At 41.5% G+C, this 191,888-nt stretch carries 192 protein-coding genes and 3 tRNA genes (1 of these 195 running past the window's edge); 89 read left to right on the forward strand and 106 right to left on the reverse strand.

What is annotated here, in order from left to right; genetic code table 11:
* The 4 genes from HKX39_RS04375 to HKX39_RS04390 all read left to right on the forward strand — a co-directional run.
* A protein-coding gene (locus HKX39_RS04375; RefSeq protein ID WP_171680093.1) for an ABC transporter ATP-binding protein crosses the window boundary here: on the forward strand, positions 1–604 show its 3' portion. Its footprint begins 191 nt before the window's first position; only the last 604 of its 795 coding nucleotides appear in the window; the start codon falls outside the window, past its left edge; its stop codon occupies positions 602–604.
* A gap of 270 nt (positions 605–874) precedes the next feature.
* The gene (locus HKX39_RS04380; RefSeq protein WP_171680283.1) at positions 875–1,798 is read left to right on the forward strand and encodes a LysR family transcriptional regulator; all 924 of its coding nucleotides are present in this window, start codon (positions 875–877) and stop codon (positions 1,796–1,798) included.
* A 93-nt stretch (positions 1,799–1,891) separates the two neighbouring features.
* A complete protein-coding gene (locus HKX39_RS04385; protein WP_171680094.1) occupies positions 1,892–2,995 on the forward strand; it encodes an ABC transporter substrate-binding protein in 1,104 nt (367 codons plus the stop codon).
* Positions 2,996–3,299: 304 nt separating this feature from the next.
* Positions 3,300–4,748, forward strand: a complete 1,449-nt coding sequence (locus HKX39_RS04390; protein ID WP_171680095.1) for an NAD-dependent succinate-semialdehyde dehydrogenase — start codon at positions 3,300–3,302, stop codon at positions 4,746–4,748.
* Positions 4,749–5,196: 448 nt separating this feature from the next.
* Here the strand turns inward: HKX39_RS04390 and HKX39_RS04395 are convergent, their stop codons facing one another.
* The 6 genes from HKX39_RS04395 to HKX39_RS04420 form a co-directional block, all read right to left on the reverse strand.
* On the reverse strand, positions 5,197–5,775 hold the full coding sequence (locus HKX39_RS04395) for a nitroreductase family protein (protein WP_246226029.1): 579 nt from the start codon (positions 5,773–5,775) through the stop codon (positions 5,197–5,199).
* A 73-nt stretch (positions 5,776–5,848) separates the two neighbouring features.
* Positions 5,849–6,571 carry a pyridoxine 5'-phosphate synthase gene (pdxJ, locus tag HKX39_RS04400; RefSeq protein WP_171680096.1) on the reverse strand — a complete coding sequence of 241 codons (723 nt, stop codon included), beginning with the start codon at positions 6,569–6,571 and terminating at the stop codon, positions 5,849–5,851.
* Positions 6,572–7,984: an efflux transporter outer membrane subunit gene (locus HKX39_RS04405; protein ID WP_171680097.1), complete on the reverse strand. Its 1,413-nt coding sequence runs from the start codon at positions 7,982–7,984 to the stop codon at positions 6,572–6,574.
* A complete protein-coding gene (locus tag HKX39_RS04410; RefSeq protein WP_171680098.1) occupies positions 7,984–11,199 on the reverse strand; it encodes an efflux RND transporter permease subunit in 3,216 nt (1,071 codons plus the stop codon). Before HKX39_RS04410 ends, HKX39_RS04405 begins: the two co-directional genes overlap by 1 nt.
* Positions 11,200–11,222: 23 nt before the next feature.
* On the reverse strand, positions 11,223–12,470 hold the full coding sequence (locus tag HKX39_RS04415; RefSeq protein ID WP_171680099.1) for an efflux RND transporter periplasmic adaptor subunit: 1,248 nt from the start codon (positions 12,468–12,470) through the stop codon (positions 11,223–11,225).
* Between the two features lie 252 nt (positions 12,471–12,722).
* The gene (locus HKX39_RS04420; RefSeq protein WP_171680100.1) at positions 12,723–13,409 is read right to left on the reverse strand and encodes a peptidoglycan DD-metalloendopeptidase family protein; all 687 of its coding nucleotides are present in this window, start codon (positions 13,407–13,409) and stop codon (positions 12,723–12,725) included.
* 179 nt (positions 13,410–13,588) lie between these two features.
* Between HKX39_RS04420 and HKX39_RS04425 the strand changes: the two genes are divergently transcribed.
* Genes HKX39_RS04425 through HKX39_RS04435 form a run of 3 tightly spaced genes read left to right on the forward strand, consistent with a single transcriptional unit; the run spans position 13,589 to position 15,322 of the window.
* Positions 13,589–13,930 (forward strand): hypothetical protein, encoded by a 342-nt coding sequence (locus HKX39_RS04425; protein WP_171680101.1) that lies wholly within the window; start codon positions 13,589–13,591, stop codon positions 13,928–13,930.
* Positions 13,920–14,300 carry a hypothetical protein gene (locus HKX39_RS04430; protein WP_171680102.1) on the forward strand — a complete coding sequence of 127 codons (381 nt, stop codon included), beginning with the start codon at positions 13,920–13,922 and terminating at the stop codon, positions 14,298–14,300. Before HKX39_RS04425 ends, HKX39_RS04430 begins: the two co-directional genes overlap by 11 nt.
* 35 nt (positions 14,301–14,335) lie before the next feature.
* Positions 14,336–15,322 (forward strand): Bug family tripartite tricarboxylate transporter substrate binding protein, encoded by a 987-nt coding sequence (locus HKX39_RS04435; protein ID WP_171680103.1) that lies wholly within the window; start codon positions 14,336–14,338, stop codon positions 15,320–15,322.
* A gap of 101 nt (positions 15,323–15,423) precedes the next feature.
* Here the strand turns inward: HKX39_RS04435 and HKX39_RS04440 are convergent, their stop codons facing one another.
* A complete protein-coding gene (locus tag HKX39_RS04440; RefSeq protein ID WP_171680285.1) occupies positions 15,424–16,188 on the reverse strand; it encodes an SDR family oxidoreductase in 765 nt (254 codons plus the stop codon).
* Positions 16,189–16,265: 77 nt separating this feature from the next.
* Here HKX39_RS04440 and HKX39_RS04445 point away from each other — a divergent pair, with 77 nt between their 5' ends.
* The 9 genes from HKX39_RS04445 to HKX39_RS04485 all read left to right on the forward strand — a co-directional run bounded on the left by HKX39_RS04445 (position 16,266) and on the right by HKX39_RS04485 (position 25,060).
* Positions 16,266–17,567: a sigma factor gene (locus tag HKX39_RS04445; RefSeq protein WP_171680104.1), complete on the forward strand. Its 1,302-nt coding sequence runs from the start codon at positions 16,266–16,268 to the stop codon at positions 17,565–17,567.
* 186 nt (positions 17,568–17,753) lie between these two features.
* Positions 17,754–20,630 (forward strand): monovalent cation/H+ antiporter subunit A, encoded by a 2,877-nt coding sequence (locus HKX39_RS04450; protein WP_171680105.1) that lies wholly within the window; start codon positions 17,754–17,756, stop codon positions 20,628–20,630.
* Positions 20,630–20,968, forward strand: a complete 339-nt coding sequence (locus HKX39_RS04455; RefSeq protein ID WP_171680106.1) for a Na+/H+ antiporter subunit C — start codon at positions 20,630–20,632, stop codon at positions 20,966–20,968. Before HKX39_RS04450 ends, HKX39_RS04455 begins: the two co-directional genes overlap by 1 nt.
* Complete coding sequence (locus HKX39_RS04460) at positions 20,968–22,608, forward strand: monovalent cation/H+ antiporter subunit D (RefSeq protein ID WP_171680107.1); 1,641 nt, start codon at positions 20,968–20,970, stop codon at positions 22,606–22,608. Before HKX39_RS04455 ends, HKX39_RS04460 begins: the two co-directional genes overlap by 1 nt.
* A 30-nt stretch (positions 22,609–22,638) precedes the next feature.
* Positions 22,639–23,100, forward strand: coding sequence for a Na+/H+ antiporter subunit E (locus HKX39_RS04465; RefSeq protein ID WP_246226031.1), 462 nt, complete (start codon positions 22,639–22,641; stop codon positions 23,098–23,100).
* Entirely contained in the window at positions 23,100–23,384 is a 285-nt protein-coding gene (locus tag HKX39_RS04470) for a K+/H+ antiporter subunit F (RefSeq protein ID WP_171680108.1), read from the forward strand. Before HKX39_RS04465 ends, HKX39_RS04470 begins: the two co-directional genes overlap by 1 nt.
* Positions 23,381–23,698 carry a monovalent cation/H(+) antiporter subunit G gene (gene mnhG / locus HKX39_RS04475; RefSeq protein WP_171680109.1) on the forward strand — a complete coding sequence of 106 codons (318 nt, stop codon included), beginning with the start codon at positions 23,381–23,383 and terminating at the stop codon, positions 23,696–23,698. The genes HKX39_RS04470 and mnhG overlap by 4 nt, the downstream gene beginning before the upstream one ends.
* Before the next feature lie 10 nt (positions 23,699–23,708).
* Positions 23,709–24,578 (forward strand): EamA family transporter, encoded by an 870-nt coding sequence (locus tag HKX39_RS04480; RefSeq protein WP_171680110.1) that lies wholly within the window; start codon positions 23,709–23,711, stop codon positions 24,576–24,578.
* The gene (locus tag HKX39_RS04485; protein ID WP_171680111.1) at positions 24,575–25,060 is read left to right on the forward strand and encodes a glutathione peroxidase; all 486 of its coding nucleotides are present in this window, start codon (positions 24,575–24,577) and stop codon (positions 25,058–25,060) included. Before HKX39_RS04480 ends, HKX39_RS04485 begins: the two co-directional genes overlap by 4 nt.
* Here the strand turns inward: HKX39_RS04485 and HKX39_RS04490 are convergent.
* The 6 genes from HKX39_RS04490 to mltG all read right to left on the reverse strand — a co-directional run bounded on the left by HKX39_RS04490 (position 25,044) and on the right by mltG (position 30,000).
* The gene (locus HKX39_RS04490; protein WP_171680112.1) at positions 25,044–25,811 is read right to left on the reverse strand and encodes a hypothetical protein; all 768 of its coding nucleotides are present in this window, start codon (positions 25,809–25,811) and stop codon (positions 25,044–25,046) included. The genes HKX39_RS04485 and HKX39_RS04490 overlap by 17 nt on opposite strands.
* Positions 25,811–26,431 carry an ankyrin repeat domain-containing protein gene (locus HKX39_RS04495; RefSeq protein WP_171680113.1) on the reverse strand — a complete coding sequence of 207 codons (621 nt, stop codon included), beginning with the start codon at positions 26,429–26,431 and terminating at the stop codon, positions 25,811–25,813. Before HKX39_RS04495 ends, HKX39_RS04490 begins: the two co-directional genes overlap by 1 nt.
* Positions 26,432–26,543: 112 nt before the next feature.
* Positions 26,544–27,332 carry a TatD family hydrolase gene (locus HKX39_RS04500; RefSeq protein ID WP_171680114.1) on the reverse strand — a complete coding sequence of 263 codons (789 nt, stop codon included), beginning with the start codon at positions 27,330–27,332 and terminating at the stop codon, positions 26,544–26,546.
* Between the two features lie 9 nt (positions 27,333–27,341).
* Positions 27,342–28,376: a DNA polymerase III subunit delta' gene (holB, locus tag HKX39_RS04505; protein ID WP_171680115.1), complete on the reverse strand. Its 1,035-nt coding sequence runs from the start codon at positions 28,374–28,376 to the stop codon at positions 27,342–27,344.
* Entirely contained in the window at positions 28,373–28,987 is a 615-nt protein-coding gene (gene tmk, locus HKX39_RS04510) for a dTMP kinase (RefSeq protein ID WP_171680116.1), read from the reverse strand. Before tmk ends, holB begins: the two co-directional genes overlap by 4 nt.
* The gene (gene mltG, locus HKX39_RS04515) at positions 28,987–30,000 is read right to left on the reverse strand and encodes an endolytic transglycosylase MltG (protein ID WP_171680117.1); all 1,014 of its coding nucleotides are present in this window, start codon (positions 29,998–30,000) and stop codon (positions 28,987–28,989) included. Before mltG ends, tmk begins: the two co-directional genes overlap by 1 nt.
* Before the next feature lie 123 nt (positions 30,001–30,123).
* Here mltG and ygfZ point away from each other — a divergent pair, with 123 nt between their 5' ends.
* Positions 30,124–31,089 (forward strand): CAF17-like 4Fe-4S cluster assembly/insertion protein YgfZ, encoded by a 966-nt coding sequence (gene ygfZ, locus HKX39_RS04520; RefSeq protein ID WP_171680118.1) that lies wholly within the window; start codon positions 30,124–30,126, stop codon positions 31,087–31,089.
* A 16-nt stretch (positions 31,090–31,105) separates the two neighbouring features.
* Here the strand turns inward: ygfZ and HKX39_RS04525 are convergent, their stop codons facing one another.
* From HKX39_RS04525 to ppsA, 12 genes are all read right to left on the reverse strand, one after another.
* Positions 31,106–32,242, reverse strand: a complete 1,137-nt coding sequence (locus HKX39_RS04525) for an enoyl-CoA hydratase/isomerase family protein (RefSeq protein ID WP_171680119.1) — start codon at positions 32,240–32,242, stop codon at positions 31,106–31,108.
* Between the two features lie 67 nt (positions 32,243–32,309).
* Positions 32,310–32,534, reverse strand: a complete 225-nt coding sequence (locus HKX39_RS04530; RefSeq protein WP_171680120.1) for a hypothetical protein — start codon at positions 32,532–32,534, stop codon at positions 32,310–32,312.
* A complete protein-coding gene (locus HKX39_RS04535; RefSeq protein WP_425500266.1) occupies positions 32,531–32,836 on the reverse strand; it encodes a DUF6934 family protein in 306 nt (101 codons plus the stop codon). The genes HKX39_RS04530 and HKX39_RS04535 overlap by 4 nt, the downstream gene beginning before the upstream one ends.
* Positions 32,837–32,848: 12 nt before the next feature.
* Complete coding sequence (locus HKX39_RS04540) at positions 32,849–33,220, reverse strand: RnfH family protein (RefSeq protein ID WP_246226033.1); 372 nt, start codon at positions 33,218–33,220, stop codon at positions 32,849–32,851.
* Entirely contained in the window at positions 33,213–33,644 is a 432-nt protein-coding gene (locus HKX39_RS04545; protein WP_171680122.1) for a type II toxin-antitoxin system RatA family toxin, read from the reverse strand. The genes HKX39_RS04540 and HKX39_RS04545 overlap by 8 nt, the downstream gene beginning before the upstream one ends.
* A 19-nt stretch (positions 33,645–33,663) precedes the next feature.
* Positions 33,664–34,113, reverse strand: coding sequence for an SsrA-binding protein SmpB (gene smpB / locus HKX39_RS04550; RefSeq protein WP_171680123.1), 450 nt, complete (start codon positions 34,111–34,113; stop codon positions 33,664–33,666).
* 104 nt (positions 34,114–34,217) lie between these two features.
* On the reverse strand, positions 34,218–34,394 hold the full coding sequence (locus tag HKX39_RS04555; protein WP_171680124.1) for a PH domain-containing protein: 177 nt from the start codon (positions 34,392–34,394) through the stop codon (positions 34,218–34,220).
* A gap of 13 nt (positions 34,395–34,407) precedes the next feature.
* A complete protein-coding gene (locus HKX39_RS04560) occupies positions 34,408–34,971 on the reverse strand; it encodes an isochorismatase family protein (protein WP_171680125.1) in 564 nt (187 codons plus the stop codon).
* 94 nt (positions 34,972–35,065) lie between these two features.
* On the reverse strand, positions 35,066–35,980 hold the full coding sequence (locus tag HKX39_RS04565) for an SPFH domain-containing protein (RefSeq protein ID WP_171680126.1): 915 nt from the start codon (positions 35,978–35,980) through the stop codon (positions 35,066–35,068).
* 75 nt (positions 35,981–36,055) lie between these two features.
* On the reverse strand, positions 36,056–36,475 hold the full coding sequence (locus tag HKX39_RS04570; RefSeq protein ID WP_246226035.1) for an NfeD family protein: 420 nt from the start codon (positions 36,473–36,475) through the stop codon (positions 36,056–36,058).
* Between the two features lie 120 nt (positions 36,476–36,595).
* Positions 36,596–36,919 carry an FKBP-type peptidyl-prolyl cis-trans isomerase gene (locus tag HKX39_RS04575; protein ID WP_171680127.1) on the reverse strand — a complete coding sequence of 108 codons (324 nt, stop codon included), beginning with the start codon at positions 36,917–36,919 and terminating at the stop codon, positions 36,596–36,598.
* Between the two features lie 126 nt (positions 36,920–37,045).
* On the reverse strand, positions 37,046–39,412 hold the full coding sequence (ppsA, locus tag HKX39_RS04580) for a phosphoenolpyruvate synthase (RefSeq protein WP_171680128.1): 2,367 nt from the start codon (positions 39,410–39,412) through the stop codon (positions 37,046–37,048).
* A gap of 148 nt (positions 39,413–39,560) precedes the next feature.
* Here ppsA and ppsR point away from each other — a divergent pair, with 148 nt between their 5' ends.
* On the forward strand, positions 39,561–40,388 hold the full coding sequence (gene ppsR / locus HKX39_RS04585; protein ID WP_171680129.1) for a posphoenolpyruvate synthetase regulatory kinase/phosphorylase PpsR: 828 nt from the start codon (positions 39,561–39,563) through the stop codon (positions 40,386–40,388).
* A gap of 22 nt (positions 40,389–40,410) precedes the next feature.
* Here ppsR and HKX39_RS04590 read toward each other — a convergent pair whose 3' ends face one another.
* From HKX39_RS04590 to HKX39_RS04670, 17 genes are all read right to left on the reverse strand, one after another.
* Positions 40,411–41,226, reverse strand: a complete 816-nt coding sequence (locus tag HKX39_RS04590; RefSeq protein WP_171680130.1) for a TrmH family RNA methyltransferase — start codon at positions 41,224–41,226, stop codon at positions 40,411–40,413.
* A 170-nt stretch (positions 41,227–41,396) separates the two neighbouring features.
* Positions 41,397–42,476: a fatty acid desaturase gene (locus tag HKX39_RS04595; RefSeq protein WP_171680131.1), complete on the reverse strand. Its 1,080-nt coding sequence runs from the start codon at positions 42,474–42,476 to the stop codon at positions 41,397–41,399.
* Between the two features lie 168 nt (positions 42,477–42,644).
* The gene (gene rnhB / locus HKX39_RS04600) at positions 42,645–43,271 is read right to left on the reverse strand and encodes a ribonuclease HII (RefSeq protein ID WP_171680132.1); all 627 of its coding nucleotides are present in this window, start codon (positions 43,269–43,271) and stop codon (positions 42,645–42,647) included.
* A 12-nt stretch (positions 43,272–43,283) separates the two neighbouring features.
* Complete coding sequence (gene lpxB, locus HKX39_RS04605) at positions 43,284–44,456, reverse strand: lipid-A-disaccharide synthase (RefSeq protein ID WP_171680133.1); 1,173 nt, start codon at positions 44,454–44,456, stop codon at positions 43,284–43,286.
* A 6-nt stretch (positions 44,457–44,462) separates the two neighbouring features.
* Complete coding sequence (gene lpxA / locus HKX39_RS04610) at positions 44,463–45,254, reverse strand: acyl-ACP--UDP-N-acetylglucosamine O-acyltransferase (RefSeq protein WP_216605044.1); 792 nt, start codon at positions 45,252–45,254, stop codon at positions 44,463–44,465.
* Positions 45,254–45,709: a 3-hydroxyacyl-ACP dehydratase FabZ gene (gene fabZ / locus HKX39_RS04615; RefSeq protein WP_171680134.1), complete on the reverse strand. Its 456-nt coding sequence runs from the start codon at positions 45,707–45,709 to the stop codon at positions 45,254–45,256. The genes lpxA and fabZ overlap by 1 nt, the downstream gene beginning before the upstream one ends.
* A gap of 39 nt (positions 45,710–45,748) precedes the next feature.
* A complete protein-coding gene (lpxD, locus tag HKX39_RS04620; RefSeq protein WP_171680135.1) occupies positions 45,749–46,849 on the reverse strand; it encodes a UDP-3-O-(3-hydroxymyristoyl)glucosamine N-acyltransferase in 1,101 nt (366 codons plus the stop codon).
* Between the two features lie 6 nt (positions 46,850–46,855).
* Complete coding sequence (locus tag HKX39_RS04625; RefSeq protein ID WP_246226056.1) at positions 46,856–47,356, reverse strand: OmpH/Skp family outer membrane protein; 501 nt, start codon at positions 47,354–47,356, stop codon at positions 46,856–46,858.
* A gap of 142 nt (positions 47,357–47,498) precedes the next feature.
* On the reverse strand, positions 47,499–49,868 hold the full coding sequence (gene bamA / locus HKX39_RS04630) for an outer membrane protein assembly factor BamA (protein WP_171680137.1): 2,370 nt from the start codon (positions 49,866–49,868) through the stop codon (positions 47,499–47,501).
* Between the two features lie 115 nt (positions 49,869–49,983).
* On the reverse strand, positions 49,984–51,315 hold the full coding sequence (gene rseP / locus HKX39_RS04635) for an RIP metalloprotease RseP (protein ID WP_171680138.1): 1,332 nt from the start codon (positions 51,313–51,315) through the stop codon (positions 49,984–49,986).
* A gap of 44 nt (positions 51,316–51,359) precedes the next feature.
* Positions 51,360–52,517, reverse strand: a complete 1,158-nt coding sequence (dxr, locus tag HKX39_RS04640) for a 1-deoxy-D-xylulose-5-phosphate reductoisomerase (protein WP_171680290.1) — start codon at positions 52,515–52,517, stop codon at positions 51,360–51,362.
* A gap of 6 nt (positions 52,518–52,523) precedes the next feature.
* On the reverse strand, positions 52,524–53,438 hold the full coding sequence (locus HKX39_RS04645; protein WP_171680139.1) for a phosphatidate cytidylyltransferase: 915 nt from the start codon (positions 53,436–53,438) through the stop codon (positions 52,524–52,526).
* 6 nt (positions 53,439–53,444) lie between these two features.
* The gene (gene uppS / locus HKX39_RS04650; protein WP_171680140.1) at positions 53,445–54,194 is read right to left on the reverse strand and encodes a polyprenyl diphosphate synthase; all 750 of its coding nucleotides are present in this window, start codon (positions 54,192–54,194) and stop codon (positions 53,445–53,447) included.
* A 14-nt stretch (positions 54,195–54,208) separates the two neighbouring features.
* On the reverse strand, positions 54,209–54,769 hold the full coding sequence (gene frr / locus HKX39_RS04655) for a ribosome recycling factor (RefSeq protein WP_171680141.1): 561 nt from the start codon (positions 54,767–54,769) through the stop codon (positions 54,209–54,211).
* Positions 54,770–54,801: 32 nt separating this feature from the next.
* Positions 54,802–55,515, reverse strand: a complete 714-nt coding sequence (gene pyrH, locus HKX39_RS04660) for a UMP kinase (protein WP_171680142.1) — start codon at positions 55,513–55,515, stop codon at positions 54,802–54,804.
* A gap of 61 nt (positions 55,516–55,576) precedes the next feature.
* The gene (gene dusA, locus HKX39_RS04665; protein WP_171680143.1) at positions 55,577–56,572 is read right to left on the reverse strand and encodes a tRNA dihydrouridine(20/20a) synthase DusA; all 996 of its coding nucleotides are present in this window, start codon (positions 56,570–56,572) and stop codon (positions 55,577–55,579) included.
* An 8-nt stretch (positions 56,573–56,580) separates the two neighbouring features.
* On the reverse strand, positions 56,581–58,338 hold the full coding sequence (locus tag HKX39_RS04670; RefSeq protein WP_246226037.1) for a ClcB-like voltage-gated chloride channel protein: 1,758 nt from the start codon (positions 58,336–58,338) through the stop codon (positions 56,581–56,583).
* A gap of 185 nt (positions 58,339–58,523) precedes the next feature.
* On the opposite strand from HKX39_RS04670, the gene HKX39_RS04675 reads away from it, so the two are divergent.
* Genes HKX39_RS04675 through HKX39_RS04685 form a run of 3 tightly spaced genes read left to right on the forward strand, consistent with a single transcriptional unit; the run spans position 58,524 to position 61,053 of the window.
* A complete protein-coding gene (locus tag HKX39_RS04675; RefSeq protein ID WP_171680145.1) occupies positions 58,524–59,492 on the forward strand; it encodes a homoserine kinase in 969 nt (322 codons plus the stop codon).
* A 9-nt stretch (positions 59,493–59,501) separates the two neighbouring features.
* Positions 59,502–60,269: a hypothetical protein gene (locus HKX39_RS04680; protein WP_171680146.1), complete on the forward strand. Its 768-nt coding sequence runs from the start codon at positions 59,502–59,504 to the stop codon at positions 60,267–60,269.
* Positions 60,270–60,297: 28 nt separating this feature from the next.
* Positions 60,298–61,053, forward strand: coding sequence for a M48 family metalloprotease (locus HKX39_RS04685; RefSeq protein WP_171680147.1), 756 nt, complete (start codon positions 60,298–60,300; stop codon positions 61,051–61,053).
* Between the two features lie 159 nt (positions 61,054–61,212).
* On the opposite strand, the gene HKX39_RS04690 is transcribed toward HKX39_RS04685, so the two are convergent.
* The 3 genes from HKX39_RS04690 to HKX39_RS04700 form a co-directional block, all read right to left on the reverse strand.
* Complete coding sequence (locus HKX39_RS04690; protein WP_171680148.1) at positions 61,213–62,142, reverse strand: electron transfer flavoprotein subunit alpha/FixB family protein; 930 nt, start codon at positions 62,140–62,142, stop codon at positions 61,213–61,215.
* Position 62,143: 1 nt separating this feature from the next.
* Positions 62,144–62,893 carry an electron transfer flavoprotein subunit beta/FixA family protein gene (locus HKX39_RS04695; RefSeq protein ID WP_171680149.1) on the reverse strand — a complete coding sequence of 250 codons (750 nt, stop codon included), beginning with the start codon at positions 62,891–62,893 and terminating at the stop codon, positions 62,144–62,146.
* A gap of 83 nt (positions 62,894–62,976) precedes the next feature.
* A complete protein-coding gene (locus HKX39_RS04700) occupies positions 62,977–63,903 on the reverse strand; it encodes a histone deacetylase family protein (protein WP_343043414.1) in 927 nt (308 codons plus the stop codon).
* Between the two features lie 169 nt (positions 63,904–64,072).
* Between HKX39_RS04700 and mltB the strand changes: the two genes are divergently transcribed.
* On the forward strand, positions 64,073–65,200 hold the full coding sequence (gene mltB, locus HKX39_RS04705; protein ID WP_343043415.1) for a lytic murein transglycosylase B: 1,128 nt from the start codon (positions 64,073–64,075) through the stop codon (positions 65,198–65,200).
* A gap of 115 nt (positions 65,201–65,315) precedes the next feature.
* On the opposite strand, the gene HKX39_RS10735 is transcribed toward mltB, so the two are convergent.
* The 7 genes from HKX39_RS10735 to orn are packed head-to-tail and all read right to left on the reverse strand — an operon-like array spanning position 65,316 to position 71,097.
* The gene (locus HKX39_RS10735) at positions 65,316–65,438 is read right to left on the reverse strand and encodes a hypothetical protein (RefSeq protein ID WP_281356440.1); all 123 of its coding nucleotides are present in this window, start codon (positions 65,436–65,438) and stop codon (positions 65,316–65,318) included.
* Positions 65,439–65,448: 10 nt separating this feature from the next.
* Positions 65,449–66,663 (reverse strand): MFS transporter, encoded by a 1,215-nt coding sequence (locus HKX39_RS04710; protein WP_171680150.1) that lies wholly within the window; start codon positions 66,661–66,663, stop codon positions 65,449–65,451.
* 47 nt (positions 66,664–66,710) lie between these two features.
* Complete coding sequence (gene pgsA, locus HKX39_RS04715; protein WP_171680151.1) at positions 66,711–67,283, reverse strand: CDP-diacylglycerol--glycerol-3-phosphate 3-phosphatidyltransferase; 573 nt, start codon at positions 67,281–67,283, stop codon at positions 66,711–66,713.
* Between the two features lie 18 nt (positions 67,284–67,301).
* Positions 67,302–69,125, reverse strand: coding sequence for an excinuclease ABC subunit UvrC (uvrC, locus tag HKX39_RS04720; RefSeq protein ID WP_171680152.1), 1,824 nt, complete (start codon positions 69,123–69,125; stop codon positions 67,302–67,304).
* Positions 69,088–70,128 (reverse strand): beta-N-acetylhexosaminidase, encoded by a 1,041-nt coding sequence (gene nagZ / locus HKX39_RS04725; RefSeq protein WP_171680153.1) that lies wholly within the window; start codon positions 70,126–70,128, stop codon positions 69,088–69,090. Before nagZ ends, uvrC begins: the two co-directional genes overlap by 38 nt.
* 22 nt (positions 70,129–70,150) lie before the next feature.
* Positions 70,151–70,546, reverse strand: coding sequence for a holo-ACP synthase (gene acpS / locus HKX39_RS04730; RefSeq protein ID WP_171680154.1), 396 nt, complete (start codon positions 70,544–70,546; stop codon positions 70,151–70,153).
* Positions 70,546–71,097 carry an oligoribonuclease gene (gene orn / locus HKX39_RS04735; protein ID WP_171680155.1) on the reverse strand — a complete coding sequence of 184 codons (552 nt, stop codon included), beginning with the start codon at positions 71,095–71,097 and terminating at the stop codon, positions 70,546–70,548. The genes acpS and orn overlap by 1 nt, the downstream gene beginning before the upstream one ends.
* 56 nt (positions 71,098–71,153) lie before the next feature.
* Here orn and HKX39_RS04740 point away from each other — a divergent pair, with 56 nt between their 5' ends.
* Both HKX39_RS04740 and rsgA read left to right on the forward strand, forming a co-directional pair.
* A complete protein-coding gene (locus tag HKX39_RS04740; RefSeq protein ID WP_171680156.1) occupies positions 71,154–72,416 on the forward strand; it encodes a M48 family metallopeptidase in 1,263 nt (420 codons plus the stop codon).
* Between the two features lie 2 nt (positions 72,417–72,418).
* Positions 72,419–73,306 (forward strand): ribosome small subunit-dependent GTPase A, encoded by an 888-nt coding sequence (rsgA, locus tag HKX39_RS04745; protein WP_171680157.1) that lies wholly within the window; start codon positions 72,419–72,421, stop codon positions 73,304–73,306.
* Positions 73,307–73,409: 103 nt separating this feature from the next.
* On the opposite strand, the gene uvrB is transcribed toward rsgA, so the two are convergent.
* Positions 73,410–75,428, reverse strand: a complete 2,019-nt coding sequence (uvrB, locus tag HKX39_RS04750) for an excinuclease ABC subunit UvrB (RefSeq protein ID WP_171680158.1) — start codon at positions 75,426–75,428, stop codon at positions 73,410–73,412.
* Positions 75,429–75,573: 145 nt separating this feature from the next.
* Here uvrB and HKX39_RS04755 point away from each other — a divergent pair, with 145 nt between their 5' ends.
* Both HKX39_RS04755 and lexA read left to right on the forward strand, forming a co-directional pair.
* Positions 75,574–76,770 (forward strand): amino acid aminotransferase, encoded by a 1,197-nt coding sequence (locus HKX39_RS04755; protein WP_171680159.1) that lies wholly within the window; start codon positions 75,574–75,576, stop codon positions 76,768–76,770.
* Between the two features lie 617 nt (positions 76,771–77,387).
* Positions 77,388–78,122 (forward strand): transcriptional repressor LexA, encoded by a 735-nt coding sequence (lexA, locus tag HKX39_RS04760; RefSeq protein WP_171680160.1) that lies wholly within the window; start codon positions 77,388–77,390, stop codon positions 78,120–78,122.
* Between the two features lie 101 nt (positions 78,123–78,223).
* Here the strand turns inward: lexA and HKX39_RS04765 are convergent, their stop codons facing one another.
* From HKX39_RS04765 to HKX39_RS04780, 4 genes are all read right to left on the reverse strand, one after another.
* On the reverse strand, positions 78,224–79,207 hold the full coding sequence (locus HKX39_RS04765) for a TAXI family TRAP transporter solute-binding subunit (RefSeq protein ID WP_171680161.1): 984 nt from the start codon (positions 79,205–79,207) through the stop codon (positions 78,224–78,226).
* A gap of 213 nt (positions 79,208–79,420) precedes the next feature.
* On the reverse strand, positions 79,421–82,021 hold the full coding sequence (locus HKX39_RS04770) for a TRAP transporter permease (RefSeq protein ID WP_171680162.1): 2,601 nt from the start codon (positions 82,019–82,021) through the stop codon (positions 79,421–79,423).
* 132 nt (positions 82,022–82,153) lie between these two features.
* Positions 82,154–83,137, reverse strand: a complete 984-nt coding sequence (locus HKX39_RS04775; RefSeq protein WP_171680163.1) for a TAXI family TRAP transporter solute-binding subunit — start codon at positions 83,135–83,137, stop codon at positions 82,154–82,156.
* 220 nt (positions 83,138–83,357) lie between these two features.
* Positions 83,358–83,933 (reverse strand): transglycosylase SLT domain-containing protein, encoded by a 576-nt coding sequence (locus tag HKX39_RS04780; protein WP_171680164.1) that lies wholly within the window; start codon positions 83,931–83,933, stop codon positions 83,358–83,360.
* 89 nt (positions 83,934–84,022) lie between these two features.
* On the opposite strand from HKX39_RS04780, the gene HKX39_RS04785 reads away from it, so the two are divergent.
* The 14 genes from HKX39_RS04785 to HKX39_RS04845 all read left to right on the forward strand — a co-directional run bounded on the left by HKX39_RS04785 (position 84,023) and on the right by HKX39_RS04845 (position 95,849).
* Positions 84,023–85,216 (forward strand): AI-2E family transporter, encoded by a 1,194-nt coding sequence (locus HKX39_RS04785; RefSeq protein ID WP_171680165.1) that lies wholly within the window; start codon positions 84,023–84,025, stop codon positions 85,214–85,216.
* A gap of 69 nt (positions 85,217–85,285) precedes the next feature.
* A tRNA-Leu gene (locus tag HKX39_RS04790) sits at positions 85,286–85,370 on the forward strand.
* A gap of 187 nt (positions 85,371–85,557) precedes the next feature.
* Positions 85,558–87,459, forward strand: a complete 1,902-nt coding sequence (locus HKX39_RS04795) for an LTA synthase family protein (RefSeq protein WP_171680166.1) — start codon at positions 85,558–85,560, stop codon at positions 87,457–87,459.
* 1 nt (position 87,460) lies between these two features.
* A complete protein-coding gene (dapC, locus tag HKX39_RS04800; protein WP_171680167.1) occupies positions 87,461–88,657 on the forward strand; it encodes a succinyldiaminopimelate transaminase in 1,197 nt (398 codons plus the stop codon).
* A 149-nt stretch (positions 88,658–88,806) separates the two neighbouring features.
* Positions 88,807–89,001 carry a virulence RhuM family protein gene (locus tag HKX39_RS10655; protein WP_246226039.1) on the forward strand — a complete coding sequence of 65 codons (195 nt, stop codon included), beginning with the start codon at positions 88,807–88,809 and terminating at the stop codon, positions 88,999–89,001.
* A 70-nt stretch (positions 89,002–89,071) separates the two neighbouring features.
* On the forward strand, positions 89,072–89,281 hold the full coding sequence (rhuM, locus tag HKX39_RS10660) for a RhuM family protein (protein ID WP_425500267.1): 210 nt from the start codon (positions 89,072–89,074) through the stop codon (positions 89,279–89,281).
* A 187-nt stretch (positions 89,282–89,468) separates the two neighbouring features.
* Positions 89,469–89,645 carry a type II toxin-antitoxin system HicA family toxin gene (locus HKX39_RS04810; RefSeq protein ID WP_171680168.1) on the forward strand — a complete coding sequence of 59 codons (177 nt, stop codon included), beginning with the start codon at positions 89,469–89,471 and terminating at the stop codon, positions 89,643–89,645.
* A gap of 16 nt (positions 89,646–89,661) precedes the next feature.
* The gene (locus HKX39_RS04815; protein ID WP_171680169.1) at positions 89,662–90,075 is read left to right on the forward strand and encodes a type II toxin-antitoxin system HicB family antitoxin; all 414 of its coding nucleotides are present in this window, start codon (positions 89,662–89,664) and stop codon (positions 90,073–90,075) included.
* 122 nt (positions 90,076–90,197) lie between these two features.
* Positions 90,198–91,019, forward strand: a complete 822-nt coding sequence (gene dapD / locus HKX39_RS04820) for a 2,3,4,5-tetrahydropyridine-2,6-dicarboxylate N-succinyltransferase (RefSeq protein WP_171680170.1) — start codon at positions 90,198–90,200, stop codon at positions 91,017–91,019.
* A gap of 12 nt (positions 91,020–91,031) precedes the next feature.
* Positions 91,032–92,162, forward strand: coding sequence for a succinyl-diaminopimelate desuccinylase (dapE, locus tag HKX39_RS04825; protein ID WP_171680171.1), 1,131 nt, complete (start codon positions 91,032–91,034; stop codon positions 92,160–92,162).
* 63 nt (positions 92,163–92,225) lie between these two features.
* Entirely contained in the window at positions 92,226–93,128 is a 903-nt protein-coding gene (gene prmB, locus HKX39_RS04830; RefSeq protein ID WP_171680172.1) for a 50S ribosomal protein L3 N(5)-glutamine methyltransferase, read from the forward strand.
* 41 nt (positions 93,129–93,169) lie between these two features.
* Positions 93,170–95,086 carry an ABC-F family ATP-binding cassette domain-containing protein gene (locus HKX39_RS04835; RefSeq protein WP_171680173.1) on the forward strand — a complete coding sequence of 639 codons (1,917 nt, stop codon included), beginning with the start codon at positions 93,170–93,172 and terminating at the stop codon, positions 95,084–95,086.
* Between the two features lie 151 nt (positions 95,087–95,237).
* Positions 95,238–95,507, forward strand: a complete 270-nt coding sequence (locus tag HKX39_RS04840; RefSeq protein ID WP_171680174.1) for a type II toxin-antitoxin system HicA family toxin — start codon at positions 95,238–95,240, stop codon at positions 95,505–95,507.
* Positions 95,508–95,849, forward strand: coding sequence for a type II toxin-antitoxin system HicB family antitoxin (locus HKX39_RS04845; protein WP_171680175.1), 342 nt, complete (start codon positions 95,508–95,510; stop codon positions 95,847–95,849).
* Here the strand turns inward: HKX39_RS04845 and HKX39_RS04850 are convergent.
* The 4 genes from HKX39_RS04850 to HKX39_RS04865 all read right to left on the reverse strand — a co-directional run bounded on the left by HKX39_RS04850 (position 95,846) and on the right by HKX39_RS04865 (position 98,753).
* Positions 95,846–97,069, reverse strand: a complete 1,224-nt coding sequence (locus tag HKX39_RS04850) for an ATP-binding protein (RefSeq protein ID WP_171680176.1) — start codon at positions 97,067–97,069, stop codon at positions 95,846–95,848. The genes HKX39_RS04845 and HKX39_RS04850 overlap by 4 nt on opposite strands.
* Positions 97,070–97,174: 105 nt before the next feature.
* Positions 97,175–97,828 (reverse strand): hypothetical protein, encoded by a 654-nt coding sequence (locus HKX39_RS04855; RefSeq protein WP_171680177.1) that lies wholly within the window; start codon positions 97,826–97,828, stop codon positions 97,175–97,177.
* A gap of 59 nt (positions 97,829–97,887) precedes the next feature.
* On the reverse strand, positions 97,888–98,535 hold the full coding sequence (locus tag HKX39_RS04860; protein ID WP_171680178.1) for an NAD(P)H-binding protein: 648 nt from the start codon (positions 98,533–98,535) through the stop codon (positions 97,888–97,890).
* Positions 98,536–98,585: 50 nt separating this feature from the next.
* Positions 98,586–98,753, reverse strand: a complete 168-nt coding sequence (locus tag HKX39_RS04865) for a hypothetical protein (RefSeq protein WP_171680179.1) — start codon at positions 98,751–98,753, stop codon at positions 98,586–98,588.
* Positions 98,754–98,785: 32 nt separating this feature from the next.
* Between HKX39_RS04865 and HKX39_RS10740 the strand changes: the two genes are divergently transcribed.
* The 3 genes from HKX39_RS10740 (at position 98,786) to HKX39_RS04875 (ending at position 99,459) form a co-directional block, all read left to right on the forward strand.
* Positions 98,786–98,908 (forward strand): hypothetical protein, encoded by a 123-nt coding sequence (locus HKX39_RS10740; protein WP_281356441.1) that lies wholly within the window; start codon positions 98,786–98,788, stop codon positions 98,906–98,908.
* Positions 98,909–99,061: 153 nt separating this feature from the next.
* Positions 99,062–99,202, forward strand: a complete 141-nt coding sequence (locus tag HKX39_RS10610; protein WP_216605045.1) for a hypothetical protein — start codon at positions 99,062–99,064, stop codon at positions 99,200–99,202.
* Positions 99,178–99,459 carry a hypothetical protein gene (locus tag HKX39_RS04875; RefSeq protein WP_216605046.1) on the forward strand — a complete coding sequence of 94 codons (282 nt, stop codon included), beginning with the start codon at positions 99,178–99,180 and terminating at the stop codon, positions 99,457–99,459. Before HKX39_RS10610 ends, HKX39_RS04875 begins: the two co-directional genes overlap by 25 nt.
* A 17-nt stretch (positions 99,460–99,476) precedes the next feature.
* On the opposite strand, the gene HKX39_RS04880 is transcribed toward HKX39_RS04875, so the two are convergent.
* The 4 genes from HKX39_RS04880 to HKX39_RS04895 form a co-directional block, all read right to left on the reverse strand.
* Complete coding sequence (locus HKX39_RS04880) at positions 99,477–100,388, reverse strand: hypothetical protein (RefSeq protein WP_171680180.1); 912 nt, start codon at positions 100,386–100,388, stop codon at positions 99,477–99,479.
* A 76-nt stretch (positions 100,389–100,464) separates the two neighbouring features.
* A complete protein-coding gene (locus tag HKX39_RS04885) occupies positions 100,465–101,673 on the reverse strand; it encodes an AAA family ATPase (protein ID WP_171680181.1) in 1,209 nt (402 codons plus the stop codon).
* Between the two features lie 89 nt (positions 101,674–101,762).
* A complete protein-coding gene (locus tag HKX39_RS04890) occupies positions 101,763–103,058 on the reverse strand; it encodes an ATP-binding protein (protein ID WP_171680182.1) in 1,296 nt (431 codons plus the stop codon).
* A gap of 179 nt (positions 103,059–103,237) precedes the next feature.
* Positions 103,238–104,095: an AraC family transcriptional regulator gene (locus tag HKX39_RS04895; protein ID WP_171680183.1), complete on the reverse strand. Its 858-nt coding sequence runs from the start codon at positions 104,093–104,095 to the stop codon at positions 103,238–103,240.
* A gap of 119 nt (positions 104,096–104,214) precedes the next feature.
* On the opposite strand from HKX39_RS04895, the gene HKX39_RS04900 reads away from it, so the two are divergent.
* The gene (locus tag HKX39_RS04900) at positions 104,215–104,631 is read left to right on the forward strand and encodes an organic hydroperoxide resistance protein (protein WP_171680184.1); all 417 of its coding nucleotides are present in this window, start codon (positions 104,215–104,217) and stop codon (positions 104,629–104,631) included.
* Between the two features lie 150 nt (positions 104,632–104,781).
* Here the strand turns inward: HKX39_RS04900 and HKX39_RS04905 are convergent, their stop codons facing one another.
* The 4 genes from HKX39_RS04905 to HKX39_RS04920 all read right to left on the reverse strand — a co-directional run bounded on the left by HKX39_RS04905 (position 104,782) and on the right by HKX39_RS04920 (position 107,814).
* Positions 104,782–105,921 (reverse strand): NADH-dependent flavin oxidoreductase, encoded by a 1,140-nt coding sequence (locus tag HKX39_RS04905; protein ID WP_171680185.1) that lies wholly within the window; start codon positions 105,919–105,921, stop codon positions 104,782–104,784.
* Between the two features lie 101 nt (positions 105,922–106,022).
* Positions 106,023–107,024 carry an ACR3 family arsenite efflux transporter gene (arsB, locus tag HKX39_RS04910; protein WP_171680186.1) on the reverse strand — a complete coding sequence of 334 codons (1,002 nt, stop codon included), beginning with the start codon at positions 107,022–107,024 and terminating at the stop codon, positions 106,023–106,025.
* 3 nt (positions 107,025–107,027) lie between these two features.
* Positions 107,028–107,441 (reverse strand): arsenate reductase (glutaredoxin), encoded by a 414-nt coding sequence (gene arsC, locus HKX39_RS04915; protein WP_171680187.1) that lies wholly within the window; start codon positions 107,439–107,441, stop codon positions 107,028–107,030.
* 58 nt (positions 107,442–107,499) lie between these two features.
* Positions 107,500–107,814 carry an ArsR/SmtB family transcription factor gene (locus HKX39_RS04920; RefSeq protein ID WP_171680188.1) on the reverse strand — a complete coding sequence of 105 codons (315 nt, stop codon included), beginning with the start codon at positions 107,812–107,814 and terminating at the stop codon, positions 107,500–107,502.
* A gap of 120 nt (positions 107,815–107,934) precedes the next feature.
* On the opposite strand from HKX39_RS04920, the gene HKX39_RS04925 reads away from it, so the two are divergent.
* From HKX39_RS04925 to HKX39_RS04940, 4 genes are all read left to right on the forward strand, one after another.
* The gene (locus HKX39_RS04925) at positions 107,935–108,594 is read left to right on the forward strand and encodes an NADPH-dependent FMN reductase (protein WP_171680189.1); all 660 of its coding nucleotides are present in this window, start codon (positions 107,935–107,937) and stop codon (positions 108,592–108,594) included.
* Positions 108,595–108,603: 9 nt separating this feature from the next.
* Positions 108,604–109,896, forward strand: coding sequence for an arsenic transporter (locus tag HKX39_RS04930; protein ID WP_171680190.1), 1,293 nt, complete (start codon positions 108,604–108,606; stop codon positions 109,894–109,896).
* Positions 109,897–109,991: 95 nt separating this feature from the next.
* On the forward strand, positions 109,992–110,642 hold the full coding sequence (locus HKX39_RS04935) for a methylated-DNA--[protein]-cysteine S-methyltransferase (RefSeq protein ID WP_171680191.1): 651 nt from the start codon (positions 109,992–109,994) through the stop codon (positions 110,640–110,642).
* Positions 110,639–111,268, forward strand: coding sequence for an alpha-ketoglutarate-dependent dioxygenase AlkB family protein (locus tag HKX39_RS04940; RefSeq protein WP_246226041.1), 630 nt, complete (start codon positions 110,639–110,641; stop codon positions 111,266–111,268). The genes HKX39_RS04935 and HKX39_RS04940 overlap by 4 nt, the downstream gene beginning before the upstream one ends.
* Positions 111,269–111,289: 21 nt before the next feature.
* Here HKX39_RS04940 and HKX39_RS04945 read toward each other — a convergent pair whose 3' ends face one another.
* The 3 genes from HKX39_RS04945 to HKX39_RS04955 form a co-directional block, all read right to left on the reverse strand.
* Positions 111,290–111,658: a DUF1016 N-terminal domain-containing protein gene (locus HKX39_RS04945; RefSeq protein ID WP_171680192.1), complete on the reverse strand. Its 369-nt coding sequence runs from the start codon at positions 111,656–111,658 to the stop codon at positions 111,290–111,292.
* A gap of 200 nt (positions 111,659–111,858) precedes the next feature.
* Positions 111,859–113,070 (reverse strand): NADH:flavin oxidoreductase/NADH oxidase family protein, encoded by a 1,212-nt coding sequence (locus HKX39_RS04950; protein ID WP_171680193.1) that lies wholly within the window; start codon positions 113,068–113,070, stop codon positions 111,859–111,861.
* Between the two features lie 99 nt (positions 113,071–113,169).
* Positions 113,170–113,502, reverse strand: coding sequence for an ArsR/SmtB family transcription factor (locus HKX39_RS04955; RefSeq protein ID WP_171680194.1), 333 nt, complete (start codon positions 113,500–113,502; stop codon positions 113,170–113,172).
* A 141-nt stretch (positions 113,503–113,643) separates the two neighbouring features.
* On the opposite strand from HKX39_RS04955, the gene HKX39_RS04960 reads away from it, so the two are divergent.
* The 3 genes from HKX39_RS04960 to arsB (HKX39_RS04970) all read left to right on the forward strand — a co-directional run bounded on the left by HKX39_RS04960 (position 113,644) and on the right by arsB (HKX39_RS04970) (position 115,458).
* Positions 113,644–113,946, forward strand: coding sequence for an ArsR/SmtB family transcription factor (locus HKX39_RS04960; RefSeq protein ID WP_171680195.1), 303 nt, complete (start codon positions 113,644–113,646; stop codon positions 113,944–113,946).
* A 100-nt stretch (positions 113,947–114,046) separates the two neighbouring features.
* A complete protein-coding gene (gene arsC, locus HKX39_RS04965; RefSeq protein WP_171680196.1) occupies positions 114,047–114,457 on the forward strand; it encodes an arsenate reductase (glutaredoxin) in 411 nt (136 codons plus the stop codon).
* 2 nt (positions 114,458–114,459) lie between these two features.
* On the forward strand, positions 114,460–115,458 hold the full coding sequence (gene arsB / locus HKX39_RS04970) for an ACR3 family arsenite efflux transporter (protein ID WP_171680197.1): 999 nt from the start codon (positions 114,460–114,462) through the stop codon (positions 115,456–115,458).
* 48 nt (positions 115,459–115,506) lie between these two features.
* Here the strand turns inward: arsB (HKX39_RS04970) and HKX39_RS10615 are convergent, their stop codons facing one another.
* The 5 genes from HKX39_RS10615 to HKX39_RS04990 all read right to left on the reverse strand — a co-directional run bounded on the left by HKX39_RS10615 (position 115,507) and on the right by HKX39_RS04990 (position 120,140).
* Positions 115,507–116,031: an NAD(P)H-dependent flavin oxidoreductase gene (locus tag HKX39_RS10615; protein WP_216605047.1), complete on the reverse strand. Its 525-nt coding sequence runs from the start codon at positions 116,029–116,031 to the stop codon at positions 115,507–115,509.
* 3 nt (positions 116,032–116,034) lie between these two features.
* On the reverse strand, positions 116,035–116,460 hold the full coding sequence (locus tag HKX39_RS10620) for a nitronate monooxygenase (RefSeq protein ID WP_216605048.1): 426 nt from the start codon (positions 116,458–116,460) through the stop codon (positions 116,035–116,037).
* A gap of 217 nt (positions 116,461–116,677) precedes the next feature.
* Complete coding sequence (locus tag HKX39_RS04980) at positions 116,678–118,753, reverse strand: copper-transporting P-type ATPase (RefSeq protein ID WP_171680294.1); 2,076 nt, start codon at positions 118,751–118,753, stop codon at positions 116,678–116,680.
* Between the two features lie 423 nt (positions 118,754–119,176).
* Positions 119,177–119,923, reverse strand: a complete 747-nt coding sequence (gene copM, locus HKX39_RS04985; protein WP_171680198.1) for a CopM family metallochaperone — start codon at positions 119,921–119,923, stop codon at positions 119,177–119,179.
* Positions 119,924–119,993: 70 nt separating this feature from the next.
* On the reverse strand, positions 119,994–120,140 hold the full coding sequence (locus HKX39_RS04990) for a hypothetical protein (RefSeq protein WP_171680199.1): 147 nt from the start codon (positions 120,138–120,140) through the stop codon (positions 119,994–119,996).
* Between the two features lie 190 nt (positions 120,141–120,330).
* Between HKX39_RS04990 and cueR the strand changes: the two genes are divergently transcribed.
* From cueR to HKX39_RS10750, 3 genes are read left to right on the forward strand one after another with little or no spacing between them, the layout of a single operon-like run.
* A complete protein-coding gene (gene cueR / locus HKX39_RS04995) occupies positions 120,331–120,720 on the forward strand; it encodes a Cu(I)-responsive transcriptional regulator (RefSeq protein WP_171680200.1) in 390 nt (129 codons plus the stop codon).
* 48 nt (positions 120,721–120,768) lie between these two features.
* On the forward strand, positions 120,769–121,047 hold the full coding sequence (locus HKX39_RS10745; RefSeq protein ID WP_281356442.1) for an arsenic resistance protein: 279 nt from the start codon (positions 120,769–120,771) through the stop codon (positions 121,045–121,047).
* Between the two features lie 31 nt (positions 121,048–121,078).
* On the forward strand, positions 121,079–121,516 hold the full coding sequence (locus tag HKX39_RS10750) for an arsenic resistance protein (protein ID WP_343043418.1): 438 nt from the start codon (positions 121,079–121,081) through the stop codon (positions 121,514–121,516).
* A gap of 88 nt (positions 121,517–121,604) precedes the next feature.
* On the opposite strand, the gene HKX39_RS05005 is transcribed toward HKX39_RS10750, so the two are convergent.
* Together HKX39_RS05005 and HKX39_RS05010 are read right to left on the reverse strand one after the other, a co-directional pair.
* Positions 121,605–122,825, reverse strand: coding sequence for an ATP-binding protein (locus HKX39_RS05005; RefSeq protein ID WP_171680201.1), 1,221 nt, complete (start codon positions 122,823–122,825; stop codon positions 121,605–121,607).
* 46 nt (positions 122,826–122,871) lie between these two features.
* Positions 122,872–123,042, reverse strand: coding sequence for a hypothetical protein (locus HKX39_RS05010; RefSeq protein ID WP_171680202.1), 171 nt, complete (start codon positions 123,040–123,042; stop codon positions 122,872–122,874).
* 150 nt (positions 123,043–123,192) lie between these two features.
* Here HKX39_RS05010 and HKX39_RS05015 point away from each other — a divergent pair, with 150 nt between their 5' ends.
* Positions 123,193–124,110 (forward strand): LysR family transcriptional regulator, encoded by a 918-nt coding sequence (locus HKX39_RS05015; protein WP_171680203.1) that lies wholly within the window; start codon positions 123,193–123,195, stop codon positions 124,108–124,110.
* A gap of 89 nt (positions 124,111–124,199) precedes the next feature.
* On the opposite strand, the gene lpdA is transcribed toward HKX39_RS05015, so the two are convergent.
* The 3 genes from lpdA to aceE are packed head-to-tail and all read right to left on the reverse strand — an operon-like array spanning position 124,200 to position 130,353.
* On the reverse strand, positions 124,200–125,954 hold the full coding sequence (gene lpdA / locus HKX39_RS05020) for a dihydrolipoyl dehydrogenase (protein WP_171680204.1): 1,755 nt from the start codon (positions 125,952–125,954) through the stop codon (positions 124,200–124,202).
* Positions 125,955–125,967: 13 nt separating this feature from the next.
* Positions 125,968–127,653, reverse strand: a complete 1,686-nt coding sequence (gene aceF / locus HKX39_RS05025) for a dihydrolipoyllysine-residue acetyltransferase (protein WP_171680205.1) — start codon at positions 127,651–127,653, stop codon at positions 125,968–125,970.
* 12 nt (positions 127,654–127,665) lie between these two features.
* A complete protein-coding gene (aceE, locus tag HKX39_RS05030; RefSeq protein WP_171680206.1) occupies positions 127,666–130,353 on the reverse strand; it encodes a pyruvate dehydrogenase (acetyl-transferring), homodimeric type in 2,688 nt (895 codons plus the stop codon).
* Positions 130,354–130,738: 385 nt separating this feature from the next.
* Between aceE and HKX39_RS05035 the strand changes: the two genes are divergently transcribed.
* From HKX39_RS05035 to rpsT, 6 genes are all read left to right on the forward strand, one after another.
* Positions 130,739–132,463 (forward strand): PAS domain-containing sensor histidine kinase, encoded by a 1,725-nt coding sequence (locus HKX39_RS05035; protein ID WP_171680207.1) that lies wholly within the window; start codon positions 130,739–130,741, stop codon positions 132,461–132,463.
* Between the two features lie 15 nt (positions 132,464–132,478).
* Complete coding sequence (locus HKX39_RS05040) at positions 132,479–133,093, forward strand: response regulator transcription factor (RefSeq protein WP_171680208.1); 615 nt, start codon at positions 132,479–132,481, stop codon at positions 133,091–133,093.
* 3 nt (positions 133,094–133,096) lie between these two features.
* On the forward strand, positions 133,097–133,942 hold the full coding sequence (gene folD / locus HKX39_RS05045) for a bifunctional methylenetetrahydrofolate dehydrogenase/methenyltetrahydrofolate cyclohydrolase FolD (RefSeq protein WP_171680209.1): 846 nt from the start codon (positions 133,097–133,099) through the stop codon (positions 133,940–133,942).
* 141 nt (positions 133,943–134,083) lie between these two features.
* Complete coding sequence (locus tag HKX39_RS05050; RefSeq protein ID WP_425500264.1) at positions 134,084–136,138, forward strand: M3 family metallopeptidase; 2,055 nt, start codon at positions 134,084–134,086, stop codon at positions 136,136–136,138.
* Positions 136,139–136,146: 8 nt separating this feature from the next.
* Complete coding sequence (locus tag HKX39_RS05055; RefSeq protein ID WP_171680211.1) at positions 136,147–136,743, forward strand: SCO family protein; 597 nt, start codon at positions 136,147–136,149, stop codon at positions 136,741–136,743.
* 1,330 nt (positions 136,744–138,073) lie between these two features.
* Positions 138,074–138,337 (forward strand): 30S ribosomal protein S20, encoded by a 264-nt coding sequence (gene rpsT, locus HKX39_RS05060; RefSeq protein ID WP_171680212.1) that lies wholly within the window; start codon positions 138,074–138,076, stop codon positions 138,335–138,337.
* Between the two features lie 287 nt (positions 138,338–138,624).
* On the opposite strand, the gene HKX39_RS05065 is transcribed toward rpsT, so the two are convergent.
* On the reverse strand, positions 138,625–138,915 hold the full coding sequence (locus HKX39_RS05065) for a DUF3579 domain-containing protein (protein WP_171680213.1): 291 nt from the start codon (positions 138,913–138,915) through the stop codon (positions 138,625–138,627).
* Positions 138,916–139,097: 182 nt separating this feature from the next.
* On the opposite strand from HKX39_RS05065, the gene argF reads away from it, so the two are divergent.
* The 6 genes from argF (at position 139,098) to HKX39_RS05095 (ending at position 145,564) form a co-directional block, all read left to right on the forward strand.
* A complete protein-coding gene (argF, locus tag HKX39_RS05070) occupies positions 139,098–140,051 on the forward strand; it encodes an ornithine carbamoyltransferase (protein WP_171680214.1) in 954 nt (317 codons plus the stop codon).
* A gap of 78 nt (positions 140,052–140,129) precedes the next feature.
* Positions 140,130–141,350 carry an argininosuccinate synthase gene (locus HKX39_RS05075; protein ID WP_171680215.1) on the forward strand — a complete coding sequence of 407 codons (1,221 nt, stop codon included), beginning with the start codon at positions 140,130–140,132 and terminating at the stop codon, positions 141,348–141,350.
* Between the two features lie 172 nt (positions 141,351–141,522).
* A complete protein-coding gene (locus HKX39_RS05080; RefSeq protein ID WP_425500268.1) occupies positions 141,523–141,840 on the forward strand; it encodes a rhodanese-like domain-containing protein in 318 nt (105 codons plus the stop codon).
* Positions 141,841–142,020: 180 nt separating this feature from the next.
* Positions 142,021–143,046 (forward strand): Fe(3+) ABC transporter substrate-binding protein, encoded by a 1,026-nt coding sequence (locus tag HKX39_RS05085; protein WP_171680217.1) that lies wholly within the window; start codon positions 142,021–142,023, stop codon positions 143,044–143,046.
* Positions 143,047–143,116: 70 nt separating this feature from the next.
* Positions 143,117–144,763: an ABC transporter permease gene (locus tag HKX39_RS05090; RefSeq protein ID WP_171680218.1), complete on the forward strand. Its 1,647-nt coding sequence runs from the start codon at positions 143,117–143,119 to the stop codon at positions 144,761–144,763.
* 12 nt (positions 144,764–144,775) lie between these two features.
* Positions 144,776–145,564 (forward strand): ABC transporter ATP-binding protein, encoded by a 789-nt coding sequence (locus tag HKX39_RS05095; protein ID WP_171680219.1) that lies wholly within the window; start codon positions 144,776–144,778, stop codon positions 145,562–145,564.
* Between the two features lie 122 nt (positions 145,565–145,686).
* Here the strand turns inward: HKX39_RS05095 and HKX39_RS05100 are convergent.
* The 7 genes from HKX39_RS05100 to HKX39_RS05130 form a co-directional block, all read right to left on the reverse strand.
* Positions 145,687–145,762 (reverse strand) — tRNA-Val (locus HKX39_RS05100).
* Positions 145,763–145,791: 29 nt separating this feature from the next.
* Positions 145,792–145,867, reverse strand: a tRNA-Val gene (locus HKX39_RS05105).
* Between the two features lie 224 nt (positions 145,868–146,091).
* Positions 146,092–146,388 carry an HU family DNA-binding protein gene (locus tag HKX39_RS05110; protein WP_171680220.1) on the reverse strand — a complete coding sequence of 99 codons (297 nt, stop codon included), beginning with the start codon at positions 146,386–146,388 and terminating at the stop codon, positions 146,092–146,094.
* 193 nt (positions 146,389–146,581) lie between these two features.
* Positions 146,582–147,826, reverse strand: coding sequence for a cystathionine gamma-synthase family protein (locus HKX39_RS05115; protein ID WP_171680221.1), 1,245 nt, complete (start codon positions 147,824–147,826; stop codon positions 146,582–146,584).
* Positions 147,827–147,841: 15 nt separating this feature from the next.
* Positions 147,842–148,585 carry a 23S rRNA (guanosine(2251)-2'-O)-methyltransferase RlmB gene (gene rlmB, locus HKX39_RS05120; RefSeq protein WP_171680222.1) on the reverse strand — a complete coding sequence of 248 codons (744 nt, stop codon included), beginning with the start codon at positions 148,583–148,585 and terminating at the stop codon, positions 147,842–147,844.
* A gap of 80 nt (positions 148,586–148,665) precedes the next feature.
* Entirely contained in the window at positions 148,666–151,104 is a 2,439-nt protein-coding gene (rnr, locus tag HKX39_RS05125) for a ribonuclease R (protein WP_171680295.1), read from the reverse strand.
* Between the two features lie 200 nt (positions 151,105–151,304).
* On the reverse strand, positions 151,305–152,066 hold the full coding sequence (locus HKX39_RS05130) for a TSUP family transporter (RefSeq protein WP_171680223.1): 762 nt from the start codon (positions 152,064–152,066) through the stop codon (positions 151,305–151,307).
* Positions 152,067–152,175: 109 nt separating this feature from the next.
* Here HKX39_RS05130 and HKX39_RS05135 point away from each other — a divergent pair, with 109 nt between their 5' ends.
* Both HKX39_RS05135 and HKX39_RS05140 read left to right on the forward strand, forming a co-directional pair.
* A complete protein-coding gene (locus HKX39_RS05135) occupies positions 152,176–152,559 on the forward strand; it encodes a SirB2 family protein (protein ID WP_171680224.1) in 384 nt (127 codons plus the stop codon).
* Positions 152,560–152,563: 4 nt separating this feature from the next.
* On the forward strand, positions 152,564–152,824 hold the full coding sequence (locus HKX39_RS05140) for a hypothetical protein (protein WP_171680225.1): 261 nt from the start codon (positions 152,564–152,566) through the stop codon (positions 152,822–152,824).
* 142 nt (positions 152,825–152,966) lie between these two features.
* On the opposite strand, the gene HKX39_RS05145 is transcribed toward HKX39_RS05140, so the two are convergent.
* From HKX39_RS05145 to HKX39_RS05155, 3 genes are all read right to left on the reverse strand, one after another.
* Positions 152,967–157,148, reverse strand: coding sequence for an autotransporter outer membrane beta-barrel domain-containing protein (locus HKX39_RS05145; protein WP_171680226.1), 4,182 nt, complete (start codon positions 157,146–157,148; stop codon positions 152,967–152,969).
* Positions 157,149–157,408: 260 nt separating this feature from the next.
* Positions 157,409–157,846 carry a GNAT family N-acetyltransferase gene (locus HKX39_RS05150; RefSeq protein WP_171680227.1) on the reverse strand — a complete coding sequence of 146 codons (438 nt, stop codon included), beginning with the start codon at positions 157,844–157,846 and terminating at the stop codon, positions 157,409–157,411.
* 10 nt (positions 157,847–157,856) lie between these two features.
* Positions 157,857–159,641: an ABC transporter ATP-binding protein/permease gene (locus HKX39_RS05155; protein ID WP_171680228.1), complete on the reverse strand. Its 1,785-nt coding sequence runs from the start codon at positions 159,639–159,641 to the stop codon at positions 157,857–157,859.
* A gap of 157 nt (positions 159,642–159,798) precedes the next feature.
* Here HKX39_RS05155 and HKX39_RS05160 point away from each other — a divergent pair, with 157 nt between their 5' ends.
* The 5 genes from HKX39_RS05160 to HKX39_RS05180 all read left to right on the forward strand — a co-directional run bounded on the left by HKX39_RS05160 (position 159,799) and on the right by HKX39_RS05180 (position 164,265).
* Complete coding sequence (locus tag HKX39_RS05160; RefSeq protein ID WP_171680229.1) at positions 159,799–160,581, forward strand: ferritin-like domain-containing protein; 783 nt, start codon at positions 159,799–159,801, stop codon at positions 160,579–160,581.
* 7 nt (positions 160,582–160,588) lie between these two features.
* A complete protein-coding gene (locus HKX39_RS05165; RefSeq protein ID WP_171680230.1) occupies positions 160,589–161,851 on the forward strand; it encodes a D-amino acid dehydrogenase in 1,263 nt (420 codons plus the stop codon).
* A gap of 13 nt (positions 161,852–161,864) precedes the next feature.
* On the forward strand, positions 161,865–162,332 hold the full coding sequence (locus tag HKX39_RS05170) for a TM2 domain-containing protein (protein WP_171680231.1): 468 nt from the start codon (positions 161,865–161,867) through the stop codon (positions 162,330–162,332).
* Positions 162,333–162,425: 93 nt separating this feature from the next.
* Positions 162,426–162,899 carry a T6SS immunity protein Tdi1 domain-containing protein gene (locus HKX39_RS05175; RefSeq protein WP_171680232.1) on the forward strand — a complete coding sequence of 158 codons (474 nt, stop codon included), beginning with the start codon at positions 162,426–162,428 and terminating at the stop codon, positions 162,897–162,899.
* The gene (locus HKX39_RS05180; protein ID WP_171680233.1) at positions 162,886–164,265 is read left to right on the forward strand and encodes a nucleobase:cation symporter-2 family protein; all 1,380 of its coding nucleotides are present in this window, start codon (positions 162,886–162,888) and stop codon (positions 164,263–164,265) included. Before HKX39_RS05175 ends, HKX39_RS05180 begins: the two co-directional genes overlap by 14 nt.
* Positions 164,266–164,669: 404 nt before the next feature.
* Here the strand turns inward: HKX39_RS05180 and HKX39_RS05185 are convergent, their stop codons facing one another.
* The 5 genes from HKX39_RS05185 to proC form a co-directional block, all read right to left on the reverse strand.
* Positions 164,670–165,371, reverse strand: a complete 702-nt coding sequence (locus tag HKX39_RS05185; RefSeq protein WP_171680234.1) for an ATP-binding cassette domain-containing protein — start codon at positions 165,369–165,371, stop codon at positions 164,670–164,672.
* Between the two features lies 1 nt (position 165,372).
* Complete coding sequence (livG, locus tag HKX39_RS05190) at positions 165,373–166,137, reverse strand: high-affinity branched-chain amino acid ABC transporter ATP-binding protein LivG (RefSeq protein ID WP_171680235.1); 765 nt, start codon at positions 166,135–166,137, stop codon at positions 165,373–165,375.
* Positions 166,134–167,366 carry a high-affinity branched-chain amino acid ABC transporter permease LivM gene (locus HKX39_RS05195; RefSeq protein ID WP_281356444.1) on the reverse strand — a complete coding sequence of 411 codons (1,233 nt, stop codon included), beginning with the start codon at positions 167,364–167,366 and terminating at the stop codon, positions 166,134–166,136. Before HKX39_RS05195 ends, livG begins: the two co-directional genes overlap by 4 nt.
* Positions 167,363–168,289 (reverse strand): high-affinity branched-chain amino acid ABC transporter permease LivH, encoded by a 927-nt coding sequence (gene livH / locus HKX39_RS05200; protein ID WP_171680236.1) that lies wholly within the window; start codon positions 168,287–168,289, stop codon positions 167,363–167,365. Before livH ends, HKX39_RS05195 begins: the two co-directional genes overlap by 4 nt.
* Before the next feature lie 128 nt (positions 168,290–168,417).
* On the reverse strand, positions 168,418–169,227 hold the full coding sequence (gene proC / locus HKX39_RS05205) for a pyrroline-5-carboxylate reductase (RefSeq protein WP_246226043.1): 810 nt from the start codon (positions 169,225–169,227) through the stop codon (positions 168,418–168,420).
* A 302-nt stretch (positions 169,228–169,529) separates the two neighbouring features.
* On the opposite strand from proC, the gene ugpB reads away from it, so the two are divergent.
* From ugpB to HKX39_RS05225, 4 genes are all read left to right on the forward strand, one after another.
* Positions 169,530–170,837 (forward strand): sn-glycerol-3-phosphate ABC transporter substrate-binding protein UgpB, encoded by a 1,308-nt coding sequence (ugpB, locus tag HKX39_RS05210; protein ID WP_171680237.1) that lies wholly within the window; start codon positions 169,530–169,532, stop codon positions 170,835–170,837.
* A gap of 84 nt (positions 170,838–170,921) precedes the next feature.
* Positions 170,922–171,803 (forward strand): sn-glycerol-3-phosphate ABC transporter permease UgpA, encoded by an 882-nt coding sequence (gene ugpA, locus HKX39_RS05215; protein ID WP_171680238.1) that lies wholly within the window; start codon positions 170,922–170,924, stop codon positions 171,801–171,803.
* Between the two features lie 14 nt (positions 171,804–171,817).
* Positions 171,818–172,663 (forward strand): sn-glycerol-3-phosphate ABC transporter permease UgpE, encoded by an 846-nt coding sequence (gene ugpE, locus HKX39_RS05220; RefSeq protein ID WP_171680239.1) that lies wholly within the window; start codon positions 171,818–171,820, stop codon positions 172,661–172,663.
* Positions 172,664–172,675: 12 nt separating this feature from the next.
* Positions 172,676–173,761 carry a sn-glycerol-3-phosphate import ATP-binding protein UgpC gene (locus tag HKX39_RS05225; RefSeq protein ID WP_171680240.1) on the forward strand — a complete coding sequence of 362 codons (1,086 nt, stop codon included), beginning with the start codon at positions 172,676–172,678 and terminating at the stop codon, positions 173,759–173,761.
* 56 nt (positions 173,762–173,817) lie between these two features.
* Here the strand turns inward: HKX39_RS05225 and HKX39_RS05230 are convergent, their stop codons facing one another.
* Together HKX39_RS05230 and HKX39_RS05235 are read right to left on the reverse strand one after the other, a co-directional pair.
* Entirely contained in the window at positions 173,818–174,927 is a 1,110-nt protein-coding gene (locus HKX39_RS05230; protein WP_171680241.1) for a high-affinity branched-chain amino acid ABC transporter substrate-binding protein, read from the reverse strand.
* Positions 174,928–175,037: 110 nt separating this feature from the next.
* The gene (locus HKX39_RS05235) at positions 175,038–177,110 is read right to left on the reverse strand and encodes a PhoX family protein (protein ID WP_171680242.1); all 2,073 of its coding nucleotides are present in this window, start codon (positions 177,108–177,110) and stop codon (positions 175,038–175,040) included.
* A gap of 249 nt (positions 177,111–177,359) precedes the next feature.
* On the opposite strand from HKX39_RS05235, the gene HKX39_RS05240 reads away from it, so the two are divergent.
* Positions 177,360–177,494 (forward strand): entericidin A/B family lipoprotein, encoded by a 135-nt coding sequence (locus HKX39_RS05240; protein WP_171680243.1) that lies wholly within the window; start codon positions 177,360–177,362, stop codon positions 177,492–177,494.
* Between the two features lie 96 nt (positions 177,495–177,590).
* On the opposite strand, the gene sodB is transcribed toward HKX39_RS05240, so the two are convergent.
* Together sodB and xseA are read right to left on the reverse strand one after the other, a co-directional pair.
* Positions 177,591–178,169, reverse strand: coding sequence for a superoxide dismutase [Fe] (gene sodB / locus HKX39_RS05245; RefSeq protein WP_171680244.1), 579 nt, complete (start codon positions 178,167–178,169; stop codon positions 177,591–177,593).
* Positions 178,170–178,222: 53 nt separating this feature from the next.
* Positions 178,223–179,602 (reverse strand): exodeoxyribonuclease VII large subunit, encoded by a 1,380-nt coding sequence (gene xseA / locus HKX39_RS05250; RefSeq protein ID WP_246226045.1) that lies wholly within the window; start codon positions 179,600–179,602, stop codon positions 178,223–178,225.
* 403 nt (positions 179,603–180,005) lie between these two features.
* On the opposite strand from xseA, the gene lpxK reads away from it, so the two are divergent.
* The 8 genes from lpxK (at position 180,006) to HKX39_RS05290 (ending at position 187,705) form a co-directional block, all read left to right on the forward strand.
* A complete protein-coding gene (lpxK, locus tag HKX39_RS05255; protein ID WP_171680245.1) occupies positions 180,006–181,103 on the forward strand; it encodes a tetraacyldisaccharide 4'-kinase in 1,098 nt (365 codons plus the stop codon).
* Positions 181,104–181,152: 49 nt separating this feature from the next.
* Positions 181,153–181,329 carry a Trm112 family protein gene (locus tag HKX39_RS05260; RefSeq protein ID WP_171680299.1) on the forward strand — a complete coding sequence of 59 codons (177 nt, stop codon included), beginning with the start codon at positions 181,153–181,155 and terminating at the stop codon, positions 181,327–181,329.
* Positions 181,330–181,339: 10 nt separating this feature from the next.
* Entirely contained in the window at positions 181,340–182,122 is a 783-nt protein-coding gene (gene kdsB, locus HKX39_RS05265) for a 3-deoxy-manno-octulosonate cytidylyltransferase (RefSeq protein WP_171680246.1), read from the forward strand.
* A 79-nt stretch (positions 182,123–182,201) separates the two neighbouring features.
* A complete protein-coding gene (gene adk / locus HKX39_RS05270) occupies positions 182,202–182,855 on the forward strand; it encodes an adenylate kinase (protein WP_171680247.1) in 654 nt (217 codons plus the stop codon).
* Positions 182,856–182,875: 20 nt separating this feature from the next.
* Positions 182,876–183,634 carry a 3-hydroxyacyl-CoA dehydrogenase gene (locus tag HKX39_RS05275; RefSeq protein ID WP_171680248.1) on the forward strand — a complete coding sequence of 253 codons (759 nt, stop codon included), beginning with the start codon at positions 182,876–182,878 and terminating at the stop codon, positions 183,632–183,634.
* Positions 183,635–183,870: 236 nt separating this feature from the next.
* The gene (gene murJ, locus HKX39_RS05280) at positions 183,871–185,484 is read left to right on the forward strand and encodes a murein biosynthesis integral membrane protein MurJ (protein ID WP_171680249.1); all 1,614 of its coding nucleotides are present in this window, start codon (positions 183,871–183,873) and stop codon (positions 185,482–185,484) included.
* A gap of 168 nt (positions 185,485–185,652) precedes the next feature.
* Positions 185,653–186,642: a Bug family tripartite tricarboxylate transporter substrate binding protein gene (locus HKX39_RS05285; RefSeq protein ID WP_171680250.1), complete on the forward strand. Its 990-nt coding sequence runs from the start codon at positions 185,653–185,655 to the stop codon at positions 186,640–186,642.
* A gap of 70 nt (positions 186,643–186,712) precedes the next feature.
* A complete protein-coding gene (locus HKX39_RS05290; protein ID WP_171680251.1) occupies positions 186,713–187,705 on the forward strand; it encodes a Bug family tripartite tricarboxylate transporter substrate binding protein in 993 nt (330 codons plus the stop codon).
* Between the two features lie 134 nt (positions 187,706–187,839).
* Here the strand turns inward: HKX39_RS05290 and HKX39_RS05295 are convergent, their stop codons facing one another.
* Positions 187,840–188,448, reverse strand: coding sequence for a glutathione S-transferase family protein (locus HKX39_RS05295; protein WP_171680252.1), 609 nt, complete (start codon positions 188,446–188,448; stop codon positions 187,840–187,842).
* A 75-nt stretch (positions 188,449–188,523) separates the two neighbouring features.
* On the opposite strand from HKX39_RS05295, the gene HKX39_RS05300 reads away from it, so the two are divergent.
* Entirely contained in the window at positions 188,524–189,195 is a 672-nt protein-coding gene (locus HKX39_RS05300) for a tetratricopeptide repeat protein (RefSeq protein ID WP_171680253.1), read from the forward strand.
* Positions 189,196–189,396: 201 nt separating this feature from the next.
* Here the strand turns inward: HKX39_RS05300 and HKX39_RS05305 are convergent, their stop codons facing one another.
* Positions 189,397–189,987 carry a DDE-type integrase/transposase/recombinase gene (locus HKX39_RS05305; RefSeq protein ID WP_171680254.1) on the reverse strand — a complete coding sequence of 197 codons (591 nt, stop codon included), beginning with the start codon at positions 189,985–189,987 and terminating at the stop codon, positions 189,397–189,399.
* Positions 189,988–190,070: 83 nt separating this feature from the next.
* Here HKX39_RS05305 and HKX39_RS05310 point away from each other — a divergent pair, with 83 nt between their 5' ends.
* On the forward strand, positions 190,071–190,331 hold the full coding sequence (locus HKX39_RS05310) for a tetratricopeptide repeat protein (RefSeq protein WP_171680255.1): 261 nt from the start codon (positions 190,071–190,073) through the stop codon (positions 190,329–190,331).
* Between the two features lie 201 nt (positions 190,332–190,532).
* On the opposite strand, the gene HKX39_RS05315 is transcribed toward HKX39_RS05310, so the two are convergent.
* Positions 190,533–191,123, reverse strand: coding sequence for a DDE-type integrase/transposase/recombinase (locus tag HKX39_RS05315; protein WP_171680254.1), 591 nt, complete (start codon positions 191,121–191,123; stop codon positions 190,533–190,535).
* 2 nt (positions 191,124–191,125) lie between these two features.
* Positions 191,126–191,725, reverse strand: coding sequence for a hypothetical protein (locus HKX39_RS05320; RefSeq protein WP_171680256.1), 600 nt, complete (start codon positions 191,723–191,725; stop codon positions 191,126–191,128).
* Positions 191,726–191,888: the final 163 nt, after the last annotated feature.

Here is a 191,888-nt window from a genome sequence, read left to right on the forward strand (position 1 = left end):
TGTAGATAATGAGGATGTCACGCGTAAACGAAGTTGGCAACGTGCTAATAAAGTGGCTCGTGTGTTCCAAGACCCGATGGCAGGGACTTGTGAGGACTTAACCATCGAAGAAAATATGGCCTTAGCTTATCAGCGTGGTGCAACTCGTGGTTTACGATTTGCGGTCAAAGGAGATATGCGAGAGCTTTTCAAAGAGCGTTTGAGTATTTTGGGTTTGGGTTTAGAAAATCGCTTAACAGACCGGATTGGGCTTTTATCTGGCGGGCAACGTCAAGCTGTAAGTCTATTAATGGCCGCCTTACAACCAAGTAAAATTTTACTTCTGGACGAGCATACGGCAGCCTTGGATCCTCGAACAGCAGATTTCGTGCTACAGCTTACGGCTAAAATCGTTGCCGAGAAAAAGCTCACAACCATGATGGTAACGCATAGTATGAAACAAGCCCTTGAAGTGGGTGATCGTACGGTGATGTTACATCAAGGTAATGTGGTACTAGATGTGAGTGGAGAAGAGCGTAAAAATCTAACCGTACATGATTTATTGCATATGTTTGAAAAAGTCCGAGGTGAACAAATCGAAGATGATGCCTTATTGTTAGGCTAATTTACGACAACTTAACAATGTTTGTCCTTCTTTTTATTGGATTTTGCTCTTGTTTTTTAGATAATGTTCGTAGAGATAAAATTCTAGCTTAAGTAAAAAAAGCGGAACTTTATCAAAAAGCAAGAGGGGAAAAAAACTCGAGTAGGCCGTGGTGGCTTACTCGAGTTTTTTATTGTATATATCTGTAAGTCGCCAACCTTTAGTAAAGAGAAGCTCATGTGCTATCATTACGGCTAATATCACCTAAATAAGGGGGGAGTGACGATGTCAATGGACACTATCCTAGAATTAAAACATCTAAAAACACTATTAACATTAGCAGAAACGGGCACAGTATCCGCAGCTTCGCAACGTTTATTTGTGACCCAATCGGCACTTTCTCATCAAATTCGTGCCTTAGAGGAATATTTCAATACTTCTTTATTTGAGCGTAAATCGAATCCTTTACGTTTTACACCAACGGGTGAACGCTTGCTAAAGTTAGCCCAAGATATTGCCCCCATGATTCATGATGCTCAGCGAGATATTGCTCAACTTGTACAAGGGGAGGCAGGAGAGTTACGCGTTGCGGTGGAATGTCATACCTGTTTTGATTGGCTAATGCCTGCGATGGATATATTCCGTCCCTTATGGCCAAAAGTAGAGTTAGATATTGTTTCTGGCTTTCATGCCGATCCTGTGGCGTTATTACTTACTCATCGGGCTGACTTAGCCATTGTTTCTGAAGTAGAAGAACAAGCAGATGTACACTATCTACCGTTATTTTCATATGAAATGGTGGGTATTTGCGCCAAAGATCATCCATTAGCACAAAAAGACATCTGGGAAGCAGATGACTTTAAGGACGAAACCTTAATCACATATCCTGTGCCAGATGATATGTTGGATTTGGTACGTAAAGTTTTACGTCCAGCAGGGATTAACCCTGCACGCCGACATAGTGAATTAACGATTGCTATTATTCAATTGGTGGCGAGCCGAAGAGGGGTGGCAGCTCTACCTTATTGGACGGTAATGCCTTATTTAGAAAAAGGCTATGTTGTCGCCAAACAGATTAGTAGTACACGATTAACGAGCGAATTATATGCGGCTATAAGAAAATCAGCACACGATAAGACCTATTTGACCGATTTTACTCGAATTGTCCAAGAGCAGGGGTTTGCTAATTTACCGGGTTTAAGTCCGCTGAAGTAACAAATTATCGCAAAAAATTCAAATAATTCTGATAATTATTATCATTAAATGATAGAATGCGAGTATTAATTTTTAAATTAAAAGAGAAGTTTAATGATGAAAAGAAGTCTCGCATTATTAGCTGGTTTATGGTTTTTAAGCATTCCAGCACAAGCGGAAGTTGTGACAATCAAGGATACTTTAGGTCGCGAAGTAAAAATAGATGTTCCTGTTAAGCGTCCGATTTTAACCTTTTATTACCCAGATTATATTGCCGCAACAGGCGTGGAAAATTTCCAAAAAGTTGTGGGTATTTCGCGTGAATTCTGGGAAAAATTTAATCCAGGCAGTTGGAGTTTGTTCAGTGAAAAAATCCCGTCATTAAAAGATATTGCTGATGTAGGCTATGTCGTAACAAATACATTTTCATTGGAAAAAGCGTTAACGCTAAAACCAGATGTGCTTGTCATACCTGAAATTCAATTTAAAGCCTTAGAAAGCGAAATTGCGAAGCTTGAACAAATGGGCATTCCTGTTGTGGCTGTCGACTTTAATGATCAAACCGTCGAAAAACATACAGCAAGTGTGCGTATTTTCGGCAAACTTGCCGGTACAGAAGAGAGGGCAGAACAGTTAGCCAAAGAGTATGCTGAGGGTATGGCTGAGATTAAAAAACGTGTCGCTAACGCTAAACAAGCCAAGCCAAAACTTTATTTCGAATTTGGTAATAAAGGACCTTCTGAGTATAGTTACACTTACGGTAAAAATATGTGGGGAGCAATTGCGGAACAAGTCGGAGCAGACAATATTAGCGCACCATTTATTGAAAACTGGGGACATATTAATCCTGAACAGTTTTTGACCTCAAAACCAGAAGTGATTATGATTTCAGGGACGGAGTTAGGTCATGATACGAATCCGGATATTATGTCGATGGGTATTCATATTAGCGAAGAAGATGCACAAAAACGTCTCGCTGGTTTTACAAAACGTGCGGGCTGGGAAAATATGCCGGCCGTAAAAAATAATCGTATTTACGGCTTATACCAGAGTGCATCGCGTTCAATTAGCGATTTAGCTAGCGCACAATTTATGGCAAAAGCTTTATATCCAGAAGTCTTTGCTGATGTAGACCCTTTGAAAACCTATATGGATTTCCATAAAAAATATTTGCCAATTACACCGACAGGTACTTTTTATATTCAGTTAAAGAAATAAATAGGGAGATAAAGCGGCACATGGTGTCGCTTTAATCATTGTAAAACCTCCAAGAAGGCTTTCATTATAGGGAAAATAAAACAATAAAAATCTCGGTATGATCATCATATCCTACTCATAAATAATTCGTATAATGTATATTATGTAAAGTTGAGTATTAGAAATAATATAAGCTATCAAACAATTACACTACTATCTCATTAATTCAAATAAAAATATATCCATATAACACGCTATTAACTGAATCTATGTTTATAATAAGCATTTATTTATTGACAGCTTAATACGTACAGGTTTCTTATCCATGCAGTTAAAAGACGAAGGTTTACTGAAAACTCAGTGTTATATCAATGGCGAATGGTACGAAGCCTTATCCTTTGAACATATTGAGATTCATAATCCAGCCACCGGGGAGCTAATTACCAAAGTTCCCAAGATGTGCCAAAAAGAAGCAGAAATTGCAATTGAAGCCGCTAATAAAGCCTTGCCTCAATGGAAAAAAACACCAGCCAAAGAACGTAGTCGCTTACTTAAGCAATGGTATGCACTTATTATTGAGCATCAAGACGACTTGGCCACGATTCTTTGTGCAGAACAAGGCAAGCCTTTACCTGAGGCAAAACGAGAGATTGTCTATGGTGCGAGCTATATTGAATGGTTTGCCGAAGAAGCTAAACGTATTGACGGGGATATCATCCCTGCTCCAGCTGTCCATCAAAAAGCCTTAGTAAGTAAGGAAGCTATCGGTGTTTGTGCTGCTATTACGCCTTGGAATTTCCCTAATAGTATTGTCACGCGTAAAGTAGGTCCTGCGTTAGCTGCAGGTTGTACGTTTGTGCTTCGCCCCGCCTCTCAGACCCCTCTTTCGGCTCTGGCGCTGGCTGAATTAGCAGATCGAGCAGGTATTCCTGCTGGTGTCTTTAATGTTATTACTGGGACTCATGCCATTGGGGATACCTTTACCCGTAGTCCTATTGTGCGTAAATTTAGCTTTACGGGCTCAACAGCCGTCGGTTCACAATTGATGGCACAATGTGCGGGTACAGTTAAAAAGGTTTCTCTTGAGCTAGGTGGTAATGCGCCGTTTATTGTGTTTGATGATGCGGATATAGAGGCCGCGGTCAAAGGTCTGGTCACAAATAAATATCGTAACGCGGGTCAAACCTGTGTTTGTTCGAACCGGGTTTATGTGCAAAGTGGTATTTACTCGCTATTTATCCAAAAATTACGCGAAGCTGTCAGTCAATTAAAAGTTGGTAATGGCTTTGATCCAGATGTTATTGTAGGTCCTTTAATCGATCAAACAGCCATTCATAAAGTGCAAGAGCATATTCAAGATGCTTTAGCTAAAGGGGCGTTATTAGAGTTAGGCGGTCATCCTCATGTAGCGGGAGAATTATTCTTTGAACCGAGTATTCTATCTGGTGTTACACAGGAGATGAAAATAGCTCAAGAAGAAACGTTTGGTCCCCTCGCCTCTATTTTTAAGTTTGATACAGAGGAAGAAGTTATTCGCTATGCCAATGATACGATTTATGGTTTAGCCGCTTATTTCTTTTCAAAAGACTTAGCACGTATCTTTCGGGTATCAGAAAGCTTAGAATACGGCATGGTTGGAGTAAATACCGGAACATTATCCAATGAATTAGCGCCTTTTGGTGGTATTAAGCAATCAGGTATCGGTCGTGAAGGTTCTAAATATGGAATTGATGATTATTTGGAACTAAAATATACCTTACTATCAGGTGTTTGATAGAAATGCTCACTTATTTTAGTGAGCATTTTTTATTGATGCAGATTATTCATTATTTCATTTAAAATCAAATTATTATAAAGTATATCAATAAAATAGATTAATTATTATTCTTAGTGCATTGATTTTAAAAAAAATTATTTGTAAAAATATAAAATACATTACCATATATTTATAACTTATTGAATATAATAAATATTTATTTATACGTCTTAAATGTTATGTGACAATAAAATATCGACAAACAACTTTAAATAATAGATATAACTACATGATATTAAATAATAATTAATACAATATTAATCTACAGGTTTAAATTTATTTTTTATCTTGTTGATTATTATGGATTTATTATTGACCAGATGGCATTCTAAGATTGACTCGTTCAATAAAAAAGCCAGCTTAACTTAGCTGGCTATCTCTGTGGTGAAGCATAGAGACTATGGCATTACTTCCCTGTCCACTCTTCCACAAATTCTGTATAAGATTTACGCTCTTTTTTGGGAATAGCCACCTTAGGTGTACCTACCGCTAAGAATCCCATAAAACGATAATCTAATGAATCAAATCCTAAGGCTGCCTGAAACTCATCATCGTAAGTAGCAATGCCTGTACTCCAGAATGTCCCATAACCCAATGCATTTAAAGCATTCATCATATTCATAACAGCACAACCTGCTGATAACATACGCTCTGACTCTGGAATTTTGGTATTGCTATAATCAATATGGCAAGCAACAGCAATAATTAATGGTACTTCTGATAGCCATTGACGAGACGCAGCCACCTTTTCCTCAGGAAACGGATTGTCACTACGTTGGCGAATAGTAATCCCTAAATCAGCAAATTTTTGGATATTTTCACCACGAATCAGTTTAAAACGCCAAGGGGTCAAGTTACCATGGTCTGGGGCAGCAACAGCAGCTTGTAATGCCAAGGCAAGTTCTTCGTCTGACGGTGCTGGTGCCACGACCATTTTCATTGAGTTGCGGTTGATTAATAATTCCACTGCTTCTAGGTTTTTCATCTTTATCCTTTTCTATCAAGCTCGCCTATATGAAGATGCTCTACTTTCGTAGGTTAAGCATCATATCAGGCGATTAAACTTTTGCCGTTAATAGAGCTTTCATATCACGGACAGCTTTTTCCCAACCATCAAAAATCGATTGCGCCACAATGGCATGACCGATATTTAACTCGCTAATGCCACCCAGAGCCACAATCGCTTGTACATTCTGATAGTGTAAGCCATGTCCTGCATTGACTTTAAGTCCACAGGATAAAGCAAAAGCAATCCCTTTTCTAAGACGTTCAATCTCATCAGCAATTGCTTGCTCACCTACCGCTTCTGCATAAGCACCTGTATGTAATTCAATGATTCTTGCCCCCGTTTTAACGGCCGCTTCAATTTGCTTTTCGTCAGGATCAATAAAAAGAGAAACTCGTGAGCCACTTTCTTCCAATTGGGCGACTGCATCACGGGTTTGCTCAAAATATCGAAGCACATCTAAGCCTCCTTCGGTCGTCAGTTCTTCTCGACGCTCAGGAACTAAACAGACATCATGTGGCTTAACATCACATGCGATTTTAAGCATTTCAGGCGTAATAGCACATTCAAGATTCATACGTGTCATCAATAAAGGACGCAATTCATAAACATCTTTATCTTGAATATGACGACGATCTTCTCGCAAGTGCAAGGTAATTAAATCCGCCCCAGCTTGCTCTGCTAGTAAGGCGGCTTTAATAGGATCTGGATATGCACAATGACGTTGCTGACGTAAGGTTGCAACGTGATCAATATTGACACCTAAATCAATCATTTATTTCTTCACCACATCTGTAGCAGACCAACCTCCACCTAGTGCTTTATATAAGGACACTTTGTTTTGTAAAGAAGCCAACCCTACAGATAAAAAGTTTTGTTTAACATTTAATACACTTACCTGAGCAGATTGTACCGCTAAGAAGCTATCAATGCCACTAGTATAACGTAATGTTGATAATCGTAATGATTGCTCGGCTGCAGCCGTTTGCTCTCTTAAGGCGTCTAATTGCTGCTTGTAGGTACTCACACCAATTAATGCATCATTCACTTCGCTAAAAGCTGTTTGAATCGTTTTTTCGTAATTAGCAACTTGGACTTCTTTACGCAATTTAGCGACATCTAGGCTATTTTTTAGTGCACCAAATGCATATAAAGGCATTGATACCGTAGGACTAAATGTCCACGCATCGCGTCCTGAACCAAATAAATTACCTAAATCCATGCTCGCCACCCCTAGTAAGGCAGTTAGGCTAATCGAAGGGAAAAATGCTGCACGGGCTGCACCAATATTAGCATTGGCTGCTTTTAATTCATGCTCAGCACCGATAATATCAGGACGACGTGTTAATAAGTCTGACGGTAAGCCAGCTGGAATAGTATCCATTAACACATCTGCCCCGAATTTAGGTGCTTTAGGTAAGTCTGTAGGCAATGCATGGCCAACGAGTAGCTCTAAGGCGTTCATTGCTTGCGCTTTATTGCGCTGGGTTTCTGCAAGTGCTGATTTTGCGCTATCCAACGTCAATTTCGCTTGATTGACATCGAGCATTGACGCAACACCGGCTTTAAAACGGGCATGCGTCATCTGATAAGTTCTCTCGTAAGCGCCCAATGTTTCGCTCACAAGTTTCTCCATCTCTTCTAACGTACGAATGGTGAAATAGGTATTCGCTACACTCGCGACCAAATTAATCTGAGCGGTACGTTGCGCTTGTTCTGTCGCAAAGTAACTTTGTAAAGCGGCTTCATTTTGGTTGCGGATTTTACCAAAGAAGTCAATCTCAAAATTAGACACCCCAATGCCAGCGATATAGGTACGAGAAATATCTCGTACGCCACTAGCATTCATATCTGCTGGTAAGTTTTGCGCCGACTGCGTCGCACTCACCCCTACTTTAGGAAAAAGATTACTCAGCTGAATACCATATTGTTTTTGGGCAATTTCAACATTTTTGGTGGCCATTAATAAATCACGATTATTCGCTAAAGCCAATTCGATGATTTTCTTTAAACGGATATCATGAAAAAAGCTTTGCCAACCCAAATCCGCCGCTGTCATCACAGCATCACTTGAACTTACCTTATACGCATTAGCCACGGGTGACTCTGGTGTTTCATATTTAGGTGCAAAATTACATGCCGCTAAAAGTACTGTGCCACTTAATACGGATATACGAAAGATATTCATTATTTATTCTCCGTTGGTGCTGAATAGCTATCCATATCAGCATAAATTTCATCTTTAAATTGACGCTCTGCTTGCGCTTCTTTAAGTAGGTTTTCTTGTTCGCCTAGTAAGCGTGGTTTTGTCTTAAATAAACGTAAAATCACCACAAAGAATACGGGCACAAAAATCACCGAGAAAGGTGTAGCTGCCAACATACCACCTAATACAGCAAAACCTACCGCTTTTTGACCAGCAGCGCCCTCACCTGTCGCAATGGCTAATGGAATCACCCCCATAATAAACGCAAAGGATGTCATTAAAATGGGGCGGAAGCGTAAGTGTGCTGCCTCAACAGCCGATTCCACTAACGATTTGCCTTCAGCATAGAGGTCTTTGGCGAATTCGACAATCAAAATGGCATTCTTAGCCGATAGACCAATAACGGTAATCATCCCTACTTGGAAATAAATATCGTTAGCCATGCCTAATAGATAGGTCAGAGCTACCGTACCTAACATACCTAAAGGCACAATTAATAAAGCAGATAAAGGAATAGACCAGCTTTCATACAAGGCGGCTAATACAAGAAATACCACAAGAATAGCTAAACCCATCATAATAGGCGCTTGGCTACCTGCTTGAATTTCTTGATATGATAAGCCAGACCATTCAAAACCAATCCCCTCTGGTAATTCATTACGAATAATGTCAGTTAACACATTCATAATGTCACCATTGGCATACCCGGGCGCTGCACCACCAGAAAGACTGATTGAGTCGTAGCTATTAAAACGCTTAACTTGTGATGGGCCATTAGTCCATTTCACATCTACGACGGTACTTAAATCGACTAAATTACCTTCTTTATTGCGAACTTTTAGACGTAAGACATCCTCTAGTGCTAAGCGACCATTAGCATCGGCTTGTACCCAAATATTTTGCATACGACCGTTATTGGGGAACTTACCGATAAAGCTAGAACCCACCGCCGTAGAAAGTACGGAACGGACATCAGCTACAGCCACACCAAAAGTCGCTGCTTTATCACGATTAATATCAATCGATAATTGAGGGCCAGGGCCTAAGCCTGAAATACGCGCATTCACAATCTTACCCGATTCATTGGCTTTTTGAATCAATAATTGTGCCGCATTACGTAAGGCTTCTTGACCTAAATTACCACGATCTTGTAACTCTAAAGAAAACCCTGATGAGTTACCTAATGCAGAAATGGCGGGAGGGATAATACTAAATACCGTGGCATCAGGAATGCCATAGAGTAATGCACCTGTTGCTTTACCTGCAATCGCTTGCGCGCTACTTTCAGGCGTTGTGCGCTCTTTAAAGTCTTTTAATGTCGTAAAAGCCAAACCTGCATTTAGACCTGTACCACTAAAGCTAAAACCTTGAATAGCAACGATATTGAGCTTTTCAGGAACTTTGCTGTAGTAATCTTCAACGTGTTTTAATACTTGACTGGTACGATTAGCTGAAACACCTGAAGGTAATTCAATGTTGGTAATGGTATAACCTTGGTCCTCATCAGGCATAAACGAACCCGGCAATTTCGTAAATAAATAGCCTGCTCCAGCCACTAATAAGACATAAATTAACATCATGCGGAAGCTGCGTTTAATCAATGCCGCTACCCCTGCTGAGTATTTATGTGTCATCTTATCAAAAACACGATTAAACCAACCAAAAAAGCCTTTTTTCTCCATATGGTGATCCTTAGGAATAGGCTTTAATAAGGTGGCACAAAGTGCTGGTGTAAAAGTCAATGCTAAAAAGCCAGAGAAGGCAATAGAAATTCCCATCGCCACGGCAAATTGTTGATAAATCACCCCTGCCGAGCCTGACATAAAGAGTAAAGGGGCAAATACCGTCACAAGTACTAAGGTAATACCCACAATCGCCCCAGAAATTTGAGGCATGGCCTTCATAGTTGCCTGAACTGGCGGTAAACCCTCTGTAGCCATGATACGTTCGACGTTTTCTACGACAACAATCGCATCATCCACCAGAATACCAATCGCCAATACCATCGCAAACATGGTGAGTACGTTGATTGAGTACCCTAATACCAGTAAGACCGCAACAGTACCAAGTAAAGCAACAGGCACGACCAAACTTGGAATAATGGTATAGCGAACGTTCTGTAAGAAGATAAACATCACGATAAAGACTAACACCATCGCCTCAAGCAAGGTATGGAATACCTTATTAATCGATGCCTCAATGTAAGGAGCGGTATTATATGGAATCGTATAGCTAATGCCGTCAGGGAAATACTGCGACAAGTTATCCATTGTTTCTTTCACTAAACGCTCAGTTTCTAGCGCATTTGCCGTGGGAGAAAGTGATACCGCAAACGCAGCGGTTGGTTTACCATTAAGACGAGCACCGGTTTGATAATTATCTTGACCAATTTCTACTTTTGCTACATCCATCAAGCGTACGATAGCACCGTCAGAGTCCGAACGTAAGACGACGTTATTGAACTCCTCAACGGTACTCATCTCACCATTAGATCGAATAATAGCGGAAATCGTTTGTGAATCTGGTGCAGGAGGAGAACCTAAGGTACCTGCAGAAATGGTGACATGCTGAGTCGCTAAAGCTGTATTTACATCGGCGATCGTCAGATTATATGCACTTAATTTATCAGGATCAACCCAAACACGTAAAGCTTTTTCAGCACTAAATAATCGGAAGCTCCCCACCCCTTTTAGACGAGAAATACTATTTTGAACATTTCGGGTAATATAGTCAGCAATATCAGAAGCAGTATAATTACCATTTTCTGAAGCTAACGATACGACCATTAAAAAGCCCGAGCTTTGCTTAGAATATGTCAACCCTTGTTGTGTCACCGCAGAAGGTAAACTCGAGGTCACACTGGCAACGGTATTTTGCACATCAATTTGTGCTTGATTGTCGTCTGTACCCGGCTGAAAGGTAACGTCAATACTCGCATTACCATAAGAGTCACTGGTGGATGAGTAGTAAAGTAAATTATCTACCCCATTGAGTTTGTCTTCGATAATACTGGTGACCGAACGAGAAACCTCTTCGGGTGAAGCACCCGGATAACGAGCGGAAATACTAATTGTTGGAGGTGCCACATTAGGATATTGAGCAATGGGCATGCTCGGTAAAGCAAGCGCACCAAATAAGGTAATCAAAATCGCAATTACCCAAGCAAAAATGGGGCGATGAATAAAAAATTGAGCCATTTGTTGTAACCTTTGCTTGGAAATTATTGTTTTTGTTCAGTAGACGGCGTACTATTAGTCGCTTTATCGGTCTTAGCCGCCTCTTCCGACTTAGGCGTAGTAGCTGGTTCGGTAGTTGTAGTTTGTTGCGCCTGAGGATCTTTTGCCCAAGGTAAGGCATTCACTGGCATGCCGGGACCAATTTTGGTAAAACCCTCAACGATTAATTGATCACCTGCAGACAACCCAGAAGTGATTTGTGTTTTATCATCAGCGACCTCACCTAAGGTAACAGGACGAGCCACTACTTTACCTTCTTCAATAACATATACTAAGCTACTACCATCCGCACGACGTTGGATGGCTTGGGTCGGAACCATCACAGCGGCTTTATTTAAACCACGCTCTAGTTGTACACGGACAAACATTCCTGGTAATAATAATTCTTTAGGATTTGGGAAGGTCGCACGTAAATTGACTTTACCTGTATTTGGATCAACAGCTACACCACTAAATAAAAGCTTCCCTGTTTTATCATAAGTGCTACCGTCTTCTAGAATTAAGCGAACAACCGCACTATTATTATCGACACGTTCAAGCTCACCATTTAAAAAGGCTTTGCGTAATTGCGTCATTTCAATCGTCGATTGCGTAAAGTCGACATAAACCTCACCTAGCTGTTGCACTTTAGCTAGTGCTGTTGCTCCAGTTGCACTTACCAAGGCACCCTCTGTCACTAATGCCTCACCAATAATACCGTCGATAGGTGATGTTACACTAGTATACGAAAGATTGATTTTCGCAGATTCTACAGCTGCACGGGCAGATTCAATACTGGCTTTCGCTTGGCTAGCGGCTGATACTGCATTATCATATTCTTGCTTACTAATCGCATTTTCTTTCACTAATGCCTGATAACGAGCGGCTAAAGCACTTGCACTTTTGGCACTCGCTTGTGCTTGATTAAGACTGGCTTGCGCCGCATTTAAATCTGCTTGATAAATAGCAGGGTCAATTTTAAAGAGTAACTGCCCCTCTTTTACTCGACTTCCTTGGGTGAAATTAATACTTTGTACAATACCATTCACACGAGCACGAACTTCGGCATCTTTAATCGCTGAAATCCGTCCTGGTAATGTTGTAAAAATACGCACTTCTTCTGTGCCTACAGTTATTGCCGCCACATTCATCGGTGGGCGTTGTTGAGCCTGCTGTTGTTCACTTTTACCGCAAGCCGCTAAAACAAAAACAGGGGTGAGAGCTAATACTAATAATTTATGTTTGAAATTCATTTTTTCACTATTAATCGAGTTAAATTTTTTACAGTGCTTATTTACTTAAAAATCTGAAATGTATAGTAAGGGATAATACTAATTTTGGCATTATATGAAAAAACTATCTGCTTAGGCAAGTAATTAAGTGTAAAATAGTTTCATCTTGTAACAATAACTAGAATAAAGACTCATGAATCAATGGCTAAAAAAGAAAAACCTAGTTTTAGTAAAACTAGGTTTTTCTTGAGAGATAGATTATCTCCGCCAAATTTAACGAATAACTGCGCGAACTCGACCGTTGTTTTGACGACTTGCCTGAATTTTATCTGACGATGGTAAGTCTTGCCCTCTACCTGCTTTGCCTGAGTTATTAAAGACTAGACGCTGATCAGAGCCAGCCTTTCCTGTCTGATGATTCACCGCTAAACCATTGACACGAATTTCGTAATGCAAATGCGCTCCCGTCGAACGCCCAGTATTCCCGCTTTTAGCGATAATCTGACCTTTGTTGACACGGCTACCAACTTTAATGCCTTGACCAAAACTATGTAAATGTCCGTAGACGGTACTATATGTATTGTCGTGTTTAATGACAATCAATTTACCGTAACCACTCATCCATCCCGCATAAACAACCTGACCAGATTGCCCTGCTTTTACAGGCGTACCTGTGGGTACGGAAAAATCAACACCATGATGGAATTTCTTACGTTTTAGCACAGGATGAATACGCCACCCATAGTCTGAAGAAACCTTGGCATTACCGACGGGCTTCTTGAGAATACTATCAAAAGTGACGACATCAAAATTTAATTGCTCTTTACAATTTTTATTACACGTTACTGATATATCGCTATCTAGGACGCTAATATCAAGGTCAGGCTCATCAAAACTGGTTTGAGCAATAACTGTTTGGCTAAATAGTGTAAGCAATATAGTTAGAATATGTTTTTGCACGCTAATTATCCTAAGTTAATACACAAATCCCTGCATTATCCACACAAAAAATTTTTCGCGTCTATAATACAGCTCAACGATTATACTTTATCAAAGCAAATATGAAACCTTTTTTTTCACTTTTACAGAAAAAGAAACTTTTCTTAGTTTTTTTTAGCTGTTTTTTATTGATTGGGTGCATGGCAGAGCCTTATCCACAGGCGATTCAGCAAGAGTTGTTGAGTATCTGTAAAAACGGTATTAGCTCTGGTATGACTGTTGTTCATCATGGTAAAGATAAAGCACTCTCAAACGAGGATATTGATAGGCTTTGTCAATTCCGCCTCACGGCGTTCATGAAAGAGGTTTCATTAGACAAGTATTTGAATTTAAATAAAAATATTTATGAAAATTTTGCTAGAGCTTATTCGCACAAATATATTTTAAAAGATATTTATGACACTTTATCTCCCGATGATAAGCAAACAAATGCCAAAATCGCGACAATCATTTTAGGTTTGGAGAGTAATGATGCGAAATAAGTTTTTGTTATTTTGTGGTTTTTTTATAATCCATTGTACTAGCTGGGCACAAGACATTCCGCTTGAGCCAGGTTATACCGATTATGATAAACACAAAGCGGTTATTACTTGTATGCAATATATCTATGTAGAAAAGCATCAACAAGCGCCTGCAGAAGAAGATGTCTTTCCTTTATGTGAACAACGGTTCTTATCCTTATCAAGAACATTATCGCATGATGATTTTGCGAAAGCGCTTGCAGCTAGCGATGAACAACTATTAAAAATTTATTATGACACGCTTTTTGGCATCCCTTCAGAGCCTGTTCCTGCAGATACCCCCTCTATCCCTAGAGCACTTGATGCGCCTACAGTACCCAATTCAAATTAATTTTTTAGCTATTTACAATTCAAAAAGGTAATCTTATGAAAAAATGTAATCCTTTAAAAGCATTATTATTGAGCTTAAGCCTATTAGGGAGCATAGCTTCAGCGCAAACGGCAGTAGATAAATGGCCTGAACACGAATTAACGCTACTCGTTCCTTTTGGCCCTGGCTCTAATCCAGATATTGTTTCTCGTTTGGTGGCAGAACATGCAAGTAAAACACTTGGTAAAACGATCGTGGTTGAGAATAAGCCTGGTGCAGGGGGTAATATTGCGACAGCAGCAATTGCTAAAGCAAAACCTGATGGTTATACCTTTGGACTGAGTATTAATGGCCCTCTCGTATACAATCAATTTATTGTTGATAATCTAGGCTATGACCCAGAAAAAGATCTTGCCCCTCTGACACTAGCCGCCACACAGCCTAATATTATTGTTACCTCTAACAGCACAAATGCAGCCAATTTAAAAGAACTGGTTGATGCATTAAAAGCAAATCCTAATAAATTTAACTTTGCTTCTGTGGGTGTTGGCTCTGGTTCGCATCTTACCAGTGAGCTCTTATTAAAAGCCACAGGTACTGATGCCGTTGCTTCGCATTATAAAGGCTCACCTGATGCTGTCGCTTCTGTTCTAGCGGGCGATACACATTTTGCGACATTAGCCCCTGGTGCTGTGATAAAGTTAGGTGAAGAAGGTAAATTGCGCGTATTAGCTCAAGCAGGTGAAAAACGCAGCGCTGCTTTACCTAATTTACCAACGATTACAGAAACAGGCGTTGCAAATATTTCAAGTCAAGCTTGGAATGGTTTTGTGATTTCTAGCCAAGTGGATCCTGCTATTCAAGCTAAACTACAAAAAGCGTTATACGATGCTTTAAGCTTACCTGAGGTTCAAGAGAAGTTACGTGCACTTTATATGGATCCAATTCCTGGTACACCAGAAGAATTTAAAGCATTTATGCAAAAAGAAAAGGAAGTTTGGCAGCCTATTATTGAGAGTCTAAACCTCAAACAAGCACAATAAATCTGTAAATATTAAATACCCCTTGTTAAATAACAGTACACTACACTGAGTACGGACAACAAGGGGTATTATTTAGGTAATCTATCTAGTGTGCCACTTTATCAAAACAAAACGGATAACCCACCATCAACAGTCAATACCTGCCCTGTGATGTAACTACTCAAAGTACTTGCCAAAAAGACAGCCACTCCACCTATTTCCTCTGGTTTTCCCCAACGCTGCATAGGAATACGGCTACTCATATGTCCACCTTTAATGGGGTCCGCGGCTAGCGCGTGATTAGACTCTGTTGCAAATGCTCCGGGAGCAATGGCATTTACTGTAATTTCTTGACTGGCATATTCAACAGCTAAAGAACGCGTCATTGCTACAATACCTAATTTAGTAATGGGATAGATAGCATCGCCCTTACGAGCAATATTACCTGCTACTGAGCTCATAGAAATAATGCGTCCCCCCGCTTTCATCTGCTTTGCCATACGTTGTGATAAATACATAGGGGCAAGCAAATTACTCTCTAATAAATATTGCATCTCTGAAAACGCTGTATCCGCCCACGATTGACGTAAACGCAAACCAAGATTATTAATCAGGATATCGCAAGTTTGATGCGTTTGTTCAAAAAAATCCATGAGATGATTGATATCATCTTTATCAGACATATCACCACAAAAGTGATGCAAATCTAGTGCTGGGAATGAGGCAATAAGCTTATCTAATTTTTCTTGTTGTCGTCCATTGATATAAACCTTTGCTCCACTTTTGGCTAATGCTAAAGCCATTTCCAAACCAAGTCCTTGGCTAGAAGCTGAAATAAAAGCAGTCTTACCTACTAGACTAAATTGTTGCATATAAGAACTTATCATCACTCTTCACTACTTTCCATTTATTCATTTATTTTTAGTATAAAATTTCACAAAATAACTTTGCTAATAAAATCAGTATGAGTCAAGAAAAAAAAACCTTTAATTATGCAAAAGAGCTACAAGCCATCGCTAAAGGTAGCAAAAAATCCTTACAAAGCTTATATGAGCAAGAGGCATCGTATATGCTTGCTTTTGCATTTAAGGTATTGCAGCACTACAAATTCGCTGAAGATACTGTCGTCGAAACCTTTGGCATTATCTGGAATAACGCTAAATATTATGATGAATCATTTAATCATCCACGCGGTTGGATTTATGCAATTTTCCGTTATCATCTGAACAATACGCTGCGCAAAAACTATCTTGCACTCAAAGAAAACAAAAAAGAAAATCCTGTTCTTGGTGATGTTTGCACGAATTTACATGCTGGTGTGCACAGTTTTATGGAACAAGGCTCTTTTTATCAAGTCTTTGAGGAGTTACCTGAAGAAACTCAAAAAGTACTCATTACCACGTACTTTAGTGCAGAAAGTCTAGCAGATACTGCCACCTTATTAGAAATGCCTTTAGGTCGCCTAAAAGAAAATATTTTATTAGGTTTGCGCCATATCGCACAAAAACGAGAGCCTTTGGCATTTAAACATGACCATACCATTTTTATTGGTGAATTTGTTTTAGGTAGTCTCACAGATACTGAACAGCAAAAAGCGAATACACTCCTGTCTGAAGACCCTGTTGCTGAAAACATGAGTCTAGTCTGGGAAGAAGAGTTTTTAAACTTCACCTCACAGCTCATCCTCGAAAAGACGCCTGAACCATTATGGGTGCGTGTTAAACAAGTCACCGTAGCTAGTGATAAAGATAATCATACCGATAACCAAGAATTAGAAGATGAGTTGCAACTCTCTCATGATCAAAGTAGTGCAACTGGCTTTTTTGATAAATTATTACTAACATTGAGAAAGTGTTGGATTAGTCGTAATTTTTGGCGTATGACCAGTCTGGTCTTACTTGGCGTTATCGCTGCATTATTGGTGATTCGTCCTTTAGAAAATCCAATTAAAGCGACCGCCACACTGAACTCCTCTACTCAAACTAATCAAGTGGGCTTTATTGTTAAGCAAGACAATAAACTGACGATTATTCCTATTATTCGTCAAAATTTAGGGGATCAATTAAAATTACAATTATGGCACCGTGATGCCCAAGGTTTTACTCGTTCATTGGGTATCATTAATAGTAGTGACAATACGGTTTTAGCCGCTAATTCAACACTAAAAACAGGTGATTTACTATTAATTAGTCTAGAGCCTACCTCACAAACTAGCGAAAGCATCACTGGGCAAATTCTTTACCAAGGAGTAATTGCTAGTTTTTAGCAGATTTTATGATGTTTTAGTTGATTTTTAAGTGATTTTGAATATTGTATTGCGCAACACATCAAAAAACACCTAGCAAAATCAAACTTTTTTAAAATCACCACTAAAATTAGGGTAGTTGTGTATAATTTCTGCTAAAATGACAAAAAATCTTATTTTTATTGTGAATTTGGCGGCTATCCATACATGACCTTATCTTTGCTTATCCTTTTGCCTTTTTTTGGTAGTATTCTTGCAGGATTACTCCCCCAAGATGCTCGTAATCGGGAAGCGCTGCTATCAGGCCTTATTGCTTTTAGCTGTGTTGTCATCGTTGCGTGGTATGCCCCAGCTATTTTTGCTGGCCAAGTCATTGAGCAACATATCGAATGGCTCCCCTTTCTCGATTTAAATATTGTCTTTCGTTTAGATGGATTTGCATGGTTGTTTGCGTTACTAGTTTCATTAATGGGTGTACTAGTCGTTATTTATGCACGCTACTATATGGATCCTGCTGACCCAGTCCCTCGTTTTTTTGCCTTTTTCCTCGCTTTTATGGGGTCTATGCTTGGCGTAGTATTGTCAGGCAATGTTATTCAATTAGTCATCTTCTGGGAGTTAACGTCACTCTCCTCTTTTATGCTGATTGCTTATTGGCATCATCGTCCCGATGCTCGTCGAGGGGCGCGTATTGCCTTGACTATTACGGCGGGTGGTGGTTTTTGTCTGTTAGCAGCGATGTTACTTATCGGGCAAGTGGTTGGGTCTTATGAGCTAAGCGTTATTCTCGCGTCGGGTGACTTAATTCGTCATGATGAGCACTATACGCTTATTCTCGTTTTATTTGCTCTCGGTGCTTTAACCAAAAGTGCGCAATTTCCTTTCCACTTTTGGTTGCCCAATGCGATGGCTGCCCCTACGCCTGTATCAGCCTACTTACATTCAGCCACACTTGTTAAGGCAGGTGTATTTTTATTAGCTAGATTTTGGCCTGTATTAGCTATGACTGACCAATGGTTCTGGATTATTGGCTTAGCTGGTCTTTTATCCCTAACCGTAGGTGCTTATGTTGCGACTTTCCAAAATGATATGAAAGGCGTACTTGCCTACTCAACGATTAGTCACCTTGGTTTAATTACGCTTTTACTTGGTATGAATAGTCAGTTGGCACTGATTGCTGCTGTATTTCATATGATTAATCATGCGACCTTTAAAGCCTCTCTTTTTATGGCGACAGGGATTGTAGACCATGAGACAGGGACTCGTGATATGTCTGTGTTGTCTGGACTACGTCGTTCTATGCCTCTTACTGCCACCTTAGCTACAGTAGCAGCTGCTGCAATGGCAGGTGTTCCATTGCTTAATGGCTTTATTTCTAAAGAAATGTTCTTCTCAGAAACCTTATTCTTAGATGATACTCGTCGCTATATTTTGCCTGTATTAGCTGTCGTTGCAAGTACCTTTAGCGTGACGTATTCTTTACGTTTTATTCTTAAGGTGTTTTTTGGGAAAGAAGCTAACAATTTACCTCGTACACCACATGAACCACCTAAATGGATGCTTTTCCCTAGTACCGTCTTAGTATGCTTATGTATTCTTATTGGTGTTCTGCCTGGAATTGTTATTGAACCGACACTAACACTGGCGACCACTTCCATTCTTGGTGCCAATCATCCTAGCATTGATTTAGCGGTATTTCATGGTATCAATATCCCTCTTATTATGAGTGCGATGGCATTGATAGGTGGTATTGTTGTTTATTTTGTATTACGCCCTTATTGGCAGAGCCATGCAGGTCATACATTGGGATTCCATATTGAAGGTCGCGAAGTTTTTGACAATTTAATTAATCGCTTAGATAGTTTTGCGGCGACAGTCAACGAATACATTTCCTCTCATCGTGTTCAAGTACAAATGTTCTGTATTGTGCTTGTTACCTTTATTGTGGCACTTATCCCTCTTCTTCGCTATACCGATTGGTTGATGTGGCCTCGAACTAAATTTAGTCTTTCTTTTGCCATTTTATGGGTTGTGGGTGCAGCTTGTGCCATTGGTGCTGCACATCAAGCAAAATATAATCGTTTTCGTGCCGTAGTGTTTGCAGGTGGTGCAGGTATTGCCACAACAGTCACCTTTGCTTGGTTATCCGCCCCTGATTTGGCGTTGACTCAATTAGTCATTGAAGTCGTTACTGTCGTACTACTGCTTTTAGGTTTACGTTGGCTACCTCGTCGCAATAATGACGGTGCCACAAGTGTTTCCGGTGCTGAGGAAACTGTCAAACATTTACGTCATATCCGAGATGCTATTTTAGCGGTTGCTGTCGGTCTAGGTATGACCATTTTGACTTATGTAATTACTACACGTAATACTATCTCAAGTATTGGTAATTTCTTTACCGAAAATGCTCTCCCCAAAGGTGGTGGTACGAATGTGGTCAATGTCATTCTGGTTGATTTTCGTGCTTTTGATACTTATGGTGAAATCACTGTCTTGGGTATTGTCGCTTTGACAGTTTATGCCTTATTACGCCGTTTCCGACCACCAGAAGAAAGTCTTTATGCGCTAGAAAAAAGAGATAAAACTGTAGCGCCTGATTTGGCAAAAATCAAAGAAAATGAGGCCTTGCCTCGGGGTACTTTATTAGTACCTAATGTTTTAGTGCGTTTGTTAATGCCGATGATTAGCTTAATTGCTATCTTCTTCTTTATGCGTGGACATAACCTACCAGGGGGAGGATTTATTGCGGGTGTCATCTTTGCGATTGGAATCATTGTCCAATACATGATTAGCGGTATTCATTGGGTAGAGTTGCGCTCACGCATTAAGCCACAAAATTGGTTAGCTGCAGGCTTATTTATGGCACTTTCTGCGGGTATTCTGCCTTTATTTTATGGTTTGCCATTCCTTTCTGCCCTAGCTGGAGATATTCACTTACCACTTATCGGAGATATTCATTTATCCAGTGTGATGTTATTTGACTTAGGTGTTTTTGCTCTCGTTGTAGGTTCATCAACCTATATGTTAGTGGCACTGGCACACCAATCTCTTCGTTCACAGCGTCAATCAAAAGGAGCTAAATAATGGAAATCGTTTACGCCTTAGCGATTGGCATTCTAGCCGGTTCTGGTGTTTGGTTAATTTTACGCCCTCGTACCTTCCAGATTATTATCGGCATTACCTTATTATCCTATGCTGTCAATTTATTTATTTTTGGTACAGGTCGTTTATTTGTAGGAGCACCTCCTATCATTAATAAAAATGCACCTGTTAATACTGTTCTTTATGCAGATCCTGTACCACAATCACTTGTGCTAACAGCCATTGTCATTGGTTTTGCAATGACTGCTCTTATTTTAGTTGTTGTAATGGCAAAACGTGGACTCACCGGTTCTGATCACGTGGATGGTGAGGGGCAATAATGACTATGTTTTGGGAAAATCTACCCGTCTTTAGTATTCTCATTCCTATGTTTGCTGGAACGATGATGGTATTTCTTAAGGAAAAACGTCGTCAGCTCAATAAAACATTAGGTCTACTATCAGCAATTGCACAATTAGCCATTGCTGTCTTATTAATGTTAGGTGTGACGGGTCAATTAGCCTCAGTGGAGTGGACCCACAATATTGGGGTTTATTTGCTTGGCAACTGGGATGCCCCTTTTGGCATTACCTTGGTTGCTGATCGTTTATCCGCATTGATGTTAGCGCTTTCAGCGGGATTAGGTCTCATGTGCCTTATCTACTCCACCTCCTTATGGGATCGCGCAGGGGTTCACTTTCACCCCCTCTTCCAATTTATCATGATGGGATTAAATGGCGCTTTTTTAACAGGTGACTTATTTAATCTTTTTGTATTTTTTGAGATTTTTCTTGCTGCTTCTTATGGTTTACTTCTACATGGTTCTGGTGTAAATCGTGTCAGCTCTGGTTTTCATTATATCGTCGTAAATCTCATGGGTGGTTTTTTAATGCTGATTGGCATTTCCATGATTTACTCTGTGACCGGATCGCTTAATTTAGCGGACATCGGTATGAAAGCGGGTATTTTAGCCGCCAATGAGCGTATTTTATTTGAAACTGCATGTGCTTTCTTAGCGACAGCTTTTCTAATTAAAGCAGCGGCATGGCCACTTAGTTTCTGGCTAACCAATGCCTATGCTTCTGCTGTTTCCCCTGTTGCCGCGATGTTTTCCATTATGACTAAAGTCGGTATTTATGCCCTTTTACGTGTAGGTTCTTTACTTTTACCTACAGGAGCTCCTGCTGGCTTTGGTGGTGAATGGATGTTCTATATTGGCTTAGGTACGCTTTTCTACGGCACAATGGGGCTCTTAGCAGAGAAAAATCTAGGACGTATGGTCTCTTTTTGTATCGTTATCTCCTCAGGGACATTATTAACAGCGCTTGGTATGCCAGGAGTCGCTTTAACAGGCCCATCACTTTACTACCTCGTTAGTTCTGTGGTGGCATTAGCAGTTGCTTTCTTACTCGTCGAGATTATCCGCCGCACAGAAGCCGTACAAGTTAGTGTACTTTCCGTTTCCTTAGAAGCCTTTGGTCTTGACCAAGACAAGTCATCAGACTACGCTGGTGAAGTCGTCGGTGTACCTATTCCCGCATCTATGGCATTTTTAGGTTTAGCTTTCTTTACTTGTGTGTTAATTGTAGCGGGTCTCCCTCCATTCTCAGGCTTTCTGGCCAAATTTGCACTCTTATCACAAGCCATTACCCTTACGCAAATGGACTTAAGTTCTCCCACCTATAATGCATGGATTTTAGTAGGCTTTATGCTGGCATCTGGTATGGCTACCGTCATTGTTTTAGGTCGTACAGGTATCCGTGTGTTTTGGGGTTCTGGGACATTAAATACACCTAAATTAACCTTACGAGAAGCCTTACCTATTGCCATTTTATTATGCGCATGCTTGTACATCACTATTTTTGTCAGCGATGTGATGACTTATATGAATTACACGGCACAATCTCTCGATGAGCCTAATCAGTATATCGAGGCCGTTTTGCAACAGCGTGCCGTACCTAGCCCATTTGAAGGACATTAAGCCATGATAAGTATGTTCTTTTGGATTCCAATGACTGCTCTACTCACGCTGATTTGGTTATTATTAGCCAATTCCATTAGCTTAGGACAGTTTTTGTTAGGATTCATAGCGAGCTTTGTGCTTGTTTTACTGTCCTTGCGTATGCGCCCTGATTTAGCCTATCCTCGTAGGGTATGGCTAATGCTGGTTTTAGCGTATCGTTTTACTATCGATATTATTAAATCTAATTTAGCAGTCGCTAAGCTTATTTTACAATGGCGTCGCAAAGACTTTACCTCAGGTTATGTCTACATCCCTCTTGAGGTACGTGACCCTCATGCTTTAGCCTTTTTAGCGTGTATCATTACTTATACCCCTGGTACAGTATGGTCAGGTTTAACTGAAAAAGACTATATTTTACGCTTACATGTACTGGATTTAAAAGAAGAAGCCGAGTGGTTCGATATTATTAAGAACCGTTATGAAAAGCTTTTATTGGAAATTTTTGAATAATGACTGTGAACTATATTTCCCTTGCAGCACAATTTGCTATTGCTTGTTTTGCACTAGGTTCTTTAATTTGCACCATCCGTATGTTTAAAGGTCCTAGTCCTCAAGACCGCGCATGGGCACTTGATGCCATGTATGTCAATTGTATGTTACTCATTGTGACCTTAGGCATTTTATTTCGTACTTCTTGGTACTACGATATAGCCTTATTAATTGCGTTGTTTGGATTTGTAGGTACTGCAGCTTTAGCAAAATTCTTATTACGCGGTGAGGTAATTGAGCCATGACCAATATCCCCTTCATCCCAAGTCTTATCATCGCCACTTTATTAGTATTAGGTGGTATAGTAACCTTAATTGGTTCCTTAGGCTTGTTGCGTTTTAATGATTTTACAGGGCGTATCCATGCGACAACCTTGGGGAATACCTTAGGCGCTTTATTTATTCTTGCTGCCTCAATGATGATGTCTTGGCATATCAATGATCGAGTATTCTTGCATGAAGTAATTATCGTACTCTTTCTCTTTATTACATCGCCTGTATCTGCCATGTTATTAATGCGTTCATATACTTTACGCCAAGAGCGCATGGAGTCTAATTAACGCTTGCATTATGAATCATCATAAGTCGTATCCTTTTTCTTTTGGCGTCATCGCATTAATTGCCTCAATGATTTCTCTTTGCATGGGAACATCATTTGCCAAAAGTCTTTTTAGTGAGATTGGCGCACAAGGGACGACTTTCTATCGATTGATATTCTCTGCTATCTTATTATGGATTATTTGGCGCCCATGGCGTTTTAAATTTACGCGAGCCTATATTTTCCCTATTATTTTTTATGGGGTCTCTTTAGGTATGCTGAATTTCCTCTTTTATATGGCTTTGCGTACTATTCCTTTAGGCATTGCCATTGCTATTGAGTTTTGTGGACCTTTAGGACTGGCACTCTTCGCTTCGCGCAAAAAGATTGATTTTCTCTGGATTGCTTTAGTAATTATTGGCTTACTCTTTCTCATTCCTAATGAATCGACTAGCGCTACTTCTTTAGATCCTATCGGTTTGATGTACTGTGTTGCCGCCGCTATATTCTGGGCAATCTACATTATTGCCGGTCAGAAGATGAGCAATATTCATCCAGGACAAGCCAGTACATTGGGTATTACCATGGCGGCATTGACAGTTATGCCTTTTGCCATAGCAAGTATCGGTGTTGAGGGTTTATGGCGAGTCGAGTTGTTTTGGGTGGGCTTAGTAGTGGGTATTTTATCCAGTGCCTTACCCTATTCTTTAGAAATGATTTCTTTACGTTCACTTGACCGCAAAACTTTTGGTGTATTACTTAGTCTGGAGCCTGCTTTCGGGGCTATTGCTGGCGCCATTGTGTTACATGAATTTCTAAGCATTCAGCAAATTATCGCCATTATCTGCATTGTCAGTGCGTCAATGGGATGTACATTAACCGCAAAAAGAGGCAAAAAATGAGTATTTTCTATACTTTTTCCGCACAGCAAAATAATGGGGAAACTTTACATTTTTATGATTTACAAGAAAAAGTTGTGCTTATTGTGAATGTTGCCTCTAAATGTGGTTTTACTCCTCAATACAAAGAGCTTGAACAACTTTATCAGCAATTTAAGGATAAAAACTTTACGATACTAGCCTTTCCTTGCAATCAATTTGGACAACAGGAACCTGGAACTGCCGAAGAAATTCGTTCTTTTTGTGAATTGAACTATGGTGTCACTTTCCCCTTAATGGCAAAAATTGATGTCAATGGTGCAAATGAACACCCTTTGTATCATTGGTTAAAACAAGAGAAAAAAGGCTTGCTCGGCGGTAGTATAAAATGGAATTTCACAAAGTTTCTCATTAATCAAAAAGGCGAAGTGGTTGACCGCTTCGCCCCGACAACATCGCCATCTAAGCTACAAGATAAGATTATACAAGTTATCGAATACTCGTAATACGCATTGTATAGCTTGAGTTTTGATAACGAAAATCCGTTTGCATACTCAATCCTTGCTCAGGACAATACCATTCGGTTACCCCCAAAGTTTTTGCTTCAGGTGCTTTGGTGCGTCCACTTAATGACTCATAGACTGTACCGCTCGAGACTTTTGCTTGATATTGAATAGGTAAACAAGGCATAGGACCAAGTGCCGTATTTAAGTTTTTCGCGGCACCGACTTGAGCGGCTCCCGCTGAGAAACTCGCATTATTGATGCTCGCCTCTCCCATTTTAGGTAAACCTTGCGCAATAAACATATCCGCATTGGCGTTTGCACTATATTGACGTGCTGGTACAGATTGTCCTGCAATAACTTTTTGTACGGGTTTGAATAATAATCCTTTTAAAGCAACGGCGACGGATGATGTTGCAAAAGGTGCCGCATTCTGTCCTGTACTTAATTGACCATTAAGCTGGGCATTATTATTACGTACATTCAAGGTAAATTGACCACCTGCAGCAGGAATAATTAACTTAGCAAAAGTATTCAGACGGATATTTAATTGAGCTGTACAGTTCTGTGCATCCTGACGCTTGACAGATAGGACATTGATACTAAAAGCTGCCGTATTTTGGCTAATTTCCCCTTCGATTTGCTTGCCCTCTACGAGCCAAGGACTATCACAAAACGCTTGATCAGCCGCTTGTGCATTGGGCAGAAAAGCTAAACTTAATAGTGATGCTCCTACCAAAACAGTTTGACGCATTATTTTCCTTCCAATAAAGACACAATAGACGAAAGCTTCATTTCTCTTGCCACATCTAAGGCATTCTTACGCTGCTGATTGATTGCTTTAGGATCAGCACCCGCTGCTAATAAGAGTTTCACCACATCGGCTTTGCGTGAGGTTACGGCGAGTAATAATGGAGAGCTACCGTCAGCTGCAGGCGCATTGGGAAAAGCACCATGCTCTAACAGGAGTTTCACCATTTTGGCTTGTCCGCGAGAGGCCGCATAGTGCAAAGGAGCCCAACCGAGTCGATTGACCTGTGCTCCACGCTGAATTAAGGCTTTCGCAAAATCAACATCACCAATAATAGCCGCATACATAAGAGGCGTTTCATCAAAACGATTAGCTAAATTCACATCGGTTTTAGGATTTTTAGCCAAGGCCATATAAGCACGTTTTGAATCTTCACGTACGGCATAGATAATCGCAGGATGTCCATCTTCGTTAAGAATGTTGGGGTCCTGTCCTTGTTCAATCGCTGCTGTTATAGAATTGACTCGATCATTTTTGACATCATTCCACCAGCTATTCGCATAAGCAATTTGTGATGATAATACGAATGTTAATGCAGCCATCCCTGCCCTTAGTTTCTTCATGCATAATCCTTTTTAAAAACTTTTGAGTTTTTGCCCAAAAGTGGAAACGCTGATAGTTTACGTGATATTCCTAAGCGGTGCCGTTAAGAATTGTGAAGACTATTTCAGCACGCTACACCGGTTCAATCGGTGTTGGTTTAACCTTATGAAATAAACGGTAAAAATTCTCCGTACTTGCTTGAGCCACCTCTGCTAAGGTAATACCACGTAACTCCGCAATTTTTTCAGCAACATGAATCACCTTAGAGGGATCATTGCGTTTGCCACGATACGGTACTGGCGCTAAATACGGTGAATCTGTTTCAATCAATAAGCGATCAAGTGGCACATAGGCAGCGACTTCTTGGACTTGCTGTGCACTTTTAAATGTCACAATACCAGAGAGAGAAATATAAAACCCTAGATCTAATGCTTGAGCAGCCACCTCTTTGGTTTCTGTAAAGCAATGCATCACCCCACCACAATGTTGTGCCCCCTCTTCTTTCATTAAGCGAATGGTATCCTCACTGGCATTACGCGTATGAATAATTAAAGGAAGCTGTGCTGCAACAGCAGCTTGAATATGTGTGCGAAAACGTGCCCTTTGCCATTCTAACGGTTCTGATAGTCGGTAATAATCAAGCCCTGTTTCGCCAATAGCGACTACTTTTGGATGTTGAGCCAGACGAACAAGCTCCTCCACGCTGGTCTCAGGCGTATCTTCGTAATCGGGATGAACACCTACCGAGGCACTCAACTCTGGATGAGGCTCTACCATCGCCATAATACCTTGCCAATCAGGCATATTGACGCTAACACATAAGGCATGCTCAACTTGATTTTGACGCATATTCGCCAAAATATGAGGCAAGTCTTGTTTTAGTTCTGGAAAATCCAGATGACAATGTGAATCAACAAACATAATTTTGAGCTATTTAATACAAGTCAGCATAATACGCTGCAGGGTGGAATGAATAAATAATTTAGGGTTTAAAGGATGTGTCGCTAGACGTTGTTGCCCTACTAAATAAGGAATTAATTGCGCAATCTTAGCTGGATTGGCCCTACGTGCAATATGTTGTAAATCTTCTTTTATCGCCGCATAAAACCGTGGCTCTAACTGATGCTGTATCAAAGATAAATCCGTCATAACGCATTGTAGACTATTAATCCAGTCACGATGAGGTAATTTTTCAAGACGAGCGACAAAATCATCCATATCCGGTAATTGCTGCTGCGCGAGTGCATGCACAAACTCTTTTAACCAATAAGACAAAGGCTCAAAGGGTGATTCACTTTGTTGTAAAGCCTTTAAAGGCGCTCCTGAACTAGCCGCTAACCAAAGTGCTGCGTCATTAACACCCTGTTCTTTTAGCCATGAAAGACTTAACGCTTCGTCTGGTATGGGTAGAGGTAGACGGCGGCAACGCGATAAAATCGTAGGTAATACTTTTTGAATCGCATGCGTAAAAATTAAAAAAACAGTATTTTTAGCAGGCTCTTCCAAAATTTTAAGAATCGCATTGGAAGATGCCGCATTAAGACTCTCTGCAGGCCCCAATACAATCACCCGATATCCCCCTCGTAAAGTACTCACCGTCATAAACTCCTCAAGCTGACGAATTTGTTCGATGCGAATTTCATTGGAAAGCTTACTTTCCTCGCTATCTGTCGTTGAGTTTTCCTCTGTACTTAAACCCAAAGACTCTTTTAAGGCATCGGGTAATACCAAGCGATAATCCAAATGATTTCCTAAAGCCATCCAATGGCAAGATTGACAATGACCACATGCCAAACCTTGTTGTGGATTTTCACATAGCAAAGCCTTAGCTGCGGCTAGGCAAAAATTCAATTTACCAATGCCTTCTTGCCCATGAATCAGCCAAGCATGTGCAAAACGCTCTTTATTGGAGAGCCATTGCTTTGCCATATCAATTTGCCATGGATAAAATTTTGCAGAACTCATACCGCTAATCTTTCTGTTAAAACAGTTTGTAAATACGTACGAATACTCTCGATGGATTGTGTAGAATCAATCACAACAAAACGCTCTGGATAATGTTTAGCTAAGTTTAAATACATTGCTCGGACGGCTAAAAAAAAGTTTTCTTGCTCTTTTTCAAAGCGATCCATCACGCGTGTCGCCGATAAGCGTGCACGAGCGACTTCCAAAGGTACATCAAATAATAACGTCAGCTGAGGTTGAATATCGCCATGAACCCACTCGGCTAATTGCTGGATACGCTCAATAGGATAGGCTCGTCCACCTCCTTGATACGCCATCGTGGAGTCTGTAAAACGATCACTAATCACTACTTTGTCGGTACTTAAGGCAGGTTTGATAATCTGCTCCACGCTTTCTTGACGTGCTGCAAACATCAGTAAGACTTCGGTAGTTTGACTCATCGTCTCTTGAAGAAGTAAGTCACGCAGCTTTTCTCCTAATACTGTCCCACCTGGCTCACGTGTGAGCACAACCTCTTTGCCTTTTTCTTTAAAGAAATTGACTAACCAATCCGTATGCGAGCTTTTACCCGCACCGTCTACTCCCTCTAGTGTGATAAATAAGCCTGCCATTATGGTTGTCCTTTCTTTAAAATATACTGTTGCACATTACGATTGTGCTGGGTTAAATTCTCCGCAAACTCACTCGTACCATCACCTCGAGCCACAAAGTATAAGAATTTATGCTCCTCAGGATGTAAGGTCGCTTTTAATGCCAACTCTCCCGGACTAGCAATTGGAGTGGGTGGTAAACCATTACGTGTATAGGTATTCCAAGGGGTGTCTGTCTGCAAATCCACTTTGCGAATTTTACCTTGATATTTATCCCCCATTCCATAAATCACGGTTGGGTCTGTTTGTAGGGGCATTTTAATTTTTAAACGATTTACAAATACCCCTGCCACGCGTGCTCTATCTTCACCATGCCCTGTTTCTTTTTCAACAATCGACGCAAGGATTAATGCCTCATAAGGTGATTTTAGTGGCAGTCCTTCTGAACGGGAATTCCAGTGCGCCATGAGTCGCTTAGTTCCTGCCTCATAGGCTTGGCGTAAAATATCAATATCACGATCGCCCGGTGCAAAAACATAGGTATCTGGAAATAACAAACCTTCTAATGAGGAATATTCACTCGGCACACCAAGCATTTTCATCAAAGCACTTTCGTCTTGCTCTGATAGCGTTTGTTGAATATCTGGATGTTTGGCGACAGCCTGTCGTATCTGTTTGTATGTCCACCCCTCTACAAATAAAATGGAGCGACGACTCACCTCTCCGTTAGCGATCATAGAAAGGATATCCATACCAGTCTGACCTTTTTTAACCTCATAAGCTCCTGCTTTTAGTTGAGAGGCTTGCCCTGTATAACGTGCATACAAAGTAAAAATCAAAGGATTGGTTTTAACACCATTCTTTTCTAAAATATCCACCACATCCTTCACAGAACTTCCTCTTGGAATACGAACATCTACTTTATCAGTCGTCATCACAACAGGCGAACTCTGCCACCGCCAAAATTCATAGCCAGCAAAAGCACCTACTGCTAGGACAAGAAGCAATAAAAAAAGGAAGATTTTTTTTAGCATAAAGTCGTCTTTCTTAACAAAATAAGGTTCTATTTTATCAGTCTTTAGTATGGTTTATATTCTATTTTTCAGAAAACTCACGTACTATATTACAATCCAAATTTTTTAAGATATAGGTTTTGTATGTCTATCCATTATGCCCCTCTTTCTGAATTTGCTGTATTAAAAATCGAAAACGAAGACAGTGCAAATTTTTTACAAGGTCAATTAAGTCAAGATATTAATGCTGTTCAAGGTGATAAAGCGTTATTAGCAAGTTACTCAAACCCCAAAGGACGTGTCTTTGCTACCTTATTACTCTGGCAAGACACCCATATCAAAACGACTTATTATGCATTGGTGACAGCCGATAATGCTGCTTTTCTGCAAAAACGCTTAAGTATGTTTATCTTGCGGTCAAAAGTCAAAATCACTCAACTTAATCCCTCTATCATGGGAATATGGAGTGCAGACACTCAAGCACTTCAAGCACATTTTGAAGATTTTACTCCCCTCTGGCAAACCACAACGACTACGGATAATAAACCGCAATTTATCGTCGCTGCCGTAGACAATCAGTATTTAATACATTGTCCAAGTGCAGATAATATGACTCGTGTTTTAAGTATTAATCTTGCTGAGAATACGATTGTTACAGATAGTTTTAGATTAAGTGATAGCAAGGTATGGCAGCAACAAGACATTTTGGCGGCTATTCCTTGGATTGGTGAACGCACACGAGAAGTATTTGTAGCTCAAAGTATTAACCAAGATGCCATTGGTGCGATTAACTTTAAAAAAGGTTGCTACCCCGGGCAAGAGGTGATTGCACGTAGCCACTATCTTGGTAATTTAAAACGCCGAACGCTTATTGCTATCCTTGACTATGCCGTAGAGGATATTCAAAACTTACTGGCAAGTGATGTCCTTGAGGGAGATAATCCAATTGGGCAAGTTGTCAATGCCGTTTCTTTAAATAATAAGACTTATTTGCTAATTGAAGTACAATTGCGTAGCGTCGAAGACGGAGCAAACATCTACTTGGCCAATGTACCAGACATTGCGTTACAAACGCAAAACGTGCCTTATTCATTAGATAAGCCAGAGTAAGCTCCGCTGTCACTGGCTATACTAAATCCGCTAAAGGATGCGGCTGATTAGCTGGCATAGGATCCTCATAAAAATACTCGATTTGCTCTCGAGTTACCTCTGCCACGCTCGTCGGTGACCACTGAGGATTCTTATCCTTATCGATTAATAAAGCACGGATACCTTCTTGGAATTGACCTAATTTAGCACTATGCACAGCCGCGTTGTACTCTAAACGGAATACATCTGCCAAAGACGCATGTTTAGTTTTTTCTAATAAATCCATGGCCAAGACAAAGGATAAAGGAGCGCCTTTAAGCATGGTTTTAGCTGCACGTACTAACCACTCATCGCTGTGATTGGCAAGCTCAGCATATACTTGGTATTGCTGTACAATATCCGTATGTCGCGATAAAGCATTAATCTGTGCATAATGTGTCTCTACAGGACCTGCACCGCTGACAGATTGTGCGGGGTAAGAAGACAATACCGCGGCAATAACTTCATCATTGTGCTGGCGATGCTGTGGGGCAGACCAATTCGCCTTTTTGAGTGCAGTGAGAACAGTCCCCCAGTTAGCTCGATCAATGAGGTAATCGCCTAGGCCTAAGAACATCGCATCTAAGCCACCGATTTGCGCACCAGTCGCTGCCAAAAACTTACCTGTTTTGCCGGGTAAACGGTTAAGAATCCAACTCCCCCCTACATCAGGAAATAGCCCAATACTGATTTCAGGCATCGCCATACGCGTCGTCTCTGTCACAACACGGTGACTTGCTCCAATCATCAAGCCCATACCACCGCCCATGACAATACCGTCACCGTAGCAAATCACCGGTTTAGTATAGGTATGAATATGGTAGTCTAAGCGGTATTCATGCTCAAAAAACTCTCGTGCATGATGATTGTCCCATGCGTTCCCCTCTTTATTTTCTAGCATGGATTTGTATAAGGCATGTAAATCACCACCAGCACAAAATGCCTTATCACCAGCCCCAGTCAAAATCACCGCTACTACTGACTGGTCTTGCTCCCACTGGGTCATTTGTTGCTGTAATAGCGTAGCCATCTCATATGAGAAACCATTTAGTACTTGAGGCTGATTTAAAGTGGCGACGCCGATGTTAAATCCATTATCTGTCGCTATCGTATCAAATAAAACAACTGAACTCATTGTGTCTCCTTTTTTCATTAGAAAGGTTATACAACAAGTTCAGTTATCTGTCTATCCAGTAAATTACCTAGACAATACCTAAGCGACGATTACGCTCTTTGTCTTTTTTGTACTCTTCAGCAACCTCTTGAGTATATTCTGGATAAAGTGCGGGAACATCTTCAGGAATGAGTTTTGCACGAATAAGTGTTTGTCTAGCATCTTCATGCTTTTTCTTAGCAAACTCAGGTATACCAAAATTATTTTCTTCAGAATTAACAGTCGTTACTTCTTTTTCGTTTAGATTTTTCATGATTCTTTCCTATATTTAATTAAAAATGAATCAAAATCTAAATTCACGCTCTCATCTAACTTAAACAACTCATCATTTACTATACCGAATACTTCAACATATTGAGAAATTTCAGGATAGTATTTTCTTAATCTCATTCTATATAAGCGTGTTCGAGATTTTGTATTTCCTTTAAAAAAGATAATAGCTTTAGGATTATTTTCTAAAAAATGCTTAATAATGAGAACGATTGTTTTTAAAACCTTATCTGTATCACCATTATTACTGACAACCAAATCATCAATTTCATCCGATGTATTTATCCTAGCTAAAAACTACCCTTCATGCACATCCACATCAATTTTACGGGCACGATCAGGTTTAAGATGCTTACGCTTTAAAATACCTGCATTACGGTGTGCTGCACGACGTTTACGCGACACCATAGGATCAAAGGTCAGATGACGGCATAGCTCGATACGGTCAGCATCCATCAATACATAATTTTTTGCGACCTTACGCCCAAATACTGAAAAGCCTAGTGTCTCTACATCAATCGAAGGATATTGTTGAGTAAGTCCACAAAGCTCAAAGGCATCTGCTAGTGTACTACCCTCTTTTAATCGTACAGATTGTTCCCACAACTCTGTTGAAGTATGAGCATAGATAAATTGAATGGTAATCATTGCCATATATTTATTATCCATACATCGTTTGCGCGCGTTCTGTAAAAGAGTCAATAAAACTATTGGCTATTTTATTAAAAATCGGACCCACTAATAATGATAAAGCTTTACTGCTAAAGTCATAATCCAATGAAAAAACGACTTTACAGGCTGTATCATCTAAAGGAATAAACTCCCATGTTCCTTGTAAAGCAGAAAAAGGACCGTCTACCAACTGTAAATGAATTTTATGAGGATAGTCGTGAGTATTTTTTGTCGTAAATTTCTGCGTTAACTTAGCAAAACTAATCGTCACAGACGCTACCATACCCGTATCATCTTGCTCTAAAATCTGTGCGCCGCCACACCATGGCATAAACTCGGGATACTTATCCACAGCCGCCACCAAATCAAACATCTGCGCCGAGGAATAAGGAACTAATACTGATCGTTTGACCGTCTGCATACTTCTTACCTAATCTGAGTTATAGACGATTATTTTTCATGATGCGCTCTTTTTCTCGTTGCCAATCACGATCTTTAGCGCTATCACGTTTATCATGGAGTTTTTTACCCTTGCCTAGACCAAACTCTAATTTAATTTTGCCATTTTTATAGTGTAAGTTAAGCGGCACCAAAGTATAACCACGTATATCTACTTTACCGATGAGTCTATTGATCTCTTGACGGTGCATCAATAATTTACGGGTACGTGTGGCATTGGGGTGAATATGTGTTGATGCTGTCGCTAAAGGACTCACGTGCATATTGAGTAGATATAATTCAGCATCACGCACAATCACATAGCTCTCGCCCAGTTGTACCTTACCAGCACGGATGGATTTTACTTCCCAACCCTCTAAGACAAGACCCGCTTCAAAGCGGTCTTCAATAAAATAATCATGACGGGCTTTTCTGTTTTCTACAATACTCATAATACGGTTTTCTAATAATTGTTGTTAGAGTGCTATTATACCTGCTCAAATACTATTTTCCAGCACTTATCACATCCCCGTGGAGACAAATAGCTCGCACAGCATTACTTACCTAATACACAATTAGCAATTAAACGCTTGTTAGTAAATACCGTACTATCTCTTAAGGTTTTATATGCAGCAACTGCATGCTCGCCCTCTACGAGCAACTCACTCACATCATGAGGAATTGGGCATTCCTCCGCTAATGTCCATTCTAGGATAGAACTCACTTCAGACATATTCTTTTCCTTTTTATGACTTTAAATTTTTTATTAACCGCATCACTTCTTTAAAATGTGGATGCTCACCGCTTTCCAAGCATTCAAATAAAACCATTTCTGTCGTTAATAACGATACGCCCGCTTTTTCTGCTCGTGCTAAAGCAACAGATTTATCTGTGGCTTTGCGTGATCCACAAGCATCTACCACTAAGTAGCACTGATAATCCCCTAGTATCTGTGCTTCTAATACACTTTGTAAAACACAAACATGTGCCTCACAACCAAAAAATAAAAGCTTTCGTCTATATCCTGCTTCGCTAATTTTCTGTAATGCTTTTAGAAAAGCAGGTTCTCGCATCGCACTAAAGGTAGTTTTGCTAATCATCTCCCCTTGATAAGGTATAAGCTGATGAGCTGTACTACCGATTTTTTCAGGATAATGTTCCGTCGTTATTACAGGAATAGATAATGCATTTGCTGTTTTCAATAAAGCATAAGCGGCTTGCATGACGTAATCCGCACCGTCAATCGCAGGGATAAGTTTCGTCTGCATATCAATCATGACAAAAATACAGTCTTCTGTTTTTAACAGCAAAGGCGTCTCCCATTAAAAAGATAAACAGTCACTCGCTTTCTACGTATAAAAAGTCCAGATTTAATGACAAAGCACGGCTAAATCGAACTACTTTTTATTTCTGTTGCTTAATCACCGTCATCGCAGAAGCAATCATCCCACCCATATCCGAGAGATTTGCAGGAAGAATCAAGGTATTCCCCTCTTTGGCAACACCAGCAAATGCATCTACATAACGTTCGGCCACTTGCAAATTAATCGCTTCCATACCACCGGGTTGTTGTAGGGCATTAGCCACTTTACTAATAGCTTCGGCTGTCGCATTTGCGAGTGCAACTGTCGCTGCTGCCTCACCTTCTGCTTTATTGATTTGGGCTTGTTTTTCACCTTCAGAGCGAGCAATTGCGGCTTCACGCTCACCTGTCGCAATATTAATCTGCTCCTGACGACGTCCCTCGGATGCTGCAATTAGGGCACGTTTTTCACGCTCAGCCGTAATTTGTGCTTGCATCGCACGGAGAATTTCTGCAGGGGGTGTCAGGTCTTTAATCTCATAACGAAGTACTTTTACACCCCAATTTAATGCAGCTTCGTCTAATGACGATACAATACTACTATTGATAAATTCACGTTCTTCAAAAGTACGATCTAACTCCAAGCGACCAATCACCGAACGCAAGGTCGTCTGTGCTAATTGAGTAATCGCACTGATAAAGTTAGATGAACCATAAGAAGCACGCATTGGATCGGTGACTTGGAAATACAACACGCCATCGACTTGTAATTGCGTATTATCTCGAGTGATACACACCTGACTCGGGACATCTAAAGGAATCTCTTTGAGTACGTGCTTATAAGCAATTTTTTCAATAAAAGGAATAACAAACCGCGGTCCGGGTGCTAGCGTACGGTCATACTTACCCAATCGCTCGACTACCCAAGCATGTTGTTGCGGTACAATGGCAACAGACTTTATGATAACCGCTATCGCCAATACTACCACCACTAGCCAGAACATTTCTATTTCCATTATGAACCCCTCACTCGGTTAAAATTAAATCAAGTCGTTTTTTCTAGAACTTTAGTTTTCTAAATGATTAGGGCTTTATTTAGGTGTCAAAACCAGAATCACCCCTTTAATATCCACAATAATATGGGTTCCTGCTTTTTCCGTATAGGCATTGTCTGCCAAGATAGCCTGCCAACTTGCCCCACGATAATTGACATAAGTATGACGATTAGACCATTCGGCGACATAAACCTCTGAACCAATATCAAGATTAACATTGGCATCACTAGTCGCAGTACGTGTTTTGCCTTGTTTACTAATCCCAAATAAACGAAAAACAAAAACACAAGAAAGTGAAGTCACAATAAAAGCAAAAATTGACCAATAGACAGAAAGGTCAAACCAAGCAACCACCCCTCCCATCACCAGTCCTACCGCTAAGAATAATAGATAAAAAGAGCCTACCAATAACTCTAAGGTCAGACAAATTCCTGCTAAGACAAACCATATCCACATTATCTATCGCTCCTTTATTATAACTATACTCTTTGACATCTTCCGGCTCTAAGACAGGGTGTGATGATGATAAAGAGCCAATAAAACTGAAGGGCCTTAATAGCCCTTCTTTGTATATTATTATTCTACATTGAGTAACTCGACTTCAAAAACTAAAGTCGCATTAGGTGGAATCACACCACCAGCACCACGAGAGCCATAGCCTAACTCTGCAGGGATTGTTAATTTACGGACACCACCTACTTTCATACCAACAACACCTTGATCCCAGCCTTTAATGACATGCCCAGCCCCTAAAGGGAAAGCAAACGGCTCATTACGATCTTTGCTTGAATCAAATTTTGGACCATCTAATAACCATCCCGTATAGTGTACTGTGACATAATTGCCGCTTTTTGCTTCAGCACCTTCACCTACTTTAATATCATCGATAATTAAGCTCATTTCAAACTCCGTCTGATAGAAAACGCTGGACTCAAAAAGCCAGCGTAGTCAATATATCACTTAGAAAATGAAAGGATAGCCCTAACAATACAAATCACTAGGGCTCTTCCCTCCAACTTAGCTGCATTAATCAGCTAATTTTTGCCATGTATCTACCACCGTATCTGGGTTTAAGGACATAGATAAGATACCTTTGTCTTTTAACCACTGTGCTAAATCTGGGTGATCTGATGGACCTTGACCACAAATACCAACATATTTACCTGCTTTCAAGCATGCAGAGATAGCGCGCTCAAGCATAAATAATACAGCTGGATCACGCTCATCAAAATCGGCCGCTAATAACTCCATACCAGAGTCACGGTCCAGACCTAAACTTAACTGCGTCATATCGTTAGAACCGATAGAGAAACCGTCAAAGTACTCTAAGAACTGCTCTGCTAAGATAGCATTACTAGGTACTTCACACATCATGATAAGGCGTAAACCATTTTCACCACGTTTTAGACCATTTTCAGCTAATAAGTCTACTACGCGTTGTGCTTGCTTTAATGTACGCACAAATGGAATCATGATTTCAACATTGGTGAGACCCATTTCTTCGCGAACAAAACGTAATGCCTCACATTCCATACGGAAACATTCTGCAAAGTCTTCTGAGATATAACGAGAAGCACCACGGAAGCCTAGCATTGGGTTCTCTTCTTCCGGCTCATAACGTGAACCACCCACCAATTTACGGTATTCGTTTGACTTAAAGTCAGACATACGAACGATAACGGGTTTGGGATAGAAAGCGGCCGCAATCGTTGCTACACCTTCAGCAAGTTTCTCAACGAAGAAAGCACGTGGGCTTGCATAACCACGCGCAGCAGATTCAACTGCTTTTTTCAAATCACTCGCTACATTTGGATAGTCTAATACCGCTTTAGGGTGAACATTAATATTGTTATTAATGATGAACTCTAAACGTGCAAGACCAACGCCACTATTAGGAATTTGAGAGAAGTCAAAGGCCAATTGTGGGTTACCTACGTTCATCATCACTTTAACAGGGATTTGAGGCATTTCACCACGGCGAACTTCTTCGATCTCAGTTTCTAAGAAACCGTCATAGATACGACCTTCGTCGCCCTCTGCACATGATACCGTCACCTCAGCGTTTTCGCGTAACACCTCTGTACCATTACCAGTACCTACTACCGCAGGAATACCTAACTCACGCGCAATAATCGCAGCGTGACATGTGCGACCACCTCGGTTCGTCACAATCGCTGCAGCACGTTTCATTACAGGTTCCCAGTTAGGGTCTGTCATATCCGTCACGAGAATATCACCCGTTTGAACTTGATCCATATGGGCAATATCATGGATGATACGCACTTTACCCGAACCAATTTTTTGACCAATTGCACGACCCGTTGTCAATACAGTCCCAGTCGCTTTTAGTTTGTAGCGTAATTGAACATCATGACCAGACTCTTGTGATTTAACCGTTTCTGGGCGTGCTTGTAGAATATAGAGTTTGCCATCAATACCGTCACGACCCCACTCCACATCCATAGGACGCTGATAGTGTTTTTCAATAATAACGGCATAACGTGCTAATTCAGTCACCTCTTCGTCAGTTAAAGAGAAACGATTACGATCCGTCACAGGTACATCTACTGTTTTAACCGCATTTTCACCAGGTTTACGGTCTTCGTTAAACTCCATCTTGATAAGTTTTGAACCGATACGACGGCTGATAATTGGGTATTTATTATTTGCTAATGCCGGTTTAAATACATAGAATTCGTCCGGATTAACCGCACCTTGAACGACGGTCTCACCTAAACCATAAGACGACGTAATAAAGACAACATCAGGGAAACCAGATTCAGTATCGATAGTGAACATCACACCTGCGCTACCCTTGTCAGAGCGTACCATGCGTTGGATACCCGCAGACAATGCCACATCTGCATGAGCATAACCCTTATGGACACGATAAGAAATCGCACGATCATTGTAAAGCGACGCAAATACGTGACGGATTTTATCTAATACATCATCAATACCTGCAACATTCAAGAATGTCTCTTGCTGACCCGCGAAAGAAGCATCAGGCAAGTCCTCAGCTGTTGCTGATGAACGCACCGCAAATGTTCCTTTGCCATCAGTATCCAACTTAGCAAATTCATCACGGATTTGTTTCTCAAACTCAGTTGAAAATGGAGCATCAATAATCCATTGACGGATTTCTTGACCTGCTTGAGCTAAGGCACGCACATCTTCTGGATTAAGTGTAGTTAAACGCTCTGCGATACGCTTATCTAAACCAGCGTCTTTTAAGAAGTCTCGGAAAGCTTGAGCTGTTGTCGCAAAACCGCCTGGTACGCGAACTCCTGCTGTCGATAATTGGCTAATCATTTCACCTAAAGAGGCGTTTTTACCACCAACAATCTCAACATCGCTCATGCGAAGGTTTTCAAAAGGAATAACATAAGACATTGAAGTCTCCCAAGTAAAAAAAAGCTTATTTATTCAAAAAACGATAAGATTTTCTAAATAAATGAGCCTTTCTCCTGATAAAAACTTAAATATGCGTTATTGTAACCCCATACAGAAAAGAATTGGGCATTTTGAAGGAATTTTTTTTATGTCACTACCCCAAAAAACCGTTTTCATTATTTCTGATGGTACAGGTATCACCGCAGAAACCTTTGGTCACTCTGTACTCAGTCAGTTTACGCATGTCTATACCTTTAAACAAGTGCGTGAGCCATTTGTCACGACCATCGAAAAGCTCAAAGAAATTATTGCGCGTATTGATGCCTTAGCGGACGAAGGCAATCCGCCCATTATTTTCAGCACCATGGTTGATCATGACCTTGTGGAGCACCTACGTCGCTCAAAAGGTATTTTCTTGGATATCTTTGGTGCCTGTGTGAATACATTAGAACTTAGTTTAAATGTTCGTTCTCAGCCAACCGTTGGTCGTTCACACCTTGATGCTAATTCCGAAGCGTATCATAAGCGTATCGAAGCCATTAATTTTACCTTAGCGCACGATGACGGTCAGTTTGTTCATGGTCTACAAGAGGCAGATGTGATTCTCGTTGGCGTATCTCGTAGTGGTAAAACACCGACGAGTCTTTATTTAGCCATGCAATATGCACTCAAAGTGGCTAACTTCCCTCTTATTCCAGAAGACTTTGAGCGTGGTCAATTGCCTAAAACTATTAAACCCTATCGCCATAAGCTGTTTGGTCTCTCAATTCAGCCTGAACGATTGGCAGAAATCCGTAGTGAACGTCGTCCAAATAGTCAATATTCCTCTATTGAACAATGTCGTTATGAAGTGGCTGAGGCAGAGCATCTGATGCGTATGCAAAACATCTCATGGTTATCATCAACTAGCAAATCCATCGAAGAGATTTCCACCACGGTACTGCAAATCTTAAAATTGGATCAAGACACTTATTAACCCTGCATTTATCTTAGTGCTATTAACTGGAAAAGGCTTGTTGTCGGTATTGCTCATATAAAACCAGACTACAAGCCACCCCCACATTCAAAGACTCTACTTTTTCATTCTGCGGAATAAAAATCGTCTGATGTGGGTAATGAAAAAAGTAAGCGGCAACACCCTGTCCTTCATTCCCCATCACCCATACCACATCTTTAGGTAGGCGGGTCTGATATAAATTGTGTGCTTGATTATCCAAATACGTGATATAGAGTGGTAAGGGATTACGAACGAGAAAATCCTGACTATCCACTTGCGTGTAGATTTCTAAAGCAAAATGTGCCCCCTGACCACTTCGTAATACTTTAGCCGACCAAGGATTCACACAGCCTTTACTCATGTACACCGATTGAATACCAACAGCCACACAGCTCCGTAGCATAGTGCCTAAATTCCCCGGATCTTGGATGCGGTCAAAAAATACCGTCGTTTGCGTTGGCATAGGGCAATGCTCTGGCTCCACCACGGCAATCCAAAACATAATTGCCTGTGGACTATCGACATGATTTAAGGATTTAAATAAGCTAGGACTAAGCTGTATATAATCTGACGGAGAAGTATCGGCTAATAAAGCTTGCCACTCTGCTCCTGAATAATCCGCTCCCTCCAGCAGGATAACCCTGAACGAAGATTGCCCATATGCTTTATACATCTGACAAAGATGATATCCCTCTAATAAGGCTTCTGTTTTTATCTTATTTTGTGCTACTTTGAGGAGTTGTTTATAAAGAGGATTATCTTTGGAGGTAATATATTTCACAAAAACTCTACCGTCTAAGTCACTAAAGGTTTTCATTATAACCCAATCCCCAATAATGCCGATATGGACACAAAGCACAAGCTATCCTTTTCTTTAGAAAAAATACACCCTCTTCTATTAAAAAACATAGCAAAATCGCCGATACACGTTTCTTATTAAAAGCAATATGTATCGGCGATGAATAGTTTAAGGGGTTAGTTCTTGTCTTAAACGACTTGCTCCGTCGGCTGACCTTTAAAATCTAACCATTGCTTATTTTTAAAATCATACAGTTTGCAAGCTCGTGCGGTACGGAAATACCACGACCATGAAAATGGCTGAATCACGATACGCTCTGGCAACATATGTTCTAAAGTCGCTTGGGCTTCTTTGAGCTTATACAATGGAATGGACATATCAACATGGTGTGCTGTATGTTCCATAATATGATGCATTAGAGCACCTATTTTAAATTTAAACAATAGATGAACTGTTGTCGAAACAAAAGGTTGTGCCTTAGCCCATTCTACTTTGTCATCATGCCATACCACCTTAGTATGCGTATGGTGGACATAGACCACAAAACCAATCATGGAGAACCAGAAGAACAATGGAATAAACCATGTAAATAATAAGGTAGTCCAGATAGATTGCTCAGTCGCCATCGCTGCCCATGCCGCAGCACCAGCCCATAGCACACCAAAAACAGCGCATAATAAACTATCCCAGAAGAAAGACTTACGCTGCGTTCCCATCGCTGATTTAGAAGGGAACATCATTTTCTTCCACCAGATTTCATTAATATAGTAAAGTCCCGGTGCCCAACCACTACGATAAACTCGTTCTAGCCATTTACGACCATTACTCATTGCCGCATACTCTTCTGCAGAAGCTGGTGCCCAAACGAAATCCACACCTTTTAGATTGGTATAACCATGATGAACCACATTATGTCCCACATCCCATAAGCTATACGGTGACACCGATGGTAAGAATGCAATTCGTCCCAGCCATTTATTTAATTTACGATGAGGCGTAAGACTCTGGTGGCAAGCATCATGACCAATAATAAAAATACGCCCAATCCAGAAGCCTGCTACTAAAGCACACAGCAATTTCGCCCACCATGCGTGGAAATAGACCGTCCCCACAAGTAGTGCCGATAAAATACACAAATCCAACGCTAATAGCATAATCGCTCTTGTCGTATCCTTTGCCGCAAGAGGAATTAACCAGCTACGGATAACTTTACGATGAGGCAATTCTGCTTTAGGATCAATGGGTTGTAAAGAAACTTCTGTTGTCATAACTATAAATTTAAACTCTGTTTGAAATTGTGTTTGTATTTTAGCTTAAAAATGCTATGCCTGCACCATAAATAGCGTAAATAAATGATAGATACTTGATTAATCTCAAAACTACGGCTAAAGATGATAAACAATTTAAATTTCAAGCGTATGACGGAGAGTATATTTTTAGGGATTCCTTTTCACCATTTTCCCTGAATCTGTGGCTTGACGCACAGGCGCAAAGCTTTGACGATGCGCAGGAGTCGGTCCTAAAGTAGTTAACTTAGCAAGATGTAGCGCTGTACCATAGCCCTTATGTTGATCAAAGGCATAGTCAGGATATTGTTGATGAAGTGCTAATAAAGAAGCATCTCTCGCTGTTTTCGCTAGTATAGAAGCTGCCGAAATCGCAGGTTCGGTCAAATCCCCCTTTACAATGGCTTTAGCCGGTAACATTAATTGTTTAGGTGTGCGATTACCATCAATTAATACAAGTTCTGGACGAATAGTTAATCCTTCGACCGCTCTTGTCATGGCTAGCATAGTTGCTTGGAGAATATTTAAGGTATCTATTTCCTTGACACTACTACTCGCAATACTCCATGCTAAGGCTTTTTCTTTAATTTCTACGGCAAGTACTTCTCTTTTTTTTTCTGAAATTTTTTTAGAATCTGTTAATCCAGCAATAGGTTTAGCAGGATCCAAAATAACAGCTGCCGCATAAACATCACCTGCTAATGGCCCTCTCCCCGCCTCATCCACACCAGCAATGAGCTCATAAGTTTCTTCTTCAAACAGTGAGTGCGTCGTCATTTTCGCTATAAATTAAAATCGATTGGCCAATTGGAGAATAACATCTGCGGCAATTTTGGCAGTATCTTGCTTTAAACTTAAATGAAGCTGCATAAACTCTTGTTTAAGCTTAGCAATATACATCTCATTTTCTAATGCATTGATACAGGCTTCTACTAAATTTTCAGGCGTACAGTCCTCTTGCAAGAGCTCAGGCACGGCAAAATGACCTAATAGGACATTAGGCAATCCAACCCAAGGAACATAAGGCTTACTTTGCCCTGATTTCCACTCCATGAGACGTTTCATCATCGGCGTTAATTTATAAGCAATCACCATCGGTCGCTTATATAATGCCATCTCTAATGTGGCAGTCCCACTGGCAACAATCGCCGCATCACACGCTTCCATCACATCCCATGAGATAGGTGTTTGTGCCAGCTTGGTATCATAAATATGTAAATTAGGTACAGGGATTTCTTTAAGAATCTGATTGAATTGCTGACGACGCTCTGCATTCACTATTGGAACAATAAAATGCAAAGAACTGTCTCTTTCTGCCAATAACTGTGCTGCACGTAAAAAAGGCTCAGCCAGAAGTTTAATTTCTGACGCACGACTACCCGGTAAAATCGCAACAATTTTAGCATCAACGGGTAAGTTTAAACGTCTACGAGCAGCGACTTTATCAGGCACTAAAGGGATTTGCGAGGCAGTCGGATGCCCTACAAATGTTACTGGTACGCCCTCTTTCTCATAAATCGCTGTTTCAAAAGGAAAAAGCACCAGCATATGTGATACGGCTTCACGTATTTTTTGGATACGCTCATAGCGCCAAGCCCAAATAGATGGACCAACAAAATGCACCGTAGGAATACCTTCTACCCGTAAACGACGTTCTAGCCTCAAATTGAAATCTGGTGCATCAACACCCACAAAAACATCGGGACCTTGCTTTAATAAGTTTTTTTCTAACCCCTTATAGGTATGAATCAACTTAGGTAAAGACTTTAAGGCATCAACATAACCAAATACCGTTAATGCATCCATGGAGTATTGAATATCCATCCCCATCTCTTGCATATGAGGACCACCAATACCTGTGAAATGCACATCTTGTTGTGTCTCTTTTATCCCGCCAATAATGCGAGAGGCCAGTAAATCCCCTGAAGGTTCACCGGCCACAATAGCGATTTTTTTTGTCATATCGTTTTACTTACGACCGAGACCGCGATCAGATTGAGCAAAAAAGTCTAAAAACAACTGTAAATGCGCCGCCGAATCAGGGTTCTCACTTTGTAAACGTTTAATATCCACCAAAGCATCTGCTAAACTGAGCTGACGCAGATAAATGGTTTTATAAGCTTCTCGTAATACCTGAATTTGTTCTGCGGTAAAACCTCGACGTTTTAAACCCTCTGAGTTAATACCCGCTGGTTTGTAAGGCTGCCCAGCGCCTAAGACAAATGGTGGAATATCTTGACGAATAGATGACATGCCTCCAGTCATAGAATGCGCACCAATACGAATAAATTGATGTGCTGCTGACATACCACCAACAATCGCCCAATCACCTACATGGATATGACCAGCCAATTGTACGGTATTCGCTAAAATGGTATGGCTACCGATTTGACAATCATGCGCAATATGTACATAGGCCATAATCCAGTTATCATCACCAATACGAGTTACGCCAACATCTTGTGCTGTACCCGTATTGATGGTGACAAACTCACGAAACGTATTGCCGTTCCCGATTTCTAGTCGAGTGACTTCGTTCGCATATTTCTTGTCTTGAGGAATACCGCCAATTGAGCAAAAACGATAAAAAACATTGTTCTCACCAATAGTCGTATGACCATCAATCACACAATGCTCACCAACCTTTGTACCCGCACCAATTTTAACATTAGCATGGATAACGGCATAAGCCCCTACCTCTACGCTTTCATGTAATTGTGCACCTTCATGCACAATTGCTGTACTATGAACAATAGCCATTATTCACCTATATCACGAATTGCACACATTAGTTTTGCTTCTGCCACCACTTGACCATCTACATAGGCTTTAGCATCATATTTACACATTACTTTGCTAATACGTAGTGCTTTGACTTCTAAGCGTAATTGATCACCCGGTACGACAGGTTTACGGAAACGTGCTTCATCCACACCTACCAAATAGTAAGCGGTCGTATTGCTATCCAGCGTTGTTTCTCCATCTGCCTTAGAGAAAGAAAAAATTGCTGCTGCCTGTGCCAAAGCTTCAATGATTAATACACCAGGCATGACCGGTAAATGTGGAAAATGACCTTGGAAGAAAGGCTCGTTAATACTAACGTTTTTAATTGCGACAATACTCTCACCAGGTACCATCTCCACGACTCGATCCACTAATAGCATAGGGAAACGATGAGGAATATGCTCCATAATACCGCGAATATCTAATTCCATAATTCTTCCAATAAATTCTAGGTGAATTCCTAAAGTTAATTAATCTTCTCGTTGAGTTAAGTTTTTCTCTAAGTCTTGTACACGACGACGAAGTTCGTAAAGGCTGTTTAATGCACCGGCATTTTTCTGCCAAGCACGATGTTCCATAATTGGCCATAGCCCCGTATAACGCCCTGGCGTAGTAATGCTTGACATCACTCCCGAACCGCCCGAAATATGAACATCATCACCGATTTCAATATGCCCAGATACCATTGAAGCACCTGCTAATGTGCTACGTCGACCAATTTTGCTCGAGCCTGCTACACCAACGCAGGCTGCCATTGCGGTATGCTCACCCACTTCACAATTGTGAGCAATCATAATTTGATTATCTAGTTTGACACCACGGCGAATAATCGTATTGCCTAAAGCACCACGGTCAATCGTCGTATTAGCACCCACTTCGACATTATCTTCGATAATCACTTTACCGAGCTGCGCAATCTTAGACCAAGCACCTTTTTCTACTGTATGGTCAGGAGCAAAACCAAAACCATCTGCACCAATTACCGCACCACTATGAATAATGCATGCTTTGCCAATTTGTACGCCATGGTAAAGTGTGACATTAGCATAAAGACGTGTACCAGCCCCAATGTGTACATTCTTGCCTACGACAGTTCCGGCACCGATAGTGACGTTATCACCAATCACCACACCTTCTTCAACAACAGCTAAGGCATGGATACATACATTTTGTCCTACTTTGGCTTCAGGACTTACTACGGCACTAGGATGAATCTTTCGTTGCTCACCAGCAAATAAAGCTTTTTCAAACCATTGGCTGATACGTGCATAGAGTAAATAAGGCTCTTCACATTGTACAACAACAAATGGAAGCTCCTTAGGTAAGACATCCACCGCTCGCTTAGGTAAAATAACCGCTGATGCTTGCGTAATTTGTAATAAATCAAAAAACTTGGGGTTGGCTAAAAAACCAATTTCATTGGGCACAGCATCTGACAATGAGCCTATGCCTGTAATCTTAGGTAATTCACCTGTAAAAGGTAAAATCTCCCAAGTCAAACCGTGGGTATCCACTTGACTCAATAAAGTATCCAGCGGTAGCGCTTCGCTCAATGTCAGAATTTGTGTCATAAAATATTATTTTTTTGCGTTTAATGCTTTAATAACGTCATCGGTGATGTCAACGCGTGGGCTGACAGTAACCGCATCTTGTAGGATGAGATCGTAATTTTGTTTTTCTGCAATTTCTTTGATTGCAACATTTGCTTTTTCTACGATGGTAGCAAAAGCATCATTACGGCGACGGTTAAAGTCTTCTTGGAACTCACGACGTTTACGTTGCAAATCCGTATCTAGGTCTGTCAATTCACGTTGTGCTTTATTACGATCCGCATCTGACATAACAGGTGCATTTTTATCAAAGTTTTCAAACTTTGTGCGCAACTCATTAGCGACTTTTTGTAAATCAGCGTCACGTTTTTTAAACTCTTCTTCAATCTTAGCTTCTGCTGCCTTAGCTGGAGCAGATTCACGTAGAAGTTTTTCTGTATTGACAAAACCAATTTTAACCGCTGCTTGTTGCTCTGCCGCTGGTTTTGCTGTTTCTTGCGCTAAAGCTACATTAACTGAAGCACCCATTGCTACAGCTAAAAGTGTTTTTGTTAATGCATTAACAACGACTTTACTTTTTGTTGAATGGAAATTCATAACAACCTTCAAAATAAAAACAATAAAACTAGTTTAAAAACATTCTTTAATTTAAACGAATGCTAAAAATTCCTTAGAATGATGTACCAATTTGGAATTGGAATTGTTGCTTATTATCACCTGGTTTAGAACGAATTGGGCGAGCATAAGACAACTGTAAAGGACCTAATGGTGAATTCCAAGATAAACCAATACCCGTAGAATAGCGCCAACCGCAAGGATCTGTCACAATACCACCATATTGTGCATTACCCACCGAACACGTCTGAGCACCCGAAACTCCTACTTTACCTGCATCTGCAAATAAGAACCAACGTAAAGAACGGTCGTTTTGAGTACCCGGGAATGGTAAGAATAACTGCACATTAGCTAAAAGACGTGTATTACCACCAAGATAGTCACCCGATACTGTATCGCGAGGGCCTAATGAAGCACCGTCATAGCCACGAACAGAGCCGATACCACCCGCGTATAAATTCTTAATCACAGGGAATGGTTTGCTAGAGCCGTATGTACGTCCCCAGTCTGCGGTAACGTTAAACGCTAAAGTGAAGTCCTTATTAATCGGCCAGTAGTATTGTTGTTGCGCACTTAAGAGATAGTATTTTAAGTCACCAACACCAGCCACCGCATTAAGCGATGTCATATAACCGCTGGTTGGTGCAATCGCACTATCACGCGTATCTTTAGTCCAACCGATATTAAACATGATTACATTGCTCTTTTCGCCGTAGTTCGATACGAAGTCTCGATACGCCTGAGGAATAATCAAACCACTATTTTCAGCTGGTAAGCGAATTTTATTTTGTTCGAAAGTTGCTCCTAAGAACACACGATCATACTCAGAAATAGGTACCCCAAAGTTCAAACCAATACCTGTTGAACGAACTTGATAGGTATCTTCGTCTTGGTTAACTGAACTACTATAAGGTTTATCTAAACGATAGTAAGCGCTTGTAGTTTTACTAATACCACTTGTTGTCCAGTAAGGATTCGTATGCGTCAAAATAACGTTACGATTCGTCTTAGATGTACTAAAACTTAAACCTAAGTTTGTACCTGAACCGAAAATATTGTCTTGGCTAACACCCGCTTGGAAAGTAAGCTTATCTGTCGAGCCATAACCGACTCCAAAGTTCACCATCCCTGTTGGTTTTTCTTTAACAGTCACATTAACATCGACTAAGTCATCAGAACCTTCAACAGGCACTTTAGTCACTTCGACATTATTAAAGTAACCTAAACGGTCAATACGATCACGCGATGTCGCTAAACGTGTTGCATCATACCAAGCAGACTCAGATTGACGCATTTCACGACGAATAACCTGATCTCGCGTACGCACATTACCACCGATATTGATTTGGCGAACATAAATGCGTTTACCCGGATTAACAAAATAAACCACATCCACCTCTTGCGTGCCTGCTACAGGCTGAGGGACAGGATTAACTTCCGCTAAAGCATAACCTAACTCACCTAAACGCATGCTGATGGCATTAGCTGTTTGACGTGCTTTGGTGATATTAAATACCTCACCTGGTCTATTTTCGATAAGACCTTGGAGCTCTTCATTCATCCCCATTAAGTCGCCAGCTAATTGAACTCGACGAACGGTATAAGGCTTACCCTCTTGAATTGTCATATTGATGCCGATTTCTTCTAGGTTAGGAGAAATGGTCACTTGCGGACTATCGACTTTAACATCTAAATAGCCACGATCCATATAGTAATCACGAATTTTTTCGACATCTGAGTTTAACGTCTCGCGAGAGAATTTATCCGTACCTGTATACCATGTCATAAACCCTGGTGTGGTGAGATCCATTTCGTCTTCTAAATCAGAAGATGAAATTGCCTCATTACCAACGAAGTTAATATCAGAGATATGCGCACGTTTCCCCTCATTCACTTGGAAGCTCACACCAACACGATTATTGGGTAACGGTGTCAATGTAGATTTCACCTCCACGCTATAATTCCCCTTTGAGACATATTGGTTACGTAACTCTGTAACCGCACGATCTAACAAGGCTGGATCATACGCACGCCCCTCTCCAAAGCCCACGCCTCGCAAACTCTCGAGTACCGCATCATCTTTGAAAGCATTCATTCCTTCAAAAAGAATTGATGAAATCATTGGACGCTCATCAACAACAATATTAACTACCTTCCCTTGCGTCGTGATTTTGACATCATTAAACAAACCTGTCGCATAAAGACGGCGTAAAGAATCTGTCGCCATTTCTTGATTAAATGTAGAACCTACACGGGCTGGGATATAGCTAAACACCATACCAGGTTCTGCACTACGTAGACCTGTGATGCGAATATCTTGCACAACAAACGGTGTGAAAGCACTCGCTGCTGAAGGCAATACCAGCGCAGAAATCAGCGCTGCCATCGCTTTTTTGTTGAATTGTTTTAATGAGCGAATATCCATTCGTACATTCCTTGAAGATGAGTATCCAAATTTAACGGCTTATTTTAAGCGATAAAGTCACTCTTTGTCAGTAACTTAGCCTTTGTCCGCTAATAAAAACTATATTTCTATGGGTTTAACTAAAAATTCTCATCAAATCATTGCTAAAAGCAAAAACCATCAAAGCAAGTAATAGCCCATAACCAACTTTCATCAACCCGGTAAACACCGAGTCTGGTAAAGGTTTACCACGAATCATTTCAATAAAATTCACCACCATTTGCCCACCATCTAAACCAGGAATAGGCAATAAATTCAAAACACCAATGCTAATGCTAATAAGGGCAATAAATTGTACAAAATTCATCAAACCATGTTGAGCCACTTTACCCGAGTAATCCGCGATAGTTAAAGGCCCACTAATATTTTTAAGTGAAGCCTCTCCAATCAGCATCTTACCCATCATTTTGAGAGAAAACCATGCTGTATCCCATGTTTTACTACTTGCCTTGACTAAGGCATCAATAGGCCCATAACTAACGTCTGTCATGGGATAAGCCGCCCGAAACTCTGTTTGAATTCGTCCAACGGTACGCCCATTATCCAAAGTCACTTGTTCTGGTACAACCGTTAAATTGATAGTCGCACCGTCACGTAGAATCGTGAAAGAAAGTAACTGACCTGCAGAAAGCTGAATTTGCTCAATTAAGGCAGATAATTGTTTAACTTCCTGACCATTTAGTGCAAGTACGATATCCCCTTCTTTCAGACCTGCACGCTCTGCTGGACCACTTGCAATGATACGTGCCACTTCAGGATTTGGGGCTTGCAAGACAAGGCCTGCTTCTTTGAGTAAGTTCACACTTTCTAAACTACCCACATAGGACTGAAAAGGCATTTCCACCTCTTCAAGCTGACCGGAAGGACGTTCGATTGTCAACGTTGTGCGCTGTCCCAATGTCAATGGTCCTACTAATTTATCTACCGCTTCAGACCAACTAGCAACATCGGTATGATTGACAGCAACGATACGATCACCTTCTATTAAACCTACTTTAGCGGCTACCGATTGTGGTGCTGGTGCCGCAATAACCGCTTTAGGATGTTGCTCACCAATCATAAAAACGACTGTGTAAATCATAATCCCTAATAAAAAACTAAATGCAGGACCAGCCGCATAAATAACGATTTTTTCCCAAGCACTCCGTTCAGCAACAGACTCACCGACTTTATAATCAGGATGATGGGGTCTAGGCTCGGCGAGAGGCTTTACATAGCCACCTAATGGCAACATAGAAATAGCCCATTCTGTCCCTTTTTTGTCCGTATATTGATAAAGCACCTTACCAAACCCCACGGAAAAGCGCTCTACATGGTTGCCATAATAACGCGCCGCTAAATAATGTCCATATTCATGGAACACTACAACAATACTAATCGTGATAAGAAAAGTAAGTAAACTAAACATATGTCCTTTTAAAGCAAAACAAGCCAATAGGCTATACTAACTCGTTAGCTTGCTAAATAATCTTGAGTCTTAGCACGAACTTCTTGGTCAAATACCAAGACCTCATCAATCGAACTTAATGTAGGTGCTTGAATTTTACTTAACATACTCTCTATGGTTTGAGCAATCTGCGTAAATTTTATTTGACCATCTAAAAACCCTTGTACTGCAATTTCATTACTTGCATTTAATACCGTACAAGCACCAATCCCCTCTTTCATCGCCTCAAATGCCAATCGTAGGCAAGGGTAACGAGTCAAATCAGGTGGCATAAAATCCAATTGGGACAAAGCGCTCAAATCAAATTTAGCCGCATTGTGCGTAATACGCTCTGGGTATGCCAAACTATAAGAAATAGGAATTCTCATATCATGATGCCCCAATTGTGCCAACAAAGAACCATCAATAAATTGCACCATAGAGTGAATAATACTCTGTGGATGAATGACCACTTCAATCTGCTCCGGACTCAAATCAAACAACCACTTAGCCTCAATGACCTCTAAGCCTTTATTTAACATTGTCGCAGAATCAACGGAAATTTTACGTCCCATGCTCCAATTGGGATGCTTACACGCCTGTTCGGGTGTCACATGCTCCAACGCATCTACAGAAAATTGACGAAACGGTCCGCCAGAGGCAGTCACAATAATTTTCTCTAAATGTTGTTTGGGATTTTGGCTAGGTAAACATTGAAAAATCGCATTATGTTCGCTATCCAGAGGCAATAAAGTCGCTCCATGAGCCCTAACAGCATTCATAAAAAGCTCACCGGCAGTTACTAAGACTTCTTTATTTGCCAATAAAATGGTCTTACCTGCTTTTGCTGCTGCATAAGCACTTGCTAAACCCGCCGCACCAACAATAGCACAAACCACGATATCTGCCTGCTCATCTTGAGCCGTCTTGCATAAACCGTCTTGACCTACGCGAATTTCTGGAAAAACACCGGTATTATTTAACCGTATAAATTCCTCTTTAGCTTCCTGAGTAGGAACAATCACCACCGCTGGGAGAAACTTAGCCGTCAGTCCCACTAACTTTTCTACCCGAGAAAAAGCACTCAAGGCATATACCTTATATCTATCGGGATGAGAAGCAATAATATCGAGAGTGCTATCACCGATTGAGCCTGTCGCTCCAAATACAACCACTGACTTCATCATCAATTACTGAATATATAAGAGGAAGACAAAACACATGGCAATCGGACTAACGGCGACTACCGAGTCCAAACGATCCCAAAAGCCACCATGTCCCGGCAATAACTGACTGGAGTCTTTTACCCCTGCACGACGTTTTAAGAGAGATTCATACAAATCACCAAAAATAGAGACAACCCCCATTAATACGCCTACAGCGACTGCACCTAATAGACCTATATGTTTAACTAAAAGCGCTGAAAAAGAGTTTTCAATAAAGGCACTCACGGTCATCCAAATAGCTACGCTAATTAAACCACAAATAGCACCTGAGCGTGTTTTGCCCGGACTAATCGCAGGTGCTAATTTCTCCCCACCGAAATACTTACCCCCAAAATAAGCAAAATTGTCTGCACACCAGATGATACTTAAAAAGCTTAATAAGAACCAAGCTCCTAAAAAGACATAAATAATCAATATCGCAAACCAAGTTGTAAAGGCCGCAAAAACCGCTAAAATACTATGAAAAACGCTGTTATAACTCACTTGAGTTTTGGCCTGATAAAGTACCATCGGCACAATAAAAATCCAAACAAAACTCACAAAAAACTGCAGCATAATCAGCAGCGAAAACACCACAGTAGACCAAGGATTAGCTTGAAACACCGTTGGTTTACTCAAGGCAACCAGAATATTATCCTCGCCCTCACCCGGCATCATTAAAAAGTACAAAGCGAGAAAAATGACAAAAGTCATGATAGCAATCATAGCGGCAGTTAGCTGCTTTTTTGCGCCATTTAGACTAATCCGAAGCCATTCAAAAAGCGTCAATGCTGAGGCTAAGCTAATAAAAATGGCAAAATAAACAGGATTACTCAAACTGATAAGCACAGCGAGAATGGCTAATAAAACCACGGCTGTGATGATGCGAGGAATTAACATAGGAGCTTACACTTCTTGTAATTGAGCTGAAGTACGCCCAAAACGACGTTCTCGTTGAGCATACCAAGAAACCGCATCATCAAAATCTGCGGACGAAAAATCTGGCCAATACTTATCGGTAAAATACAATTCCGTATAAGCTAGTTGCCAAATCATAAAATTAGAAATACGACGTTCACCACCCGTACGAATAAATAAATCGGGCTCTGGTATATCCGACATACACAAATACGGAGAAAAATCTGACTCCTGAATAGATTGTGTCGCTAATTCAGGATTTGCTGATAACATACGCTGAATCGCTTGCATAATATCCCAGCGACCACCGTAATTTGCTGCTACGGTCACTGTCAAGCCGGTATTATTCGCAGTAAGATTTTCTGCTTCTTTAATTAATTCTTGAAGTTTTGGGTCAAATGCCGATAAATCACCCACGACTTTCAAGCGCATATTATGTTTGTGTAATTTAACTGACTCTTTTTGCAAAGCCTTTACAAAAAGCTTCATTAATAAGCCTACTTCTTCTGCTGGACGACGCCAGTTTTCAGAGCTAAAAGCAAATAAAGTGAGGTAAGGAATATCGTTTTTAGCACAATATTCCACTGCCCGACGAACTGCCTGAACACCACGAATATGTCCCGCCGTACGAGGCAATAGACGCGCCGTCGCCCAACGACCGTTACCATCCATAATAATGGCAACGTGACGAGGTTTATCAGCCACATGAGGAATCGTTTGGGTAGAACTTTGCGTCATTACTTTAATGCTTACTACACTTTCATAATCTCGGCTTCTTTTTCAGCCACGATTTTATCGATTTCAGCAACGTATTTATCGGTCATTTTTTGAATGACATCTTGTGTGCGACGATCATCATCTTCGGAAATTTCTTTGTCTTTGAGTAGACGCTTTAATGCATCATTGCCATCACGACGAAGATTACGCACAGCCACTTTAGCGTCTTCACCTTCAGAACGCACCACTTTGGTCAAATCACGACGACGCTCTTCCGTTAGTGGTGGCATAGGTACGCGAATAGAATCGCCTAACGCTACTGGATTTAGACCCAAATCAGACTCACGGATAGCTTTTTCAATTGGTGCTGCCATATTTTTTTCCCATGGCTGCACATTTAATGTACGTGCATCAACAACAGAAACGTTAGCCACTTGACCCACAGGGACTTGAGAACCGTAATAATCCACAGTCACATGATCAAGAATACCTGCGTGTGCACGACCTGTACGGATTTTTGATAAGTTAAGTTTTAAATTTTCAATCGACTTACCCATACGAGTTTCAGCCGACTTTGTAATCTCAGAAATACTCATTGTTTACCTTCTATTTTTAATGTTAATTTGTTTTAGATATGAACTAATGTACCTTCGTCTTCACCCGCAATAGCGCGCTTTAACGCACCAGGTTTATTAATAGAAAATACATTAATAGGTAATTTTTGATCACGGCATAAAGCAAACGCAGTAGCGTCCATGACTTCGAGACGTTTGCTAATTGCCTCATCAAACGAAATACGTGCATAACGTGTTGCGTTAGGGTCTTTCTTAGGGTCTGCCGTATAGATGCCATCCACTTTAGTGGCTTTTAGTACAATTTCTGCACCAATTTCTGCACCACGTAAAGCAGCCGCTGTATCTGTCGTAAAGAATGGATTACCTGTGCCTGCTGCAAAAATCACTACGCGTTTTGCTTCTAAATAGCGTAAGGCCTTAGGACGAATATAAGGCTCAACCACTTGATCAATATTTAAAGCCGATTGTACGCGCGCAACTACACCATGATTTTTAAGGGCATCTTGCAATGCTAAGGCATTCATCACGGTAGCTAACATACCCATATAGTCTGCTGTCGCACGATCCATACCTTGTGCACCCGGTGCAATACCACGAAAAATATTACCACCGCCGATAACAATAGCGAGTTCTACACCCTGTTTAGCTACTTCAGCAATTTCCTCTGTCATACGGATAATCGTTGAGCGATTAATACCGTAAGCATCCTCGCCCATAAGTGCTTCACCAGATAACTTTAAAAGCACGCGTTTGTATGATGTGGCCATCTTAAATCCTTTTTATCGACAAAATAACAATCAAATGCCGTATATTATACGCTAAATTCCCTTAACAAAAGGGTAAAAATGCCTCTTCAATTAAAGTAATATCTCCTGCATTTAGGCGTTTAACATCCGATAGCAAACGACGAAAATGTCTAGCCCCCTGCTGACCATTCATCAAACCTAGCATTGGCTTGATTACTGCGCGCAATGGCGCACCTTCACTTAATGCTTTTTCTGCATAAGCCGTCATTTTTAGCATGACTTCTTTATTATCGGCCACCGCTACCTCAGGCCAAATCGCTTGGCTGATATCCCTTAACAAGTAAGGCTCATGCCATGCCGCTCGGCCAATCATAATACCGTCAAAGTCCGCTAATAAATCTTTAGCCTGTTCAAGCTGATGAATACCACCATTTAAAATAAACAAGGCATCAGGAAAATCTTTTTTCAGCTGAGCAACCACCTCGTACCGCAATGGAGGAATTTCACGATTATCTTTGGGTGACAAGCCTTTTAAGACAGCATTACGTGCATGAGATACAAAAACTCGACACCCCACATCATAAATTTTCGCTACAAAATCTCGCACAAAAGCATAGCTTTCATCGTAATCCAATCCTAGTCTGTGTTTTACCGTCACGGGGACAGTCACCGCATCTTGCATAGCCTTAATACAATCTGCGACTAAATCGGCTTCGGCCATTAAACACGCACCAAATGCACCTTTTTGTACACGCTCCGAGGGACAACCACAATTGAGATTAATTTCGTCATAACCCCACTCTTGTCCTAATTTGGCACAATGCACTAAAGCCTCTGGCTCACTACCACCTAGCTGTAATGCCACAGGATACTCTTCTTGATTAAACATTAAATGACGAGGCACATCCCCATAAATCAATGCTCCAGTGGTCACCATCTCTGTGTACAACAAAGCTTTAGGCGCTAATAAGCGATGAAAATAACGGCAATGCCTATCTGTCACATCCAGCATCGGCGCAATAGATAATCGCCACGATTTTTCAGGGGCTTGATAAAGACCGAGTAAAGAGTTTTGCATATTAAAAATTAAGAAAGACGAATATCAACCGCTGTCTGTACGCTACGGTCATTTAATTGTTTAAGTTCACTATACTTACGTAACACATCGGATTTATAAACCACACCAAGTAAGCGCGGAGGGTCGTTTAAGTCCACAACGGGTAAACGCTCTCCTGCAAAGTTTACAAACGCATCCTGTGCCTGATCCAAATTCATCCCTATATGTAGAGGCTCTAGGTAGGTGCGCTCTATTAAATCAGGCGGAATAGATCCACTTAAATCCTGTCGTGATAATAACACACGTGTAATATTAGTATGTGCAATCGCCCCTAAATACTCTTGTTGTTCATTCACAATATAAATGAATCGCACACTTTGCTCAGTAAACAAATCTACAGCATCCTGCAAGGTATTTTGAGGTCCTAGAATCGTATTCGTAGGATGTAATAAGCCTTTTACTTTTAATTTTGATAAAGCTAGACGAACCGCATCACTCTTATCTCGTTGTTCAATAACTTCAAACATTACGCGCCCCGTTATTTTACGAGAAACAAAATAAGCAAGCACCGTAGCTAAAATTAAGGGAGCAATCACCGAAAAGCTATGGCTCATTTCAACAATCAATACAACCGCTAGAAGTGGAGCACTTGTTGCTGCTCCCAAAAAAGAGCCCATACCGATAAGTACAACCAAAGGGGCGTAGACACTCATTTCAGGAAAAATAATAGACAATAGTTGCAAAATAAATAAAGAAACGCTCGCTCCCACGAGCATAACAGGAGTAATTACTCCGCCCACCGCACCAGCACCAACACTGAGCCCTGTTGAAATGACTTTCAGCAATAAAATAATCGCAATCGCACTTAATCCCCAAGGTTGTGTTAAGTAGGAATGAATAAGTGCGTCGCCTTTACCTGCTGCCCATGACTCCACAATAAAAACAAGCCCTAATAAAAACCCACCCAAGCCAAAACAGAGCACTTGTGGTAATTTTAACTTAGCAAAAAGATGACGACAAACATCCAAATACTTTAAAAATAACGGAGATAAAACACCTGATAGCAAACCTATGAGTACAGCAATCCAAATATAGCGTGTCCCTACCAATTCAATCGCTGGAATTTCATACAACCACGACTGGTAACCTAAACTTGAAATCGTGATAAAAGAACTAGCCGATGCTACTAATAATGGTGCTAAGATATGACTTGCCATGCTTCCCAACACAATTTCTGCCACCAGTAAAGCACCCGCAATTGGAGCAAAATAGGCCGCAGCGACACCAGCAGATGCGCCACAAGCCACTAATAAGCGTAAATGGGTAGGTGCTAATCGAAAAAAACGTCCAAGCGCAGAGCCAACCATCGCGGCTAGGTGAATAATCGGACCCTCTCGTCCCAAAGACCAGCCTGAGGCGGATACACTTAAAGAAGAGAATACGCGCAACATCCCTTGTCGTAACGACAAACGACCATCTCCGATAGCTACAGCCTCCATGTAGTCCGAGTTGGCATCAACCTTAATGCGTGATGCTAAATACAGACAAAGCCCCGCAATCAAGCCGCCTACCGTAGGAATCAATAAGCGCTCTGCAACTGTCCACCCCCCTGCTATTTCTACTGCATCACCAGAAACACCACTATGCAGAACCTGTAATAGCTTAATCGACTCATGAAAGGCCGCTGTCGTCAATGCTCCCGCTATCCCTAGAATAGCCGCCCAGACCAATATCGCCGCCTGTGTAAATAACACCGGTTTATTAGCAAGAAAAGAACGAAATCGCAAGACGTTTTTCTTTAGCATAACGTGGTTTTAAAAATTCTTTGAGAATAAGTAAGAAATAAATGAACAAAACATTTCGTAAAACACCTCTCATTTTAAACGGATTATTCCCAGATACCGTCTATTTTGGGTGAATTTTAGGGATTTTTTGATAAAATACATTTTATTTTTCTAGTATCTACGTCGAAATGGCTGTTTTCACCTCTATCACTAACGAACAAGCACAAGCCTACTTGCAAGAATATAATCTCGGTGAGCTTGTTTCTCTACAAGGCATTACAGCCGGTATTGAAAATACCAATTTTTTTCTCAATACCACCAAGGGTGAATATGTCCTAACAATTTTCGAAGTACTTACTTTTGAGCAACTTCCTTTTTATATCCAATTAATGCACCACTTGGCAAGTAAAGGGATTAAAGTTCCTATGCCGCAAGTACGTAAAGATGGTCAATTAATTGGAAAACTCATGGGGAAACCTGCCAGTATTGTCACGCGTTTAATGGGTGGATACGAAGCTACCCCTAGTAAAGCGCATTGCATTCTAGCGGCAGAAATTCAAGCACACATTCATCTTGCGACACAGGATTACCCTATCCATCAACCTAACTTACGAGGTTTGACTTGGTGGCAAAGTAATTATCCTAAAATTGAACCTTTTTTAAGCCCAGAATTAAATAGCTTTTATCAACAAGCCTTAAACGAACAAATTGAAGTACAACACTCTAGCGCTTGGGAAAACCTTCCCGGTAGTGCTTGTCATTGTGACTTATTTAGAGACAATGTCCTTTTTGCAGGTACATACCAAAACCCAACCATGGGTGGTGTCATCGATTTTTACTTTGCTGGTGTCGATAAATGGATTTTTGATGTCGCTGTAGCGGTGAATGACTGGTGTATTCAACGCGATACTGGCGAGTTTATTCGTCCCAACGTAAAAGCGTGGTTACAAACCTATCATAAGATTCGCCCATTCACTGATGATGAACGTGCTTTATGGCCGCAAGCTCTGCGTGCCGCAGCACTACGCTTTTGGACATCACGGCTTTACGATTTCTATTTACCCCGTGCAGCAGAAACTTTAAAACCGCATGACCCAACACATTTTGAACGTGTTCTCAAGCAACGCTTCAAAGGTTATATCCCAGAGCTTCCTTAAGAATTTATCATGGTTCCTATTATTCGCTCCTATTCCCCTACTGTAGCCATAAGTTGGTTTAAACAAGGTATTGCACTTTATAAAAAGCAATTTATCCGTTTATCCCTTGTTTTTATTGTGGCATCCATGCTGATGTCAATGGCAACCGTATTACCGATTATTGGTTTATTGCTAGCACTAGTTTCTGTGCCTCTTTCACAGATGCTACTTTTTAATGCGGCTTATGGTACTCGTTTACGAGGTCATTTTCTGATGAGTGACTTACGCCAAAAACTGCACACATCTAAAATATGGTCAAGGCTACTCTTTGCGGCTTTTATTAATGTGGCTATTGTGTATATGATTTTGTCGATTACAATGCCAAGCCTCCCGCTCTCTCCGGAAGCCTTTCTCAATCTTTCTAGTGAAGAAATGCAAAAGATTGTTGCGCAGACATATACCTTATCTAGCCTAGCTACACCATTTTTTTGTATTTGCGTTTATTTACTGCTATCTTTCTGGGTATATCCTTTAATTTGCTGGGAAGATAGCCCTGTCGTTCGTGCCTTTATTCAGTCATTTAAAGCATCAATGTCCAATGCCTTAGCACTCTCCCTTCTCATTGGATTTTTTGTTGGTTTAAGCATCATTGCTATTTTTGCCACACAAACAATTTTTGCTGCTCTTTTGCCTGGTGCTTTTATGACAGCAGCATTATTTGTGATAAATACGATTATTGTTGCACTCTATATTTGCCTTTTTGTCGCTTATATGGAAATTTTTTACGGAAAAGAATAACGTTTTATTTTTAATGAGGGAAATTATTATGAAAAAACTCGTTCTAGCCACAGTATTAGGTACAGTAGCATTGACTGGTTGTGCTAATTTAGACGTAGGTAGCGTCATGAACGTAGGCGGTAGTCTATTTAAAGCCGCTACGCTTTCTGATCAAGAGATGCACGCTATTGGTCTTGCTACAACACAAAAATACGATGCAGAAAGCAAAGTTGCTGGTTCAAAAAGTAAATATACTCAACGTTTGAATAAATTAACACGCAACCTTAAAACATACGAAGGCAAGACGCTTTCTTATAAAGTGTACTTATCTAATGAAGTTAATGCTTTCGTGACACCAAGCGGTGACGTGCGCGTGTACTCTGGTCTCATGGATAAAATGACAGATGACGAATTAGTATTCGTTTTAGGTCACGAAATTGGTCACTTTGTTCATCAACACAGCAAAGGTCGTGTTCGTACACAATATTTAGCTATCGCAGCACAACAAGCAGCTGGTTTAAGCTCTAATGCTCTTCTGGCTAGCCTCTCACAATCACAATTAGGTGAGTTAGCTAAAGGTGTCGTCAATGCACAATACTCTCAAAGCAACGAGTACGAAGCAGACGCTTATGGCTTAAAGGTATTAAAAGAAACTAACCGTAATCCTCAAGCAGCGGTAACATCATTACGTAAATTAGCATCGTTAAGTGAATCTGGTGGTTTAGCAGAAGCTTTATTAGGCTCTCACCCTGACTCAAACAAACGTGCTGATCGTATCGAAAAAATGTTGGCATCTGGTAAATAATTGTCTGATGTAAAAACATTGCACCTAATCCATAAACCCTTCGCGTAAACAGCGAAGGGTTTATTATTGGTCTATTACTTCCCAGATATGCTAATAGCCCACTATATATTTTATATAGTGGGCTATTTTAAGCCAATGGACTAAACCATTGTCATAGCATTAAAGCGCTTTTTCTAACTCTGGAACAGCTGTAAATAAATCAGCAACTAGACCATAGTCAGCCACACCAAAGATAGGTGCTTCTGCATCTTTATTGATGGCAACGATAACTTTAGAGTCTTTCATCCCTGCTAAGTGCTGAATCGCACCAGAAATACCCACAGCGATATAAAGTTGTGGCGCAACGACTTTACCGGTTTGACCTACTTGGAGATCATTCGGTGCATAGCCAGCGTCTACTGCAGCACGAGAAGCGCCCACAGCAGCACCTAATTTATCAGCGACACCATCAAGAATCTTGAAGTTTTCTGCACTACCTAGACCACGACCGCCTGATACGATAACAGATGCTGCCGTTAACTCAGGGCGAGCACTCTTCACAACTTCACGACTCACAAACGCACTTAAACCACTATCCGCAACAGCAGCGACTGACTCAACGGTTGCCGTACCACCTGTTGCCGCCACCGCGTCAAATGCCGTTGTACGCACAGTAATTACTTTTTTGGCATCAGCACTCTTAACTGTCGCAATAGCATTACCTGCATAAATAGGACGTTCAAAAGTATCTGCATCAACTACTGCGGTGATTTCAGAGATTTGTGCTACATCCAATTTGGCGGCAACACGAGGAGCCGTATTTTTACCAGAAGCTGTCGCTGGGAATAAGATATGCGAATAAGCACCTGCTACTTGAAGCACTTGCTCAGCCACATTTTCAGCTAAGTCATTGGCTAAAGCATCACTGTCAGCTACTAGAACTTTAGCTACGCCAGCCACCGCTGCCGCTGCTGTTGCCACTGCATCAACGCCCTTACCTGCAACTAATACATGAACTTCACTATCTAATTTAGCTGCTGCCGCTACTGTATTTAACGTTGCCCCTTTTAATACACTATTATCGTGTTCTGCAATTACGAGTACTGTCATCTTAAATCACCTTTGCTTCATTCTTTAATTTATCAACAAGTGTCGCTACATCAGGTACTTTAATACCAGCTTGACGAGCAGCAGGCTCAGTTACTTTTAAGACACTTAGACGTGGTGATACATCCACACCTAATGCTTCTGGAGTCAATGTCTCGAGTGGTTTTTTCTTCGCTTGCATAATCTTAGGCAATGTGGCATAGCGAGGCTCATTCAAACGTAAGTCTGTAGTAATAATTGCAGGTAGCTTAAGACTTAACGTCTCTAAACCACCGTCAATTTCGCGCGTCACTTTAACACGATCACCTTCTACGACAACCTCACTTGCAAAAGTCGCTTGTGGCCAACCTAGTAAAGCAGCTAACATTTGACCTGTTTGATTAGCATCATCATCAATCGCTTGCTTACCTAAAATAATCAGCTGTGGCGCTTCTTTGTCTGCCACGGCTTTTAATAATTTAGCGACTGCTAAAGGTTGCAATTGGGCATTAGTCTCTACAAGAACACCACGATCAGCACCAATTGCCATGGCCGAACGAATTTGTTCTTGGCATTGTGATACACCGCAAGATACAGCAACAATCTCTGTTGCTACACCCTTTTCTTTTAGACGAGTAGCTTCTTCAACCGCAATCTCGTCAAAAGGGTTCATTGACATTTTTACATTTGCAATATCCACATCTGTGTTATCAGACTTCACGCGTACTTTGACGTTATAGTCAACAACACGCTTCACAGGTACTAATACCTTCATCCACTATCTCCTCGGATAAAATTAAAACCAAATTGTTACTATATGATACACCGTTCAACACAATTTGCCAAACGATATACCTATTAAACCCTTGCTAGCGTTTTAATATGCTCTACGGCACTACGCCCTAAAGCAGATAAGGCATATCCGCCCTCTAAGAAACTAATGACTCTCCCTTCGCAGTAGCTATCGGCTACTTGCATTAATTGCTCAGTCATCCAGACAAAGTCCTTTTCAACTAAATCCATCTGCCCCATTTCATCTTCACGATGCGCATCAAATCCAGCAGAAATAAGTAATAAATCTGGCTGATACGCATGCATATCCGGCAACCAATGTTCTGTCACAATACGCTCCACCTGTGCCATACCTGTAAAAGCAGGTACGGGGGTATTAAGCATATTTTTCGCCACATTTTCTGTACCAGAATGAGGGAATAAGGGATGTTGAAAAAAACTATACATCCGCACAAAGGGATGATTTTCAAAGATTTTTTCTGTCCCGTTACCGTGATGGACATCAAAGTCCACGATAGCAATGCGTTTTAGACCATATTTTTCAATGGCATAAGCGGCTGCGACGGCCACATTATTAAAAAAACAAAAACCTGTACTACGGTCTGGTTCAGCATGATGTCCAGGTGGTCTTACACTACAAAAGGCATTTTTTGCTTTTTTAGCCATCAACTGATCAACCGCCAAAATACCAGAGCCTGCTGCATGCAGAGCTGCCGTATACGTATGAGGATTAAGACAAGTTTCCTCGGTATCCACATTAAAATAGCCCTCAATCGGCGTATTCTCTCGAATAAAATCAATATAAGATACCCGATGAACACGTGATAAATCTAGCACCGATGCCTTTGGGGCTTCCATATGATTGACATAATCACTCACCCCACTCGCCACCAAACGATCACTAATCGCATCTAAGCGCTTAGGTGATTCAGGATGCCAACGATGCATCATATGCAAGCGACATGCAGGATGGGTAATAAATAATGTATCCACAGTCTTCCTTTTAAAATCCTTGTCTACTCCTAGAGGATAACTTTTTTTTATATGACTGTCTTTTAGTGTTTCCACCGATACCCGTTTACTTGAGGTCTTAACCTTCCTTAACATACGCACAATGAATTACTGGTAAACTCTAGCTATCTTTTATTTGGGGAATACTACTGTGAAAACCAACACACTTTCTCGTCTGCTGATGGCGAGTTCAACTGTACTATTACTTGCAGCTTGTGCCAGCAACTCATCGTCTTATGAGTCAGACTCCTCCTCTGTCATAACCAATACTACTCAACATAAAAAAACAGGTTGGCAAGTAGAAAACTCCCCACTGAGTATGAATCAACAAACCTTTACTCAACAAGTTTCTCAACGCTATAACATTCCCGAAAGCTTTATTCAAAATATGCTTTCTCAAGCCAATGTTAATGCTCGCGTGATTGATTTAATGAGCCCTAAAAAAACGACTGCTATTAAACGCCATTGGCAAACTTATCGTAATCGTTTTGTTGAGCCGATTCGCACACGTAAAGGAACCGCCTTTTGGAATATCCATCGCGCAGACTTAGCCGCTGCCGAACGCCAATATGGTGTGCCTGCCGCCATTATTGCTGGGATTATCGGTGTTGAAACAGTCTATGGTGAACAAATGGGTTCATTTAGTGTATTAGATGCACTCTACACGCTAGGTTTTAGCCACCCAGACCCGTCTCGTCCCGAGAAAAGTCAGATGTTTCGCAATCAACTGGCAGCACTCATTGAGCTTACCCATAAAGGCAAGTTTGATGGTTATACGGCAACAGGTTCATTTGCGGGTGCCTCTGGTCTAGGTCAATTTATGCCGATTAGTATCCTACATTATGCCGTCGACGCAGACGGTGACGGCAAGATAGATTTACGCAATAGCACCAAAGATGCAATTTACTCCGTTGCCAACTTCCTTGTTAAACACGGTTGGCAGTCTAACATGCCTGTTTTTGCACCAGTCCGTCTACCGAGCTCCCCAGCTAATCTTGTGGATGGAGGTCTAGAGGCCAAAATGTCTTGGGCACAACTACAAGCAAAAGGTGCTAGTAGTAGTACAACGGGAGCAAAATGGCAAGACGGTGTACGTTTAGGTGTGATTGACTTACGAGATGATGTTCGTGGCAATCACGAGTACCGCACAGCCACCCAAAACTTCTTTGCCATTACCAAATACAATCGTAGCTACTTCTATGCAGCCTCTGTGGCTGACTTAGCGTCAGTATTAGCCAATGAGCAAATTCGTTCTGGTCATCAAGTCACTCGACCTTGATACTTAAAGCTCATCACCTTAAAAGCTTAACTCCTTAATACTCAGCAAAAAGGGCTGTGTTCGATAAATCGAATTCAGCCCTTAAATTTTTAAATGTTCACTTCTTAAGAGTCTACTAAAAACAAGCCCATACCAAATCAGCGAAACTCATCACCATATCAGGTCTAAGATAGAGTAAGAAAATAGCACTTAATAAAGCCACTCCTAAGAGATAAAAGAATACTTTTTTTATCAACATTTTCTTCTTCCTAAGCCATCACCGCACGCTTAATCGGCCCCTCATTCATCGGAATATGCACTAAAGCAGAAACAATACTCAACGCAATGGCTATATACCAAACTAAATCGTAATTACCATATTGGTCATACAAATAACCACCGAGCCATACGCCAAAAAAAGAGCCTATTTGATGACTACAAAAAACGCTTGCGCTCAGCATAGAGAAATGTTGCACCCCAAAAATTTGGGCAACAATCGCATTTGTCATCGGTACTGTTGATAGCCATAAAATACCCATTACAGCAGCAAAAATATAGACACTCATCGCACTCAATGGCAAAGTGATAAATAGGATAATCGCTACCGCCCGTAAACTATAAATACTGAGCAATATAAAGCGTTTTTGATACTTTTGTCCAAGGAGCCCTACACTATACGTACCAAAAATATTAAATAAACCAATCAAAGCTAAGGCAATGCTGGCGACATGCGGTGCCATCCCAAAATCTTTGACATAGGACGGTAGATGAACGCCGATAAAAACCACTTGGAAGCCGCAGGTAAAATAACCGATCACTAGCAATAAGAAACTACGGTAAGTAAATGCTTCTGTCAATGCCTGCAAAATACTTTGCTGTCCTGCACCATGACTACCCGTATAATTCGGCTCACGTAAACCACGTGCCAGCACAATAATGACAAGACTCAGCACCGCACAAATGACTAAAGCATTTTGCCAATTAAACCAATCAATCAATACATTCTCTACCGGCACCATAAAGAACTGACCAAATGAGCCCGCTGCTGCAATGATTCCCATCGCCCAAGAGCGCTTTTCGGCAGAAACATTACGCCCTAATACGCCATATACCACTGCATAAGTCGTACTCGCCTGCGCCAGTCCAATCAAACAGCCCGTTGTGAGAAAAAAAGCAAGTGGTGTACTGGTATACGCCATTCCCAATAAACCAAGTGCATAACACAATGCCCCCATAATCAACACGCGATAGGCACCGATACGGTCAGCAATCATGCCAATAAAAATACCAAAAAAACCCCAGCTTAAATTCTGTAACGCCAACGCAAAAGAGAAGGTTTCTCGGCTCCAGCCATTTTCAGTAATAATCGGTAATTGCCACAGACCAAAACCATGACGAATGCCCATCGCAATAGTAACGATAATAGAGCCACAAAGCAATAATTGACGCAAAGGAATAGCTGGCGGTGTCTGTGTCGTACTCATAAACGTTGTCTCTAATCTTTCTTATTAAACCTAAACCCTAAGAGGCCTTATTGATTCTTAATAATAGGCCATGCCTTATGCATATAATAAAACATTGACCACACAGTCAGCACGGCAGCAATATACATGAGAATACTCCCTAGCCATATCGTATTGATACCGTACAGAGGTTGAGCAAACATTAATAAAGGAATCGCACTCATCTGTGCTGCTGTTTTAAATTTGCCTAACCAATGGACCGCAACGCTACCTCGAGAACCTAATGTTGCCATCCATTCACGTAAGGCAGTAATCGTAATCTCACGACCGATAATAATCAGCACAATAAAAGAATCTACGCGATTTAAATCTAATAAAATCAGCAAAGCAGCACACACCATCAACTTGTCTGCCACAGGATCTAAAAAAGCCCCAAACGATGTTGTCTGATTCCAGCGACGCGCCAACCAACCATCAAACCAATCAGTTAATGCAGCAAAAATAAATGCGACAGCACCGATAAAGTCTCGCAGATGTACTCCCATCCAGTCTGTCGGCAAATAATATAGTGCCACGACCAAGGGTATCATCCCTATCCGCATCCAAGTTAAAGCTAAAGGAATATTCATAAAAGTCTTCATAGTGTTCCTATGCTACCACTAACGTAACGATTCGTATATTTTTTCTGCTAATTGTTGTGAAATACCTTCAACCGATTGCAAGTCTTCGATGCTAGCATTCACAACTCCCGTAAAACCACCGAATCGGGCTAATAATTTCTGGCGACGTTTAGCACCAATACCCTCAATTTCTTCTAAACGAGAGACATTGCGCTGCTTAGCACGTTTTGCGCGCATACCCGTCACCGCAAATCGATGTGCCTCGTCACGAATCTGTGCTACCAACATTAAAGCTGCTGACCCCACTCCCAATGCTAAAGAAGGTCTACCATCCGTAAAGATTAACGTTTCTAAGCCTACCTTACGTCCCTCTCCTTTAGCCACACCGACAATTTTACTCGTATCTAAACCATACTCTTCAAAAACCTGACGTGCCATTTCAATTTGTCCCTTGCCGCCGTCAATCAAGACAATATCTGGCATTTCAGAGGCATCTTCACTCGCCTTGGCATAACGCCGCTGTAAGGCTTGTTTCATCGCCGCATAATCATCACCGGGTGTAATACCGGCAATATTAAAGCGGCGATACCGTGAGGACTGCATATCATGGTGCTGATAAACCACACAAGAAGCTTGTGTGGCCTCTCCTGCACTATGGCTAATATCAAAACATTCAATCCAAAGATGATTTAAACCATCGGGGTCTTGTGGCAAGCCAAGCAGCTCCGCTAATGCTAGAGTCTTTGCCTCTTTTGCACTCGTTTCTGATAAGGCACGTCCCAAAGCCAAATGGGCATTTTGCTGGGCTAGCTCTAACCAAACCTTTTGCGTTTCATTAGGACGTAATACAATTTTAGTCTTACGAGATTGTTGTTCTATTAACAAATCTAATAAGGTTTTATCAGGCAAGGCATGCGATAAAATCAGTTGTGATGGTAATTGATTTTCTAAATAGTGGGCCGCTATAAAGGCACTTAACACGTCTTCTTCACTATCACCATTTACCTGCGTAGGAAATACTGCCTTATCGCCCAAGTGGCGACCTCCTCGTACCATAGCGAGATTGATACAACACTTTCCACCCTCAAACAGCACGACAATAATATCGGCATCCACCTGCGCATTCAATTCCATCGATTGACTATGCATCACTGTCGCTAAGGATTGCATTTGATCACGATATAAGGCAGCTTGTTCAAACTCCAAAGCATCAGAAGCCTGTAACATTTTATGCTCAATGCTTTTAATCACATCTGTCGCTTGCCCATCGAGGAATCGTAAAGCATTTTGTACATCTTGCTGATAATCCTCTACGGAGATTTTTTCTACACAAGGCGCTGTACAACGGTTAATTTGATGCAATAAACAAGGGCGTGAACGGTTACTAAACACACTATCTTCACAGGTTCTCAAACGAAAAACCTTCTGTAGAATCTGAATAGAATCTCTTACCGCATAAGAATTAGGAAAAGGCCCAAAAAAGCGCCCTGCCTTGTTCGTAGAACCGCGATAATAAGCGAGACGTGGATACGCATGCCCACTAAACATTAAATAAGGGTATGACTTATCATCCCTAAATAAAATATTATATTTAGGGTGTAAACGCTTAATCAGGTTATTTTCAAGAATTAAAGCCTCTGCCTCAGAGCGGGTCACCGTGACTTCCGTGCGTACCACTCTCGCAATCATATGCGCAATACGAGGACTCGCCAGATTTTTTTGAAAATAGGACGATACCCGTTTTTTTAAATCCCTTGCCTTACCGACATATAAAACCTCATCATTTTCGGCAATATGTCGGTATACACCGGGCAAGTGAGGCAAATCATTTAGAAAAGATTTGAGCTTGGAAGGATCTTGCATCTTTATAGCGTTGATTATCTTGTAATTCAGTCCAGCTCATAAAGCGCTGACTAGGAATAAGGCGCATGAGGCGCTGGATGGATTCCTCTTTAGGGATGACATCTAACTCCGCCAATAGCTGATCCACCAAGTCAGGACGATTGCACACCAGTACCATATCACAACCCGCACTCAGCGCAGCCTTAGCACGCTTTGTAATATTACCCGCAACACTTGCCCCTTCCATCGTCAAGTCATCGGAAAAGACCATCCCTTGATAGTTTAAGCGTTGGCGTAAGATTTTCTGAATCCATACTTTAGAAAAACCTGCATTTTTCTTATCCACTTTGGGATAAATCACGTGCGCTGGCATGACTGCCTGCAATACCATATCACTTAACCATTCGTAAGGCATGGCATCTTCCGTCAGAATATCCTCTAACTCACGTTCATCCACAGGAATAGCAATGTGTGAATCCGCATCCACAAAACCATGTCCGGGGAAATGTTTACCACAAGACGCCATCCCCGCCTGAGCCAGACCTTGGATAACAGCACGAGCAAGCATCGCAACGACTTTAGGGTCACGATGGAAAGAACGTGTACCAATCACTGTACTCACACCGTAGTCTAAGTCTAATACAGGTGCAAACGTAAAATCCACACCACAAGCACGTAATTCTGCCGCTAAGACATAGCCAACCTCTGTCGCTGCACGCATTGCCCATAATGGATTACGCTCCCAATATTCACCAATCTCTCGCATCGATGGCAAATGCGTAAAACCTTTGTCTTTAAAGCGCTGTACACGACCACCCTCATGATCAACGGCGATTAATAAGGAGCCTGAACGAGCCTGACGAATTTGCTTTGTCAGTTTCTGTAACTGCTCAGGATTCTCATAATTACGAGAAAACAAAATAACGCCACCCACTAAGGGATGTTTTAACCGTTGCGCTTCTTCTTTTGTTAATGTTGTCCCTTGTACATCAACAAGCACAGGGCCAGGTAAAACTTTTGTCATAGATTACTCATAAAAAAATCAACTACTTCCCCTCAACAATCACATAGGCCATCACCAAATCAGATTCATCAGTTAATGACACATGTACTGTTGAAAATCTTTCTTCAAACCATGTTTTTAAAGGATCAGATAACACCACCATCGGCTTACCACTCGGTGCATTGAGCACTTGCATGCGCGACCAAGCCATAGGAGAGCGAATACCTAACCCTACAGCTTTTGAAAAAGCCTCTTTGGCAGCAAATCTTGTCGCCAGAAAACGGATTCCTCGCTGCTGATCGCGTGCATAACGTGCATGAAATTTGTCCTGTTCCTGCTCACCAAGAATACGCTTAACAAAGCGCTCTCCAAACTGCGCAAAGGCTTTTTCTATCCGATGAAGATACAGTAAATCTGTACCAATGCCAGCAATACTCATTAGGCTTCCATTTTAAGGAAATGCTCACGATAATGTTTTAGCTCATCAATCGACTCATGAATATCAGCCAATGCCTCATGACGTGCTTTTTTCTGGAAGCTCTTATACACATCTGGTCGCCAGCGTTTAGCCAACTCTTTAAACGTACTCACATCAACGGTACGATAATGTAAAAAAGCCTCCAGCTTAGGCATATATTTATACATAAACCGTCTATCTTGACTGACTGAGTTACCACAAAGTGGTGAGGTTTTCTCTGGTACATATTGCTTTAAAAAAGCTAATAATTGCTCCTCGACATCTGCCTCTGTCAAAGTGGACTCTCGCACTTTCGCTGTCAAGCCTGTCCGACCATGGGTGTCCGTATTCCATTTATCCATCCCATTTAAGACTTCATCGCTCTGATGAATCACGAACACGGGCGCTTCGGCTACAATAGTTAAATCGGACTCCGTAACCACAAGGGCAACTTCAAGAATTTTTTCTTTTTCAGGGTCTAATCCGCTCATTTCCATATCGAGCCAAACAAGACGTTGAGAATTATTTGCCATGAAGAGTATTTCCTATAAAATTACCGTTATTTTCTCATAACTACCTAATTAAAGTGATGACCATTACAAGTTTTACGATTATTTTTATTGTCCTACTCGTCAGCCAAACATTGACGCAGTTTTACTTATCTTCTCGTCAAGTCAAAGCTGTCAGTCTACATAAGGATCATGTCCCCCTTGAGTTTGCACATAAAATCAGCTTAACGAGTCATCAGCGAGCTGCCAAATACACGATTGCTCGCCAACGCTTACACCTTATTGAGATTCTTGTTGAAGTTGCTTTACTGCTTGGTTTTACCCTATTTGGTGGCTTAACTTGGCTCAATAATCTATTAGCCACTCACATCAGTTCTGCGATTTGGTATCAGATTGCCTTAGTCTTGTCTGTGTTTGCCATTAGCGCTATCGTGAGCTTACCTTTTTCACTTTATCGTACGTTTGGACTAGAAGCCTCTTTTGGCTTTAATCGCATGACCCCTGCTTTATTTGTCATGGATTTAATCAAAAGCACCTTACTCAGCCTAGTGATTATGGTACCTCTCCTCTATGGTCTATTTGTTTTCTTAGATAATTTCTATAGTCCTAATTGGTGGATTTGGGTTTGGGCAGGATTTGTTGGCATCACCTTATTATTGATGTTTATCGGCCCTAAATTTATTATGCCTTTGTTTAATAAATTTACACCATTAGATAATCCAGAGTTACAAGACCGTATCCAAGCTTTAGCCAAACGCGCTGATTTTGGTTTAAAAGAACTCTTTGTAATGGACGGTTCAAAACGTAGCTCACATGGCAACGCTTTCTTTACAGGTTTTGGTAAAAATCGCCGCATCGTTTTCTTTGATACCTTATTAAATAAACTCAACCCTTCTGAAATCGAAGCGGTACTCGCACATGAACTCGGTCACTTTAAGCATAAGCACATTCTTAAACGGATGATAATGAGTTTTGTGATGAGCTTTATCTTCTTTGCCATTCTTGGTTATCTCATCGATAAAACATGGTTCTATGCAGGACTGGGCGTATTTCCGGGTATTAATCAACCGATTTTTGGTATGGCTATCGTTCTCTTTTCTATCGTATTACCCGTCTTTACCTTCTGGTACACCCCTATCAGCAGCTTTTTATCACGCAAAGATGAATTTGAGGCAGACCGTTATGCAGCCAGCCAAAGCAATGCTAATGATTTAATCTCTGCATTAGTTAAGCTCTATGATGACAATGCCGCCACCTTAACCCCTGATAACTTACACTCTGCTTTCTACGATAGCCACCCTCCAGCAAGTGTTCGTATTCAACACTTAAAAATGGCGAGTTAATCATGCAAGGTCGAGTGATTACGGCTTACGGTCGCCACTTTATGGTAAAACTTAGCGACGGTACAATACGCCAAAGTTATATGAAAGGTAAAAAAACAGGGGTTTGCGTGGGTGATTATGTGCGTGTCGCACTACAAGGGAATGAAGAGGCACGCATTGAAGAAGTCCTTGAACGCCAAAATCTCCTTTATCGCTCAGATGAAATGCGTTCTAAACAGTTTGCGGCTAATGTTGATCAATTACTTATCGTCGTGGCTGTGCAACCAACTTTCTCGGATGACTTGCTCAGCCGTGCGATTGTCGGTGCAAGAAGTGCGCATATAGACCCTATTATTCTACTCAATAAAGTTGACTTAATAGAAGACTACCCCCAAGCCAAAGAGCGTCTTAGTATCTATGCACAACTTGGTATTCCTATTATCGAAATCAGCACATTAGATGCAAATCAACTCAAAACGCAATTACTTCCCCTGCTGCAAGATAAAACAAGCCTTTTGTTTGGTCAAAGTGCCATGGGAAAATCTAGTATTCTGAATGTCCTAGTCCCTGAAGCAAAAGCACATACCCAAGAATATTCCGTGGCACTAGGTACAGGCAAACACACTACGACAACAACCAGTCTTTATGAATTACCTGATATCCAAGGCTATCTCATTGATTCACCCGGATTTCAAAGTTTTGGTTTACGTCATCTAGGACAAAGCGAGGTAGCATTGGGCTTTCCTGAGTTTAGCGAGTTTGTTGAACAATGCAAATTCTACAACTGTACCCATCTACATGAACCGGGGTGTGGTGTACTTCGTGCATTAAACGAAGGAATTATCAGCACAAAACGCCACGAAATGTATGAACGTATCCTACTAGAGTGTACGGCGCCAGAGAAATATTAGTACTCCGGAAGAATATTCTTTAAGCGTAAGATATTGGAAAGCTCTCATTTGCTCGGTACACAGAGGATGAGATATCTTCAGCACATCCCATGCATATCCGTCTTTACAAGCTAAACAAGCGCTGTTTGAGTTTGTTTAGCTTATCTCGTACAGCAGCCGCTTGTTCAAACTCAAGATTTTTCGCATGATCAAGCATTTGTTTTTCAAGGCGCTTTAGCTCTTTCGCCATCGCTTTTTCATCCTCTAACAACACATCAATATTGTCTTCTCGTTTTTCTTCTTGGGCAGCTGGCGATAATACACCGTCAATCAATTCCTTAACCGCTTTTTTCACCCCTGTCGGCGTAATACCATGCTCTTGGTTAAATGCCACCTGCTTTTGTCGACGACGTTCTGTTTCATCCATCGCCTTTTTCATGGAGTCGGTGATTTTATCAGCATAAAGAATAGCTTTACCGTTTAAATTACGAGCGGCTCGTCCTATGGTTTGAATAAGACTACGTTCTGAGCGTAAAAAGCCCTCTTTATCTGCATCCAGAATAGCTACCAAGGATACCTCAGGGATATCCAAGCCTTCTCGTAATAAGTTAATCCCTACCAATACATCAAAATGCCCTAAACGTAAGTCACGAATAATTTCTACACGCTCTACTGTGTCAATATCTGAATGCAAATAACGCACACGCAACTGATTTTCAGTCAAATAGTCCGTTAAGTCCTCAGCCATCCGTTTAGTCAGCGTGGTAACCAATACTCGATCGCCCTGTGCTATCCGTAGCTTTGCCTCACCTAATAAATCATCCACCTGAGTAAGCGCTGGTCGCACCTCAACAATAGGGTCTATCAACCCTGTAGGACGAACGACTTGCTCCACAACATTATCTGCATGCTCATTTTCATATTCTGCTGGTGTCGCAGAAACGAAAATAGATTGACGCATACGTGCTTCAAACTCCTCCATTTTTAGCGGACGATTATCTAAAGCACTAGGCAAACGGAACCCAAACTGCACCAAAGTTTCTTTACGAGAGCGGTCACCACGATACATCGCACGTAACTGTCCCATCATCACATGACTCTCATCAAAAAACATGATGGCATCTTTAGGTAAATAATCAATTAAGGTAGGTGGCGCCTCACCAGGAGCCGCGCCTGAAAGATGTCGCGAGTAATTCTCAATCCCCTTACAGAAACCCAATTCCTGCAACATTTCTAGATCAAACCGTGTTCGCTGCTCAATACGCTGGGCTTCCACTAGCTGATGATTATCCAGAAAAAACTTTACGCGTTCTCTCAGCTCCGCTTTAATCGTCTCAATTGCCCGTAAAATGGTATCGCGAGGCGTGACATAATGAGAGCTTGGATAAATCGTAAACCGTGGCACGGCTTGACGCACCTTACCTGTTAAAGGATCAAATAGCTCAATGGTTTCTATCTCATCATCAAAAAGATTGAGCCGTACAGCAAGTTCAGGGCTCTCTGCAGGGAAGATATCAATCGTATCCCCTCTCACCCGAAAGTGTCCTCGCGTAAACTCCACATCATTACGTTCATACTGCATCGACACCAACCGTGCGAGGATTTCTTGACGTGCCATCGTATCTCCCTCGCGGACAATCAAAATCATCGCATGATAATCACTTGGATTACCAATACCATAAATTGTCGAAACTGTTCCGACAATAATCGTATCTCTTCGCTCTAATAAAGATTTAGTTGCTGATAAACGCATTTGTTCAATATGCTCATTGATATTGGAGTCTTTTTCGATAAATAGATCACGACTGGGTACATACGCCTCAGGTTGGTAATAATCATAGTAAGAAACAAAATACTCCACCGCATTTTTTGGAAAAAACTCACGCATCTCCGCATAAAGCTGTGCCGCTAAGGTTTTATTTGGTGCCAGTACTAAGGCTGGTCGACCTAAACGTGCAATCGTATTTGCCATCGTATACGTTTTCCCTGACCCCGTCACCCCTAATAAAGTTTGATACATCAAGCCATCTTGAACGCCCTCAACTAGACTGGCAATCGCTGTCGGCTGATCACCTGCTGGAGGATAAGGTTGATAAAGTTGGAAAGGACTATTCGGAAATTCAACGAAACCAGCTTGACTCATGCTATTATTTAAAAAGTTTGTGCTAAACCTTTCTATTTTAACAGATAGCCATGACTTAACATGTTCGCACTTGTTTTCATAGAAGGTCTTGTGTTTAGCCATATCCCTCTTTAAGTCAATCTTTTTTATTTTTACGGAAAATACGATGTCTATTTTTGCAAAAGTAGAGCTAGCCCCTCGTGACCCTATTCTAGGCTTAAATGAACAATACAATGCGGATACTCGCTCAACAAAAGTTAATCTTGGTGTGGGTGTGTATTACGATGAAGATGGTCGTTTACCTGTATTAAAAGCGGTACAATTAGCAGAACAAGAGCGTGCAAAACAATCCGCTCCGCGCGGCTATTTACCTATCGAAGGTATCTCTACATATGATAAAGGTGCGCAAGCCCTTTTACTTGGCAAAGATAGCGAACTATCGGCTTCTGGTCGTGCCTTAACATTCCAAGCATTAGGCGGTACGGGTGCACTTAAAATCGGGGCAGACTTTCTCAAACAAGTTAATGCCAATGCGACTGTTCATATCAGCAACCCTAGCTGGGAAAATCACCGCGCCTTATTTGAGCGTGCTGGCTTTAAAGTAGATAACTACCCCTACTATGACGCAGCAACACATGGCTTAAATTTTGATGCTATGGTGGCTTATTTAGAGCAATTATCTGCGGGGGATATCGTTGTTCTACACGCCTGCTGCCATAACCCAACAGGTGTTGACCCAACAGCAGCACAATGGGAAAAAATCGCTAACATCATTAAAGCTAAAGGTCTTGTTCCTTTCTTAGACATCGCTTACCAAGGTTTTGGTGCTGGCTTAGAAGAAGATGCGCAAGTGGTTAAACTATTTGCAAAATTAGATGTACCAACCTTTGTCAGCTCTTCTTTCTCTAAATCATTCTCGCTATACGGTGAACGTGTAGGTGCATTGACTGTTCTATGCGCTTCTAAGGATGAAGCTGACCGTGTATTAAGTCAAGTTAAACGTACTATTCGTACTAACTACTCTAACCCACCAACACACGGTGGCACGATTGTGAGCATGGTACTCAACAATCCTGAGCTTTTTGCATTATGGGAAAAAGAATTAGCAGAAATGCGTGATCGTATTCGTACAATGCGTGCTCAACTCGTCGCTAAACTCAAAGAGCATGGTGTTACACAGAACTTTGACTTTGTCCTTGAACAGCGTGGTATGTTCTCTTACTCTGGTTTAACGCAAGAACAAGTGGAGCGTTTACGTAACGAGCATGGTATTTATGCAGTAAATAGTGGTCGTATTTGTGTGGCAGCGCTTAACTCTCGCAATATTGACGCTGTTGCAAAAGCGATTGCTGCAGTTCTTTAACGAGCACTATCATCCAAGGTTAGAACTGAATATATCGTCCTCACTGCAGAACATTGTGTATTGATTAGACCACACTACAGACAGTTCACTCTTGCTCCGGAAAGTGCTTCGCCGTTTCCAATGTCGCTGCGAGTAAATGTCTCTCCGTGTGGGCTGGTGTTCGTTAGCACTATCACAAGCATCCACGGAGAGAACTTGATGTACCGAGCGAGTTTGCAAACGGCGAGCGATAGCGAGGCTCTGTTCGAGCGACTGCGCGGAACGTGCAGCGAACCTTGTTGTTAGTTAGTCAGTTTTGCATCATTACTGCCCACACTGCAGACAGTTCACTCTTGCTCCGGAAAGTGCTTCACCGTTTCCAATGTCGCTGCGAGTAAATGTCTCTCCGTGTGGGCTGATGCTCATTAGCACTATCACAAGCATCCACGGAGAGAACTTGATGTACCGAGCGAGTTTGCAAACGGCGAGCGATAGCGACGCACTTTGCTGTCCGAGCGAATACACAATGTTCTGAAGTGGGTGATTGTGATTGATACAAGTAGCGACTGACAAAACACTTGCAATTTCTACAAAATCCGCTAGAATAACTGTATATTTGTACAGATTATTCATAGACCATGAACACAAAACTTACCCAACGTCAGTTAGAAGTCCTGACTCTCATCAAAGAGACTATCGAACGCACAGGCATCCCCCCTACCCGAGCAGAGATTGCACGTGACTTAGGCTTTAAATCACCCAATGCCGCAGAGGACCATATCAAAGCCCTTACCAAAAAAGGCGCGATTATTCTTAACCCGGGTGCTTCTCGTGGTATTCGTTTAAATCCTGACTTTATCGTTGATGTCTTTCCTGATAGTGCTGATAGTCTTGTCAATAAAGCCAAATCTGTGGTTAAAGCAGCCAGCCAACAACTTTCTCAAGCCGTCCAACAAACTACTGAGCTCATCAAAGACACACGTCTTAGCTTACCTATCGTCGGTCGTGTTGCTGCGGGTAACCCGATTAACGCTATCGAACATCACGAAAATACCCTACACCTTGACCCTAGTATTTTCTCTGCTACCCCTGATTATCTCCTTAAAGTAAAGGGTGAAAGTATGAAAGATATTGGTATTCTTGACGGTGATTTACTCGCTGTAAAAAAGACGTCCTCTGTACGCAATGGTCAAATCGTTGTTGCTCGAATCGATGAAGAAGTCACGGTAAAGCGTTTCCAGAAAAATGGCGCTATTATCGAACTTCACCCCGAAAATAGCGACTTTAAACCTATCATCGTCGATGGCTCACAACACTTTGAGATTGAAGGTATTGCGGTAGGTCTTATTCGACCAGATACGATGTGGCATTAATTATCTCTACATTGATATCTTTGTAATAAACCTCAAACAAAAAGCCGTTAACCCAACATTAACGGCTTTTCTACTTTTAACAACCTTGCGTATAAAAAACGTTATTTCAACAATCCTACTTCACGATAGTATTTCTCTGCCCCAGGATGTAGAGGAGCAGATAAACCGTCTTTTACCATATTCTCTTTAGAAAGATGCGATAATGCCGGATGTAAGCGTTTAAACTCATCAAAGTTTTCAAAAACGGCTTTGACCATTGTATAAGCCACCTCGTCAGACACTTTTGTTGAGGCAACAACTGTCGCCAGTACACCATAGGTTGGCGTATCATCAGGATTATGAGGGTATAGACCTCCGGGAATACTCACTTTAGCATAATAGGGAAACTGTGCAACAACCTTATCCACGTCAGCCCCTACAAAAGGAACTAATTTAGCGCCACATGTCGTAATGGGATCCTGAATAGTAGCAGCTGGGTGACCAATCGCAAAAATAAAGCCATCAATTTTGCCATCACATAGTGCTGGACCTTGCTCATCTTGGCGTAGCTCAGATGCTAGCGCAAAGAATTTATTATCTAGCCCTCTAGCTTGCATATATTGCTCTAAGAAAGCACGTGTACCAGATCCTGGGTTACTAATATTAAAACGTTTACCTTTTAAATCATCAAAACTTTTAACATTCGCTTCTTTACGTGCCAAAATGGTTAATGGCTCAGAATGTAGCGAGAAGATGGTTCTAAGCTCTTTATAGGGACCTGCACTTTCAAAATTACCTTTCCCCTCATACGAATTAAAGACTACATCAGATTGCGCAAACCCAAAGTCCAACTCACCTGCTCTAATCGTATTCACATTAAATACTGAGGCACCTGTGGATTCTACTGAACAACGTAAACCATGATTGGCTCTATCTTTATTAATCATCCGACAAATGGCACCACCAGCCGCATAATACACTCCAGTCACACCACCTGTCCCAATGCTAATAAATTTTTGTTGAGCTTGAGCTCCAGTAGGCAATAAAAGCGCCGATGTCACACCCAAAGCACCTACTGCCAACGCTATTTTTTTCATCACAGTCATCAAACCGCTCCTTATCTTTGTAATTTGCAAATCATAGGTATAACAGAATTTTTAATAAAAATAATCTAGGGTTTATGCTACCTCCCTTTCTTGCTACGCTTCCCTCTTTAATCACTTCCCTAGGCTCAAACACAATGATTACAACAGACATAACAAAACCGCTTACCCATTACTGAATAAGCGGTTTTCTTATATAAGGTCTTAGCGAGAAAACTACGCCAATTTTTCTTGACGACGCATTCTACGACCTTGTACCATCCATACTCCAGCGATTAATAATAATCCTGGAATAAAAATAAGAGTTTCTGTTGGACGATCAGGATTAGGTACCATCACATCAACCACATCCCAACCTTGCTCCCAACTTGCACGAGCCGCTTGCGTACCAAAACGAACATTCGCGACTTGCATGGTGCCACCAAAGCCCATAAAAGTTAAACCTGCTTGGCGTAGGCGTTCACGACCGATTTGTTCCTCGCTCATCCCCTCTGTTTTCTCTAAAGCAGGTACATTGACCGCCACTAATTTAGTGAGCTCATCCCCTTCTAAATTCATCCCTTGAATTTCTGCCACAAAACGCCCACCTTCGGGTAATTTTGCAGCAACAGAATACAACTCAGTGACTGGTCGAGGAACATATTCATCATACATACGATTCATATACCAATCAGGACGGAAGAACATAAATGACGCAATTAAGAGAATTAATGCCTCTAACCATGTACATTTGGTTCGGAACCAACGCAAAGTCGCCGCAGCAAATACCATAGAAGCAATGGTTACTCCAACAACCACCGCGATCAAATGCGGCCATGTATCAACACCAATCAATAATAACATTGGGTTAAAGACAAAGATAAACGGCAGCACGGCTGTACGTAAAGCATACGTCACACCTTGTAGACCGGTTTTAATCGGATCTTCTCCAGAAATCGCTGCAGCGGCAAACGTTGCAAGCCCTACAGGAGGTGTAATATCCGCCATAATTCCAAAGTAGAATACAAAGAAATGTACAGCAATGAGCGGAATAATTAATCCACTTTGAGCCCCTAATTCCACCACCACAGGCGCCATCAAGGTTGCCATTAAGATATAGTTTGCCGTCGTTGGCATACCTAGACCTAAAATCAAACATACCGCCGCTGTAAAGAATAACATCACTAGGACATTACCCATTGAAACAAGTTCAACAAAGGCGGTCATTCGCAAACCTAAACCTGTCAAGGTAATAGCACCCACAATAAGACCGGCAGTACCGCACGCAATCGCGATACCAATCATATTGCGAGCCCCTTCCTCTAAACCTTGAATGGCTTCCGTAAAACCTCGTTTGGCTTCGGGAGCAACCGTTTGACCACGGAAAAAAGCAATCAGCGGACGTTGAGTAATTAGTAAAAAGAGCAATGCCAGTACTGAATAGAATGCCGATAAGCCAGCTGACAGCATCTCTACACTTAAGCACCACACCAAAATACCGATAGGAATTAAGAAATACAAACCTGACCGTACGGTTGGCCAAATTTCTGGTTTAATTGGGTTGGTAATATTAATATCTGTCGGTAAATCAGGATACTTTGCCGATACTTTTAGCAAAAACACATAAAGTACCAATAATAAAGCCAGTAAAATCCAAATCGCAGATTCCCCTGCCACCGCTTGTACACCTGTACCGATATAGTAGAACCCTGCCATTACCAACAAAGTACCTGAAATCCCCATGCCCCAGCCAGCTAATTTTTGGATAGCGGTTTTAGGTTGACCTGCTGACATCATAGGTTCAATACCCAGTTTTAAAGCCTCTAAATGGACAATATAAAACAAAGCAATATACGAAATCGCCGCAGGCAAAATAGCATGACGAATAATCTCCGTATAAGGGATACCAACATACTCAATCATCAAGAAAGCCGCCGCTCCCATTACTGGGGGCATAATTTGACCATTGACAGACGATGCTGTTTCAATCGCACCTGCACGGATACCGCCATAACCTGATTTTTTCATCAAAGGAATCGTGAAAATACCGCCTGTCACCACATTGGCGACAGATGAGGCGGATACAAGACCATTTACTCCAGACGATACCACTGCAACCTTAGCAGGACCGCCTCGTAAATGCCCTAACATGGCAAATGAAACTTGCATCATATAGTTGCCCGCACCGCAACGGTCTAATAAAGAACCTAGCAAGACGAAAATAAAAATATACGATACGGATACACCCAAGGCTACGCCATAAGTTCCCTCTGTCGTCAGCCACATATGCGATACAAGACGCTCTAAAGACGCTCCTCGATGTGACACAACCTCAGGTAAATAAGGCCCTAAAAATACATACGCTAAAAATACAATCCCTAAAATCGTCATTGGTAAACCTAATGAACGACGCGTAATTTCTAGCAATAAGACAATCCCAATAGAACCCGTCACCACATCTAATGTTGTCGGAATTCCAGGACGTAGAGATAGTTCTTGATAAAACAAGAATAAATAAGCACCACAAAAGCCTGCGATGACAGCTAATACCCAATCATAGATAGGCATTTTATTCGATTGGCTTTTAAACATTGGGTAGGCTAAATAACCTAAAAACATCGCCAAACCTAAATGAATAGCACGAGCCTCAGTATCATTAAAAATACCCAAATTGACACTAAACGGAATAGGTGACGCAAACCATAGCTGAAAGAAAGACCATAGCAAAGCACCAATAGCCAAGACACCCCCTGTGATGCCTCCGACTTTACGCCCACCTCGATCAACTTCTGCCACCAGTTTTTCTAGCTCTGCAATTTTTTTAGCATCCGCTACCATAAAAACCTCTCTAAATTATGACTTCGACAAAACGTAAGAAGCGGACAAACACCTTGTCCGCCTCCTTTTGTTTTTTAATAACGCTCATGACGGAGTAATGTCATTCGACTTACACCATGAGACGCTAGTTAATTATTTTAATAAACCAACTTCTTTGTAGTATTTCTCAGCACCGGCATGTAATGGTGCAGAAAGACCATTTTTCACCATATCTTCTTTAGATAGATGAGCTAAAGCTGGGTGTAGCTTTTTGAAATCATCGAAGTTTTCAAATACCGATTTAACGATTTGGTAAACCACATCATCAGGTGTTTTAGTTGATGCAACAACAGTCGCTAACACACCGTATGTTGGTGTATCGTCTGGGTTGTTTTGATATAAACCACCTGGGATAGTGACTTTTGCATAGTATGGATACTGAGCAACGATTTTATCAACTGCCTCACCAGTAAATGGCATTAACTTCGCACCGCAAGTCGTCGTTGGGTCTTGGATATTGGCTGATGGGTGACCAACACCGAAGATAAAGCCGTCAATCTTGCCATCACATAAAGCAGTACCATGCTCGTCTGGCTTTAGCTCTGACGCTAGTGCAAAGAAAGAATTGTCAAGACCACGTGCTTGCAAATATTGCTCTAAAGAAGCACGAGAACCAGAACCTGGGTTACCCACATTAAAGCGCTTACCTTTTAAATCATCAAAACCTTTGATATTCGCCTCTTTACGAGTCAAAATCGTTAATGGCTCTGGGTGTAAAGAGAATACAGAGCGTAAGTCCTTGTAAGCACCACCCTCTTTGAAGTTAGCCTCGCCATTGTAAGCGTTATAGGCCACATCAGATTGTGCAAAACCTAAGTCTAACTCGCCCGCTTTAATAGTATTTACATTAAATACTGATGCACCAGTAGATTCTACAGAACAACGCAAACCATGTTGTGCACGGTCTTTATTAACGATACGGCAGATAGCACCACCCGCAGCGTAATACACACCTGTCACCCCACCCGTACCAATGCTCACAAATTTTTGTTGCGCCATTACAGTACTCGGTGCCATAAATGCAGATGCCATTGCTAAAGCACCTGCTGCTAAAGACATTTTCTTCATTAGTTTCATAAAAACTCCCAAACTAAATTAATGATGACAAGACCGTCAAAAGGATAAGATTTCTAGAATTATAGTCCCTAAGATATCACAAAGCGCACCCAAAAAAGAAATCTAGGGTTTATCCTGATAAAGCACTATATGTTTTATGCTTATTAGCTTAACTCAATCTACTGCAATACCCAAAATCAATAGCGAAAAAACTACATAGCCACTAAATTGGTGCATTTTCTTAACGACATTGAGCATATTGCGCACCATAGCGCTCTGCTCGTTCCTTCACTCGTTGCGCAACGTTTTTCAGCCAAGCTTTATTTTCATATGTCTGTTGCGCATAGCCTGTCCACCCCTCATGATAATTAAGATATTGACTATACGCGTCCCATTTAGACACACCATTAACTTGCTGGGTTTTACTCATATACCAGCCAATAAAGTCCACAGCATCAGCAAAATCATCACGATCGGCTGAGGTATTTTGCGTTTGCTTTTTATAATCCCCCCAAACCTCGTCTTTTGCTTGAGGATAACCATAAGCAGAACTCTTACGTCCGACAGGAATGATACCCAAGAAATAACTCATGGGTGGCTGTGCATCATGCTTAAAACTAGACTCCTGATAAATAATAGACAGGATAACTTGTGGTGGTGCTCCCCATTTTTCGCGAGACTGTTCTAATGCTTTTCCCCAATCGGGTTTTTCTTGCACAATTTCACACATATTTTCAGGTTTACTTGGTGGTGTTGTGCTCGCACAAGCGCTTAATAAGCCTGCAACAATTGGTAATAAATAATAATTAAATTTCATACAAAAGCATTTCCACAAAATTCTCGGAATGTATTAGTTGCCCATTGTATAATGAACCCATCAAAAATCCATTTTCCTAATGTTAACTTATGCAAAATAAAAATCGCGTATTCTACGCATTCTATATAGGGTTTCTACTCTTAATTAGTGTTGGTTTCCTCTATCTACTCTCCCCCTACTTCTCTGCTATTTTCTGGGGGGTTATTTTTGCGGTTCTTTTCCGCCCTATTTATAGAAGACTCCTAAAAGTCATGCCAAATTACCGTAATAGTGCTACTGTGCTCACATTGATGATAGCCATTTTTGTGGCTTTCGTTCCCCTTAGCATTATTACAGCCTCGCTAACCAAAGAAGTTGTCGTTCTCTATAACCGTGTTCAATCTGGTGAACTAGACCTCGGACTCTATGCTGACCATGTTTTCCAAAACTTACCGGTTTTTGTTAAAGATATTCTAGAGCGTTATCAGATTGACAGCGTTTTTGGTATTCGTGAGAAACTGATGGTATTTTTTAACAATGCCAGCCGTTTACTCGCAACGGAATTAGTTAACTTTAGCCAAAATACGTTTTCATTCCTTATCTCAGTAGGTATCATGATGTACCTATTGTTTTTCCTCTTACGCGATGGTAGCCATATTCAAAATAACCTAAAGCGCCTGGTTCCTCTGAGTTACGAGCATAAAGTTCATCTTTTTGATAAATTTCTCACCGTTGTGCGAGCCACCGTCAAAGGCAATATGCTAGTCGCTGTTGTTCAAGGGGCTTTAGGTGGTTTTATTTTTGCTTTATTAGGTATTCAAGGCGCGTTATTGTGGGGAGTGATTATGGCTTTCCTCTCCCTATTACCGGCTGTCGGTGCCGCCATTATTTGGTTCCCTGTCGCCATTTACTTCCTGGTGACGGGTGCTTACTGGGAAGGTGGTGTACTCATTGCCTATGGTTTTTGCGTCATTGGTCTAGCGGATAATATCCTTCGCCCTATGCTGGTAGGAAAAGATACCAAGCTACCAGATTATCTCGTACTCATTAGTACACTAGGGGGTTTAACGGCTTTTGGTATTAACGGGTTTGTGATTGGCCCCTTACTGGCCGCCCTTTTTCTAGCATTCTGGGATGAGTTACCCAATGCAATCGGTTTACTTGAACCCTTAAAACCTCAAGACCCAGCCGTCATAGAAGCCTTACAGACAGAAAAAGCAAAGAGTTTTGTCGAGGAAGGCGAGGATACTCTTGAAAAAGATATAGTTGATGAAGACCCTTCAGAAAATGTTGCAAAAAACTAACAAACAAACTTCAAAAAAGAGAAATAACTTGCGAAAGATGATATAAGTCTGTATAGTTATATTCTTCAAGCGAGCGTGGCGGAATTGGTAGACGCACTGGATTTAGGTTCCAGCGCCGTGAGGTGTAAGAGTTCGAGTCTCTTCGCTCGCACCAAAATGCTAAAAGGATTTGAGAGCAATCTCAAATCCTTTTTTATTTCAAGCACTTATAAACTCTAGCCTTAGCATTTTTTCTCCTTTTAGCCTATTTTTTGGGGTAAAATTCAAGGAAATTGCACACCAATTGTATGAATTTCTAACAAAACCATACCTAAAACAACATTATTTCTCCACATGAATTTATGCAAACTTTTAGAACACCTCTTCGTATTCTAATTTTTAGTCTTATTACCTTTACTATCTGCAGACTCTTTCTTTATTATAGTTATCCAGACTATTTTTCTACACTCACGGTAGAACAACTTTTAAGAGCACTTTTAAAAGGTGCACAATTTGATAGTGCTACCCTTGTCTCTAGCTGTGTTTTATTCTTTATTTTGCTAACACTTCCATTTAATACGCTTCAAACGTATAGGGTGCGTCGCTTTAGTCTTTACTTTATCTTCGCTATTTTTTTCCTATTACTCAGCTATACCTTAGCTGATATTAGCTATTTTGGTGAAGTTAAACGTCATATTGGTGCAGAAATACTAAATATCAGCGCAGATATTGAAGAAATGACTTCACTCGCTATCAACTCTCGCTTAAGCGATATTATCCAAAGCATCATTTTTTTAGTATTTGTTACTATCACATGGTATTTTTTCATTTTAAAACCTGAAAAAAAACAAAGGATTCAACTCCCTACGAGCTTTGTTAAGCGTTTACTCTACTGGCTTGCTACTGTGGGTTTTATCATTTTTTGCATCCGAGGATTTATTCCAACAGGTCGTCCGATTAATATTGCAGATGCTTTTATAAAGAATGGTTCTATTGCCCAAGCCAACCTCAGTCTTAATCCTGCTTATTTATCTTTTAGAGAAATTCAAAAGCGTCAATCTCAACAAGCATTAGCACTTAGTAGCGAATCCTCTGTTAAAGCATTTGTTCAACAAAATCCTGCTATTTTTAATTGGCAAAGACCTAATGCTATACCAACAGGTAAAAACGTTGTTCTCATTCTGTTAGAGAGTTGGAACAGTCGCCATATTGACAGTTTAAGCGGAAGCTCTTATAAAGTTACGCCTTTCTTTGATAGCCTTGTTCCAAAATCACACGTTTGGAGACAAAACTATGCGGCAGGGCAACGCAGTATTGTAGGTATTCAAGCTGTTCTTTCGTCTGTTCCTGCTCTACCTAGTTTTGGTACGATTGGTTTTGGATTGGAAATCAAAAACTTCTCTCGTATTGGCGAAATTCTCCAACAAAATGGCTATAACAGCTTAATGATGCAAACATCTAAACGCCGCTCATTTCAGATGGAAAATATTGCGACCGCTTTAGGGCTTGAAGAATATTATGGTCAAGAGGATATCCCTCTATTATTGGATTATCCTCAATCGCAACCACCATTCGGCTGGGATTATGATGGTCTACAGTTTTTAGCTCAAAAACTATCTGAAAAACCGGACAATAAACCTTTTTTCGCCTTTATTTTTACCGGTACAACCCATGAGCCCTTCCCTCGTCTACCTGATGAGTTTGAGCTTTACCCTCATGATTTACGTGCGGAATCTGGTTACTTAAATGCCTTGCGTTACAGTGATTGGTCTTTAGAGCAGTTTTTCAGTCGTATTGAAAATGAACCTTGGTTTAATAATACTATTTTCATTTTGACAGCCGATCACACTTTAAATCTACAAAAATCCGAAAAGGACGTAAAAGCACGCCCTCTTTCTCGTGAGGATTTTCATATTCCTCTCTTAATTTACACCCCTGACGGCTCTCTACCACCAAAGCAATTCAATCATATCACCTCTCAATATGATGTTTTACCTACTATCACAGATCTTTTAGGCTTTAAACAAAAAATTTCCACTTTTGGTCAATCGCTTTATGACACTCCACAAAACGAAGAAGCTTATGTTTTTGCTAGTGATAATTTCGGTCTGATTACACCAACACAAACGATATTCTTTAGCGAAGAAAATTCGCAAGCACAAGACAAAGGTTTATCACCACAAGACAGTCAAGCTTTAAATCATTTAAAATTAAAGCTTCAATACGCCGATGAACTATTGCGCAAAAATCAATGGACGGATTAATATGAACCCGCATTTAGACTTACTACAACCCTATCCTTTCGAGCGATTACGTCAGTTATTTGCCGATGCGAAACCGAACGGTACATATAGCAGCCATATTAATTTATCTATCGGTGAACCCAAGCACGATACGCCCGAGATAATTAAACAAGCGATTGTCAATAATCTATCAGGTCTAGCGAATTACCCTGCAACCAAAGGCGATTTAGCTTTACGCACAGCCATTGCCAATTGGATTGCGCGTCGTTATGATATTCCTGCACCTGACGTTGAAACACAAATTTTGCCTTGTCTTGGCTCTCGAGAAGCACTCTTTTCCTTTACGCAAAGCGTATTAGATGGTCAGCCTGATAGCATTGTCGTTAGTCCCAACCCCTTTTATCAAATCTACGAAGGTGCGGCTTACCTCGGCGGTGCTCAACCCTATTTTGTGAATTCCAACCCTGCACGTAATTTTGCCCCTGATTGGGATAGCGTACCAGCCAGCGTTTGGGAAAAAACACAACTCCTCTTTATCTGCTCACCAGGCAATCCTGCTGGTAATGTGACCCCATTAGAAGAATGGAAATATCTCTTTGATTTAAGTGAAAAATACGGTTTTGTCATTGCCTCTGATGAATGCTACTCAGAAATTTACTTTGATGAAAAACCCCTCGGTATATTACAAGCGGCTCGCCTCTGCGGACGAAATGACTATAAGAATATGGTGTGCTTCTCAAGCCTCTCTAAGCGTTCCAATGTCCCGGGGATGCGCTCAGGTTTTGTAGCTGGTGATGCAGAACTGATGAAAAAATTCTTACTCTATCGTACCTATCACGGTAGTGCTATGAGTGCTGTAGTCAGTGCAGCTAGCATTGTTGCTTGGAATGATGAAGCTCACGTCGCAGAAAATCGTGCGCTTTATCAGGAGAAATTTAAACGCGTTTACCCTATTCTTGCACCGGTCTTAGATGTCAAAATGCCTGATGCTTCATTTTATCTATGGGCTGGTACACCGATTGATGATACGGCATTTACGAAAGCCCTCTATGAACAGGCTAATGTTACCTTATTACCCGGTAGTTTCTTAAGTCGCCCCGGCTCTGCTGACGGGGTGAACCCGGGATTCAAACGTGTCCGCATCGCCCTTGTCGCCCCTTTAGAGCAATGTGTTGAAGGTGCAGAACGTATTGCGAAGTTTGTGAGGGAGTATTATTGATTAATCAACACCTTTCGCTCTCTTAGGTAAAAAATATATGCAACATGCCAATAGAATTAAAAAAACTATTGGCATTTTTTAAAACTTTCCTCCTTTGCCAACATTGCAAATGGCATTAGACTAAATAGAATTTCAGTTAAGGAATTTATATGACTAAATCGGAAATTGTTTCTTCGGTGACGGAATATCTCACCTTTATGACCGCCACAGGCGAGAGCCAAGTCAATGCCATTTATGCCGACGAAAATGTCTGGCTGAGTCAAAAAATGATGGGGCAGCTTTATGATGTTGAAGTGCCTACGATTAACTATCATCTAAAAAAGTCTTTGATGATAATGAGTTAGTGGAAAATTCAGTTATTAGAAATTTTCGAATAACTGCCGATGACGGTAAACATTACCAGACAAAACACTAATTCGTCTATCGGAACGCAAGTTTTACCAAAAAATCACCGATATTTATACAACTTCCATTGATTACGACCGTACTGCCACAGCGACCAAACGCTTTTTTGCCACGGTGCAAAACAAGTTACATTGGGCAATTCACGGTCATACTGCTGCAGAATTAATTGTAGAACGAGCAAACGCCAGCAAGCCAAATATGGGCTCAACCGCTTTTTAGATGCTACCGACCGAGCCATATACCATCCACCCTCTACGTATTTCTACGTACATCACCCTCGATTTTCTCATTCCCCCCCATTGCATTGAGCCAATATCCTTGTGCAAAATAAAACGACAAACCCCCTTTTTATAAAAATCATATTTACAAAATAAACATTTTTGATTATTATTTAGAAAGAAAATTCATGAGACAAAGCGAATTTTTACGTTGGTTCCTACATCAAGGCGTCAGCACATCACAAGGTTCCAATCATATAAAGCTCTATTACAAAGGCAAACAATCCGTCATGCCACGTCATCCCGCTAAAGAGCTAGCAACAGGAACGGTAGAAGCCATAAAGAAACAACTTGGTCTTAAATAAATTAAAAGGAAATACTATGCTTTATCCTGCTATTTTTACCAAAGAAGCGAATGGTTACAGCGTTATTTTTCGTGATATTCCAGAAGCCATTACCTGTGGTGATGATTGGGAAGATGCGATGTTTATGGCAAAAGATGCACTCATTACTGCACTCGACTTTTATTTTGAGGATCAACGCACCGTCCCTCCTCCAAGTCCTGCTCAAGCAGATGACGTTCTCATTGAATTACCGGCGAGTCTTTACGCCAAGGTCCTCTTACTTAATGAAATGGTCAAACAAAAAATCTCCAATGTTGAGCTTGCCAGACGCATACATGTCAGACCACAAGAAATGCAACGCATCACCAATCTCAATCACCCCACCAAAATTGACACCATTGCAAAGTCCCTTTCTGCTCTGGGCAAGCAATTAATCCTTGAGGTTGCTTGATTTAGCTCTCTGATTCACCTCTCTCGTGGTAAAATCCCCCTACTTTTATCGCTCACCGATGACCGATAAAATGGCTTTCAATTATCTGGACAAGCTTGTCCAATCTACATGAGCAAATGATTATGACGCAACAATTACAATCTATTCTTGAGCAAGCATGGGAAGACCGTGCCAACATTTCTATTGATACCGCTTCAGCAGAATTAAAAGATGCGGTCAACACCGTGATTGCAGGTCTGGATACGGGTACTTTCCGTGTCGCAGAGAAAATCAATGGCGACTGGATTACTCATCAATGGATTAAAAAGGCGGTGCTACTTTCTTTCCGCTTAAACGACAATATTGTCATGAACAATGCGCCGTTGCAGTTCTACGATAAAGTGCCTTTAAAATTCCAAGACTATACGCGTGATGACTTTAAAAATGCAGGCTTCCGTGTCGTGCCACCAGCTGTTGCTCGCCGTGGTTCTTATATTGGTAAAAACGTTGTTCTTATGCCGTCTTACGTGAATATCGGTGCTTACGTAGATGAAGGTACGATGGTAGACACATGGGCGACGGTAGGTTCTTGCGCACAAATCGGTAAAAATGTTCACTTATCTGGTGGTGTCGGTATCGGTGGTGTGTTAGAGCCTCTACAAGCAAACCCAACAATTATTGAGGACAACTGCTTTATTGGTGCACGTTCTGAAGTGGTTGAAGGTGTTATTATTGAAGAAAACTCTGTGCTCGCGATGGGTGTATTTATCTCGCAAAGCACCAAAATCTACAACCGCGAAACAGGTGAAATCACTTATGGTCGTGTACCGTCAGGTTCTGTCGTAGTACCGGGTTCGTTACCAAGTGCTGATGGTTCTCATAGCCTTGCATGTGCTGTTATCGTTAAACGTGTCGATGCTCAAACACGTGCTAAGACAAGCATCAATGATTTATTACGTGCATAAGGTCTATTATCCATGAAAACCTCTACGATTGACCTACTCGTTGATCTGATTAATCGTGACTCGGTAACCCCTGAAGATAAGGGGTGCCAAGAGCGTCTAGCCGATGAGCTTCAAGAAGTAGGCTTCAAACCTGAATGGATGCCATTTGAAGAGGTAAAAAATCTCTGGCTCCGCAAAGGCACTGAAGCACCTCTTGTTGTTTTTGCTGGACATACCGATGTTGTGCCGACAGGTCCTATTGAACGTTGGGAGACCCCTCCTTTTACAGCGACTATCAGAGACGGTAAGTTGTATGGTCGTGGCGCTGCCGATATGAAAGCGGGTGTCGCCGCCTTTACGATTGCTTGTCGCGAGTTTGTCGAAGAAAACCCCAATCACAAAGGCTCTATTGCGCTACTCATTACTGCCGATGAAGAAGGTCCTTCTATTAATGGTACGGTTAAAGTCTGTGATACGCTAAAAGCTCGTAACGAACAGCTCGACTACTGTATCGTTGGTGAGCCTACGTCTAGTCAGGTCTTTGGCGATACGATTAAAAATGGTCGTCGTGGTTCATTGACAGGCACGCTAACGGTTAAAGGTAAACAAGGTCACGTGGCTTACCCAGAAAAAGTCCGTAACCCTATTCACCTCAGTGCTGCTGCGATGGCTGAACTCGTCGCCACCGAATGGGATCGTGGCAATGAATACTTCCCTGCCACAACATTCCAGATTTCTAACTATCATTCGGGTACTGGAGCGACCAATGTTGTACCGGGCGCAGCGAAAATTGTCTTTAACTTCCGTTTTTCGACAGCTAGTACACCAGAAGGACTTAAAGAAAAAGTCCACGCTATTCTTGATAAACACGGCGTCGACTATGACCTAGAATGGGTACTCGGTGGTGAGCCTTTCTTAACAGAAAGTGGTCCTTTGACAACCATTGTACAAGAGGCTATTTTGGCAGAGACTGGTATCAAAGCCGAATTAAGCACCACAGGTGGTACATCTGACGGTCGCTTTATCGCTAAAATTTGCCCGCAAATTTTAGAGTTTGGTCCAATCAATGCGAGTATCCACCAGGTCAATGAACATGTTGATGTCAATGATATTGAGACATTAAAGAACATCTACAAGCGTGCATTAAAGGCGCTGTTGACATAAGCATTAATCAGTAACTGCACAAAACTTACCCTTTTAACCACTCACTTTCACAAAGGACTCATGATGAGCACTCAAGACTACGATGAACTACAAACCGTTCGCGACATCATCCGTTATGCCGTGTCTGAATTTAATCGTGCTCAACTCTTTTTTGGGCATGGTTCAGACAATGCGTGGGATGAGGCCGTTTATCTCACCCTATTTTCTTTAAATCTGCCCTTAGACAATCTGGATCCTTTCTTAGATGCTCGTCTACTTAAAGAAGAAAAGAAACGTTGTCTAACATTGATTCAGGAGCGTGTTAAAAAACGTGTTCCTCTTGCCTATTTGACAGGTGAAGCTTGGTTACAAGGGCATCGTTTCATTGTGACAGAGGATGTTTTAGTCCCTCGTTCCCCTATTTCTGAGCTGATTGCCGAGCAATTGCAACCTTGGGTAGCCGACCCTGATGCTCCATTAAATATCCTTGATATGTGTACAGGTTCGGGCAATTTAGCGATTCTAGCCGCTCTAGAGTTCCCACATTCACACATTGATGCTGCCGATATTTCACCTAAAGCATTAGCTGTCGCCAAACAAAATGTGGAATTATACAAATTAGGTCTACAAGTTCACCTACATCAAACTGACTTGTTCAAAGACTTGCCCCCTAAAGCCTACGATGTCATTATCTGCAATCCGCCTTATGTGAATAGCACATCCATGGAAGAGCTCCCTGCAGAATACAAAAATGAACCGGCGTTGGCATTAGCCGGAGGTGAAGACGGTATGGATGTAATCCGCAAAATCCTCTACGCTGCCCCGAACTATCTCAGCGAAGATGGCTTTATGTTGCTAGAAATTGGACATGAATATGAGAATTTCCTCACGGCATTCCCCTCTATCAGCCCAACGCTTTTAGAAACAGAAACCACAGATGAAAGCATTTTATTGTTGACGCGTGAAGAATTATTAATGCTCGATTAAGACAAGCAAATGACTCCCCTCCCGAAAGGAAAGCCACTACTATGATCCGAGCCTCTGGTCTAACACTACGTCGCGGCACTAAAGTTTTACTGGATAACACCGAGTTTGTTGTCCACCCTGGTGAACGCGTAGGTATCGTGGGTAAAAACGGTGCAGGCAAATCTAGCCTATTCGCCCTCTTACTCGGCGAGATTGACCAAGATGCTGGTGAGCTTGATATCCCTCAAGCGTGGCGCCTTTCTCATGTTAAGCAAGACACACTGGTCGGTGCGCAGAGTGCGCGCGAGTTTGTCATCGATGGTGACACACACTTGCGTCACTTACAAGCCCAACGTGCGGCAACATCCGATGAAGACGGCCAGCGTATCGCGGAGTTAGAAAGTGAGCTCACCGAAGCGGGGCATTGGACAGCTAATTCTCGTGCCGAGCAATTGCTAGCGGGGCTAGGCTTTACCCCTACGCAATGGGAACAATCCATCGAAAGTTTTTCTGGAGGATGGCAAGTCCGTCTGGCTTTAGCACGTGCCTTGATGAAACCGTCAGACTTATTGCTACTAGACGAACCCACCAACCATCTCGACTTAGATGCGATGTTATGGCTAGAAAAATGGCTACAACACTATCCAGGCACGGTCATTCTTATCTCGCATGATACCGAATTTCTGAATGCGGTAGCACGTACTATTTTAAACTTTGAAGCACAAAAACTGATTCGCTATAAAGGGGATTACGATAGCTTTTTAACACAAAAAGCTGAACGTATTCGCCAACAACAAGTGGCGATTGACCGTCAAGCGAGAGAAACACAACGTCTGCAAAGTTTTATTGATCGCTTTAAAGCAAAAGCCACGAAAGCCAAACAGGCACAAAGCCGTGTAAAAGCCTTAGCGAGAATGCAGGTGTTAGCCCCTATCAAAGCGGAACACAGTATTGATATCAAAATTCCCAATCCACTCAATATGCCTGACCCATTAATGGTGATGGATAAATTCAGTGTCGGTTATGGCGATAAAGCGATTTTAAAAAATATCACCCTCATGCTACGCGGTGGTGGGCGTATCGGTGTGCTCGGTGTCAATGGTGCAGGTAAATCAACCCTCATTAAAACGATTGCCCAAGAACTCCAACCCCTATCAGGTGAATTCCGTCCATCCAAGGGATTGTCTATCGGCTATTTTGCCCAACATCAACTGGATATGTTGGATATGCAAGCCACCCCATTAATGCATTTGCAACGTATTGCCGACCCTAATATCCGTGAGCAAGAACTCCGTAACTATCTCGGGATGTTTGGATTTAGTGGAGATGTCGTCAATAGCCCTATTACCCCCTTTTCTGGCGGAGAAAAAGCACGTCTCGCCCTATCCCTCGTCGTTTGGCAAAAACCTAACCTCTTACTGCTTGACGAGCCTAGCAACCATCTGGATGTTGAGACTAGAGAAGCCTTAGCGACCGCCTTGGCAGAATTTGAAGGTAGTGTTTTGATGGTTTCGCATGATCGTCATCTTTTACGCACAACCGTCGATAGTTTCTGGATTGTTGCGGATGGAACAGTCGCCGAGTTTGACGGCGATTTAGAAGACTATCAGCAATGGTTAGCCAATCGTCAGCAGCAGCAAAAACGCGATGAGCGTGACGAGCGAAGTCAACAACAAAGTGACAATAGCATTAACCGTAAAGAGCAAAAACGCTTTGAAGCAGAAGAACGTCAGCGTAAAGCTGCTCTGCGCAAACCACTCGAAAAACGTTTAGCCGTAGTCGAAGCTCAGGTTGAAAAAAATCAAATGCGTATTGCTGAAATAGACGGTTTTATTGCCGATGAAAGCTTTTATAGCGATGAACGCCGCGATGAACGCGTCAAACTTCTTGAAGAACACGGCACCCTCACCCGTGAGACCCAATCCCTTGAGGAAGAATGGATGACATTGCTTGAGCAGATTGAAGAGATTAATGGGTAATAGACTACCTGTTTGCCTTATTTAACTGTGTGACAAATTTGTCCTCCCCCCTCTTTTAATCCTTTATCAATTTTCCTATAGTTAGAGTCATTACTTTTATGATGAATATTTGCAACTATTTTTTAGTTGCTTTAAAATAAGGAATTGACAAATGAGTACTATAGAGAAACTATACGAACGACTGCGTAAGATTCCACCACCAAAAGATTTTAAATTTGAACAACTTATCACCTTATTGACACATTTTGGTTGTTCTTTACATGAACAGCGTGGAGGATCCAGTCATAAGTATTTTATTTTTAATTCTTCAAGATACGGTATAGTTCGCCTAGATATGGCAAAACCACATCCAAGTAGTAACTTAAAGCCCTATCAGATTAAAGCTGCTTTGCTATTCATTAATAAATATGGGATTATTTAAATGGACATTCTTAAATATCGAGGATATGAAGCGAAAATTCGTTATAGTGCAGAAGATGAAGGTCTTGTTGGTGAGATTCTCTATATTAATGATGTCATTCATTTCTTCGGCAAAAATCACCAAGAAGTTCTTCTTGCTTTTCATGAGGCGGTTGACAGCTACCTTGCTCTTTGTGAGGAACGCGGAGAATCCCCTAATCGACCTTTTAAAGGTTCATTTAATATCCGCATATCGCCTGAATTACATAAAGAACTAATCCGCAAGGCAGACCATTTAAACATAAGCCTAAATCAAATGATTGCCTCTGCACTAGAACAGTTTATTTCGCATGGCAAGCATTAATTACCCCCATATCCAAATACCTCCCAAAACGGTAATACCTCAATGGTTTTGCCATCAACGCGTATTTTATCGCTTTGATCTAAGGTGATGATATACCCCTGGTTCAGCTTAAAATAGTTCATGGCATCGAGTAGTCCATCCTGCTCTCGCCTAATATTTTCTGAATTGAGTTGCCAACACACTTGAATAACTTTTAAAGGTTCATGATTCTTACAAACAATAAAATCACACTCTTTATTGTTTTCATTGTAATAGTACAGTTCCTTATATGCTCTTCTTAATTCCCAAAAAACAGCGTTTTCTAATTTTCGCCCCAAATCTTGCGTAAAAGAAGGTGTAATTATTCGTTGTAACCCATTATCAATAAAATAAATTTTACGCGGATTAACTAACTGATTTTTATAGGAGTAAGAAAATTTTGGTAATAAATGGACAATATACGCCTGCTCTAAATGTGACAAATACTCTAATACTGTCGCTGTACTCTTCAATTCAATACTCTGTTTTAATTTATTGGCAGAAACTAAATTACCAATATTAGCGACTAAAAATAATAGCAAGCGTTTTAATGCTCTTTCATCACGGATACCATAACGGACAACAATATCACGATACAAAAGATCATTAAGCAAGGTATTAAGAATTTCATCCTCGCCTAATTGTATATATTGAGGAAAGCCACCTTGTTGTAGATACTCTTTTAGTGATGATACATTCTTTTCTTTATTCAAAAAGTTACAAAACTCAGCAAAAGAAAAAGGAAATAGCTCTTTACTGATATGCCTACCTGTAAGTTTTGTACCTAACTCACGACTTAACAAAGATGCATTCGATCCTGTCACCACTACTTGGAATCCTCTATCTAGGATACCTCGAACATAAACTTCCCAACCCTTAACGACTTGAATTTCATCAAAATACAGCGTTTTAACTTCTGGTCGCTCCGAGATAAGTTCATCCAACAAAGCAAAATCATCAAACTCAAAATTGAACAACTGAGGCGTATCAAAATTTAAAAAAAGAAATTCATTATTCGCTTTTCTTTCAATAAGCTGCGTCAATAAAGTACTTTTACCACTACGCCTTATACCAGAAATGACCAAAGCAAAATCAGGTAGCATCTTAATATCTGAAAGCATTTTTCGAGGATAGCTTTTTTGTAATATCAATTGCTCCCGTTGATATGCTATGACTTCACTCAGTTCTGATTTTCTCATCATGCTATTAACCTTAAAATTATTCGTTAATAATAAAAACTTATTTTCAATAATAACAAACAATATTGTTTATTAGCAATAAAAACTATGACGAAAGATATAAAAACATCACCCACCCAGCGCCATAATCACCACAGTTAATATAGAACCTAAAACTGCCATAACAATCCCAACGCGCAAGGGATGTGCATGCCCAGCATAGCGAGCAAACGCCACACCACAGCCAAATAGCATACCTAGGGCAATAAGACGATAAATTTGCATGGCTAAGGAGAGGTCAGCAATAAAGATAAACGGTAAGGCTAAGGGTATGGTCGTCAAACTCACTAATAAGAAAATCAGCAATGCCGCAACATAATCATCTGCTCGTAAGGTTTTTAAGGCATTAACTTTTGTACTTAGTAACCGTTGTCGCATCGACTCTACTTCATCATCCCCCACCAAAGGAGCAAGCTCTTCAGACAATGCCTCTTTCAGTAATTGCTGTCCTTTAAGCTTATCCGCCTGTTGAACGTTTTTAGCCAAATGGATATGATGGGCACGTGTTGTCAAGGTACGAACCAAATACATCACCCCATCCACAAGCCCCCAAGCAAGGTTACACCCCAGCACAGACAGCAATACCATGCGCACATCTTGTTGCCCAGCATTAGCAATCGACAAAGTTCCCAAAATCGTCATCGACATTAATAAACCAAACAGAATCTCTGAGGTTCGATCAATAGGATCTAAAATATCTTTAAACTGGCTAAGGGATTTCATACGACGTACGACTCAATACACTATGTCAATAATAGGTGTCATTCTACCAATATATATCCCTAACTTTCTGCTAATGACCAAATCTCATCGCTTTCCAAAATGAACTGTCCAAAAGGTTTCTGTTGAACGGCATGAATTAAAGCCGTCGCCAATACGCTTGTCGGCATAGGTTTCATAGACATCAATAGCCCTATCGCATTCAACCCTTTTAAAATCGCAATAGACCATCGCTCTCCTGCTCTATCGGTATTAGGACGAATCAAAGATGGAGGACGAAATATCAATAATTGCGCAAAACCTAATGCACTCATAGCGTCCTCTAATTTCCCTTTCATCTGCGTATAAAACGCTCGGGATTGGCTATTAGCATACGCCGAAGATACTAAGACACATCGGCTAACGCCATTCTGATGCGCTATCTTTGCCATCTCATATTGATAGTCATAATCTACGCGCCACTGAGCCTCCTTACTCCCTGCCGCTTTTAAGGTCGTCCCCAAGCAAGAAAATAATACATCGCCCTGAACCTTATCTTGCCACAAGGTAGGCTGATTAAAATCAACAACCTCGACGTGTAATTTAGGATGTTGCAAGGCAATGGGTTGACGGACAAAAACCTGTATTTGTGAATAATCGGTATTGTCGAGTAGCTGTTGCAACAAGGCTTTTCCTGTCGCACCTGTGGCTCCAATAATAATGGCTTTCATCACTATCCTTTAATTTTTATTGCGTTTTTTCCATCGCTTTACGAGAAAGCTTAAGCAATGGTTTGCGAGGCATAAATGGTAACACCTAATTGGCTATGAGTTTCAAGCTTGCGTTGTTTTAAAATTTTTGCTTTGTTAATACGACCAAATACTGCTCTTGGTGTTTGACAATGTCGTGCCATGGAAGACTTATACAAAGCTGGTAAAGCACGTGTCATAGCCGTAAGCAACTTTCACACAGACCGTGGTCATGGACTTAATCACTTGCCATGATATCGTGCCAGCGGTCAATCAAATTCAAACTCACCCTTTTTATCAACGTGATGAGGAAATCGCTTTTCACCAAGAATTAGGCGTTGTGCAACAAGCGTGAGCACCGCTCGCAGAAGGTAAATTCGGTATTTTTGAAAACCCTGTATTAACCGCTATTGCTAAAAAGCATGATAAATCAGTTGCGCAAGTTGTCTTACGTTAGCTCAATCAGCGTGGTATTGCCGTCATCCCTAAATCCGTTAAAGCTGAACGTATGCAAGAAAATCGCCATATTTTGGACTTTACATTAGATGCGCAGGATTTAGCACAGATTAGCACGCTTAATCGTAATGAGATTATCTTTAATCACCGAGATCCAAATATGGTGAAATGGTTAGCAGAATATCGCGGGTAGTCACTGTCAGACAACAAAGCGATAAACCGTCCGATAATCAAGGCTTAGACCAATGGCGAATTCGTCTAAGCCTCGCCAAACAATGGGCTGATGTCGTCAATAAATATGGTGGTAAAGTCGAGGTAATTGAACTACCTACGGTTGGTATTAAAGGTAATACCCATTTCCCAATGCAATCTACAAGTGGCAGAACATTTGGAGGGGTGGTTGAAAGAGAAAGGGTTGGATTAGTTAGGGGAATGCCGTCTGAAGCTTAGAGTTCAAACGGTATTTATCATAGCCCCATTTGAGAAAAAGGAACATAAATTCTCCCTTCTCTTGATGCGATTTGTTTTTTTCGATTTATTAAAGTAACAAAAGAAATTCTTTCATCTAAAACAGCCATTAAATCCGAACCATCCATAAGAATCATAACTTTATCTGAAGATTGAGAAGCAGTTATACCATCTTCAGAAAATCCATCAACGGATAAAAATAAACCTAAAGTATTTTCTAACTTAGATTTTATTTTTTCTTTAAAAATTGCCAAATCTGCACTATTGATTGGTGATCTGACCCATTTAGCCTCAAAAAGGAATTCTGTACCATCCAAGGTAAAGGCTCCATCAATTTGTTGTCCTACAACTTTAAAAGAAGCTTTAGGATCCAAATCATTTAAGGTAAATAGCCCTTTCATTAGACGTTCCAATTTAAAGCCTCGCTGCTGATTATCCTGACTTGCAGCCAGTGCAAAAAACTCTTGTTTTAAATTCAATAATTCATCTTGATAATTTTTAAAAGTTTGACGTTTCTCTTCAACTGCTTTCTTTCGCTGCTTTTTTAGCTCTTCAGCTTGCTGCATTTCTTGATGAGGTATTATAAATTGCTTTAAATGATTTACTGAGCTCATTGCAGCACGAACCTTCTCTTCCGAATTCTCAAGATAAATCAAATGACTGAAGTCCTTAAATTGACAAATATCTTGAGCTAACTGTAAAAGAGTCTCTGTGTAATTCAATTTAAATAAATAATCAATAACTGATGATGAAATTTCTCTTTTACTTAAATTCCAATCAATTCGACTGATATTAATATTTTCGGGTAAACTTTTGAATAAGAAAGATTTGAGATCTTTCTTATACCAATAAATATGGATAAGAGCTTCTTTCAGTGCAACTACGGCTGCTGGACTTAATTTTTTATTCATAAATAATCTACTTAAGAAATTAATATACTTAACTCACTAAACACCATACAACAAGAACACTTACAACCTAATCTTACTACTCCAAAACAATCCTCAAAAACTCCCTCAAACTCAAACACACCACCCCCTCAAAAGTATTGCCATCAAACTCATCCATCGTCACGACATATTTCGGATAGTTATCTTGAATTTTAAGCAGGTTACCAAATTCTCGCTCAAGCGTTTTTTCTTCGTTAATGGTAAGCGTTGCTTGCACATAAATACGTTCACCATTTTTCTCAGCGACAAAGTCAATTTCTTGACTATTTAAACCACCGATTTTGACATCATAACCTGCGATTTGTAGATGATTAAAAATACAGTTTTCAAGCAATTTGCCTCGGTCTTGCACTCGATAACCAATCAAGGCATTTCGCAAGCCTAAATCTTCAAAATAGTATTTCTCACCAATCTCAAAAATACGTTTTCCCTCTATATCATAACGAGGCACTTTGTGAATCAAAAAGGCATTAGCAAGGTATTCTGCATAGTTTTGTACTTGTGTACTTGATGTTGTGATTTTCTGTGATTTTAAGAAATCAGAGATTTTTTTAGCAGAAAACAGATTGCCGATATTACTCGCTAAAAACTGCGTAAGTTGTTCTAAAAATTGTACATTTCGCAATGAATAACGATTCACAATATCCCGAATCGCAATAGTGGAATAGATATTTCGCAGATATTCAAACACAATATTATCTTGCAATGGTAGATCTTTTAAATAAGGTAAACCACCATATTTTAAAAATAACGACATCGCTCTATCGCTATCTTCCAACTGCATAAATTCAATAAACTCAAAATAAGAAAGGGAATGGACATTGATTTCAATTGCTCGACCACTCAAGCTACCCGCAATATCTCGAGAAAGTAAATGAGCATTGCTACCTGTGCAATACAAGTCCAGCTCATCATCTAATAAAAGTGACCGTAATGCTCGGTCAAAGTCTGTAATTTCTTGAACTTCGTCGATGAAAATGTAATTTTTTTGCCCCTTTTTTTTCTGCTCTTGTACAAAATCATTTAGGTTTTCTGCCGTTAAAATATGACTAAATGCCAAATCCTCTTTGTTGATATAAATCATATGGGTATGTTTATCCGCTGTTTGAATCTCTTGCATAATCTGAAACAGCAAATAACTTTTCCCTACACGACGTTGCCCTGTGAATACCTTAATCAAATTTTTACCAATAAATGGACGCACCATATCGAGGTATTTCTGGCGGAAAATTAAATCTTTTTTCACATCAAATCCTTTTATTTATAATTGATACTTTACTATCAAAACAAAAAAGTTTCAATTATGATTGAAACTTTTTCAAAAGGCATTCAATGTTATAACGATGAAATATCACAACGATACAACGGCACATTCACCAACCAGTCCTGTTCTCGATAATCTGCCATTGATAAGCGAATAGCTTGTTCTGGTTGGTATTGATCCACATAGACTTTTAAACTCTTTGCCTTAAGATTTTCTTCTGCTTTAACCTCAATGGGAATAACTTCTTGTTTGCGTTGCAATACAAAATCCACTTCTGCAGTCCCTTTTTCGGTTGCCCAGTAATACACCGTATTCTCCTGAGTAGCCACAAGTTGTTGTAAGACATATTGCTCGGTTAATGCCCCTCTAAACTCCGTAAAGATACGATTACCCTCCAATAAAGTGCTGGCGTTCAAATGACTTTGTGCGGCCAGTAAACCAACATCCAATCCATAGAGTTTAAAAGCACTATCTTGATAGGCGGATAAAGGCAAATGCGGTTTTTTTACTCGTGCCACCGCATAAACTAAACCTCTATCCTTTAACCATTGCAAAGCGATTTCATAATCTCTACTTCTCGCCCCTTTTTGCATTTGCGAATACATAAATTTTTTATTTTCTTTTGCCAATTGCTCAGGAATAGAATGCCAAATTGAGCGAACTCTCTGCACAGTTTGCCCATCAGAAATATGCTTAGAAAAGTCCTGCTCATAAGCCATCAGTAAATTTCGTTGTATTTGACGTACTTCATCCAGATTCTGAGTTTCAACAAAGACATTGACAGCCTCAGGCATCCCTCCGACAAAATAATATTGACGAAGCAAATCAATATAGCCGGTCTTCATCGCTGTAATCAGATCCCAATCTTGCATATCAAGCAACTGAACCCAATCCTTTTTACCTAAGGCAAGAAGAAACTCTTGAAAAGTCATGGGATAAAGCGGCAAGAAGTCCACCTTACCCACAGGAAAAGAAATCTGATGATGCAACGATACACCAAGTAATGAACCGGCTGCGACAATATAAAACTGAGGTGCATTTTCATAAAAATACTTCAGTGACGCCAACGCTTGTGGCACTTCCTGTATTTCATCAAAAATAATCAGTGTATTATCCGCTTGAATATCTACGCCACTTTCGATTTTTAGCCCTAAAATTAAACGGTTAATATCATAATCACCTGCAAATAATGCTTTCATTTGCGGATTATTATCAAAATTAATATAGGCTACTTGCTCGAAAGTTTGCTCACCAAAATGCTTCATCGCCCAGGTTTTACCAACCTGTCTTGCCCCTTGAATAATCAACGGCTTACGATTTGATTTTGATTTCCATTGGATTAGTTTATCTACAATAGTACGCTGCATAACGAATTTCTTGACGAAGATTTAGTTTATTTTAGGTAAGATAAACATTTTTTTTCAACGAAAAATATCCAAATAAAACATTTTTTCCAATGAAAAATGTTAACAAAGCACACTTTTTCAAATGAAAAATTGAAAATATAGCCAACTGATATTTATAAAACGCCCTCATAGACTACTTATTATCTTTCACTTGGCGTTACACCAAAATAACGTTTATATTCGCGACTAAACTGGCTAGGACTTTCATATCCGACTTGATAAGCAGCCGCAGAAACGGCGATATTTTCTTGGGTAATTAATCTTTTTGCCTCGATTAACCTCAATGATTTTTGATACTGCAATGGCGACAAGGTCGTCAACACCTTAAAGTGATGATGAAAACCTGATAATGACATACCCGATAGCTCTGCCAATGTATCCATTCTCACAGTCTCACGAAAATATTTCTGTAAATACTGCGTTGCCTTAGCAATTTTTTGTGTGTTTGAGTCAAAATTCACCATCTGTCTTAATTGTTCCCCCTGATCACTTTGCAGTAATCGGTAATAGATTTCTTGCTGAATCAATGATGCAATAAAGTGCATATTCTTTGGATTTTCATGCAAAAGCAATAAGCGCTCAAATGCGTTTTCCAAATGCCTATCTAAATGCCATGGCATAAATACCTCCGAAACTCCCTTATGCTGAACAACATCGATTTTTTGATGAAATAAAAGTTGATTCACCATCGCCAAATCAATCTTCATCGATAACACAACAAATGGATTCTCTGGTGTTGCCTCAAGCACCCTACCACACATAGGAACATCGACAGGACAAAACATAAAATGTCGTGGATTAAAGTACAAACTTCTCTCCCCTAACCTAACCTCACGCTCACCATGCACTACGATACAAATACTCGGCTCTTGGATAATATTTTCATAAGAAAATGGCTTATCACTATGATAAATAATCAAACCATCAAGCGGAGAATGATAAGCCGCATTATGAGGAATTATCGCTAATAATCGCTGCAAAGTATTTTCTGAAAACATATTTTTTTGGATAAATAGGCAAGTAATTTGGAGAAATAATAGATAGATTACGACCAAAAATCAATATAATGAACGTATTCAAACAGCACAAACCGATTAAATTAACAAAGGAGTTTTTAATGAAGATTTTTTACAAAACCTCAGCAACTGCTACTGGTGGACGTGAAGGACATACTCAAGTCGATGACGGTTCAATTGGCTTTGATTTAGTGAGTTTCCAAAATACTAGTGGTAAAGTCGGCACCAACCCAGAACAACTCTTTGCAATGGGTTATGCCGCTTGCTTTGATAGTGCAATGAACCACGTTGCACCAAGCTTAGGCTTAAAACCAACATCTTCAAGCACAACAGTGGGCGTAGGTATTGGTCAAAAGGCTGACGGTGCATTTGCCTTAGATATTGATATCACCATTACTGTAGCAGGTTTAAGTGAAGACGATGCACATAAACTTATTGAAAAAGCCCATGCTGTCTGCCCTTACTCAAATGCTACTCGTGGTAATGTCGATGTACGTTTACATGTGAAGGTAGTATAAACTACTGATAAGATATTTCTAATACGTCAATACTCCCTCCTTTCGGTACGGTGACGTTTGTTAAGCTATTCTCTTTAACAAACGTCGCATTTTCGTCCGAAATCACTAACAATAATATCACCTATTTTTCAATACTTTCTGGGGAGGATATTAAATATCCCTCGGCGCCCAATCTTTTCCCGCCAACGGAGGCAACCACGCCCCACCCTGCACACACATTCCCCACAACAAATCAGGAATGCCATAATGGTCTTCCTTGCTCGGATCTAATACTGTAACAATCTCATTTTCACGATCATTAGCCATAAGTGTCGCAATCGTAGGATTAATCATCACTGTTTTACCCATTGCGATAAACTCTGCCCAGCCTGTTTGGTAGGCGTTTAACGCATCTTCAGCTGTAAAAATATTACCCACACCAATCAGCGGTAACTTACCATTGATACGCTCATGCACTAACTGCAATCGAGCCAATGAAGTATCCGAACCACGGCGCGCTTTTTTATAAAAATCCCACAGAGATATATGTAAATACTGCAATGGTTTTTCAACTAAAGCATCTATCAATGCAAATGTTTCCTTCATTGTTAAACCATTATCACCAGGCTCTTCTGGTGAAAAACGATAACCTACGATAAAGTCTGGGCGATTATATTTGGCACGCACTTCCAATACCGCATCCAGCACAGCCATAGGAAATGCCATACGTTTCTCAAGACTACCACCCCAAGCATCATTACGACGATTCGTTTGCGCGGAATAAAATTGTTGAATTAAATAATTATTGGCACCATGAATCTCTACACCATCGAAACCAGCACGAATAGCCAAATCAGTAGCGCGTCCAAAGCCAGCAATAACGTCAAGAATTTCTGCCTCTGTTAAAGCACGAGCCCCTGCTTCTACATTATCGCTTGGAGCAACTTTATCCAGACCATTTAATAATTCAGCAATCGCCTTATCTCCACCGTGATGTATTTGTAAAATCGCTTTTGCACCCTGATCTTGAAGTAGCTTTGCTGTACGCTTTAAACTATCCAAATGAGCATCACTAATCGCCTCAGGTTGTCCATAAAAGGCTTTACCATTTTCAGTGACCAAGGTAGCTGCTGTAATAAACATACCTATATCGCCTGCACGATTACTTAAAAAGCGCTGCTCTTGTTCACTTAAGGTACCATCTGGATTAGAGGCAAAGTGCGTCATTGGTGCAACAACTAAACGATTTTTAATTTCAATACCGTTATTCAGTGTATAAGGTTGAAAAAGCGGTTTAAATTTTGAATTCATTTCAGGGTACTTTGATTGCTAATAATTAAATCCCTTCATTGTAAGTCATTCCCTCTTTTGATGAATAATTAGCCCTAATCTCAGTAATACATTAAATCTAATCACCTATTCCAGCGATTCAACAGAGCCACTAGAGACAACATCACTGGGACTTCTACTAGCACACCCACTACAGTAGCTAACGCAGCGCCAGAATGTAGCCCAAATAAAGAGATAGCTACCGCAACCGCCAACTCAAAAAAGTTACTTGTGCCGATTAAACAAGCAGGTGCTGCCACTTGGTGCGGTAATTTTAGCCACTTGGCTAAACCATATGCTAAAAAGAAAATTCCGTAAGTCTGTACCAATAAAGGAATAGCAATAAGTCCAATTACTAAAGGCTGACTTAAAATAGTTTGCGCTTGAAAGGCAAATAACAATACAACGGTTAATAGCAACCCAGCCATAGAAAATGGTTTTAATCTTGCACTAAGTTGCTGAATTGTACTCAGTGACTGTCTTAAAACTCGACGTGTAATCCACCCTGCTATCAAAGGCAATAAAACATACAAAACTGTACTATACAACAAGGTCTGCCAAGGGATTTGAATATCACTCACACCTAAAAGAAACCCAGCAATAGGAGCAAATGCCACAATCATAATAAGATCATTAATTGACACTTGCACCAATGTATAATTCGCATCACCTCGTACCAATTGTGACCAAACAAAAACCATTGCCGTACATGGAGCAACACCCAATAAAATCATTCCCGCAATGTATTCAGTCGCAGATTGAACATCTACCCACTCAACAAAAAAGACTCGAAAAAATAACCATCCCACTAATGCCATAGTAAAAGGTTTAACCAACCAATTAATAAATAACGTTAGTGCCAAACCCTTCGGTTTTTTACCTACATCTTTAATCGCTGACCAATCAATTTGAATCATCATAGGATAAATCATCAACCAAATCAGCACGGCTACAGGCAAGTTAATATGTGCCACTTCAAGATTAGCAATCTGTGCAAATAATTCGGGTTGTACCGTTCCCAAAGCCACACCTACCGCTATGGCTAAAGCAACCCATAGTGTTAAAAACCGCTCAAAAAGTCCCATGATTTATTTTCCCCCTGCTAGAATAAGCTCACCGTCCTCTTTAACAAAATCCACCTGCAAAGGCAAAGGTGCAATTTGTAAAAACACTTCAGAGGGACGACATAATCTAACCCCTTTATCTGTAACCACAATAGGTCTATTAATAAGAATGGGGTGGGATAACATGGCTTGAATTAGGACATCATCATTTAATGTCAAATCATCTAATTTGTTCTCTAGATAAGGAGGTACATTCGTTCTTAACAATTGACGTGGTGTAAACTCCATTTTTCTTAATAAATCACGAAGCGTTTCTTCACTTGGTGGCTGCTCTAAATAATAAATAATCGTCGGCTCTATACCCATGTGACGAATAAGTGCCAGCGTATTTCTAGAAGTACCGCAATTAGGATTATGATAAATAGTAATGTTTGTCATATTCTTCTCCTATTAGTTTATTATTTCAATAACTCTTGAAATAATAGAATAAATTTTTTTAATGGTCATCTATAGAGCAGCACTCTTTCGTATTCTTACAACAATTTTGCGTTAAAAAAGCCGTTAAATGGAGCATTAACCCAACATTAGCGTAATATCGAACAAACCGCCCTTCTTGGCGACTATGCACAAGTTCTGTTTGACTTAACTTATTTAAATGAAAAGATAAGTTGTTCGGAGCAAGATTGAGTTGTCTTGCCAAATCCCCTGCAATCATTCCTTTTGATCCCATCGCAGACAATTCTTGAAAAATCATTAACCTAATGGGTGATGATAGACTTTCAAATAAAAAACTAGCTTGGTCTATATTCATAAAGTAATAATATCCTGATTATTTACCATCCTACATTTATATATGTAAAAATACCATAGCACGGTAATGAGTTTTGTCGATTTGATAAAAGTTAGTCACTGCACTACAAGGAATGTGTTAATGAATTTTCTTATTTTTTTAGGTTCAGTACGAGACAGCACACCACCCAAACCAGCAAGGCTCGGACAACGTGTCGCGATCGCTTGTCATCATTATCTACAAGCCGCTTTTCCAAACATTCATATTGAAATCATTGACCCACTCGATTATCCCTTAGAACGCGTTTTTAAACCGCATTTTGCCTATGCTAAAGGTAAAGCGCCTGATTCTTTAGAACAACTAGCAACAAAGATTGCTCAAGCTGATGGCTATGTGATGATAAGTCCCGAGTACAATCACTCTATGAGCCCAGCATTGATGGATTTACTTAATCATTTTGGTAGTTCATTATTTTCATTTAAGCCTAGTGCTATTGTGACTTATTCTGCAGGACAATGGGGTGGGATGCGAGCAGCGGTGAATATGCGCACCTTTTTATCAGAATTAGGTTGCTTATCGGTATCAGCGATGATTCACATTCCTAAAGCTCAAGAAGTACTTGATGAGCAAGGCAACTTTATTGATGGTGTAGAGGCAAGCCAGTGGCAAACGTATTTTGCTCGTACCTTTTTGCAGCTACATTGGTGGGCACAAGCCACTAAAGCCCAACGTCAAGTCAGCAATCCATTTGAAATGACTCCACCTTTTTTAATATCACCAACCCAACGTAATGCACCATAGAAACCCAATATGTTATTAGCTACCAGTATCTTTGTTTTAACGCTTATTTTTGTGATTTGGCAACCCAAAGGTTTGGGTATCGGTTGGACGGCGAGCATAGGTGCATTGCTTGCCTTGCTAACTGGGATTATTAGCACTACTGATATTCCTGTAGTGTGGCATATCGTATGGAATGCCACATTTGCCTTTATTGCAATTATTATCACCAGTCTTTTGCTTGATGAAGCAGGATTTTTTAAATGGATTGCTCTACATGTTACCAAACTCGCTAGAGGTAGTGGCATAAAGCTATTTATCTTTATCGTGCTACTAGGTGCTGTCGTGTCTGCTTTCTTTGCCAATGATGGAGCTGCGTTGATTCTCACACCTATTGTAATTGCGATTCTAACCGCATTACGCTTTAGCCCAGCAACTACATTAGCATTTATTATGGCAGCAGGCTTTATTACCGATACTGCAAGCTTGCCCTTGGTGATTTCAAACTTGGTGAATATCGTATCAGCAGATTTTTTTAATGTCCCATTTGACCGTTATACTCTGGTAATGACCCCTGTTAATATTGTATCGGTTATATCATCTTTGGGAATCCTATACTTTTTTTATCGCAAAGATATTCCGCAAGTATATGAGCTAAGTGCAGTAGAAAATCCATCCTCTGTCATTACTGATAAAACTACCTTTATAGCAGGTTGGATAGTATTAGCCGCATTGTTGCTTGGATTTTTTGTGTTAGAGCCGATGGGCATTCCAATTAGTGCTATTGCAGGACTTGGAGCAGCCGTGTTACTAGTATTGGCATATTTGGGTAAAAAATTACCGTTAACGCCAGTAATTAAAAATGCTCCTTGGCAAATCGTGATTTTTTCATTAGGGATGTACTTAGTGGTGTATGGACTAAAAAATGCAGGTCTAACTAATTATTTAGCTAATCTGTTACAACAATTATCACAACAAGGCATTTTAATAGCAACCGTGAGTACAGGAGTTTTATCCGCCATTTTATCATCGGTGATGAACAATATGCCAACCGTACTGATTCAAGCATTAGCGATTGATACTGCCCATATAGGCAATCCAATAATTAAAGAAGCGATGGTGTTTGCCAATGTGATTGGTTGTGATTTAGGACCTAAAATTACACCTATTGGTTCACTAGCAACCTTGCTATGGTTACATGTATTATCCACCAAAAACATTAAAGTAAGTTGGGGTTATTATTTTAAAGTTGGCATTATTTTAACTGCCCCAGTATTATTGGCAACCTTGGTGGCTTTAGCTATATGGTTAACAATACTTCATTAGCCATAACATATATAATGTTTTTTCACAAGAAACGGGTCGATTTTACAGCACAACTCCCCTACACTATTTCCATCACCACATATCATTCTCTTACTATGCGTGTTAAAGACCACTATCACCGTATTCGCCACACAATCGAGTATTTATATGACCATGCAGAACAGCAACCCAGTCTGCATGAATTAGCTCAACACGCTCACCTTAGCCCAGAACATTTTCAAAAGACTTTTAAAGAATATACCGGTCTAAGTCCGAAACAAATGCTCTCTTACTTGAATATTGAAACTGCCAAATCGCATTTATTAGCACATAAAAACTTAATACAAACAGCATTAGAGACGGGTTTAAGTGGCACAGGTCGTCTTCATGATTTATTTATTAAAATTGAAGGTATGACCCCTTTTGAATATCAGCAAGGTGGTGCACATTTAACCATTTACTACGCATTCCACGACACACCACAAGGCATCCCCCTACATCTCAAAGGCACGCCTTTTCAGCTCAAAGTTTGGCAAGCCTTATTAACCATCCCTCGTGGTCATTTGAGCACTTATAGTCAAATTGCCGAACAGGTAGCGAATCCCAATGCCCAACGTGCCGTCGGAAGTGCGATTGGTAAAAATCCAATTGCTGTCCTCATTCCTTGCCATCGAGTGATTAGAGAAACAGGCATCATTGGGCAATACCGTTGGGGACGTGCCCGTAAAATAGTGTTATTAGCACAAGAACAGGCAAACCAACAATGATGAATTTAAACTTGTTTGATACGCCAGCGCAACCAGAAACTAATCTGCTCCCTTATGATGGCATTGTCAATGATTACGGTATTATTTTTGATAACGATACTGCCCACCAGTATTATCAAAAACTGCTACATGACATTGCTTGGCAACATGATACGGCAGTTATCTTTGGTAAGCACATCACCACTGCACGTAAAGTAGCTTGGCACGGTCATACCGATTTCGATTATCATTATTCTGGCTCGGTGAGAACCGCCCTGCCTTGGACCGAGGACTTATTAGCATTAAAGACTATCGTTGAAACCCATCTCGCTCGAATCAGTCCCACTTCTTTTAACTCTTGCCTACTTAACCTATATGAAAATGGTCATCAAGGTATGGGGTGGCACAGTGATGATGAGGCATGCTTAGGCAAAAATACCATTATTGCCTCATTAAGTTTTGGGGCAACACGTAAATTCGCCTTTCGTCATAAACAAAGTAAACAAAAGGTAGAGTTACTTCTTGAACAAGGTCAACTCCTTGTAATGCGCGGAGGTACGCAGACCTACTGGCATCATGCCATTATGAAAAGTACACGCATCACTCAACCTCGCATTAATCTGACTTTTCGAACCATGTTGACGTGAGTTGTTGGTTTAATGAGTAAGTTAATCTTTAACTCGAGTAAATAACAAAACATTATGTCCCCACGGTAATTGTCCAACAAGCTGTTGGACAATTTCAAAATCACTCCAAGCCTCAGCAAATGCCCTCATATACAATAAATTTGCGCGCGAAAATCCTTTCATCTCAGGAAATGCCTCACGCAAATCTCGCCCTAAACGATCAATGACTTTACTACCCCAACCTTGTACCGCTTGCCGTTCTAAAATATCTCGCCCAATATGCCAGTAAAGAGCAATCAACTCCGTATTTGCCGCCAATGCCGCCTTTTGGCGAGCAGCCAACACACGCCCCTTGATATCGGCTAGCCATTGCCCATAATCCGTTGGTAATAATAAAGCTTCGTTATCCATTGCTACAGACTCCACTCAAAATGATTGTATTTCAGCAGTTATTCAAAAATTTCGAATAGCTGCATTTTCAGCTAACTCATTATCATCAAAGTAAGCGCTTTTCCATCATTCACTTTGGTGATGTTTTATCTCCAATTGATGATATTTTTCGCTAATAGCTTGCGAACGTTCGATAATATCTTGTAACTCCATAATTTCCTCTATGCTCTTCCTGTACTCAACCCAGCTTTCCCGTTTTCCCAAAGGGTTTTAAACAAGACTTTCCATGGTGATAGTTTCAGGTTAGGCTGTTTCCCTTGTCCAATTAACGCCATTTGTGCCATATACCAATCCATCTCCAACACGGCTCCGAGTTTTCTATCTAGCATTGTAACCCCTGTTTTAATCCTCGGCGTTAGACATGTTTGATAGGATTGATTTTTAATTTTGTTGGGTAAATCGGGCTGTAAAGCAAAAGGTCGCGCAATACCGATAAAATCCAGATGTCCACTTTGAAGCGCCTCATTCATGGCACTTTCACTCCGAAAACCACCGGTGATAATGAGTGGGACAGGACAAATAGCACGAGCTTTTTCCGCATAATCCAAGAAAAATGCTTCTCGCTTTCGCGTGCTATCTTTCACCGATAGCATTTCAGGATTTTCATAATTCCCCCCTGAAATCTCAATAAAATCAATACCTAATTCTGCCATCTTTTGGACGACTTGAAGACTATCCGTTTCATCAAAACCTCCTTTTTGAAAATCTGCTGAATTAAGTTTTAAACCAACTAAAAAGTCTGGTTGCACTACCGCTCGTATAGCGTGATAGATATCGACTAAAAACCTCATACGATTTTCAAGACAACCTCCCCATTTATCTTGACGGCGGTTATGATGAGGAGATAAAAATTGACTGATTAAATAGCCATGCGCCGCATGAATCTGTACACCTGAAAACCCACTTTTTTCAGCGATTTTTGCCGTCGTCGCAAATTGTTGAATTAAGGTATCAATTTCAACTTCGGTTAATGCTCTAGGAGGATTGATAAAACCATCCATTCCCTGTAATGCCACCTCACTCGGTGCAACAGGTGTAGGCGATAGTACTTTGGGAGATTGCTTACCTGCATGGTTAATCTGCATAATCAGCAAAGTATCATTTTGCGTACCTGCTTTTGCCCATTGTTGCAAGGTTGGTAAACTACGTTCATCTGTGAGCACCACATCATTGATTGAGCCTTTACCATTTTCAGCAACCATCACATTACCCGTTACCAATATACCCGCACCACCCTTTGCCCAAGTGTCATAAAGCTGCACCAACGACATTGTCGGTTGATTTTGATGCGCAAGTTGCTCTTCCATAGCAGATTTAAAAAAACGATTTTTAGCCGTTTTGCCATTAGAAAATGGAAATGATTGAAATAACATGAGATTCCTTGTTAAGATTATAGGTTTAAAAATATAAACCTATTAAAATAAAAAATAAGGCTATACTAGTGAAGCCTATAAAGCGCTATCTAAGCGTCATTAAAATAGTGGCGAGTTATCCAAGGGTTTAATGCAACCATCGGCAACAAATGAAGCCATCAAGCGCTGAAAGCGTTCACCTGCTTGTTGTAGACTAACCGTGTAATAACGCTCTTTACCTTGTTGATCAACACGAACCAACCCTGCATCCAACATAATTTTAAGGTGATGCGACACCGCTGGTCGCGATAAATGCAACCGCTCAGTCAAATCATTGACATTCAAGCTACCGTATTCAAACAAAATATGTAATATCATCAGGCGATTCTCATCGCTCAAAACAGTAAATGTCGGAATACACTCACGCAAAATATCAACGGTTTTTTGGCTCATCTTGTTTATAGGTTTAAAAATTTAAACCAATATTACAGAAAATACCTTACATTGTAAAGTAAAAATTATTAATTCAATATTTATTGAATTAATTCATTATCCCACTCTATAATCAGATACACATCATTTTTAATCATACCAATGAATATCGAACAAGCCAGCCAATTATTCGAAAGCCTATCATCACCTAGTCGTTTGGCGATTTTTCAAGCATTATCAGCGATGGGCACACAGGGAATGATTGCAGGTGATTTAGCAAAACAGCTGAATCTTGCCCCAAATTTGCTTTCATTCCACCTAAAATCACTACAGCATACGGGACTGATTCGCAGTCAGCAAGAAGGTCGATTTGTCCGCTATTATGCTAATCTGACCTCGATGATAACGCTAACTCACTATCTCACCCAAAATTGCTGCATCCACAGTCAAGAGCAATGTTGCTAAAATTTTTTGGGTCATCAATGATCAAGCGAACAAGTTTATGCTGACTGATTAGCATTGCGCCAGTTTTCTTTATTTTCAATACCGTTAAAAGGATAACATAATGAAAAACATCACCATTTATCACAATCCCGCTTGTGGCTCTTCACGCAATACTTTAGCACTCATTCGCCACATAGGGATTGAGCCTCAAGTCATTCATTATTTGGAAAACCCACCCTCCGAGGCAACTTTGCGTGAGCTATTATCAGCAATGCGCTTTACGCCACGCCAATTATTACGCACCAATGTGCCTGAATTTTTGTCTTGTGGATTGGATAATGAAGGACTTGATGACGATACAATCATCAATGCGATGCTCACCCACCCGATTTTAATCAATCGCCCAATCGTCGTCACCAATAACGGCGTGCGACTGTGTCGTCCACCCGAAGTGTTTTTAGACATTTCACCAATGCCACTTTTGCGTGATTTTGTCAAAGAAAATGGCGATGTCATTGTCGCAAGGAAATAACTATGGGGATTTTTGAGCGTTATTTAAGTTTATGGGTGGCATTAGCGATTACTTGTGGTGTTGCGCTAGGGCTACTTATGCCCAATGCTTTTGGGCAAATTGCCAAACTTGAGATTGCTCATATCAATCTACCGGTGGCGGTACTGATTTGGCTGATGATTTATCCGATGATGATACAGATTGACTGGTCAGCCATCAAAGATGTCGGCAAAAAGCCCAAAGGACTGGCGCTGACATTGTTTGTCAATTGGCTCATTAAGCCTTTTAGCATGGCACTCATTGGGTGGTTATTCTTTCGGGTGCTGTTTGCTGATTTGGTCGATCCAACATCGGCAAGCGAGTATATCGCAGGTATGATTTTACTGGGTGTCGCCCCTTGTACCGCCATGGTATTTGTGTGGTCTCAGCTCGTCAAAGGAGATGCTAACTACACACTCGTTCAGGTATCGGTCAATGATATGGTGATGATTTTTGCATTTGCTCCGATTACTGGCTTTTTGCTTGGAATGAGTGATATCAGCATTCCATGGCAGACGTTGGTCTATAGCACCATTTTGTATGTGCTACTGCCTTTGCTCGCTGGGGTAGTAACTCGACAAGTACTCAAAGCAGATTCTAATAAGATTGCACAGCTCAGCATGCGTCTTAAGCCATTTTCAACCGCAGGATTATTATTAACCGTGGTACTGTTGTTTGCCTTTCAAGCGCAAACGATTTTGGATAATCCACTCATTATTCTGTTAATCGCCATTCCGTTATTGGTACAGACTTATGGGATTTTCTTTTTGACTTATGTCTTAGCAAAATACCTTAAACTCCCCCATCAAATCTGTGGTCCTGCGTGTCTTATCGGGACAAGTAACTTTTTTGAATTGGCGGTGGCAGTGGCGATTTCACTATTTGGTTTACATTCTGGAGCAAGTCTAGCTACTGTGGTCGGTGTACTTGTCGAAGTGCCTGTGATGCTTTCACTTGTGGCATGGCTAAATCGTCAGCAATGATAAATGAATCAAAGCCGTTTGAATAGAGCATTCAAACGGCTTTTTTGCTTAACCCATCAATTCATCAACTAGTTCCTGCACACTTTTGACACGATCAATCGCAGAAATCCCATTGCCCACCGACACATAACCATGTTCAAAATCCCCTTCTAGCATACCCAAACGCATACCCGTACCCGCATTCATCACTTTGGCAATTTCAGCACGAGTTGCCCCATTTTCGCTCATTTCAAAGCATTTTTTAGCGACTTCGGTTGGCAAAGAGCGGTAATAATACGGCTCGGTGCGGAACAATAACAAATCATTGGCCGTTGATTGAACAATCCACTCTTTCACTTTTTGACTAGCTCGGCATTCGTGCGTCGCGATAAATGCCGTCCCCACCCACACGCCTTCTGCACCGAGCATAAACGCGGTCTGAAGCGCTTTTTTATCGGCAATACCACCAGCGAGCATCATCGGCAAATCCACCTTACCCACAAATTCAGCCAATACATTAAAACTGCCGATTTCTTTCATCGGCAAGGTTCCGCCTTCATCAAACCCTGTCAGCACCAAAATATCTGCACCCAATTTTTACGCTTTTAAAGCGTCTGGCAAATTCGGATTGCCCAAACGGCAAATGATTTTAATGCCTGCCTGTTTGAGTTTGGCGTAAATCGCTTCATCCAACCAACCATTATCCAGCACCACAGGCACTTGCTCTTCAATCAGCAAATCCACCATCAGCGGAATGAGCGAAAAATCATAAGACAAAATAAATGGTACACCAAAAGGCTTATCGGTCAAAGTTTTGACTTTGCGAATTTCAGCACGCATACGTTCTAATACATCTTGATTGGACGTTGGATTGGTGGTTTGCCCAGCGTGTGGGGCTAAAAAACCCAATCCGCCAGCGTTGGCAACGCTCGCCACTAAATGCGCATCAGTCAGCCACGACATTGGGGCTTGGACGATGGGATATTTGATGTTTAGGATTTGGGTAATGCGATTGTTTTGCATAATTTTCTCTGAGTTAAAAAATGGAATAAGCGTATTTTAGGTTATTCAAATTGAGAAAAGAATAGCGATTTTTGGGAAGTTGATTTTCAAAAATGGAAATTAACTTTCAGGTAGCCTGAAACTTATTTTGCAAAACTCCCAAACAAAAACACCGCTTTATCAAAAGCGGTGTTTTTGAGGTCGTTTTGTCATTGGAAGAAGCCTGCGGAGCTGTGGTCTACAACTTGCTTTTGCGCAGCCGCAGTGCGTTGCCGACCACGGATGCCGAGCTTAGGCTCATCGCCAGTGCGGCAATCATCGGCGAGAGCAGCCAGCCGGTAAAGGGGTACAGCACGCCGGCGGCAACAGGAACCCCTAGGCCGTTGTATAAGAAGGCAAATAACAGGTTTTCCTTCATATTGCGCACGGCGGCCTCAGACAATTTGCGTGCGGTGGCAATACCCCGCAAATCGCCTTTGACCAGCGTGATTTGCGCACTGCTCATTGCCACATCGGTGCCGGTACCCATTGCGATGCCGACATCGGCTTTGGCCAGTGCGGGGGCATCGTTGATGCCGTCGCCTGCCATTGCGACCACCCGCCCTTCGTTCTGAAGCCGCTCGATCAGTGCCAGTTTGTCGGCGGGCTTGACTTCGCCGTGCACTTCGTCGATGCCCAGTTTTGCGCCCACGGCGTTTGCCGTGGTCAATCCGTCGCCGGTTGCCATAATGATGCGCAGGCCGGCTGCTTTGAGCGAGGCCAATGCTTCGGGGGTGCTGTCTTTTACAGGATCGGAGACAGCAAGCAGTCCCGCAAGATGTCCGTCCGCAGCCAGATATATCACGCTGGCACCTTCACTGCGCAGGGATTCGGCCTGCTCGATCAGTGGTTCGACGCTAAGCCCGTTCTGCTGCATAAACGCCGTGTTGCCCAGTGCCAGCGCACGCCCTTCAACCACGCCGCTCACGCCGATGCCGCTGCCTGAATCAAACTGTTCGGGTTTGCTCAGCTTCAGCTGTTGTGCCCGTGCGGCCTGCACAATGGCGTCGGCCAGCGGGTGTTCGCTGCCCTGATCCAAGCTGGCGGCCAAACGCAGCACTTCTTCGGCGGAAAAGCCTGCTGCCGCAACGGCACGGTCAAAGGCGGGTCGGCCTTCGGTGAGTGTGCCGGTTTTATCAATCACCAAAGTGTCTACTCGCCGCAAGTTTTCGATAGCGGCGGCATCACGGAACAATATGCCCCTGCCTGCCCCGCGTCCTGTGGCGACCATCACCGACATCGGCGTGGCCAGTCCCAGTGCACAGGGGCAGGCGATAATCAAGACCGCAACGGCGTTGATCAACCCGAACACCCAAGACGGTTGCGGGCCGAACACGCCCCAGACAAAGAAAGTGGCAACGGCGACGGCGACAACCGCCAGTACGAAATAGCCTGCCACCCCGTCGGCCATACGCTGCATCGGTGCTTTGGAGCGCTGCGCCTGGGCCACCATCTGGACAATCTGCGAAAGCACGGTTTCCGAACCGATGCGCTCGGAGCGGATGACGAGCGCACCGCCGGTGTTGAGCGTGGCGCCGATGACTTTGTCGCCGGTGGCTTTGCGCACCGGCAGCGGCTCGCCAGTCAGCATCGATTCATCTACCGAGCTTGCGCCCTCAACCACCACGCCATCGACAGGCACTTTTTCGCCGGGACGCACACGCAGAAGGTCGCCGATGTGGATGTGGCTGAGCGGCACATCTTCTTCAGCACCGCCCGGGCCGATACGCCGTGCGGTTTTGGGCGCCAGTCCGAGCAGGGTCTTGATTGCCGCCGAAGTCTGCGACCGGGCTTTGAGTTCGAGCATCTGGCCGAGCAAGGTCAGCGAGATGATGACGGCCGCCGCCTCAAAATACACGCCGACCCGCCCCATCGATACAAACGATGCCGGAAAGATGCCGGGTGCAGCGGTGGCAACAACGCTGTAAACGAAGCCTGCACCCGTTCCCAGTGCAATCAGCGTCCACATATTGGGACTACGGTTTGCCAGCGACTGCCAACCCCGTGAGAAAAACGGCAGCCCCGCCCACAGCACGATCGGCAGCGACAGCACCAGCTCTACCCAGCTTTGTGCGGCCATATCCATCAGGTTCAGACGCTCGCCGAACATCGCCAGCACCAGCACTGCCGCCGTCAGGGGCAGCGTGTACCAAAAGCGTCGGGAAAAATCACGCAGCTCCGGATTGTCGTCGTCCAATTCAGGCATCAGCGGCTCCAATGCCATACCGCAAAGAGGGCAGTTGCCGGGGCGGTCTTGCCGGATTTCCGGATGCATCGGGCAGGTGTAGCCCGAAACAGCCGCTGCATCGGACGGTGTCTGCACAGGGAGGTGCTGTCCGTGTCCGTGTCGGCACTCGTGGTGTTTGGGCGGTTTGTGTGTTTCTTGCTTCATCACAATTTCTCCTGTTGGGTTCATAGGGTCATCACCGGTCGTTTACCGAAAAAGCAGGTACGGATTGGGTTGGTCAGAATGACGGTTTTTTCAGGCTGCCTGCAAATACCGATGCCGTCTGAAAAAGCAGAAGGTTCAGAACATCGCTTGCCGATGTGCCCGACAAGTCGGCATCATCATTTCCTTGGGGCTTGTTTTAAAGGCTGCCTGAAAACCCCAAATGCCGTCTAAAAAAGCCTTAAACCTGTTTTCAGACGACCTCAAAAACACCGCTTTATCAAAAGCGGTGCTTTTGCCTTATTGCCCCTACTGTTTTAGCCAGTCTTGCATCAGCTTGATTTCAGGCTCTTGGGCTTTGATGATGTCTTGAGCAAGCTTTTTCATTTTTTCGTCTTTGCCGAACTGTAATTGCACTTTTGCCATCTCGACCGCCCCTTGATGATGCGGAATCATTGCTTTGGCAAAGGCAACATCAGGGTTTGTCTCATTGATTGCCGCCATCATCGCCTCGTGGTGCGCCTTGCCTGCGGCATAGGCCTTGGCGTGCGGGGCTTGCAGGTTTTGGGTTGCGGTGTCTTTACCCGCCAGCCAAGCGTTCATCAAGTCGATTTCACTTTGTTGTCCATCAATAATCGCTTGGGCAAGTTTTCTCATTGTTTCGTCTTTGCCAAATTCAAGCTGTACTTTTGCCATCTCAACTGCTCCGATATGGTGCGGAATCATACCTTTGGCAAAAGCGGTATCAGCATCGGCAAGATTGCCCGCTTTGCTCATCTCATCGCCCATCTTGTTCATCATTGCAAGATAGGCTTGGGTATGGGGCGGAGCATTTTGAGTATCCATCGCCATAGCAGAGTGGTTCATATTGGCGTGGTTCACCGCTGCGTGCCCGTTTTGGTTATTTGGGCAGTCGTGGGTGGTTTGGGTGTAGTTATTGTCGCACGCCATCGAGTGCGTCGGCACTTCGTTTTTGCCGTCGGCAAAAGCGGTTGAAGTCGCCAAAACAACAGCGGCAGCGACAAGATGTACGGCACGGTTTTTGATGAATGTCATTAGATTCTCCTTGTCAAAATGGGCATTGATAACATTGGGCAAATGACAGATTCGCCCAATGTCCATTTCACTATTTGGTTTTACGATTCACACGCACAGCCGTTGCAAGTGCAGTCATCACAAATGCAGGGCTTGCCGTTTTGGCATTGGCAGTCCGGACGGTAGTTTTGCCCCGTGCAAGACTGGCAGCCGCAATGGGCGTGTCGGTTTTGAACAAAATCAGCGTTCATAACAGTTTCTCCGAATGTTAAGTTAAAGTGGATTATCAAAACAAAGTGCTTTTAAGCGATTAAAAGCATTGCTTTTTTGTTTTGATGTACGTATCATAAACTATAACCTTACGTTAGGGTCAAGGATTATTTTTACTTGATAACATTTTTTTACACACCACTCAATAAGGAGCAACAATGAACATCGGACAAGCGTCTAAATCTACCCAACTTTCCGTCAAACAAATCCGTGATTATGAAAAAGCAGGCTTATTAATTAACCCATCACGCAGTGAAGCAGGTTATCGGATTTATAACTCCAATGACATCGCTCGGCTAAAATTCATCGCCAAAGCCCGCAGCGTCGGTTTTTCGCTTGCACAGATTGGCGAGCTTTTGGCACTGCAAGACAATCCACACCGCACAAGTGCTCAGGTCAAAACGCTCACCGCCAGTCATATTAATTTTTTATCCAATAAAATCAAAGAATTAAAATCAATGCAACACACCCTGCAAGCGTGGAGTGATGCCTGCGGGGGCGATGGCAATCCCGACTGCCCCATCTTAAAAGGCTTGAGCGACTTTTAACCACCATCAAAGCAGATGAATGCCATAGCTTGATAACAGCCTTTTACGATGGCACTTGTGGGCTGGTTGTTTTTTAAGGTGTTTTTTGCTGGCTGGGTAGATGAACAATCGGCAAGCGAGTACATTGCAGGTATGATTTTGCTTGGGGTTGCACCTTGTACGGCAATGGTTTTTGTTTGGTCTCAACTGGTCAAAGGCGACCCCAATTACACGCTGGTGCAAGTGTCTTTAAATGATGTGATTATGATTTTTGCCTTTGCCCCGATTGCAGGGCTACTTTTGGGTATGAACGACATCACAATCCCGTGGGATACGCTGTTTTTTTAGCGTGTTGCTGTATTTGGTGTTGCCTTTGCTTGTGGGAGTTGCCACTCGCAAATCTTTGCAAGATGAACACAAAATGCGCCAATTCAGCCAGCGTTTTAAGCCTTTGTCTATCTTGGGATTGTTATTGACGGTGGTGCTGTTGTTTGCGTTTCAGGCACAAACCATTGTGGATAAGCCGATGATTATCCTGCTGATTGCCATTCCTTTATTGGTGCAGACTTACGGCATTTTTGCCTTGAGTGCGATTTGGGCAAAATGGCTTAAATTGCCCCACGCCATTTCCGCCCCCGCTTGCTTAATCGGCACAAGCAATTTTTTTGAATTGGCGGTGGCGGTGGCGATTGCTTTATTTGGTTTAAATTCAGGGGCGGCATTGGCAACGGTGGTGGGCGTGTTGGTTGAAGTGCCTGTGATGTTGTCGCTGGTGTGGTGGATAAACCGAAAATCGCTGGAAAATAAAGGGGTGTAGGTTTTCAGGCAGCCTGAAAATATTTTGCCAATTTCCAAACAAAAACACCGATTATCATCACGATAAACGGTGTTTTGCCCAAGCAATCTTACCCATTTGTCCGACCAAATACCTGAAAAAACGGCAGCACTTCTATGGTTTTGCCATCAATTATCATTTTATCTTCTTGATTTAAAGTAATAATTTTTCCTTGTTCAAAACCAAAAAAATTCATCGCATCAAGCAAACCATCTCGCTCTCGGACGATGTTTTCGGCATTAAGTTGCCAGCAGACTTGTATGAGCTGTACCGGCATACTGTTTTGGCACACCACAAAATCACATTCTTTGTGATTTTCATTATAATAATACAGTTCTGCAAATTGCCGTCTTAATTCCCAAAATACTGCATTTTCCAGCTTCCTACCCAAATCTGGGCTAAAAGACGGGCTAATCACACGCTGCAAGCCATTGTCTATAAAATAAATCTTGCGCGGATTGGCAAGTTGCACCTTGTAAGAATAGGCAAATTTGGGCAACATTTGTATGACATACGCTTGCTCCAAATGCGAAAGATATTCTTGTACGGTGGCTGTACTTTTCACTTCAAGGCTTTGTTTGAGCTTGCCTGCCGTGATTAAATTACCGATATTGCCCGCCAAAAACAGCAGCAACCGTTTCATTGATCGCTCATCACGAATGCCAAAACGGACGATAATATCCCGATACAAAATATCGTTAATCAGAGCATTTAAAATTTCGTCTTCGCCCAACTGCAAATACTGTGGAAAACCACCTTGTTGCAGATAATCTTCAACTGCGTTGGCATTGTTTTGCTTACCCAAAAATTCACAAAACTCCACAAATGAAAATGGAAAAAGCTCTTTGCTGATGTGCCGCCCTGTCAGTTTTGTTCCTAATTCACGGCTTAATAAGGACGCATTAGAGCCTGTTACCACCACCTGAAAATTTTGGTCAAGTTTGCCCCGTACATAAATCTCCCAACCTTCAACCACTTGAATTTCATCAAAATATAAGGTTTTAATTTCTTTGTTTTCGGCAATGATTTCATCCAATAAAGCAAAATCACCAAATTCAAAATCAAACAACTTTGGCGTATCAAAGTTCAAAAAAAGATAACTATTTTGTTGTTGTTTTTCAATCAGTTGAGCAAGTAACGTGCTTTTACCGCTACGGCGGATACCCGACACCACCAACGCAAAATTTGGCAAAATTTTTATTTTTTCAAGCATTTGGCGTGGATAGGTTTGCCCTGTTAATTGCTGTTTTTGAGTTTCAATGGCTTGTCTGATTTCGCTTTTTAAGAGCATACAATTTCCCCTTACCAAATAGCTTTCAATACTAATAAACACTATTTTACAAGAAAAACAAGACAAAAACAATATTATTCATTACTAATGAATGGTAGTGTTTGATACTAACGTCAGCCCCTGCAACCACCGCTTTTCCTGCATAGTTATTAGGCATACGCACATTACCCAACCAAGTCAATGTTGGTGTGGTTGATTGGCGTACAAGCCACGCCAAGCGAAGTCAGTGTTAATGCCATTAAACTGATTTTAAAAATTTTTTCATGGGTTTTCTCTGGGATTAAATGGAATAAGTGTGTTTTAGATTATTGAATTTGATAAATGAATGGATTAATATGAGAAAATATTTTCCAAAAATGAAAACCCTATGAACCTAAACGCCCTATCCCTATTTGTTTCTGTCGTCCAAGACGGCAGTCTCTCCAAAGCATCGGAACGGCTAAATGTGCCGATTGCGACCATTAGCCGTCAAATCACAGAACTAGAAAAATCGCTCAATATTCAACTATTTGACCGCAAAAAATCAGGCGTCAAACCCACAATGGCAGGGCAACAACTCTATGAGCAAGTGTATCAAAATATTGATAATTTATTGCAAGTAGAAAAAACCTTGGCTGACAATCAAGAAATTAGCGGAAAACTGCGGATTTCCACCTTTACAGGACTAGAAGAAGTATGGGCATGGATAGATGAGTTTTGCACTTTATATCCCAAAGTGAGTATTCATTGCCAAGTAACCGACCGAGTTTTGGATTTGGTGGAAGATAATATTGATTTTGCTTTTCGGGCAGGAAATTTGCATACAGATAATGCAGTCGCGCGTTTGGCTATTATGGCAAAAACCAAATGTTTGACACATCCTACTATTTTAGCCAAGTATGGCACACCCCAAACACCTGATGATTTACAACATTTTCCTTATGTCGGTTTTGCCAAAGCCGAACAAAAAGAATTGATGATTTCATTAGAAAATAAGGTATTGAAATTACCTTGTGTATTTACTTCCAACGATGTGTATGCCATCGCTTATTTAATTCAACAAGGGCGTGGTGTGGGATATTTACCTGAAACGATTGCCAATCGTTTAATTCATGAATATGGTTTAATTGAAATATTATCTGATTATCCTATGCGGGCTTATCCCGTACATTTATTGTATTTAAAACATCGCTATCCGTCTTCGGTGATGCGTGCGTTTTTGGATTTTGTGAGCAGTAAATTGGAAGTTCAGGCAGACGCCATCAAAAGAATCGACCCAATTTCTACCAAATCAAAGGCTTATTAGTTTCAATTACAATCAAATAAAACCATAAAAAAATGCTGAGTTTTCACCCAGCATTTTTTATCTCAAGACAATGCGTTTAGCACTTGGTATTACTTACGCTTTTTCTGCGCAGGTAAATCCGTGCACGCACCATGAGCGACCTCAGCGGCTAAACCGACCGACTCACCCAATGTTGGGTGTGGATGTACCGTTTTACCGATATCGGTAATGTCAGCACCCATTTCAATCGCTAAGCAAACTTCACTGATTAAATCGCCAGCGTGTGTACCGACAATACCACCACCGAGGATACGATGCGTTTCCCCATCAAAAATCAGCTTAGTAAAGCCCTCATCACGACCGTTGGCAATCGCACGACCAGACGCGGCCCAAGGGAATACGCCTTTTTCAATGGCAATACCTTGTGCTTTGGCTTGATCTTCCGTTAAACCAACCCAAGCCACTTCAGGATCGGTAAAGGCAACGCCAGGAATAACACGTGCATCAAACTCGGCTTTTTCACCAGCAATCACTTCGGCGGCCACATGTCCTTCATGCACGGCTTTATGTGCCAACATCGGCTGACCCACAATATCACCAATCGCAAAGATATGCGGTACGTTAGTACGCATCTGTGTATCCACAGGGATAAAGCCACGTTCAGTGACTACCACGCCTGCTTTATCGGCCGCGATTTTCTTACCATTTGGTGAACGACCTACCGCTTGTAACACTAAATCATAGCGTTGAGGCTCTTTAGGTGCGCCCTCACCTTCAAAGCTAACATAGATACCATCAGCTTTAGCTTCGGCAGCAACGGTTTTTGTTTTAACCATAATATTGTCAAAACGATGTTCGTTTTTCTTCTGCCAGACTTTGACCAAATCACGGTCTGCGCCTTGCATTAAGCCATCCATCATTTCAACGACATCAAGGCGAGCGCCTAACGCCGAATACACCGTACCCATTTCTAGACCGATAATACCGCCACCGATGATTAGCATTTTTTGTGGGACTGATTTCAGCGCTAAAGCACCTGTTGAGTCCACAATACGCTCATCGTCTGGTAAGAAAGGCAATTTCACCGATTGACTACCTGCGGCGATAATCGCATGTTTAAACGCCACTTCCTGTGTACCACCTGCTGCTAACTCCACGACAAAATGGTGATCGTCTTTAAACTGTGCTGTACCTGTGATGACAGTCACTTTACGGCCTTTTGCCATACCACTGAGACCACCCGTCAACTTAGCTACCACACCGTCTTTATAAGCACGAAGTTTATCTAAGTCTACTTGTGGTTCGCCGAAACTAATACCATTTGTCGCTAAGTGTTTAGCCTCTTCCAAAACAAAAGCATTATGTAATAAAGCTTTTGATGGGATACAACCCACATTTAAGCATACCCCACCTAATGTTGGGTAACGCTCGATTAATGCCACTTTTAAGCCTAAATCCGCTGCACGGAATGCCGCAGAATAACCACCAGGACCCGCACCTAATACAACGACATCATAAGCATCGTCACCAGCTGAGCTTTTTGCCCCTGCTGGTGCAGCAATAGGTGCTGCTGCCGGTGCTGCCGCTTTAGAGGCTTCAGCTTTAGGCGCTTCTGTCTTAGGTGCAGCTGCTGCGCCCTCAACTTGTAGAATAACAGAACCTTGCTTAACTTTATCACCGACTTTAACAGAAAGTGCCGTCACTACACCGGCTGTATCGCTAGGGATTTCCATCGAGGCTTTATCAGACTCTACGGTAATGAGGCTCTGGTCTGCTTTAATGGTATCACCTACATTGACCAATACCTCAATCACTTCGACTTCGTCAAAATCACCAATATCCGGTACTTTAACTTCTATACTCATAGTCCGCTCCTGATTACACCATCATACGGCGGAAATCGCCAAGTAGCTGTGCTAAGTACACGTTAAAACGTGCTGCCGCTGCACCGTCAATCACACGGTGGTCATAAGATAATGACAATGGCATTGTTAAACGTGGCTCAAATGCTGAACCATTCCATACCGGTTTTTGGTATGAACGGCTAACACCTAAAATTGCTACCTCTGGCGCATTAATAATCGGTGTAAAGTGTGTGCCACCAATACCACCTAATGATGAGATAGAGAAACAACCGCCTTGCATTTGCGCTGGTGATAATTTGCCTTCGCGAGCCAGTTTCGCTAGTTCAGATGTTTCTTTAGCGATTTCAGAAACTGATTTCTTATCCGCATCACGCACCACCGGTACCACTAAACCATTTGGTGTATCTGCCGCAAAACCGATATGGTAGTACTGTTTCATCACTAGATTATCGCCATCTAACGATGCGTTAAACTCTGGGAATTTTTTCAAACATTGGACAATGGCTTTGATGAGGAAAGCCAACATCGTAAACTTCACGCCCGCTTTTTCGTATTCTTTGTTTAATTGAACACGGAAAGCTTCTAAATCCGTAATATCTGCCTCATCATTATTAGTCACATGAGGAATCATTACCCAGTTACGGTGTAAGTTCGCACCAGAAATCTTCTTAATACGAGATAATGGTTTAGATTCAATAGGACCAAACTTGGTGAAATCTACTTTTGGCCAATCTAATACCGATAAACCACCACCAACTTGGCTAGAACCTGTATTCACATTATTATTAGGTGCCACTGAGAGCGCTGCTTTTACGAAGGCACGAACATCATCAATGGTAATACGATCTTTGCGACCAGAGCCTTTTACCTGTGTTAAATCTACACCTAACTCACGGGCAAAACGGCGTACTGACGGCGATGCATGTGGTAAGTTACGGAACTCTGTCGCACCCAAAGCATAAGCTGCTGTAGGCGATGCTCTAAAAGAAGACGCATCAACTGCTGGTGTGGCGCTTACCACTGGTGCTGCCACAGGCGTTTCTGCTTGGGCAGCAGGCGCTGGAGCAGCCACTGGTGTCGCTACTGATGCAGGTGCAGTTGATACACCACCTGTTGCCTCTACTTTTAATACGATAGAACCTTTAGCAACTTTATCACCCACCTTCACATTCACAGCCACTACTTTACCTGCATGACTTGAAGGAATCTCCATCGATGCTTTATCAGACTCAACGGTGATTAAGCTTTGATCTTCTTTGATGGTATCGCCAACATTCACCAATACTTCGATAACCTCAACTTCGTCAAAATCACCAATATCAGGCACCACTACATCCACGGGTCCCGCTGATACGGCCGGTGCTGCTGGTGCTGTTGGAGCAGCAGCAGGTGTCGCCGCAGGAGCAGATGCCGCAACAGGTGCTGGCTCAGCTGCTTTAGCGACTGGAGCAGCACTACCACTCGCTTCAACTTCCAATACAACAGAACCTTGTTTAACCTTGTCACCTACTTTAATACTAATAGACTTCACTACACCTGCTGTATCGCTAGGAATCTCCATGGAGGCTTTGTCAGACTCAACAGTAATTAAACTTTGATCTGCTTTAATCGTATCACCTACATTGACTAATACCTCAATCACTTCGACTTCATCGAAATCACCAATATCAGGTACTTTGACTTGAACTAATTGACTCATATTCGTTCTTCCTTATGCGTAATGTGGATTTGCTTTATTCACATCAATGTTGTACTTCGCAATTGCCTCAGCAACTTTAGCGGCAGGTAATTTTCCTTCGTCTGCCAATGCTTTAAGTGCTGCAAGTACGACAAAATAGCGATCCACTTCAAAGTGATTACGTAATTTGAAACGGAAATCAGAACGACCGAAACCATCAGTACCAAGCACACGATATGTACGACCCGCAGGGATAAATTCACGAATTTGGTCAGCAAAAATCTTCATGTAGTCAGAAGATGCAATCACTGGACCCTGTGTATCTTGCAATAATGATGTCACATAAGGTACTTTTGGTGTTGCTGTTGGGTTCAATAAGTTAGCACGGCTGCAATCTAAACCGTCACGACGTAACTCTGTGAAGCTTGGGCATGACCATACATCAGCCATCACACCCCAATCTTGTTCCAGCAAGTCTTTTGCAGCTTGTACTTCACGAAGGATAGTACCTGAGCCAAGTAATTGCACGCGGAGATCGCCTTTTGAGCCCTCTTGTAACTTATACATCCCTTTGATGATACCTTCTTCATCACCTGCTTTTAAGCCAGGATGAGCGTAGTTCTCGTTCATCAATGTGAGGTAGTAGAACACGTTTTCCTGATTCTCAACCATACGTTTGAGACCATGCTGCATAATCACAGCCACTTCATGCGCAAATGTTGGGTCATACGATACGCAGTTAGGAATGGTTGAAGAAAGCATATGGCTATGACCGTCTTCGTGCTGCAAACCTTCACCATTTAGCGTTGTACGACCTGCTGTACCACCTAATAAGAAACCACGTGCTTGCATATCGCCTGCTGCCCATGCTAAATCACCCACACGTTGGAAGCCAAACATTGAGTAGTAGATAAAGAATGGAATCATAATACGGTTATTCGTCGAGTACGATGTTGCCGCCGCAATCCATGAACACATAGCACCCGCTTCGTTAATACCTTCTTGTAATAACTGACCGTTAGCTTCTTCACGGTAGTACATCACTTGGTTTTTATCCACAGGGATATATTTCTGACCTTCTGGTGCATAAATACCGATTTGACGGAATAAACCTTCCATACCAAAGGTACGAGACTCGTCAGAAAGAATCGGTACTACACGCTCACCAATATCTTTTTCACGCAATAATTGATTTAAGAAACGAACAAAAGCTTGTGTCGTTGAAATAGAACGACCCTCTGCTGTCGGCTCTAAAATCGCTTGGAATTTATCCAAAGCAGGTACTTTTAATTTTTCATCTGCTTCTTGACGACGACGTGGGTAATACCCCCCTAATTTCTCACGTTGTGCACGTAAGTATTTCATCTCAGCAGAATCTTCTGATGGTTTGAAATATGGCACTTCTTCCAATTTATCGTCAGGAATTGGAATATTGAAACGATCGCGGAACTCACGAATCGCTTCTGTATCGAGTTTTTTCTGTTGGTGCGCAGGATTTTTACCTTGTGCAACATGACCAAGACCATAGCCTTTAATCGTTTTCGCTAAAATGACAGTTGGCTGACCCTCTGTTTTCATCGCAGCATCAAAAGCCGCATACACTTTGTTAGGGTCATGACCGCCACGATTTAAACGCCATACCTCTTCGTCACTCATACGGCTAACCATTTCTAATGTACGAGGATCTTTACCGAAGAAATGCTCACGTACAAAAGCACCATCATTTGCCTTATAAGCTTGATATTCACCGTCCACGGTCTCTTCCATAATCTTACGAAGTGCACCGTCTTTGTCACGTGCTAATAATGGATCCCAATAAGAACCCCAAATCAGCTTAATCACATTCCAACCACTACCACGGAAATCACCCTCTAATTCTTGGATGATTTTACCGTTACCACGTACAGGACCATCAAGACGTTGTAGATTGCAGTTAATCACGAAAATTAGATTGTCTAATTTCTCACGTGCCGCCAGACTAATCGCACCTAATGATTCTGGTTCATCCATCTCACCATCACCGCAGAAGCACCATACTTTACGTTTAGATGTATCTGCAATACCACGCGCATGTAAATATTTAAGGAAACGCGCTTGGTAAATCGCCATCATAGGACCTAAGCCCATTGATACCGTTGGGAATTGCCAGAAATCAGGTAATAATTTAGGGTGCGGATATGATGGCAGACCTTTACCGTCAACCTCTTGACGGAAATTATCTAATTGCTCAGCAGAAATACGCCCCTCTAAGAATGCACGAGAATATACCCCCGGTGACGAATGACCTTGGAAGTACACTAAGTCACCACCGTGATTCTCTGTCTCAGCATTCCAGAAATGGTGCTGACCGCAACCAATCATCGTCGCTAAAGAAGCAAAAGAAGCAATGTGACCACCTAAACTACCCCCATCTTCTGGATCATGGCGATTCGCACGAACAACCATCGCCATTGCATTCCAACGTACATACGCACGGATACGAGCTTCCAATTCTAGATTACCCGGATTAGGTGGCTCTAATCCTGGTGGAATAGTATTCACATAAGCTGTATTAGGTGAATAGGGAATATTAGAACCTGAGCGACGTGCCAAGTCCGTTAATTGCTCAATAATAAAATGAGCGCGTTCTGGACCTTCACGATCAAGAATTGCTTCTAAGGCTTCTAACCATTCTTTGGTTTCTACCGCATCTACGTCTTTTGGTGTTTGACTCGTAGCCATGCATTGCTCCTATTTCAATCGCAAGTTGTTTTAAAAACACCATGTACACATCCTAAGAGAGAGTTTTATGCATACTTTGGTGCTAATTTATCTGCTGATTATGCCATACTTTTTTTAAACTTTATTTATAGAGTTGTTTACTTTTTTTATATAATGGGAATAAATTTCACATTATGAAAAATTTGTTTAAAAAGCGCTTATTTGCTGCTATGCAACATTTTTTATCGCTTAAAATCGTTAAAAAAACCGATTATCACGCGCAGCGAAATAGGCGTGACATTGTTTAAACCCAAACAATTTCCACACAAGGTAAAATAAAACTTTTACAATACTCTCGACTTACAAAACTTACAAAGTTTGACAAAAGATTTTTACTCACCACATCATGCACGAAAACAATCAAAAGAGTCTTATCAGTAAATCACTCAATTACTCCACAAAATCTCGACGCTTACATTGGTTAGCGCCTGTCTTTGTGATTGTGCTCTATATTGTCGTAATGATGACCTTTTTTAGTCTGCAACGCATTCAGACGAATCTGCTCCCCTACTTTGTCAATAATAATGAAGGTTTACAGCATCTACTGAATCTCATCATTATTGCTTTATCCACCATCATTATTTTCAGTCTATTTTTAATGTGGCGCTATACGCGTCAGCGATTAAAAACAGAACAAGCGCTTGAGACGGAAACAATTTTCCGCCGCGCTATGGAAAACTCTATGTCCACGGGGATGCGCGTGATTGATATGCAAGGTCGTATTATTTATGTAAACCCTGCTTTCTGCCGTTTGATTGGTTGGGATGAGTCCAGTCTTGTTGGTAGCGCCCTTCCCTATCCTTATTGGATTCCTGGACGTCACAAAGAACATATGCGCACCATGGAAATCGTCTTATCCGGCAAAACGCCTAGCTCGGGTTTAGAACTTGAAGTACAACGCCGTGACGGCTCTCGCTTTACCGCCAGAATGTATGTATCGCCCATGCGCAACCCTGATGGGCATCAAATCGGTTGGATGACCTCCATGACCGATATTACCGAGCCAAAGCGTGTAAGAGAAGCCCTATCTGCCGCTCATGAGCGTTTTATGACCGTACTCGAAAGTCTAGATGATGCTATTTCTGTTGCAGCAGACACACCTAATGGCATTGAGTTATTATTTGCCAATCGTACTTATCGTCGTATGTTTGGCTCTCAACCTTATGGTCATCAAGAATTGCTTAAGCAACGCACCGAAAGTCATGATGACGGTAATCAATACTTTATTCCTACCATTAATATCTGGTTTGAAGTACATCATCGCACACTTAGCTGGACTGATGGTCGCAAAGTACGCTTACAAGTCGCACGTGATATCACTGAACGCCTAAAACATGAACAAGAATCTCGTAACCAACAAGAAAAGATTCAACTGACCAGTCGTCTAACCACCATGGGTGAAATGGCGTCCACACTTGCACATGAGCTTAACCAACCGCTGACTGCCATTGTTAACTATAATACCGCTGCGATGAATCTGCTCAAAGCAGGTAAAACAGACAACCCTATGCTCATCACAGCATTAGAGAAGTCTGCTACACAGGCTGAACGAGCTGGTAAAATTATTAGTCGTATTCGCGCCTTCGTAAAACGTAGTGACCCTCGCCGCCAAACTGTCTCCATCGAACGCATTGTATCCAATACGCTTGATCTTGCCGAGATTGATGCCCGCAAACATGGCAAACAAATTGAGTCTTATATCGAGCCAGATTTACCCGATGTTTATGCTGACCCTATCCTCATTGAACAAGTTTTACTTAATCTTATTAAAAATGGCTTAGAAGCAATGATTCAAAATCAGGAAACCCTTGTCAAAGTGCATATTGCACGAGTTGAAAAAGAGGTGGAAGTTTCTGTGATTGACCGAGGACATGGACTAAAAGAACCTGAACGCCTTTTTGAGCCATTCTTTAGTACTAAAAACGAAGGGCTTGGTATGGGATTAAATATCTGCCGTACGATTATTGAATCCCACAACGGTCAGTTATGGGCTGTTCCAAATCCAGAAGGTGGTACTATATTCAAATTTAGACTACCATTTAGCAATCAACAAACACATAGTCAACATTGATGAAAAGGAAATGTGATGACAACAAATAGCACTATTTATATCGTAGATGACGATGATGCCGTTCGTGACTCACTACGGTTTTTATTAGAAACCAATGGCTATAACGTCTTAACGTTCTCCAGCGGCGAAGAGTTTTTAGAAAAATATGACCCTACGCTTGTCAGCATTCTCATTACTGATGTTCGTATGCCTGGTATGAGCGGTCTTCAACTACAAGAAGAGCTTAACGCACGCAAAGTCAATATCCCTATCGTCTTTATTACGGGTCATGGCAATGTCCCTATGGCGGTGAATACCCTCAAACAAGGGGCAATGGATTTTATTGAAAAGCCCTTTAATCTTAGTGATATCCAAGAGGTGATTTCTAATCTCACTTCTGAGGCACAAGCACGTGCAGATGCTGCTCAAAATCAGCGTGCCAACGAGGAGCTACTCAATCGACTCACCTCTCGCGAACAACAAGTATTAGGACGTATTGTGGCGGGGAGATTAAACAAACAAATCGCTGATGACCTTAATATTAGCATTAAAACTGTCGAAGCTCACCGTGCCAATATCATGGAAAAACTTCAAGTCTCAACCGTTGCTGACTTAATGAAAGTCGCACTTAACTCACAAAAGGAAGCTTAACAAATGACTGCTACTGTAATTGATGGTAAAGCACTTGCTAACCAAATTAAAGAAGAGCTTGCTCAACGTATCCAGACGCTAAAAAACAAAGGTGTTATTCCTGCATTGACGGTTATTCTTGTGGGTGATGATCCTGCCTCTGCTGTCTATGTAAATAGCAAACACAATACTTTTACGCAATTAGGTCTAAAAAGTGACGTTCTCCGTTTTCCTGCAGAAACTAGTCAAGAAGAATTGTTAGCGAAAATTCGTGAACTCAATAATGACAAAACGCTACATGGCATTTTGGTACAACTACCACTGCCTAAACATATTGATACCAATACAGTCATTGACACAATTTCTCCTGAAAAAGACGTAGACGGCTTCCATGTCAGCAATGCTGGTGCTTTAATGACGGGAAATCCTCGTTTTATTCCTTGCACACCCTATGGCGTGATAAAAATGCTGGAATCACAAAATGTCAATCTTAAAGGCGCTGAAGCAGTTGTCGTTGGTGCAAGTAATATCGTAGGCAAACCCATGGCATTACTTCTCCAAAAAGAAGGCGCGACTGTAACCATCTGTAATTCAAAAACAAAAGATCTCACCTCACACACCAAAAGAGCTGATATTCTAGTTGTTGCGACAGGTCGCCCAGAAATGGTGACTGGCGATATGATTAAACCAGGTGCTGTGGTGATTGATGTAGGTATTAATCGCGGTGCTGACGGCAAACTTAAAGGTGACGTCGAATACGCTTCTGCCGCTCAAGTGGCAAGTGCCATTACACCAGTACCGGGTGGCGTAGGCCCAATGACAATTGTGATGTTATTAGTAAACACAATTGAGGCAGCGGAGCGTGCTTAATTAGCAATCTTGTACACTGCTCGCTAAACAAGTTTAGTGAGCACTTACTATTTGATTGACGCCAATCTGCCTATATGTTTTATACATCAAAACATCTCTGGCAGCTTGGCGTTTATACACTTTTAAAACAAACACATTAAAATGACTATGACAAACCCTTTACTCTCCTCCCCCCTAGATTTTATTGATTATGCCGCCATTAAAGCAGAACATATTGTCCCTGCTTTAACGCAATTACTAGAAGAAAACAAAGCATTAATTGAACAGGTGGCTGCAGAACCAGCACCACTCACATGGGAAAGTTTTGTAGAGCGTTTGGACATTGCCTCCACCCCACTTTGGCGTGCATGGCATGTAGTCAATCATCTTAATGCCGTTGTCAACACATCTGAGCTACGTGCTGCCTATAATGAGATTCTACCTAAGATAACAGAATACTCTACTTGGTTGGGACTAAATAAAGATCTTTATCAACACTATAAAGCCCTCAAAGACTCAGCAGAATATGCTACGCTGACACCTACTCGTCAGCGCATCATTGATTTAGCCCTTCGAGATTTCAAACTCAGCGGTGTTGAATTAGAAGGTGAGGATAAAACTCGCTACGCACAAATTAGCGAGCAATTAGCCAACATCTCTCAAAAATTCAGTGAAAATGCCTTGGATGCAGTTGATAATTGGGCATATTTTGTAGAAAGCCGAGATGAGCTTGTTGGTATTCCAGAGGATACCCTTACGGCAGCAGCAGAGGCAGCTAAAGCAGAAGGAAAAACAGGTTATAAATTTACCCTAAAAATGCCGTCTTATCTTCCTGTGATGCAATATGCACAAAATAGTGCCTTGCGCGAAATTATGTACCGCGGTTACAGTACTATCGCTTCTGAACAAGGCGACACACGTTTTGACAACTCCAGCAATATTGAGCAATTATTAGCCCTACGCCAAGAAGAATCGGCTTTATTAGGCTATAAAAACTTTGCGGATATGCAACTTGAAACCCGTATGGCTGACAACGCAGCTCAAGTCATTGCTTTTCTACGTGACCTTGCTAACAAAGCTAAACCTTTTGCGCAAAAAGATGTCGCAGAATTAAAGACCTTTGCGCGTGAACATCTTGGCATGGCTGAGCTGAACCCATGGGATTATGCTTATGTATCAGAGCAACTTCGTCAAAATAAATACGCTTATTCTGATGAAGAAATCAAGCAATACCTACCAGAAGATACCGTACTCACTGGTTTTTTTGCCATCATCAAAAAACTTTTTAATGTCGATTTTACGCCTATCAATGCTTCAGTATGGCATAAAGATGTCACGGCTTACGCTGTACAAGACCAAGGTGACACTATCGGCTATATCTATTTTGACCTTTATGCTCGTGCAGGCAAACAAAGCGGTGCATGGGTAGGCTCAGAACGCAGTCGCCATGTCTATGGTGAGACTACCGTTACGCCAACGGTTTATTTAACCTGCAACTTTACCCCTCCCACAGGCAATAAACCCGCCTTACTTTCACCCGATGATTTAATTACGCTTTTCCATGAAAGTGGTCATGCCTTACATGCCCTTTTATCTGAAGTAAGAGATCCTGCTGCCTCTCCTTTCTCTAGTGTAGAATGGGACGCAATTGAATTACCATCACAGTTTATGGAAAACTTTACATGGGAATGGCCAGTCATTGAGCAGCTAACACGTCATTGGGAAACGAATGAATCGCTACCTAAAGCACTTTATGAAAAAATGCTCGCCGCCAAAAACTATCAAAGTGGCATGCAAACTGTACGTCAAATTGAATTTGCCTTGTTCGATATGCTGATTCATCAGTCTGTTAACCCGCTATCGATTCAACAAGTCTTAGAGATTCTTCATCAAGTACGTCAAGAAGTTGCCGTTGTGATTCCTCCAAGTTGGAATCGATTCCCACACAACTTCTCTCACCTTTTTGCTGGTGGATATGGTGCAGGATACTATAGTTATAAGTGGGCAGAAGTTCTCTCTGCAGATGCTTATAGTTTATTTGAAGAAAATAAACTCGCTGATGGTAGTACTTTAAATAGCGCTATTGGTGCACTATTCCGCAAGGCTATTCTCGCCGTAGGTGGTTCAGTCCCTGCCGCAGAGTTCTTTAAAAATTTCCGTGGACGCGACCCACAACCTGACGCATTATTGCGCCACAGCGGTATGTTAGATGCATAAGGATAACAATGTTTAAACGTAGTCTATTATCTCTCTGTCTAGCGGCAAGTACGCTAACAACTCCCGTCACCGTCGTTGCTCAAGAGAGCAAACCGACAACTGTTTACAATATCAAGGGCAATCTCCCTGATTTAAAATTTGAATTACAGGGTCTAAATCGCACGGTTAAGACAGAGGACTTGCAAGGCAAAGTCGCATTGGTATTTTTTGGCTATGCATCTTGCCCTGATATTTGCCCTACGACAATGGCAGAGCTCGGCGTTCTCAAAAAATCATTAGGTGAACAACAAGACAAAGTTAAAATTGTTTTTATTAGTGTTGATCCTCATCGTGATACACCAGAAATCCTCCAAGCTTATGTGGATGCGTTTGATAACGATGCTTTAGGTCTTACAGGTAGTGCTGAGCAAATTGCAGAAATCGCCAAACGCTATCGTGTCGCCTATCAAATTGAAAAGCCTAAGCCCGGTGCAGATGCTAACAACTACGAAGTCATGCATGCTCAAGGGATTTATATCTTTGATGAAAAAGGCAAAGCTCGTTTTCTTGCTTCAAATGCTGAGAATACCGAGCTACTAAAAGAGAAATTATTGCAGCTTTGGTAAAAGGTGTGCGGAGACGTTTCGATGCATAAAGCGGGTTAGGCGAACGTAGTGAGGCTCTGTTCGAGCGACTGCGCGAAAACGTGCAGCGAACCTTTTGTAGCAATAGGTACTGCCTGATATAAACAGTTCGCTCTATATCGTCCTCACTACAGAACATTGTGTATTCGCTCGGACAGCAAAGTGCATCGCTATCGCTCGCCGTTTGCAAACTCGCTCGGTACATCAAGTTCTCTTCGTGAGGACTGCCAGTAGCTAGCACTATCATCTAAGCCAGATTGTCGGAGAATATAACTGATTGTTAGCAGTACAATGTTTACTCAAGCACTTAAAGGTTTGCGGAGACGTTTCGATGCACAAAGCGAGTTAGGCGAGCGATAGCGAGGCTCTGTTCGAGCGACTGCGCGGAACGTGTAGCGAACCTTTTGTGGCAATAAGCACATGGCAGTTTTAGTCTTAATCGTCTTTACTGCAGAACTTATACATTGATTAGACCATACTGCAGACAGTCCACTATATATCGTCCTCACTACAGAACATTGTGTATTCGCTCGGACAGCAAAGTGCGTCGCTGACGCTTGCCGTTTGCAAACTCGCTCGGTACATCAAGTTCTCTCCGTGAGGACTGCCAGTAGCTAGCACTATCATCTAAGCCAGATTGTCGGAGAATATAACTGATTGTTAGCAGTACAATGTTTACTCAAGCACTTAAAGGTTTGCGGAGACGTTTCGATGCACAAAGCGAGTTAGGCGAGCGATAGCGAGGCTCTGTTCGAGCGACTGCGCGGAACGTGTAGCGAACCTTTTGTGGCAATAAGCACATGGCAGTTTTAGTCTTAATCGTCTTTACTGCAGAACTTATACATTGATTAGACCATACTGCAGACAGTCCACTATATATCGTCCTCACTACAGAACATTGTGTATTCGCTCGGACAGCAAAGTGCGTCGCTGACGCTTGCCGTTTGCAAACTCGCTCGGTACATCAAGTTCTCTCCGTGAGGACTGCCAGTAGCTAGCACTATCATCCAAGCCAGTCTACCGGAGAGGTTTTTAATCACAAAGCGAGTTTGATGAACGAAGTGAGACACTGTTCGAGCAACTGATAAAAACCTGTAGGTAGATTGGCGTATGCGCTCGGTACTTCAAGTTCTCTCCGTGAGGACTACCAGCCGCGAGCACTATCACTCACAAATACACCATATTCTGCAGTAAATAATCGTGATTTAATCTCAATATAACTTGTGTTTTTACCACAAATTATATTGCAACATTAAATACTTACTGATATAATAGCCGTTTTGCTGAATTAACTTAATAGAAGATACTCATTATGGCCAATACTGCCCAAGCTCGTAAACGTGCTCGCCAAGCTGTAGCACGCAATAAACACAACTCTAGCCTACGTTCTTTACTACGCACTTCTATCAAGCGCGTACGTCAAGCTATCGAAGCAGGTGATCAAGCTAAAGCTAACGAAGTTTTCTCTCGCGCAACTAGCGTAATCGATCGCGTTGCTGATAAGAAAATCATTCACAAAAACAAAGCTGCTCGTCATAAAAGCCGTTTGGCTGCAGCTATCAAAGCCCTAGCTTAATTTAAAGGTAAATATTAAGTTGCGTTGGTAGTCCTCTCTAAATAATTACCTCAACGCTTAGGGTTCAGCAAAAAAAGACGCTATTTCAACAAATAGCGTCTTTTTTTATCTACAAAATTTGAACAAGCATGAATATCTTGCCCCCATAAAGATTAAAAATTTGAATATAAAACAGTCCCAAACCCTCATCAATAGCATCTTACCCCCAAAAAACCTTCCTCCATATCATCTCATAGACATATCGATGTAGTAGACATTAAAAAAGCACTCTATTTGAGTGCTTTTTATCATTCAAACTCGGACTCTCCGATGGTTTCAATCGTCAAATCATTATCCACCGCAAAATCATTCACAAATTTCCAAGCTCGAGGCTCTAACTGCCGCAAACGTTCATCGACAATTAAACACTTGTGGCCGTCTTTATCACTAGGAATGACATAAGGAGAATAAGTAAGATGACTAGACTGAATACCCGGTGGACGAAACTGAGCCATCACACCTGCAAGTCGCTCCGCCCAATCGCTAGGACGAAACTTCTGCCCTGATTTCGTTAAACCGTAAATAATTAACTGTTGCACTTGCGTAAACTCTGCAAAGTCTTAAAAGAGTTATTTTATTCTATTTACGTCAGAATTTCGACAATTTTTCATAATATTGGTATTATTAACTTTCGTTAGTTTTTCTGACTATCGCAGTAGCTTTTTTAGTGTCTGCCATAGCAAACAGGATTTATTTTTTTATTATTCAATGTGTGTTGCATATGACTACTCCAAATAACTCTAACGCACCAATGCGTCATTTCTTACAACTAACTGATTTTTCAGCCCAAGAAATTCTTTATATTTTGGATCGCGCTCGCTATATCAAACAAAAATTCAAACGCTATGAGCCTCATATGCCACTACACGATCGTACCCTTGCGATGGTTTTTGAAAAAGCCAGTACACGCACTCGCGTTTCATTTGAAGCCGGTATGTATCAAATGGGCGGTCTTGTCATCAACCTGACATCAAACGACTCTCAGCTAGGTCGCTCAGAGCCTATCGAAGATACGGCACGTGTCATTACCCGCATGGTTGACATTGTGATGATTCGCACCTTTGAGCAAACACGTCTAGAGCGCTTTGCTGCACACTCTCGTGTTCCTGTTATCAATGGTCTCACTAATGAATTCCATCCTTGCCAAATCCTTGCTGATTTACTCACTTATGTCGAACACAAAGGCAGCATTAAAGGCAAAACTGTTGCATGGATTGGTGATGCGAATAATATGGCTTATACATGGTTACAAGCCGCTCAATTACTTGGCTTTAAACTGCATGTTTCTGCACCAAAAGGTTATCAATTAGATCATGATCGTATTGGTTCAGTAAGTCCAGAACATCTTCAAGAATTTGACGACCCAATGGAAGCAGCCAAAGGGGCAGACCTCATCACTACCGATGTTTGGACTAGCATGGGCTATGAGCAAGAAAATGAAAAACGTCGTGTAGCATTTGCCAACTGGATGGTGGATAAAGAAATGATGTCTTTAGCCAATAAAGATGCCATCTTTATGCACTGCTTACCTGCCCATCGTGGCGAAGAAGTCAGTGCGGACGTTATTGATGGTCCTCAGAGTGTGGTTTGGGATGAAGCAGAAAATCGTCTACATGTTCAAAAAGCACTTATGGAATTCTTAGTTTTAGGTAAACAAGATACTCCAGCCGCATAATCGCTTTTTTTCTATTCGATTAAAGCGTAAAATATGACGGTAATTTATTTTTATTAATATATTTTGTTGGATACACAAATGAGCGATATTAAAAAAGTAGTTCTCGCCTACTCTGGCGGTCTTGATACATCAGTCATTTTAAAATGGCTACAAGATACTTATCAATGCGAAGTTATTACATTCACTGCAGACATCGGTCAAGGTGAAGAATTAGAACCAGCTCGCCGCAAAGCGTTAAACTTTGGTATCAAACCAGAAAATATCTTTATCGATGATTTACGCGAAGAGTTTGTCCGTGACTTCGTCTTCCCGATGTTCCGTGCTAATGCCATCTACGAAGGTGAATACTTACTGGGTACTTCTATCGCTCGCCCTCTTATCGCTAAGCGCCAAATCGAAATTGCTAATCAATTAAATGCGGATGCTGTATCGCATGGTGCGACAGGCAAAGGTAATGACCAAGTACGTTTTGAATTAGGCTACTATGCGCTAAATCCAAATATCCGTGTTATCGCCCCATGGCGCGAATGGGATTTACTCTCTCGCGAAAAACTCTTAGATTATGCTGAAAAAGCCGGTATCGAAATCGATATGAAGCACAAGCAAGGTGGCGCTCCTTACTCTATGGACGCCAACTTACTTCATATCAGCTACGAAGGTCGTCACTTAGAAGACCCTAATGCCGAAGCCGAAGAAAGCATGTGGCGCTGGACTGTATCACCAGAACAAGCACCCGATTCTCCTGAGTATATCGACTTAGAATACGAACGTGGCGATATCGTTGCCATCAACGGTGTACGTTTAAGTCCAGCCGCCGTATTAACTAAATTAAATGAGCTTGGTGGTAAACATGGTATTGGTCGTTTAGACCTAGTAGAAAACCGTTATGTCGGCATGAAATCTCGCGGTTGCTACGAAACTCCGGGAGGCACCATTATGCTCAAAGGTCACCGTGCGATTGAATCAATCACATTAGACCGTGAAGTTGCTCACCTTAAAGATGACTTGATGCCACGCTATGCATCTTTAGTCTATAACGGTTACTGGTGGTCACCAGAGCGTAAAGCTTTACAAGTCTTAATTGACCACACACAACAACATGTTAACGGTTTTGTACGCCTCAAACTTTACAAAGGCAATGTCTATACCGTCTCTCGTGACTCAAAAGATAGCCTGTTTGATAAAACCATTGCTACTTTTGATGATGACGGTGGTGCTTACAATCAAGCGGATGCTGCTGGCTTCATCAAGCTCAATGCATTGCGTATGCGTATTGAAAGCAAAGCCGGTCGTAAATAAACGATAAGCTTTACACAAAGCCACTTCTTAACATCACCCTCAACTTTTATGAGGTCATTGTTTGAGGTGGCTTTCTTTTTTAAAAGTGATTTTTGAGCTTTATTCCAGTCGCCTCATTCCAGAATCACTTATCCTAACATCATCATTTACTAAAATTCATATGTCTACAGCTATTCAACATCTTACTGTACAAACCCTCAAACAATGGCAAGATGAAGGAAAAGACTTTACCCTACTCGATGTTCGTCAAGATGATGAAGTCGCTTATGCTCATATCAAAGGCTATCAGCATATCCCTATGCACCTCATCCCTATCCGTCACGCGGAGATTTGCGATGATAAGCCATTAGTTATTTACTGCCATCATGGTATGCGCAGTTATCAAGTCGGTTTATTTCTCGCCAATATGGGCTTTGAAGATGTTTATAACCTCCAAGGTGGTATTGATGCATGGTCAAAGGAAATTGATCCCTCTGTTCCTCTTTACTGATACTACCCCTCATCGCCAATCCAAGTGATGGAATCCCTATCCTAAAGAATACGGTTTAGCAGCAAATAACTGATAAATATCGCACAGTTTCCACACTACGGTTTTATTTCCTTGAGAAATATAAATTTAAGTGGTATGATTTATGATAATTATTCTCATTTATATTTCGGAGGATTCCTGATGAGATTTTCAACGGTGTTAAAACCATTATTTGTGGCATGCGCTCTAACCGCTTCTATTGCACAAGCCGCAGAAGTCAATATCTATACAACGCGTGAACCAGGTCTATTACAACCTTTACTAGACCAATTTACTAAGGATACTGGCATTAAAGCCAATACTGTGTTTGTTAAAGACGGTTTAGCAGAGCGTGTTGCTAACGAAGGTGATAAATCACCTGCTGACGTACTCATGGTAGTTGATATCGGTCGTCTCACAGAGTTAGCTGAAAAAGACCTTGCTCAACCTATTCAATCTAAAGTATTAGAAGAAGTTATTCCTGCACAATACCGCGGTGCTGACGGCAAATGGTTTGCCCTCTCTTTACGTGACCGTATTTTATACGCTGCAAAAGACTTAGACCTAAAGAGCTTTACCTATGAAGAACTTGCTGATCCAAAATGGAAAGGTAAAGTATGCATTCGCTCAGGTCAACACCCTTATAACACTAGTCTAATTTCTGCTTTTATCGCACATAATGGTGAAGCAAAAACCGAAGAATGGTTAAAAGGCGTAAAAGCCAATCTAGCACGTAAAGCCGCTGGTGGTGACCGTGAAGTTGCTCGTGATATTCTAGCTGGTATTTGCGATATCGGTATTGCTAACTCGTACTACGTAGGTCGTATGCGTAATGCAGAAGAAGGGTCAGAGCAACGTCAATGGGGTGATGCCATCAAAGTTATTCGCCCAGTTTTTGCAAGTGCCAAAGACGGCGGTACTCATGCTAACGTCACTGGTGCCGTTGTTGCCAAACACGCATCTAACAAAGAAAATGCCGTTAAACTGCTCGAATACTTAGTTAGTGAAAAAGCACAAGCCATGTACGCAAAAATCAATTACGAATACCCTGTTCGTGCCGGTACAGAGCTTGATCCTGTTGTTGCCTCATTTGGTGAGTTTAAAGCAGATGCCTTACCAATGGCAGAAGTACCTAAATATCGCAAAAAAGCGAGTGAATTAGTGGACAAAGTTGGTTTTGATAACTAATTTCACGCTATACTAATGATGTTTTGTTAAGGGGGGTATTCTACTCCCCTTTTTCCGTAAATAAATATCCATGCAACTGCAGAAAAATAATAAACTTACCCTATGGCAAATTCTGGCTGGTTTGGTTGTGTTCAGCGTCGTTGCGCCGATTTTGACGCTACTGATTATCGCCTTAACTGGTCATTTTGATCATTGGTATAGTCTTATCCAATACGTCATTCCCAACTCCCTCAGTAACACGGCTATCTTATTAGTAGGCGTTGCCATTATGGTAGGACTCATTGGGACTGGCAGCGCATGGTTAACCTCAGCATACGATTTCCCTACGCGCAAGATTCTCATGTGGGCATTGCTTTTACCATTAGCGGTGCCAACTTATATCATGGCATTTGCCTACTTGGATCTCATGCACCCTCTCGGTCCTATCCAAGGACTCATTCGCGACATCCTAGGCTATTCATCACCCAGAGAGTTTCGCCTTCCTGATATTCGCTCTATGCCGGGCGCCATTTTTATTATGGGTTTGGCGCTGTATCCTTATGTCTACCTCAGCGTCCGTGTAATGTTTATGAGCCAATCTGCCAATCTTGTCGAGGCCTCTCGTACCTTAGGATGTACACCCGCACAAACATTCCGTCGTCTCATTTTACCGATGGCGCGCCCTGCTATTGCCGTAGGTATTAGTTTAGCCTTACTTGAAACACTCAACGACATTGGCGCTTCAGAGTTTTTAGGTATTCAGACCCTGACCGTTTCCATCTATACCGCATGGGTTACGCGTTCAAATCTTGAAGCTGCGGCGCAAATTGCCATCTTTATGCTCTTTATTGTGACCGCCATTATCTATGTCGAACGCCTAAGTCGTCAGCGTCAGCGCTATGCTAATACACAGCGTCCACGCCCCATTCAAGCACAAACACTCACCGGTAGCAAAATGATTGTTGCTATGGTTCTAGGTTGGCTTCCGGTGATAACAGGCTTTATTTTTCCTACACTTTATCTCATCGTAGAAACGATTAAACGCCTAGATATTGTCGGAGCAGTTTCGCACGGGTTACTCACCAGCACGATTAATACAGTGATTTTAGCCATTGTAGCGACTTTTTTTACTGTCATCTTTGGTTTACTTATCGCATGGGTCGTACGTCAACCACGCTTTGCCTATAGCAAGATAATGGTTCGTCTAGGCAGCTTAGGTTATGCTATTCCCGGCTCGGTACTGGCTATTGGTTTATTAACCCCTATCGTATTGATAGATGATATCATTAGCAAGGTGATGAACCTTTTATTTAATTTTCCCCCACAACTCTATATTATGGGAAGCATCGCGGGCTTGGTGATTGCCTATTGCATTCGTTTCTTAGCCATTAGTATTGGCTCTATTGAAGCGGGCTATACGCGTATTCCCCTCTCTCTTGATAATGCCGCACAGACCTTGGGGCATACCTCCAGCCAAACCTTTAGAAAAATTCATTTTCCTTTATTAAAGCCCGCCCTAGGTGCTGCTGCTCTATTGGTATTTGTGGATGCCATGAAAGAACTCTCTGCGACACTCTTATTGCGTCCACTCAATTTTGAAACCTTATCAACATGGCTGTACGCAGAAGCTGCGCGAGGCACTTACGAAGAAGGCGCTATTGCTGCTCTGCTTATCGTCCTTGTTGGCTTATTACCCGTTATTTTCTTAGCGCGCACACAATTTAAAAACTCTTATTAAGCGAATTTTGATATGACACACTTACTCGATTTAATAGATGTAAAACTCGGCTATCCACAAGGCAAAGTGTTTAAAACTATCGTTCATCAACTTTCGCTACAACTTGATAAAGGGGAAATTGGATGTCTCCTAGGACCGTCGGGCTGCGGCAAAACAACAGTGTTAAGAAGTATTGCTGGGTTTGAGCCTGTTTACGCAGGAAGCATTCAATTAGAACAACAGACTATCGCTGAAACAGGTCGTATGGTCCCCCCAGAGCAACGTCATATCGGGATGATGTTTCAAGACTATGCTCTGTTCCCACATCTGACAATCGAAAAAAATATTGCTTTTGGTCTGAATAAGCTTCCTAGAGAACAAGCGCAAAAAATCACTCAAGAAATGCTAGAACTCATCGGACTACAACAGAGCGCAAAAGCCTATCCACATGAGTTATCTGGCGGACAACAACAACGTGTGGCCTTAGCTCGTGCTATTGCCCCCTCGCCTAAACTCTTATTATTAGACGAACCCTTTTCTAATCTGGATGTCGATACACGTGAGCGTCTAGCCTTAGATGTGCGTGCGATTCTGAAAGAAAAACAACTTAGCGCTATCTTAGTGACACATAGTCAAATTGAAGCATTTGTCTTTGCTGATAAAATAGGCATTATCCATCAAGGCAAGCTAGAACAGTGGGCAAATCCTCAAACACTTATCAATGCCCCTAATAATGCCTTTGTTAAAGAATATATCCGTCAAGATGCCATTCAAGCGTATCAAGCCTGCTCTACCGATAAAAGCTGCTTTTGTGAGGAGTAATTAGATAAGCTTAATCATCTTTGAGCAATAAAAGCCTCTCTATAGGGGACTTTATTAAGTCCCAAAAATGCAAAAAACCAGCTCATCTAAGGGCTGGTTAATCAATCTTTCCGTCTAATTGATGGTGGGTGCTACAGGGGTCGAACCTGTGACCTACGCCTTGTAAGGGCGCCGCTCTACCAACTGAGCTAAGCACCCATCAACTGGGAATATACGATACATCTAGATGGTGGGCGCTACAGGGGTCGAACCTGTGACCTACGCCTTGTAAGGGCGCCGCTCTACCAACTGAGCTAAGCGCCCATCTGTATGCGTCGTAAGAATTAAATTATAGATAAGTTAATGGTATTTGACAAGCATTTTCAGGATTAAATCTCTTTTAACACTTGTGTTGTTGTTTTTATGCAAATTATCGCCTATCATCAGCACACGATTCTTTCTTGATACTTATCCATACCAGTTTAAAGCTTTTGAAACAAAAAAGACCAACTTGATCGTTGGTCTTCTAAAATTCTGTCAGAAAAAAATTATTTTTTCTTACGTGCAGCTTTTACATTAACCGCTTCTTTTAATGCTTTACCTGGAACAAACTTAGGTACTGTAGCTTCAGCGATTTGAATTACTTTACCAGTTTGTGGGTTACGACCTTGGCGAGCACCACGTACTGCTACACGGAAAGTACCGAAACCAACTAATGTTACGCTGTCACCCTTTTTAAGAGTTTCTGTTACTGTTGCAACAGCTGCATCTAATGCACGAGCAGCAGCAGCTTTAGAGATTTCTGCTTTCTCAGCAATTTTTTCTACTAATTCGGTTTTATTCATTATATACCCCTATTTCTAAGAACAACTAAAAGAAAACTACTTCCATAATAATCGCTTGATTACGCCCGCCTGTCAAGCATTCCAAGCAAAAAGCCGTGAATTCTTTAGAGAGTTTTACATTTCGTAAAAAGTATCCACTGCAAATGTAGGTTTTTATTCACAGGTGTTTAATTTTACACGTTTTTTATCCCTCTTATTTCAGCATAACATTGGCGTACGCTCGCTCAATATCATCAATGAGATCAGCCACATTTTCAATACCCACAGAGATACGCAATAAATTATCTGAAATTCCCATTAATGCGCGTTGCTCAGCACTAGACTCAGCATAAATGGTTGGTGCAACAGGTAAGCATAGGGTTCGATTATCACCTAAATGCGTCGCTAAAATAATGGTTTGTAAACTATTCAAGAACGCAACTAAATCAATATCCTTTCTCAAAGACGCCGCAATCAGAGAGCCATACCCTATATCCTTGAATAAATCCTTTGCCAAACCATGTTGTGCATGGCTTTCTAATCCGGGATACTTCACATCAGCAAAGATAGGACTCTCTTGCATATAACGAGCCAACGCTAGCGCATTATCATTGCTTTTTTGAGCGCGCAAAGTAAAGGTTTCCATACCAATCGCAATACGATTAGCCGCCTCTGAGGATAAGGTAGCCCCCATATCACGCAACCCTTTTTTCTTTACTTGTACAAATCCCCAGTTTTTGACTGGATACGATTTATACATGTCTTGGATATTCGGATAATGTGACCAATCAAATAAGCCTGTATCCGTAATAGAACCACCCAAAGCATTAGCATGACCACAAATCGTTTTAGATAATGAGTGCATGACTAAAGAGGCTTTAATATCTTTGCCCTTTAAAAGATAAGGCGTTACCATTGTCATATCGACAAAATACAGCAGCCCCATCTCTTCACAAAAGTCTCCCATGGCTTTTAAATCACTAACCTGAGTAACAGGATTTGCAATCGTCTCCGTAAAGAGCATTCGGGTATTTGGCTTAACCGCCGCTTTAACCGCTTGAATATCTGTGGTATCTACCATCGTGATTTCAATGCCCAAATTTTCTAGCGTACTTAATAAACTTTTCGTATTGCCAAAAATATAATGGCTAGAAATAAGATGATCACCCGCTTTTAATAAGGTCAGAAATACGGCTGAAATCGCTGCCATACCAGAAGCAAAACACACCGTGTTAATACCCTCTTCGAGTAAGGTAATTTTTTGTTCTAATGCCGTTACTGTCGGTGTGCCTTGACGCGAATAAGCATAGCCCGGTGTATTACCAAAAACAGCGATTAAATCTCTTACATCAGCAAAGGAGTATTGTGCAGCAATATGAATGGGTTTATGAATCGCATTGTGTTCGACTTTTTGTTGGCGATCTGCATGTAATATTTGGGTCGTTATATCTTTACTCATCAAAAACCTCTTAAATTAAACCCCTAATAAGCGTTGACGGCGTGTCTCATAAAGACAAACAGCACTAGCCACACTCACATTTAAACTTTCAACAGAGCCTGCCATAGGGATACGAACTAGTTCATCACATGTTTCTGCTGTCAAACGGCGCATACCCTCACCTTCTGCCCCCATCACCCATGCCATTGAGCGCTTACCGTCTACCTGATAAATATCGCCCTCAGCCTGATCTGTCGTGCCCACTAACCACACATCACGTTCTTTGAGCTCGCGCATGGTACGAGCTAAGTTAGTCACCATTAAATAAGGAACGGTATCGGCTGCTCCACACGCAACGCGTTGCACCGTAGACGTTAAACCTACTGCTTTATCTTTTGGTGCAATAACGGCGTGTACTCCAGCAGCATCTGCTGTGCGCAAACAAGCGCCTAAGTTATGCGGGTCTGTCACCGAGTCCAAAATTAAAAAGAACGCAGGACCTGTAATGACATCTAATACATCATGTACATTGACAGCCAATTGACGTGGCTCAGCCAATGCGACCACGCCCTGATGACGCACGCCTTTTGCTAAGCCATCCAAACGATCCATATTGACCGCATAGATTTTAACTTGTTGGCGCTCTGCTTGTTCGACTAACGTCAGCATGCGTTTGTCTTTACGAGAAGTTTCGATATAAATTTCTTTAATAGAATCTGGGGCATGACGCAAACGCGCGGTTACGGCATGAAAACCTGCCAATATTTGATGTGTTGCCACTTGTTGATTACCTTTTAAAACTACAATAATTAAATTACATAGAGACTTCCTAGTCACTAAGCACTAAGAAGTCCCCCTATCTAGCGTCGCTGTTTACGTGGTGACTTCTTGGCACCTGTTCGCTTTTTAGTTGACGATGAAACCGTCTTCTTTACAACGCTATTATTCGCTTTTTTTTGCTCTCGCTTTAAAGAGGCTCGACGTTGTTGGGCTGTTTGTCCTTTTAAAGCACTAGGTTTAGGTTTTGCTGGGCGTTTAAAATGTCGCTCACCCGAAACTTCACCGCTTAACTCTTTTTGAACTGCCGCATAACTTAAGCCCTTGACAGGGACAAACTCAATACGGCGAGCTTCTAAATCCACTCGTGCTACTTGAATTTGCACACTATCTCCAAGGCGATAACGCTTACCCGTACGCTCTCCAATGAGCTCATTGCTCACCTCTGAGAAATTAAAATAATCCGAACCTAATTCAGAAATATGAATTAATCCCTCAACAAATAAGGTATCCAAGGTCACAAACAAACCAAAGCTGGTAACCCCTGTCACTTTACCACTAAACACCTCGCCTATCCGCTCGCGGATATACCAGCATTTTAGCCAAGACTCGACATCCCTAGAGGCATCATCTGCTCGTCGCTCTGTTGAGGATAATTTAACCCCCAAACGATCCCAAATAGCGTGTTCAAAATCCTCAAGCGGCTCGCCTTTTACTCGCTCAACACCATCGACACTAGGCATATAGTGCTTATTCGCTAAAATCGACTTAATCACACGATGCACTAATAAATCAGGATAACGACGAATGGGTGAGGTAAAGTGAGTATACGCTTCGTAAGCCAAACCAAAATGTCCTACATTATCTGGACTATAAATAGCTTGCTGCATAGAGCGTAATGCCATTGTCTGAATAATGTGATAGTCTGGTCGCATGCGTGCACTATCTAATAAGGCTGCATAATCCTTGCCGTGAGGCTCCGTACCACCCGCTAAATGCAAACCGAGATGTTTTAAAAAGTCGCGCAAACTCGCTAATTTATCCACCGTCGGTCCCTCATGAATGCGGAATAAACCCATACGCTGATGACGCAAAATAAAATCGGCGGCACAGGTATTAGCGGCAAGCATACACTCTTCAATCAAGCGGTGCGCATTATTGCGGACAAAAGGAACAATTTGTTCGATTTTGCCCATAGCATTACTGATGATTTTTGTTTCTACCGTCTCAAACTCCATCGCCCCACGCTTACGACGATAATCAAATAATAAATGATAGAGCTCATATAAATCATTTATCTGTGGAACAACATGCTTCAGTTGTTTTGCTGTCGGACCGTCAGGCTGCTGTAAGCAATCCCATACTTGAGTATAGGTAGTACGTGCGTGAGAATGAATAACGGCATTGTAGAACTGATAAGCCTGTACCTGCCCTGCTTTTGCTCCCGTAGCAGGAATCACCATATCGCAAACCAATACTAAGCGATCAACTTCTGGATTAAGCGAGCAAAGCCCATTTGATAAAACCTCGGGAAGCATAGGAATCACACGGCGAGGGAAATACACCGACGTGCCTCGTTCCAAAGCATCTTTATCCAAAGCATCTTTGGGGGTAACATAATGCGAAACATCCGCAATCGCAACTAATAAGCGCCATCCTTTACGCTTACGCTTTTCTGTGCCAAGATTAACCTCTTCGGCATAGACGGCATCATCAAAATCGCGAGCGTCCTCACCGTCAATCGTAATAAAAGGAATATCTCGTAAATCAATACGTCCTTTTAAGTCAGTTTCCACCACATGATCGGGTAAACTATCTGCTTGCTTTAGTGCTGCTTTAGAGAATTCTGCAGGTACTTCAAACTTACGAATAGCAATCTCAATTTCCATGCCAGGGTCATCGATTTCACCTAAAACCTCGATAACCTTACCGATAGGCTGGGTATAACGTGTAGGTTGAGTGACAATATCCACCACCACGACTTTGCCATGGTCAGCATCAAGAATATCCGCTGCGGGGATAAGAATATCATGCTTAATGCGTTGGTCTTCAGGGACAACCACCCATTGACCTTGCTCATAAAGGATGCGCCCCACTAAGCGCGTCGTTCCTCTTTCTAAAACCTCTAAAATGCTTCCCTCGAGTCTTCCTCGATTATCTCCAGTGACTTTAACACTGACTTTATCTCCATGTAATACCTTAAGCATTTCACGGCTGGCCAGATAAATATCCTCACTACCGTCATCAGGAATAAGAAAACCGAAACCATCGCGATGACCTTGTACTTTACCAATCACGACGCTCTCGTTTTTTGTATTAATCTTATAACCTTGACCGACCGCCAGTAACTGACCATCTTTGTACATAGCACTTAGCCGTTTTTCTAAGCCACGTACCCCCGCCTCTCGTAACACACCAAAGTGCCGTGCCAATGCGTCTACACTGATTTGTTTTTTATATTCTCGCATAAACGTCAAAATCTCTTCACGACTCGGCACGTCTGGGTCAAATTGCTCGCCCATATTAATGGGTGTGTTGGTATTACGTATATTCAAATGAATTTTCCTATTATTAAAATTTCTATTATTTTACTTGGTTATGATGACAGTTTTCGGTAAAAATCAAAAACATCAAGATATAACGCTATCTTTTCTTACTTAATAAAGTCTTTCAAACAATAAAGTCCTCATCGATGACTTCTTTGAGGACTTTAATTCAACACTTAAAACTTACCGTATAAATAACGTGCTACCATCAGAAAGCACATCACAACCACTAGAGGACGGATAAGTTTGGAACCATTTTTAATCACCATCAATGAGCCAAGATACGCCCCTAAAATTTGCCCAATAATCATCACTCCACCGACTAACCATACGACCTTACCACTCACCACAAAGACCACTACCGCGGCGATATTACTGGCAAAGTTAAACACTTTCGCATTGCCTGTGGCAGTAATGATTTGTTGTCCTCGCAGCGCAATATTGGATAATGAAAAAAATGATCCTGTCCCCGGACCAAAAATACCGTCATAAAAACCAATACCCGGAACAACTGTGGTATTAAATAGCTTTTCTTGCATACGGGGTTTTTTCTCAACATCTCCAATATTTGGAACCAACAAAAAATACAAACCAATCATTATCAATACGATAGGGACTAAAATATCCAATACACTCACATCAATATAATGCACACAAATCGTACCTAACGTTGCCCCTATAAATGACATAAAAGCAGCAAACCAGATTTTGTTAAAATCTACCACCCCTTTCTTAATCATCGTCATTGAGGCAGTAAAAGAGCCTGCCATGCCCTGAACCTTATTGGTCGCAAGCGCATTAATCGGTGGTAACCCTGATAATAACAATACGGGAATGCCAATTAATCCACCACCACCGGCGATTGAATCAATAAAACCCGCTAAAGCCGCTGCTGCAAAAAATAACAACAACATTTCCCACCCAAAATTAAATTCCATTTTCTTAAAACCTTAAACTTAATAGACGAATTCATATAAACTTACTTATCTTACGCTATATTACGATTTAATGGTAGCGATTCATCTTCTCTTACTTTAGGTTTATAAAATGAGTGAATATTATTTGGTGTTTAAACATATTCATATGAGTTGTGCTTACTTAAGTATCACACTCCTATTAACCCGTATTTTTTTATCGGTGACTAAACCGGCGATTTTGCAACAAAAATGGGCCAAAATTCTCCCCCACCTTATTGATACCATTTTATTGAGCTGTGCTATTCTGATGGTCATGGTACTAGGGCCTCACCACCCCTTTATCCTCGTGAAGATTATTCTGCTATTGTTATATATTGCTTGCGGCTATATCACCTTAAAAATTGCCCAATCCCTTATCGGTAAATTGGTTGGTGCGGGACTTTGCTTGACGATTTTCTTTATTATTGTAGGGGTCGCCAAATATAAAAGTCCGCTTTCTTGGTGGGCTGCCTAATGATATGAAACCTATCGTTTATTACGCACCTTGGTGCCCTGATACAAAACCATTTTTTGATGAACTTAATCGTCTTGGGGTGGAATTTGAAGCGCTTGATATGGTTGGTGTATCAGCTAACCTTAAAGCATTTTTAAAGTTACGTGATACGCATAGTGCTTTTAATATAGCAAAACAAAACGGCTCTATTGGTATCCCTGCACTCGTACTGGAAGACGGCGAGGTTTTATTGGATAAAAATAAGTTAGCGGATATTTTTGCTTAGTTTCTTTAAATCGTTTTTTATTAAAGGAATCACATAAAGCGTTACTAGCTACTCACACTTATCCATACAAAAGGCATCGTACTTTTTGATACGATGCCTTTCTTTTTATCATATGAAAAAACTTATTTTGTTTGCTCTTTCATTAGTTCCATGTATATTTCACACCTACCGTACCACGATAACCTTCACGTTTTGCACCACCTAATTCACGCTCATAACGAGCATCCCCGTAGATATGAGTCTGCTTACCGATGGGTAATTGCATACCAATTCCCACCTCTGCCCATGTAGAGGTATGCTCTTCACGAAGTTTATTGCCTGCTAATTTAACTGAGGTTGGTTTAACAAAATCATGCCAAATATTAGCTACCGCATAGAACGTATCTGTACGATAAGCCCCATTTGTCGGCTTTTCATGATAGGCTAAACGAGCACCAATACGTCCTCGCAAGCCATGTTGTATACCTTGATCAACACGACGAACACCGTCATTAAAGCCTTTTAAATCCACCATTTGATAAATCAATTGTGCTTGAGGCTCAATCATCCAACCTGATTCCCCAGGCTGACGATCACTCAAAGCATAAGGTTTACCGACCTCTGCAGATAAAACGACACCCATACCATTTTGGCTAATATCATTGTATTTACGAGGTTCATACTTATTACGATAGAACGATACTTGACCTACCAAGTCTAAATAAGCACCAAATGGAGAATAACGCGTATGCGTTACACCTAATGACCACGCATCACTCTTGCCCTTACCTGCTGTTTTATCTGCAAGTAGTTCACCATTTTCTCGACTAAACTCGTCTTTAAATGTCGTATTGGCATGGTTATATGACACATAAGCACCTGTTAAACGGTGGCCGCCCTCATCAGTACGACTGATGGCAAAATCATGACCAAATTGGAATCCATAGCTCTTTGTTTCAAAACCTAAACGATACTTGCCGTCCACTTCTAAGTTGCTACCAATCAAACGACCCCATGTCTGTCCATTTGCTTGCTCACCACAAGTACCGCAATTATCCCAAGCTAACGTTTGATTCTCGCCGCGACGCTCGTGCAATGTACGTAATGTCGCATATCCCTGCTCCGTATTAACGCGAGACATTAATACATATCCTGGGACACGAGGATCATATGTCGGATTGTTTGGTACCACTGGTCCAACAGGAGTTTTTATACTATCAATTGTCCAAAAATACTGATCAACACCATTGACAACACGCTTAGCAAGTTGAGCTTCAATACCACTTGGTGTCACCGCACTTCCCATAAAGACTCGCTCACTGCCTGTTTTACCTACCGTAATCACAGGAATAGTATTGATAACTGCACTAATTTGCTCAACATCACCTGAAATCACGCGCTCTACACCATCACTACTCACAGGAATGACTCTCGTTTGTCCAGTCGCTGAGCCCGTAATCGTTAATATGTCAGACGTAGAATTAGCACCGCTTGCATCACCTGTCTTATTCCAAACGGTATTCATTTTGACTTGAGAGCCTAATCCACCTACATAATCCCCATCAATAGTCAGCGTTTGTGATGCCACATGACCATCTTTGGTAAGATCAATCGTACCCGAATTATTAAGAATATGACCGGTCACTTTTGCAGATTGACCTGATACGGCTAACGTGGCATCACTATCAATCGTCACCCCTACTTGCATGCCATCCTTACCTTTACTTGTCATCAACTCACCAAGCAATGTCAGCTCAGTCCCTTTCAGATTGATACGTTCCCAATGACGAATATTATCTCCGTTCACTGTCACTTTAAGACCACTTAAATTGAGTGTATCAATCCAACCATCTGATACATCAGCATCATCACCACCATCAAGAAGCTGAGTACCGTCATATTTACTGGAAGCGACGGTTACTGTATCCGAACCGATACCACCATTTACCCCCCCAACAGACGAATGACCTGACCATGTAATACTATCATCCCCTGCTTGTCCATATACCGTCCCATTGACGACCGCCGTATCCGTTATGGTGATAGTATCATTGCCGTCTTTATTGGTACTATTATCCATCCCACCATGGCCACCATAGACATCACTAGACACTTTGGCATCCGAATTAATCAGGATAATATCTGATCCACCTGCACTTTCTATCTTAGCCAGATTAGCACCAGACGTGACCGTAATAGTATCGTCCGACATACAACCTAAACCATCATAAGTGGATGCAGTAAACCCACTGCCTACTTGATGAGAGCCATTACTACACACACTACGCAAATACCAATCATTGCTATCTATACCCGTCGTATCTACACCCGCAGGAATACCATTATCTGTCCCTGTTCCAGGATGATTTAAAGTGCCTTGATAAAGACGATAAGTAAATTTATGCTTATTATCTGCCCCAATCGTTAAGCTATCATCAGAAACGATACCATCCCCCTTAAGCACATAATTTGTATTCGTATCCGATGCACCATCTACCTGAACAACTTTAATCCCTTGCTGTGTAAGATTCCCTAGACTACCTGACACAGGCGTTACTTCTACGGTATTCGTCCCTGCACTATTACCCATGACATACAATAAATCGGTTTGAGATGAATCATCACCTAATACCGTATCTAAGAGCACCTTACCATTTTCCGCGGTATAGTTGGTTGTAATAGTTAATATATCCCCCGCTTTTGCCTGACCATCTGTCAACAAAGCTGTCGTGGTCTTATCTGATAAACGGATAAGACCTCCTTTAGAATCCACATTCCCCTGTAGCGTAAAGGTAGCCGTGCCATCCCCTTTAATTGCATTGATACTAGCACCATTAGTTAATGTCGTAGTATTAAATGTCGCTGTTTTTACAGAACTACCATCTGCAGCCGTATGCTCACGCAGGTTCCAAGCGAAATGATTGTCTAAATTAAGATTTAACGTAGACGTCTCTGTTTTATTCGTTAAGCCTGTCATCTGACCTGCATCAGTAGCATTAACTTGTAAAACACTGTTAGCATCGACATTTACTAAATAGGCTTGCGTAGACGCAATTGCCTCACTCTTATCTCCTTTCAGACTAAAGAGCGCATTTGTACCATTACTCATTTGAATCAATGCGTCTCTCGTATCATTCGATGTTGTAATTTTAGTGTCTTTAAATAAGGCTTTTTGGTTATTATTCACCGTTGAAAATATGGAATCCGGAGCACCAAAATGAATGGCCGTACTTGCTGATTTGATGTCGCCACTACTCGTATCATAATCCGCTTTTAGTAAGCTATTCTCACCCACTAGATTGACGGTTGAAGCACTCTTTGCCGCTGTCGTATCTAACTCCATATGTCCTTTAGACTCAATCGTACCTCCACCAGTCCCTACAGATCGACCTTTGCCAATCCTCAAAGCTGACGCAAATTGCCCATCTATGGCTACTGTTTCAATGAGAATTTTTGAGTTATTGAGCACAACCTTATTATTCGAGGAGGGCCCTGATATATAAATACCGTTAATATAAGCTGCTGTTTTCGCATCACTTGAATCAAAAACATGAATATTTACGTCACCTGTAGATTCAAAATAAGCCGCCGACGTCCGACTATTACCTGGACTACCGCCATTAATGACTCGAATACCTGTGAGTTGATGATAAAAACCTATCGAATCCGCTGTATTGGTCAACGAGATATTAAGATTTTCAACCTTAACGACAGAGGTAGCATCTACTCTCTTATCATCCCCCGTTTGAGCCGTACCTACTTGAATCGCATACGACTCCGTCAAACCTCCCATATGATTAGACGTTACCGCATTAATCGTTAAATCCTTACCCTCAAATTTAGCCCCCGCAACGGTGTATAAACCAATAACAGGAACATCTGTAGAGGCTCCTCCTTTCTGTTTGAGGTTAATAGTGACATGATGATTCGTCGCCGTAACATTGCTAGTCTGTGTCAAATCCTGACCTATACCACCATGGATAGAAATGCCTTTGGGATGATAAGGACCTCTAATGGCGGTTAAATCAAACGTTAAATCAGATTGAATACCCACATTTATTGTTCGCGTAGTAGTGGCACCCCCTACAGATAAACCGGCACTTCCGTTACTAACATCGGCGACTTGTGTGGGTGATGTAATTTCACACGTTATATTGGTATTAATATTCCAGGAGGGACACTCATCTGCCTTTACGGTATCTATGCTACCTAGGAACGCTCCCCCTAGCACAACAGCTCTCAATACCACTGACCTTGCTGCTTTACTGCATGATTTAACTAATTCCGAACAAACCACATAGCGCTGCGTATGAGCACTCCACTTGATTTTATAAATCTTATTCACTCAATACCTCTACCTAATAAAATGACGAATTTTTTGACCATTCTATATGTAATGACATGATGAGCAATATTTAATTAGTAATACTAAATTACATTTAGACACAATCAAAAATAGCCTTTTATTCTCTAACTATCTGTAAATACTCAAAAAAAAAAAAAAAAAAAAAAAATAAAAAGTTACAAAAAATAACTTTTTATTAATTTTTAAATGCTGTTCCTTAAACAAAGAACCCACTATAGCCGTCTCTGTTATATTCCAGACTACATTTTCGCGTCAATACATACTAAGCGCATATCCTTATGCTCTATCCCTGCATCCAGATAAATATCCCCTTCCGCCACAAAACCATACTTGGCATAAAATCCCATCGCATGCGTTTGCGCCGAAAGAACAAATTCTTTAAACTCTCGTTTTTTTCCCTCGTCAATCAAAGCTTGTAAAACAAGGCCACCGACACCTTTGCCTCGAGCCACTTTTGCTACTGCCATACGACCGATGTGTCCATCAGGTAACAAACGCCCTGTCGCCACAGGCTCTACTCCATCAAACACCACCGCATGTAAGGAAACAGCATCAAACTCATCTAGCTCAATCTCTTCTGGAACTTTTTGCTCATCGACAAAAACATCAAATCGAATTTTTGACGCAGGTTCGGCTAACTGTGCCCAATCACCTAATACCAATTGCAAATCACTCATTATCCGCTCCTTAAAATTGTTTAATCTCATATTCCCCATTGCCTTTTAACTGCAATAAGTGCGTATGATGGGTATGTAAGGTACTGCGATGACCAATACTGACTAAACGTAGTTCTGGGAATGTATCTCGCAATAATTTATACATCGTGTACTCTAACCCCTCATCCATCGCCGATGTCGCTTCATCAATAAAAGCTACCTTTGGACATGTCAATAAGATTCGAGCAAAAGCAATGCGCTGTTGTTCACCCAAGGATAAGGTATGCGACCAATTTAACTCTTCATCTAAACGATTTTCTAAGTGAGGTAAACACACCTGATGCAATATCGCTTTCGCTTGCTCATACCCATCCGCAGGAACCTCTGCAGGATAGAATAAGGTATCAATCAAGCGACCTTCTGGTAAATACGGTTTTTGAGATAAGAATAATACCTCTTGATCAGGGCGAATAATTTCTCCTTCACAATATGGCCATAAGCCAGCGATGCTTCGCAATAAAGTCGTTTTACCTGAACCTGATGGCCCCTGAATCAATAAGGCATCCCCAGGATTAACGGTGAGAGTTAAATCCTTAATCAATTGACGACCATTCGGTGTAGTAATACTCACATTCTGTAAACGAACCTCATCACCCTCTGCCCGTACATTAGGTACAGGCAAATTATCCGCTGCATCAATATTTTGATGAAACCCTGTCAAACGATCCAAGACGGCACGGTATTGTGCAAAATTATCATACGCTGTACGAAAAAAAGACAAGTTATCCGCCAAATTACCAAAGGCTTGTGCCGTTTGTACCATTCCTCCTAGCTCAAGCTTACCCGCAAAAAAACGAGGAGCTTGGATAATAAAGGGGAAAATAACCGCTGTCTGTGAAATAAAAAAGTTAAAGCCTTGAAATTTCACATTCCGATGCACTATATCCCAGACATTACTAATCACCTTACTAAACCGTTGGCGTAATTTACTACCCTCGATTTTTTCACCGGCATAAAACGCAATGCTCTCTGCATATTCACGCACACGAATCAAAGAGTAACGGTAGTTCGCATTTAAGCGTTCATCTAAGAAATTCAATCGAATTAAAGGGCGTCCAATTTTAAAAGCAAAGACGGTTGCCACTAAAATATAGATAAATAATAGGAAAACCATACCTCGTGGAATGGTCACCCCAAAAATCTGCATCTCATCAGACAATCCCCATAAAATCAAGGTAAATGCCACCGCAGACACCATAGAAGAAATCACCCCTAAGGTTAATTCTAACGACAACTTGGTAAAATGCACGACATCTTGTTGAATACGTTGATCAGGGTTATCAATCGGATCGTTTAAATAATAAGAACGATAATAGCTTTTTTTATCCATCCAACGCGATAGCATCTCTTCATTAAGCGTCTCACGCCATTTAATGGTAAAGCGTTGTTGTAAATAATAGGACGATAAGGCACGAATAATATGGATACTTGCCAGTACAGCAAAGACCGCCATCTGTATCCAGAAGGTATTTTCGTCGAGCTTTTGCAAAGCCGTATACATGGTGTTGTACCAGTTTGAAAACAACACGCTCACGCGAACACCAAATAAACTCAGCAAGAGAATAACCACAAAAGTCACCAATGTCATCGGTTTTTCTTTAGGATTAAAATAATGCCCTGCCAGCATCCAAAACTGAGAAGCCCATCGTGTTGTTTTTATCAAAATAAAACCAAACACTACCAATAGTACGGAAGAAATGACAAATGCCTTTCCAACCCATAAGGCGCTATCTAATAATTCTTTAGACCAATCCATTATAATTTTCCACTCAAGAGAAGGATTTTTACTGATTAACGAGCATTATATCTTAATGTCCCCTAGTATAAAGTCAGCACTAAGATACTTTTGTCACATAAAGAAATCGTTTTTTTGTACAATATCGGCTAATTTACCTTTACCCTAACTCATCATTATGAATTTTCGAGAACAAGCATTGTTTGCCCTTCAGCAAACAGTGATTGAAGATAAAGTGGCTCTTGTCAATGCGATTTCGCTTGATACCCATTCGCTTGAGCCTGCGCAAATTCTCTCCAACACCCTCCCTCTTCCTGGTCGTCCTCAAAAACCTGAATTAGTCGACCCTCGAACCGTCAAAATGCGTTCAGTGGGTTCACTAGAGGGGCGCGCAGCCTTACTCCATGCCATTGCGCATATTGAGTTTAATGCGATTAATCTCGCCCTTGATATTATCTGGCGTTTTCCTCATATGCCTGAAGCATTTTATACGGATTGGCTTAAAGTCGCCAAAGAAGAGGTTTATCACTTTGGTCTGATTCGTGAGCACCTCGAAAGTCTGGGTTTTCACTACGGTGATTTTACGGCCCATAGTGGTCTATGGGATATGTCAGAAAAAACCACGGACAATTTAATTGCTCGTCTGGCACTTGTGCCTCGCACACTAGAGGCCAGGGGTTTGGATGTCAATCCGGCGATGCAAGAAAAACTCCAACAAGTCGGAGACGAGAAAGCCGTCGCCATTCTAGCGATTATCCTACGTGATGAGGTAGGTCATGTTGAAATTGGTAACCGCTGGTACAAACATCTCTGTACGCTACATCAGCTAGACCCTATTCAACATTATGCAGATTTATTAGCCCTCTATGGCACTAATAAGCCTAAAGGCCCTTTTAACATTGCCGATCGTCTAAAAGCAGGGTTTACTACCGAAGAAATCGATTGGTTACAACGTTCATAGGAAAATTATGCAAGTCTTTGTTTTAGGTGCCGGTATTATTGGTTTAAGTACAGCTCACGCTTTAGTTAAACAAGGCTATTCAGTGACTGTTATTGATAAACACCCTGACGTTGCCCAAGGTACTACATTTGCCAACGGCGCTCAACTTTCTTATAGCTATGTTGCACCTCTCGCTGGACCTGGCGTTATTGGAAAAGTACCAAAATGGCTATTAGATCCTAGTTCGCCCTTACGCTTTACACCAAGTTTAAAACCCGCCGATATGTGCTGGAACTTACGCTTTTTAAAAGCATGTAATGCTACTCGCAGTGAACAAACAACGGCTGAGTTGCTCAAACTAGCCTACCTGAGTCGTGAACATTATCATCAATTATTCACACGCCCTGAATTTCAATCGATTGACTTTAGTGCTACAGGTAAATTAGTCGTTCACCGCTCTCAGGCCTCTATGGATGGTGCAATACGTCAATTAGATGTACAACAACGCTTAGGCAGTCTACCTCAACAAGCCTTATCGCGTGAAGAATGTATTCAAAAAGAACCTGCCCTGGCTCCCATTGCCCATCAATTAGTCGGCGGGATTTTTACGGAAAGTGAAGAGGCAGCGGATGCCTTTAAAGTATCTCAAGCCTTTAAACAATACTTAAGCACATTGGGTGTGCAGTTCTTATTGAATACGTCTATCAAAGCCTTAGAAAAACAATCTAACCATACCGTCACCATTCGCCTAACATCAAATGAAACACTCAGTGCAGATAAAATTATCGTTTGCTTGGGGGTAGAAAGTGCGAACTTATTAGCACCACTAGGTATTCATGCCCCTGTTGCCCCATTAAAAGGGTATAGCCTAACCTTGGATATTGAAAATGAGGCAATGGCACCAACCGTCAGCATTACTGATTTTGAACGAAAAGTCGTCTACGCACGTTTGGGTAATCGCTTACGTTTAGCGGGTATGGCGGATTTAGTCGGTCTAGATTATCGTATCGACCCAAACCGTATCAATGCACTCATCAAAGAAGCTGAAGCGGTATTTGCTGGAGCTGGCGATTATCAAAAAGCACAACAATGGGCAGGCTTACGACCAGCCACTCCATTGGGCAAACCGATTATTGATCAAACACCCTATCGCAACTTATACCTGAATATTGGTCATGGTGCGCTAGGTTTTACATTAGCGACGGGCAGCGCTGAATTACTCGCTGCGCTTATTCATCAACAACCACACGCTTTACATTCACACTTTGATTTAGCCGCTGCTAAGGGCTAAGTGAGGTTTTATTATGCAAAAAATTCTTATTCCTATCGTTATCTTTATCGCCGTACTAATCGCCTTAATGTTTGGCGAAGGTTTACTCGTTACGCTTTTCCATTTCTTAGAAAATATTTTTGGTTTTGTTTTTGAATATTGGCGTAATTTTTATGCGTATGCTTACGACTTTATTCAAGCCAATCCATTTAAATTATTACTCGCTATTATCATCACAGTGATTGCTTCATTCTGGGTCTTTAGCAAGCATGGCGATGAACTAAATGCACCGGGCAACAGACGTAAGATTGCCATTATTCTAGCGATTTTCCTAGGCTGGTTAGGTGCTCATCGTTTTTATCTCAATCAATATGGCAAAGGTATTTTATATATCATTCTCAGTATGATTTTTGCGCCATTAACCGTATTAGTGAGCTTTATTGATGCTGCACGTTTTGCGTTTAGTACGGATGAAGAGTTCAAACTTAAATATCGTGTGTAACTAAACCATATAAAGGCTCAAGGTTTCTCTTGAGTCTTTTTTCGATTTTCAAAACAAATAAAGCTTTAATCTACTCATTTTAATGAAATAAATATGATGGAAATTCAAGATTTAACCGTTCCCAGTGAACATTTAAAAGCCAAAGAATTATTAAAAAACTGGGCATGGTTATTTGAACCACGCTTAGAAATCGTGATGATTACCAAATTGGGGGATGCTTTTCTTATTGAACCCCAAAGCGGTGAAATATTCTTTTTAGATACGCTAGACGGTGAATTAGAGTCTATTGCCGACTCTATCGCTGATTTTCGCGAACTCTTAAATGATAGAGAGTTTGTCATTGACTACTTCTCTCTCGAACTCCTCGCACCCTTGATGCACTTATCCATGCCAGACAATACCGTCTATAGTTTTAAAGAACCACCAGTCCTCGGTGGTGAAGTCAGTAGTGACAATTTAGAACTATTCGATATTGCGACGCATTTTGATGATATGGGCAGACTATGGTGCGAAATCGATCAATTAGCTCAAGAAATGGAAGAGGAAAATCCAGATGCAACCACATAAGCTTGCAAACCCAACTGACTTAGTTTATCAACTCGAAGATAAGCCCCCTTTTTTTAGTGCCTTTTTAAGTGCATTAACGCACTTATTAGCCATCTTCGTCCCTATGGTTACCCCTGCTCTTATTGTAGGCGGTGCACTCAATCTATCCACAGAGATTACCGCCTACCTTGTCTCCATGGCTATGGTAGCCTCTGGTATTGGTACTTACCTACAAGTCAATCGCTTTGGGATGATAGGCTCTGGTCTATTGTCTATCCAATCCGTTAACTTCTCTTTTGTTACCGTAATGATTACTCTCGGTCTTGGTATGCAAAAAGAAGGCTTAACTGAAGATATCGTTATCTCTACTCTACTAGGCGTTTCCTTTGTGGGTGCTTTCCTTGTCATGGGGGCTGCTTGGGTATTACCTTATCTTAAACGAATCATCACCCCTACCGTAAGCGGTGTTGTCGTAATGATGATTGGTCTTAGCCTCATTCATGTCGGTATTACTGATTTTGGTGGTGGTTTTGGTGCAAAATCAAATGGTACTTTTGGCTCTTGGCAAAATCTTGGCTTGGCCAGTTTAGTGCTTGTGATCGTTTTGGTTTTTAACTGCTTTAAAAATCCATTCCTTCGTATGAGTGGTATTGCCATTGGCCTAATTGTCGGCTACATCATTGCGCTTTTTATGGGTATTGTTGACTTTAGTCCACTACAAAATCTACCCCTCATTACAATTCCTATTCCATTTAAATATGGCTTTAATTTTGATTGGCATGCCTTTATTCTTGCTGGCACGATTTTCTTATTAAGTGTCTTTGAGGCGGTCGGTGATTTAACTGCAACAGCGATGGTATCAAACAAACCTATCGAAGGTGAAGAATATACCTCTCGTCTTCGTGGCGGTGTTATGGCTGACGGTTTAGTTTCTGTCATTGCAACAGCAGTAGGCTCTTTACCCTTAACGACATTTGCCCAAAACAACGGTGTCATTCAAATGACTGGTGTGGCTTCTCGTCACGTGGGCAAATATATCGCGGCGATTTTAGTGATTTTAGGGCTATTCCCTGTCGTGGGTCGTTTCTTCACGACAATCCCTAGCCCTGTGCTTGGGGGAGCCATGGTATTGATGTTTGGTCTCATTGCCATTGCAGGTGTGCGTATTATTATGACAAACGGTATTAACCGTCGTGAAGCGATTATTTGTGCAACCTCTGTGGGTTTAGGTTTAGGCGTTGCCTTTGAGCCGACTGTATTTGCACAGTTACCTATTCTCTTTCAAAATCCAATTTGTATGGGCGGTATTGCTGCTGTTGTACTCAATATCATTTTGCCTGAGGACAAAATGAAACGTGTGTATATTGAAGGAGATTTAGAGGCTTAATGGAATGTCTCTCCGTGTGGGCTGGTGCTCATTGGCACTATCACAAGCACCCACGGAGAGAACTTGATGTACCGAGCGAGTTTGCAAACGGCGAGCGATAGCGAAGCACTTTGCTGTCCGAGCGAATACACAATGTTCTGAAGTGGGTGATTGTGATTGATACAAGCACTCAAGGTTTGCGAAGACGTTTCGATGCACAAAACGAGTTAGGCGAACGAAGTGAGGCTCTGTTCGAGCGACTGCACGGAACGTGTAGCAAACCCTAGTACTGATTAGCACTTTTTGCGTTGTACAGCCCACACTGCAGACAGTTCACTCTTGCTCCGGAAAGTGCTTCGCCGTTTCCAATGTCGCTACGAGTGAATGTCTCTCCGTGTGGGCTGGTACTAAACTAGCATTACCCCTTAATGCCCTAGGTATGCCTTGCGGACATCATCATTGACGAGTAAATTCGCCCCTGTATCATGCAACACAACCTTGCCAGTTTCTAACACATAACCACGATCAGCCACTTGCAAAGCCTTATTTGCATTTTGCTCTACCAAGAATACCGTCACACCCTCAGCACGAATCGTTTGAATAATCTCAAAAATCTGCGCAATAATTAGTGGCGCAAGTCCCAAGGTAGGCTCATCGAGTAGTAATAACTTCGGACGACTCATTAAAGCACGGCCAATAGCGAGCATTTGTTGCTCACCACCTGACATAGTCCCTGCACGTTGATTAGCACGCTCTTTTAAACGAGGGAATAATTTAAACGCATGTTCAATCCCCTCTTCAGTTTCTTGGGTATTTAAAAAGAAACCACCCATTTTAAGATTTTCTACCACCGTTAAGGCTGGGAATACACGACGCCCCTCAGGCGAGATTGCAATACTATTACGCATAATCAAATGCGTTTCGTCATGGGTAATATCTTTACCAAACAAGGTAATCTTACCGCTTGATGCACGGGGATTCCCACAAACGGTTTTTAAGAGTGTCGTTTTCCCTGCACCATTGGCACCAATAAGCGTAACGATTTCACCCTCATTTACTTCAATACTGACATTATGTAACGCTTGAATAGCGCCATAATGTGCACTCACATTCTCTAACTTTAGCACGCTATTCTCCTAGATAAGCCTTAATCACTTGAGGATCATTACGAACCTCCTCTGGCAAACCCGTCACTAATGGTTTACCCATTTCCATTACCATAATACGGTCTGAAATATCCATAATTAAGCTCATATCATGCTCAATAAGTAAGACAGAAATATCAAACTCATGGCGTAATTGATCAATCATACGCGCTAAATCCTTTTTCTCTTGAGGATTTAAACCTGCCGCTGGCTCATCAAGCAACAATAATTTGGGTTTAGTAATCATACAACGGGCAATCTCTAAGCGACGTTGATGTCCATAGGCTAGATTACCAGCCTCACGATTAGCCATATCTCGTAAACCCATAAAGTCTAGCCATTTCACCGCATTTTCTAAGGCAGCTTTTTCACTTCGCTTATAAGAAGGTAAGTTTAAAAGACCGGCAATAAAACCTGCCGATAAATGGTTATGCTGTGCGACTAATAGATTTTCTAAAGCCGTTAAATTTTTAAATAAGCGTACATTTTGGAATGTACGTACTAAACCATGATTAGCTACCACATGACTCGGTTTACCGGTGATATTTTCACCAAATAAAGAGATTTGTCCTTCAGAGGGGGAATAAAAACCGCTAACACAGTTAAATACTGTAGTCTTACCGGCACCATTAGGGCCAATAATAGAAAAAATCTCATTTTTCTTTACATCAAATGCGACTTGGTCTACTGCTACTAAGCCACCAAAACGCATGACTAGATTACGTACGGACAATACGACTTCACTCATGACGAAATCTCCACATGCGGACGTTTAACTGGTAGTAGACCTTGTGGTCTCCACATCATCATCAGTACCATCACAAGACCAAAAATCAACATACGATACTCTGCAAATTGACGCGCAAGTTCTGGCAATACCGTCAATAAAATAGCCGCAAAAATCACACCAACTTGAGAGCCCATGCCACCCAATACCACAATCGCTAAAATTAAGGCAGATTCAATAAAGGTAAATGACTCTGGATTAACTAAACCTTGGCGAGCAGCAAAGAATGCTCCACCAAAACCGGCACACATAGCACCTAAGGTAAATGCTGAGAGTTTAACCTTGGTTGGATTTAAGCCTAATGATCGACAAGCAATTTCATCCTCCCGTAAGGCCTCCCATGCACGACCAATCGGCATGCGAACCAAACGATTTGATAATAATAAAGTGATAACGGCTAAAGCAAGTGCCATTAAATAGAGATAAATAACGACATCCATATTATCAAACTTCCACCCCATTAATTGATGAAAAGTTTGCTCACCCTCTGGTGCACGGCGCGCCATCGTATAGCCAAATACACTAGGCTTTGGAATACCCGAAATACCATCTGGACCACCCGTCCATTGATTAAGATTGATTAATAATAAACGAATAATCTCACCAAACCCCAAGGTGACAATCGCTAGGTAATCGCCTCGTAGACGTAACACAGGGAAGCCCAATAGGAAACCAAATAAAGCCGCTCCTGCACCAGCCAAAGGCAATGCCTCCCAGAACCCCCAACCTGCCCAATGGAATAATAAGGCATAAGTATAGGCGCCCACGGCATAGAAGCCCACAAAGCCCAAGTCAAGTAAGCCAGCGAAACCGACGACAATATTTAGTCCTAAACCAAGCATAATGTAGATTAAAACTAAGGTCGCAATATCCACAGAAACGCGATTACTAAAGAAAGGCCAAATCGCAGCAATGGCTACCACAAAGAATAAAATTAAATTGATTTTCTTTTGGCTTAGTGTAGGCCACTCAGGCAATTTAATACGGCTTACTGTTTTGTTTCGTGCCAATAAAGGACGAACAATCATTTGAAATAAAAATACCGCTAAACATCCCCATGCAACAAGGGCATAGTTTGTTTCGACAACCGTATTAATCCCTTGGCGTGTTAGCGTTAGACCAAAGATAGGCACAGCTAAAATAGCCGTCATTGCCGTGCTAAAAAAAGCATCTTTTAGATTTTTCATCATACTTTTTCTACCTCCGGCTTACCTAACAAACCACTTGGTCTAAATAATAAAATGAGAACCAATAAACTAAAGGCAACAATATCTTTGTATTCAGAAGAGATATAAGCCGCCGCCATTGTTTCCGAAATACCTAACAATACCCCACCTAAAATCGCTCCGGGGATACTGCCAATACCACCCAATACTGCTGCCGTAAAGGCCTTAATACCCGCAATAAAACCAATAAACGGATTAAGCTTACCAATCGTAATGGCAATTAATACGCCACCAATCGCTGCTAATACCGCACCAAGAACAAAGGTAAATGAAATGACCTTATTGGTATCAATCCCTAATAAGTTTGCCATTTGCATATCTTGCGAACAAGCACGCGATGCACGTCCCATACGAGAATTTTTAATGAATAATGTCAACGCCACCATCAAGCAGAAGACCACGACAATAATCAATAAACGTGCATAAGTAATCGTGATAGAAAACTCTTCACTAATTGCTAATTGAAATGAGCCTGGAAGGATATTCGGTACCGCCGTATCTTTGGCACCTTGACCTAAAGCCACCCAGTTTTGTAAGAAAATCGACATACCAATCGCTGAAATAAGCGATACTAAACGAGGACTGCTACGTAAAGGTCGATAAGCGACTCTCTCTACGGTATAACCGTAGCACCCTGTCACAAAAGCAGCGATAACAATCATGCTCATGATAAGCAAAGGAAGTGGCACCTCACCTCCAACCCCCAATGCTGTCAAAGTAATCAGACCAACATAAGCGCCAATCATATAGATTTCGCCATGAGCAAAGTTAATCATACCAATGATGCCATACACCATCGTATAACCAATCGCAATTAAGGCATAAATAGCCCCTAGCGAGAGACCATTAAATAATTGCTGTAAAAATTGTGGTAAAAATGCGTCCATTCCCACTCCCGAAAAAAACTACGAAAATGTCGATGACTAAAATCGAATCGCCCTATTCTACTCGCAGTCAGCCTATTTAGCCTATTAGGGTTTAACCTTGCTTTATATTGGTGCATTTTCTAGAAAATTCAGCCTAATTCTTTAGACAATTCTCCTGCTCGACGCGCTGCTGCGACCATTGCGTCCTCTACAATCTTAGGTAGGCCACGTTCATAAAAAACTCCTAAAGCGGCTAATGTTGTCCCCCCTTTAGAAGAAACATTTTCTCTTAATTTAGCAGGTGTCTCTCCTGTTGTTTCTACCATCTTAGCTGCCCCTGCGACCGTTGCCACGGCCATCTGCTTTGCTTGCTCTTCGGTAAGTCCCATTTTCGTAGCACCTGCAATAAGCGACTCAATGAAAAGGTAAATATAGGCAGGCCCACTACCCGATAAAGCCGTTACCGCATCAATAAGACTTTCTTGATCAACCTTAACAACTCCCCCCATATAGCTTAGCGTTTCCTCTGCCAGCGCAATATCCTCGCCACTCACTACGGAAGATGCAAACATTCCCGTCATCCCCATACCTACTAATGCAGGGGTATTTGGCATCGTACGAATAATACGCTCATGTCCAAGCCATTGTTGCATAGAGGCCATACTAATACCAGCAGCCACACTAATAATTAGAGTATCCGCTTTTAAATATGGCTTAATCGACTCACACACCTCTTTTAAATTCTGCGGCTTAACTGCCAAAATCCACACTTTGCACTCCGACAAGGTCGCTGAAGGTGCTAATCCCGTTGTAGCTCCCCAGCCTTGCCATTTCTCTAGCGTTTCTGGATTACGATCCATCACATAAATCGTCTCTCCGCTGCCTTTGGCTGTCACAATACCTCGACCCATAGCTTGAGCCATATTTCCACCACCGATAAATGCAATTGCTAATGTCATCTTTATCCCACACTTCTTCATTAATGAAATTGACGAAACCCTTTAAACGAGCATCAACTTTCCAATCAAGCCCGTACTCATAAACGCTTAATATTACACGTCAAATTTTGCTTCGCAAAGTATCTATTGGACATAAGCGCATAACCCCACCATCAAAATCTAGGGTAAACCCTAGATTTTGGTAAAAATAATATTTTCCTCTTCACACTTTTGTAACATACGAGTAATATTATGTTGTTCAGTCGAGTTCTGCTCGGCAATTTTTTTGAAAAATGTTTAGCCCTATTTATGGAGAGGCAATAATGAAATTTATCCCTAAGGCTTTATCATTAGCTGCATTATTAGCAGCCACTAACAGTGCTTATGCAGCAACAGAAATTTCTTTCTGGCACTCAATGGAAGGCACACTAGGTGAGCGCGTTAGCGAAATCGTTGAAGGTTTTAACAAAAGCCAATCTGACTACAAAGTAACAGCAACTTACAAAGGTAACTACGGCGAATCAATGAACGCTGGTATTGCGGCTTACCGTGCTGGTCAAGCGCCTGACATTATTCAAGTATTCGAAGTGGGTACTGCAACAATGATGTACTCAAAAGGTGCGATTAAGCCTATCCAAGAAATGAGTGAAGAAGCCGGTAACCCAATTGACCCTGCGAAATTTGTACCAGGTATCGCTGGTTACTACTCAGAAGCAAGTGGTAAACTAGCTTCTATGCCTTTTAACAGCTCAACACCTGTTTTTTACTATAACAAAGACCTATTTGCTAAAGCAGGTCTCGATGTTAATAACCCACCAAAAACTTATCAAGAAATCCGTGAAGCCGCTAAAAAACTTAAAGCCGCTGGCGTAGAGTGTGGTTACACAACTTCTTGGCCATCATGGGTTCTTGTAGAGAACTTCGCTGCCTTACACAACATTCCTTACGCTTCTAAAAATAACGGTTTTGCTGGTTTAGATGCTCGTATTGACCTAACTCAAGATGCTTTTGTTAAAAACTTTGAGTTATTAAACGAAATGTCTAAAGAAGGTACGTTCACATACGCTGGTCGCGGTGATGCGGGTAATGCCCTATTCTCTTCTGGTAAATGTGCGATGTTCACAGGTTCAAGTGGTTCTCGCGGTAGCTTTGTGAAAAATGCTAAATTTGAATTCGGTATTGATCGCCTACCATACAATAGCGAAATCGTTGATAAACCACAAAACAGCGTTATCGGCGGTGCTTCGCTATGGGTGTTTAACAAAAAATCAGCTGAAACATACAAAGGTATCACTGCTTTCTTCCACTACTTAGCAGGTACTGATGTTGCTGCGAAATGGCACCAAGATACAGGTTACGTGCCTGTGGTTAAAGCCGCTTACGAGAAAACAAAAGAATCGGGGTTCTATGAGAAAAACCCAGGTACTGATGTTCCTTTCCTACAATTAAACGTAGAAACAACCGACGCATCTCGTGGTGTTCGTCTAGGTTTCTTACCACAAATCCGTGATATTCAAGAAGGCGAAATGGAAAAAATCTTCTCACAAAAAGTTTCTGTGAAAGATTCTCTAGCTGAAATGAATAAACGTGATAACGAATTGTTAGCTCGTTTTGAAAATAGCAACAAATAATCCTTATTCATATAAGGCTTTGCTATAATAACGTTGCGGAGGTCTTTACCTCCGCAATTTTTGTTATATTTTTGGTACTCATTTATGGAAAAACGCGTTGTCTTCACGCATAAAGTGCTACCGTACGTACTGCTAGCACCTCAAGTTGCCATTACACTGGTCTTTTTCTTTTGGCCAGCGGGGCAAGCCATTTGGCAATCTTTCTTCTTAGAAAGTGCTTTCGGTGGTGATGCTGAATTTGTCGGTTTTGAAAACTATACTCGACTCTTTAGCGACCCTAACTATTATGACTCTTTCTGGGTCACCATTATCTTCTCTGTGTTAGTAGCAGGAATTGGTCTAGCTGTAGCCCTCTTATTGGCTGTCATGGCAGACCGAGTCATCAAATTTGCTACCACCTATAAAACGCTGATTATTTGGCCTTATGCCGTTGCACCTGCTGTAGTAGGTGTCTTATGGGCATTTATGTTTTCTCCTGCTGTAGGTACTGTGGCCGTTTATCTCACCAATTTAGGTTTTGATTGGAATCCTCGCCTTAATTCAGGTGATGCCATGTCACTCGTTGTCATGGCGGCTATTTGGAAGCAAGTTTCTTATAATTTCTTATTCTTCTTAGCCGGTTTACAAGCCATCCCTCGATCTCTTATTGAGGCTGCTGCCATTGATGGCGCCTCTCCTTTCCGTCGTTTCTGGTCAATTGTATTTCCTCTACTATCGCCTACGACCTTCTTCTTATTAATCATCAATATGGTATATGCCTTCTTTGATACCTTTGCGATTATTGATATTACCACCCAAGGCGGTCCAGGTTCGTCAACCAATGTGCTTGTTTATAATGTTTATAAAACGGCCTTTAAGTCTTTTGACTATGGCTCATCAGGTGCACAATCGGTTATTCTTTTATTAATGGTGGTTGCTCTAACGGTTATCCAATTCCGTTATATTGACCGCAAAGTACAATACTAGTTAGGAGAGTACAAATGGTAGAACGTCGCCCCTGGCTAGATGTACTAGCCCACGCCACATTAATTATTGGCCTTATTTTAGTCGCATTTCCTCTTTATTTAGCGTTTGTTGCTTCGACACAAACCGCTCAAGAAGTCGCTAATGCCCCTATGTCGCTTATTCCTGGCTCTCACCTAGTAGAAAACTACCGTGACGCCTTATTTGGCGGTGGTCGTGCCAATGCTGTCCCTGTCGGCAATATGCTATGGGTAAGCTTTGTCACCGCTATGGTCATTGCCATCGGTAAAATCACGATTTCTATGCTCTCAGCCTTTGCAATTGTGTATTTCCGTTTCCCTTTCCGTATGTTCTTCTTCTGGATGATTTTTATTACCTTAATGCTTCCAGTTGAGGTACGTATTTCACCTACTTTTGAAGTGGTATCTAATCTAGGTTTAGTCAATACCTATGCCGGTTTAACCTTACCTTTAATTGCTTCAGCAACCGCTACTTTCCTATTCCGTCAGTTTTTCTTAACCGTACCTGATGAATTGATTGAAGCAGCTCGTATTGACGGTGCAGGTCCAATGCGCTTTTTTAAAGATATTTTATTCCCACTGTCTCGTACCAGTATTGCTGCCCTATTTGTGATTCAGTTCACTTATGGCTGGAACCAATACTTATGGCCTCTTGTCATGAAAACCTCTGAGGACTTTACCCCTATTGTGGTGGGTATCCGTACAATGATTGGTGGTGGTGATAGCGTAACAAGCTGGAACATCGTGATGGCAACAGCAATTCTTGCCATGATTCCTCCCGGGCTTGTGGTACTACTCATGCAAAAATGGTTTGTGAAGGGTCTTGTGGACTCAGAAAAATAGGATTTAAATAAAATGGCAACCTTAAGTTTTAAACAAGTTAAAAAAGTATACCCGGGTGGTGTAGAAGTTATTCACGGCGTAGATTTAGATGTTAAAGACGGTGAATTCATTGTTATCGTCGGTCCTTCTGGCTGCGGTAAATCTACCTTAATGCGTATGGTAGCAGGTCTTGAATCAGTCACAAGTGGCAATATCGAAATTGATGGTAAAGTGGTAAACAACCTTGAGCCAGCCGATCGTGATATTGCCATGGTGTTCCAGAACTACGCCCTCTACCCTCATATGTCTGTTTACGAAAATATGGCTTATGGTCTCAAAATCCGTAAACTCAGCAAAGAGGAAATTGACAAACGCGTACAAGCAGCCGCTAAGATTCTTGAGCTAGGTCACTTATTAGAGCGTCGTCCTCGCCAGCTTTCAGGTGGTCAACGTCAGCGTGTGGCAATGGGTCGTGCGATTGTACGTGAGCCTAAAGTCTTCCTGTTCGATGAGCCTTTATCGAATCTTGATGCAAAACTCCGTGTACAAATGCGTCTTGAAATTCAAAAGCTACATCAACGCTTAAAAACAACGAGTCTTTATGTGACTCACGACCAAGTAGAAGCCATGACACTAGCAGGCCGTATGGTGGTGATGAATAAAGGCTATGCTGAGCAAATCGGTACACCTGTCGAGGTATTTGATAAACCAGCATCAACTTTCGTAGCGAGCTTTATTGGCTCTCCTCCGATGAACCTTATTAATGTGGCTGTCGATACCAATGGTCACATCAAAACAGAAAATGGTATTGATTTAGCTATCAGTAATCAAACTATCCAAAACAGCGTTAAAGGTAAAAAAGCGATTTTAGGTATTCGTCCAGAACACTTAAGCTTACATATTCCTCAATTCCCTGTAACGGTGGAAATGGTAGAAATCCTAGGTTCTGAGCAATTAATTCACTGCTCATTAGACGGTCAATCGCTAGTATTACGTGCAGATTTACACGAAACCGATGAGCATCCTATCAAAGCAGGTGATACGATTAAGATTGGTAGCAATCAAAAATTCCCATTGCATTGGTTTGATAGCGAGACAGGTCGCCGTATTGAAGATTAATCTTCATAAAAAAGGGAGCGTATCACTACGCTCCCTTTTCCTTTCAACTTAAGAAATTACTTCGCTATGCTCTTAGAGCCGTCTTTGTGCCATGTAAACACATCGAACGCAAAGCTTGTTAAGTCGCCTGATTTCTCCCAACTCAACTCACCAATAACGGTATTCACCTTATTAGCGTGTAGCCATTCAGCCACTTTCTCTGGATCTGTGCTCTTAGCACCTTTAATCCCCTCAACAATCACTTGAGTAGCGGCATAAGCCGTTAATTGGAATGCACCTGAAGCATCACGACCTTTGTCTTTGAAAAGCTTAGCGATTTCAGCATTTTCTGGTTTAGCCGAGAAATCTGGCGGGAAAGTCACTAACATGCCTTCAACTGCATCGCCAGCAATCGCATTAATGTCAGCATTACCCGCACCCTCTGGGCCCATGAACTGAGCATTAAAGCCTTGTTCACGTGCTTGACGTAGTAATAAGCCTAATTCTGGGTGATAACCACCGTAATAGACGAAATCAACGCCTTGTGATTTTAGTTTAGTAATGACTGAAGAGTAATCTGACTCACCTGCATTGATACCTTCAAAAAGAACCGCTTCAATACCGTGTTTTTTCAAGTTATCACGCGTTGAGGTTGCTACACCTTGACCGTAAGATTGTTTGTCGTGTAGTACAGCTACTTTAGCAGGTTTCTTGCCTGCGATAAAAGCAGCTGCCGCTGGACCTTGTTGATCGTCACGACCGATAGTACGGAAAATAAAGTTATAGCCCTTACCGTCAGTAATGGTTGGTGATGTCGCACTCGGTGTCACCATCACAATACCTTGCTCATCAAAAATAGGCGCAGAACCTAGTGTTGCACCCGAACATACAGGACCAACAACAAAGCCAATTTTCTGGTTTACTACAGAGTTTGCTGAAGTAGGCCCTTGCTTAGGTTCACATGCGTCATCCACCGTCACCATTTCAAATGTGTGACCGTCAACACCTCCCTCTGCATTGATTTTCTCAATAGCTGTCATGATACCTTCACGTACCATATCACCATATTGTGTGACTGGTCCAGTAACAGGACCTACAGCCGCAATTTTAACCACATCAGCGTGTGCGGTAGCTGCCATCATTGATAAGCCTAGAGTGGCTGTTAATGTCGATAAACGGAATTTCATCTTCTCTCCTCGTAAAACATCTGATGTGTTTAGCATACTGAATTGATTCACTATGTAATATTATGAAAAACCCTAATAGCCGACATACAGCCACTCCTAAGCTTGAGGAATTAGGCGCCTACAATACCTCCGTCATCACGCCAAATAACCACTGTAGCGGCTCGTGGACGACCGCCACTATTTTCGGTATCCTCATTATCTCCCATCGGCCATTGCGAAAATGCTAATGGTTGATCTTGAGGATTGACCTCTTTTGGTGCACGAGGATGCTTACCATATTCACCCGGGTGTTGAATATTTACAAAAACAAATTTTTGGTCGGGCGTAAACGTAATGCCTGTAATCTCACAACCAGAAGGACCCACCATAAAACGGCGAATTTCACCTTCTGTTGATCCTGTTTGAGGTACAGCGACTAACATTTGGTTATTTCCCATACCCTCATAAGCACCCGTATTAGAGAAATTGCCGTCAGTCTGAATCCAAATACGGCCATCTTTATCAAAAGCAAGACCATCCGGGCTATTAAATAAGTTTTTGCTCGTCATATTCGCTGTACCTGCCATGAGATTACCTTCTGGATGAATAGATGGGTTACCTACAAGCAAGTAAACATCCCAAGTAAAGCTCAATGCCGCTGCATCTGTATCTTGCTCATTCCAACGTACAATTTGTCCATATGGATTTTTGACTCGAGGATTAGCATCATCCACACCAGGGTGTTTTACACCTCCCATCCCCTTACGCTCTTTATCGCTACCACGGTCTGAGTTATTAGTCAGCGTTACATACACTTCTTTGGTTTGCGGATGTACTGCTACCCATTCCGGACGATCCATTGGCGTTGCACCCACTAAATCAGCGGCTTGACGGGTTTTTACTAAAAGTTCACCTTGTGTCTTAAAGTGTTCTGCTAATTTTTTACCGTCTACTCCAACAGTATCCAACGTCAAGGCAATCCATTTCCCCTCACCTTTTAAATCACCCTTGGTTGCCCCATCTAGAAACTGAGCCACATAAAGCGTTCCTTCGTTTAATAAATCACGATTAGCCGCTTGATTATTCGCATCGTATTTATTTTTTGAGACAAACTTATAGATATACTCACTACGCTGGTCATCACCCATATAGATGACAACATGACCGTCATTACTCACAGCAAATGCCGCATTTTCATGCTTAAAATGACCTAAAGCCGTTAATTTTTTAGGTTTCGATTGCGGGTCAAAAGGATCAATTTCAACAATCCAACCATGACGATTCCATTCATTGGGTTCTTCTACCACATCAAAGCGTTTATCAAATAACTCCCAACGATAATCTCCGTCAGAGGCTTTTGATGACACGCCATAACGCTGCATATGCATATCCGCCTTGACACCTTCTTTGGTAGTACCGAAATAATCGGTCACGTTTTCTTCACAGGTAAGATACGTATTCCACGGTGTAAAACCATTACCACAATTCCCAAACGTACCATACACGACAGTACCTGTGGGATCTGCATGAGTTTTCATTAAGTCTTCACCCGCCGCAGGCCCTACGATAACCATTTCTGTATCATGCGCATTAATGCTACGGTTATAACGTGAATCTAATACACTTTGCCACTTCTTGCCATTATCAAGGCGAATATGAACAACACTCACCCCTTGGGCACGTTGTGATTTTTTCACCCAGTCAGCATTCCACCCTTCTCCAGCCACTTCTACGCCTTTTGGAAAAATATACGCTGGATTAATATATTCATGGTTACGAACTAATAAACCCTCATCCGCTTTGCCATCAATCGGGAAAAATGTCATACCGTCATGATTATCACCCACTTGCAAGGCTTGTGCTGCAGAGTCTTCTGTTGCATCACCTTTCCATTTAGGTGAGTTTGCAAAAAGAGGATCCCCCCAACGAGAAATCACTTGATAACTATATCCCTCAGGAACAATGATTTTATCGCCAGTACTTGCCTCTACACCTTTAAATGACATGGTGGCTAAGGATTTCGTATCTGTCGTCTGTGCAACCGCTTGAGCAGCACAATTCAACCCAAAAAATGCCATCGTACTACCTACTACCCCTGTTTTTAATACAGTTCGGCGAGAAAGTTGAGTCGCAAGTAACTCATTAAATGCTGTTTGCTGACTTGGATTACTTGGGAAATCATCATTATCTAAAAACAGTTGCATCGTATTTATCCTTGAGTAAATAAGGGGTTAGTATTGATGGCAGGATTATAGAAAACAGATATGACAACTTTATTGCACTTTGCTGATAAAAGCTGGAAACACCATGAAGAAAAATCTACCTTTTTATCAATTTTTAGACGAAGATAATCATTAATTAGCATTTAATCCATGCAAATTAAATTATTTGACCTAAACCATTAACTCTTTTATACTGAAAAGAATTCCATCACTTATTTAAGGAGAAGTATGATGTCAAAGAAAACAATGAGTGCTGTATTAGCGGCTTTATTTATGTTAGGTCTAGCAGGTTGTCAAACTACTCAAGGACTTGGTAAAGACATCCAAAATGCTGGTCAAAAAATGGAAAAAGCTATTGAAGGCTAATTCATCCTATTTTTCCAAAATATACCAAAAACAAAACTCGCTACCTTGCACAAGGTAGCGAGTTTTTATATTATCTCGGCTGAGAAAATGCGCTAATTAAGCAAAATTCGCTTCTGCAAATTTCCAGTTAACTAATTTCCAGAAACCACCTAAGTAGTTAGGACGAGAGTTACGGTAGTCGATATAGTAAGCGTGTTCCCATACATCACAGGTTAATAGCGGTTTGTCTGCAGTTGTTAATGGTGTCGCTGCATTGCTTGTATTAACAATATCTACTGAACCGTCTGCTTTTTTCACTAACCATGTCCAACCAGAACCAAAGTTACCTGCTGCTGATTTATTGAAGGCTTCAACAAATGCATCAAAACTACCAAATTTTGCTTTAATTGCATCTGCTAATGCACCTGTTGGCTCACCACCACCGTTTGGTGATAGGCTATTCCAGTAGAAAGTGTGGTTCCAAATTTGTGCCGCATTGTTAAAAATACCACCTGATGATTTTTTAACGATGTCCTCTAAAGATGCATTTTCAAACTCTGTACCAACGATAAGATTGTTAAGGTTAGTCACATAAGTTTGGTGATGTTTACCATAGTGGAACTCTAAAGTCTCTTTAGAGATATGTGGTGCTAATGCATCTAAAGCATAAGGTAATGCTGGTAAAGTATGTGTCATAAGTAAATCCTTTTCTTTAAAAAGTTAACGCCCTTTTATTCTAACACGAGAAATTAATTTTCTTCAGCTAAAACCACAACTTCAAGCTGACCATTACCCAACTCAATACGTAATTTTTCACCCGCTTTCACGGTATTTGCGTGTTTCACCACATGAGCTTGGCTATTGTAAGTAATTGAATATCCTCGTTTTAAAATGGCGCGAGGATTATAGGCTTGCAATGCTTCTTTTTTGGCCTGTAACTGTGCGTGTTTTTTTTGTAATACCAAAGGCATCATGCGATTTAATCTCGTCGTCAAATGACCAACTTTTTGATAATAACCTTCCACCGCTGGAGATGCCGCTTGTAATGCCCTTATCTCTTGTGATAAATCAGAGGCTTTTTCTCTAAGCATTTGTTGTATCGCTTGGTGTAACGTCTTTTGCAAATAGTGATATTTTTGCTGTAACTGTGCTAATCGTTGCTGCGGTGAAACCAACCGCATACTCACCCTATCAACACGAATAGAGAAATTCTGCATACGATGCGCAAAGCCACGCGACAATCGCTGTCGATACCCCTCTAAAAGACTTAACCAGCTCTCTGTCGTTACGGATACCAACTCCGCTGCCGCCGTTGGGGTAGGTGCACGCATATCAGCGACAAAATCTGCAATCGTAAAATCTGTTTCATGCCCTACACCACTTACCACCGGCATGGGCATATCGGCAATCAAGCGAGCCAGACTTTCATCATTAAACGCCCATAAATCTTCAATACTTCCCCCTCCTCGCACAAGCAGTAATACATCCACCTCTTGTCGTTGCTTTGCTTGCATTAAAGCATGACTTAATGCATAAGGAGCTTCCTTGCCTTGTACTAAACTAGGATAAATAATAATATTGATATAAGGAGCGCGTCGGCGTATGGCTGTGAGTACATCCTGCAGCGCTGCTGCACCTAATGAAGTCACAATACCAACCGTTTTAATAAAACTAGGTAAAGACTTCTTACGATGGCTATCACATAAGCCCTCTTGCATTAATTTATTTTTAATACGCAAAAATTCTTCATGTAGATTACCCTTACCCGCTTGACGCATTTGCTCAATAATAAACTGGTAAGTACCACGTGGTTCATACAATCCCACCTGCCCTAAAGCTTCAATCTCTAAACCATTTTGCGGACGAAAACCCACCGAGGCTGCCCGACCTCGAAACATCACACTTGAGACCATAGCGCTATCATCTTTAAGGGAAAAATACCAATGCCCTGACGCCGCTATAGTTAAATTAGAAATTTCTCCTTTTACCCATAACATCGGTACTTGCTGCCCCAATACTTGAGCCACATACCGATTTAAGTCCGCTACGCTAATGACTTCTTCTTGTTTTGTTGAGAAGGAGTCTATATCCATATACTCCGCTCTAGCATAATTTTTTTGAAATTGCATCTTTTTTCTTTAAAAAAACATTAAATTTTTCCACAGCGAGAAAAAATCAATCACCTAGCGTTTTTTTCTAGCAATTAGCGTTAAAACATAAACTTTTTCTTCAAAATAAATTCATAACTATATGATTTTAAAAAATTAAATTTATTTCAAAAAAATTGCACAAGATTTAAGCAACACTAAGCGCCTATTAGTAAATACTAGATTAAAGCAAGTTTTACACAACATTATCCACAAAAAATGGGGATAACTTTATCCACCTAGTTATCCAAAAAAAACTGTGGATAACATATTCAAATAAGCACATTATTCCAGTTATTATTCCCTTAGTGTACCCAATTTTTGAAGTGGTTTGCTATACTAACGCTACTCTTTATATTTATAAATAGCTTCTACTCGACTCTCCATGTTTTCTGCTATCGCTACCACTGCCAGTCAAACCATCCAAAAACTTTGGCTATCCAAGGGGTGGTTCAGTAGTACATTATTGCCTTTGAGCAAATTAGCCGAATACATCGCAAAGAAAAAACGGCTCGCCTATCTGTCTGGACAAAAAAAATCCTATAAAGCGCCTGTCCCTGTCATTGTTATCGGCAATATTTTTATTGGTGGCACAGGTAAAACACCACTTACCTTGGCTTTAGTTGAAGCATTAAAGGAAAAAGGACATCGTCCCGGTATCATTAGCCGAGGTTACGGTGCTACACTTAAGGATGATGCGCGATTTGCTGATTTGTCTACGACTCCACATACCCTCCCCAAACAAGCTAACTTATCAACCTTGAGTACCTTTATCGGTGATGAGCCAAGTTTATTAGCACAAGTCGCCCCTATTGCGGTGCACCCACAGCGTCAAAAAGCCATTGAATGTTTACTGGCCAATCGCCCTAATATCACCGTTATTCTCAGTGATGATGGTTTACAACATTATGCGATGGCACGTGATATTGAAATTATCGTTCAAGATAGTCGTGGTATCGGTAATGGGCTTATGCTACCAGCAGGCCCTCTACGCGAACCCGCTTCTCGACTTACCTCAGTAGACTTTATCGTTACCAATGACACGACACTTTTTGAGCAAGCACAGACTTCTATGCTACCTGTTACTGGTCAGCCACGTGAAGTGTATATGCATCTTGCCTTAGTGGAATTTGAGCATTTACAAACTGGTCAAAAACTCTCGCTAGACACATTTAAGGCTAAATTCGCTCATCTTCCCATGAGTGCCATTGCTGGTATTGGCCATCCACAACGTTTTTTTCAAAGTCTACGCCGCATTGGTTTATCTCTTATCCAGACACAATCATTTGCCGATCACTACGCTTTTAGTCCTGAGGATTTTCGTAACTATACACAAGGGCTACTCTTAATGACGAGTAAGGATGCGGCAAAATGTCAAGGCTTTGCACAGTCAAACTGGTGGGTAGCTCATGTTAAGGCGCAGTTCAAACCTACGCATTTTTTTGAGGATATCTATCAACAATTGCCGCCATTGACGCATTGATTCGCTTATACTTGTGGTAACTTTATCTTTCTTATTAATCTTGATGATGATGAATCCAGAACACTTTAAAAAACTCCTTTGCCCTGTCGCTAAAAAGCCTATGCGTTACGATGCAGAAAAACAAGAGCTTATTTCTGATGAGGCACAACTCGCTTATCCTATTAAAGATGGCATTCCTATTCTTTTAAAAGAGCAAGCACGTTCGCTCAAATCCTCTGCTGACTAAGTCTTCCATCATGTCTACGCCTTTTATTGCTATTGTTCCAGCACGTGCCGCCTCAACACGGCTACCGGGAAAAATGTTACTTGATGTCGCGGGTTTACCGCTTGTTGTTCGTACGGCTCAACAAGCTAAAAAATCATCGGCAGCACAAATTATCGTCGCCACCGACGATACACACATCCAAAACGTTGTAGCAGAACATGGTTTTGAGACGTTATTGACATCACCCAACCATCCGTCTGGTACTGATCGTCTGTCTGAAGTGGTTACGCAACTTAATTTATCGGATGATACCGTTGTAGTAAATGTGCAAGGTGATGAACCTCTTATCGACCCTCAACTAATCAATCAAGTGGCTCAAGCGCTCATCCAACATCCAGAGGCATCTATTGCGACATGTGCCTACCCTATCAGTGAGGTAGATAAGTTTTTTAACCCGAATATCGTTAAAGTGGTTTGCGATCAACGCAGTTTTGCTCTGTATTTTTCGCGTGCCCCTATTCCTTGGGCAAGAGATGATTTTGCTAGGGATAAATCCCAATTACCAAAACCTGATTTTGCATTGCATCATATTGGTTTGTATGCGTATCGTGTCAGTTTTTTAAAACAATTCCCCCAATTAAGTACAGGAATACACGAAAAACTCGAATCGCTAGAGCAATTACGTGCACTAGAGCATGGTCATCGCATCTTTGTATTAAAAACAGCTCAAGCACCATTACCCGGTGTAGATACGGCTGAAGACTTACAAAATATGCGCGACTATTTTGCAAAGCACCATCTATACGCAAAGTAAACGTACATAATTTAACATTTTTTAACATAAAACTTTTATAATCATATTTTAAAAATCAACCATTTTTCAGGAGAACCTTATGCGTCTAATTCTTCTTGGCCCTCCAGGTGCGGGTAAAGGTACACAAGCTAGTTTTATCACTCAAAAATATGGTATTCCACAAATCTCAACTGGTGATATGCTACGCGCTGCCGTTAAAGCACAAACCCCTCTCGGTATTGAGGCCAAAAAGGTTATGGATGCGGGCAAACTTGTTTCGGATGACATCATTATTGGTCTTGTCAAAGATCGTCTGACTCAAGCCGACTGTGCTAATGGTTATCTTTTTGATGGTTTCCCTCGTACTATTCCTCAAGCTGATGCCCTCAAAGACGCTGGGATTAAATTAGACTATGTCGTTGAAATTGATGTTCCTAGCGAAGACATTATTGAACGCATGAGTGGTCGCCGTATTCACCCTGAGAGTGGTCGTAGCTACCATGTCAAATTCAACCCACCTAAAGTAGAGGGCAAAGATGATGTGACAGGCGAACCACTTATTCAACGTGATGATGACAAAGAAGAAACCGTTCGTAAACGTCTAGATGTCTATCAAGAACAAACACGTCCTCTTGTAGATTACTACGCTAACTGGGCAAAAAATGACGCCGCAACGGCACCTCGTTACGTTAAAGTATCTGGTGTAGGTAAAGTAGAAGAAATCACTCAACGTATTGCGGATGCATTGAAATAAAATTTATTAGGAGACATGTGATGGAAATTCAAAATAAAGTCTTTATCGTAACAGGTGGTGCTTCTGGTTTAGGTGCAGGTACTGTCAAAATGCTGGTTGATAACGGTGCCAAAGTCGTTATCGCTGACGTACAAGACGAAGCAGGTACAGCTTATGCCAAAGAACTCGGTCAGACATTCGTCCATTGTGATGTATCTTCTGAAGCAGATGCCAAGGCTGTCGTTGCTAAAGCGGTTGAACTAGGTTCACTTTTTGGTCTAATTAACTGCGCTGGTATTGCACCTGCACATAAGACAACCAGCAAAAACGGAGCTCATCCACTCGATTTATTCCAAAAAGTCATCAATATTAATCTTGTGGGTAGCTTTAATATGATTCGTGTTGCGGCTGAAGCCATGGAGAAAAATGCACCGGAGTCTACGGGTGAGCGTGGCGTTATTATCAATACCGCCTCAGTCGCTGCATACGAAGGTCAAGTGGGTCAGGCGGCGTACTCAGCCTCTAAAGGTGGGGTCGTTGGTATGACATTACCTATCGCTCGCGACTTAGCACGCTCTGGCATCCGCTGCAATACTATTGCTCCAGGGATTTTCGGTACACCGATGATGTTTGGTATGCCACAAGAAGTCCAAGACTCTCTTGCTGCCAATATCCCATTCCCATCACGTCTAGGTCGTCCAGAGGATTATGCTAAATTAGTTCATAGTATTATCACTAATGATATGATTAATGGTGAGACAATTCGTATTGACGGTGCGATTCGTCTACAACCACGTTAATGGTCTACTTTATTTGAGTATTGTATTGTCTCACGCTAATTGATTTTGACGTTATTTCATTAGTCAATTAAGTCGATACTTATCCTCCAAACCAGTGCTTTAGCACTGGTTTTTTATCATAGCGACAAGATAAATTCTCTTTGTTATGGCTACCTCTTTATTACTTAAAATTCTTTCATATAGAGATTTCTTGCAATCTGTTAAAATAGACTTCTTTCTATTTTCATGCGCTTGATATGAGTTTACTTCGCTCTGCCGCCACCATTAGTGGTCTTACCCTATTATCTCGCATTACCGGTCTTATCCGTGACATTCTGATTGCCCGGACTTTTGGCGCCAGTCCTTTGACAGATGCGTTCTGGGTGGCTTTCCGTATCCCTAATTTACTTCGTCGTCTTTTTGCCGAAGGGGCTTTCTCTCAAGCCTTTGTCCCTATCCTCGGAGAGCAAAAAGCCAATCAAGCGCCTGAAAAAGTCAAAACTCTACTAGATCATGTCGCTTTGGTGTTATTTATTAGCTTATTGGTCGTCACCATTATCGGCATTATTGGTGCCCCTATCGTTGTCTGGGCGATGGCAACAGGTATGCGTCAAGGTGAAGGAAGCGGTTTTGCTGAGGCTGTCTGGATGACGAGGATGATGTTCCCCTACATCCTTTGTATGTCACTCGTCGCCTTTGCCTCTGGCGTGCTCAATACTTGGAAAAAATTTGCTATTCCGGCTTTTACTCCTGTTCTTCTTAACTTGGCAATGATTTTTGCCTGTTTCTTTCTCATCGGGACTTTCACACAACCCATTTATGCCTTAGCAGCAGGTGTGATGCTGGGGGGCATTGCACAACTGACTGTACAATGGATAGCATTAGCCAAAATCGGCTTATTACCTAGCTTTCGCCACAAAATCCGTGACGCTTGGCACAATCCTGATGTACGCCGTATTATCAAACTAATGGGGCCTGCAATTCTTGGGGTTTCTGTTGCTCAAATTTCCATTCTGATTAATACCAATATCGCCACATGGCTACCCGCAGGCAGCGTAACATGGCTATCCTTTGCCGATCGTTTAATGGAGTTTCCTACGGCATTATTAGGTATTGCTATTGGGACAGTATTATTGCCAAGTCTTTCGGCCGCTAACGCTAAAGAAGATGTTCAGACCTATAGTCGCTTGTTAGACTGGGGACTACGTTTAGTCTTTCTCTTAGGCCTTCCTTGTGTACTCGGTCTTGCCCTACTAAGTGAAGGCCTAGTCGCCAGCTTATTCAACTACGGCGCATTTACCCACAAAGACGTACTTATGACTCAAACAGCCGTAGTTGCCTATGCAGTCGGTTTGATTGGTATTTTATCGGTTAAGATTCTAGCGCCCGGTTTTTATGCCAAACAAGATATTAAAACACCGGTTAAGATTGCTATTTTTGTCCTTATCAGCACACAAATTTTAAATCTTATCTTTGTTCCTTATTTCCACCATGCGGGTTTAGCCTTATCCGTAGGTCTAGGTGCCACAATCAATGCCTCTTTTTTATATATTGGTCTACGTCGCCGTCAAGCCTATATTCCACATTCTCGCTGGCTGCCTTTCTTTGCTCGTATTCTACCCGCATTAATCGTCTTAGGAGCATGGCTATATGGCGCTCAACATTTTATTGATTGGCAAATGCAAGACCCGAATAGTCTAAATCAATCGCTCAGCCTATTTCTAAGTCAATGGTTAGGTAATGGTCATTGGGTTGCAAGTAGCAGCCGAATTATGGCTTTACTGATTGTTTTGGTAATAAGTGCCATCATTTATTTTGCGACACTTTTCATGATGGGTTTTCGTCTTAAAGACTTTGCTAGACAGCGATAATCGCTCTATCCCCCCCTATTCCTCCTTCAAAGCGGGTATTACGAGCAGTAATATCCGTTTTTTTTATGCGGATACACGTATAAACCCTATTCTATTTTGACGTGTTTTTATGCTATCCTGCAAAAAATAATTCTGCAATGCAAACAATATTCACCTAAAGGAGACCCCATGAAAAAGTTATTACGTCATTCTATTCTGAGCATAGGTGTCTTGGCGTCTAGTTTTTTACCTGCTATCAGTACAGCCGCAGATAACTTCCCTAGTAAACCTATTACCTATATTGTCCCATTTGCCCCAGGAGGTGCCAGCGATATTGGTGGACGTATCCTCAGTGAAGCCTTAAGTAAAGAGCTTAAACAAACCGTTGTAGTTGAAAATAAAACAGGGGCAGCAGGGACAATTGGTTTAGGGCAACTTATTCGTAGTGCACCCGACGGTCATACCTTATCCATCGTCGTGCCACCTAATTTATTAGCCCCTTATTTAATGCCTACAGCACCCTATGATTTATCTAAAGATGTCAAAGCGGTTGGGCTTACTTACCTTACCCCAACGGTGATTGCTATCAATCCCAAATTTCACCCTAATATCAAGGATCTCAATTCCTTAATTCAAGCGGCCAAAGACAGCAAAAATGGGCTGAACTATGCCACTGTCGGTGTAGGTAGCACAGGACATCTGAGCATGGAATTATTAGCAAAAGATCTCAATATCAAACTAGAACATATCCCATTTCGTGGTAGCAGCCCAGGAGTCACAGCTCTTCTAGCAGGAGAGATTGATTTTATGTTCTCTGATATTGTGTCATTATTATCACATCTTGATGCAGGAACCTTAATCCCTATCGCTGTAGGTACTGATGATCGTCTCTCTCAATTGCCTAATGTCCCCACAATCAAAGAGCAAAATCCTAAAGCCAATACAATTTCAACATGGACAGGGATTGTCGTACCTGCCCAAACACCTGATGCAATTGTCGATAAACTTTCCGCTGCTCTAAAAAAAGTCCTAGAACGTCCAGAATTACAAGAGCGTCTCACCGCTATCGGTGCCATTCCTTATTATCGTGACGGTGCTTTTATGCAAAAGCGCATTGTCGATGATTCTGCTTTCTGGAATAAGATTATCCAAGATAATAATCTTCAACAAAAAAATTAACTCATTATCTTGATGACTCATATTCAACATAGCAATTCATTCGATTAGACCATCAATCAAGGAGACATTCATGAAAAAACACCTAAAGAAGTTATCACTCACTCTGGCTATACTGACAGGACTAGTACCACCAGCTGTCAGTATGGCTCAAGCCGATAACTTCCCTAGTAAACCTATTACCTATATTGTCCCATTTGCCCCAGGAGGTGCGAGCGACATTGGTGGACGTATCCTCAGCGAGGCATTGAGCAAAGAGCTTAAACAATCTGTCGTAGTTGAGAATAAATCAGGGGCAGCAGGTACTATTGGTCTAGGACAACTAATTAGAAGTGCTCCTGACGGTCATTATATCTCTATTGTTGTTGCGCCAAATTTAGTCACGCCTCTACTTATGCCCACACCTCCATATGATTTAACTAAAGACGTAAAACCCTTAGGAATGATTTACGAAACCCCTACGGTACTCGTTGTCAATCCTAAATATCAACCTAAGATTACTAGCCTAGATAGTCTTATTGCGACGGCAAAAGAAAATAAACATGGCTTGAATTTTGCCACCTCAGGTGTAGGTAGTACAGCGCATCTCACCATGGCAAAACTCGCCAAAGATAATAAAGTAAATTTTGAACATATCCCTTTCCGCGGTAGTAGCCCAGCGATTACCGCTGTACTCGCAGGTGAAATTGACTTCTTATACTCTGAAGTACTTTCCCTATTGCCACATATCCAAAATGGGTCTCTGCGACCGATTATGGTGGGGACAGTTAAACGCTTAGAAAGTCTACCCGATGTCCCTAGTATTAAAGAACAGAATATCAATATGGATACCCGTACTTCCTGGACAGGACTGGTTGTGCCTAAAGATACGCCAGATGCGATTGTCACTAAGCTCGCTACTGCTATTGAAAAAGTAATGAATAGTGCAGATATCCAAAAGCGCTTTAAGGATTTAGGTGCTATTCCTGAATATCGAAACCCTCACATCATGCAAGAACGTATCGCTGGTGATAGTGCTTTCTGGGGTCAAATTATCAAAGATAATAATATCCAACAAAACAATTAATGTTTTTAAATATTACTCATCTTATTAAATGACTTCACCGCTAATAGTATCAAAACTATCAGCGGTGATTATTTTTTAATTAGACATGCAGAATATTCGCTCTTTCGTGCTAATCCTAGCCATCCAATATCTCATTAAGCATTTAACCATTCTTGGTAACTAGGTAATGCGAGTAGGCGTTGCTGATAGGCTAATGCTTGAGTACTAAAATAAGCCTCTAAACCATAAGTTTGAATACGGCCAGCCACAGGCACAAAAAAAGCATCTACTGCGGTAAAACACTGACCCGCTAAAAACTCACCACCAAATAGACGTAAACCCTCTTCCCATAATTGATTAATGCGCTTTAACTCTTGCTCAACTTCCGCTGGAATTTGGGGTAAGGAGATTTTTTCCAAAGGACTAAAATTACATATATCACGTAAATGAGTGAATCCTGAATGCATTTCAGCACAGGCACTACGAGACCAAGCACGTGCTTTTTTATCCTCTGCCCATACCTGAGGATAGGTTTCTGCGATATATTCTACAATCGCCAAACTATCCCAAATTACGCTACCTTGATGATGAAGTACAGGAATCTTTGATGTCGGTGAAAATTGAGCAAACTGCGCTCGTTGCCCTTGCAAATTATCCAGATAATAGACTTGCTTATCTTCAAAAGGAATATTTAATTCCTTTAATAAAATCCATGGTCTTAATGACCAAGAGGATTTAGGTTTACTCACATAAAGTTGGTACATAAACTTCCTTTCGATAAAGGTAACAGTATATACTTATTTATAATTTAGTTATTCACGCAAAGCATTAGTGCCATCATGAAAAAACTCTATCAACAATTCATGCAATTTATCCTCGCAAAACCAGATGGTCCAGAAGCACTCGATATGGCAATGGAAAACCTCATGGAAAAAGCACAAAGCGGCGATGCAAACGCAGAATATGAGATAGGACGACGCTACTTTGTTGGTGAATACTATCATCAAGATATTCCTGCTGGTTTGCGTTGGTTAGAATTAGCGGCAAAACAGCATCATATCGAGGCACAATCTCTCTTGTGCCAATATTACTATCCTCGTCTAAATATATATCCTAACTATACCGAAGCGGTCATTAATTGGTCTGCACAGGCTGCACATCGTCAAGATATAGAAAGTCTGGCTATCTGGGGAGAGATTCTCATCACGGGTTTAGGTTCGCAAACAGCCTCAGCCGACTGTATCTTTTATTTGCAAAAAGCAGCCAATCAGCATCATCTACGTGCTAGCTATCTACTGGGTACGCTCTATTTACATGGCAAATGGGTAGCACAAGATTTGGAAAAAGCACGATATTGGATTGAAAGAACAGCCAAACAAGACTATATACCTTCTCAGCAAATATTAAGCGATATGTATCGTCAAGGCATTGGGGTTTCTCAAAGTACAACTGAAGCTGATTTTTGGCAGAAACAATGGGAAAAATCTCAACAAACCAAAGAATCTACATAGCACATCACAATGTGCAAATATTAAAGCGAGCTTATCCAAAAAAGGGCGCACTTATTGGGGAAAATGACATTCATATCGCCGCTCATGCACGTAGTAAAGGTTTGTCACTAGTAAGCAATCATATGAGGGAGATGATTCCCTAACTCTCGGGCTATCGTTTTTTTAGGATGAAAATGCAAAAGCCTCTCACAGGCTTGCTCTTTAATAGATACTGATATCTTCATATGTTGGACTCCTTTGTGTCCAAAATATCCGTACCAGTTTACCTTGATCGCTATGCAGTAACGCGTGCGGAGCAACGCCTTTAAAGCTCAGTATTTTTAACGTCTTTAACGCTAACTGCTGATTGTGTTGCTTACCATAGCACCACGCCACAATGGAGCGGTCATATAAATCCAATATCAACGAGAGGTAACCCCAGTGCCACTGATTATCTTCATAATAGGGCACATAGGTCACATCAGCGACCAACTTACTCCTTGGGCTTGCCGAGCTAAAGTCCCTATTGAGTACATTGGCAGCTAATCCCTGCGTTTGCACACGACAGCTCTTTTGATACGTCTTGCGTTGCTGACGTATCTTGGCATTGAGTTCAAACGCCTTCATCAAGCGACCTATCTGCGACTGCCCCAATTTTAAGCCTTGGGCTTGCTCAAGCAATACCCCCATGCGACGACGACCTATCGTATAAAAACATGCTTGTTGTATCTGTGCTATCCACTGCGCTTTTTGCTCATCACGTCGCATCGACTCGCTCGGATGCTTGGCCGCATAATAGCTACTTCTTGGCACACTCAATACTTGGCAGGCAGCCTTGATGCTAACTCATCACGGGTTTAGGTTCGCAAACAGCCTCAGCCGACTGTATCTTTTATTTGCAAAAAGCAGCCAATCAGCATCATCTACGTGCTAGCTATCTACTGGGTACGCTCTATTTACATGGCAAATGGGTAGCACAAGATTTGGAAAAAGCACGATATTGGATTGAAAGAACAGCCAAACAAGACTATATACCTTCTCAGCAAATATTAAGCGATATGTATCGTCAAGGCATTGGGGTTTCTCAAAGTACAACTGAAGCTGATTTTTGGCAGAAACAATGGGAAAAATCTCAACAAACCAAAGAATCTACATAGCACATCACAATGTGCAAATATTAAAGCGAGCTTATCCAAAAAAGGGCGCACTTATTGGGGAAAATGACATTCATATCGCCGCTCATGCACGTAGTAAAGGTTTGTCACTAGTAAGCAATCATATGAGGGAGATGATTCCCTAACTCTCGGGCTATCGTTTTTTTAGGATGAAAATGCAAAAGCCTCTCACAGGCTTGCTCTTTAATAGATACTGATATCTTCATATGTTGGACTCCTTTGTGTCCAAAATATCCGTACCAGTTTACCTTGATCGCTATGCAGTAACGCGTGCGGAGCAACGCCTTTAAAGCTCAGTATTTTTAACGTCTTTAACGCTAACTGCTGATTGTGTTGCTTACCATAGCACCACGCCACAATGGAGCGGTCATATAAATCCAATATCAACGAGAGGTAACCCCAGTGCCACTGATTATCTTCATAATAGGGCACATAGGTCACATCAGCGACCAACTTACTCCTTGGGCTTGCCGAGCTAAAGTCCCTATTGAGTACATTGGCAGCTAATCCCTGCGTTTGCACACGACAGCTCTTTTGATACGTCTTGCGTTGCTGACGTATCTTGGCATTGAGTTCAAACGCCTTCATCAAGCGACCTATCTGCGACTGCCCCAATTTTAAGCCTTGGGCTTGCTCAAGCAATACCCCCATGCGACGACGACCTATCGTATAAAAACATGCTTGTTGTATCTGTGCTATCCACTGCGCTTTTTGCTCATCACGTCGCATCGACTCGCTCGGATGCTTGGCCGCATAATAGCTACTTCTTGGCACACTCAATACTTGGCAGGCAGCCTTGATGCTAACGCCTGCTTGAGCTGCTCGTGATATAGCTGCAACTCTTTTTTTTTGACCTCATCCTTGCAATCACTGAGTATCTCTTGGAATAAACACTCGTAGGTAATTAAAATATCATTCACCTCTTTATCCAGCTGCTCTTTGGTCTTAGCTCTGGATAAGCGCTCACTGACCATTTTACGAATTCGTGCTTTATCAACCATTGCATCTCCTGTCCCATGCCATCTTAGGCAATCCCATAACCGTATTTTATCAGGCAAATGCTCAGAGGGACTATGTGCGATATAACGTTTAATCTTTGTGTATAAGTCAGAGGGACGAATGCCAAATAAACGGGCAACATCACTGTAACCTATGGGGTAATGCTCTATCCAGTACAAAATCGCTTGATGCTGCTGTGCTTTACGTGTCAGGACACTACGCTCACTTATCCAAGCAAAGTCACCTTTGTTGACAAAAAAACTCCAGTCCCGAACGACACTGGCTGAAATCCCTAACTCTCGGGCTATCGCTTTTTTAGGATGAAAATGCAAAAGCCTCTCACAGGCTTGCTCTTTAATAGATACCGATATCTTCATATTTTGGACTCCTTTGTGTCCAAAATATCCGTACCAGTTTATATGATAGGCAATAAAAAAACCTCTCTAGGGATTATCTAGAGAGGTTTTTGATGTAATTAGCTTGACGATGCCCTACTTTCACAGGTGTCCACCCACTATCATCGGCGCAAAGGCGTTTCAC

This window comes from Pelistega suis (assembly GCF_013133795.1).
GTDB lineage: Bacteria > Pseudomonadota > Gammaproteobacteria > Burkholderiales > Burkholderiaceae_B > Taylorella > Taylorella suis.

What these genes read in the sequence shown, in the direction of transcription:
- dapE (WP_171680171.1), top strand. Translation starts at nt 91,032, where the DNA reads ATGAAAACCTCTACGATTGACCTACTCGTTGATCTGATTAATCGTGAC.
- HKX39_RS05300 (WP_171680253.1), top strand. Translation starts at nt 188,524, where the DNA reads ATGAAAAAACTCTATCAACAATTCATGCAATTTATCCTCGCAAAACCA.
- rseP (WP_171680138.1), bottom strand. Translation starts at nt 51,315, where the DNA reads ATGTTTAGTTTACTTACTTTTCTTATCACGATTAGTATTGTTGTAGTG.
- HKX39_RS04925 (WP_171680189.1), top strand. Translation starts at nt 107,935, where the DNA reads ATGAATTTTCTTATTTTTTTAGGTTCAGTACGAGACAGCACACCACCC.
- HKX39_RS10610 (WP_216605045.1), top strand. Translation starts at nt 99,062, where the DNA reads ATGCAAGAAAATCGCCATATTTTGGACTTTACATTAGATGCGCAGGAT.
- HKX39_RS05320 (WP_171680256.1), bottom strand. Translation starts at nt 191,725, where the DNA reads ATGAAGATATCGGTATCTATTAAAGAGCAAGCCTGTGAGAGGCTTTTG.
- HKX39_RS05150 (WP_171680227.1), bottom strand. Translation starts at nt 157,846, where the DNA reads ATGAGTGATTTGCAATTGGTATTAGGTGATTGGGCACAGTTAGCCGAA.
- HKX39_RS04875 (WP_216605046.1), top strand. Translation starts at nt 99,178, where the DNA reads ATGGTTAGCAGAATATCGCGGGTAGTCACTGTCAGACAACAAAGCGAT.
- ugpE (WP_171680239.1), top strand. Translation starts at nt 171,818, where the DNA reads ATGGTAGAACGTCGCCCCTGGCTAGATGTACTAGCCCACGCCACATTA.
- cueR (WP_171680200.1), top strand. Translation starts at nt 120,331, where the DNA reads ATGAACATCGGACAAGCGTCTAAATCTACCCAACTTTCCGTCAAACAA.
- HKX39_RS04440 (WP_171680285.1), bottom strand. Translation starts at nt 16,188, where the DNA reads ATGATAAGTTCTTATATGCAACAATTTAGTCTAGTAGGTAAGACTGCT.
- rnhB (WP_171680132.1), bottom strand. Translation starts at nt 43,271, where the DNA reads ATGACGACGCACTCACTGTTTGAAGAAGAAACTTATGAGCTCATTGCT.
- HKX39_RS04840 (WP_171680174.1), top strand. Translation starts at nt 95,238, where the DNA reads ATGAGTACTATAGAGAAACTATACGAACGACTGCGTAAGATTCCACCA.
- ugpA (WP_171680238.1), top strand. Translation starts at nt 170,922, where the DNA reads ATGGAAAAACGCGTTGTCTTCACGCATAAAGTGCTACCGTACGTACTG.
- HKX39_RS04785 (WP_171680165.1), top strand. Translation starts at nt 84,023, where the DNA reads ATGCAAAATAAAAATCGCGTATTCTACGCATTCTATATAGGGTTTCTA.
- pdxJ (WP_171680096.1), bottom strand. Translation starts at nt 6,571, where the DNA reads ATGATTGATTTAGGTGTCAATATTGATCACGTTGCAACCTTACGTCAG.
- HKX39_RS04775 (WP_171680163.1), bottom strand. Translation starts at nt 83,137, where the DNA reads ATGAAACTAATGAAGAAAATGTCTTTAGCAGCAGGTGCTTTAGCAATG.
- HKX39_RS04680 (WP_171680146.1), top strand. Translation starts at nt 59,502, where the DNA reads ATGGTTCCTATTATTCGCTCCTATTCCCCTACTGTAGCCATAAGTTGG.
- dapD (WP_171680170.1), top strand. Translation starts at nt 90,198, where the DNA reads ATGACGCAACAATTACAATCTATTCTTGAGCAAGCATGGGAAGACCGT.
- HKX39_RS04740 (WP_171680156.1), top strand. Translation starts at nt 71,154, where the DNA reads ATGACCATTACAAGTTTTACGATTATTTTTATTGTCCTACTCGTCAGC.
- rnr (WP_171680295.1), bottom strand. Translation starts at nt 151,104, where the DNA reads ATGGGCGAGCAATTTGACCCAGACGTGCCGAGTCGTGAAGAGATTTTG.
- HKX39_RS04490 (WP_171680112.1), bottom strand. Translation starts at nt 25,811, where the DNA reads ATGCGTCAAACTGTTTTGGTAGGAGCATCACTATTAAGTTTAGCTTTT.
- lpxB (WP_171680133.1), bottom strand. Translation starts at nt 44,456, where the DNA reads ATGACAAAAAAAATCGCTATTGTGGCCGGTGAACCTTCAGGGGATTTA.
- HKX39_RS05225 (WP_171680240.1), top strand. Translation starts at nt 172,676, where the DNA reads ATGGCAACCTTAAGTTTTAAACAAGTTAAAAAAGTATACCCGGGTGGT.
- HKX39_RS04590 (WP_171680130.1), bottom strand. Translation starts at nt 41,226, where the DNA reads ATGAAAACCTTTAGTGACTTAGACGGTAGAGTTTTTGTGAAATATATT.
- folD (WP_171680209.1), top strand. Translation starts at nt 133,097, where the DNA reads ATGACTGCTACTGTAATTGATGGTAAAGCACTTGCTAACCAAATTAAA.
- ugpB (WP_171680237.1), top strand. Translation starts at nt 169,530, where the DNA reads ATGAAATTTATCCCTAAGGCTTTATCATTAGCTGCATTATTAGCAGCC.
- xseA (WP_246226045.1), bottom strand. Translation starts at nt 179,602, where the DNA reads ATGCAATTTCAAAAAAATTATGCTAGAGCGGAGTATATGGATATAGAC.
- tmk (WP_171680116.1), bottom strand. Translation starts at nt 28,987, where the DNA reads ATGGCAGGCTTATTTATCACACTAGAGGGAGTAGACGGTGCGGGTAAA.
- HKX39_RS05180 (WP_171680233.1), top strand. Translation starts at nt 162,886, where the DNA reads ATGCAACCACATAAGCTTGCAAACCCAACTGACTTAGTTTATCAACTC.
- HKX39_RS04450 (WP_171680105.1), top strand. Translation starts at nt 17,754, where the DNA reads ATGACCTTATCTTTGCTTATCCTTTTGCCTTTTTTTGGTAGTATTCTT.
- HKX39_RS05140 (WP_171680225.1), top strand. Translation starts at nt 152,564, where the DNA reads ATGAAACCTATCGTTTATTACGCACCTTGGTGCCCTGATACAAAACCA.
- HKX39_RS04855 (WP_171680177.1), bottom strand. Translation starts at nt 97,828, where the DNA reads ATGAAATCCCTTAGCCAGTTTAAAGATATTTTAGATCCTATTGATCGA.
- HKX39_RS04900 (WP_171680184.1), top strand. Translation starts at nt 104,215, where the DNA reads ATGAAGATTTTTTACAAAACCTCAGCAACTGCTACTGGTGGACGTGAA.
- HKX39_RS04945 (WP_171680192.1), bottom strand. Translation starts at nt 111,658, where the DNA reads ATGGATAACGAAGCTTTATTATTACCAACGGATTATGGGCAATGGCTA.
- HKX39_RS05110 (WP_171680220.1), bottom strand. Translation starts at nt 146,388, where the DNA reads ATGAATAAAACCGAATTAGTAGAAAAAATTGCTGAGAAAGCAGAAATC.
- HKX39_RS05135 (WP_171680224.1), top strand. Translation starts at nt 152,176, where the DNA reads ATGAGTGAATATTATTTGGTGTTTAAACATATTCATATGAGTTGTGCT.
- HKX39_RS05090 (WP_171680218.1), top strand. Translation starts at nt 143,117, where the DNA reads ATGCAACTGCAGAAAAATAATAAACTTACCCTATGGCAAATTCTGGCT.
- uvrC (WP_171680152.1), bottom strand. Translation starts at nt 69,125, where the DNA reads ATGCAAGATCCTTCCAAGCTCAAATCTTTTCTAAATGATTTGCCTCAC.
- HKX39_RS04570 (WP_246226035.1), bottom strand. Translation starts at nt 36,475, where the DNA reads ATGTGGATATGGTTTGTCTTAGCAGGAATTTGTCTGACCTTAGAGTTA.
- HKX39_RS04770 (WP_171680162.1), bottom strand. Translation starts at nt 82,021, where the DNA reads ATGGTAGCGGATGCTAAAAAAATTGCAGAGCTAGAAAAACTGGTGGCA.
- adk (WP_171680247.1), top strand. Translation starts at nt 182,202, where the DNA reads ATGCGTCTAATTCTTCTTGGCCCTCCAGGTGCGGGTAAAGGTACACAA.
- HKX39_RS05130 (WP_171680223.1), bottom strand. Translation starts at nt 152,066, where the DNA reads ATGGAATTTAATTTTGGGTGGGAAATGTTGTTGTTATTTTTTGCAGCA.
- dusA (WP_171680143.1), bottom strand. Translation starts at nt 56,572, where the DNA reads ATGCAAAACTCTTTACTCGGTCTTTATCAAGCCCCTGAAAAATCGTGG.
- HKX39_RS04850 (WP_171680176.1), bottom strand. Translation starts at nt 97,069, where the DNA reads ATGATGAGAAAATCAGAACTGAGTGAAGTCATAGCATATCAACGGGAG.
- HKX39_RS04905 (WP_171680185.1), bottom strand. Translation starts at nt 105,921, where the DNA reads ATGAATTCAAAATTTAAACCGCTTTTTCAACCTTATACACTGAATAAC.
- HKX39_RS04950 (WP_171680193.1), bottom strand. Translation starts at nt 113,070, where the DNA reads ATGTTATTTCAATCATTTCCATTTTCTAATGGCAAAACGGCTAAAAAT.
- HKX39_RS04690 (WP_171680148.1), bottom strand. Translation starts at nt 62,142, where the DNA reads ATGACAGTACTCGTAATTGCAGAACACGATAATAGTGTATTAAAAGGG.
- HKX39_RS04540 (WP_246226033.1), bottom strand. Translation starts at nt 33,220, where the DNA reads ATGGATAATAAATATATGGCAATGATTACCATTCAATTTATCTATGCT.
- acpS (WP_171680154.1), bottom strand. Translation starts at nt 70,546, where the DNA reads ATGAGTATTGCTGGCATTGGTACAGATTTACTGTATCTTCATCGGATA.
- HKX39_RS04380 (WP_171680283.1), top strand. Translation starts at nt 875, where the DNA reads ATGGACACTATCCTAGAATTAAAACATCTAAAAACACTATTAACATTA.
- HKX39_RS04445 (WP_171680104.1), top strand. Translation starts at nt 16,266, where the DNA reads ATGAGTCAAGAAAAAAAAACCTTTAATTATGCAAAAGAGCTACAAGCC.
- uppS (WP_171680140.1), bottom strand. Translation starts at nt 54,194, where the DNA reads ATGACGCAAAGTTCTACCCAAACGATTCCTCATGTGGCTGATAAACCT.
- HKX39_RS04410 (WP_171680098.1), bottom strand. Translation starts at nt 11,199, where the DNA reads ATGGCTCAATTTTTTATTCATCGCCCCATTTTTGCTTGGGTAATTGCG.
- HKX39_RS04500 (WP_171680114.1), bottom strand. Translation starts at nt 27,332, where the DNA reads ATGTTTGTTGATTCACATTGTCATCTGGATTTTCCAGAACTAAAACAA.
- pgsA (WP_171680151.1), bottom strand. Translation starts at nt 67,283, where the DNA reads ATGAAGACTTTTATGAATATTCCTTTAGCTTTAACTTGGATGCGGATA.
- kdsB (WP_171680246.1), top strand. Translation starts at nt 181,340, where the DNA reads ATGTCTACGCCTTTTATTGCTATTGTTCCAGCACGTGCCGCCTCAACA.
- orn (WP_171680155.1), bottom strand. Translation starts at nt 71,097, where the DNA reads ATGGCAAATAATTCTCAACGTCTTGTTTGGCTCGATATGGAAATGAGC.
- smpB (WP_171680123.1), bottom strand. Translation starts at nt 34,113, where the DNA reads ATGAGTATTGTAGAAAACAGAAAAGCCCGTCATGATTATTTTATTGAA.
- HKX39_RS05290 (WP_171680251.1), top strand. Translation starts at nt 186,713, where the DNA reads ATGAAAAAACACCTAAAGAAGTTATCACTCACTCTGGCTATACTGACA.
- HKX39_RS04780 (WP_171680164.1), bottom strand. Translation starts at nt 83,933, where the DNA reads ATGAAATTTAATTATTATTTATTACCAATTGTTGCAGGCTTATTAAGC.
- HKX39_RS05035 (WP_171680207.1), top strand. Translation starts at nt 130,739, where the DNA reads ATGCACGAAAACAATCAAAAGAGTCTTATCAGTAAATCACTCAATTAC.
- HKX39_RS04430 (WP_171680102.1), top strand. Translation starts at nt 13,920, where the DNA reads ATGCGAAATAAGTTTTTGTTATTTTGTGGTTTTTTTATAATCCATTGT.
- livH (WP_171680236.1), bottom strand. Translation starts at nt 168,289, where the DNA reads ATGGACGCATTTTTACCACAATTTTTACAGCAATTATTTAATGGTCTC.
- arsC (WP_171680196.1), top strand. Translation starts at nt 114,047, where the DNA reads ATGAAAAACATCACCATTTATCACAATCCCGCTTGTGGCTCTTCACGC.
- argF (WP_171680214.1), top strand. Translation starts at nt 139,098, where the DNA reads ATGACTACTCCAAATAACTCTAACGCACCAATGCGTCATTTCTTACAA.
- ppsR (WP_171680129.1), top strand. Translation starts at nt 39,561, where the DNA reads ATGTCACTACCCCAAAAAACCGTTTTCATTATTTCTGATGGTACAGGT.
- arsC (WP_171680187.1), bottom strand. Translation starts at nt 107,441, where the DNA reads ATGACAAACATTACTATTTATCATAATCCTAATTGCGGTACTTCTAGA.
- HKX39_RS05175 (WP_171680232.1), top strand. Translation starts at nt 162,426, where the DNA reads ATGATGGAAATTCAAGATTTAACCGTTCCCAGTGAACATTTAAAAGCC.
- HKX39_RS04470 (WP_171680108.1), top strand. Translation starts at nt 23,100, where the DNA reads ATGACTGTGAACTATATTTCCCTTGCAGCACAATTTGCTATTGCTTGT.
- arsB (WP_171680186.1), bottom strand. Translation starts at nt 107,024, where the DNA reads ATGGGACTTTTTGAGCGGTTTTTAACACTATGGGTTGCTTTAGCCATA.
- HKX39_RS04890 (WP_171680182.1), bottom strand. Translation starts at nt 103,058, where the DNA reads ATGCAGCGTACTATTGTAGATAAACTAATCCAATGGAAATCAAAATCA.
- mnhG (WP_171680109.1), top strand. Translation starts at nt 23,381, where the DNA reads ATGACCAATATCCCCTTCATCCCAAGTCTTATCATCGCCACTTTATTA.
- HKX39_RS04955 (WP_171680194.1), bottom strand. Translation starts at nt 113,502, where the DNA reads ATGAGCCAAAAAACCGTTGATATTTTGCGTGAGTGTATTCCGACATTT.
- HKX39_RS04980 (WP_171680294.1), bottom strand. Translation starts at nt 118,753, where the DNA reads ATGCATCCGGAAATCCGGCAAGACCGCCCCGGCAACTGCCCTCTTTGC.
- dxr (WP_171680290.1), bottom strand. Translation starts at nt 52,517, where the DNA reads ATGAAGTCAGTGGTTGTATTTGGAGCGACAGGCTCAATCGGTGATAGC.
- HKX39_RS04835 (WP_171680173.1), top strand. Translation starts at nt 93,170, where the DNA reads ATGATCCGAGCCTCTGGTCTAACACTACGTCGCGGCACTAAAGTTTTA.
- HKX39_RS04385 (WP_171680094.1), top strand. Translation starts at nt 1,892, where the DNA reads ATGATGAAAAGAAGTCTCGCATTATTAGCTGGTTTATGGTTTTTAAGC.
- HKX39_RS10740 (WP_281356441.1), top strand. Translation starts at nt 98,786, where the DNA reads ATGGACTTAATCACTTGCCATGATATCGTGCCAGCGGTCAATCAAATT.
- ygfZ (WP_171680118.1), top strand. Translation starts at nt 30,124, where the DNA reads ATGTCTATCCATTATGCCCCTCTTTCTGAATTTGCTGTATTAAAAATC.
- HKX39_RS04645 (WP_171680139.1), bottom strand. Translation starts at nt 53,438, where the DNA reads ATGTTAATTCCTCGCATCATCACAGCCGTGGTTTTATTAGCCATTCTC.
- HKX39_RS05165 (WP_171680230.1), top strand. Translation starts at nt 160,589, where the DNA reads ATGCAAGTCTTTGTTTTAGGTGCCGGTATTATTGGTTTAAGTACAGCT.
- murJ (WP_171680249.1), top strand. Translation starts at nt 183,871, where the DNA reads ATGAGTTTACTTCGCTCTGCCGCCACCATTAGTGGTCTTACCCTATTA.
- aceF (WP_171680205.1), bottom strand. Translation starts at nt 127,653, where the DNA reads ATGAGTCAATTAGTTCAAGTCAAAGTACCTGATATTGGTGATTTCGAT.
- HKX39_RS04435 (WP_171680103.1), top strand. Translation starts at nt 14,336, where the DNA reads ATGAAAAAATGTAATCCTTTAAAAGCATTATTATTGAGCTTAAGCCTA.
- mltG (WP_171680117.1), bottom strand. Translation starts at nt 30,000, where the DNA reads ATGCTAAAAAAAATCTTCCTTTTTTTATTGCTTCTTGTCCTAGCAGTA.
- HKX39_RS04935 (WP_171680191.1), top strand. Translation starts at nt 109,992, where the DNA reads ATGCGTGTTAAAGACCACTATCACCGTATTCGCCACACAATCGAGTAT.
- HKX39_RS04675 (WP_171680145.1), top strand. Translation starts at nt 58,524, where the DNA reads ATGGCTGTTTTCACCTCTATCACTAACGAACAAGCACAAGCCTACTTG.
- HKX39_RS05055 (WP_171680211.1), top strand. Translation starts at nt 136,147, where the DNA reads ATGTTTAAACGTAGTCTATTATCTCTCTGTCTAGCGGCAAGTACGCTA.
- HKX39_RS04405 (WP_171680097.1), bottom strand. Translation starts at nt 7,984, where the DNA reads ATGAATATCTTTCGTATATCCGTATTAAGTGGCACAGTACTTTTAGCG.
- HKX39_RS05230 (WP_171680241.1), bottom strand. Translation starts at nt 174,927, where the DNA reads ATGAAATTCCGTTTATCGACATTAACAGCCACTCTAGGCTTATCAATG.
- HKX39_RS05260 (WP_171680299.1), top strand. Translation starts at nt 181,153, where the DNA reads ATGAATCCAGAACACTTTAAAAAACTCCTTTGCCCTGTCGCTAAAAAG.
- HKX39_RS04920 (WP_171680188.1), bottom strand. Translation starts at nt 107,814, where the DNA reads ATGAATATAGACCAAGCTAGTTTTTTATTTGAAAGTCTATCATCACCC.
- HKX39_RS05285 (WP_171680250.1), top strand. Translation starts at nt 185,653, where the DNA reads ATGAAAAAGTTATTACGTCATTCTATTCTGAGCATAGGTGTCTTGGCG.
- uvrB (WP_171680158.1), bottom strand. Translation starts at nt 75,428, where the DNA reads ATGAGTCAAGCTGGTTTCGTTGAATTTCCGAATAGTCCTTTCCAACTT.
- HKX39_RS05275 (WP_171680248.1), top strand. Translation starts at nt 182,876, where the DNA reads ATGGAAATTCAAAATAAAGTCTTTATCGTAACAGGTGGTGCTTCTGGT.
- HKX39_RS04860 (WP_171680178.1), bottom strand. Translation starts at nt 98,535, where the DNA reads ATGAAAGCCATTATTATTGGAGCCACAGGTGCGACAGGAAAAGCCTTG.
- proC (WP_246226043.1), bottom strand. Translation starts at nt 169,227, where the DNA reads ATGACATTAGCAATTGCATTTATCGGTGGTGGAAATATGGCTCAAGCT.
- HKX39_RS04625 (WP_246226056.1), bottom strand. Translation starts at nt 47,356, where the DNA reads ATGGGTGCTTCAGTTAATGTAGCTTTAGCGCAAGAAACAGCAAAACCA.
- HKX39_RS04485 (WP_171680111.1), top strand. Translation starts at nt 24,575, where the DNA reads ATGAGTATTTTCTATACTTTTTCCGCACAGCAAAATAATGGGGAAACT.
- HKX39_RS05240 (WP_171680243.1), top strand. Translation starts at nt 177,360, where the DNA reads ATGTCAAAGAAAACAATGAGTGCTGTATTAGCGGCTTTATTTATGTTA.
- HKX39_RS04415 (WP_171680099.1), bottom strand. Translation starts at nt 12,470, where the DNA reads ATGAATTTCAAACATAAATTATTAGTATTAGCTCTCACCCCTGTTTTT.
- fabZ (WP_171680134.1), bottom strand. Translation starts at nt 45,709, where the DNA reads ATGGAATTAGATATTCGCGGTATTATGGAGCATATTCCTCATCGTTTC.
- HKX39_RS05235 (WP_171680242.1), bottom strand. Translation starts at nt 177,110, where the DNA reads ATGCAACTGTTTTTAGATAATGATGATTTCCCAAGTAATCCAAGTCAG.
- HKX39_RS05085 (WP_171680217.1), top strand. Translation starts at nt 142,021, where the DNA reads ATGAGATTTTCAACGGTGTTAAAACCATTATTTGTGGCATGCGCTCTA.
- HKX39_RS10745 (WP_281356442.1), top strand. Translation starts at nt 120,769, where the DNA reads ATGGCACTTGTGGGCTGGTTGTTTTTTAAGGTGTTTTTTGCTGGCTGG.
- HKX39_RS05155 (WP_171680228.1), bottom strand. Translation starts at nt 159,641, where the DNA reads ATGGATTGGTCTAAAGAATTATTAGATAGCGCCTTATGGGTTGGAAAG.
- HKX39_RS04565 (WP_171680126.1), bottom strand. Translation starts at nt 35,980, where the DNA reads ATGGAAATAGAAATGTTCTGGCTAGTGGTGGTAGTATTGGCGATAGCG.
- HKX39_RS04390 (WP_171680095.1), top strand. Translation starts at nt 3,300, where the DNA reads ATGCAGTTAAAAGACGAAGGTTTACTGAAAACTCAGTGTTATATCAAT.
- HKX39_RS04960 (WP_171680195.1), top strand. Translation starts at nt 113,644, where the DNA reads ATGAATATCGAACAAGCCAGCCAATTATTCGAAAGCCTATCATCACCT.
- HKX39_RS04795 (WP_171680166.1), top strand. Translation starts at nt 85,558, where the DNA reads ATGCAAACTTTTAGAACACCTCTTCGTATTCTAATTTTTAGTCTTATT.
- HKX39_RS05005 (WP_171680201.1), bottom strand. Translation starts at nt 122,825, where the DNA reads ATGCTCTTAAAAAGCGAAATCAGACAAGCCATTGAAACTCAAAAACAG.
- HKX39_RS04425 (WP_171680101.1), top strand. Translation starts at nt 13,589, where the DNA reads ATGGCAGAGCCTTATCCACAGGCGATTCAGCAAGAGTTGTTGAGTATC.
- prmB (WP_171680172.1), top strand. Translation starts at nt 92,226, where the DNA reads ATGAGCACTCAAGACTACGATGAACTACAAACCGTTCGCGACATCATC.
- HKX39_RS05195 (WP_281356444.1), bottom strand. Translation starts at nt 167,366, where the DNA reads ATGATGAAAAATCTAAAAGATGCTTTTTTTAGCACGGCAATGACGGCT.
- HKX39_RS05015 (WP_171680203.1), top strand. Translation starts at nt 123,193, where the DNA reads ATGAACCTAAACGCCCTATCCCTATTTGTTTCTGTCGTCCAAGACGGC.
- HKX39_RS10620 (WP_216605048.1), bottom strand. Translation starts at nt 116,460, where the DNA reads ATGCAAAACAATCGCATTACCCAAATCCTAAACATCAAATATCCCATC.
- HKX39_RS05160 (WP_171680229.1), top strand. Translation starts at nt 159,799, where the DNA reads ATGAATTTTCGAGAACAAGCATTGTTTGCCCTTCAGCAAACAGTGATT.
- rpsT (WP_171680212.1), top strand. Translation starts at nt 138,074, where the DNA reads ATGGCCAATACTGCCCAAGCTCGTAAACGTGCTCGCCAAGCTGTAGCA.
- HKX39_RS05050 (WP_425500264.1), top strand. Translation starts at nt 134,084, where the DNA reads ATGACTATGACAAACCCTTTACTCTCCTCCCCCCTAGATTTTATTGAT.
- nagZ (WP_171680153.1), bottom strand. Translation starts at nt 70,128, where the DNA reads ATGACAAAAGTTTTACCTGGCCCTGTGCTTGTTGATGTACAAGGGACA.
- HKX39_RS04815 (WP_171680169.1), top strand. Translation starts at nt 89,662, where the DNA reads ATGCTTTATCCTGCTATTTTTACCAAAGAAGCGAATGGTTACAGCGTT.
- HKX39_RS04480 (WP_171680110.1), top strand. Translation starts at nt 23,709, where the DNA reads ATGAATCATCATAAGTCGTATCCTTTTTCTTTTGGCGTCATCGCATTA.
- bamA (WP_171680137.1), bottom strand. Translation starts at nt 49,868, where the DNA reads ATGGATATTCGCTCATTAAAACAATTCAACAAAAAAGCGATGGCAGCG.
- HKX39_RS04930 (WP_171680190.1), top strand. Translation starts at nt 108,604, where the DNA reads ATGTTATTAGCTACCAGTATCTTTGTTTTAACGCTTATTTTTGTGATT.
- HKX39_RS10655 (WP_246226039.1), top strand. Translation starts at nt 88,807, where the DNA reads ATGACTAAATCGGAAATTGTTTCTTCGGTGACGGAATATCTCACCTTT.
- HKX39_RS05095 (WP_171680219.1), top strand. Translation starts at nt 144,776, where the DNA reads ATGACACACTTACTCGATTTAATAGATGTAAAACTCGGCTATCCACAA.
- rsgA (WP_171680157.1), top strand. Translation starts at nt 72,419, where the DNA reads ATGCAAGGTCGAGTGATTACGGCTTACGGTCGCCACTTTATGGTAAAA.
- HKX39_RS04545 (WP_171680122.1), bottom strand. Translation starts at nt 33,644, where the DNA reads ATGCAGACGGTCAAACGATCAGTATTAGTTCCTTATTCCTCGGCGCAG.
- ppsA (WP_171680128.1), bottom strand. Translation starts at nt 39,412, where the DNA reads ATGTCTTATGTTATTCCTTTTGAAAACCTTCGCATGAGCGATGTTGAG.
- copM (WP_171680198.1), bottom strand. Translation starts at nt 119,923, where the DNA reads ATGACATTCATCAAAAACCGTGCCGTACATCTTGTCGCTGCCGCTGTT.
- HKX39_RS05170 (WP_171680231.1), top strand. Translation starts at nt 161,865, where the DNA reads ATGCAAAAAATTCTTATTCCTATCGTTATCTTTATCGCCGTACTAATC.
- HKX39_RS04895 (WP_171680183.1), bottom strand. Translation starts at nt 104,095, where the DNA reads ATGTTTTCAGAAAATACTTTGCAGCGATTATTAGCGATAATTCCTCAT.
- HKX39_RS04810 (WP_171680168.1), top strand. Translation starts at nt 89,469, where the DNA reads ATGAGACAAAGCGAATTTTTACGTTGGTTCCTACATCAAGGCGTCAGC.
- lpxA (WP_216605044.1), bottom strand. Translation starts at nt 45,254, where the DNA reads ATGGCTATTGTTCATAGTACAGCAATTGTGCATGAAGGTGCACAATTA.
- aceE (WP_171680206.1), bottom strand. Translation starts at nt 130,353, where the DNA reads ATGGCTACGAGTCAAACACCAAAAGACGTAGATGCGGTAGAAACCAAA.
- frr (WP_171680141.1), bottom strand. Translation starts at nt 54,769, where the DNA reads ATGAGTATTTCTGAGATTACAAAGTCGGCTGAAACTCGTATGGGTAAG.
- HKX39_RS05295 (WP_171680252.1), bottom strand. Translation starts at nt 188,448, where the DNA reads ATGTACCAACTTTATGTGAGTAAACCTAAATCCTCTTGGTCATTAAGA.
- HKX39_RS04880 (WP_171680180.1), bottom strand. Translation starts at nt 100,388, where the DNA reads ATGAATAAAAAATTAAGTCCAGCAGCCGTAGTTGCACTGAAAGAAGCT.
- HKX39_RS04595 (WP_171680131.1), bottom strand. Translation starts at nt 42,476, where the DNA reads ATGACAACAGAAGTTTCTTTACAACCCATTGATCCTAAAGCAGAATTG.
- HKX39_RS04755 (WP_171680159.1), top strand. Translation starts at nt 75,574, where the DNA reads ATGTCTATTTTTGCAAAAGTAGAGCTAGCCCCTCGTGACCCTATTCTA.
- HKX39_RS05075 (WP_171680215.1), top strand. Translation starts at nt 140,130, where the DNA reads ATGAGCGATATTAAAAAAGTAGTTCTCGCCTACTCTGGCGGTCTTGAT.
- dapC (WP_171680167.1), top strand. Translation starts at nt 87,461, where the DNA reads ATGAACCCGCATTTAGACTTACTACAACCCTATCCTTTCGAGCGATTA.
- HKX39_RS04395 (WP_246226029.1), bottom strand. Translation starts at nt 5,775, where the DNA reads ATGAAAAACCTAGAAGCAGTGGAATTATTAATCAACCGCAACTCAATG.
- arsB (WP_171680197.1), top strand. Translation starts at nt 114,460, where the DNA reads ATGGGGATTTTTGAGCGTTATTTAAGTTTATGGGTGGCATTAGCGATT.
- holB (WP_171680115.1), bottom strand. Translation starts at nt 28,376, where the DNA reads ATGAGTTCTGCAAAATTTTATCCATGGCAAATTGATATGGCAAAGCAA.
- sodB (WP_171680244.1), bottom strand. Translation starts at nt 178,169, where the DNA reads ATGACACATACTTTACCAGCATTACCTTATGCTTTAGATGCATTAGCA.
- HKX39_RS04530 (WP_171680120.1), bottom strand. Translation starts at nt 32,534, where the DNA reads ATGAAAAATCTAAACGAAAAAGAAGTAACGACTGTTAATTCTGAAGAA.
- HKX39_RS04555 (WP_171680124.1), bottom strand. Translation starts at nt 34,394, where the DNA reads ATGTCTGAAGTGAGTTCTATCCTAGAATGGACATTAGCGGAGGAATGC.
- lpdA (WP_171680204.1), bottom strand. Translation starts at nt 125,954, where the DNA reads ATGAGTATAGAAGTTAAAGTACCGGATATTGGTGATTTTGACGAAGTC.
- HKX39_RS04865 (WP_171680179.1), bottom strand. Translation starts at nt 98,753, where the DNA reads ATGACACGTGCTTTACCAGCTTTGTATAAGTCTTCCATGGCACGACAT.
- pyrH (WP_171680142.1), bottom strand. Translation starts at nt 55,515, where the DNA reads ATGGCCACATCATACAAACGCGTGCTTTTAAAGTTATCTGGTGAAGCA.
- HKX39_RS10735 (WP_281356440.1), bottom strand. Translation starts at nt 65,438, where the DNA reads ATGTTGATAAAAAAAGTATTCTTTTATCTCTTAGGAGTGGCTTTATTA.
- HKX39_RS04940 (WP_246226041.1), top strand. Translation starts at nt 110,639, where the DNA reads ATGATGAATTTAAACTTGTTTGATACGCCAGCGCAACCAGAAACTAAT.
- HKX39_RS04575 (WP_171680127.1), bottom strand. Translation starts at nt 36,919, where the DNA reads ATGAGCTTAATTATCGATGATATTAAAGTAGGTGAAGGTGCTGAAGCA.
- HKX39_RS04710 (WP_171680150.1), bottom strand. Translation starts at nt 66,663, where the DNA reads ATGAGTACGACACAGACACCGCCAGCTATTCCTTTGCGTCAATTATTG.
- HKX39_RS04765 (WP_171680161.1), bottom strand. Translation starts at nt 79,207, where the DNA reads ATGACTGTGATGAAAAAAATAGCGTTGGCAGTAGGTGCTTTGGGTGTG.
- HKX39_RS04455 (WP_171680106.1), top strand. Translation starts at nt 20,630, where the DNA reads ATGGAAATCGTTTACGCCTTAGCGATTGGCATTCTAGCCGGTTCTGGT.
- HKX39_RS04465 (WP_246226031.1), top strand. Translation starts at nt 22,639, where the DNA reads ATGACTGCTCTACTCACGCTGATTTGGTTATTATTAGCCAATTCCATT.
- lexA (WP_171680160.1), top strand. Translation starts at nt 77,388, where the DNA reads ATGAACACAAAACTTACCCAACGTCAGTTAGAAGTCCTGACTCTCATC.
- HKX39_RS04845 (WP_171680175.1), top strand. Translation starts at nt 95,508, where the DNA reads ATGGACATTCTTAAATATCGAGGATATGAAGCGAAAATTCGTTATAGT.
- HKX39_RS05115 (WP_171680221.1), bottom strand. Translation starts at nt 147,826, where the DNA reads ATGAGTAAAGATATAACGACCCAAATATTACATGCAGATCGCCAACAA.
- HKX39_RS04495 (WP_171680113.1), bottom strand. Translation starts at nt 26,431, where the DNA reads ATGAAGAAACTAAGGGCAGGGATGGCTGCATTAACATTCGTATTATCA.
- livG (WP_171680235.1), bottom strand. Translation starts at nt 166,137, where the DNA reads ATGAGTGAAGTCGTATTGTCCGTACGTAATCTAGTCATGCGTTTTGGT.
- HKX39_RS05040 (WP_171680208.1), top strand. Translation starts at nt 132,479, where the DNA reads ATGACAACAAATAGCACTATTTATATCGTAGATGACGATGATGCCGTT.
- HKX39_RS04525 (WP_171680119.1), bottom strand. Translation starts at nt 32,242, where the DNA reads ATGAGTTCAGTTGTTTTATTTGATACGATAGCGACAGATAATGGATTT.
- HKX39_RS04695 (WP_171680149.1), bottom strand. Translation starts at nt 62,893, where the DNA reads ATGAAGGTATTAGTACCTGTGAAGCGTGTTGTTGACTATAACGTCAAA.
- HKX39_RS04685 (WP_171680147.1), top strand. Translation starts at nt 60,298, where the DNA reads ATGAAAAAACTCGTTCTAGCCACAGTATTAGGTACAGTAGCATTGACT.
- lpxK (WP_171680245.1), top strand. Translation starts at nt 180,006, where the DNA reads ATGTTTTCTGCTATCGCTACCACTGCCAGTCAAACCATCCAAAAACTT.
- lpxD (WP_171680135.1), bottom strand. Translation starts at nt 46,849, where the DNA reads ATGACACAAATTCTGACATTGAGCGAAGCGCTACCGCTGGATACTTTA.
- HKX39_RS04460 (WP_171680107.1), top strand. Translation starts at nt 20,968, where the DNA reads ATGACTATGTTTTGGGAAAATCTACCCGTCTTTAGTATTCTCATTCCT.